This window comes from Chryseobacterium sp. Tr-659, from assembly GCF_011752975.1.
GTDB lineage: Bacteria > Bacteroidota > Bacteroidia > Flavobacteriales > Weeksellaceae > Chryseobacterium.
Window position 1 is genome coordinate 57672 of sequence record NZ_VWWP01000004.1, and the last position, 230686, is coordinate 288357.

The window sequence follows — 230686 nt, forward strand, 5'->3', positions numbered from 1 at the left end:
TCAAGAAAGTTATTTGCAGAGACAGAACTTAAATTCATAAATGAGGCCCGCAAGCGAAAAATGTCTTCCTGGCACCTGCCTTCCATGATAGGCAATTTTTGTGGTGCAGATATGGATCTTGCCTATATGATAGGACCTTCCGGTGAACTGTATCAATGCTGGGCAGAATTCGGAGATCCATCAAAAGTTGTTGGATACTTAAACAGCCCTTTATCAATCAATGAAGAACATCAATTACATTATACAGAATTTGATGTTACAGAACATGAGAAATGTTCAGACTGCAAAGTAATGCCTTTATGCACCGGCGGCTGCTCCCGGGAGAGACTTTTCCACAAGGAACCACAATGTGGTGTTTATAAATTCAATCTTGCTGACCGAATTTCGGAATTTATACATCAAAGCAAACAAATAAAGGTTCCCGGTGTATGGAGTTTTTCAGATACTTGAAAAAACGGATCTTTGGTATAAAAGAAAAATCCTGCAATTTTTAGAAATCGCAGGATTAATAAGCTTTTAGCGCAATATAAAGGCTTCTTTAATTGCACTCAGTGGAGAATACGGGATTCGAACCCGTGACCTTTTGACTGCCAGTCAAACGCGCTAGCCAACTGCGCCAATCCCCCTTTTTTGAAGCGGTACAAAAGTAAGTATTTAAATGATATTTGCAAATTTTTATTGACTTTTTATTTTCTTTTTTAGATTGTCTTTAAGTGTATAATCAATTATCTCATGATAAATACTATCGCAATGCTGTATCATATTATGAAAAAAATTGTTTCAGCTCCATTAATTTATCAAAAATAAGCGGTGGATAATTTCCATGGTGTTCTCCGCATTCCTTGCAAACTGGTAGTCTAAGATTTGCAGATTCGTCAAGATCTGTATAAGGAAATATACTAAATACAAGCTCATGTCTCATAATACCCAGATAAAAGATCCTATCGTCCTGCTCAATTCCAGAATGATTAATTTTCTTAAAAATAAGTTCTGCTATTTTCAAAATACTCATTATTTCTCTTACTCCATCTTCTTGCAATAATTGTTCTGTATTATGTAAATCAATATTATTATTTTCGATATCATCAATAAAGCAACGGATAGCTCTTCGGCCATGCAATAGTTCAGTACTTCCATTGTCTTTAAATCTGTTTTCATAATTAAAACTTTTAATATCATTCTCCATAAAGCTATAAAGCTGATGCAGATGAGTGAGTTCTCTTTGGAGCATCTCTTTTCTACTTTCAGCTTCTATTTGGTCTTGTATAAGTTTATTGCTATCAATTTGTGCTTTAAGAGCGAGAAACAGCAAAACAAACCCCACTAATTGGGTAATCGGGTTGGCAATACCTCCTACAGCATCACCAATTGTTCCATAATCTTTTAAGTAATTCAAAGATAGAAAAGGCAGCAGTAATGGAGCCACAATAGAAAATACGGCACCGATAATGACAATCCAAATCACTTTGCGATTCTGTTTGTATGATTTCATTTTTTTTCTATTTTATTCTATTAACAAAGATTTCGATAATCTCAATTATTTGAGAATCCCAAGGCAAAGAGCTAGTATTGAATAGCCAAAAATTACAACATCAAATACAAACGCATTTACAGAAGACTAAAAACGAAATAAAAGTCTTTGGCTATTCAGTTTAACTAATCAAATTTTTTTCCAAGACACCTCCTAAATTATCTTCTCTACCAAGTCCCATTTTTATTTTGATTTTTGTTTTATAAACTCTTATACTACCTACTGAAAGTTTTTCAAGTAAAGAAATCTCCTTTGCACTAAGGTTTAATTTGAAATAAACACATAGTTTTAATTCCTGCTCACTAAGGGAAGGATAGGTTTTAGAAAGCTTTTCAATGAAGTTCTTATTTTCCCGAGAACTTTCATTGATGATATCATTATTCTTTTTATCTATTAATATAAGGTTACTGATTTTAAGTTGTAAATTCTTTAAAACCTCTTCAATATTTATATTTTTTGTTTTCTTTATTTTTTTTATATTTTCTAAAAATTCTCTCTCTGTTTCAGTTTTTAAATTAAGATTGAGATGCAGATTATTAATTTTTTCTTTCTGCAGCAAGATGTTTTGTTCCAGTATCTTTTTTTCATTTTCGTAAATCACCTTTCCTTTAGTCAAAATTTCCTTCTCTTTGGTCAGAATTTCTTTCTCTTTAGCATACACCTCCTCTTTCTTTTTCTTCATTTTAGTTAAAAGCGATAGAATAAGTGAGAAAACTGCTATTAAAAAAAGCATACCCAACAGTAAAAAAATATTTTTCCTTTTTTCATAATCAGATTCTTGGTTGGCAGACTTGAGAATATATTTATCTGTAAAATTGAGATTTGCTTCAATTTCATTTTTATAGTTTTCATTACCTTCTCTGTTAAGCTTTGCAAGCCGCTGGGAAACAATTTTTAAATTTTGGATGTTATTTGTTTTTAGATAATAATTTTGCAGAGCTGTATTCAGAATTATTTTGTTTTCATTAAGGCGTAACTCTGGTTCAATGGCTTCCAGAGATTTAATGATATGTTCTGTAGCGGAAGGATTAGCATCAATACTATCATAAATATTGATCAAAGCTGTTGCACTACGAACAACCATTCCAAAATTTTTAATACGTAAGGAAAATTCTAATTCAGAGCTAAACAATATTTCGGCTTGTTTAAAATTCTCAACTTTTTTATAATAGTTAGCAAGTCCTTCTTTGATATAATTTAAGAAAACCTTTTCTTCATTGTATAAATTGGGCTTCGCACTAAGAATTTTAAATGCTTTTTCAGTTGCAGTTATTGCCTCTTTTAATCTATTCATTTTTTCATAGCACAATCCGAAATTATTATACATAGATGCTATATACATAGTTTCGTCCTGCTTTTCAAATATCATAAGTGCTTTCTTAAATAATGAAATAGCATCATTATATCTGCCTTCATTATATAATATTCTTCCTTTGAAATGATATAAATGTCCCAGATTATACTGTTTGGTCGTGCCTTTACTAGTATCAATAGCAATGTTAATATATTTTAAAGCCCACTCAGGAGAACTTTTTTCAAAATAAGCTGATAGACACGCATTGCAGTTTATGGTAATATAGGTGTATCTGTTATTATTAAGTCTCAATAAATCATAGCATAAAAGAATCTGTTTCTGTTTATCATTAGAATTAATAGCCATTTCCACTTGTTTGCTACTAATCAGATATTTTATATTTCCGGTTTTATGATATTTATTCAGCTCTCTGTAAAATATCTTCTTCATCTTCCCCGGGTCTTCCCTCACATACATATTCATTTCTTTACCGAGCTCGAAGAAGTAATCGCTCTCCTTATTATTATGATTGCAGGAAATTATAAGAAAAAGTGGAATAAATAAGATCCAAAATACACTTTCTTTCATTCATTTAATGTTTTACACAATTTTACAAATAATTTATTAAAACCCAGGTATTTTCATTAATTAAACTTGTGATTTTAAGTAACTTACATTAAAAAAAGCAACAACTCAGCAATCACATATTCACATTAATTCGAATTTATATTTTAAAGTATTTTGTATATAATTATTAAAAACATTAACATTATTAAAAATAATAGAAAAATTAAATAGTCTTAATAATTTTCTAAAATTCTCTAAACAGATCATTAATCATCTCAATAATTTAAGTTTCGATATCACTAAAAGCAATCAAAAAACCTTTGAGAATGCATGATTCACATAGCACATGAAATCACTTAATGAAGATTTAATACATTTTTCGAAAATAAATATTCATCTTTGCAGCCTAAACTTAAACACGCTAGTTTATTTCATGAGCATTATTTTTAAAAAGCGACTTATTATAGCGCTTGTATTACCTACGGCAGCCTTATATTACGGGCAGAGTACGAAGGATTCTTTAGAAAAATCTAAATCTATTGATGAGGTGATGTTGGTAGGTAGAAACCTTTCCCAAACAGCCAAAGAAAGAAAAACCCCTGTTGCAGTTTCCACCATTAAAGCAGCGGAAATTCAGGAAAAATTAGGAAACAGAGAATTTCCTGAAATTATGAAGTCTACCCCTTCCGTATACGTTACCAAAGTGGGTGGAGGATTCGGAGACAGCAGAATCAACATGAGGGGTTTTGATGCGGCCAATATTGCAGTTATTATTAACGGACAGCCGGTTAATGACATGCAGGGAGGAACCGTATATTGGTCTAACTGGACAGGATTGGCAGATATTGCAAGCTCTATTCAGATTCAAAGAGGTTTGGGAGCGTCTAAATTTGTTGTTCCGTCTGTAGGAGGAACTATCAATATTGTTACCAAAGCAACTGATTCTGAGCAAAAGGCAATGATTAAAGGAGAAGTGGGTAATGATAATTATTCCAGATTATCAGCAATGTATTCTTCCGGATTAAAAAACAAATGGGGAACCACGGTTTTACTTTCCCGCTGGCAGGGTGATGGTTATATCAACGGAACAAAGGGAGAAGGATATTCATGGTTTTTCTCCACAGGATTTAAACCTAATGAGAAGCACGCCTTCAATTTAATTGCAACAGGAGCTCCACAGGTACATGACACGAGAAGATCTTCTGCAACCGGAGCTAATGTAGCAACCCTTCAGCAATTTGAAACTTATGGAAGAAGATACAATCCGCAAACCGGAATGCTGAATGGTTCACAATTCAACCTAGCTCCTAACTTCTATCACAAGCCTATTGCCTCATTGAACTGGGACTGGACAATGAATGACAACCTGAAACTATCCACTGTTCTTTATGGTTCATGGGGACGCGGCGGCGGCGGTACCGGACTTAATGGTTCTATCAAAAATGGGAACGGACAAACCATGAACTTCATGAATTATGGCCCAGGCGGAGACGGAACCATCAACTGGGATATGATTTACCGCTATAACAGAGGAGGTATGGTAACAGATTATAATGGAAATACATTCCAGAAATCAACCTTTACAGCACCTGCGGGCTCCCCTACCGATTATAACGGACAATATGTAGCTACGCTGAACGGAAGCAGTGGAATTGTAAGAAAGCAAAGTATCAATGCTCATGACTGGTATGGAGTTATTGCAGACCTTAATTACAAAAAAAACAACTGGACTTTTAACGGAGGTATCGATCTTAAAACTTACAAAGGAGCACTTTATGATATTGTTACTGATATGTTAGGATCTGATGCATTATTTGTTCCTAATACAGCCAATGCTCCTAAAGGATATTATATTGACCAAACTGTAAAGCCGGAACCGCTTACAAAACTTAAAGATGCTCAGAAAGTATCTATACACAACGAAGGTTTGGTAAAATGGGCTGGAGTATACGGAATGATTGAATATAGCTCTGAAAAGCTAAGCGCTTCTGTTCAGGGATCAGTTTCTGAGCAATACTACAAAAGAATAGATTATATGCTGTATACGCCAGGAAACCAGGAAACGAAATGGTATCATAAAACAGGTTATATTGTAAAAGGAGGCGCTAATTATAATATCGATGAACATCATAATGTATTTTTCAATACAGGAGTGATCTCCAGACAGCCTTTATTTAATGCTTTATTCCCATCCAACCAAAATATATACAATGATGCGAAGAACGAAAGAATCTTCTCTGTAGAATTAGGATATGGATTCAAATCGCGTTATGTAGATGTGAATATCAATGCTTACAGAACGCAGTGGGACGATAGATTTATTTCAAGAACATTCAATGCAACGGCTGCAGATATTGCAAAGTTCCCTCAGCTCAACCTTGGAAATGCCTACTTCTATAATGCACTGAATGTTGGACAGGTGCACCAGGGAGTTGAATTGGAAGCTAAAGCAAGACCTTTTGCCAATCTTAGACTTAGAGGGATGTTATCTTTGGGTAACTGGAAATACAAAGGAAATGCAAACTTTAATATCCTTGATGTTCAAAGCAACCAGGAAGTTTCGGGAGCTACGGGAATGATCAATATCAAAGACCTGAAGGTTGGAGATGCAGCACAGACTACAGCCAGCATCGGAGCAGATTATAATATCACCAAAGCTTTCAGTATTGATGCTAACTGGGAATATTATGATAAACTATATGCTCAGTTTAACCCAATCAACTTCCTTACTCCTGAAGCAAGAGATAAAGGCATCGTAAAGTTACCAAGCTATAATTTATTTGATGTAGGTGCTTCTTATAAGTTTACATTGGATGCTAAAAAATCTTTAACATTGAGAGCTAACGTATACAACTTATTCAACAAATATTATATTTCTGAATTAAGCTCCAATATTTTCGCAGGAGATAAAATTACAAGTGGTCCCGATGCCGGAAAAACATATCAGGAAGCTGGTAGAGTGTATCAGGGTATTGCGGATGGTAATACAGGATTCCTTGGTTTTGGAAGAACCTGGTCTGTTGCAGCTACTTTAAGGTTTTAAATAAAATCATTTCAATAAACAATCAATTGAACCCATCACTTTTGATGGGTTCTTTTCTTTTGAAAAATGTTGTTGTACTCTCTCCTATTCTATAAAGAAATAAGTGGTAGATTAGACAGGACAGAAACTAAAAATCTTTTCTACTATAATGGACAAAGAGACAATACATTATATCATTACTTATTTTGGTAATCTGATGACCCATGATGAAAAATTAGCATTAAGGTATCAAATATTTACCTATAAAACATCCAATAATTCTCAACTGAAAAAAGGATTGACTGATAAAGGGTTGTTCAATACTAGTCCTAAAACTGCGAGCTTACTTCAAAATGGGTTTGATGAATTTGCGCTCAATGTAGCTCAGCGAATATTGGCTGAGGTTCCGGAAAAAATATTTTTTAATGATTGCCCGCAATGCAACAGGCTGGCTCGTACTCCTTTTGCGAAACAATGCAGATATTGTGGATATAGCTGGCGCAATCGGGTCACTATATTTAGAATTGATAGCGTTTTTAAACTTACTAATAGAAGTTTTTATTTCCTTGGTGAGATTGCAGATGGTGAAATAAATCCGGGGCAACTCATGGATTTAGCAATATTGGGGCTTGATAAAAAGGTTAGAATTGAATCCATAGAATTTGCAGACCGATTAACCAACGGAAAACCATGGAACGGTGTTGACTTGGGAACAAATGAATTGACTGAAGGAGAACAAGAATTTTTAAAACAGAAAAATCCTATTCATTGTATCATTCCTATTATTTTATTACCTCATTATAAATAATGCTTAGTTCACTGATAATACTGAACTATTCTTTGCTAACAATTTTACCATTTCAAAATAAAGGAGCTGTTTCAAAATTGAAACAGCCTTTCTAATTATTTATATTTTATAATTATATCTATTTTCTTTGAAATTTCGTGATCTAAAGATTTGTTACTTCATCAATTTGAAAATCAAGACTTGTCAAAATATCCATAAACATTTTTCTCTCCTCTTTTATAAAATCTTTACTAAAATTTATATCTAAAAAAAACTTTCATCTTCAGAATAAATGTAATCTTTAAGTTTATCTCTGAGCAAATCTCTATTACCTACAAACTTTGCTGCTATATCAATACTCATCTTTTATTTTTTGCATGATATTTAAAATTTATTCCCAGTCAAAATCCTCTGCATTAGTCCAAAATACAACACTTGGCTTTTGTTTAGGATTTTCAAAAAACTCACTGATAATATTTACAGTCTTTTCCATATTTAAAAAAGAATTTTTAGGAACATAATTTTCATCTCCTGCATCCACTATTTCTGAATAATCACTACCATTTGAGGAATACCATGACTGACCATTCCTTACATTTGGAATATTTTCATCATATCTGAATGAAATGTTTTCTTTATCTACAGCTGAAAACTGCAAGATAATATTACTTTCGTCAGAAATTTCAAATTGAAGATATCCTGTATTGGAATACTCCAGATCTGTATCATTTAGATTTTTAAACAAGTTCACAACATCACTTTTACTAAGGTTTTCGTTGTTTACCTTATCTAAAAAAGTTGTTTTAATTTCACTCATAGTTTATTATTTTGGTAATATTACTGTTTTTCCGTTTTTACTAAAAATAGTCAATTTTTCTATACCCATTTCTTTCATCATTTCTGGTAGATATGTTTGACAATTTCCACAAGAGTATCTGTCTACGTACATGGTCATTTCTTTTGGCATACTTCCACCTAATCTTTCATAAGTTCTCATCAATGCATGCCCTTCAGCATGGAATAAAACTTGATCTTTCCCTCTACCCAATCCCAAGATTTCTTTCCATTTTCTACCTAAATTTTTCGATGAATCGCTTAGCAATGAAGAATTGATGCCAAAAATTTTCTTCCCATCCAGATCAACAAAAGCAACGGTTCCATTTCCGTCACCTATTTTAGGTACTGTTTCTCCTAGTCTTGGCATACCAGCATGTCCCCTGAAGTCATCAATTGACTCCCAAGCATCATTGTTACTATACCCATTATGCACAAGAATCCCATCTTCAGTTACATAATAGTTTTCATTATCTTCAATATCAAAATTATAAACTTTTTCGTAATGAGGCAAGACTTCCACGCTGATAACTGTTGTATAATCCCCACCTTTTAAATGTAATAAATCTCCTGCTTTCAGGCTTCCGGCTTCTATCCATTCATCATTACAGAAAAACCTGTGCTCAGGTGTCACACGTACGAATTCTCCAGTGGGTAATTCCAAAGAAAGCATTTGCTGGGTAAACCTTTCATGCTTTGTAAGGATAGGTTTATATTCCTGCTGTTTGGTAGTTTCGTTATATGTTAAGACGAGATCACCTTCATAAAGGTCTTCAATGTTCTTCATTCCATTCGGTGTATGAACTTTTGTTCCTGCAGGAAAACAAACCAGTGTTGCTCCTTTTGCTGCAAAAATTCCCAATACAAGACTTACTCCACTGTCTTTCAGTTTTTCAAGAACATCTTTATCACTGCTCCAGATACTGTACTGTTCATAATAAGCTCCACCAATTCCCAGTCCACGCATGGTCTTACAAAATAGTGAAGCATTTTTAAATCCTTTAAAAGTAAACTGTTCTATTAATTCTTTTCGTGCCGTATTGGCAAACTGGCGGCCAAATTCACGACCAAAAGTAGTCACTGTTTGTCGTAATCCTGTTGCTCCTGCGGCCGAAGTCGCTCCGGCAGCACCACCTACCATCCCAACTGCTCCTCGCCCGGCAAGAAATCCAAAAGCAAAGTTGGCAACATGTCCCAGGTTGGTAAGGGCGGCACTTCCCCACGCTTCCCAAACGGTTTCTTTGGCTGTTATGGTTCCACCTTCTGCCGGACAAACCATAATGGATGAAAGGGTAAGTGTTTTATGGCCCTGTATAGCAAATTTTTGAGAGGTGTTGGTCCAGACTCTTTGGGAAGCTGCAGCTTTACATTTTATGAGTCCGATAGCAACTGCGGCCAAAATAGCAGCGGCAATAATGGCGGCAACCAGCCAGCCGGGTCCGGGAATCATGGCACAAATCCCCACAGCAATCCCAGCTACGGCTCCTGCCATAAAAGCAACATTTCCAAGACAGACAAAGTTATTGCCCTTCAGGGTATCCAGTTCTGTAGCGGCTTTGTCTCCACTGAAGGTTACAAAATCCTGACTGGTTACCTTCATTTGTTTCGGAGCTACTCCTTTATTGCAAACCAGATAATGTTTTTCGGTAAGATACTGTTCATCTTCCATAATGTTACAATTCTAAATGAGTATCCATATAACAGTGATAATAAAAAAATTCACCCAACTTTTCGGTAATGGTAAAATCAGATTTTAACAATATCCGGTTATCATACAGGTATTTTCCTTTTACTTGATATTCGGGATGCATAAAATTGTCTTTTGCAAATTCCCGTAACCTTCGGATCATTTTTTCGTCACGGATCATCTTTCCTTCTGCATTCCATTCATCGAAACCTTGCTCCGTCTGTCTTTCCGATACGGAAAGATTAATAGGGATTACAATGCCAGCGCCAAACCGGTCCATATCTTCTCTTTTAAGATAGCTTTTAGATCCTTCCTGCATTGGCTCTTTTCCAAAAATATAGAAGAACTGGTAGATAAAATGGATGTAACGAATGCTTTTTATTTCCATTTCTTCATCCGTCAGTTCATATTCTTTAGCCCGTATAATTTCATAAGCTTCAATAGGATGAGCATTTGTGAGCCATTCTTTTACCCCTTTCCATTTTTCACGGATCATATCCCCGTTATAGATTTTGGCAATTTCTCCTTTTTTATTAATCCCGACTTCCAGAGTACTGTAGATACTGCATACTTTATTGGTCATTTCTGTGATCTGAACAATTAAGGGATCTTCATACATTTCTAAGACATAATCAGTCTCTGTGATTTCAAAAATGTGATAATCTTCATCCGGATCTTTTCCTTTATAAATTACTGATGTTTTGATATTGATTTTATAATTGCTGTCCAGACTGTGTACTTTGGTTTTTCCGGTAATAGCAGTATTATAGAGGTATTCTTTTCCAATCTCCATTCTTCTACTTATTAATATTTACTTTTTTACTGTTAACTTGTACTTCATCCCCTCCTGTCATCACTACATTTTTACCACCTATTTTAGTGCTGTCTTTTCCTGAAAGATCCAGACTTTCTTTGGCATCTACCTTTATTTCTTTTCCATTGATGGTAATTTTTCCTTCTTTATCAATAATCACAGTACTGGCTCCCACCACAATTTTAAATTCTGTATTGGCCGTAAGGGATACTTTCCCGGTTTTATCCATCTGAAGAACCGAAGCATCAGCTACGTTAATCATATTGGTGTTTCCTGCTCTTACGGTGTTATCATTCCCTACGTTGACTTCTTTGTTCTTATTGGCATTGGTTGTAGCATTTCCGGCTCCATCAAAGAACATATTGGCACCACCCTGATCTTTAAGATTCATAGATCCGGCACCATTGTCATATTTCAGTTCGGCACCACTTCGGCCACTGAAACTCATCACATTGTTACCAGCACCACCACCCGCTCCAATTCCGCCATGGTACATTCCGCCCATTACAAAAGGACGGTCCGGATGAAGATGTACAAAGTTGATAATCACCTGATCTCCTACTTCAGGAATAGACATGAAGCCACGATTCTTACCTACTTTATCACTACTTCCCGCATCAGGTGACATCACACGGATAAACTCTGTAGTATCCTGCCCGCCTTGCCAGTCAAGCTGAACTTGTACGCGTCCTTGATTTTCAGGATCGGTGTTGGAAATTACCTTTCCGAACTGAGGTTCTGCCACAGGAACAATAAATTCCGGTCTTGGAATATATCCGGTATCAGAAGCTATTCCCTGGAAAGATCCATCATAATACCCGCGGGCGTCCACTTCATGGGTTACCTCTATGAGCATTAATTTTGTAAAATAGGAAGTATCGTTAGTATCTGTTTTACGCATTTGAATGTCCGCAATACATCCCGGATATAGAAACGGGACTGTGGTATTTCCGGAAGTAATAAAAACCTGTGAAGCATTGCTTCCTGCTGTTCCTTTTTGAGAAGCATCAATATCCATAAAGGATGAAGCTTTAATAGGAGCAACTCTTAAAGACGGTGTCTGAAAAGTTTTTTCAGAGATTTCATAAGCTCTTTTAGCAATATCTGAAGTATGGGTTATTTTTGAACTGCCGCCTTTAAACTTTTCGTTTTTACTGCTGTTATAACCATAAAATGAAGGATTCACATGCTGAGCTTTCATTTTAATTTTAATATCAGTCAGGTTACTGCCATAGGTCAACAATACGGGTTTTTCTTGTGGTGGAAGCTGTCCGAAATGTAAAACTTCTCCATCGTAGAAAAATTGTTCTCCATAAGCTTCCGCCATTCTTGCCAAATAATTATAATGTGTTTCTCCATATTGAGAACTGTAAGATACATTGCCATGGCGGGCATCTACCCTGAAATCAAATTTTCCCTGCCCTAATCCTTCTTTAATGACATCATTGGCAATATTGTTTAAACTGATAGGTTTTGCCCCTCCAAAACTTTGAATGTGAGGTGCTGCATCTAACAAGATCGTTGGACTAAAACCTGACAAAACAAGATTGCCAAGACTGCCTTTTTCCTGGCTGAATCCGACTTCTGTGATGACCCCTACAAAGTTTCGTTCGGGTCCGCCTTCTACATCTTTATACTTGAAAACAATAGTAATCCTTTTTCCTAGAAAATTCTGAACTTCTTCAAGGTTATGATTTTCTGCACTTCCTAAGGTATCATGGGCAAGAATAAGCTCAAACTCATGATGCTTAGTAGCACTTTGCGTAAGTTTAAAATGTTTGAAATATTTTATAGGCTTACCTTCTACATGAATATCAAGCTTTACGACACGGTTGATTCCTGCTATAGCACTCTCCGGAATACTGTCTGCATTGAATATTTTGGAAGTAGGTTGTTTTACCCAAAGCTTTTCTTTAATAATAGATGGCTCATTGGGTAATAGCGGCTGATTCAGGAATTGTTTTCCTGTATTTACCACATTGACTTTGTTATTCACTTTTGAAGCAGCTTTCTTTACTTCTTTGATCTTTTTATTGTCCTGGATTTTGTTTACAAGCCCTGTCTTGTCTGAATCTATTTCCGGCTTGGGAAGATTATTTTGTTCCTGAAACATAACATCTTTTTTTTGGTGTATGACTTAATTGGATATTCAACCTTTACAGGTGAGACTCTTCAATTCAAAGAAACAATCTATAGTTTGCAATGGCCTCTTGAACAAGCTTTTCTATGATTGATCTGAAATGGTTGCAATTGGAATTGTCAGAAAATAATTCCACTATAAGTTAGCAATACTTAAAAAAGAGGGGGGTGATTTTGGTATTTTTTCATAAGCTTTTTCAATGATTTTGGTAATGCAATATATCACCTTAAATATTCACACCAAAATGAATTATACTTTATTTAAAAATTTGTAGTAGAATTACGACTTTTTGATAATGAACAAGATAACACTAATAACCAGATGTATTTATTAGAGGGAGTTACCTTTTCCTTGTGCTATGGGCTTCACATATAAGCGATGAATAACAATAAAAGGTATTTGTGTTTTCCAGATCAGATCATTGTATTCTTCATCACATAATTCATTAAGTGCAACATAAGCCAATATTTTGCCTTCTTCCTCATAAACAAAACCTTATCCTTTTTCAATATCTTGTATAAGTACTTTTACATTAGGATACTCCTGATCCCATTGATCAATTCCTTCACTCAGCATATATTTTTTTACCACCTCCAAAGCTTGAACTGCCTGAAGAAAATCATCATGAATTGCTTTTCTAATCATGATCAGTATTCTTTAATATTTTCGATGGATAATAAATGATCATTTTATTTTGAATTTTTAATTTCTAAAGCCCTCTGATAAAAAAACTGACTGGCAATTTTCTTTTCTGCTTCATCAACAAGTTCCATCCAATAAACAAAAGGCAAATTAGATTTTTTGATATTACATACCAGCCATATAGGTTGCAATTTTTAGAATTAACATAATAAAACTTTTCTCTTTGGTTTGATTTATATCTATATATTTGAAACTTAACTTTATAATTTAACACAATGAAAAATTTAAAAAAATTATCTCGTAATGATCTTCAATCTGTAAAAGGAGGTCAAGTTTGGTATGCCGAAACTTCTTGTGGTGTACAAGCTACAACAACTTAAAATTGGACTGCTGAACAAGCAAATGCTTGGGTTGCAGCTCTAGAAGCAAATTACTGTAAGCCTGGTACACATAGTGGTCCTAGTAATAATTTGGCATAATATGTCAATTAATGCACTTATGGTGGAAATTACTACGCTATAAGTGCAGTTTTATAATGAAAATACAACTTATGCATTACCAAAAAAAGCTACTTCAATTATCAATTTTATTTTATAGCCTTTTATTTTATACTCAATCATACAAACAAGATACTTTGCGTGGTGAGTTTACTTATCAGTTAAAAGCCAAATTTGATATACGAACAGATAATAGATACGAAGAACTATTTTCATTACAAATAGGAGATAATCGTTCATTTTTTGCTAGTACTATATCGTTAAAAGGTGATTCGGTAATGGTTAATTCAGGAACAACGACAAGTAATCCCGATGGAAGTATAACTCTTGGTTGGAAAAAAGGAGTAGTGATTCCTAAAACAGGATTTTCTTTTACTATAATACAATCAAACGAAAATATACAGTATTTTAAATTAGTTGGAATGTCATTGCTTACCTATAAAGAACCAGTAATAAAGAATTGGAGACTTGTGGATGAAACAAAAATAATCAATACAATTAATTGTAAAAAAGCAGAAGTTACCTTTAAAGGAAGAAATTGGATTGCATGGTATTCCCCTGAAATCCCTTTACCTTATGGTCCTTATAAATTTGGTGGATTGCCTGGGTTAATAATTAAAATAACAGATGACAAAGGAGATTGGGATTTTGAACTCGTGAAATCGGTATCTGATTCTAAGTTGAGAGGAAAACTAATTAACATTAACAAAACGAGGTTTACTGATGCAATAGAAACTACACAACCTAAACTTAAACAAGCATTAAGAAATGCAGATGCTAATGCTGCTGCTGTACTTGCAAGCTATGGAACCACAATCATAAAAGGACAGGAGATGGTAAGGCAAAGAGAAAAAGAAAGAGAAGAAAACAAAAAATTTGAAAACCCTATAGAATTAGAATAAAAACAACAGATTAGATTACCAGTCTGTTGTTTTAATTGGTATATAACTACTTAATGATGAAATTTACTTATTTCGTATTCTTCACCTGCAGTGCCCTCTGATAAAAAGACTGGCTGGCAATTTTCTCTTCTGCTTCATCAATAGCCGTAAGCAAGTTGTTTGTATTATCGGCAATATCTCCCAAAATCTGTGACATCAATTCCCAAACCGGTTTCATCTTATCGATGAGTTCCTGGCCTTTCGAAGTCAGCTTAAACAGTCTTTTACGCTCATCCTGCCTATCTTTTTCCCATTGTATCAATTCCAGCTTTTCCAGCTCTTTGAGCAGCGTTATGGTGGATGGATGGGTATATCCTATTTCATTCGCTATTTCAACAACGCTGGCTATTTCCTTCTTATAAATCGTAAAGATGACCGGAAACCACTTTAGTTCGAAATCGATTCCGAAGGCCTTATAAATCAAGGCTCCGTCTTTCCTTAATTGTTCGCTAAGGCGGTGTAATCTTGTGGATATGGCAAGAATTCCTGCCTCGTTGATAACATTCATGATCTGTCCATATTTAAATGATAAAAGACATCATCAGCACTCATCAATGGAAATTTAGCCGGAAGGTTTCTTTTTTCTATCTTCACAAAGTGATTTCTTTCATAGAATCGCTGTGCCGCTTTTAATACCGTTATGGTTCCCAAATACAGATCATCAATTCCATTTTCCCGGCAGAAAGAAATTAACACTTCCAATAACTCCTGAGCAATATTCAATTCCTTTCCTCTGAATTCTTTCTTGACAAACATTTTCCTGATCGCTCCTGCTCTTTCGTCAAATTTAACCAAAGCAATAGAACCTACCAGTTCATCATTCACAAAAGCACCCCAGAAATTACCTCCGGCAGCGGTGTAAAAACTTTCAATCTGTAAAAGATCCGGCTGATCCTGTATTGTAATTGGAATATTGAATTCCTTCTGCTGAATATTTAAAATCAAATCAACAGCCTGTTCCGAATATGAGTTTCCTATGGGTTGTATCTGTATTTTCATGCCCGTAATATTTTAAAGTATAAAACTACGTAGTTAAATACATATATACAACAGGAATTTGGATTTTAACATACATTAAAAGGAGGGAAATTGGAAGTTTGAAGATGGAAGTTCCTATTTGACGGGAAACTTCTGATTGTTTTTTAAAATAGATGAAATATATTCTGCAATTAAATTCTTGATATATTAATCTCAATAACTCTCTCTTCCCTCTTCCAGCCTCCAACAAAAAACGCGTGCCATTTCTGGCACACGTTGTATTATTTACTGCAAAAAATTTCTATTTCCAGCCTCCGCCTAAAGCCTGATAAAGCTCAACAGCTGCCTTCATTTTACTATATCTTGCATTGGAAATATTAAGTTCTGCGTTTAATGAATTAACACTCGCATTCAATACTTCAAGATAGTTGGCCATACCATAGTTTACCAATTCCTGAGAGTAGTCAACAGACTTTTTGTAAGCATCCAGTTCTTTTTGTTTTAACTCAATAAATGAATCCTGTACAGAAAATACTCTGATTGCATCAGAAACCTCTTTTCCGGCAGTAAGAACTGTCTTTCTAAAGTTTAAATAAGCCGTTTCCTTATTGGCAAGACTTACGTCATAGTTAGTCTGGATCTGCCTTTTATTTAAAATCGGCTGTGCTAATCCTGCCACTACATTCGCGAATAGTGAATTTACGCTGAACAGGTGGTCAATATCCACAGACTGTACCCCACCACTACCTGTTAGCTTTAAAGTAGGATAAAACTGAGCTTTTGCAGCATTCGTCAATTCGAAAGCATTCATTAGATTATATTCTGCTCTCATTACATCCGGACGATTCGCCAGAAGCTGCGCAGGATAACCTAATTTCAAATCAATCGGAAGTTTTTGCCCTTCCAATGTAGATCTTTCGATGCTGTGTGAAGGTTCCCCCATTAAAAGACTCATCGTATTTTCAAGAAGCTGGATCTGGGTATCAATATCAATCAATAATGATTTTGCATTGAAAACAAGGGCTTCACTCTGCTGTACAGCAACTTCTGTTACAGTACCGGAAATTTTTAAAGCTTTCGTTGTTTCTAGATTCTTCTCGCGTACGGCAATCGTTTCTGAGATAATTTTTTTCTGCGCATCAAAAGTCAATAATTGATAATAGGCAGAAGCGATGGAAGAAACAAGGCTGCTTTTTACTGCTTTATGAGCTGCAACCGTCCCTAAATAAGTAGCTAATTGTGCTTTTTCCTGAGCTTTCAGTTTTCCCCAAATGTCTGCCTCCCAACCAATACTGGCGGTAATATCAAACTGATTCACATAACGTCTTGAACCGATGATCTGCCCAAACTGAGTATTGATAGACTGTGTCTGGAACGTATAGTTAGGTCCAATGGAAAGTGTGGGCTGATAAGCTGCTTTACTTTGCTTCAAATAAGCTTCCGCAGAATTGATACTTTCTAAAGCAATTCTGATATCTAAGTTGTTTTCCAGTGCTTTGGAAATATGCCCCTGAAGGATCGGATCTGTGAATATTTCTTTCCATGAAATATCCGCAATATTCGTACTGTCTGAAGGAAGCATATCTGTACGGAAAAGCTTTTCGTCTACAACGTTCTTCGGTCTTTCATATTCTTTTCTTGCCATACAGGATGAAATGGCTCCGAGTATGAAAACTGAAAAAGTAATTCCTTTTATGATGTTTAATAAACTCTTCATTATTTTTAATTAGAAGTTAGAGTTTAGAAGTTAGAAGTTAGTTTTTAGACTCGTCTCTAATTTCTAACTTCTAATTTCTTAAATCTTAATTTTATTCTGCTAAGCTAATTTCTTCTTTTTTGATAGGCTTGATCTTTTCCTGTAGGGTTTCAAAAATCACATACAGTACCGGGATTACAAATAATCCTAAAATAGTTCCTATCAATAGTCCGATTGCTGCACCCGTTGCAATAGATCTGTTACCAACAGCACCAATTCCACTTGCCAGAACCAACGGTAATAAACCGAAGATAAAGGCGAACGATGTCATTAGAATAGGTCTCACTCTGGCTTTGGCAGCATTGATCGCTGACATTACAATCGTCTCGCCGTGATGCCTTCTCTGAACAGCAAACTCAACGATAAGAATCGCATTTTTCGCCAGTAACCCCACGAGCATGATAAGTGCAATCTGGAAATAAATATTATTTTCCAAGCCCATAATCTTCTGTCCGAAATAAGCTCCCATTACTCCTAAAGGAAGGGATATAACAACGATCAGCGGAAGAATGTAGCTTTCATACTGCGCAGAAAGAATAAAGTAAACGAAGATCAAACTTAATCCGAAAATCAGAAGCGTCTGAGATCCTGAGTTCAATTCTTCCCTGGTTAATCCGGTAAATTCCACAGCATAGTTTTGGTTCAGGGTTTCTTCAGCAACTTGTTGTACGGCAGCAATAGCATCTCCGGAACTATACCCGTCGGAATTTGCTCCAGTCACCTTCACTGAGGTAAACAGGTTATAACGGCTTACGGATTGCGGACCATAGGCTTTTTTCAAGGTTACAAACTGTGAAATCGGAGACATAATACCCGAACCTGTTCTTATATAAAGTTCATTTAGATTTTCAATATTCTTTCTGTTTTCAGGGAGCGCCTGAACCATTACTCTGAACTGTTTTCCATACTTGGTAAAGTCAGCGGTATAAATACCACCAATATATCCCTGCATGGTAGCCAGAATATCATTTACAGAAACACCAAGCTGCTTGCTCAGAGGAACATTAATTTCCATCTGATACTGCGGATATTTTGTATTGAATGAAGTCTGCGCAAATTGGATTTCGGGTCTTTGCATCAGCTTACCGATGAATTCATTGGTTTTATTATCCAGATCAGCATATTCTCCACCAGATTTATCCAGCAGCACCATTTCAAAACCTGCACTGTTACCAAACCCTGGTACACTTGGCGGCTGAAAGAATACTACTTTTGCATCAGGAACAGCTCCTGAAATTCCAAATAATTTTTTCGTAATATCTTCAGAAGTCTGGCCGTCTTTTTTTCTTTCTTCAAAAGGCTTCAGTTTAATGAAGGCAAGACCGTTATTACTTCCGTTTCCTGATAAGAATCCTCTACCTGTGGAAATTGTTACGTTCTGTACTCCCGGAACCTTCAATGCTTTGGCCTGAAGTGTTTTCAAGGCGTTATACGTTCTTTCCATAGAAGCCCCCGGAGGAAGCTGAACATCGGTAAAGATAATCCCCCTGTCTTCTGTAGGTACAAACCCTTTCTTCATACTACTGCTTGCCCAGAATAAAATCCCTCCGGTAACAGCGAAAATAATAAGGGTTACCCATTTATGTCTTAACAGGAATACAAATCCTCTTCCGTAACGCTCAGTTGTTGTTTTAAAAGCAATATTAAACTTATAGAAAAACTTCTGCATAAGGTTTAAATCCTTATACTCTGCGTGATGTTCTGCATGAGGTTTTAAGAATAATGAACACAATACCGGACTTAATGTTAATGCATTAATAGCGGAAATGATGATCGCTATTATCAGTGTAATACCAAACTGCTGGTAGAATACCCCTGTAGGACCTGTAATAAAGGTTACCGGGATAAATACTGCTGCCATTACCAAAGTAATAGAAATAATAGCTCCCGTAATCTCATCCATCGCTTCTACAGTTGCTTTTTTAGCATCGGAAATACCATGTTCCATCTTCGCATGAACGGCCTCGACGACCACAATGGCATCATCCACCACAATACCGATGGCAAGTACCAATGCAAAAAGGGTTAACAGGTTTAATGAATATCCGAAAAGATTCAGGAAAAAGAACGCTCCTACAATAGATACCGGAACTGCAATGGCCGGAATAAGAGTAGATCTGAAATCCTGAAGGAAAATATATACTACAATAAATACCAGAATAAATGCTTCAATCAGGGTATGAACTACCTTTTCAATGGAAGCATCAAGGAATTCGTTGGTATCAAAGTTAAAAGTATATTTAATACCTTTAGGGAAAGTACTCTCCGCTGATTTCAGATAAGTTTTGATATTCTTAATAATCTCCTGTGCGTTGGAACCCGGTGTCTGGAAGATCCCCATACTGATGGAAGGATTGTTTCCGTTCTCCCCGATTCCTGTATAGGATTGACCTGCCAATTCTACTTTGGCAACATCTTTTAACATCAGGTTTTGTCCGTTTGGAAGGGATTTAATGATAATATTATCATACTGCTCTTTATCGTTGAACTTTCCTACATATTTGATGATATATTCAAAAGAACTTCCACTGTTCTGGCCAATAGAACCTGCGGCAGCCTCTCTACTCTGCTCGTTAATTGCATTGGTAACATCTGTAGGAGTTACACTATAGGCAGCCATTTTTGCCGGATCCAACCAGATTCTCATGGAATAATTTTTACCTCCGAAAACGTTGGCATCCCCTACACCATTTACCCTTTTCAGGTTTGGAATAATATTGATATTCAAAAAGTTTTGAAGATACACATCATCCAGATCCTTATTTTCAGAATAGAAAGACATATACATCAGGGCACTTGTCTGCTGTTTCTGGGTAACAACTCCCGATCTCGTTACTTCGGACGGCAAGAGCGGTGTTGCTCTGGCCACACGATTCTGCACGTTTACCGCTGCAATATCCGGATCTATTCCTTGTTTAAAGAAAACCTGAATTTGAGCAGAACCGTCATTTCCAGCAGAAGAAGTGATATAGTCCATTCCTTCCACCCCATTAATCTGTTCTTCCAAAGGAACAACCACACTTTTCATTACAGTTTCCGCATTGGCACCTGTATAGTTAGCAGTAACGCTTACAGTAGGCGGTGCAATGTCCGGATACTGTGTAACCGGTAACGAGATCAGTCCTAAAATACCGAGAATCACAATTAAAATTGAGATTACGGTAGATAAAACCGGTCTGTTAATAAAGTTTTTTATCATTAGAATTTCGGTTTTATTGATTGAACAAGACTATCCATTTTAATTGGCTTTGGCTTTACTACTGTTCCCGGTTTTAAACCGCCGATTCCAGCCGCAACAACTGTTTCGCCTTTGTTAACTCCTGATTTTATAAGAGCCATATTGTCAATTCTGTCAATAACATTAATGACAACATTTTTAGCAGTATCTCCTTTTTCTATTTTGTACACGTAGACAATACCTTGTTGTTCGTAAGTAGCACTTTCAGGAACGACAAGCACATTATCATAACGCTGAGGGAATCTGATGGTTCCACTGTTACCGTTACTCAATAATTTTTGAGCATTCGAGAACGCAACTCTAAACTGAATAGTTCCTGTTGTAGGATCAATCTGGCCTGTAATAGCTTCAATTTTCCCTTTTTCAGGATAAAGACTTCCATTCGCTAATTGCAGTTCTACCAATGGTAAATTTTTGATTTTCTCAGGCATGGAAGCTCCCGGAGCTTTTTCCAGGAAATTGAAATATTCCTTTTCATTCATGGCAAAGTAAGCAAAGATCTGAGAAGTATCAGAAATTGTAGTTAAAGGTGTCTGATCAGACGGCCCAACCAAACTTCCGACTTTTAATGGAAGTCTTCCAACCACCCCTGAAATAGGTGCGCGAATGATGGAGTATTCGATATTGGCTTCTACTCCTTTATAGTTAGCAACAGCCTGTTTTTTGGCAGCAGTTGCCTGTTGCAGCTGGGCCTGAGCCTGAGCAAGATTAGCCTGGGCAGTCTGCAGCTGGACGTTGCTGATAATGTTCTTCTGAACCAAAGGCTTGAGTTTATTCACTTCAACCTGAGCTGCATTTACAGAAGCCTGAGCTGCTGCAATACTGGATTCTGAGGCTGCAATCCCAGCTTTGGAAGCGGCTGCATTTTCGTTCAAAATATTGGTTTCTAAACGGAACAAAGGCTGTCCTTTTGTTACATATTGTCCTTCATCTACCAATACCTGAGTAATATATCCTTGTATTTTTGCACGTACATCATTGTTTACTCTACCTTGGATGGTAGCCGGAAACGTCTGATAACCCACTATATTTTTTGACTCCACGGAAACCACAGGATATGGTTTGGCGCCATCCTGTTTCGGAGCTTCTTTTTTGCAGGCTGTCAGTGAAAACGCTGCAATTGAAAGTATAACTAGCTTATTATTCATTTTATAGTTTATTAAGAGATTCCTGAATATTTTCTATGTTTTTGTTTAAGAGTGCTTTGTAAACTTCTATTCTTTCGTTGTATCCATCGTCTTTACTTTTTTTAAAGTTGTTTAAATCATCTAATAGTTTTAATTCGTCCTGCATTTTTTGGACAATTTTTTCGAATCGTATCTTTTTGTATTCATCATTGATGAAAAAATACCGTTTCCGTTCATCCATTTTGTTATGGTCTACGATGAGCTGGGCATTTAACAGCAGCGAAATACTGGTGGAAACGGAGCTTTTACTCGCAGAGAGCACTTCAACAAACTCGTCAAAAGTAATTCCTACTTTCTCATAGTCAAAAAGAAGGTAGGAATAAATTTTTGAAGCTAAAGGAGGTAAGCTGAACACGGTGCCATAAAACTTTACGGCATCTTGAAAAATTTTTTCATCAATTTCTATACTTTGATGCATAATATAAAAATTTGGACAAAAGTAAAAATTAGTTCAGAACCAAACGAACAAACCTGATAGAGTTTATAAATACAGCCCGTTTTAAAAATTCAATGAAAGTTGATTTAACTTTTGGCCTAAATTATAATCTTCTCAAAGGCTTTCCTCAATCCGTCTGCCAAAACCACCTCTCCACAATACGAATAACCTTTGCCTTCGAGGATCTTCAGCATCGGGATATTATCATAGTTTGTATCTACTTTAACACTCTGAATGTCATGAGATCTTGCAAAATCTTCAATATGATCAAACAGTTTTTTTGTCATTCCCTGTCCTGCAAATTTTTCATCAATAGCTACTCTGTGAACCACCACGAATTCGCCATTGCTCAGCCACGCTCCTTCTATTTTACTGTAAGCTGGCTCATCGTTTAGAATCAAAGCTCCATAAACTGCTATTTCTCCTTCTACTGTAAGCACATATCCAAATCCTTTTGCAATATCACTTTCCACTGTTCCAAGATTGGGATACCCGTTCTGCCACTGGGTACTTCCGTCCTGCTTTCTTCTTTCAATGGATTGCTGGATAATTCCCCAGATAATGTCCCTGTCTTCAATTTCCGCTTTTCTTAGTTTGATTTCTGAATTCATGTTGTAAAGTTTGATTAAAAAATATAAAAATTAAAGGATGAAGAATCTGAACTATTTACTTTTTACTCCTTGAATCAAAGCCTGATTTTTATTTAGCACAAAGAAAATTAATCTAAGCTCTATATATTTCGATAAGCAAAGAATATTGTATCAAATTTAAATTATAACCATACAAACTTCTGTTTATTTAACTGTTACGTCTGAAAATAATAGTTCTTCAAGCCATCTTTTAAAAATTTATTTTTTTAATAATTTAATGATTGATTTAATTAAAAAACCGAAAATTAATAAAAATTAATTTTCGGTTCGAAGTAGTAAAATTTAAAATTATGAAATTGTTTATTGATTTTCACTTTGTTGAAGATAAGCATCAATAACATCAAATGCTTTCTTTTCATCTTCCAGATCCACCATTACTTTCAGCGAAGTTGCTGTAGGAGTTGTGGTAAATGTAAGATAGTTATTTTCAACAGTATTTGTAATTTGTGCGTCATCCAATTTAGACTTAACCAACTGAATTTCTGAAGGGTTATCACTTTCATAAACTGATACTCTCGTACTTCTTTCCATATTCTAATTGTTTGAGTATCTAAATATACAATGTTTTTTTGAAAATTACAAATCCCGGGTTTTAAATTTTATTAATGTTGTTTTCAATTTTATCCAAAGCCAGCTGGATTTCTTCTTTCGTAACATTCAGATGAGGTCTGAAACGTAAAGACTGATCTCCACATGGAAGAATGATTAATCCATCATTGAATAATTCATTCATCAGGTGGTTTCTTTGTGCTGCAGAAGGTAAATCAATTGCACACATCAGCCCTCTTCCTCTGGCGTTTGAAATCTTTTCAGGATATTTTTCAGCCAGTGCTTTAAGACTTTCCAGAAGGAAATCTCCAACTACTCTTGCATTCTCAACAAGATTTTCTTTTTCGATCACTTCCATTACCAACTGGAAACGAAGCATATCGATAAAGTTTCCTCCGAATGTAGAGTTGATTCTTGAACTTTCTCTGAAAACGTTGTTCGGAACTTCGTCAAATTTTTCTTTATTCGCTAACACACCGCATACCTGTGCTTTTTTTCCGAAAGAAATGATATCCGGTTTTGCTGTAAAGTGCTGAAATGCCCACATTTTACCTGTAATCGCAATACCTGTCTGAACTTCGTCAAAAATAAGTAAGATTTCGTTGTCATCACAGATTCTTCTCAATCCTAATAAAAATTCGTCTCTGAAATGGTTGTCACCACCTTCAGCCTGAATAGGTTCAATAATGATACAAGCCACTTTATCAGGATGCATTAAGATAGCTTCTTCAATCTGTACTAATGCAAGGTTTTCATTTTTGATGGTTTCTTCCAGGTTTTGTTCTGTGATCGGGAATGTTAATTTCGGATTTAAAATTCTCGGCCATTTGAACATTGGAAAATACTGATATTTTCTTGGGTCGGATGTATTTGTTAAGCTTAAAGTATAACCGCTTCTTCCGTGGAAAGCCTGTTTGAAGTGAATACAGATTCCTGCTTCCGTTTCAAGGCCTTTTTCAAAATTTTTGCGGGTTTTCCAGTCGAAACAAGCTTTCATAGCATTCTCAACGCCTAAAGTTCCGCCTTCGATAAAGAAAGCATATTGTAACTCTTCCGGAATCACTACTCTTTCGAATACTTCAAGGAAATGAGCATATTCTTCTGAATAGACATCTGCCAGTGTTGGCTTGTTCACCGCCATTTTGCCCAGCCATTCTGATCTTTCCATAAGGTAAGGGTGATTGTATCCGATGGAAGCGGATGCAAACATGGAGAACATATCCAGATATTCCCTGTCTGTAAGTTTATCATAAAGCCACGAACCATGTGATTTTTCGATATCCATTACGAAATCGAAACCGTCTGCCAGCACATGTTTTCCTACTGTTTCTTTTACTTTATTTGCTTTTATATCTAATGTTTGTTCCATAATAAATTGTTGTGTGATTTAATAAGTGAATGATCAAATGATCCTGAGTAGAAACATTTGATCATTCAGGTTATTAAGTTTTATGTTTTTTTGAGTGCTTTAAGTAAAGCTTTTATAAATCGAATTTAATACCTTGTGCTAAAGGAAGTTGAGCAGTATAATTTATAGTATTAGTTTGTCTTCTCATATAGTATTTCCAGGCATCAGATCCGGATTCTCTTCCACCTCCGGTTTCTTTTTCACCTCCGAAAGCACCTCCAATTTCAGCTCCTGAAGTACCGATATTTACGTTAGCAATACCACAGTCTGAACCTGCATGAGAAAGGAACAATTCTGCTTCTCTTAAATTCTGGGTCATAATCGCAGAAGATAATCCTTGCGGAACATCATTCTGAATAGCAATAGCATCTTCTAATGTTTTGTACTTGATCAGATATAAGATAGGTGCAAAAGTTTCATGTTGAACAATCTCGTAAGAATTTTTCACTTCGGCAACACATGGCTTCACATAACAGCCGGATTCATATTCTTTACCTGATAAAACACCTCCTTCAACAACGAATTTACCTCCTTCTTTTTTGCATTTTTTAATTGCTTCTTCGTATTGGTTTACAGCATCTGTATCAATTAACGGCCCTACATGGTTTTTCTCATCCAATGGATTTCCGATTTTCAATTGACCGTAAGCTTTTGCCAGTCTTGTTTTTACTTCATCATAAACGCTTTCATGAATGATCAGTCTTCTTGTAGAGGTACATCTTTGACCTGCAGTTCCTACCGCTCCGAATACCGCTCCGATAATAGACATATCAATGTCAGCTTCTTTTGTGATGATGATTGCATTATTTCCTCCCAGCTCAAGAATAGATTTTCCGAATCTTTCTGCCACTTTTGAAGAAACCATTCTTCCTACTCTTGTAGATCCGGTGAAAGATACTAATGCAACTCTTTTATCATCCACCAGTTTCTGTCCGATTTCATGGTCTGATACCAGTACACTTGAAACTCCCTCAGGAAGGTTGTTCTCCTTTAAGACTTCAGTCATGATATTCTGACATGCGATGGCACAAAGTGGTGTTTTTTCAGATGGCTTCCAGATGGTAACGTTACCACAGATCCAGGCCAATGCTGTATTCCATGACCATACGGCTACCGGGAAGTTGAATGCTGTAATGATTCCTACTACGCCAAGCGGATGATATTGTTCGTACATTCTGTGGCCAGGCCTTTCTGAATGCATTGTATATCCCTGAAGCTGTCTGGAAAGTCCTACAGCGAAATCACAGATATCGATCATTTCCTGAACTTCTCCTAATCCTTCCTGCAAAGATTTACCCATTTCATAAGAAACAAGTTTTCCAAGATCTTCTTTATATTCTCTCAATTTTAATCCAAGCTGTCTTACGATCTCTCCTCTTTTGGGAGCCGGGATCAGCCTGAATTCCTGAAATGCCTTTTGAGCAGTTTCAATTACTTTGTCATAATCACTTTCTCCGGAAGTCTTTACTTTAGCAATAAGCTTACCGTCCACAGGAGAGATGCTTTCAATCGTCTTTCCTGAAGCGAAAAACTTTCCGCCCACTGAAGTCCCTTTGTTCTCTTCTTTAATACCAAGGTTTTTGAGTGTTTTTTCGATTCCGAAATCCTTTACTTTTTTTGACATAAAATCTTACTTTTCGTTCTCTCTAAAGATAAAAATATTATGTGAACCTCAAAACTTTAATTTTTAATACGCTTTTTATTTGGACTAATTATAAACATGCTTATCTTTGTAACGTAATCTTTTTGATAATCACCAATGGAAAATTCACAAGAAAACAACTCAAAGTTTAAGAAGTGGTTCAAGCGTGTAGGATGGGCAGGGCTTGCGTTCTTTACCATTAAAGGCTTGGTTTGGCTCGTTATATTCTACTTTGGAGCAGATACCCTTCAGAGTTGTATTAAATAAAAAAGCAGAGAAGTTTTTCTCTGCTTTCTTTTTGTAGTAAGGTTAATTGAATTGTTATTCTTTTAATGAAAAGTTCAAAAACCGGATCTTTTTTGCGTTTTCTGTAATTCAAATCGGAGATAAAATTGAGAATTTCAAATTATAATCTCCCTGAAAATATCTTTTATCTCTCAGGAATTACCTTTTACATCAGTCTTTTTTCTTTCTCCCTGAATTCACCAGGCTTTGATGCAGCAGATATTCGATCTGGCCATTCACACTTCTGAACTCATCACCTGCCCACTTCTCTATTAATTTATAAGTAGACTCGTCTATTCTTATGACAAAAGATTTTTTGCCTTTATTTTCTGAGGAGTTCTGAGTTTTTTCTGATTTCATTTCTAAATTTCTCTTACATGATTGTCTGAATATTTTATGGCTCAACCACCATATAAATTCATGATTAATTCTTCACTATTAATTGTAAAGTGTTCCGGCATTTAATATAGGGGTTGCTGCTTTTTCACCGCAAAGAACCACCATTAAATTACTCACCATTGCTGCTTTTCTTTCATCATCAAGCTCAACGATATTCTCTGCAGAAAGCTTCTTCAAGGCAAGATCTACCATTCCCACTGCTCCTTCCACAATTTTAGTTCTTGCCGCAACAATAGCCGTAGCCTGCTGTCTCTGAAGCATGGCTCCTGCAATTTCTGAAGCATAAGCCAGGTGCGTAATTCTTGCTTCCTGAATGGTGATTCCTGCGGGTGCCAGTCTTTCCAGTAACTCCTGCTCCAGGATTTTGTTCACCTGATCACCACCGTCTCTCAGCGTAATGTCTGCATGCTCATCTTCAAGGTTATCATAAGGAAAACTTACAGCAAGGTGTCTTACAGCTGCTTCACTCTGCATTCTTACATAATCCGTGTACCTTTCTACTTCATAAGCAGCTTTGTAGGTGTCTCCTACTTTCCATACAATTACGGCTGCAATTTCAATAGGATTCCCCATTTTATCATTTACTTTCAAAGTCTGCCCCTGAAGGTTTTCGGAACGAAGACTGATTCTCTGTGATGAATACAAAGGATTGATAAAAAATAATCCGTTTTCCTTTACTGTTCCTACATACTTTCCAAAGAAGTTCAATACTCTTGAATGGTTCGGCTGGATGATCATGAGACCTTTCAAGAAAAAGCATGAAATCAGAAAGCAAAGCATAGCGATCACAACAAATGTAATACTCTGATCAACTCCACTGATGAAAAAGTATACGGCAGCAACAAACAAAGCCAGACAAATGACTAATGTAAGATAACCTGACATAGGTTTTAATGTTTTTTCCATGATTGAATTTTTAATTTGATATTATTTTGATATCATAAAGTTAGCAGTAAATTTTGGATTTTGAATGAAAAATTTTATTTTTTTAATGAGAACGGGATTCGGAATACATGGTATCAGGTCTCTGATTACATTTAGAGATCAAAAAAATATAAACGCAATGTCCGTTAAGACTTTTGTACATTATAAATAATAAGTCTGTTTAAACTTTTTTACTAAACCAGAAAAGGCACAAAAGCATTTTAAAAACTTAAGCTATTTAAGCTATATGCTTTGTGTATAAGAAGTACACTAAAGTCTTGTTGAAAATCAAAGATTTTCATCTTATGTGAACTTAAGTGTGTGTTAAAAATTATTAACGCAAAGTTTATGGATAATTACCCTTTATTGTAAGGGAGCAAAATGATGTGACTTTGTCGCTGATGAAGCGGTATGCTTATACCCAAGCTTCGACTAATCAACGAAGTTGATTCTATTCGTTGCTCACTTACAATCAACCGTTTTAAAATTGAAAACGTTGCGTTAGGAAAACAGTTTGTTTGTACAATCTTAGAGATCGTTTAAATTGTATTTCAATTTTTTTATACACTTGGAACCTGTTTAAACTTATTTAGAAAATAAAAGTTTAAACAGGTTTAATAAAAAAGAAACTCCCAAAGCATTTCATTATATTGTATAAAATGATCGTTTTTAAAATAAAAAAATCCCAGAGTTTACTTCTGGGATTTTGAGTCATATATGTTGTAAAGGATTATTTCTTTGTCAAAGCTTTAAACTTGAAATAAGAAACAGCTGATAAAGTAGCCATCGTGGCAAGGCCAATATAAACCCAAGCCGGTACTGGTACAGGGTCTCCTGCAGCATATGAGTGAAGCCCGCTCAGATAATAGTTCACCCCGAAATAGGTCATTACCATTGAACAGAATGCAAACATTGTTGCCACGTGGAATGCCCATCTGCTTCTCAATCCAGGTACTAATCTCATGTGCAGCACAAATGCATACACCATAATAGAAATGAAAGCCCATGTTTCTTTCGGGTCCCAGCTCCAATATCTACCCCAGGATTCATTAGCCCAGATCCCGCCTAAGAAGTTACCAACAGTTAGTGCAAACAATCCTATCGTTAAAGACATTTCTGAAACGATTACCAATTCCTTCAATGTAGTATCATGATGAATTTTATACGTTTCTTTATTTGAAATAATATAGAATACTAATGAAATAACCGCAATAATCATCGACAATGCGAAGAATCCATAACTCGATGTAATGATTGCTACGTGTACAATCAGCCAGTAAGATTTCAATACAGGAACAAGCGGTGTAATCTGCGGATCAAGTGCAGAACCTCCGTGTGCAAATCCCATCATGATAACCGCTACCATAAATCCTGCAGCAGGAATCAATGCGTTTGCGTTTCTGTAAAGGATTAAACCTGCCGTAATACCTACCCATGAGATAAAGATAATGGCTTCATATCCGTTACTCCAAGGAGCGTGGCCTGAAATATACCATCTTGCCACAAGTCCTAAGAAATGACAAAGATATCCTATTAAACCAATGGCAATAATGATCTTAATAATTTTCTTTAATGTTTGATTTGATTTGAATAGTTCAACAAAACCTAAAATCAAAAGTAGCCCCCCAATAAGTGTGTAGAAGATTAACAATTTGAAGTTAATATCTACTTTATTCATAAATACTTCAAGATCGACTTTGGATTTAGCAGGAACAACGGCTTTACCCCATTTCTGCTGATACTCTGAAAGCTTCGCCAATTCTGTATCTGCTTTGCTCCAGTTGCCAGTCTTCTGTGCAGTAAGTGCTTCAGCAAAATAAGGTCCCATTACCTCCTGAGACTCCATATCCGGTTCGAATTTCTGATCCAGCCATGAATGCCATGTGTGATTAGCATCATTTTTTACAGGAACTATTCTCATAAACTGACCGCTGAAGAATCCATTGAAGATCTGTACTCTTTCATTTACAGCAATTACTTCTTTATCATAGTTTGTTTGTTCAGACGGTTTTTTACGGAATGCCGTATTATAATCACGCTCTAAGATATAGGTAAGATTACCGTTAGCATCCGCAGGGAAAAGGTTCATCAATGAAGTGTATCCATCTTCATCGGCCTTCGTTTTATTTTTCAGTTCATCACCGCCCTTAGTTCCTACTTTAATCATCGGAACCATTGTCCAGCTTGGTGTATCCGTATTGATAGAAAGGAACCATTGGTTGGCAGTAAGAGACTTTCCGTCTGTTCCTTTAAATTCGTCTTTCTTGTATAGTTTTCTTAAAACGTCTAATGCTTCTGTATTGATAGGAACAATTCTTCCTTCAAAATTCTGAACCAAAAGGTATCCGAATTTATCTGCATGTTCTTTGCTGATTCTATTTCTTGCAATGATTTCATCCGGAGAGATAGATCTCATTTTCCCCATTGGAGTTGCTAATGAGTTCTGTTTTGGAGCCGCACCATCAAGCGGTTGAGCTGAAGGAGCCGGAGCATGAGAATGATTGTCACCTTCTACATGAATGTGTTCTCTGCTTCCATCTGTAGTTCCGTGAGTTTCTATTTTCTGTGCATTTAATCCTAAGCTTAAGAAAATTAAAAGTACAGCTGCGGCTTTCTTTTTATTAACATCAGTCAGCATTTTATTTAATTTCCAGAAGTGAGTTCCTTTCCAGAAGAAAATTACAAACATTCCCAGGAATAAAAGTCCGTATCCAATATAAGAAATTAAAGTTCCCCAGTAATCGTGGTTTACAGAAAGAACGGTTCCCATTCTGTCCGGGTCAAAGCTCGATTGGAAGAAACGGTATCCTTTATGGTTAAGAACATGATTCATATAGATTTTATAAGGAGTTTCTTTACCTTCATCGATAATTTTCACATGACTTTCGTAAGCACTCGGAGATGAACTTCCCGGGTACGTTTCCATTACAAAGTCATCCAGCTTCAGTGCAAAAGGAGTATTGTATACTTTAGGGCCAAATCCTACCATGATATTTAATCCATCCATAGTAACCTGCTTATAAGCATTAGGATTTCCTTTTTCAACAGAAAGATCTACAATCTGCTTTGTTTTTGGACCCTGCAGTTCAATCTGAAGCATATCAGGAACATTTGCATCTTTCTTTCTGTCTCCTTCAATTGCCATCAGTCTTCCTTTTTTAAGACCTTCAGGAACTACCAATTTCAACTCGTTGATGGTATATAAACTTCTTAATGCCAACGGCTGGAATTCATTCTTCACCGTATTCCCGGTTGCCTGAGTAGCCATGGTCATATAGCTGGCATCTACAGGAGTTTTAATAAATAGTTTTCCTCCTTCATTTTTGAACTCAACCGCTCCTTCAATAGCTCTGTTGAATGTAACTAAAGTTCCGTTGATGGATTTTGTTTCACCCGGTTTAATGTAAATATTTTGTCTTCCGGTAGTTCCCGTAGAAACCAAATGAAGATATTCTGTACCGTTTGGTTCTGCAACAAGACTGTCTTTTTTTCTCTGAATGTATTCCTTGGCAAAAACTTTCACTTCTTTTCCGCGGAAGTCATACGTTGCTTTGAAGTCTTTATGCAGCGGAGACATGAGGTAAGGGACATCCTGATAATTAAGAACATCACCCTTTTCCTCGATCTGAATTTTGAAGAAGTTTTTATCCGTTACGATTTCGTTGGAGGTTTCTCCTTCTCTGATGTGCATCTGCCCTTCAAAACTGATGTATCTGGTAATAGCACCCCCGATAAAAATAAAAACGAAGGCAAGGTGAAAAACAAGAACCGGCCATTTATCTTTTTTCCAGAGTCTGTATCTGCCGATATTTCCTATGAAATTAAGAATGAGCAGGATCATAATGAGTTCAAACCACTTGGCCTCATAAATTAATGCTTTTGCTGTAGGAGTTCCGTAGTCGTTTTCTAAGAACGTTGCATAAGCCATTGCAAATGCGTACACCAGCAACAATACAGCCATTGTTCTGGTTGAGATAAGAATATCTTGGAGCTTCTTCATGATTTATTGTACTTGACATGCAAAAATAAGGATGATAAACCACAAAGAACTTAAAAAAAGCTGTTTTTTGTCACTTTGGCCCCTATTTTGCTTATTTTGAAACATTCTTAATAAGTTGAAAAATATTAAGAAAAATTCAATTTATAAATCCGAAAAAATACAGATTCATTATACCTATCCTAATGATTGAAGCATTCTATGTAAATTATCTGTTTTTGTTCCACAAGTTCTGAGAAAAAGAAGTTATTATTTTCCTGTTGGTTTCGGCAAAACAGGAATATTATATATTATTTCCAGTAACTCCATTTCAAGCCGTCAAATACCGCCATACTTTTACTTACCGTATCATAACAAATCATTCCAGGATATGGATTCTTTACATTGAGATGAGGAGCTGCCACTTTTGGAAGAATCAAGGCTTTATCTGAAGACTCCAGAACCAGAACTCCCGGAACCGCAGTTGTAGCGGCACCTATAATAATCCTGTTCTGTCCGGGAATTTCTCCATTTGTATTAAATACAGCATTCGTTATATCCCCGGCATCACTTAACGGAACCCATGCAGATTCCACATTCATTTTCAATACTTTATCATTTTTATCCATAAGAAGCGTTCCTGCTGAAGCATTAATGGGAAGCGTCTCAACAATGGGCAGTAGAATACCTTTTGTGGTATTAGCCGGAAAATCTAAAACCCCATCCCCGTCAACCTGTACTTTTTCAATCGCAATTTGAGCTTGCATTACAACCACTGAAAATAGGGTTATTATTGTAATTATCTTTTTCATATTTTGTTTTTTTAATCATTACAAGATCTGGTAATACATTTCCATGTTGCGCCATTGTACAGCTTAAAACATTTATCTGCGGTATCATAAATCAACATCCCTTCTACAGGCAGCGCAATGCTTCCTGAAGTTGTTCTCGTTATAACCAATCCTTTATCTTTTGATTCAAGCGCTAAAAATCCGTTCGGAATATTTCCCGGCCAGCCGTTTTGAACATTGGTATATCCTGAGATCCCCATTTTTGTAAAAGCATCCGGAACTCCCGTTGCAGGATCTTTAGTGCAGTAAGCTTCAAGATTGATTCCGAATGTAAAATATTGATTACCTGTGAAAGTGTAATTAAAAACAGCTTTACCGCCTGCAAAACTTGCTGCAGAAATCATTTGCACATTTTGGGTGAAACCTGCATCATCTGCTACCATCATAAACAACTTATCCGTGGCTACTATTTCGGTGTATTTTGAAAGATCAGCCTGCAGCCATAAAGAACCTGTATTATTTGTTTTCTGCACCAGCCAGGCTCTCTGAATGATTTTCCCGGAAGTTGTGCCATAACTAACCAAAGGAAGAGACTGAATGTTATTATCTCCTGTCAGTAAAAAAGTTTTATCCTGAGGAAAAATGATTCTTCCCACATCACTATTAGCAGAAATAAAATCGTTAGTTGTGGCAAGTACGAGCATACTATTATTTTCGTCGTTAATGCTGTTACTCACCATTTGACTTAAAGCTGACTGGTCATCTTTTGCTAAACCGAAAATATTATTGTTGAAATCTGCATTAGAACCGGAGTTCCAGATTACAGACTGATCAGAGCCCAGGTAATTCTGAGGCTGCTTCAAAGTAATTCCATATTTTACAGCAAGATAAGAATTCACTCTTTGTCTCTCTTCCGCAGTTTGAGTTTCTGAATATAAAATAAACTCACCTATCCTGTCTCCGGCTAAAGAGCTGGAACCGGACCCTCCGTCATTATCCATCAAAAGAACCATTCCCGGATAATTATTTGTAGAAGAAACTCCATTTGAAGGACCTCCGTAAGTAAAACCATTATTATCAAAAACATATTTTACATTTCCGGCTTCCACACTGTTATAATAAGACTGTATGCTTGGAGTGTTGCTTCCAACTGTTGAAATAATGTCTGTTCCGAAAAACACATCCCCGAACTCTTTTTCATTATAAAACTCCGGCCGGTTTGTCCTTGTTCCAAAGAAAGGAGATTGCCAAATACCGGCGATAGCAGTAGTATTGGAGCTCTGAGCTGTTCCGTTCATTACAAAAACAGTTCTGTAAGTAGCAGACGCCGTTCTGGAAAGATGCGTGTATGAAGTCAGAGATTTTGTGGAGTTATCAGGAAATCCTGAAGGAAATTTGTATCCGGACCTATAGCCATTGGTGCTTACAATTTCTATCGCAGGATTAAAATTAAAAGCCGGAATAGATGCAGCTGTACGGTAAACGGGCCTTGCCCCTATCCCCGGATCAGCATAGTAACCCGGCATTCCCTGGTTGGCAATTCCATTTACCCCGCCAGTCTTTTGATTCTCCCATATGGAGACCTGTGTATTATCTGTTGTTGTGCCTGTACCTGCATCTGCTTTCACCCATATCTGCAAATTACCGGAAACACCACCCGGAGATTGTGCCCATAACGTACCATTACACAACAAGAATACAAAGAATAATTGCTTTCTCATTAATGTATTTTTTAATATTGTTGTCTATTTTTTCAGATTGGCAGATCTAACAAGGATACGCCAATGCATCGGGAAAGTGGAATATGGAAATGATTAAAAATAAACTTTAAATTGTTTTACTTCTTAACCCAACGGTTATGACCAATCATGATATCAGTATTAAAATACTGTGATAAGCATTTCATGAACACACATGTTTTTTAATATATATCGCAAAGGTATGATATATTTTTTTAACAAAACAGCATATAATCATGTAAACATGTTTACATTTTTCATTTTAAAATTAAAATATCAGTCGCACTCAATATCAATCAGGAGATTTGTTTTATAATATTAACCACATCATAATATATTGTTGTTTTTTTTCATTTCTACGTAAAAAATTAAAAACTTTATCATATTTTTTCAGTAGAAACAAAATAAACTACCATTTAATAGACTTTAACAGGATCAGATTTGGATAAACAAAAAAAATAACCTTATTTTTATTTTATTAACGAAAAATATTTTTTAAAACAGATTTTAAATAACCCTTATAAAAGCGGGATTACCAAAATGTTTTTTGGTTAAAAAAGATTCTTTTAGTGTTGAAAAAACATTAAATTTGCGACATTGATATTATGGACAAAAAGACACAAAAAAAACCGACTGAATCGCCTGATAAAGGCAGAATTTTATCTAAACCCCGTATTTTTTTCGGGCTTACTTTTATATTGTTCTCCGGCGTTCTTGCTCTCTCTTTCATTTCCTACTTAATGAACTGGAAAGCGGATCAAAGCCAAGCCGGGACTATGCTTGACAAGAGTATAAAATCTTCCAATATTTTCGGCAAAGTGGGTGACTGGCTGGGAAATATTTTCATCTTTGAAAGTATCGGTATTGCCTCATTCATTATTGCATTTTTATTTCTTGTGGTGGGTACCCTTATCCTTAAAAAGAAAATTTTCAAACCATGGATGACAATTGGCCATTCTTTGTTTTTTATTTGCTGGCTGCCTATCTTTATGGGAGCACTTACAAAAGGGCAAGGAGTTTTAGGCGGTGTATATGGTTATCAGATTATGGATTATCTTAATTCTATTATCGGAAGTGTAGGTTTATGGACCGTGCTGGCTGCAAGTATCCTTCTGTATTTTATACTTGAATTCAATCTTCGTCCAAGTTCTATCAAAGCAAAACTCAATAAGATCAATGAAAATACGATTGGAAAAGTAAAATCCATGATGCCGGATTCTGATGAAGATTTTGAAGCGGATGAAGAACTGAAAGAAGAACCGGAGGAAACAGAAGAAGAAGTTGCTCCGAATGTTACCGTAAGCGATAGCAGCAGCCCTGCATCTAACAGTCCGTTTAACAGCAAAGCTAAAGAACAGGAACCGGTAAATGTTCCGAAAGGATTTCCGGAAGTACCTGTTTCTACCGATATAGAAACTATTACAACACCTAATCATACTTCTTTTGAAGCTGAACCAAAGGAAGTTTCCCAACCGGTTAGTTTAAACCTTTCTACCAAACCTATTGTTCCGGTTTCAAGTCCGGAAGAGGCATTTGATATCAGACCTTCTACTCCATCTCCGGCAGTTACATCAACAGCGGCTCAAGAAAATATCAAGTTCAATGTAGAAGTAGCGCCTGTTATTGATGTGCTTGATGATTCTGACAGAAAATCTCAGGAGCTGATAGAAAAACACGGACTTTATGATCATAAATTGGATCTGGCGAATTTCCAGATGCCTCCTGTAGATCTTCTGAAAGACTATGGAAGCGAAGAAATTTCGATCAACAAAGAAGAGTTAGAGGAAAACAAAAATAAGATCGTTGGACTTTTAAAGAATTTCAACGTAGGAATTGCAGAGATCAAAGCAACCATAGGGCCTACCGTTACATTATACGAAATTGTTCCTGAAGCCGGAATCCGGGTTGCTGCCATTAAAAAACTACAGGATGATATTGCTCTGAATCTTTCTGCCTTAGGAATCCGAATTATTGCTCCGATGCCTGGAAAAGGAACCATCGGAATTGAAGTTCCAAGAAAAAACCCTACAATGGTTTCTATGCGTTCCGTGATCGGTTCTCAGAAATTCCAGAATACAGATATGGATCTTCCGGTAGTTTTCGGAAAAACGATTTCTAATGAAATTTTCATGGCCGACCTTTCAAAAATGCCTCACTTATTGATGGCAGGAGCAACAGGCCAGGGTAAATCTGTAGGAATTAACGCAATTCTTACTTCTTTACTTTACAAAAAACACCCTAGTGAGCTGAAGTTTGTAATGGTAGACCCTAAAAAGGTGGAACTTTCATTATATTCAAAAATTGAAAGACATTACCTGGCGAAGCTTCCTGATGCTGAAGAAGCTATTATCACAGATACCAACAAAGTAATCAATACCCTGAACTCTCTGTGTATTGAAATGGATACCCGATATGACCTTCTTAAAAACGCATTCTGTAAGAACTTAAAAGAATACAACAAGAAGTTTGCAGAAAGAAAACTGAATCCTGAAAACGGACACCGCTTCTTACCTTATATTGTATTGGTGGTGGATGAGTTTGCAGATTTGATTATGACCGCAGGAAAAGAGGTTGAATTGCCTATTGCCAGACTGGCACAGCTTGCAAGAGCCGTTGGTATCCACCTTATCGTAGCAACACAGAGACCTTCTGTAAATGTAATTACGGGTATGATCAAAGCGAACTTCCCTGCAAGAGCGGCATTCAGAGTAATTTCAAGTGTAGATTCAAGAACGATACTTGATTCTCCGGGGGCAGATCAGCTGATTGGTAAAGGAGATATGCTTTATTTCAACGGAAATGAGATCTTAAGACTTCAATGTGCTTTCGTAGATACTCCTGAAGTAGAAAGACTGGCTGAATTTATTGGAGAACAGAAAGGATATGCTTCGGCATTTTTACTTCCGGAATATGTTTCTGAAGATTCTACAAGTTCAGTAGGTTCATTTGATCCGAATGAAAAGGATGCTTTATTCGAAGAAGCGGCAAGAATTATTGTTTCTACGCAGCAGGGTTCTACTTCAATGCTTCAGAGACAATTGAAATTGGGATACAATAGAGCCGGAAGAATTATGGACCAGCTTGAAGCCAGCGGAATTGTTGGAGGATTCAATGGAGCTAAAGCAAGAGAAGTCCTGATCAGCGATCTTCATTCTTTGGAACAGTTTTTGGAAGATCTGCGTAGTTAAAGGGAAAATCAGAAGGTTTAACCTTTCAAAATTAAAAATGTCTAAAGATTATTAAATAAAAAAATGAAAAATATTATTTCAAAAGTTATATTAGGAAGTTTTGTTGTAGGTGCAGTAGGAATGGCCAATGCTCAGAAGATTGATGCGAAAGCAAAAAAGATATTGGATGATATTACAGCCAACTACAATTCTAAAAAGAATTCTTACTTCAAATTTTCTTTTGGAAGCGGTCTTAACGGACAGGTTACGAAAACTGAACCTGGTATTTATTATGCTGCCGGAGAAAAATATAAACTGAAGATCATGGATACCGAACAGATCTTCGACGGAAACAAAATTTACAACATCAACGCGGATGATATGGAGGTAACCATTGCAAAGCCCAACGGAAGCAGCACCATGTTCTCTCCTATCAACTACCTGACGACCTACAGAAATGATTATAACGTAACTTATAACGGTAAAAAAATGATCAATGGAGTTAATGCAGATTTCATTAAGCTTACTCCTGTAAAATCAAACGGAATCCAGTTTGTTTACCTTTTTGTAGATTCTGCAAAGAAACAAATGGTAAAACTGGAACAGCACGGAAACAATAAAGATGTTGCGGTAATTGCAATTAAAGAATACAAAGAAAATCAGGAACTGGATCCTAATATGTTCGTTTTTGATAAGAATAAGTTTAAAAACTACGTAATTACAGAATTGTAAGCGAAAAGGTAAAAGGACAAAAACGTAAAGTGTGGATAGTAAATTTACAGTTTGGTGATTTAGCCTTTTTACTTAATTATAAAAATTTCATAAAATATCAGAGCTGCAAAGAAAACTTTGTGGCTTTTTGATTAATTTTGGCGCATGTTAAAAATACTAGACCGATATATCATAAAAACCTTCTTTGGACCGTTTTTCTTTATATTCAGCGTATTGTTTTTCATTTTTATTGTAAACATTATCTGGGTTCAATTAGGGCAGTTTATGGGTAAAGGGTTAAGCTACTGGCAAATCCTTAAACTTCTTTTTTACCTTGGGGTAAACGTTATCAGCATGGTTCTTCCGCTTACCATTCTTCTGGCAAGTATTATGTCATTCGGAGAATTTGGAGAACGCTATGAGCTTGCTGCAATGAAGGCGGCAGGAATTCCTTTAACCAGGGTAATGACTCCCCTGCTGGGAATTTCAACAGCACTTGCTATTATGCTGTTTTTCTTTTCCAATAATATTATTCCGGATTTTCAGAAAAAAGCAAAAAATATGCTTTTCAATATTGCCCAGACCAAACCTGCGATCAACTTTACTCCTGGACAGTTTATTGATCAGATTCCGGGTTATATGGTGAAATTTGACAAAATATACGGAGAAAACGGAGAAAATATTGAAGGGGTTTTTGTTCATAAAAAAGCCAATGCTTACGAAAACCAGCAATCTGTAGTGGCCGAAAAAGGAAAATTTGTTCCGGCGGCTAATAAAAACTTCCTGAAACTGGTTCTTTACAATGGGTATGTATTTGAAGATGCATTTGCCGGAAAAGGCGACAATGTGAGACAGAAACAGCCGGATCAGGCTATTAAATTTGATACGCTGACTTCTCACTTTGACATCAGTGAGATCATTAATAAGGCTATCGAAAAAGAACAGATTACAGATGATTATCGTTTCCAGACTTATAATCAGCTTAACGGAACGATCGATAAAAGCAAAAAGGATAACAAACAATTCTTTAATAATGTAGGCTCTGAAGTTCTGGGGCAAACCAATTCCGTGGTTACTTATATGGATCAGGGTAACAAGCCTAAAGCCGCCGCAAAATCACAAATAAAGCTGGACACGGTGAAAGGTGATAAAAAGCTTGAAATCATCTATAACGCTTACAACAGGCTGGATAATCTTAAATCTACGCTGGAATCAAAAAAGAATGAATACAGTTCCAATATAAAATACTTCAGTAAAGTTGTTATTTACCAACAGAGAATTGTAGCCTATTCTGTTACCTGTATTATTTTTTTCCTGATTGGTGCCAGTTTAGGATCAATCATCAGAAAAGGAGGAATGGGACTTCCTGTGATCATTGCTATTGTTATTTTCATTGTATTTTACGTGATGAATGTTGGGGTAGAAAATCTTTCATGGAGTGGTAAAATGAATCCATACCTCGCAGCATGGCTGCCTAACCTGATTCTTCTGCCTTTCGGAGTTTGGATGACCTATAAGGCCCTTACGGATTCTCAGTTATTTGATGCAGAAAAATACAAAGCTTTATTCAAGCCGATTACGAAAAGGTTCTCAAAAAGCAAAGAACACCAGAGGTATCAATAATGTTTAAAAATCAAATTAATATAAAAGATTCAGAATTTTCTGGATCTTTTTTTATGGGCTTCCATGAAATACTATCTTCGGCATTAATTTGAATAAAAAAATTATCTTTGCGGAAATTATAAAAACAAAACCATGAAGAAATTACTACTTATGGGCTTTTTCAGCCTTATCTCTTTCAGCGTGCAGGCTCAGGAACAGGAAGAAGACGGCACTTATAATGGAGAAAAATACGGATATATTATTGATAAAACCGGGAAAAAGACTGAAGGTGTGATCCATTTGCACGGAGGTTATTCCAGCCCATGGCTGAATCAGTTAAAAGTAAGATTTGCCGCTATCTCTGATATTGATAAAACAAAAAACAAAATTAAGTTTAAAACATATGATGCTGGCGATATCAAAGAATATATGCTATATGAAGGAGATACACCCAGGGTTTTCAAATCTGTAAAATACTCCAATATGAGGGAAGCTTTAAACAGCTCTGAAAGTACAACAGGACTGGCCGCAGGGTTTAAAGCGATTAATAACCTTTCAAGAACAGAGCAATTTGCTGAGGTAGTAGCAGAAGGTAAAGTTACCGTTTATAAGCTTTATGGCTACCCTACGGCTCTTTCCGCAAACACGACAAGAGCGATCACTCAGACTGAAACAGACAGATTAAGAGAAAATCCTGATTATATCTTTTCTAAAAAAGGAGGAAAAGTTGAAGAACTGACTCCTGCAAAAGCAAAAATCATTCTTGCCGACTGCCCTTATGTAAAAACAAAAATGACAAAAGGAGAATATGGTTCCCTGAAAAACGAGGAGAAGAAAAGGAGCGGCCTTGGAAAATTCATCAGAGATGAAATCAGCAATTCCACAACGGATAAACTTTCAATGATTAATGAAGTGATTTATGATTATAATGAGAATTGTAAATAATAACACAAAAGGCTTTCGATTGAAAGCTTTTTTTATGACATTAGAATTTTTGTATTTTTATCAGCCACCCAAAAATTTATGATATGAAAATCCTATTTCTCACCATGAGTTTGCTTCTTATTTTTTCATGTAAAAATGACAAAGCTGCAATAGAACATAAAGGATCTGTTTCTAAAGAAAATATTGTTGTAAAAAAGGATTCACTGGACACCGGAACAGTTGAAAATCCTTTAGATCAGATCAAAAAGGAATACGCCGTTATTCAGACCCAAATGGAATCTGGAAAACTGAGTTCTTCAAGGTTTACTTATGATTGTAATGATGAACCTTCGGGAGAAGTTGTTTTTTATTCGGATAAGGATGGAATTAAGGTTATTGAGCATTTTTATTCAGAGCACAGTCATTTCTCTGCCTCTGAAAAATACTTTATCAAAGAGGGGAAACCTTTCTTTATTTTTAGACAGGAAACGGAATGGAATTTTGATGGCGGAACTCCGGAAAAGCCCATCACAAAAGATGATATTACAGAAACCCGTATTTATCTTCAGAATGATAAACCATTGAAATGTCTTGAAAAGAAATACAGTATAAAATCAGACCAGAAACAAAAATCAGCTGATACGATCCTCAACAAAGAAAATCAGTGTAATGCCGATGATCAGCTTAAAATGTATCAAACTTTATTAAAACACAAAGACCAGAAAGGACCCATACAATGTCTATAACAACAAAAGAGGCTTCCGCTTGGAAACCTCTTTCTTATTTTTCAAAAGCTGAAAATTATACTTTGATAATTTCAGATACTTTTCATTGTATATTTAGAACTTGTAAACAAAAGCATTGATGTTCATTCCTGCGCCAACGGAAGCAAATAAAACCACGTCATTTTTCCTGATTTTATGATGCTCCAATTCATCTTTTAAAATCATTGTTAATAAAGAAGGAATAGTGGCTACACTGCTGTTTCCTAATTTGTGAATAACCATAGGCATTATATTCTTAGGAACCGGCTTTTCATACAGCTGATAAAATCTGTTGACAATGGCTTCATCCATTTTTTCATTAGCCTGATGAATGATAATTTTATTTAATTGACTGATTGAATATCCACTGCTATCCAGGCATTTCTTCATGGCATCAGGAACATTCAACAAGGCGAACTCATATATTTTCCTGCCGTCCATTTTGATATATCGTGTATCCGGGCATCTTTCATTGTTGTATGATTTTCCAAAATACAGATAATCTTTCTCATTAAGTGTATAAGAAGCAGACAGATGAGATTTTATACCGGAATCATCATGATTCACCTCTAGAACAGCCGCCCCTGCTCCATCCGCGTAGATCATACTGTCTCTGTCATGAATATCCACTACACGGGAAAGAGTTTCTGCTCCAATCACCAGACATCGCTTTGCAATCCCTGACTGAATAAACGCGTGTGCCTGTATCACCCCTTCAATCCATCCGGGACATCCAAACAGAACATCATAGGCCACACAAAAATTATTTCTTATCCCTAGTAAATGTTTTACCCTTGCTGCAAGACTGGGTACCATGTCAGACTGAACCGTTCCAAAACGGACATCTCCAAAGTTATGGGCAAATATTATATAGTCTAATGTTTCAGGATCTATTCCTGCATTTTCTATTGCTGACCGGGCTGCAATAACTCCCAAATCCGAAGTCACCTGTGTACTATGGGCATATCTTCTTTCTTCAATACCTGTAATTTTTTTCAATTTATCTGTAATGGAGGCATTATTTTCTTTTAATAGTACCCCTTCTTCATTAAGAAAAATATGTTTATCAAAAAATAAATTGGTTATTGTTTCTGATGGGATGTAGTTTCCTACACCAATAATTTTAGTCATCGCTTTAGCATTTTGATTTCCAGATCATCTATAAACAAATAACACTGGCTTTGTAAATATACTGATTATATGCCAATCATTGCTATTTGTTTTTATGCAAAGAATACAGTATTTCACTACTGAAAACACAACATTCTATCATTCAATTCATTTAATTTTCAACAAAAAAGATAAAAAGCATGAAAATCATTTCCACGTTTTGATAGGCTTCCGTATATTATGATGTAACCTACAAAAAAAAGAGGCCTCCGGGGAAACCTCTTCTATATTTTTCAAAACTGAAAAATTATACTTTCATAATTTCAGCTTCTTTTGTCTTAAGATGCTCATCGCAAAGCTTTACATATTTATCAGTGTAAGTCTGGATTTCTTCTTCTACTCCTTTAACAACGTCTTCAGAAACTCCATCAAGCTTTTTAAGTTCTTTCAAACCGTCCTGTCTTGCATTTCTTACCGTTACTTTAGTCTGTTCAGCTTCACCTTTAGCCTGCTTTGCAAGCTCTTTTCTTCTTTCCTCTGTTAAAGGCGGAACATTAAGGATAATATTTTCTCCATTATTAGAAGGTGCAAAACCTAAGTTTGAGTTGATGATTGCTTTTTCAATCGCATTGATTGCAGTTCTGTCCCAAGGTTGAATAGAGATTGTCATTGCATCCGGAACAGAAACATTGGCAACCTGGTTGATGGGAGTCATTGCTCCATAATATTCCACCATTACATCCTGAACCATTGCCGTAGAAGCACGTCCTGCTCTGATTCTTTGAAATGCGTGATCCAAGTGCTTTACAGCTGCATCCATGTCTTGCTTTACAGATTCTAATATAAGATCTAATTCTTCCATTATTATAGTATAGTTTGATAAATTACACATTGTTTAAGCCTGAATACATAACAAATTACTACCGTTTCCTGAGTACTTTTTATACTGTTTTTATTATTCAGTGGTGCAAAAATAATGATTGTTTTTGATATAAAGAGGCATAGCATATCGATTTTTATTGAACATTGCATTGGATACCATAAATAATGCAGATTTAGAGAATAGGATCTATTAAATTCTATTTCAAAACTTGGACTAAAAGAGAAAAAATTGCACCGTAGAATTACTTAGAATAATTTTTAGTCATTTCCACTTAATGAAATCCTGTTTTTTATAACTTATTTTACTATATCCTTATTGGGTGAAGTTTACTTAAAACTTTGTGAACGAATGTAATTATAAAAATGGATTTTCTACAAAATAATCCATGGAAATAAATCAACAACTTTTAATCATCAACTAACTTTAAATTATTCACATTATGACAAATCCATCTTTAGATGCCTATCAACAGGTTTTTGGTATGGCAAGTCTTGCCAATCGTGCCGGAGGTTACAAAGGTAAAGGTACTAAATTGCAGGAACAGCTCCAATATGACTTATCTTATTACTTCAACAATGTTCCGCCTGTTGAAATCATGAAACAAAAATCTCCGTCAATTGCTAACCCTTCAGTTACACCGTTGCTAGGAAACTGGAACCTTGTCTGGGGCCCGGCCTTGATTGAAGAAACCGATGAAAAAGGCAACCCTACCAATGTTGCCGACAATGCATTATATGTAGCTCAATGTGATGCAGTTGCATTTCCGGGAGGGCCAACAATTCCAGCTTATGTGGTTGCTATAGCGGCAACTAACCCGTCCTCTTTGTATGATTGGGAAACAGAAGACTTTTCAGTTTCAGAGGTAGTAAACTGGACAACTTATGATCCGTCCAATTTCTCCCCATCTCCTTATAATGGTAATGATCCTTATATTTCAAAAGGAACGGCTACCGGTATAAGCATACTTCTCGGACTTACAAGTCCTAATAATGCAGCAGCGCCCAATACCACATTGCAGCAGTTTCTTGCCGGTTTACGGCCAGATCCTGGTACAGCAATTATATTTTGTGGGCACAGCCTTGCAGGAGCTCTATCTCCTACACTGGCTCTCTACCTGAAAGAAAATAAAGATCTTAATGCTTTTGGGGTAACACTCGTATACCCTACTGCCGGACCAACTCCGGGCGAGGCCGCATTTGCCAAACTCTTCAATACTACTTTTCCACCATTACCTCCAGGATGGCAGGCTCAATCAGGCACTTATCAAAGTTGGAATACCATGCACTGGAATGATCTGGATGTAGTTCCTCATGCCTGGCAGAAGGCAGATCTGAAGGAAATTGTTGATATATACGGCCAGCCAACTACAAATACAGTTATCTATATATTGGAAGCTTTACGAAAAATTGCCATTGATGATGCTTCCAAATCAGGTGCAACCTATACAAGGGTACAGAATCAATCTCTTCCCGGTAAACTTCAAAACTCAGACGGATCGGTTACTATCAAAACACCTCCTGAAACAATACATGACTATATGTTTCAGTTGGCCTTACAACATGTAGATATGTATTCCGGCATTCCGGCCAGCGATGGTCATCCTCAGGTAAACGGTCTTATTTTACCGCAGCCGCTGCCCAAACCATCTCCAACAAAGCTGGTACCGGGAGTAACTATCGTCACAAGACTTGATATGATCCTGAAAATAATAAGTCAGATCATCGGCTGGATTTCCGCCCGTTATATTCAGGTAGAGCAGGAAAGCGCCCGGCAAAATGTTGAAGTAAATGAATAATTATTAATAGTAAAACAAAAACACCTGTCACGATTATCGCGACAGGTGCTTTTTATATCTTTTTATAAAACTGATTATAAATCAACCAAAGTACCTACATTATCTCCATCTACAATTCTTTCTAAATTTCCTTCTTTATTCATATCAAATACAATGATAGGCAATTTATTTTCATGGCTTAAGGTAAATGCAGTCATATCCATTACTTTAAGATTCTTTTCAAATACTTCGTCGAAAGACAATGAATTGTATTTCACGGCATCAGCATTCTTTTCAGGATCACTGTCATAAATTCCGTCTACTCTTGTTCCTTTTAAGATTACATCAGCACCGATTTCGATTGCTCTCAATGTAGCAGCAGTATCTGTTGTAAAATAAGGATTTCCTGTTCCTGCACCGAAGATCACTACTCTTCCTTTCTCAAGGTGTCTTACAGCTCTTCTTTTGATGAATGGCTCTGCTACTTTGTCCATTTCAATTGCAGATTGAAGTCTTGTCTTGATACCTGCATCTTCAAGAGCTCCTTGTAATGCCATACCGTTGATTACCGTTGCAAGCATTCCCATATAATCTCCTTGCACCCTGTCCATTCCTTTTGCAGCTCCTGCTACACCACGGAAAATATTTCCTCCTCCAATGACGATCGCTACTTCACAGCCTTTTTCTACTACTTTCTTGATCTCAGCTGCATATTCCTGCAGTCTTTCATTGTCAATACCATATTGTCTGTTCCCCATTAAGGCCTCTCCACTTAGTTTCAGAAGGATTCTTTTATATTTCATCTTTTATTTTTAGTAACTTTTTATTAGTGTGGGTTTCCCCGGAATTTGATTTTGCAAATATAATCATTAAAAATATTGGTAAAAGAAAAATATTTAATCAGAAATAATGTCAGAAATATTTTGAAAAGTACGAAAAAGGATTATTTTTGCATTAATTATAAATTGAATTGAAGAAAATTATCATTTTTTCATTATTTCTATCAGGAATTGTTTCTTATGCGCAAACAGGAACAAATGTTTATCCGTTCTTAAACGTACCTGTATCTGCAAGACAAGCTGCCTTGGGCGGCGATGCGATTTCGGTAAGAGATTATGATGTTTCCTTTGCTATTGCAAACCCGGCCCTGTTAAATAAAGATTCAGACAAGCAACTTTCTGTAAACGCTACAGCTTATCTTGCCGATTCTAAATACGGAACCATAGCCTATGCCAAAGACTTTGAAAACGGCCACATGGCTACCATCAATGCGAGGTATATGAGCTACGGAAGTATTCCGAGAACGGATGAGAACGGTTTCGAAAACGGAGAGTTCAAAGCTTCAGATGTAGCAATCGGTGCTGGTTATGCTTACCAGTTTGAAGAAGACTGGACGATTGGTGGAGGATTGAATTTCATTACCTCAAAAATTGATAATTATACTTCTTCCGCTATTTCAGGAACTGCGGGAATTACCTATCACAATAAAAAAAACAAAGAAGTTCTTTCTCTTGTATTGAGAAATTTTGGTTTTCAGCTGAAATCATTCAATGGAACCAGAGAAAATCTTCCGTTCAGAGTGGATCTTGGATATACCAAAATAATCAAAAACTTCCCTCTTGCTATTACGATTACGGCACATGACCTTCAAAAATTCGACATTTCTTCGGAATACAATTTAGACGGACAAAAAATAAATGTAGGCAGAAAAATTGCTGATCATTTCTCTTTGGGAGCAGAATTATTTCCGGAAAAGAACTTCAATATCAGATTGGGTTATAATGTAAAAAGAGGAAATGAGCTTGCGGTGGCAGACCAGAGAAATTTTTCAGGACTTTCAGCAGGGTTTGGAGTTAAAGTTTCAAGATTCCGTATTGATTACGCCCACGTAAGATACCACAACTCTTCGAATGTCAATCAGATAGGAATTTCTATGGACCTTTCCAGCCACAGAGGAGAATAAATTCTGATTCTGAAATTTTATTATTTATTTTGATTTTTTTTTACTTAGTCTTGATTTTTAAGAAAAAATCTTGAAATTTGCAGTATGAAAAAACCTGTAATAGCTATTGATGGGTACTCGTCTACCGGAAAAAGTTCTATCTCTAAAATCATTGCTGATCAATTAGGACTTATTCATATGGATACAGGAGCACTTTACAGAGGAGTTACCTGGTATGCATTGCAGCATTGTCTGAACGAGAACAATGAAATTGATCTGAACAGCCTGTTCTCTTCTTTCGGTCATATCAAGCTTGAATTTAAAAACAATGAAGGAACGCTGATTCTTTTCCTTAATGATACGGATATTTCTAAAGAAATCCGTACTAATATTGTATCTGAAAACGTCAGTCTCGTTGCCAAACAGAAAGAAGTAAGAGACTTTTTACTGCAGTCACAACGCTCATTGGCAGAAAAAGGCGGGGTTATTATGGACGGACGTGACATTGGGACAGTAGTTCTGCCAAATGCGGACTATAAATTCTTCCTGACTGCCAGTATTGATGAAAGAACCAACAGACGATTTCTGGAGTTAAAAGGCCTGGGCATTGAAGCAGATAAAGAGCAGGTAAAGCACAATCTTATTGAAAGAGACAAGATTGATAGTGAGCGTGAAATAGCCCCATTGAAGCAGGCTGACGACGCTATCGTTATAGACAACTCCGATCTTACCAAAGAAGAAACCATAGCACTTATTTTATCTCACATCGAAAAGATTTAACAATTTTTAATAGGCTAAAAGCCTCCTTTGGTACACAAATTGTAAGTTTTATTACTGTAAAAACTAATCTATTATTAATTATTAAAAAACTTAAAATGTCTAGAAAAGGAAATAACACAGCAGGTATATTAGCGGGACTTCTTGCAGGTGCTGCAGCGGGTGTAATCTTAGGAATGCTATACGCTCCGGAAGAAGGGAAAGAAACCAGAAAAAAAATCAAAACTAAAGCAAATGATCTAAAAGATCAGGCTAAAAATAAATACGGAGAAGTTTCTGAAAAAGTAAAAGACCAATACAGCAATATTTCTTCTACTTTCAAAGAAACGGCAAATAGCGTAGCACATACTGTGAAAGACGGATATGACAAATACAAAGATCAGATTGTTTCTAAAACCGCAGATGTAGTAAAAGATGTGGAAGCAGAACTGAATGATCTTAAAAAATAATACGTAATTTATCTTTTTTAAGTAAATTACAGAAAGGAACTTTTGTGCGAAAGTTCCTTTTTTTGTAACTTTAAAAAAAAACAATGATAGAAACTATTAAAGAATACGCCTCCAAGAGAATCGATCTTCTGAAAATAGAAGCTACAGAAAAGTCTTCTCTTTCTGCCGGGCTCATTACCTACTTTGTAGTACTGCTTGTTGCTTTTGCTTTTTTTATTATCCTTTTCAATTTCGGAATTGCCTTCCTCATCGGGAAAGCGTTGGATAATTATTCTTACGGATTCTTAATTGTTGCTGCATTTTATGCGTTGGTAATGGCTTTTGTGATTGCCTTCAAAAATAAGATTGTTAATACTGTTGCAGATCAGGTTATTAAATTTTTAAATCATTAAACTATGGGCAGAAAATATGAAAGCATAGAAGAATTAAGAAGAAAGAAAAAGCTGCTTCAGGGTGAAATACATGATCTTGAAAATCTTCTTACCTTCAAAAACACAAAAGAAAGCTTGAGTGCATTTACCAATGGATTAAGCGATCAGTATCTGCAGGAAAAGATTGATGAAGATGGTGATGAAAAAGTAGTTCTTAGAAAAGATGTCATTGCCAAACAGCTTACCTCAGAAGTAAAAGATCTGCTGATCAGTAAAAATACTGCGGTTGGTATCGCAAGTTCTGCATTCAAAGGGGGAAATATTACAGACGGGCTTGTGAAGCTGGGAGTAACCGCCATTGTAGGAAACTACGCCAAAAAGAATATGAAGAGCTCTAATTGGAAAAAAAAGCTAATTGGTGCTGCTTTAATCTATCTTGCTCCTATTGCCTTGAAATATGTGAGAAAAAAGATGGAAGTCTATCAAAAGAATAAAAGTGTTTCCAGTATGGAACAGTTGATATGACAATTTTTGTAGAGGTCAAACATCAGATTTCAGACTTTTAATATGTTTGAGAAAATTAATCACTCAATCCATACATCTGAAATCTGATGTCTGAAATCTAAAAGTCTATTTCGAAAACAACTGTCCTAAAATAATCCCGGCAGCCATTGATACATTAAGGCTTTCTGTAGACTGGGATTTTCCAAATCTTGGGATACTAATGCATTTCTGCAGAAGCTTTTCTGTTTCTGGTCTCATTCCGTTTCCTTCATTCCCTAAAATAAGATTGACTTTTTCCGGTTTCTCAAACGTATAGAGATTCTCTCCTTCCATATCTGTCCCGATATTTACATTTTGTGTCCCGGAAAGATATTCCACAAGATCAGTATAAACCATATTTACCCTGGTAAAAGATCCCATACTTGCCTGAATTACTTTTGGATTGTAGAAGTCCACAGTATCTTCACTGCAAATGATCTGTTCAATTCCAAACCAATCTGCCAGGCGAATAATTGTTCCTAAATTTCCGGGGTCCTGTATTCCATCCAAAACCAATTGAGTATTCTTGTCTTCCCATTTTTCTTCCTGCGCCAGATAACATACCGCCACGGAATCTTTCGGAGTTTTAAGAAAACTTATTTTTTTTAATTCATTTTCAGAGATATGGGTAACAGGGATATCAGTACGGTCCAATTTTTGCGGATCGGTTGACAATATTTCTTTAACTTTAAAGTTAGAATTAGAAAGTTCACAAATGATTTTATTACCTTCAACCAAAAACAAATTGTATTTTTGTCTGAACTTCTTTTTATCTAAAGATTGTAAAACTTTTATTGTATGAGCTGTAAGCATTATAAGAATTCTCCTCAAAAATATTATAAAATTATCTCATTTGCAACATTTGTTGGTCTCCTTTATGCTTGTAGTACGACAAAAAAAGTTCCGGAAGGCGAATACCTGCTTACTAAGAACAGTTTAGAATTCGAGGATAAGAAAGAATTTTTTGATGAGGAACTGAAAGATTACCTCCAACAGAAGCCCAACAAAAAACAATTTCTGTTCATGCCGCTGAGTCTTGCTCTATACAATATGGCAAATCCTAAATACGATACCATCCTTAATGAATACATGACCTATCCTCGTGAAATGAGAAATCAGAAACTGAGAGATTCTTTATTCATTAAATATAATATGCAAAGCAGCATCGGTAAAGGATTATTCTTTGACCGTCTGTTACACAGTTGGGGATCTCCTCCTGTAATTCTGGACCAGACCAAAAGTGAGAAAAGTGCCGAATCCATCAAGAAAAGACTTACTTACAGGGGATTTTGGGATGCTGATGTAAAATTTAAGCACAGCCTGGACTCTGCATCAAAAAAAGCGGCAGTCAATTATTTCATTAAGCATAATGACCCCACCATTATTAAAGATTATTACTTTAATATTCCCGATCCTAAGATCAAAATGTACTATAATTACGATTTGAGCAAAAGTCTTATCCGTTCCGGAAAAATTCTTGACCAGACGGTTCTGGAAAAGGAGGTTACAAGAATTACAGATCTTATGAGAGGCTTCGGATTCTACAAATTCAACAGTTCTAATGATGAGGTTTATTTTGTTGCAGATTCATTGAAAAGCAGAAAAAAGGTTCCTCTAACGCTGGAGATTCATAAAGATTCACTTGATAGTCCATATAAAATTGCGACTTTCGGCAATATAGATGTTGCCATTGTTGATGAGCCCGGCGATTACCCGAAAAACACTAAAAAAGACAGTTTAAGAAGGATAAGGTTCCATACGATGAATGATAAGTATAAAATTTCATCCATCTGGAGGGCTATTATTCCGGACAGCAAAAAAGTATATGATCAAAATACGCTGGATGTGACCAAGAGAAACCTCTTATCCATGAATAATTTCAGTATTGTAAAAGCCAGAGACTCTTTGAGACAAGGAGGCATAACGGCACCCAATGACAGTATTGTTGATGTTTTATATGTCCTAAAACCGCTTCCGAAATATGAACTTAAAGTAGGAACCGATGTTAATTATTCTCAGCTCTTAAATCTGGGAATCTCTCCTTCCGTGGATCTTACTACCCGAAACCTTTTTAAAGGGGCAGAAAACCTTTCTACCAGTCTTTCCGGAACATTCGGATCCATTAGAAGTACAAAGGATATTGATAAAAGAATGGCCGCTTTTGAGATATCGGCTCAGGCATCCCTGAACTTCCCGAAATTGCTGTTACCTTTTAATTATTACAAATTTATCCCTAAGCGGTACACCCCTACTTCCTCTATTTTGCTGGGAGCCTCTATACAGAATAATATTGGTCTGGGAAGAGTTATTTTTAATACCGGACTGAACTATCAGGCAAACGTCAATGATCAGGTATATCATAAATTAACATTATTCAATACCCAGGTCAGTCTTACTAAAAACAAAGATGCCTATTATGATTATTTTGCCAATGATGACATTGTAAGAAGAGAAGTATTCGGAAGTTATTTTGCCTATAACCCCACAGCAGGAACTGAATTCGCTGCCGGGCAGAAGACAATTGATCAGATTTCCGAACAGATCATTAAGGATACAGGATATATTTCCAGCCTTGATCAGGCCGGCGGCAACCAATTAATTGCATTTTTAGGAACGCTGGTCAATAAAGACAGGCAGACTCAGGATGTTCTGATTTCTTCAATGATCTATAACTTTGTTTATAGTGAGATCGGAAAAAAAGATTACCCCAATGCTTTCTATTTTAACGGAAAAGTAGAACTGGCTGGTAACATCTTAAGTCTGTTCAATAAAAAAGATAACAGCGGAGGGCTTGTTACCTCTCCACAAAGAACTATTTTCGGCTTACCTTATGCACAGTTTGTAAAATTCGATATTGATACCCGAAAATATTTTAAATTTAATGGTAATCAGACCTTAGTTTTGCGCCAGTTCATTGGTATAGGGATTCCGTATGGGAATTCCGAAGATATGCCGATCATTAAGTCTTATTTTAATGGAGGTTCTAATGATATCAGAGCCTGGGTTGCTTTTGGAGGGTTGGGTCCGGCAGACTCTCAGGTAGACGAAAGAGTTCGTACTTACATGACCAGTAATTTAAAACTTACCACCAATATTGAATACAGAATACCTTTCAATAATACTTATGAAGGCGCTTTATTTACAGATATTGGTAATACCTGGAGTCTTCGTAATCAGCATGACGGATATGGAGATGAATTTAAGTTCAACAAGTTTCTGAAACAGGTCGGTGTAGGAAGTGGATTCGGATTAAGAGTAAATATTGCATATATTACAGCCAGAGTTGACCTTGCCTATAAGATCTATGATCCCAACAAGCCTGATGGAGACAGATGGAGATTCAAGTATATTCAGCCTTTTAAGCCTACAGTTAATATCGCTTTCGGATATCCTTTCTAATCCGGAGAGATCCCTAAAATAAAATACACTACGGCAATTACACGGGCGAGGATTTCCCTCGCCTGATTTCTGTAAAAGCTTTCGGGTTTGGTTACATCCTGTGCATCGAAACCTAAAGCATTCATATCATTATTTCTTGCAAAAAACAGGGCGCGCAGGTTGTGATATCCTTGTGATACGATAATCACATTCTTCTTTTTATAAACGTCTTTACAACGCAGTATGCTTTTATAGGTATTGAATCCTTTCGGATCTTCTACAATAATATCTTCAGGAACCCCTTCCTGATAAATCAGATAATTCTTCATAGCGGCAGGTTCATTATAACCTTTACTTTTTTCCCCGCTTACAATAATTTTTTTGATCTTTCCATGATGATAAAGAAGAGCTGCGGCATCCATTCTTTTGGTAAAGTAGGGATTAGACTGTCCGGATCTCATTTTCGGAGAAGTTCCTAATACCAATGCAACTTCCCTCGGAGGAATTTTGGATATTTTGGTATACGTACGGCCATTGGTAAGCCCGAAAACCCAGACATTACAGAAACATATCATCAGAATTCCCAATTCTAATGATATAAAGCCTAAGTTAAATATGTTCCTAATAATTCTCAACTAAGATCAAAGTTAAGCTTTATTTTTTGACTTTTCACAATCGACATGCATGCTAAAATATGACCTTGCGCTTCCTCTTTTTCAGTAAGATATTCATTTTCAAGCAATTCTACCTCACCTTTTTCTAAAGAGCATTCACAACTGCCACAAATTCCGGATTTACAGGAATATGGCACCGGAAATTTCTGAATCAAAAGCTGTTGCAGAATTTTATCTCTGTTATCAGGAAGTATAGTGGTATAATTTTTTCCCAGCATAGTAAATTCAACTTCTATATTTTCAATCAAAGGGAATTCTTTTTCTACCGGATAAATATCATCGTTAAATTCTTCAAAAAGCTCAAAGTGAATATTCTTTTTGGGAATTCCGTGATGATAGCAGGCATTCGCTAATGTCTTGATCATCTCTCCTTTTCCACAGATCAGCACTTCATCTACAGCATCCCAAATCGTAGATTCCTCGTCCGTATCATCCAAATGAAGAATCTGATTGATGATTAAATTCAATTTCTTTTCATCCAGTCTGCCATAGAAAAACTGATCTCCTGTTTTTTCCTGAGAAAAAAAGTAAAATATCTGAAGCCTGTCACCACACGTTCTTGCAAGATTATCTAACTGATCACGATAAACCAGGTCTTCAGAGCTTTTATTTCCGAAAAACAAAAATAGCCTGGTTCTGGGCTCTGTATGAAGAATATTTTTAAAATGACTCAGAATAGGAGTAATTCCAATCCCTGCGGCAAAAGCAACAATCGTTCTGAATTCACTTGGCTTGGAAACTAATGTAAATCTCCCACCTGGTTCACTTACCAGCAGTTCATCGCCTGTATTATAATTCTGAAATAGTTGGGAAGTAGCTCCATCAGGAGAATTCACCTTAATACCAAGGCTTATTTTCCCTTCATACGGAGCCGAAGTCATTGAATAATCATTAATAACTTCTTTACCTTGTGACTGGAATTTTACACTGACATACTGCCCGGCCTCAAACTTAAAATTATCTTTTAAATTCCCGGGAATTTCAAACTCCAGGGAGAAAGTATTTTTGGTCAGCTCTTCCTTTTTCGCTATTTTTAACGGATGAAACTGTATCAGTTTCCCTTTATAGATTTGTTGTTCCATAACTTCAATTCAAAAATAGATAAAAAATAATTTATGAAAAAGATAATTTTATCCACCTTGCTTCTTACTGCACTTTACAGCTGCAAAAAAGAAAGTCAGAAAACAGAAACCGCATCTGCTTCAGATTCACTTTCTGTAACCAAAGCCACAGGTAATGAAGCAAATACATCTGCTCCCAAAGAACTTTCTCCTGAAGGTGTAGGCCAGCATTTAGCCAAAAATAATGATACCCTTTATGTAACAAATTTTTTTGCAACGTGGTGCGGGCCTTGTATGAGAGAAATTCCAAGTTTTAAAAATAAGATGGAAGAATTGAAGGGGAAACCTGTAAAATTCACTTTTATCAATCTTGATGATAAGGCAGAATGGAACACTGCTGTTAAAGACTTTGCTACGGAAAACAATCTGGGTAAGAATATTATTTTACTGGACGGTCAGAAATTAGATCCTAATTTCTTTCATAATAATTTTAAGCAATGGGACGGCGGCTCCATTCCTTTCACTTTTATGAGAAAGGGAGATAAAACTGACGAGTATCTGGGAATGATGACGGAAGAAGTATTGAATTCAAAAATTGATTCTTTCTTAAAATAAAATAGACTGGCCTCTTTCTGAATCATGTCAAAAAGATTTAAAATCCTGTGTTTATTATTGGTGATTGCAATTATTATAAGTGCAGTTATTAATCTGAACACAGGATTTCTGAGTTTAAACTTTCAGGATTTTTTCCAAAATACGACACATAGCCAGATTGCTGAAATTCGTATCAATCGTATTCTCGTGATGATGCTTGCCGGAATTTCAATTCCCACATCCGGTTTTCTGATGCAGGAATACTTTCAGAATCCTCTTGCAGGACCTGATATATTAGGAATAACTTCGGTAGCCAGTTTATCCGTAGCATTTTATATTTTCTTTTCACATAATATTATGCTTCCTGAATTTCTGCAGAATAGTTTCCTGAGTTTGGCTGCAATTGGGGGAAGTTTGGTACTGATGTTAGTATTACTATCAATGTCCAACAAATTCCAGGATAAATCTTACCTTATCATTTTTGGTTTTCTTGTCTCTGCATTTGCCGGTGCTATTGTATCCCTGCTTCAGTTTTATGCTGAAAATCAAAGCCTGAAAAATTATATTTTATGGTCTTTTGGAGCTAATAATATGGTAACCCGAAATCAAATTTATGTGTTATCAATTATGGTATTTATTGGTTTATTTTTCTGTTTCAGAGCTATAAAACCACTTATCGGAAATTCTTTGGGAAGTTCTTATGCACAGAGTTTGGGAGTTAATTTGAAAATGCTGAAAATATTGATAATAGCGGCATCTTCTCTCCTATCTGCTTCTATCACCGCGTTTCTAGGCCCTATCTTATTTATCGGAATCATTGTACCTCACTTCTGCAGACTGGTCTATAATCCGTCCAAACTCTGGCAGCAATGGATTCTTAATATGTTTCTGGGAATGCTGATTATGTTGTTTTTCTCAGTAATTGCAGAAAAAACACAAATCCCGTTGAATGTGATAAGCTCGGTATTTGGAATTCCAGTGATTCTGATGATGCTTTTGAAACAGAATAAAGTTTAGATTTTTTTGTTGGAAACGCAAAGGCACAAGAAACTTTTAAAATCTACATATTTTTAAGACGCAAAGATTTTATCTCCGATAAAATTGGATAACGCATATTTTAAATATTCCAAACAAAAATTACCATAATCCCTCGTCGAAAATTTTCGATTTTCTCGCGCCTTAAAATATATCTAATGTATTAAAAATACCTTTGCGGCCTTTGCATATTATTTCAATAAATTCAAAACTTAAATTATTGAAATACTAAATGTTACAAATACCATAGACATGTGCTTATTCTAATATTTCATATATTTAAGCCTAACAAAACATCACAAATGACAGAAAATGAATTATCAAAAATAATTTTTGAAACAGGCTTAAAAATTCATAGAAAACTTGGAGCAGGCTTATTTGAACATGTATATGAAGAATGTCTGTTCTATGAATTAACAAAATCAGGGTTTTTAGTAGAAAAACAAAAGCTTATTCCCATCGTTTATGAAGATTTGAAAATAGATAATGCTTTCAGACTTGATATGATAGTTGAAAACAAAGTAATTCTGGAAATAAAAACAGTTGAATATCTATCACCTAATCATAAAGCACAGCTATTAACTTATTTAAAAATGACAAATTGTAAATTGGGACTATTGCTTAATTTTCAATCTAATGTTTTCAAAAACGGCGTAACAAGAATTGTAAATAATTTATAAATAAAAATTTTGACAAAGCCAGATCCCTTGTCCCTTAAAACCTTATTTTTGTAAAAAGGTTCTACACTTCGCGTAATCAATTCAAATATGCACCTACAGATCAACCAAGCTAATATCGGATACAACAAAACTTTAATTACCAATGCCAATGCGGATCTAAAGCTTGGTGATGTGTGTTTACTGATTGGTAATAACGGTGTAGGAAAAACAACTCTGATTAAATCTATTCTGCATCAGCTTCCTTTACTTGACGGTGAAATTTTAATTAACGGTAAAAATATCAAGGATCTTTCCGTAAGAGAAATTGCTGAAAATATTGCCATTGTCTTTTCAAAATCTGTTATTCCACAGCATTATACGGTTGAAGATCTTATTTCTCTGGGAAAGTATATTTATTATCCGTTTTATTTTGAATTAAAAAAAGAGGACCGTGAAGAAATTGCTGATATTATTGAAGAACTCGATCTTAGTCAGTACAGATATACCCTTCTGAAAAATCTTTCGGATGGAAATCTTCAAAAAGCATTTATCGGGCGGGCTATTACTCAAAACTCTCCTATCATCATCCTTGATGAACCCACCACTCATCTTGATGAGAAAAACAAAATCATTATCCTTAAAACATTAAGAAAATTAGCCAAGGAACAAAATAAACTTATCTTATTTTCGTCTCATGACTGGAGACTCGCCAAAGAATTTGCAGATAAAATATGGTATGTAAAAAATTCACAATTGCATTATGGAATTGTAGAGGACATTTTACTTCAGCATGATGAGCTTACCAATGCATCATTATTTCAAATGAGTGAAAGTTTCATTCCGCCTCAGATCTCTGCACCCCAGTTTCACAAGGAAATGCTGTACTCTTTGCTTCAAAAAAACTTCTCAAAAGACCTTTCTTTCCTTAATTTTGAGTTTAAGGACAGCTTTTGGGTAATTACTAAAGATTCCGAACAAGAACAATGTGAATCTTTTGAAGAAATCATTAATTACCTGAAAAACATTCATTAATACAGCTTTTTCTTTATTTATTTCACATACTATGCATGCATAGTATTATGCTAATCATACAATTTAATCAATTTATTATCAGGTTATTAACAAAATTTAACGTTAATAAATACTATGCATGCATAATATTTACTAAATTTGGGTAAAACCATTAGCGCAAAAATGATGGATAATAATAAGGAAAAAATAGAAAACGTAGATTTAATTTTAAAACAGACCTGGCTGGCTGTTTCTAAAATGTACACAGAATTAGCCCAGGAACATGATTCCACTGCAGTGCAGGCCCTTACTCTTCTTAAAATTGATCCCAAAGAAGGGACCCGAAGCACAAATCTTGGTCCGAAGATGGCTATTGAACCTACTTCATTAACACGAATCATCAAACTTCTTGAAGATAACGGATATATCTATAAGGAAAAGACGACCACTGATAAAAGAGAGGTCATTATTAAACTTACAGATAAAGGATTAAACTCCAGAAACATGTCAAAAGAAGTGGTTGTCAACTTCAATAAAAAAGTGATGGAAAAAATTGCTCCGGAAAAGATGGAAAACTTTAAGGAAGTAATGGGTGAAATCATGAAAATCGCCAACGAATTATTAAATAACAGGAAATAAATTATCATGAAGCCGGAAGGTTCATATAATCTTATAAATAATAAATATTTACATATGAAAAGAAGAATCAAACATGTAACGGTTCTTGGTTCAGGAATTATGGGAAGCGGTATTGCAGCTCATTTCGCCAATATAGGCGTTGAAGTGTCACTTTTAGACATTGTTCCTTTTGAACTGACAGAAGCTGAACAGAAAAAAGGTTTGACCAAAGATGATAAGGGAGTAAGAAACAGAATTGCTTCCGAAAACTTTGAAAAACTAAAAAAAGCAAGTCCTGCACTTCTTTATTCACCAAAGTTTGCAGATAGAATCAAAATCGGAAACTTCGATGATGATTTACCGAAAATAAAAAATACAGACTGGATTATTGAAGTAGTTGTAGAAAGGCTTGATATTAAAAAGTCTGTATACGAAAAGATTGAACAGTTCAGAAAGCCCGGAACATTGATTTCTTCTAATACATCTGGTATCCCTATTCATTTCCTAACGGAAGGAAGAAGCGAAGATTTCAAAAAGTACTTTGCAGGAACCCACTTCTTCAACCCGGTAAGATACCTTCCTCTTTTAGAGATTATCCCAACCAATGATACAGATCCTGAGATCATAGATTTTTATATGAATTATGGTGCTAAATTCTTAGGTAAGACAACCGTTTTAGCTAAAGATACTCCAGCATTCATTGCCAACAGAATCGGTGTATTCTCTATGATGGATCTTCTTCACAATGTACAGAAACTAGGATTAACGGTTTCTGACGTTGATAAATTAACAGGCCCTGTCATCGGCCGTCCAAAATCTGCCACATTCAGAACTGCTGATGTAGTGGGTCTTGATACTTTAGTGATGGTAGCTAACGGAGTTCGCCAAAGCGGTGCTGAAGCGAATGACTTTAATGATGTATTTGCCCTTCCAGATTATATCCAGAAAATGATGGATAATAAGTGGTTAGGTTCAAAAACTGAACAAGGTTTCTATAAAAAAGTGAAAAATGCAGATGGAAAATCTGAAATTCATGGATTAAACCTTGATACGTTAGAATATGAACTTCAAGGAAAATCATCCTTCCCTACATTAGAATTAACAAAATCTATCGACAAACCAATTGATAGATTCAAAGTTCTCATCGGGGGCAAAGATAAAGCCGGTGAACTGTATAGAAAATCTTTAGGAGCATTATTCGCTTATGTTTCGCATAAAGTTCCTGAAATCTCAGATGAAGTTTATAAAATTGATGATGCTATGAGAGCTGGTTTCGGATGGGAAAACGGACCATTCGAAATCTGGGATGCCGTAGGCGTTGCAAAAGGAATCGAGCTTGCTAAAGATGCAGGTTACGAAGTTTCTGACTGGGTAAAATCCTTAGCTGAAAAAGGAGAATCTTTCTATAAAGTAAATGATGAAGGACAGAGCATCTATTATGATAAGAATTCAGGAAACTACAATAATATTCCGGGACAGGATGCTTTCATCATCTTAGACAATATCAGAAAAAACAAAACACTTTGGAGCAATTCCGGAGCTGCCATTGAAGATTTAGGAGACGGAATCATCAACTTCGAGATCCGCTCAAAAATGAACTCTCTCGGAGGCGAAGTTCTGGACGGACTAAACAGAGCTATTGATTTAGCAGAAAAAGAATACGACGGATTAGTGGTAGGAAACCAGGGAGCAAACTTCTCTGTAGGAGCCAACCTTGCTATGATTCTCATGATGGCTATTGAGCAGGATTGGGATGATTTAAATATGGCAATTGCTTACTTCCAGAAATCAATGATGAGAGTACGCTACTCCTCTATTCCTGTAGTTGTTGCTCCTCACGGAATGACTTTAGGCGGCGGATGTGAAATGACAATGCATGCAGACCGCGTAGTTGCAGCAGCCGAAACGTATATCGGACTTGTTGAAACCGGAGTTGGTGTAATTCCTGGTGGAGGTGGTACTAAGGAGCTAACTTTAAGAACCTCACGAGAATTCCATAATGATGATGTTAAAAATAACAGACTTCGTGATGCTTTCATGAATATCGCTATGGGTAAAGTAGCCACTTCAGCATATGAAGCATACGATATGGGAATTCTTGAGAAAGGAAAAGACATTGTTTCTGTAAGCAAAAACAGACAAATTGCCGAAGCTAAAAAAGTAGCAAAATTATTAGCAGAACAAGGATATACTCAGCCTATTGAACAGAAAGTAAAAGTTCTTGGTAAGGATGCATTAGGTATGTTCTACGTGGGAACAGACCAGATGTTAACCGGAAACTATATCTCCGAACATGACAAGAAAATTGCAGATAAGCTAGCCAACGTAATGGTAGGTGGAAATCTATCTGAACCAACAGTTGTTACTGAACAATATTTATTGAATCTTGAAAGAGAAACATTCCTTCAGCTTTGTGGTGAAAGAAAAACTTTAGAGAGAATCCAGTACATGTTACAGAATGGAAAACCGCTAAGAAACTAATGGAAAGCTCCGTAGGAGCGAACTGTTAATGGTATGGAATAATTTTAAAAACTGGAGAGCCTCGTAGAGGCGACCTGTTAATCTTATGGCAAATACATACACTCAGATTTATATTCAAATTGTTTTCGCTGTAAAAGGAAGACAAAATCTGATTTCAAAAGAAAACAGAGAAGAATTACATCAGTTTATTACAGGTATTATTTCCAATAGAAAACAAAAATTATTCGCAGTTTTTGCAATGTCAGACCATGTCCATATTCTTGTAAGTATGAATCCGGCACTTTCGGTTTCCGATTTAGTAAGAGATATTAAAGCATGTTCCTCAAAATTCATCAACGAAAAAGGATGGATGAATGAAAAATTCAATTGGCAGGAAGGTTATGGAGCTTTTTCTTATTCTAAAAGCAGTGTTGATTCTGTTATAAAATATATTTTAAATCAGGAAGAACATCATAAAAAGAAAACTTTTAGAGAAGAATATCTGGATTTCATGTCAAAATTTGAAATAGAATATGATCCAAAATATTTATTTGAATGGATTAGTGATTAACAGGTCGCTCCTACGGAGCTCCACAAAGAAAGCATAAACAATACTCTGAACAGTTTACCTCTACGAGGCAAAAAAACTTTTCAAAAACAATTTAATTAAAAAAAATGAAAACAGCATACATCGTAAAAGGATTCAGAACGGCAGTAGGAAAAGCACCTAAAGGTTCCCTGCGTTTTACCAGACCAGACGTTATGGCAGCAACCGTTATTGAAAAATTAATGGCTGAACTTCCACAGTTAGATAAAAACAGAATTGATGACCTTATCGTAGGAAATGCTATGCCTGAAGCCGAGCAAGGGCTGAATGTAGCACGTCTGATCTCTTTGATGGGGTTGAACACAGATAAAGTTCCGGGAGTTACTGTAAACAGATACTGTGCTTCAGGAAGTGAGGCGATTGCTATTGCTTCTGCAAAAATTCAGGCCGGTATGGCAGACTGTATCATCGCAGGAGGTACTGAATCTATGTCATACATTCCGATGGGAGGTTACAAGCCGGTTCCGGAAACGGATATTGCAAAAACAAACCCTGATTACTATTGGGGAATGGGTTACACTGCTGAAGAAGTAGCAAAACAATATAATATTACGAGAGAAGAACAGGATCAGTTTGCTTTTGAATCTCATATGAAGGCGTTAAAAGCCAATCAGGAAGGAAAATTTGCCAATCAGATCGTTCCCATTCCTGTAGAATATAACTTCCTGGATGAAAATCAGAAATTGCAGACTAAAAAATTTGACTTTTCCGTAGATGAAGGACCAAGAGCAGATACTTCTTTAGCCGGATTAGCCAAATTAAGACCTGTATTTGCGAACGGAGGTAGTGTAACTGCCGGAAACTCCTCTCAGATGAGTGACGGGGCCGCTTTCGTAATGGTAATGAGCGAGGAAATGGTAAAAGAATTAGGGTTACAGCCGGAAGCAAGATTAGTAGCTTACGCAGCAGCCGGATTGGAACCAAGAATTATGGGAATGGGACCTATCTATGCTATTCCAAAAGCATTAAAACAAGCTGGTCTAGAATTAAAAGATATCGACTTGATCGAGCTTAATGAAGCTTTTGCTTCCCAATCTGTTGCTATTAAAAAAGAATTAGGACTGAATCCAGACATTCTAAACGTAAACGGAGGAGCTATTGCCCTTGGACACCCGCTTGGATGTACAGGAACTAAACTAACAGTTCAACTTCTTGACGAAATGAGAAAGCGAGGCAACAAATACGGAATGGTTTCTATGTGTGTGGGAACAGGACAAGGAGCAGCTTCTATTTTTGAACTTTTATAGATACCAAGAAAATAGACAAAGAGATAATAGACAAGATTCAACATTTATAATCTATCTGTCTATTATCTGAAAGTCTCAAAAATCATAATCTAAAATTTAAAATAATAACAAATGGGCAACATAGTAAAGGGCGGGGAATTCCTAATCAAACAAATTCCTGCAAGCGAAATTTTCAGTATTGAAGAACTGAACGAAGAACAAAAAATGCTTCGTGACTCTGCAAAAGAATTTATAGACAGAGAAGTAGTTCCACAAAGAGAGCGTTTTGAGAAGAAAGATTATGCATTTACTGAAGAAACAATGCGTAAGCTAGGTGATATGGGCATGCTGGGAATTGCTGTTCCTGAAGAATACGGAGGTCTTGGAATGGGCTTTGTAACCACAATGCTTGCCTGCGATTATATTTCCGGAACTACAGGTTCATTGGCTACGGCGTATGGGGCACACACCGGAATTGGTACCTTACCAATTGTTCTTTACGGAACAGAAGAGCAGAAGAAAAAATACCTTCCGGATCTGGCTACAGGAACGAAATTCGGAGCATATTGCCTTACTGAGCCGGATGCAGGTTCTGATGCTAATTCAGGAAAAACAAAAGCAAAGCTTTCCGAAGACGGAAAACATTATATCATTAACGGGCAGAAAATGTGGATCTCTAATGCAGGATTTGCAGATACATTTACACTATTCGCTAAAATTGATGATGATAAAAATATCACAGGATTTGTAATCAACAGATCTGAACTTGAAAACCCTGAAAGCTTAACTTTCGGTGAGGAAGAACATAAATTAGGTATCCGTGCCTCTTCTACCCGTCAGGTTTTCTTCAATGATATGAAGATCCCCGTAGAAAATCTTTTAGGAGAAAGAAATAATGGCTTTAAGATCGCTTTAAATGCATTGAATGTGGGTCGTATCAAATTAGCAGCAGCTTGTTTGGACGCTCAGAGACGAATTTTAAACCATTCCATTCAGTATTCTAACGAAAGAAAACAATTTGGAGTTTCTATTTCTACTTTCGGAGCAATCAGAAAGAAAATTGCTGAAATGGCAACCGGAGTTTTCGTAAGTGAGGCAGGTTCCTACAGAGCCGCTAAAAATATTCAGGATAAAATTGATGAATTAGTTGCAGGAGGTATGGATCATCAGGCGGCTGAACTTAAAGGTGTTGAAGAATTTGCTGTGGAATGTTCAATCCTTAAAGTATTCGTTTCCGACCTTGCTCAAAATACGGCTGATGAAGGAATCCAGGTATACGGAGGTATGGGATTCTCTGAAGATACGCCTATGGAAGCAGCATGGAGAGATTCAAGAATTTCAAGAATTTATGAAGGAACCAATGAGATCAACAGATTATTAGCCGTAGGAATGCTTATTAAGAGAGCAATGAAAGGTGAATTGGATCTTTTATCTCCTGCAATGGCAATCAGCAAAGAATTGATGGGTATTCCTTCATTTGAAGTTCCTGATTATTCTGAATTTATGAGTGAAGAAAAAGCAATTATCGCTAACCTTAAGAAAGTGTTCTTAATGGTTTCCGGAGCTGCACTTCAGAAATTCATGATGGATATTGAAAAACAGCAGCATTTATTATTGAATGCTTCCGAAATCCTTAACCAGATCTATATGGCAGAATCTGCGATATTAAGAGCTGAAAAACACTTCTCTCCTGATTCTGTGGAAGCTGCAATGGCTCAGCTGAACCTTTACAAAGCTGTTGAAAAGATCATCACTTCAGCTAAAGAAGGAATTGTTTCTTTCGCTGAAGGAGATGAGCAGAGAATGATGCTTTCCGGATTAAGAAGATTTACGAAGTATACCAACCATCCAAACGTAGTGGCATTAACTGAAAAAGTAGCAGCTCACTATATTGAGAAAGGAGCTTATTAGTCTTTAACAACATCAATTTGATTTTAAAACGCCTCATTTTTTGAGGCGTTTTTATTTTTTGCATAATCACGATTTAATTTAAAAAGTAAACTCTTAAAAGTTCCGGTCACAACAATAATATGAATTTATGTGTGCAATCTGGCAGACTTGCATATGAACCCTCCCTGTTAATATTATCAATCTATAAATAGAGAAATTTGCCCTTTTGGCAGAAGGTCAGAAATTCAAAAAATTACACATCATTCGTAAAAAAATAATTGCGCCATCAGGATAAATATGCATTTTATTTTAACAAATAATACTTTAAAATAATAAATAAATAATGCAAAAACATTAAAAATAACAATATTTTAAACAATAAATATTCAAAATAAAACTACTTTAAACACAAAATTTATTAAAAAAAGCGATTATTATTATCAATATTAATTAAATTTACCCCATAAATTGCATTTTTAAACAATTCAAAAAACTAATAATTTTCGTAAAAAAAGACATTTATAAAAAATTAAAAATTAAAATAAAATATTCAATTATTAAAATCAACAACAACCATTGCCGTTATGAAAAAAATTATTTTAACTCTTGCAATTGCCTTATCGGCCTTTTCAATGACAATCAGCGCGCAAGTGGGTATCAACACCACCTCCCCTTCGGCTACTCTAGATGTAAAAGGGAAAAGCACTGTAACAGATACGGACGGATTGATTGCTCCCCGACTTACAAGAGCACAGCTCACAGCAAAAGGCAATACGTTATATGGACCCAATCAGGATGGGGCAATAATATATATAACTGATATAAGCGCTGGAGACACAGCTTCTCAAAGGATAAATATCACCACTAAAGGATACTATTATTTTGATAATGGAACTAATCAATGGAAGATTTTAAGCTACACCGCTCCCCCCGCTGTAAAAACAATACTTATTGCTGATGGTACACCAATGCCTAATGTAAATACTATTGGAGCGCCGGGCGGACAGAGGAGTGTTGCAGGTGGCAATTTTACCAGCCAGAGGGGAGGAAATTTATTTTTCACAGGCTACGCCGGAATGTCTTGTACTGTGGGAGGGGTCACAATAGGTTTTATTCTCTATATGGATGGAGTCGAGAAAGACAGAATTTCTCAATACTATGAAAATCCTCAAAAAATAGCCTCCACCTTAAATTTTATTATTTCAGGCATTCCCACCGGTAACCATACATGGGATCTGCGAATTACCGGCAACACGAGTGCGATTAACTACTCATTTACAGATGCAAACCATAGAATGGCAATTAAACTAATAGAACTATAGCTAAGTGTTAAGCCCGGAGCCAACAATTACTTTTACGTTCGGATTTTCAGTACCATTCTGAAGGCTGACATCAATTGCATTATTGATTGCTGCTTCATGAGCATAATCCAGCCATGCATTATCAGCATACACTTTCATTTTCTTGGAGATTATATTAAAATAGTTGTTCCGTTGACAGGATGTGAAGCATATCTGTGAATATACGGTGATATTTACCCCTGTCAATAATAGATAAATAAGTGTTTTTTTCATTGTATGATTTTTTTTAATTAAACCTGACATAAAAAAATATAACTTCCTATAAAACAAAATCTATTAACAACAGTAAAAATTCTTTTGTGGTTCTTGCTATCAATGAGATTTTTGAGTGTTAATCAATATTGAGAGTTAAATATATTATACCATAACAAAATTCTGTTTTATACTGCATAGCTTATAAATATTTTCAATTCATATTTTTAATATTTTTTACTAGCCTTATTAAAATTTATTCAAACTTTTATAAAGCCATAAAAGAAGGGGTATTCACATTGCTTTATAACTAATAGATCTCATTCTCTCAAATACCCAAAAATCATAATACTTTTTAATTCCAATACTTTTCGTTAATTTTAGTTAGTATAACTAAAAACCATTAACTCAAAATAACTATTATGGGAAAATTTATTATTTTTGAAAAAACAAACGGCAGTTTTCATTTTAACCTTAAAGCCGGAAACGGGCAGGTCATTTTAACCAGCCAGGGATACAGTTCAAAACCTTCCTGCGAAAACGGAATCGGATCTGTAAAGGTTAATTCCCAAGAAGATTCAAAATTTGAAAGAAATATCGCTGGTGACGGCAGGTGCTATTTCAACCTTAAAGCCGGAAACGGGCAGATTATAGGCATCAGTCAGATGTATGAATCCGATAACGGAATGGAAAACGGTATAGAATCTGTAAAAAACAATGCCCCCAATGCTTCTGTAGAAGACGAAACAAAAATATAAAGCAAACAGGCAATATTTTATCAAAAAAATCTTAAAAACAAAATATTTATTTTTTTATTCTTATTTTTTTTCATAGTTTTATGGAAAATTCAAATTAATAATATTATTAATATTTATCTCATATTATAATTTGGATGAAAAAGGCAAAATGCCTTATTTCAAAAAAGAGATTTAATCGATATAATTTTAAAATCATTTTGATTTCAACATAACTAATCTTGATTTTTAGGTGACATTAAAATAGATTTATCATTGTATATAATTTAAAAACACAGTATTGAAAAAATTATTTGAAATATGAAACAAATCTTGAAAAAAATCTTAAAAGGTTCCCAAAAGCCTAATATTGATCCTATTGAACATGACAGGCAATACCTTTCTAAGGATGTTCCTCTATCTACTATTGCCAGTCATCAAAATTGGTATAACCATTTGATTGAAATTGGTAACAAACCAGGAATGAGAATATTAGAAGTAGGAAGCCGTGAGGTAACGGGAAGCTACAATTCCAAAAAAAATTTCCAGAATGCCGAATATGTGGGCTTTGATTATTATCCCGGAGATAATGTAGATGTAGTTGGGGATGCCCATAAACTTTCCACTTATTTTAAAGAAGATGAAAAATTTGATATCATCTATTCTGCATCCTGTTTTGAACACTTTGCCATGCCTTGGCTTGTAGCAGAAGAAATTGCGAAATTATTAAAAGTAGGCGGAATCATTTTTGTAGAAACTCATTTTTCATATTCGGCCCATGAAAGACCATGGAATTTTTTCCAATATAGCGATATGGGATTAAAAGCATTATTTTCTAAAGCATTAGGATTTGAATGTATAGAAGCCGGTATGTCAAATCCATTAATAGGAAGATTTTCATTATTAGCAGACGAATATCTACAAAACAAACCTGTAAGAGGACTTTACTGCCATAGTGAATATCTGGGAAAAAAGATAAAAGATGTTGAAAACTTTTCCTGGAGCCAGGTAGATTTGATGGATGTGGTCGGAGAAACAAAATATCCCGAACCAAAATCATCAAAATAAAATTCTTACCCCACTTTGAATTAAAATATTTTTACCATAATTGTTTAACACAAATGCCTTGAAATTTTAAGGCATTTGTTATTTTTGTATTCTATTTTCATTTAGAAATGACAAAAGAAGAACTACTAAATAAAGCTATAAAAATTGCCGATAAGGCTCACAAAGGACAGACTGACAAATACCATGCACCCTATATAGGACATGTTATGCGTGTAATGGAGTACGGGAAAACACTGGATGAAAAAATTGTTGGTGTACTTCACGATGTTGTAGAAGACCACCCAATGGAATTCAGCCTGGAATATTTGAGAACGGAAGGCTTTCCGGAATACATTATTTTTGCGGTGAGCTGCCTTACTAAATTCGATCCGGAAGAGGATTACGATGAATTTATCAGGAGAACGGAAAGATCTCCCCTTGCAGTAGCCGTAAAACTCAATGATCTGCGTGATAATATGGATCTCAGAAGAGTAAACCGTGAGCTTACTCCCAAAGACATTAAAAGATTTAATAAGTACCTGAAAGCTTATCGTTATCTGATAGAAAAATATTAATCTGCACCAGGGAAATCATAGGTCTTCACCTTATGATCTGTGCCATCAATATTGATGTTCAAAGCCAGGTAAATAAAGTGTAGATTCTTATTCCCTTTTGCTTCAAATTCACGTTGCCACAAATATCCTGTAAGAATACCAAAGTAATCATCAATCTGATACCCGAAACCGCCATACACCCTGTTTCTGGCAAAAGTAGGTTTCATAGGGCTTACAAAGAAAATTTCATCATAAGCATTGGCAAAAACAGTTCCCTTCTGAATCGTTTTAGAGTTCAGAGGAACACTTATGTTCAGACGGTAACGGTAACGCATTCTTTGGGATGTTTTATCAGTCTGTGGTTCATAAAACCAGCTCTTTTCGGCACGAAAACGATTTTCAAACTTTACAATTCCTTTTTTGAAATCAATAACATCCTGAAGCCACACCCTGAACTCTTCTCTGCTTAAACTATGATCTTTATAGTTAACATATCTTCCAAGACCGATGAAAGGTTTGTGGTTTTTAGTAAGATTATACCCCAATCCTCCTTTTATCTCATAATAATCCGGGTAAGTATAATCTTCGTTACCACGCAGCTGTCCTTCTGCATATAAGAAAAACTTGGGATGAAACTTGTAGGTCAGAGTTACTGCATTGAAGCTGGAAAGATGTTCCTGTGCTTTGAATAATGAAATACCAAGAAGTAAACTCAGACCTAAAAAACGTTTCATAAAAAATTTTTGCAAATGTATACCTTTTAACAATTTGTTAATATTAATTTTAATTAACAAAGAATTAATATCTATTTAATATTTATAGTATACGAAAACCCAATGTGGAACCACCTTTGCGGCATTTCCACTCCAAAAGCTTCTGTATATTTTGTGTTTGTTAAATTATTAATCAGAACATACACGGAATAGTCTTTTTTCGCAAAACTAAGTTTCTCATCCAGAAGCTGATAACTCCCCAAATTTACTCTCTCATTATACCTGTAAACAACTTCATTAGTAAAGTTTTTAAGGAATTTCACCTCCAGCTTGGAAATCAACTGATGTTTCAGATTATCCAGAATATATCTTGATACTAAACCATTAGTTTCCTGATACTTGCTATCAATATATGTATATCCTAAAGTGTATTTTAACCAGTCTATTGGTCTGTGGCTCCATTCCGCTTCAATACCTTTGGTTTTGATTTCTCCTACATTCTGCGCATACCATATTTTATCGCTTGGATCTTTTTTAACCCAATCAATAGAGTTGCTGGAGTTCCTTAAAAACCCACTGATTTTAGCTAAAATCCTACTATTCTGATATTGATATCCGATCTCTGATGAAACTGCATTTTCGGGGCGCAGATCTGGATTTCCCTGCTCCGTTTTGCTTACATAATAAAGATCTGTAAAAGTGGGTACTCTATGTACTTTTGCGATATTCCCATAAACCTTACTGTTGGGGTTGAAATTATAGCCTACGTCAAGACCAGGATAGAAAAAATTTCCTTCTTTAGAGTAATTAGCCCAAGAAATTCCCGGACTGATGTTCAATTTTTTATCCAGTAATGAAAAATGATGTTCAAAGAAAACCTGGGAAACAAAACGATTTCTATTCCCTAAATTACTGCTCGCCAGAAATTCTTTCCTAAGTTCAACACCTACTCCCGTTGTTCCTAAACTTGATTGATAACTGGAATTCACTTCTCCACCTACATTATTTCCTATGTGCATATTTCTGTAAAAATCAGGATTCCATCTGTCATATAGGTACATATCCTGACCTCTTCTCCAATATACATTAGAATTAAGTTTCAGTTTTCCAAAAGTCTGCTGATGCGCTACACTTACAATAGAAGCCTGCGTTTCTTCGTACTGTTTTGTAGCATCTTTGGATGCATAAAATCCATTCGCTCCGAATTTCTTTTCAGAAAAACCGGCCTGCACTCTCAGATCACCATTTTTAATATTCAGCTTTCCCTGATAAAATACATTTCTGATCTCATAATCAGTATTGAACATATATCCCTCTGAAGATGCGGAATTTGCCTGAAGTGTATTGGAGAATTTTTCATCTCCCATCTGAGCATTGAATCCTAACCCGTATGTTTTATAGTCTCCCCCGTCAGCACTTATTTTTACACGTTTTCCCGGTACAGTTTTGGTGATGATATTGATTACTCCTGCATAAGCATTTTGCCCAAAACGTCTGGCAGCCGGACCTTTTATAATTTCTATTTTTTCTACGTCATCAAGATCAACCGGAATATTCATATTATTATGCCCCGTCTGGGAATCATTCATTCGGATCCCGTTCAAAAGCAAAAGGACTTGTTCAAAAGAACTTCCGCGGAAGCTGATATCACTCTGCACCCCATTGGCTCCCCTCCTTCTGATATCCATTCCCGGAACCTGTTGAAGAATCTCATCAATACTTTTAGCAGGAGAATTGGCAATTTCTTCTTTTGTAATGACTGAAATATTCTGGTTGGCACTTTTATAAGGTGTAGAGATGAATTTCCCCTGAAACTCAATATTTTCTATATCTGTCGTCTTTTCCTGTGCATTCACCCAAAGCAGGGATCCCAGAAAAAAAACACTTCCTATCTTTTTGATCATAATCTTTTCGTAGTTTTTTTAATAATAGCCTCCAAAAGTAAGGGAGTTCACCAAGACAGACAAATGATACTTGTCATAAAAAAAGAGACTGTCTTTTGAGACAGCCTCTTGTGAGGGAGAAATTTTTTATCTTTTTCTCATTAAATGTGTAACTAGATCTCTGAATAATTTTCTCATTTCTCTATTACATATTTATGACTACAATTTTAAATAATTTTAAAACATAAAACAATACCTTAATAAAAAAATATAATAGATTTCCTAAAATCATTCTGAATACAATAAAAATAAACTAAAAACAAAGGCAATTATAAAAAAAAACATATCTATTTTACATTTTAATAGTCAATTTTTTAGCAACCATTTATCGATTTTGCATTCAAAATATAAATTTCAACCATAGAATATGCATAAAATTTTCACCAAAAATTTCGTAATTTTGTGAGTCTTAATTTTACGATAAAAACATTCTTTTTTCAACTGTATTTTTGGAAGGTCATCTGTAAAAAATACATCCAATCAATCAAATGATTTTAGAAAGATGTTTAAACGTTCAATTGATGACCGTTATAGAATATTCTATGGCAAAAACACCATTAAACCGGCATATCATAATATTTCCCGGTTACTTTTATGAATAAACAAAATATGGCTAACACAACAGAAATAGACATAAAAAAACAGATTTTCGTTAAGAATGCACATCTTAATAATCTGAAACATATCGACGTCCTGATCCCCAAAAACAAACTGATTGTTATTACCGGAGTTTCAGGAAGCGGTAAATCATCTCTGGCTTTTGATACTATTTATGCCGAAGGACAGAGGAGATATGTGGAAAGTTTAAGTTCTTACGCCCGTCAGTTTTTGGGGAAACTGGAAAAACCTAAAGTTGATGATATTAAAGGACTGGCACCTTCCATTGCAATCCAGCAGAAAGTAATCTCTTCCAATCCTCGTTCTACAGTAGGAACTTCTACGGAAATCTATGACTATATGAAGCTTTTATTTGCAAGAATCGGGAAAACTTTTTCTCCGGTTTCAGGCGAAGAAGTGAAGAAAGATTCAGTTTCTGATGTTGTAGATTTTATTAAGGCTTCCAAAAAAGATACTTCTTTTTTGCTTACTGCTCCTTTGGAATATGATGCCGATAATTTTAAGGAAACACTGAATGTTTTAAAATTAGCAGGTTTCACCAGACTTGAAATCAATGGAAATGTAGCAGGGATTGAGGATCTGGAAAGCTTTGGATTTGCTCCTGAAAAAGGTATGAAGATCAATCTTGTTATCGACCGCTTTTCTTATGAAGAGGATGAAAGCTTTTTGCAGCGTCTGGCAGACTCTATTCAGATGGCATTTTATGAAGGACGCGGTTATTGTTCTTTAAAGAATACAGACACTGAAAAAATAAAAGAATTCTCGAATAAATTTGAACTGGACGGAATAGAGTTCCTTGAACCCAATGTTCATTTTTTCAGTTTTAATAATCCATATGGAGCATGTCCGGCCTGTGAAGGATATGGAAAAGTAATCGGGATTGATGAAGACCTTGTTGTTCCGAATAAAACGTTATCCGTTTATGAAGATGCTGTGGTCTGCTGGAGAGGCGAAACCATGAGCGAATGGAAAAAAGACTTTATTAAAAAAGCCGGGGATTTCCCTATCCACAAACCTTATCACCAATTAACAAAGGAACAGAAAAATTTTCTTTGGAAAGGTGACGGAAAAAGCAATTTTCCTTGCATTAATAATTTCTTCAAGATGCTTGAGGAAAATCTGTATAAAATCCAGTACAGGGTAATGCTTTCCCGCTACAGAGGCAAGACACTTTGCCCTACCTGTGAAGGATTGAGGCTTCGTGAAGAAACCAGCTGGGTAAAAGTAGACGGACACAATATTCAATCCATGATCGAGCTTCCTTTGGATGAACTGGAACCATTAATCAACGGATTAAAGCTTTCTGAACATGATAAAGAAGTTGCCAAAAGACTATTATACGAAATTACAACCCGTCTGGAATTCTTATTAAAAGTAGGATTAGGATATTTAACATTAAACAGAACATCCAATACACTTTCCGGAGGCGAGAGCCAGAGAATCAACCTGGCTACCAGCTTGGGAAGTTCACTGGTAGGTTCCATTTATATTCTGGATGAACCTTCTATCGGTCTTCATTCTAAAGATACAGAAAATCTGATTGATGTACTGAAAAATCTTCGTGATCTGGGCAATACTGTAATTGTAGTTGAGCATGACGAAGATGTAATGAGAGCTGCAGATTACATTATTGATATCGGTCCCGAAGCGGGTTACCTTGGTGGTGAGCTGGTATTTGCAGGAGATTATAAAGATTTGAAAAAAGCCAGCACGCTTACTTCGGAATATTTAACAGGAAGACTGGAAATTGAAGTTCCTAAGAAGCGAAGAAAAGCAAAAGAATGGATTCACATCAAAGGAGCACGTCAGAATAACCTTAAAAATATAGATGTAGATGTTCCTCTTGAAAGCCTTGTGGTTATTTCGGGAGTTTCTGGAAGTGGAAAATCTACGTTAATGAAAGAAATTCTTACCAATGACATTCAAATCCAATTGGGAATGGGCGGCAAAAAAGGAGACTATGATTCTGTAGAATTCCCGAAAAAACTCATCAAAAATATTGAGCTGATCGATCAGAACCCAATCGGAAAGTCATCCCGTTCAAATCCTGTAACTTATCTTAAGGCATATGATGACATCCGTGATCTTTTTGCCAAACAGAAAGTAGCAAAGATGATGGGGTATAAACCGAAACATTTCTCTTTCAACGTAGATGGCGGAAGGTGTGATGAATGCAAAGGAGAAGGAGTTATCAATGTTTCCATGCAGTTTATGGCGGATATTGAGCTGGAATGTGAAGTTTGTAAAGGAACACGCTTTAAGAATGAGATCCTTGAAGTAAAATTTGATGAGAAAAATATCTCTGATATCCTTCATATGACAGTAGATGAAGCTTTGGAATTCTTTAAAGATAATAATGAAGAAAAAATTGTGACCAAACTAAGACCTTTACAGGAAGTAGGATTGGGTTATTTACAGCTGGGGCAAAGCTCTTCTACCCTTTCCGGGGGTGAAGCGCAGCGTGTAAAGCTTGCCTCATTCTTAGTAAAAGGTGTAACAACGGATAAAACTTTATTTATTTTTGACGAACCTTCCACCGGACTTCATTTCCATGATATTCAAAAGCTATTAAAATCTTTACAGGCATTGATTGATCTTGGACATTCCGTAATCGTTATTGAACACCAGCCAGATATTATCAAATGCGCAGATTACATTATTGATATTGGCCCGGAAGCAGGAAAACATGGCGGTGAAGTAGTTTTTGCAGGAACACCTGAAGACCTTACCCACAATAAGAAGTCTTACACTGCAAAATATATCAAAGAAAAACTTGAACAATAAATTAAAAACGACTGTTAATGAACAGTCGTTTTTTTATGATAGATTCTCTTATCTTTATATCATCATTTCAAAATTATTTTTATGCCTTGGAATCCCGAATTATACGACCAGTACAAAGATGTACGTTATAAACCTTTTTATGATCTCGCAGCATTAATCAAGCCTGAAAACAATATAAAAGCAATTGATTTAGGCTGTGGTACAGGAGAACAAACTTCCATTTTAGCAGGGAAACTGGCAGGTTCTGCATTTCTGGGAATCGACTCTTCTGCAGAAATGCTTGAGAAATCAAAAAAATACGAAAATGAAAATCTTCACTTTCAGCTTCAGACTATTGAAGAAGCTGTGGCTTCAGAACAAAAATGGGATCTTGTTTTCAGTAATGCTGCTTTACAATGGGTAGATGACCACGAAGTTTTATTTCCTAAAATCATCGGATTACTCTCCACCAAAGGACAGCTCGCCATTCAAATGCCTGTTCAGAATGAAAATATACTGAATCAGATTCTTTCGGAAATGGTAGATGAGGAACCTTATACCTCTTATTTGAAGCATTTTAAACGTAATTCGCCTGTGCTTTCAATGGACGAGTATGCACAAATCTTATTTGACAATGGCATTGAGAATATAGAAATATTTCAGAAAGTATATCCTATTATTGCAGATGACCATGAGGCTTTATACACATTTATATCAGGAACTACATTACTTCCTTACCTGGAACGTTTGGACCATGAAGAAAAAGAGCTATTCATTACAGAATTTAAGGCCCGTATTGCCAGAAGGTTCAAAAAATATCCGGCAATCTACGCTTTCAAACGTATATTAATGTACGGCTGCAAAAAATAAAATTGATGAAATAAGCTATCACAATATTGCGATAGCTTATTACCCTTACAATCAGCCAGATTTGCTTCCTTTTGAAAGTGCTCATCCGTTTGTTCTATCTACTAACGGAAGTCTTACTAAGGTCCAATCCAGATTGCTCTCCGAAAGAGGATTATATTCTGTTTGTTTATCTTTTGTTGTTTCCGGATAATTCTGATACATCCAGTCGGTTGCCATTTTCACTTTCCCATTCTTTTATCCAAGCCCGCTAATTTTTGTTTTTTATATACTGATTGTTAAATCACCTAAAAGAGTATTATTTTTTTTTATACTTTAGTAAATAACAAATCAAAAAATCAATTGCTATGAAAAATTTAAAGAAATTAAAAAGAAGTTATCTTGTATTGATTACCGGAGGAGATTATGCCTATGCAGATTGTGATATAAACGGAAACTGCCCCGCAGTACCAGGCTCATATTATTGCAGTGGCGGTGTCTGCTATAGATCTACAGGTGGTGGTAACCCTGATAATGGCTGCCATGAACCTCAACGGGATTGTATGCCATGGGAAACCGGATGTGGATGTGTGTATTCATAAGTATGGATATCTCAAACAGCCTGAAAAGCCTGTTATAAAGGACAGAACAAGTTATCCACAAAAAAATGTGGATAACTTGTTAATTTTAACATTAAATTTATATTGCATATTAAAATAATTAGTACATTTACTATGTAATAAAAATCGAAGTGGAAACTTTATTTGCTTTTCTTACTACTATTGAAATTGCAATTAAATTTGAAATAAAAATTTAAGCACAGCATTGTCGGCTGTGCTTTTTATTGTTGTCTAATTAAAAAAATGAGATGTTTTATCTACTGAATCTGCTCCTAAAGAGCAGATTCTTTTATATTTACAGCAATGAAAATGTCATTTCTTATACTTAATTCTCACGAATAATTACGCTCTATACTATAATAAGACTATGAATAATTCGTAATTTTATAAGTCAAAATGGCTTCATAGTTCAATGGATAGAACAAAAGTTTCCTAAACTTTAGATCCAGGTTCGATCCCTGGTGGAGCTACTTACTAACTTCTAACGCACAACACTTATCTTTGAAAATTTAAGCAAAAAGTACAGTTTAATATGACGGAGTTTATTCCGAGATTTCCGACATTTGCCTGAATTTTAATAAACATCAATTAAACCCATGGAAGAATTTGAAGTTCCGGTAAATTATAAAGGTAAAGACCTTCTTTTCAATGGTCGTCTTGCCACATTCAGTTACGGATATAAATTGTATGTAGAAGTAGAAGGAAGTGAAGTAGTTATTGAGCGTGACGACGAAGGTAATCTAAGAGCTATTGTATCGGAAACATCTACAAATCCTGCTATAGAAAAAGGACTTATCGAAGCCATAATTAAAGTATTTAGTGATCTTCAGGTGTTGTAAAACTTTTCCTAATCCGGTCTTATTAAAATAAATCTCATTGCAGAACAGGAAAATCTGATCAGTTTTATTTTCGAAATCATTCATTGGGATTCATTTCCGCCAGAACATTTTTTCTGGGAAATAGCCTTGTTTGAAAGCTCCAAATAAGAGTCTGGATTATTCAAAGACCACATAATTTACTTTATCTACGCCTGTATTACCGGTCTTCTCATGGTAGGCATACAATACCAATTCATAATTACCCGGTGAACTGATCAAATGGCTTCCTTCGAAAAGATTGGTTGAAACCAGTGACATATCAATATTTTTAATCCATTTTCCATCTTTCTTTAAAATACCTTTCACTTCAATTTCATCGGAGTTCCAGACACCGCCCTTTTCAATGACACATCCGCACATCATTACGATATTGGCCTGAAACTGAAAAGGCTTATCTTTAATCGTATTCAGAGCAATGTACTGATGGGTTCTGGGCTTCAGGATATCAATGATGTATCCGGGAATCTCAAGAATAATCCCCTCACCTAAAATATTTTTCCCGGGAATAAGCCATAATTCTGTGCTTACCACCGCCTGAGCCTGTTTGCTGTTCAAAGGAGAAACTACTTCTATATTTACAAATGTGGGTTCATCAATGTCTATGGAAGCTATAAAACCTCCGGTCTGCGCATCCGCAATTGCATTTCCTCTTACTTTAGGTGTTTTCATGATCAGATCGGTATTTCCGGTACTGCCCGTTGTATTGCCTTCTGCAAGAATTCTTTGATTCAGCTTGTTTCTGACGATAATATGGGCTCCTCCTAACGATGTCCCGATAAATTTGGCATCTCTTGCTTTCGCTCTTATCATCACCTTTGTTTCGGTTGCTGAGATCATGATATTGGAGAAAAGAAATGCAGCGATGAGAATAAGTGTTTTCATGATTGAATTGATTTTAAATATTCTTGTTTAAATCTATGATGGAAAGTTTCAGTTTTAAGCTCGAGATCAATATGATCCAGATAAGTAAAAATGGTAAGATCTTCTGACAGCATTTTCAGGATTGCCTTTTCACAGCTGTCCCAGATCTTTTCCAGCTGCGGAAGCATTTCTATCGCCTTAGGAGACAAAGAAATGATTTGTTTCCTTTTATCTGCGCTATCTTTTTTAATGACGAGGTATCCTTTTTCTTCCATTTTCTTGACAATTACCACTACTGAAGGATGTGAATACCCCAAAGGTTCCGCAATATCTGTAATAGAGATCTCCCCTTTCTTCTGCAACAGCATGAAGACGAGATACCAGTTCGGCTCTACATCAATTCCGAATTCTTTATAAAATTTTCTGACATCATGAGACATGCGGTCACTGATTCTTTTTAATCTGCTATCCAAAGCTTTGTAGCCTAATTCTTTAATAAAGTCAAAATCCATTGATAAAATATTTGCTGTAAATATATAAAAATAAAGTCAACTATATAGTTAGCTTTATTTTTTATTGGAAATTTTTATCTCTTTTCAAAATGAGGTCTAGAACTTAAGTCGCATGGCTAATTAGGATAGGACAAGAAAATACTTTACTTTTAAGCCTATGAATAATAATGAAAAAATCATCAGAGAAATCAAAGATTTTCATGAAAATATCGAGAAGTGGTTTCAGGGAAAGACTGAAAATCAGGAAGAACTTTACCAGATACTTTTATCTGGCTTTGTTCCGGAATTTAGAATGACCAATGGAAATGGTGATACAGTTACTCTATCTATGCTTTCTGATTGGCTTCCAACAGTCTTCGGTAAATTTCCGGAGCGTAATATTCGGCTTGAAAATATAGAAGTGAACCATTCCGGACATCATGGACTGGCTACTTATATTGAAATTCAGGAAACTGGAAATATATTGAACCAACGCGGATCTTCTGCTGTTTTTATCCTGAATGAAGAAAGAGCATTGTGGCTTCATCTCATAGAGAACTGGATATAGTTTTCCGAAAACCAGATAAAAAAATAGAAAAGCTGTCTCAGAATCCACAATATTTGATTCTAGAGGCAGCTTTTGCTTTTTATGACGACTGATTTATTCAGACCATGGAGAATGAGGAATACAATCACAGAAATTAATATTTTCTGAACACTTTCATTTGCCCTGCCATCAAAGTCAGTAAAATTCCAAAACAAGCAAAAAGACCATAGGAATATCTGAGATCAAAGCTGTCTGCGATATATCCAATAAGCGGCGGCCCCATCAGGAACCCTAAAAACGAAATACTCGATACAAATGACAACGCAATGCTTGGAGCTATGGTACTCACTTTTCCTACGGTACTATAAACTGACGGTACACTAAGTGAGCTTCCAAGACCGACAATCATAAAAGCAAGGATACAGATCCACAATTCAGGGAAGAAAACACTCAGGAAAAGCCCGCCGCTCATCAGCATACCACAACATTGCAGAACTATTTTTTTTCCATACTTCTCAATGACACGATTGCCGATAAATCTACCTAAAGTCATCATTAAAATAAAGCTTGTATATCCCAATATGACAAGATTTTCCGGTGCTTTTACAATTGTTTGAAAATACACTCCGCTCCAGTCGAACATTGCGCCTTCAATAGCCATACTCAAAAATCCTATGATTCCGAGACCTACAAGGGTTGGATTAACCGATTTAAAAATTGAACGGGTTTGAGGCTCTGCTTTATGGATGATATTGGTCAAATTCTGCTTGCTGTACAACCAAATCCCTGTTACAACGGCAAAAATAATGGCAAAATGAGTAAAGGTTCCTACATGTAAATTAATCATCAACAAACCGATGACAGCTCCTGTTAATCCTGCAAAACACCAGGCTCCGTGATAAGATGACAAAAGGGTTCTCTTCGTCATAGATTCAATTTCAATCGCCTGGGTATTGATTGCTATATTGCATAAATTTCCTGAGACTCCAAAAAAGAATAATACAACCGCCAGTGTCCAGTAAGATGGAGAAAGTCCGATTAACAAAAGAAAAACAGAATAGAATAAAAAACATCTTTTAATGATCCAGCTGCTTCCATACATACTGATTAGTTTTCCTGCCGGAACCATAGTTGAAAGCTGCCCGATCGGCATCAGAAGTAAAAGAGTTCCCAATTCTGCTTCATTGATTGAAAGTGCATTTTTAATGATAGGTATCCGGCTGGCCCAGGAAGAAAAAACAAGCCCATGGGCAAAGAAAAGTAAAAAACAGGCTGTAGGCATTTTTGCATTAAAAGAATCTCTCGCATTCATTGAATAGTGTTTGACCAAATTTCCGTTAGCAAAGTTACTCACACTTGTTCAATAAAATATAGTCCATTTTTGGCATTTTCTATTCCATTTTAGACAATAGACTTAATTTCCTGTCTTTTTTAGTTCTATTTGAAAACCAATCGTGTACAGTTAAAAACAAAAGACAATAATTTCAGATCGAGAAAAGCCATAGAAAAGATTGGCGGTGTATTTGAAGGAATTTTCCGTAAAGATAAAGTTCTAAGTGACGGAACAACCAGAAATGCAGCTTACTACAGCATTTTAGATGATGAATGGAATGAGGCAAGAATCAAAATTCAGAACCTGATTAAAGAAAAACAAAATTCTTCTGAAAAATAAATAAAAAAAGAGACAGTATACAATCACCTCTACATGAATTCGTCTGATCATACTGTCTCTCACTTGAAAAGATTCTTATAAAAATAGAGCGTAGGTTTTTACTTTTTAATAATTTTCTTCGAAACGGAACCTCCTTTTCTCAATTCTCCTTGAAGAATGTATACACCTTTCGGAAGCTTTGAAATATCAATACCTTTAGCATTGCCAGTTACCAAAACAACCTTACCATCCATAGAGGTCACTGTTATTTTCTTAATATCTTCTTTAGAATTTAGCATAACAAGATCAGAAGCTGGATTCGGATAAACTGAAATATCTTTATTTTTAATATCAATATCATTTGTTGACAATGGTGATGATTCAGGATAAGAAACACTTCTGTTTACACTTGTGTTTCCGTTGATTGTAAATGTATTGATTGCAAAATTGAATACGATTCCTGCACTTTGGCTAATCCACATATAAGATTCGTTCGTATAAGTAAATGGTCCCGGTGTCTGTGTTCCGGTTCTCATTCTTTTAATTCTTAAAACATTCGGATAAGTTCCTGTAGGGGTTGTAATAGTTCCATAAGCATCTACCGTGTATTCTACCTGCCCTGTCTCGGTATTACCCGCTCCTCCGGAAGCTGTAGTGAACTGATAAGGATCAGTAAACTGCTGCAGATAAGTAATCGGGAATTTGAAGTTAATTAATGGATCCGTATAAGTTATTGTCATATCCCCCGGATTGGCATATGTCCCGAGCATGATATCTTCCGTATCAGATATGGAAGTAAAATCATAGACATCTGAAAGAGTGGGTACAGTAATTCTGTTGGCATTAGGAAATCTAAAACAGTTTGCCTCTCCCGGACATGCTTTTGTAGTATTGGTATTGACATTTGGAACTGTATAGGCAGAAAAATTCCATGTAGCATTTGCTCCGGATGGACCGGCTGTTACAGTAGATGCAACATCTCCAGCTCTATACGTCATAGGTATATTAACTCTATCAACAGCACTTCTCGTTACCGAAGGCTGCGCATATGCCGTGATCCCTGCCACAAGAAGTAAAAAAGAATTTAGCTTTTTCATATTGTTTATTTTTAAATTTGATATGGTTGACTTTCACCTACAAATTTATTTTTAGTTTCAAAAGCTATCAATCCTCAAAAGAAAGTATTTTTATCTACCAGAAATCAGGTATTTTTTATTATCCTGAAAATGATTATTTTCCTGATACTTTTTCCAAAATAATACCCGGCATTGAAACCGGGCAAAATATGAATATCTAATTGAATGATTGTCTGTAACTCAGAGGTGTTTTGTCTGTTTTCTTTTTAAATAGCTTATTAAATGATTGTGGATGCTCAAATCCTAAGGCATAAGCAACTTCCGATACTGAAAAACGAGTTGTAGTAAGATACTCTTTCGCCTTCTCTATTAGTTTTTCATGGATATGCTGCTGCCCGTTCAAACCGGTAAGGTTTCGGAGCATATCACTCAGGTAATGAGGAGATAGATTGAGCGATGAAGCCAGAAATTCTACAGTAGGAAGGCCTTTATTCAGTGTTTCCTGCCGATTGAAATAATCTTCCAATACCGTATCCATTTTCGCAAGAAGATCATTATTTACTGCTTTTCTCGTGATAAACTGTCTTTTATAAAAGCGGTTGCTGTAATTGAGAAGGACATCAATATAAGAGACAATTACGTCCTGGCTAACTTCATCAATGGCTGTATTCAGCTCGTTGGTGATGCTGTCCAGCAACCCGGTAATGATCATTTTTTCCTGATCGGATAAATGCAGAGCTTCATTCGTGTCATATGAAAAGAAACCGAAGTTTTTAATATTCTTTCCCAAAGGATAGCTTCTGATAAAATCCGGATGTACCAGTAAAGTGTATCCGCTGTATTCTGCATTTTCATCCGTTGAAAGAATCTGCCCCGGAGCGGTAAACATCATTCCGCCTTCATTGAAGTCATAATACCCCTGCCCATATCCCATTTTCCCGTTCACCGAATACTTATACGAGATTTTATAAAAATTCAATACAAAACTTCTGTTCAGCATTTCTTTATTAATTGTCATTTTTGTATTATCCACGAGACTTACCAATGGGTGAAGCGGTTTGGGGAGCTGCAGAATTTCATGCAGTTCCGAAATGGATGAGATTTTCAGAGGAGTATAGTCTTTCTTTTCCATGATATAAAATTAATAAAATATCCAGTGAAAAAGACAGCATAAAAACATGTGTTTCATGCTGCCTTTCAACATAGCAATTAGATGAATTGTTTTCCAAATTGTTCCCTGAAAGCTTCGTCTCCCAGCTCCACACGCTGTGCATATAAAGCTCTGGCATCTTCTCCGGCTACATATCTCAGCTGTTTTTTACCATCGGTTGCAGCCTCATAAACCACTTCTGCAATCTGTTCTGGTGTAGAAGCAGCATCCATCATTCCATCCATCTTAGAAAATAAAGCATTAGTCATTTCTTCATAAGCCGGACTAGATGCGGAATCCAGTGAACGGCTTACAAAATCTGTCTTGATTCCACCCGGAGAAACTGTTTTAATGTCTATCCCAAATTTGTTAAGCTCAAAAGCAAGGCTCTCACTCCATCCTTCCAGTGCCCATTTTGTAGCATGATAGGTAGATCCTAATGGAAAAGCAATCAGACCTCCGATAGAGGTTGTAGAAATGAACAGTCCATTTTGTTTTTCTCTGAAATAAGGAATAAACGCCTGAGTAACGCGGATAACACCCAATAAATTCGTATTAAGCTGTTTTACGATCTGATCATCTGTTAATGCTTCCAAAGGCCCGATAAGACCATATCCTGCATTATTATATACCACATCGATATTACCCAGGTCAAGAGCTCTATGAACGGTTGATTTGATCTGTTCCGGATTGGTAACATCCAAAGGAAGTACAGTTACATTTTCTAAAGAAGAAAGATCCGCAGCTGCTTCAGGATTTCTCATCGTAGCAATTACTCTCCATCCGTTCTTTTGAAATAATTGAGCAGCCGCTTTTCCTAATCCTGTAGAAGCACCTGTTATAAAAATTGTTTTCATTTTTCTTTGTTTAAAATTACAGGACAAAGTTCAGCATCCGGGAAAAGATAAGAGTTGCCAAAATGGGGTAAGGTGTATCCAAAACGGATTGATATAAAATAAATCACATTCAATCAAAAAAAATCCTTTAGTTGATTATTTCGACTAAAGGATTCACTCCGGGAATACATATGGCGACTTCCCAAAGCTAAAAATCAATATATAATATAATAAACGTTTCTTTAAATAGTATCTGCGGTAACCTTTTTCATTTCATATCCCTCATAATCAAATACTTCAGAAATAGACAATCCAAGTGCTCTGCTTACTCCCTCCCCATATGCAGGATCTGCCCGATAACAATTCCTGATATGACGAATTTGTATAAACTTTTGGGCATCTCCCACTGCTTCTGCCGTGTTTTTAAATAAAATTTCTTTTTGTTGGTCAGACATCAGCCTGAAAAGATTTCCGGGTTGAGAATAATAATCATTATCTTCACGATGATCCCAATGCCCCGCATCGCCATGGATCGTTAAAGGAGGCTCACTAAAGTCATGCTGCTCCTTCCACTGATCAAAACTATTAGGCTCATATCCTATTGTACTTCCAAAATTACCATCTGTTCTCATTGCCCCATCTCTATGATAAGACTGATAAGGACATTTAGGAGCATTTACAGGAATCTGATGGTGATTAACACCTAATCGGTAACGTTGGGTATCTCCATAAGAGAATAAACGTCCCTGAAGCATTTTATCCGGTGAAAAACTGATTCCCGGAACCACAGAAGCAGGATTAAAAGCAGCTTGTTCAACCTCCGCAAAATAGTTGGATGGATTTCTGTTGAGTACAAGCTCTCCTACCGGAATAAGAGGATAATCTCCATGAGGCCAGACTTTTGTTAAATCGAATGGATTGATGTGATAGTTTGCTGCATCTTTTTCTTCCATAATCTGGACATACATTGTCCACTTAGGAAAATGGCCTTCCTCAATATTTTCATAAAGATCCTTCTGATGACTTTCCCGATCTGTACCAATGATTGCTTTCGCTTCTTCGTTGCTCATATTTTGGACACCCTGCTGTGTCTTAAAATGAAACTTCACCCAAAACCGGGTATTTTCATCATTAATAAAACTGAAAGTATGGCTTCCAAAACCGTCCATATGCCTGTATGATCTGGGGATACCACGATCACTCATAGTAATAGTAACCTGGTGGAGAGATTCCGGTAATAAAGTCCAGAAATCCCAATTGTTATCTGCACTTCTAAGATTGGTTCGGGGATCTCTTTTCACCGCATGATTTAAATCCGGAAACTTTAGCGGATCACGAAGAAAGAAAACAGGTGTATTATTTCCTACAAGATCCCAGTTTCCTTCTTCTGTATAGAATTTTATGGCAAAACCTCTGATATCTCTTTCCGCATCTGCCGCTCCTCTTTCACCTGCCACCGTAGAAAAACGGACAAATAAAGGAGTTTCCTTTCCAATAGCTTCAAAGACTTTTGCTTTTGTATATTGGGTAATATCATGAGTGACCCTGAAAACACCGTAAGCTCCTGATCCTTTAGCATGCATTCTACGCTCAGGAATTACCTCACGGTCAAAATGTGCCATTTTTTCTAAAAACCAGATGTCTTGTAATAAAGCCGGACCACGCCTTCCTGCGGTCATGATATTCTGATTGTCTGACACAGGAGCTCCGGTTCGATTGGTTAATTTATTTTCGTTCATATTGTATAATTTATAATCCAAAATTATCAGATTAATACACTATCAGAATCATCCAGTTTAGATAAAAAAAAGCAGTCCAAAAAAGTAGTGATTCCATGTACTTTCTAAAATAGTCTTAGGTCTCTTCATTCATTTGTTTTTTGTAAGTTTGCCGGTATCAATTGTTATGGCAGAATATATTCTTGAAGACATCAATATCAGCACACTTTCCGTATATGACCTGTTGAAGCATACTGCAGAGAGTTCATTTGTTGGAATCAGGGATTTCAGTGATATCTATCCCGTTGCCATTGAAAATAATACCGGTATTTTTACCAAACAATCTTTACAGGAATTTCCAGTTGTCAGCATCAGTAAGATTAACAGCTCATTGCTCTGCTCCTGCACGTGTGACCATTCTAAAAACCAGCTTTGTTCCCATCAGGCAGAGATCATTCATTGCATTATAGAAGAGAAGAATTTCCGCATCTTTTTTGATGATATGCTGCGCAGAAAAACATTACTTTCCAAAGCAAAAGGATATGGATTGGAGAATGAACCCGATCTTGACACTTATTTTCAGCTGGAATACATTGACGGGAAAATTGAGATACAACCCAAGATTAAAGAAATGCTTCCTGTAGATGATGTGATCTTTCAAAAGGATCTTCTTCCGCAAATTCCGTCTAAACTGGAAGAACTAGCCCTACTGGAAACAAGCAGAAAGCAGATTCTGGTTATTGGAAAACATCGTTATTACAACCATCTGATGTTCTCACTTATGGAAGCTGAAACAACCCAGACAGCAAAACTCAAAAATCCGATAACCCCGGTTGATGCCATGCAGCTGATCTGGAAAGCAGAAAAACCTTCCGATATTAAATTTTATACGGCCATTAACTCTTTTCAGACAAACTACAATGAAGAGTATAATACTGCAGAACTTGAAGCTCTAAAAATTATTGTACAGAATCCTCTGGAGCTGGATGTCTATTATCATGATCGAAATATTGGAGAAACAATTTCTTCAAAGTCTCTTTCACGTGTTGAATTAAACACTTTAGATGCCGAAGTACAACTATCTGTATTTAAGAAAGATCCTTTTTATGAAATAACGGGAGAACTGCAGTTTAACGACATATCCGTTCCTTTTAAAAATGTAATTCTTCGAAATGAATATTTTGTTTATAACCGCAACATTTTCAGCTTTGTAGAACATCCTGATATGCTCAGAATCATCAGGTTTTTTAAATCTAATAATGAAATTTTACTGATACATTCTTCAAAATACGAGGAATTCATGAAGAACATCCTCTTTAATCTTGAGGAGCGTATTCATATTAATTACAGCTACATACAGCCTGCAACAAAAGTACAGCTTGAATATAAAAATTATAACACGGAAAAGGTTGTCTATCTTCGTCAGCAGGAAAATTATATAGGAATTACTCCTGTAATGAAATACGGAGATGTGGAAGTTCCGGTCTATTCCCGCAAACAGATTTTTGATACGGATCAAAATGGAAATCTGTTCAAAATAGAAAGGGATGATTCAGCAGAAGCTCGTTTGACTTCTCTGATTATGCATCAACATCCTGATTTTGAAGATCAGATGGATGGATATCAGTATTTCTATCTTCACAGAGATAAGTTCATGGATAACAACTGGTTTCTCGAAGCATTTGAGGTCTGGAGAAATGAAGGTGTAACAATCCTGGGTTTTAGTGAATTAAAAAACAATAAATTAAACCCTCATCGCGCTAAAATCAACATTCAGATTACCAGTGGACTGGATTGGTTCAATGCCAAATTAAAGGTAGGATTCGGACAGAAAGAAGCTGCTTTAAAACAGCTTCACAGAGCGATCCGCAATAAGAGTAAATTTGTACAGCTGGACGACGGAACCCTGGGAATCCTCCCTGATGAATGGATAGAAAAGATCTCAGCTTATTTTAAGGCAGGAGAAATTGATGAAGAACTGCTGAAAATTCCGAAAATCAATTTTACGGAAATTTCTTCACTTTTTGAAAAAGACATTCTCAGCAAGGAAGTTCAGGATGAAATTTCATCTTATTCTTCTCAGTTTTCAACTAGTAAAAACATTCCTGAAATCAAAATTCCTGCAGAGCTCAATGCTGAATTAAGAGATTACCAGCACGAAGGCCTAAACTGGCTTAATTTTCTGGATGGGTTCAATTTCGGAGGATGTCTTGCGGATGATATGGGCTTGGGAAAAACAATTCAAATTATTGCTTTTATTCTTTCACAGAGAGAAAAACTGGGACATACCACCAATCTCGTTGTAGTTCCTACTTCCCTGCTTTTCAACTGGCAGGAAGAAATTAAAAAGTTTGCGCCTTCTCTAAAAGTACGTCTCCATTATGGGGCAGACAGGCCTAAAACCACAGCTCATATGCCCGATTATGAGATTGTTCTTACCACGTATGGAATGCTGCTTTCCGACATCAGATTCCTGAAAACATTTAAATTCAATTACATTTTTCTGGATGAATCCCAGACCATTAAGAATCCGAATTCAGAAAGGTATAAAGCTGCACGTCTGCTCCAATCGAGAAACAGAATTGTATTAACCGGAACACCGGTTGAAAACAGCACTTTTGATCTTTATAGCCAGCTTTCTTTTGCCTGCCCGGGACTATTGGGAAGCAAACAATATTTTAAAGATATTTATGCGATTCCGATTGATAAATTTGAATACAGTAAACGTGCTTTGGAACTTCAGCAAAAGATAAAACCTTTTATTCTAAGAAGAACCAAGAAACAGGTCGCGAAAGAGCTTCCTGAAAAAACAGAGACGGTGATCTATTGTGAAATGAATGCCGAACAGCGCCGTATTTATGATGCTTATGAAAAGGAACTCCGGGAGTTTATTGCTTCTAATAATGACGATGAGCTTAATGACAACAGTATGCATGTCCTTACCGGCCTTACGCGGCTCAGACAGATCTGTAACTCACCGATACTTCTGAAAGAGGGATATTCCGGCGAAAATGCCGTAAAAATTGAAATTCTGACCGAACAGATCCTTGGGAAATCAAAAGACCATAAAATCCTTGTTTTTTCACAGTTTGTGGGTATGCTGGACCTTGTAAAAGCCGAATTGCAACGCCATGATATTCAGTTTGAATATCTTACCGGACAGACTAAAGACAGAGGTGAAAAGGTAGCTAATTTCCAGAAAAATGATGGCATCCGGGTATTCCTGATCAGCTTAAAAGCCGGCGGTGTAGGGCTTAATCTTACCCAGGCAGATTATATTTATCTTGTAGACCCGTGGTGGAATCCCGCTACTGAAAACCAAGCTATTGACCGCAGTTACCGTATCGGGCAAACCAAAAATGTTATCGCCGTACGTATGATCTGCTCCAATACAGTGGAAGAAAAAATTATGACACTTCAGAAAAAGAAAAAACAACTGGCCCAAAACCTCCTTAAAACAGATGGAACCAGGTTTCAGGGATTCTCAAAGCAAGATCTTATGGATTTACTGGAGCCCGGATCTGAATCTTAAAAAAAATGTCTTAAAATCCTGCTATTTGGTATTGCTATTCTCATCATTTAAAAAATCTCACGAAGCATTTTTTTTCATTTCATCCCGTTAAGATAATAACTTTTTAAAATGATCTCCTGAATGGTTAAAAAATAAAAAACCGACAGAGATATAGACCTGCCGGTTAAAAAAACAAAAATTGATATGGATATGATTAGATATGTGTTTATTTTTTGATAATCTTTTCAGTGATTATTTTTTGATCTTTTGTCTGGATCTGAATCAGATAAGTTCCCGGAATCAGATTTTCCATATTAACTGTCATTGAGCTGCCTTCAAGTATTTTCTGGCCAGCCATATTGTAAAGCTCATATTTGCTAAATCCTTCTTTTATTATCACTGTTATTAAGCTTGTTGCAGGATTTGGATACAGTTTTACTTTAACTGATGAATCTTTGGATATCTCTTTTGTTGAAAGATTCTCCGGCTGTACATTGATCGTATAGTCTTCAGCCTGCCCCGCTCTTAAACCTGTATCACAAGCCGTCTGAATTGAACTCGGAGCATTAGGATTTGAATATGCCGCCACATTACTGTTTTTAAGAACCCTCATTCTTGTTGTACCTGCAGAAGCATTTGCAGGAACTGTAATGTTTCCGTTTATAGTAAATGCGTTGGCAGGTGTTGCAGCTTCCAGCCTTCCGATATAAAAACTTTCTCCTGCATCATTAAAGCTCCCGTTTCCATTGAAGTCTATAAAAACCATAACATCACTTGGAAATGTTCCGGATGGTCCTTTTACAGAGATAGGATATGAATTTCCTGACTGCAGAGATGTAGACAGAGATGTAAAATCCTCATAGGTCTGAGTTGTTCCGGATTGAAACGGAGATGTATTATTAATGTTACCAAAAGTGACATTGGTAATCATATTGCTATCTGCTCCGTACTGGAAAGTGGGCTGACAGTATTGTGCATCCATCAGTGAACAAAGAGCAACAGCAGAAAGAGTAGTTATTTTTTTCATTGGGTTCTTAATTTCATTGGGACAAATTTATATTTATTTAGAATCAATAAAAATAAGAATGTAATGATTTTTATCAGTTTATTAAGATTTTAAATGATTTACCAGTTATAAAATTATCATTAATTGTTTTTAAAAGAGATATAATCAATAACTTATATATACCAGCAACCGCTACCCCGAATGTACAATTTGGAATAGCGGTTGTTGATACAATTTAAATCTTCTAAAAAATCATATCCTATAAATCTCTTATTTCAGATTTTCAATCAGAATAGCTGAAGCTCCTCCACCGCCATTACAAATCGCGGCAATACCGTATTTCCCTTTTTCCTGATGAAGAACATTAACCAGCGTCGAGATTATCCTTGCTCCTGAAGCTCCGATCGGATGTCCTAATGCAACAGCACCACCATAAACATTCACTTTATTGATATCATATCCCAGTATCTGCTGATTAGACAGAATCACTGAGGAATATGCCTCATTGATTTCAAAAAAATCAATGTCAGACAAACTCAGCCCTGTCTGTTTCAATAATTTATTAACTGCAATGGAAGGAGAAGTGGTAAACCATTCCGGGGATTGGGCAGCATCAGCGTACGCAATAATTCTGGCCAGTGGCAGAAGATGATACTGCTTCAAGGCTTCTGAAGATGCCAATAATATTGCAGCCGCACCATCATTCAGATTGCTTGAATTGGCAGCTGTCAGTGAGCCATCTGCTTCAAAAGCAGGTTTTAATAACGAAATCTTTTCTGGAATCAGCTTATCAATGTCTTCATCTTTATCTACGATTGCTATTCCTTTCTTTTCTTGAACAGATATGCTTATTAATTCATTTTTCATCTTACCTTTCAAAGCAGCATCCTGAGCTCTTTGATAAGACAGCAGAGCATATTCATCCAGTTGTTGTCTTGTAAGTCCGTATTTCTTTACACCCAGTTCAGCCGCGCTTCCCATATGGAAATCATTATATACGTCCCATAAACCATCTTTAATCAATCCATCCGTAAGACTTGTGTCACCAAGCTTTTTACCCTGGCGGAGGTAGGCATAATGAGGTACATTACTCATACTTTCCATACCACCGGTCATGACAATATGCTCCAATCCAAGCTGAATCTGCTGCGCACCGATCATTGTGGCTTTCATCCCTGATGCACAAACCTTATTGACCGTTGTTGCATCTTTATCAACAGGGATTTTGGAAAAAATAGCAGCTTGGCGTGCCGGTGACTGCCCTATTCCGGCACTTAAAACATTCCCCATATACACACTGTCTATATTTTCCGGGGCCAAATGTACACTTTCGTATACATCTTGTATTGTAATTGCTCCTAATTGTGGAGCTGAAAATCCTGATAGACTGCCCATAAACCCTCCGATAGGTGTTCGTTTAGCAGCAACAATAAATACTTCTTTCATAGGTCATTAAATTAAATATACCAATCGGTATAATACTGTTTAGAAATAATTACACTTTAAAATTATAAAGTACTGAAAAACAAAGATAATCAAAATATACCAATCGGTATATTTTTTACAATAAAAAATATCTTACTTTTTACTGTAAGATATTTTTGTTTTTATTCTCTGCTTAACTGATCAAGTTTCTTCAGTAAAGCAGGCATCCTGAAAGCGCCATTCATCTGCTCTACATGTGTTTTAACATCATCCACTTCTATTCCCACTGCTGTTACAAAAAGCGGAGTTTTACTTTCTCCACGTAATACATTCCTTCTTCTGGAATCTGGAGTTGTAAATTCATTTTTAGCAATTCCTACAACAGGGTATTTTTTATCCAGAGCATTATATAAATAACCTCCCAAGCCGATCTTTCCATCATTATCAAGGGTAACATATCCGTCAACAATGATAATATCTCCTTCTTGTAATACTATTTTCTTTAGTAGGCTCAAAATACAGGGTAATTCTCTTTTGTAGAATGCGCCACTTTCATACTCTGAGGTAACAGGGATTTGTTCTACAAAAATTTCCACTTCTTTTTCAGAGGTCCAGTTTTCAAATGCTATACACACGGTATTGGCATACTCCTCATAATAGTAAGTATCAAATGCGTAAATCATATTTTCTTTTTCATTAAAAAAACTCTCCGAAATGCCACAAAATCCCGGAAGGATCATGCACAAAGCATTCTTTTCCCCATTCCATTGTTCTTACGGGTGTGAGTCTTACGTTTTCATAAGTATCAGTAAGCTGTAAAGATACCAGTTCCTGCCAGAAATCATCTGTATTTTTTACTTCTATGAAAATCATGGTATTATCTACCCAATCTTTGGCATAATAATCCTGAAGATAGAATCCTATTTCCTCACGCTTAAACAGGGATAATTTAGGTTCCAAAACAACTTCTTCAAATCCGAGATCTCTGTAGAAGTTTCTGCTGATCTCAAAATTCTGTGCACCGATAAAAGGTCTGATTGATTTTAATGCGGGTTTCATCATATGCTATTTTTCCATTCTGAAATTTTCTTAAACCTTATCAGTTCTTCATCCTTGTCAAGGTTTAAAACCTTGACAAGGATTATTTTTCCTATTATTTTTTGTCAACAACAATTCTTTCTGCTCTGTTCGCAATATCCCATGCTGTTGTAAAAACAAGCTGAGTTCTTTTTTCTAGCAAAGGATAATCAATTTTATCGGGATCATCCGTAGGCTTATGATAATCTTCGTGAATTCCGTCAAAGAAAAAGGCTACCGGAATATTATGTTTTGCAAAATTATAATGGTCTGAACGATAATACAATTGTTCAGGATCATTTAAATCATCATATTTGTAATTCAATTCCAGATTATTGGTTCTTTTATTCGCTGCTTCGTTGATTACTTTAAGCTCTGAACTTAACATTTCGGAACCTATCACATACACATATTGCTTTCCTCTGTTGGCAGGATCATCACGCCCAATCATATCGATATTAAGGTCTACAACTGTATTTGCTAAAGGAAAAACAGGATTTTCCGAATAATATTCGGAACCAAACAATCCGTGTTCTTCACCGGTAACATGCAGAAAGAGGATTGATCTTTTAGGTCCTTTTCCTGCTTTTTTTGCTTCCTGAAAAGCTTTTGCCATTTCCATCACAGCAACCGTTCCACTTCCGTCATCGTCTGCTCCATTATAAACAACTCCGTTTTTGATTCCTACATGATCATAATGTGCTGAAACAACAACAATTTCGTCAGGTTTTTCACTTCCTTCAATAAAAGCCATAATATTTTCAGAATCCGGAAGATTTCCTCCTCCTCTTTTCTTCATAAATTCAGATGGAACCTTCTGATAATATGATCCCAGGGGTTTAGGAAAAGAAATCCCTAAGCTTTTATAATAATTCACGATATACTCTCCCGCTTTTTTCTGTCCTTTGCTTCCTGTATCTCTTCCTTCCATTTCATCAGAAGCGATAACATATAAGTTTTTCTTTAAATGTTCAGCGCTAATTACCTTATAAGCATTAGAAAATGCTTTGTTCTGTTTTGTGGAAACAGAATTTGAAGTTCCATCAGACATTTTTGCCGTACCACAGCTCACCAGTACAGCCATGGAAAATAACGGTATAAGTAGTTTTTTCATGTAGAATAAATTTCTTAAAAATAACAATTTTTATTGAATCCGAATGGAAAGAATCTTAATTACAAAAGAAATAAAACTTTAAGCTATAAACAGGACATTCTTAAAATTCAAATCGATATCGCGTATTTTTTTTGTTATATTTGAGGAAAATACAAAATAGATGGATAAAATTTACGGATTTACTCATTATTCCTTTTTTACGGAAATGTCTGAGCTTGCCGCCCAACACGGAAGTTTTGACCTTTCTCTCGGCCTGCCTGATTTTGATATTGATGAACGGCTGAAAACTTTTTTAAAAGAAGCCGCAGACCTTGATACTTATCATTATGAACCTCTTGCCGGCAGCCCTTTATTGATCGAAAGCATTATCCGCTTTAATGCAAAAAGGAAAAACATGATTTCTCTTACAAGCAATGAAATCACTATTGTTCCTTGTGCAACTTTTGCTTTATATACAGCGCTAAAATCTATTTTAAACCAGAATGATGAAGTTATTATTATTCAACCATCTTACTATACGTATGGACCTTCCGTAGTGATGAACGGCGGAATTCCTGTTTATTATGATCTTGAAAATAATTTTACTATTAACTGGGATCATTTCAACAATTGTATTTCAGAAAAAACGAAAGCTATCATTATCAATTCTCCGCAAAATCCGACGGGAAAAATATGGAAACAGAAAGATTGGAATCAATTGTATGATCTTATCAAAAACCGTGAAATATATGTTATTTCAGAAGAAATTTATGATACTTACTGTTATGATGAAGCGGAACACTACAGTGCATTGCTTCATCCGGAACTTAAAAACAGAACATTCAGCATTTTTTCTTTCGGTAAAATGTTTCATACTTCGGGATGGAAAGTCAGCTATATGCTTACATCCAAAGATTTAACAACAAAATTCCAGTTCCATCAGCAATATATTTCTTACAGTGCGAATGCTCCTGCGCAATATGCTATAGCAAAGTATCTGGAAGTTTTCGATCCTGTTATTAACAAAAACATAATGCAGAGAAAAAGGGATATTTTTAATGAACTGATCAAAGAAACTCCCTTACAGGTTGAGCAAAAGGCAGAAGGAAGTGTATTTCAGGTAGTTAATTTCAGGAATATTTCCAAAACGATGACGGATGTAGAGTTTTCAAAATGGCTTACTATTGATAAAAAGGTGGCTTGTCTTCCTCTGTCTGCATTTTATAATTCAAGATATGATTCGGATTATATCAGATTTAGTTTTGCCAAGAAAGATGAATTGATTGTTCAGGCTTTAGAACATTTGAAAAAATCTCTTTAATCATTGTTTAAAATGATAAAGTATTATAAAAAATAATGGCATAAATCTGCGGCATTTTCCGGGCATTTAAATTTATTATTTCCATGAATTTGTAAGTGATACAACAAAAAAGCACCGCTATTGCGATGCTTTTGATTTATAATTGTATTGATTTTAAAGAGCAAGAACTCTCACATCAATTCTTCTGTTTTGGGCTTTACATTCATCTGTATCGTTCGCTTCACAAACCGGATGCTGAGATCCGTATCCTTCTGCTTCTACCCTGTCTGCAGAAATTCCTAATTCAAGCAGCTTCAGTTTTGCAGTCTGAGCTCTTAAATTGGATAATTTCTGATTGCTGTCTTCATTACCACTGTTATCGGTATATCCGCCTAATTTTATTTTCAGATTCGGATATGCATTTAAGATCTCTGCAAGATTATTGAGCTGAAGTTCATATCCTGCTTTCAGATCACTTGATCCTGTTTCAAAATAAAGATTTTCAATGGTATACCATTTATTCGGATCTAATACAGACTGGTCTTTTTGTTTTACACCATTATAAAGCTGATAAAGCTGGCTCCCATCTCCTAAAGCAATTGTTTTTCCTCCGTCCAGTTTTATTTTCTGAATGTTTCCTGTCTCATACACAAAGTCTCCGCTTTCATTCAAATGTCCTTTGATTTCGTCTGAAGAAGGTGAAACTGTTTTAAGATCCGCATGTACTGTCTGGGTTCCGGCATTGGTTATACCGGTAAGACTTTCAATTTTTGCTTTCCTATTAGCCTCAATCTTATCTTTATGTAGAACTGCCAATGTAGGTGCAATAACCAGAGACACAATTGACATCAATTTGATCAGAATGTTCATTGAAGGCCCTGAAGTATCTTTAAACGGATCTCCCACCGTATCTCCGGTTACGGATGCTTTATGCGGTTCTGAACCTTTATAATAAGTTTGTCCGTTGATATCTACTCCTTTTTCAAATGATTTTTTAGCATTATCCCATGCTCCTCCGGCATTATTCTGGAACATTCCCATCAAAACACCGCATACGGTAGCTCCGGCAAGGAATCCTCCCAATACTTCGGGTCCGAAAATAAATCCAATCAGTAATGGAGAAATAATAGCAATAGCTCCCGGCAACATCATTTTTCTGATGGAAGCATCTGTAGAAATGGCAACGCATTTTTCATATTCCGGTTGTGCTTTTCCTTCCAGGATTCCCGGGATTTCCCGGAACTGTCTTCTTACTTCCTCCACCATAGCCATTGCAGCCTGTCCAACCGCTGTAATTGCTAGGGATGAGAAAATAAACGGAATCATTCCTCCGACAAATAATCCAGCTAATACATCCGCCCTGTAAATATCAATACCATCAATCCCTGCAATTCCCACGAAAGCAGCAAACAAAGCCAATGCTGTTAAAGCTGCTGAAGCAATTGCAAATCCTTTTCCTGTAGCAGCGGTTGTATTTCCAACGGCATCCAGGATATCCGTTTTTTCACGTACTTCTTTGGGAAGTTCACTCATTTCAGCAATACCGCCGGCATTATCAGCAATTGGCCCGAAGGCATCAATCGCCAGCTGCATAGCAGTAGTTGCCATCATTCCCGCTGCTGCAATAGCCACCCCGTAAAGCCCGGCACATAAATAGGAACCATAGATTCCTCCGGCCAGTACGATAATCGGAAGTAAAGTAGATTCCATACCAACGGAAAGACCGCCAATAATATTTGTTGCATGGCCTGTAGACGACTGTCTCACAATGCTGGAAACAGGTCTTTTACCCATTGCTGTATAATATTCTGTAATAATACTCATTAAAGTTCCTACTACCAATCCCACCATAATGGCTCCAAAAACTCCCATTTTCGTAAATTCATGTCCTCTCAGTACCATTTTTTCAGGAAGAAGATAAGTAACCAGGAAATATGATGCAATTGCCGTAATCACAATACTGCCCCAGTTTCCTAAATTTAATGCATTCTGCACACTGGAAGTAGATGAGCCTTCATTGTCATTGATCTTTACAAATAAAGTTCCGATCATTGAGAAGATGATTCCTGTTCCTGCAATCAGCATAGGCAGAAGAATCGGGGCAAATCCACCGAAAGAATCATCAGAAAAGGTCTCTCTTCCCAGTACCATTGTTGCTAAAACCGTTGCTACATAGGATCCGAAAAGATCGGCCCCCATTCCTGCTACATCACCTACGTTATCACCTACGTTATCTGCAATGGTTGCAGGGTTTCGGGGATCATCTTCAGGAATTCCTGCTTCTACTTTTCCTACGAGGTCAGCACCTACGTCTGCAGCTTTGGTATAAATACCGCCGCCTACTCTGGCAAAAAGGGCAATAGATTCTGCTCCTAAAGAGAACCCGGTAAGAATTTCAATGGTTCTTTCCATTTCATGGGAATCCACAGTGGCATCCGGTGCAAAGATCTGTTTAATAATCAGAAATAAGGCTCCCAATCCTAAAACAGCCAGCCCTGCTACCCCCATTCCCATAACGGAACCCCCTGTAAAAGAGACTTTAAGAGCTTTTGAAAGTGATGTTCTTGCAGCTTCTGCGGTTCTTACATTCGCTTTTGTAGCGATTTTCATACCGATAAAACCTGCAGATGCGGAGAAGATGGCTCCTACAGCGAAGGCTACTCCGATACTCCAATGGGAATTGGCATTGCTTGATCCCATCACAGCCAGTAGAATAGCTACCACCACCACGAAATAAGTTAAAATTTTGTACTCAGCTTTTAAGAAAGCCATTGCTCCGTCAGCAATATGGCCGCTGATTGTTTTCATTTTTTCATTTCCGGCATTCTGCTTACTTACCCAGTTACTCTGAAGAAATGTGTAAAGCAAAGCTACGACACCAAAAATTGGCACTAACACAAATAGATCCATAGTTTAATATTTTTTTGGTAATAGAAAATTAAATATAATAAATAATTCCTACTAAAGCATTAAAAAATTTGATAGTCTTATGCTTACTATGGAAGAAATACCAGATATAATCAGGGATTTCAATGTGATTTGGAGTGGTTGAAAAGTTGAAAAAATAAGCAAGTATGTATTTTCGTCAACAAAAAAGGATAAACAGTTTCCCGTTTATCCTTTCTATTTTATATCATCAGAAGAGTCTTATCCCCCGAATTTTTCTGAGTAATCCACCTGAGATGCTTTGATTACTTTTCTTGCATGCTCAGCTCCGTATACCTCATGAATTCTGCATTTTGCAGGCTCATCCGGTAGGTTTTTATACGTTAAGAAGTAGTGCATTAATCTTTTTACTTCTGCTTCAGGTAATTCAGAAATATCTCTGAAATGTCCGAAAGCATGGTCATTGATCATTACAGCAACAATTTTATCATCTGCTTCTCCTCCATCGATCATTTTAAAACCTCCGATTGGAATAGCTTCCATTAATAATCCTCCTGCGTGAATGTTGTGAGAACTTAAAACACAGATATCAAGCGGATCATGATCTCCCATAGTTACATCATCAGCACCTGCTTCTATTGCAAGTCTCATCACTTCATTATGACAATATGTTCTTGGAACAAAACCATATAATGCAGGAATAATGTTAGAGAACTTCTGCGGTCTGTCTACCTTTAAATATCCTGTTTCTTTATCTACTTCATATTTAATAGTATCTGAAGGAACAATTTCCACAAATACGTTTACAACATTTGGCGCATCTTCTCCCGCAGAAATTCCGTGCCATGGATGTGCTTTAAAATTTGGAATCATTATTTATCTGTTATTTTTTAAGTTATTATTAAAATTTCTTTTCTTAAATCTTCTATTGTTTCAGCGATATAATCGTTGCTTTCCATATAGTTCATGATGAAAATCGTTTTGAATTCATCCAGCTCAACATCTCCTTTTAATCCGTCATAGGTCTTGTGAAGCAGCTCTATGATCGCATTTTTAGAATCTACGATATTCTTCCAAGAATTTTTTGTGATATACAGCTGTTGTGAAGAGTTGTATTCAAATTCTTCGTTGATCGCCTTTTCTGTAAGGAAAATAAACTCATGAACGGCTAATCCTCTATCAAACCTTTGGATAAGATTTGAAGGTTTCATCCTATCAAGAAACAACGTCATTCTTTCATAGGAATGAGCTTTGTTCTCTGAATTTGATTTCATGGTAAGCAGTTTGATCTCCTGGTTCTTAAGGGTAATGTACGAGTGTACAAATTGTCTAAGCAAAACCAGAAATGGGATTGCAATAATTGCTGCAAATGCATAGGGTAAATATCCTGAAAGACTCGTCATAATTTTAGACTGCAAAATTACTAATTATTTTCCGGCTTCTAAAGTGTTTTTAAAGATATCCGCTTTAGAATTCTGAATGTAAACCATTGCCAGTATAATGAGCAAATAAAAGCCCAGCATCATCCTGTTCACCAAAGACGGAAAAACCAGAAATCTTAAGAAAACCGTACCATAAATAATTGCAAAAAATAAAACCTGAGCCTGATTTTTTTTGCTTCTGATGGAAAAGTTATTGGCCAGAAGAATGACCAGAAAAAGCAATAGGATTGGGAAATAGGAAGAGTTAAACTCCAGCATTATATTACTTTTAACAAACTGCAAATAGTCTGAAAAATGAAACGGATCAGGATTGGAGACGGGATAGATCTGAACTTTAGTAAACTGGTTCATAAACAATGTAGACCATGCCACCTGATTAAAAGCCTGAATTAAAAAGAATGAAAGAAACAGATATCCGTATGATAAAAATAATGGAGTTGTTTTAACATGAAGCTTATTTCTATACAGATAAATGTAAGCAAACAGGAACGAATATAGAATAAAATACTCCGGCCTTGTGAGTATACACAACATGCCCAATATTCCTGAGATAAAGAGGTTCCTTCTGATAATAAAGGTATAAAAGCTTAAAAGCAGCAATAAACAAGACAAGGAGTCCGCAGAAGCATGTCTGCTAGATTCTAAAAGAGGCTTGAACAGCGAAATTAAAACTGTTATAATGAATGCAAGACTATATTTTTTTAAGATTCTGATCAGAAAACTGAAAATCAGAATAATAATCAGTGCATAAGAAATGATAGAAATTAAAAAGGTGGATGCGGAAGCACTAAAGCCAAGTTTGAAAAAAGACCAGTTGATAAAGTTATAAAATGGCTTTACTACAAAAAGCTGCAGTTCTTCTTCATAAGCTTTTGGATTTTCTGACAAGATTTTATAGTAGGTACTTTCCCCCTCCGCAACCTCTTCCACCATAGGATCTATGGGTCCTAATCCCGCGAAATCCGGATTTTTCTGCTTCAATTCATCATATACTTTCTGATGAATTTCTTCAATTTTCATCTCGGGATATTCTGTTTTATAGATCAATCCCATATAAGCTTCCATATCAGTGTTGTAATACTGGTGGGTATACAGGTAGTATGACATCAAGCATACATAGATTGAAAATATAAAAACAAGAATATTTTCCCTTTTTTTCATATATTGAGATTATAAGAATACAAATGTAGAAAAACTATCTTTTTAAAAATATATTCTTATAAAAGCTTTTATTGTATAGGATAAATTTACATTAAAGTTCAAACAGAGCCGGCCTTTGGGTCACTTCATGATAACATACGCTGTTTTCGTCAAAGAAATGATAGACAAGACTTTTTCTGGTTTTGTTTTTATCGGTATGAGGTTCACCACCATGAAGAATATTGGCATGCCAGATCAACAAATCTCCTTTTTTTGCTTTAAAGACCTCTTTTTTCAGCCCCAGCTCTTTTACTTTATCTTCAAGGAAAGCTTCATAAGCTCTGTAACTTTTCTTCCCTATTTTCAAAGCTGTTCCTTCGTTATCATAATCAGAATTCAGGAAATAAGGCAGTTTATGGCTTTTAGGAATGTAATGAAGGGCACCATTTGTTTCATCCACATCTTCCAAAGCAATCCAGACCCCTAATAATCCGCCTAAAGGATAAGTTGTCATATGAATACTGTCTGAATGGGTTTTCTGCTGGCTTCCGTTAATGAAGTTGATACTTTGGAAAAGTTTGGATTTTCCGTCTAATAAAACAGATAAAAAGTCCAAAAGCTCTTTATCACTCCCTATATTTCTGATAACTTCCGAATGATGGATGGCAAACATCAATTTTCCTCCATAAATAAACTTTAACGTACCGTCTTTCATCAGTTTATCAATTTCTGTATTGATTTGATCCGCCGTTTCGGGAGTGAGATAATTTCTCAGAATCATATACCCGTTATCATCATACTGAAGCGCACTTTCTTTATTTTCTTCAGATAGCTTTTTGAAAAAAGGAGTTTCCGTAAGTTTGTTATGATCTAACGTTCTTAGGCTCGCAGGAAGATGAGCAAAGTCTTTGCTTGAAATACTGGAGAAATAGCTCTTTTTCAGTCCGTATTTTTTATACAATGGAATATTATGCTTCAGCTTACTCTTTTTAAAGAAATTATAGAGCATGTAAGATAATTTATAACTACGAATCTGTTGTAACATAACTGTTTTAATAAGTATTGTATAAAGTTACGGAATATTCATTAATTAGAACCGATCTAAACAATGCTTTTCATCATAAAAAAGATTTTCCTCTCAGAATGAGATAACCAAGCTTTTTAAAAAGATTCTTTTTTGAATTCTCAATAATTCCGTATGGTCTCAGTTCCGGGCGGAATCCTCTGAAAAATTCTTCAATATTTGGAAGTTCACCACCTTCAAAATCAAAAATATGGGTTTGAATGGTTTCTTTGATCTCATGATCAATCAATACTGAAGCCCCGGATAACTTCACATACTCTTTATGATTAAAATTACCTAAAAGTGCTACCATATTGCCATCGGAATATGTCGCAATAACGTTAACGATTGTCTGCTGATAATAAAATGCCGTAAACTTCAGATACTTCATCTGATAAAATTTTTCAAAGATTCTCATAAAATCAGGAAGATCACTGTCTTTGCTCAATCCTATGGTATTGTCTTCTATAAAGGTCTTCGCTTTATCATAGGAAATTGTCCTGATCTCTGATTCTTTTAGAATGTCTTCATTCAATCTGAGTTTTCTTTTCCTTTTCGGGGAATATTTGGCATACACATTATCATAAGAATCGGGATATAATAAAAAATTCTTTTTGATTCTTATTTTTGTACGAAGCTGATTGACATCATTGAACGGATAGGCCCTGATCATATAATTGTTTTCCAGATAATCTAAAAATGCCTCGTTAAGATCAATCTCATCTTTTGCAGAAAAAACCCCCAGTTGCTGACAAAGCTTTGGGTTGTGTACAATTTTCATCCCATATTTTCTCACAAAAGGTACGGGCATTACAGCTTCATAATCTTTATATACCAAAACTTCCCAAGGCATTGTAGAAGTGGTGTCTAAAAAATCTTTTGTAGCAGAATATTTTCTCTGTTCAGAATTTTCCAAACACTGAGCATATTTCACAAAGTCAATTTCATGGTATTTCAATCTTCTAATCATAACAATCCTTCATCAGAAAAACTAAAATAAGAATTCTGTGTAATAATAATATGGTCTAAAAGCTGGATGCTTAGTGTTTGTCCCGCTTCTTTTATTTTTTGTGTGATATTGATGTCTTCCCTACTTGGTTTCAAACTTCCGGAAGGGTGATTATGGGCAATGATAATACCTGTTGAAAAATGATCCAGAGCCGTTTTGAAAAGAATTCTCACATCCACAATGGACTGACTTATGCCTCCCTGAGTGAGTTGTGAAACATGGATTACTTTGTTGCTGTTATTCATAAAAATAGCCCAGAACTCCTCAGTTCTCAAATCTGACAATTGGTTTTTAAGGATCTGATAGGCATCATTACTATTCCCGATCACAGATTTCTCAGGAATTTCCTGCACTGCTCTTCTCCTTCCTATTTCTAAAGCAGAAGTAATAGAAATAGCTTTTACTTCACCAATTCCTTTAAATTTCATTAGATCCTTCACGGAAAGAAGGCTCAGCTGATGCCAACTGTTGTTGACAGAGTTTAAAATTTTTCTTGCTAATTCAACGGCACTTTCTTCCTTATTTCCGCTTCCCATAATAATTGCCAGCAGTTCCGAATCGGAAAGTGAGCCTTTGCCTTTCTGCAAAAACTTTTCTCTCGGTCTGTCATCCTCGGCAAGATATTTTATGGACATTGAAATAGATTATGATAGTAAAATTAATAAAATGCATATAAAATCATCGGCTTCTTCGACTCATCTATATATTTCGCTGTCTGATTAAAAGCATTTACAGAAAGCATCGGGCAGCCTAAGCTTAGACATGCCGGAGACTGAGATTCTCTATCCGGAATACATCCGTAAGAATGAAGAACAATAGCCCTCTCCATAGCATTACTGTTAGTAGCATCCAAACCTTTTAAACGATATGCTTTCCCAAATTTTCCTATATAGCTTTCTCTTATTTCATATTTCCCTAAAGAAGACTGATAAGATCCTTCAATATTACTGAACTGTAAAGCATCAGACCGGGGTATAACAGAACCGGAACCATGAGAAACAACGGCATGTTGTAGTACTTTATCATTTTTCAAGTCATATACGAAGTAACGAAACTTCCCGGAAGGTATTTTAAAATTAATAAAAACAGCCCTATCCTGATTATAGTTTTTCCCTTTAATATAATTTTTGATTTCTGAAATCTTCGCTTTAGGCACATTTTGGATACTCAACTGCTGAGATTCAGCTTTTGAACAGGAAGTTAATATAAAAACAAAGAGAATAAGGTATTTCATTATTATTTGTGGGCAGCTATTCTATGATCATTCCATCTTTCATAACGAGCTTACGGTCTGTAATTTCAGCAAGATTCGGGTTGTGGGTTACAATTACAAAGGTTTGGTTGTATTTATCTCTCAGATCGAAAAATAATCTGTGAAGATCGTCCGCATTTTTAGAATCCAGGTTTCCCGTTGGCTCATCAGCAAAAATAATTTTTGGTGAATTGATTAAAGCTCTTGCTACTGCAACCCTTTGAGCCTCTCCACCTGAAAGCTGATTGGGCTTATGATTCAGCCTTTGCTCTATTTTTAAATCTTCGAATAAGGCGTAAGCTTTTTCCATAGCTTCTCTTTCATTAGCTCCGGCAATTCTCGTAGGAAGCAATACATTTTCCAATGCTGTAAACTCAGGAAGAAGCTGGTGAAACTGAAATACAAAACCGATATTCTGGTTTCTGAATTTAGATAACTGTTTATCATTCATATTAATAAATGATTCTCCCGCTATTTCAATTTCCGTATCATATTTACCGGATTGGGTAGGATGATCTAAAGTTCCCAGAATCTGAAGCAATGTAGATTTACCAGCTCCCGATTCTCCAACAATAGAAACCACTTCCCCCATTTTGATGTGAATATCAACTCCTTTCAGTACTTCTAAATTCCCATAAGATTTATGGATATTTCTTGCTCTAATCATGATTCAAAAATAGTAAATTGATTTGAAATATGAGACAAATTTAAGGTGAATTGTAAACGGTCAATTTGTTTTGTCTACCAATTCTCAGACTTTTATTTTAGCTGCAAAAACTGAAGTTTACTTTGCTGTTGCTGCATTTAAAAACCAGAAATAAAAAACGCTCCTCAAAAAAGAGAAGCGTTTCTAGTATTTTAAAACTTTCGAAATTACACTAACAATGTTAATGGGCTTTCTAAGTAAGTTCTTAATGTTTGTAAGAATTGAGCACCTGTAGCACCATCTACTACTCTGTGGTCACATGCCAATGAAAGCTTCATTGTGTTTCCTACTACGATCTGACCATCCTTAACGATTGGTTTCTCGATAATCGCTCCTACTGAAAGGATCGCAGAGTTCGGCTGGTTAATGATACTTGTAAATGTTTCGATTCCGAACATTCCTAAGTTAGAAATAGAGAATGTAGATCCTTCCATTTCATTTGCTTTAAGGCCTTTATTTTTCGCTCTTGAAGCCATATCTTTTACGGATGCAGAAATCTGAGTGTAGGTCATCTGATCAGTATTTTTCAATACAGGAACTACCAATCCGTCAGGAATAGCTACTGCTACACCAATATTGATATTTCCTCTGTGAATGATCTTATCTCCTGCCCAGCTTGAATTTACCTGAGGGTGTTTTCTTAAAGCAATTGCAGTAGCCTTGATGATCATATCATTGAAAGAGATCTTGGTATCAGGTAAGGAATTGATTTCCTTTCTTGCCTCGATCGCTTTATCCATATTGATTTCCACCATCAGATAATAGTGAGGTGCGGAGAATTTACTTTCAGAAAGACGTTTTGCGATAATATTTCTTACCTGAGAGTTTGGAGTCTCTGTATCTTCACCCTGTACGAAGCTTACTGCAACCGGTGCAGCACTTGCTGCAGGAGCTGAAGCAGCTGATTTCGCAGCCGGCTGATAATTTTCAATATCTTTTTTAACGATTCTTCCGTTTTCACCTGAACCCTGAACACTGTTGATATCAACTCCTTTATCCTGTGCCATTTTCTTAGCCAGTGGAGAGATTGCTACTCTGTCAGAAGATGAAGAACTGGCAGCCGGAGCAGCTTTTTCTTCTGTTTTAGCTTCTGCCTTCTGTTCAGCAGGTTTTTCTGTTGACTGAGCCGCAGCTTTCGGAGTACCTACTGCTGATACATCTGTTCCTGCAGGGCCAATGATTGCCAATACGGAATCAACCGGAGCAGCACCACCTTCTTCTACACCCTGCTTCAATAATACTCCATTGAATTCAGATTCAAAATCCTGTACCGCTTTATCTGTTTCAATCTCAGCAAGAAGATCTCCTTCTTTTACTGTATCTCCTACATTTTTATGCCATTTAGCTACTTTACCTTCTGTCATTGTATCAGAAAGTCTTGGCATTGTAATAACTTCTACTCCTGCCGGAACTTCAGCAGTAGTTTCAGCAGCTGCCGGAGCTTCTGCTTTAGGCTGTTCTTCTGATTTCTTTTCTTCAGAACCTGCACTAGGAGCAGCTGCACCACCTGTCAGGCCTGAAATATCTTCTCCTTCATTACCGATAATTGCTAAAACAGAATCTACAACAGCAGCCGCACCTTCTTCTACACCTACGTATAAAAGAGTACCTTCTACTTCAGATTCGAAATCCTGAACTGCTTTGTCAGTTTCAATTTCAGCTAAAATATCTCCTTCTTTTACTTTATCTCCTACTTTTTTATGCCATTTTGCCACTTTACCTTCCGTCATAGTGTCGGATAGGCGGGGCATCGTAATTACTTCTGCCATAATTTATTTTAATTTGAAAATTTAGCAATTTGAAAATCTGAAAATTAAAAAAGGATGGAATATCACCTCATTCTCAAATTTTCAAATTGTCAAATTAACTCATTATCTTTTAGTTTTCTAATTTATCAAGGAATGGATAATCTTCCTGAGCATACACATATTCATAGATCTTCTCTGCATCCGGATATGGAGAATTTTCCATAAATTCGATACATTCTTCAACGAAGTCTCTTGATTTGTTATCCATAGCTTCCAATTCCGCTTCTGTAGCCCATCCGTTCTCTAAAATTCTGTGTTTTACCAATTCGATTGGATCATCATTTTTGTGAATGGCTACTTCTTCTTTAGATCTGTATGGCTCAGCATCAGACATAGAGTGTCCTCTGTAACGGTAAGTTCTTGCTTCAATGAATGTAGGCCCGTCTCCTCTTCTTGCTCTTTCAATTGCTTCATAAGCAGCTTCAGCTACTTTCACAGGGTCCATTGCATCTACGGCAAGGCAAGGCATTTCATATCCTAATCCTAGTTTATAGATATCTTCGTGGTTGGCAGTTCTTTTTACAGAAGTTCCCATTGCATATTGATTGTTTTCTACAACAAATACTACAGGAAGTTTCCAGTTCATCGCCATGTTGAATGTTTCATGTAAAGACCCTTGTCTTGCAGCACCATCTCCGAAGAAGCAGATGTTTACAGCCTTTCTGTCGAAATATTTATCCGCAAAAGCAATACCTGCTCCCAAAGGAATCTGTCCTCCAACGATACCGTGTCCTCCGTAAAAACGGTGTTCTTTACTGAAAATGTGCATAGATCCACCCATACCTCCGGATGTTCCGGTAGCTTTACCACAAAGTTCAGCCATGATTCTTTTAGGATCCACTCCCATCGCCATTGGATGGATGTGACATCTGTAAGCAGTAATCATACTGTCTTTTGAAAGATCCATTGCATGTGTGAAACCAGCAGGGATTGCTTCCTGACCGTTATACAAATGTAAAAATCCTCTGATCTTTTGTTTTAGGTAAAGAGAACGGCATTTGTCTTCAAACCTTCTCCACATTGTCATATCTTCATACCACTTCAGGTATACCTCTTTAGAAAATTCTTTCATGTGTTAGCTCTTGCTTTTTTATGATGAAATAGTTGAGCAAAATTATGAAAAAAACTTTGTTTTTATTCTATACATAGATAACTTTTCGTTTTTTCTGCAAAATCTATTTGCGTGTGGAATGTATTATTCTTAATTTTCGATCCCTTAAAATCCTCAGAAAGTAACATTCTATCTATTATTTTCTCACCGTGACCTATAAGGAATCGGTCTGTTTATCTGGCTTATCTGATTAATATATGAGAAAGAAATTTTCTTAATTGATTCCAGTTTTATCATCTTGTTTTTTCTACTTTTAATTATTGTTAACATACAATTTGGTTATTTCAACAGTTTATTTTTCACAAAAAAATAGACACGGTTCAAAATGTTATTCTTATATCAAGAAAGAATTTAAATATTAAACTCTTCCATAAAAATATATTAAAATCAATCATTTACACCATTTCTGTCAGTTGTAAGAAAGTCTGCATTCATTTGTTTTTTGAGGTTATAATGGTATATTTGATTTTTAAACCTGAATATGGAAGAACAACAATCTTCGCTTCTGCACAAAATATCGAAAGTCATTTCTGATTTTTTTAATCCTTTGGTCTCTCTGGTCATTTTCTTTGTATTTATGAGCATCAGGACATACTCGCTTCAGGATTCTCTTCTGTATTTTCTTCCCATATTATTGATGATCATTATTCCGGTAATTATCTGGCTGGTATGGAATGTAAAAACAGGAAGATATACCAATATGGATGTATCCAACCGGGTTCAGAGGAAAACACTCTATATATTTATAGCGGTGTGTGTCATTGTTTACCTTGCCTTCAATTATATACGAAACGGATATATTGATCTGGTAATGTTGTTTATTCTGATTCTTCTTTTCGCCTTACAAGTCAGTAATCTTTTTATTAAAAGTTCGATGCACACGGCCTTCAATATATTTGTAGCGGCATTATTTTTTACACTCGACTGGAAAATGGGGCTGGCATGGCTGGGGATTGCTATTTTGGTGGGAGTTACTCGTATTATTTTAAAAAGACATACCGTAAAAGAAGTATTTATGGGCGCCGGAATAGCTTTTATGGTATCTTTTATCTATCTTTATTGCAATATTCAATTTCAACATTAGAATACTCTATGAAAATAAATCATCTTACTTCCGCAGAGGAAAACTTTATGAAGCTGTTTTGGAAAATGGAATCTTTCTATCTGAAGGACGTCATGGAGCAGCATCCGGAACCGAAACCACACCAGAACACGGTCTCCACTTATCTGAAAATATTGGTTGAAAAAGGTTATCTGTCAACAGTAAAAGAAGGACGAATCTTTAAATATACTGTACTTGTTCCTTTAGAAGAATACAAAAAGTTTTTATTAAAAGAGCTTTCCCATCACTTTTTCAATGATTCCGGCAAAGAGATTCTGGAACTTTTACTGAACGAAAAATTAATATCCCAAGAGGATATGAAAGGATATTTTGACCTCAAAATTGAAATAAAGCCAGCAAAAATTGAAGAACCTAAGTTTGAGTTCGCCGATGAAATTTTAAACCCTAAAAAAGAGAAAAAAGCAAAAGGAAAAGACAAGGAAAAAGACAAAAAGAAAAAGAAGAAAAAAGAGTAATTTCACCACAAACACCAAATCATGAAAACAAAATTCCTGGAAACCTTAAGCCGGGCAAATGAAATCATTTTGCGTTACCCGATGGTTTTGCTAATGGCCTTATTAGCTTCAATCGGAATTATCCGCATTATTGAAAATGAATATGATCAGATTTTCACCTATACCAACTTTACAATTTGTGCATGCTTGGGAATTTCTCTGATGTTTGCTCTGAAAATGCTGTCACAAAGAATTGGAAAAGAACTATTGTTACAGCTGTCCGGAATTGTTTTCCTCGTAGGATTCTATCTTATTCTGCCTTCAAATAAAAAGTTTTTTACAGAAGTCTATTTTTATATCATTTGGATAACGGTTATTCTTACTCATTTAATGGTTTCCTTTATTCCGTTCCTTGAAAAAAACAGAGAACTTAACTTCTGGCAGTACAATAAGAATCTCTTTGTTAATTTCTTTCTCACAATAGTATTCACAGGAGTACTGACGGGTGGTGTGGAACTGGCAATTCTCGCTGTTGACAAACTTTTTGATTTTAATTTCAACTCCAAACTTTATACGGATACATTTTTTGTTCTTGCTATTTTTGGAAGTTGTTTCATCTTCCTTTTATTTAATGATAAAGGTTTAATTACGCTGGAAAAAGACGGAAATTATCCTGTGGTGCTCAAGTTTTTCACCCAGTTTATATTAATTCCGCTGCTGCTTATTTATGTTGTTATTCTTTACTTTTATTCATTTAAAATTATAATCAGCTGGCAGCTTCCAAGAGGCTGGGTTTCCTACCTCGTTTTAGCTTACAGCATCCTTGGTATTTTAGCACTATTACTGGTTCACCCATTGAAAGAAGAAAATGCAAAATCATGGGTGAAAATATTTTCAAAGGCCTTTTACTTTACTATTATTCCTTTGATCATTTTGCTTTTCACTGCTATTTTCACAAGGATTTTACAATACGGATATACTGAGCCTAGGTATTTTGTTCTATTGATTGCATTATGGCTGCTGAGCATTGTCGCCTATTTTATTTTCAGAAAAAAAACAACGATTAAGTTTATTCCCGTAAGCTTATTTTTATTTGGAACTTTTGCTCTAATCTTTCCTTATTTTAATGCTTTTAGTGTTGCAAAAAGAAGTCAGAAAAGTGAGCTTTTAGCTATTCTGAACAATCAACAGTTAATTAATAATGGTAAAATAGATTTTCAAAAGAAGGTTACCGATACAATTGCTCGTGAAATTGCTGATAAATTTGAATTCCTGGCTAAAAGAAAGCAACAAGAAGTTTTATTTGAATTTTTAAATAATAACGACCAGGCTCAATTAAAAAGCACTATTGAAAGTGGAGACTTTTATAATATAACCTATGACATAGAGAAAAAATTCACCCATGTAAGTGAAACCTTAAAGGACAAGAATTACTCGGAACGATCAACCATCATTATTCCGGAAAAGCAGGCAATAGAAATCGATGGCTATCAGTACATGCTGTTTTTCCTTCCTGTCAAAAATGAGCCACAGCTGCTTAACGGAGACCAGTTTGAAATAGTAAATCAACTGAGCAATAAATCTTCTTTAAAAGTAAAATTAAACTCTAAAGAAGAAACAGATTTTGGTCCACAAATTATTAAGCTGGTAAAAAAATATAAAGACAAGAGAGAAACGGTAAAAGCGGATATGAATATGGAATCTGATTTAGGGAAATACCACATTAAGATTATTTTTAATGAAATCATCCTGAATAAGTATTATGATGAAGGCCTGCCCGATATCTACTATGAAAATGTCATTTTGCTGGTGAGACCAAAGTAAATCTATTGAAACCAATAAAAAAGAGACTGCTTTTATAGCAGTCTCTTATATTTTATATGTGATTTTTTTATTATCTCTGGGTTTCGGAACTCCAGATAGGAGAATAATCTCCATAAATCACTAAGTTTCCATCGTTTTGTACGGTAAGCTTATCACCTCCTCTTCTGGCTGTATTTGTACTCCATAAAGCTCTATTATATGAATCATATATAACAAGATTGCCATCATTCTGGAATTCTGCTCTGCTTCCTCTGTTGCTTGTTCCGGCTTCCCAGATTGCCGTACCATTGTTGTTTGACAACACCAGGTTTCCATCATTCTGGAACATTAAATAATAGTTACGGTCGGAAGAATATAATTTATCACCTCTGCGGAATCTGTGTCCTCTGTTTACAGAATCATTACCTCCACGTCCTGTTTGTGCATTTTCATCTCTCGAAGCCCATACAGGAGTAGACCGGCTGTAAATAACAAGATTACCGTCATCCTGAATCGTTAGTTTATCTGCTCTTCTTGTACTGGTATTAGTGCTAAAAACCACTCTGTTTCCTGATGAATACACCACCAGGTTACCATCATCCTGAAAAACAGCTCTTTCTCCCCTGTTGGATGTTCTGGAATTCCAGATGGAAGCTCCTGCTCTGCTGTACAAAACCAGGTTACCATCATTTTGGAAAATCAGATAATATTTGCTGTTACCTGCCCAATATTTTCTATTCTGATCCAGTGTCTGTCCTGTATAGATGTTTTGTGCATTGATTAATAATCCACCAAACACCATCATAAATGCTAATAAAAGTTTTTTCATTATAATTACTTTTTTGATTGATTGTTAATTTTCTAAAACTATGCCAAAAAACCGTCATTATCCAACAAAAACAATTAATGATATGATTTACTGAAAATTATATTCATAAAAAAAGCGGCTTAAAAGCCGCTTCATATTTTTTACCAACGATTTCCGCCTCCGCCACGGTTGTTGTTACCATAGCCTCCGCCTCTATTGTTGTTACCATAACCTCCACCTCTGTTGTTATCGAAGCTTCTTCTTGGTTTTTCCTCTCTTGGCTTAGCTTCAGATACGTTTAGTGTTTTTCCGTTGAATTCTTTTTGGTTAAGAGCTTCAATAGCCTGCTTTCCTTCTTCATCACCCATTTCTACAAAACCGAAACCTCTGGAACGACCAGTTTCTCTGTCTGTAACAATTTTAGCTGATGATACATCTCCAAATTCTGCGAATAGATCGTGCAACTCATACTCTTTAGTTGCGTAATTGATGTTTGAAACAAAAATGTTCATTTTAAATAAATTAAAAAATTAATAATAATTTGGTATATAAAAGAAAAACAACATAAATTAATGAACAAATATTGATTCCAAATATAAACGTATGCAAGATACAATTAAAAATTTCAAATCAAAGCTTTTTTTAAATATTTCTCACATTATGTTGAATCCAAAACATCAAATACTTACATTTAAAAACACAACAATTTGATTATCAATTATTTAATTAAAAACAAACCATTTAGTTAAATTATTCAAATTAATATAAAAAAAATATAAAATAATATACACTACACCTCCATTAAAGAAGATAATATTATATTTATAAAGCTTTATTGTTTAGATTTCATCAATTATTAAAACAAAAACAGTTATGAAACAACATAGCACCAATTACATCAACACTCTTATAGAAGTAGCAGAAGATTGTCCGGTTTCCCACGCACAGATTCCTCCGGAAAAGAAAGAGAAATCACTCGCCACTCTTCAGTATGAGAGACTTATAAAAAATCCTTACCAATATTCTTCTGATGATATCATTTTTGAATGTTATGCCATAAAAAATGACATTTCAGAAAATGAAAGACAAGAAGAAAGAGATCAATTTTTCTCCAAAGGCCAGGCTTGCCTGCGTGCTTCTCCTTTAGCTAAAAGATATGGATTCGGAATTCATCATAATTCAAAAGGAAAAGTAGCTTTATACCCGATGGAAAGTGAAGAATACCAAAAGTTATTACATGATAATACTATAGCAAAAACCAAAGCAATGCGCTCCAAAAGAAAATGATTGAGAAAATGAATGATTCTTTTCAGATCAATAAATACGATTCTTTTGAGAACATCAGCTTTTAACACTAAATTTGTACTGCAAATTATTAAAGATATGAACTACCATACCAGAAAATGGGTAAAACCAGAGGATTTAAATCCAAACCATTCACTTTTCGGAGGAAGACTGCTTCAATGGATTGATGAAGAAGCGGCATTATATGCTATTATTCAATTAGAAAACACCAAAGTGGTGACCAAATTTATCTCTGAAATCAATTTCGTAAGCTCTGCCAAACAGGGAGACATTATAGAAATAGGAATTGAAGCTAGTCATTTCGGCTCCACTTCTGTTACTTTAAGATGTGATGTACGAAATAAAATGACCCATCAGACTATTATCACTGTAGACAAAATCGTAATGGTAAACCTGGATGCAGATGGAAATCCTTCACCACATGGGAAAACACAGATTGAATTCGTAAAAGACAGGTTAAACAGCAGCCTATGAAGATTTTCATAAAGAATATGGTCTGCAACAGATGCATTGCAGCAGTAGAAAGTATTTTCGAAAATGCTGGTGTAAAAACAGATTCTGTTATATTAGGAGAAGTGGAAACTGAAACGGAAGTCTCTGCCGAACAAATGCAATGCATTGAAAAAAAACTGCTTGACACAGGCTTTGAGAGAATTATGGATTCTGCTCATCAGCTTGTTGAAAAAATTAAAAACCTGATTATTGTAAAAATCAGTGATCTTGATATTGCTGAAGACTTCCTTCTTTCGGAATTTTTAAGTTCCAACATTCATAAGGATTACAGTTCACTTTCCAAAACCTTCTCGCAGAATGAGAATATCACACTGGAACAGTTTTTCATCCTTCAAAAAATTGAAAAGGTAAAAGAACTCCTTCTTTATAATGAATTCAACCTTACAGAAATTGCAGGAAAGCTTGGCTATAAAAGTGTCCAACATTTATCATCACAATTCCGTAATGTAACCGGATTCACCCCTACTGAATTCAAAAAACTCAAGGAACATAATAGAAAATCATTGGATAACCTATAAGTTAAAGGGTTGGAAAGCCTGTGAACTGATTTATTTTATAGTACCTCTCACACCTTCCAACCTATCCTAATCTAACATTATCAAACCCTTAGACTCTCCTACTTATCTCCCATTCTTAATTTTATAACTATTATCCTTAAATTTATAACAGACTTGATTTCCCTTTTTGGAAATTTGTACTATAAATTTAGAATCATGGAACAACAGTATAAAATACTCGGAATGACCTGTTCCGGCTGCCAGAAAAAGATATCCAACCAACTGAACAGTGTACATGGAGTAAAAGCCGATGTAAACCTTGAAAACAACACGGCCACCATCACCTCGGATCATGGCATTGAACTTTCGGTTTTAAATGGCGCTTTGGCAGAAATAGGAAAATACAGACTTGAAGATCCGAATAATCCCGAAAAAGCTTTTGTAAAACCTCAGGATCGCGTCTCTCCATCCTCGGTATACTATTGTCCTATGGAATGTGAAGGAGACAAGGTATATTTTACGCAGGGAGAAAGATGTCCTGTATGTAAAATGTATCTGGTTCCTATTGAAGAAAAACTAGCCAAGGATCCTAATCATAAACCAACTTATTCAGCAACCAACCTTCCTGGAAACTTTAAAGATAACGTTGGAAAGTATTACTGCCCGATGTTTTGTGAAGGGGACAAGGTATATAATGAAAAAGGAGAATGCCCTGTATGCCATATGGATTTAGAGGAAATCACAGAGGATCTCGCTCAAAATGCAGCTCATCATCAACATTCTCATAGCCATAATCATTCACATTCACACAGCCATGACCACCATCACGGACATCATCACGAAGCCCCGGCTGTTACTGATGAAATGGCAGGAAAGTATTATTGCCCCATGTATTGTGAAGGTGACAAAACTTACGACTCTAATGTAGGATGTCCTGTCTGCGGAATGGACCTCGTTAAATATCCTGAAAAGAAAACAGCAAAATACACCTGCCCTATGCACCCGGAAATCATCCGTGATGAACCCGGAAGCTGCCCGATCTGTGGAATGGACCTTGTAAGAATGCCCGACAGCGGAGATGATGAAGAGGATGAAACTTATACTATATTAAAAAGGAAGTTCATTATATCTTTAGCTTTTACGATTCCTGTTTTCATTCTTTCAATGGGGGGAATGTTTATTAATTTTCCTTTCTCTCATCAAATACAAGGATTTATTGAGCTTGCTTTAACCCTTCCTGTCATGTTCTATTCCGGATGGTTCTTATTGAAAAGAGGCTGGGTTTCTTTTAAAACCTGGAATCTGAACATGTTCAGCCTTATTGCTCTGGGGGTAGCAGCTGCATTTATTTTCAGTATTACAGCCCTTGTCTTTCCTGATATTATTCCGCATGAAATCCGTGGACATAATCATGAAATCCCGTTGTATTTTGAGGCAGTCTGTGTAATTCTTACTCTTGTTATCTTAGGACAGCTGATGGAAGCTGCTGCCCACAAAAAGACAGGAAATGCCATCAAAGAATTAATGAACCTTTCTCCGGATGAAGCCAATCTTATCGTAAATGGTGAAGAAAAAAGAGTACTGCTTTCGCAGGTAAAAATCGGAGACTTATTAAAAGTAAAACCCGGAGAAAAAATCCCTGTAGATGGTAAAATTACCGAAGGAAATTCAATAGTAGATGAAAGCATGATTACCGGAGAACCTGTTCCGGTTGAAAAAAATGTAGATGATAAAGTATCTTCAGGAACTATAAACGGCAATCAGGTATTCATTATGAAAGCTGAGAAAGTAGGCGATGAAACTCTTCTTTCACAAATCATTAAAATGGTGAATGAGGCCAGCCGAAGCAAAGCCCCCATCCAGAAACTTACCGATAAAGTTTCCAAAGTATTTGTTCCCGTGGTAATCCTTATTGCCGCACTTACATTTATTCTTTGGCAGTTTTTCGGGCCTGAAGGAAAAAGAAGTTTATTTGCCTTCGTGAATGCTGTTGCGGTTTTAATTGTAGCCTGCCCATGTGCACTTGGACTGGCGACACCAATGTCTTTAATGGTAGGAATCGGGAAAGGAGCTAAAAACGGTATCCTGATCAAAAACGCGGAAGCCCTTGAGCAAATGAATAAAATCAATGTTCTGATTACTGATAAAACAGGAACCTTAACTGAAGGAAAGCCTTCAGTAGAATATATTGAAACGGCAAATAACGAAGATAAAAATCAGATATTAAAACTGGCTTATTCACTGAATCAGAATTCTGAGCACCCGCTTTCCAATGCCGTTATTAAACGGGCAAAAGAAGGAAATATAAGCGCTGAAAAAGTAGATCAGTTTGAAAATATTTCCGGAAAAGGAGTAAAAGGAAACATCAACGGCAAAACGGTCTATCTCGGAAATGAAAATCTGCTGACCTCACACCAAATCATGATCCCTGACAACCTTAAACAGAAAGCGATTGAAGTGCAATCTAAAGCACATACAATCTCTTATATTGCACAAGACCATCAGGTATTAGGTTTTGTAAGCTTTACAGATAAAATTAAAGAGAGCTCCAAAAAAGCAGTTAAACAACTAATAAGTGAAGGCATTGATGTGATTATGATGACCGGTGATAACGAACATACAGCCAAAGCGGTTGCTGATGAACTCGGAATCAAGCATTTTAAGGCAAACTGTCTTCCGGAAGATAAGCTTAATGAAGTAAAAAAACTCCAGAAGCAGGGCAAAATTGTAGCTATGACCGGAGACGGAATCAACGATTCTCCTGCCCTTGCCCAATCCGATGTAGGAATTGCCATGGGAACCGGAACCGATGTAGCCATTGAAAGTGCTGAAATTACTTTATTAAAAGGAGATATTCTGGGAGTTGCCAAAGCAAAGTTATTAAGTGAAAAGTTGCTTAAAAACATTAAAGAAAACTTATTCTTTGCATTCATATATAATGTATTGGGAGTCCCGGTTGCGGCGGGACTATTATATCCTTTCTTCGGAATCTTACTATCACCAATGATTGCCGCTGCTGCTATGAGCTTCAGTTCATTATCTGTGATTTTGAATTCATTGAGATTAAACTCGGTAGATCTGGATATTAAATAATATCATAAAAAGAAAATCTTTATCCTTTAGGATGTTCACGGTTTTACAATAACGACTGAAAGCGGTCTTTATATCCCAAGAACAACCAAAGTAAAGGTTTTCTTTTTGTATAACATAAAGGTCATCAATTTTGTTTTTTACAGAAAATATTTTTAAATATGGTACAAGCTTCTTACGCTATATCTTTTTTTTAAAAAAAACTCCAAAATAAATTAACCTTTCACATTTTATAAAAAACACTAATCTATTCAAGCAAAATAATTCCCCACAATAGGAAATTAAGATTATCTCAACAAATATAGACAATAACTATTGTTTTGATATTTATAAATGTTAAGAAATAAAGAAAAGCAAATTATAATTTCACAATCAAAGTATTAATGGAAATATCCTTTAAAATAAAGTTCTTAAAATAAACTTAAAAAGAAAAATTACTGCAAAATATGGCATATAATTTGTTAACTTTCAAGTGTTATTTTTAACGATTTTTAACAATTTAAAACTCCATTATCTTTATGAGAAAAATTTTTGCGGGAAAGTCAAAAAATAAGACTTTTCTCGGGATGTTTGCATTGGTGAGTGCAACTTCGGTTTTATTGAACAGCTGTAATTTCAAGAATGAGGTGAATGAACCTATCCATTCACAGGAACATCCTGCCGCAGAAACGGTCCCCAAGATGGACGATGAAAGCGTAGACCCGGATAAAAGAGTGATCTACCTTACCTTTGATGACGGTCCCAACCAGGGAACTGAAAATCTTTTAAAAATACTGGACAAAAGAAATGTCTGTGCAACAGCCTTTTTAGTTGGGAAACATGCATACGGAAGCAAAAAGCAGAAAGATGATCTGGAACTTCTGAAGCAAAACCCTTTACTGGAACTGGCTAATCACAGCTTTACCCATGCCCATAACAAATACACAGACTTTTATAAAAATGCTGATGCTGTAGTTCATGATTTTGATGTTGCCAAAGACAGCCTTAAGCTTTATGATAAAATAGCGAGAACTCCGGGCAGAAATATCTGGAGGCTAAACAATATTAATGTAACGGATATTAAAAGTTCTACCGCTGCTGCTGATGGTCTTAAAAAGGCAGGCTATAAGGTAGTTGGCTGGGATCTGGAATGGAGACCTACCCATAAAATGACTTTAAAAGGAAGCCACGAAGCCATGTTGAAAAAAGTAGACAGTATCTTCTTCAATGACCTTGAAAAAACCTCAAGACATCTTGTTTTCCTGACTCATGATCAATATCTGAGAGACACGGATTCTATCAACGAACTGGATTTGTTTATTGAAAAACTGCAGAAAAGCAACAGATTCGTTTTCAGAAAAATTTCTCAATATCCTAAGATGAATGAAGTATTGAATTAATCTTTCGGTAAAAGTTCAATGTAAAATGTATTCACGACTGGCAACTGTCAGGGAATTTTCGGAAATTTGCATATATGAGTATTAAAGACAATTATAAAGCGATACAAGATCAGCTTCCAGCAGGAGTTCAACTGGTTGCTGTTTCAAAAACACATCCGGTCTCTGCCATACAGGAGGTTTATGATCTGGGACAAAGAGTTTTCGGAGAAAATAAGGTACAGGAGCTGATGGAAAAGTCTCCTCTTCTTCCCGATGATATTCAATGGCATTTAATCGGCCACCTGCAGACGAATAAAGTCAAATATATTGCTTCTTTTATAGATACCATACAAAGTGTGGATTCTGAAAAGCTGCTAACTGAAATCAATAAAGAATCAGGTAAGAACAACAGGATTATTAAGGTTTTGCTTCAGGTGAAGATTGCAGCTGAAGAGAGCAAATTCGGGCTCGAAATTCCGGAAGCTAAAGAACTGTTTCAACACTATACTGATGGCAAATTTCCCAATATTGAGATTACCGGCTTAATGGGAATGGCTACTTTCACGGATGATGAACAACAAGTCAAACAAGAATTTTTAACATTAAAAGCTCTTTTTGATGAATTAAATCAACTAAAAACATTAAATACCTTATCTATGGGAATGAGTGATGATTTCCCCGTAGCTATTGAATGTGGAGCTAACTCTGTGAGGGTTGGATCTGCAATTTTCGGGAGAAGAGACTATTCAAAATAGAATATTTAGGTACGGTTTTTGCTAATAATTGAAACAAAAAATTTAAATTTGCAACTATGCAAAAAATCCTTATAGTAGAAGACGAAAAAGCAATCTCGGGAGTACTTCACAGTATTCTTTCGGATGAACTAACCGATTATGAATTTGTTATCGCCGAAGACGGCCTTGAAGGTTACAAACAGGTAGAAAAAGAAGATTTCGCATTAGTGATTTCTGATATCAAAATGCCTAAACTTTCAGGAACTGAACTGCTGAAGCAAAGTCTCGCATTAAAACCAGAAACTACTTTTATCATGATCTCAGGCCACGCAGACATTGATTCTGCCGTTTCCTGTTTGAAAGAGGGTGCATATGATTTTATCTCCAAGCCAATTGACATCAACAGACTGATCACCAGTGTGAAAAATGCTTTGGTAAAGGAAACCCTGAAGAAAGAAAATAAAAATCTTCAGACAGAAAACAAGACCTTAAAGAAAAAAGTAAGCAAAAAATATCAGATGATTGGCGATTCTCCTGCTTTGCAGAAGATCCAGGATATGATTGAAAAAGTAGCTGCTTCAGATGCCAGAGTTCTTATCACAGGTCCTAACGGTGCCGGAAAAGAACTTGTAGCTCATGCTATTCACAATCAAAGCGACCGTTCAAGAGGTCCAATGGTAGAGGTAAACTGTGCTGCTATTCCATCTGAACTTATTGAATCTGAACTTTTCGGACACGTAAAAGGATCTTTTACAGGTGCCATCAAGGATAAGCAAGGGAAATTTGAACAAGCTAACGGAGGAACAATCTTCCTTGATGAGATTGGTGATATGAGCCTTATTGCTCAGGCAAAGGTATTGAGAGCGCTTCAGGAAAGCAAAGTTTCTCCTGTAGGAAGTGATAAAGAAATTAAAGTTGACGTAAGAGTAATTGCGGCAACTAATAAGAATATGCAGAAAGAAATTGAGGAAGGGAAATTCAGAGAAGACCTTTACCACAGACTTTCTGTAATTGAAATCTACGTTCCCCCATTGGATGAAAGAAAAGAGGACATCAAATTGCTGGTTGAGCATTTTTCAGGAATGATTGCTGATGAACATGGTACTGCTGTGAAAAAGTTTGACGATAAAGCTATTGATGCTTTAAAAGTGCTTTCATGGACTGGAAATATCAGGGAATTAAGAAACGTGGTTGAGAGATTGATCATTCTAGGTGGAAATACTGTTTCTGAAAGTGACGTTGCAAGTTTTGTAAGGAAATAATAAGTTATTATTTACACTATATAAAAATTTGCAGTAACACTACTGCAAATTTTTTTTTTGCCCTGATTAAAATATAAACTATATGAATCTTAAAATATTATGAACTTTTTAAACAAAAACTACACAAAAGAATGCCTGACTTTGGCTCTGCCTGTGATGCTTACTCAGGTAGGGCAAGTTTCGGTAAACTTATTCGATAATATTATTGTCGGAAAACTTTTGGGTGCCGATGCGCTGGCATCCGTTTCATTGGGAAATGCAGTATTTTTCTCCATATTTGTATTGGCACTCGGTTTTTCCTTTGCAATACCGCCACTGGTTTCGGAAGCACATTCCAGAGAAGACCATGCAACAATCAATTCCGTGTTCAGCCATGGATTTATCATCAATATGTCTGTAGGGATTATTTTAATGGTCATTCTCCTTTTGGGAATGCCGCTACTCTATCATTCCGGACAGCCTGCTAAGATCATTCCGGACACCGTAAGCTTCCTGAGCATCATGGTAGTCAGTATGATCCCGTTCATGGCTTTCCAGACACTTCGTGAGGTTTCTGAAGGTCTGTCATATACGATTGGGGTAACTAAAGCAACCATCATTGCCAATATCATCAATATTGTCCTGAACTATGTCTTCATTAAAGGACTTTGGGGAATCCCGCCAATGGGGGTAAAAGGGTCTGCACTGGCTACACTGATCTCCAGAATTTTCATGGTCGTTTTCCTTTATTTTGTATTGCTTAAAGAAAAAAGAACCAGACGTTACATTAAAGATTTTTCATTGAAAGTTCAGAATTTTTCAAAGAAAATGTTTGATAAAATGGTAAAACTGGGCCTGCCTACAGCACTGCAAATGTTCTTTGAGGTAACGGCTTTCGCAGGGGCTGCATTCATTTGCGGACTGATCTCTGCCCATGATATTGCCTCTCACCAGATCGCATTGAGCATGGCTTCTTTCACCTTCAACTTATGTGTTGGGTTCAGTGTTGCTTCTACGGTAATGATTGGAAGAAAATTGGGAGAACAAAACTTTGTTGAACTGAGAAAAGTAGGGATCAATAACCTTAAGATCGCTTTTATTTTTATGTGTATCTGTGGGTTGATTTTCATTCTGGGCAGAAATATATTGCCTACTTTCTTTACGAAAAAAGAAGAAGTGGAAGTTATCACTCTGGCATCAAAGCTAATGATTATTGCTGCTTTATTCCAGCTTTCAGACGGAATCCAGGTAACTGCTTTAGGGATGCTAAGAGGGTTACAGGATGTTAAAATACCGTCTATTTATACCTTTATCGCCTATTGGGTCATTACGATTCCATTGGGATATTTCTTCTGTGTTACATTGGAAATGGGAGCTTTAGGAATGTGGATTGCCTTAGGATTAGGACTGACTGTATCAGCTGTTTTCCTGGTGAAACGATTTTTAAATATGTCTGCGAAGAGAATTAAGCAGAATACATCAATAAAAGTATAAGTAAAAATTGACGCAGAGTTTTAGCTCTGCGTTTTTTATTGAATGATAAAAAATAAATGCAAATTTTAAAATAAATACTCTTCCACAGATTTCAGAGACTACACCGTAGACATATTATTATATTATAATACCTCCAGATTGAATATACGTTAGTTTTGCTCCATCAATAAATTCTTCAAAGCTTGTCATTTCATCTGCATTTTCATTATAGAGTTCAAAATAATACTCGGTCGGATTTACCCTATTTTCTAACAAACCTAGTAAGACACTTTTTCCCAAAAATTCATCTTGACCAAACATCCAGAAGGAAAATCTTTTAGTCTGAGGATTTATATTTAATAGAGGTAATTCATTTATAGCCGCAATCTTCACATGCGGAGTGCCATTAATAGCCATTGGATACAACAAACCACTTCCAAAAATCAATTTAAATTTTTCTCCTACATTTTCGGGAAATTCAAGAATGTTAACTACGTTAATAATTGCTTTTGCTTTTTCAAGTTTAACCTGAGATCTTAAATATTTTGAATGTTCCTGTTGTTTATATATCGTTTCAAAATGTTCTTTTGCAGGATGATATTTCCCGCTATTTATATTTTCTGTTTGTGCTATTCCTTTAATTGCAAAAAAAGCAACAAACATTACTATAAAAATATTTTTCATACGATGAAATTAGAAATTATTCTCTTATCCTCTTTCCTAAAATCTTCAAACTTCTTTCAACACCATCCAGAATAGCCACATTCGGCAGACTTCCCCAATCTTCAAACCCAAAATGCCTGAATAATTTAAGACTCGGTTCATTGTGAAGAAAAATAAGAGCAACGAGATTGTTTACTCCGAATTTACCGGCATTATCAATACAATATTGAAGAATAGCTTTACCATACCCTTTTCCTCTGCAAGTTTCGTCCAGATAAATACTTACTTCTACAGTGCCGTTATATGCCGCTCTTTCGTGAAACGAGCTGAAGCTTACCCATCCGATTATTTGGTTCTGATCATCTTCAACCACCCAAAGCGGTCTTGTCTGAGGATTGTGTTCTTCAAACCACTTTATTTTGCTTTCCACAGAGACTTCTTCCATATCTGCAGTCACCATTCTTGAAGCAATTGTTGAGTTGTAGATGGCTACAATCTTATTTAAATCTGCCAATTCAGCATTCCTGAAATTTAATTTTTCCATTGATATAAACATTCAACTTAATCTATTGCAAAAATAGCAAATTTTAAAATCACCCCTATAAAATTATGATTAAATTATTCTATTTTACTATTTACAATATCAACACCCCATAAAAATTGAAGTAAAAAAAACAAAAAATCAATTTTTAAACAAAATCATTTCAAATCTTTCAAAATCCTATTCAGGCTTCTCATTGTAATTCCCAGATAGGCAGCCATGTCTTCTTTAGATATCCGGATATTTTGTTTCTCCTGCATTTTGAGTAATTGCGCCAGGGTATGTTCGGTTGTATAAAGTTGTTGGTAAGATGCCCTGCTTGAAGTATTTATAATCCTTTCTGCAAATGACTCTAAAAGAAGATTGTTCAGGATAAGATCATTCTTCATCAAAGATTTAAAATAAGGAATTTCAACAGCAAAGGCAGTTATTTCTGTTACGGCTTCAATACTACACAAACAATTGATATCTTTAATGAGTTCCACCTCTCCAATCACTTCTCCACTTCCCAGAAATTCTACAATGTATTCTTTTCCGTTTTCTTCTGCGAAATAGCATTTAGCAATTCCTTCTTTGATAAGCATTACCCTGAAAGATTTTTCATCCTGAATCAATATCTTTTCTCCTTTATGAAAAGACTGCAGCACAATATTTCCATTATGCTTTTGATGGCTGTAAAGTTCTTCGAGATAGTTTAAAAATGTATGATTCGTCCGTAACATATTCAACCGGGACAAATGTCCTTTCCTGATTTATTTTTTATTCTGATTTTTGTGAGCAGAAAATTACAAAACAAAAATGAATAATCATATTACAACTATCGCTTTTGATGCTGATGATACGCTTTGGATTAATGAGCCTTATTTTCAGGAAGCAGAGAAGGAATTCTGCGTACTTCTTGAAGATTATCTCCCACAGCATTCTGTATCACAGGAATTGTTTAAAACAGAAATGCAAAACCTTCATTTGTACGGATACGGTGTAAAAGGTTTTATGCTTTGCATGATTGAAACTATCGGCAGAGTTTCCAATAATACAGCACCATTAGAACTTGTGAACAAAGCCATTCAGCTTGGCCAGGAGCTTCTTCAGAAACCTATTGAATTGTTGAATGGAGTTACTGAAACTCTTGAAAACTTAAAGGGAAAATACAGATTGGTAGTTGCTACCAAAGGTGATCTGCTGGATCAGGAACGCAAACTGAAAAATTCCGGGCTGCAGGATTATTTTCATCATATTGAAATCATGAGTGATAAAAAAGAACATGATTATAAAAAACTTCTGAAACACCTTGACTGTAAGCCGGAAAACTTTCTGATGCTCGGAAATTCAATCAAATCGGATGTATTACCGGTATTGGAAATCGGAGGTTCAGCCGCTCATATTCCTTATCACATTACCTGGACACATGAACAGCATGATATCAATCTGGATCATGAACATTTTATAGAGCTGAAAAGTATTGACGAGATCCTGAAATATCTTTAATCAGACTATTTTGAATCATTGAGGAAAATTAATCTTCAAGCCATATACTCTTAAGAGTTTTTAATTTTTGGAAAGTCTAACTTTCTTATTATATTTTTCAACTAAAAAAAGCGACTGCTTATGATAAACAGTCGCTTTTGTCTTTTATTTCTTTAAACACTTCTCAAGGAACTGATCTTGTTCCCATAGAAGATGTAAGATATTTTCTTTAGCCTGGTATCCGTGGGCTTCTTTTGGAAGAAGAACCATTTTTACCGGAGCTCCAAGATTTTTCAATGCCTGGAAGTATCTTTCTGTTTGTAATGTGAAAGTTCCCGGATTGTTATCTGCATCACCATGGATAAGAAGAAGAGGCGTCTTCATTTTATCTGCATGCATAAATGGAGACATTGTGTTGTAGATCTCCGGAACATCCCAATAGTTTCTCTGTTCACTCTGGAATCCGAAAGGTGTCAAAGTTCTGTTGTAGGCACCACTTCTTGCAATTCCACATGCAAAAAGATTAGAATGTGTCAGAAGGTTAGCTGTCATAAAAGCACCATAAGAGTGCCCTCCTACCGCTACTTTCTTTTTATCGATATACCCCAACTGGTCTACGGCATCAATTGCTGCTGCGGCATTCGCAACCAATTGAGTAATGAAAGTATCGTTCGGTTCTGTTTTCCCTTCTCCAATAATTGGGAAAGCAGCATCATCAAGAACCGCGTATCCTTTCGTAGTCCAGTATACAAAAGATCCGTAGTACGGGAATGTAAAATCGTTCGGGTTTTGAGTGCTCTGGCCTGCTGTATTTTTATCTTTATATTCTGTAGGATAAGCCCAAATTAGTAAAGGCAGCTTCTCTTTTTTTGCTTTTCTGTCATAATTAGCAGGAAGGTAAAGGGTTCCGGTTAAAGTAACTCCATCATTTCTTTTGTAAGTAATTACTTCTTTGTAAACATCTTTAATACTTTCAAAAGGATTTGCAAAGTTAGTTACAGCTTCTTCTTTATTAGATTTGATATTCTTTTTGAAATAATTAGGATAAAGGCTCGGTGACTGTTGAGTCGTAAGAATTTCACCTTTTGAAGCATTGAGGATATCAATAATTTCTTCTTTACCGTTCTTTATATTCGAAGTGTAAAGTCTTTTCTTTTTCAATGATTTCACATCCATCTCATCAATAAAAGGATGCTGCCCGTCTTTAGTAAATCCGTCTCCAATCAGGTAAGCTTTTCCGCCTTTCATATCTATTACATATCTCCCATACTGATTTTTTGTAGTATTAAAATTTCCCGGATCACTGTAAACATCCTGATAATTTCTATCATCAAAAACTTTAGATTCTCCGTTATTGGTATCTATCAGATAAGATTTTGTATTTCTTGTGTCATACCAGCCTTCAGAAACAATGGCATAATGATCATTAGTCCAAGTTACATCACTATATCTTTGTTTTGTTTTGAAGAAAGATTTAGGAGCTGCTGTAAATGGAGCTTCCCAGGTAAATATCTCGTCTCTGTAATCCGCTGTTTTAGACTGATCTCCTCCATCCAAAGCCTCGGCAAAAGTAAGAGTAGCAGGAGCGTCACTTCTCCAGCCCATATCTCTTTTCCCTGTTCTCACAGATGAGAATCCTTTTGGCATGATTTCATTCAAAGGAACTTCATTGACTGTTTTCACAATATTTCCTTTGATATCATACACTATTGTTGTTGAAGGAAATCGGTTGAGTGGAACAATATAGGAAAATGGTTTTTTAATCAAAGTAGCCATTAGATAATTGCCGTCCGGAGAAAAACTTAACCCGGCATACATATCCTGGTCTTTTAATTTCTTAAGATTTCCTGTAAGATCTACATTATAAATTTCAGAAGCAGTAAGGGTCTCGAAGTTTTTCTCATCCTGAGGGTTTTTCAAAAGATCCTGGTAAGTTCTGTTCTGAGAAACTTTACCATCTGCTGTTGAAACAATTGGGCCTGTCGGAAGGTCTTTACTTGCATCTATAAGAGAAGGTCTGTTTTGCGGAATTACTCTGATCAGTAAGCTCTGAGAGTCATTATACCATACGTATGGCATTCCTAAATTAGCATTCAGATTATCCGCAGTTATTTTTTTGGCAGAAGCGGTTTCCATATCTACAATCCAAAGTTCTACCCCTTTAGCTGTTGTATTGGTAAATGCCAGTTTTTTTTCATCCGGTGAAAATGAAACATATGCAATTTTTGCATTGGAAGGCAGATTTTTCACCTGTACCTCATTTTTATCATTGATCTTTCTGATCTTCAGATTATTTGAGTAGGTCATACTGCTTGAGATATTGGTAACCGGATTGATTCTTAGCCCACCCAGCTTCATTTCCTGCTGGCTGAGATCTTCCAGTGTCTTATAAGTAGGACGATATGTAAAAACTACCCAATCTTTCTTGCTGTTCATCATCACACTTGGCGGTCTCTGGTAATCTGCAAGCTTCAGAATCTCAGCAGACGGCTTTTGGTAAGTTATATTCTCCTGAGCATCATAAAAATTCAGAAATGCCAAAAGGCAAATAGTCAGTTTTATCTTCATATAAATTCATTTTATACGAATGTAGTAAATTTTGAAAGATCTATGAAATTAAAAAAATAAGACACCATTTGGTGTTATGTATTTTTTTTGTTATTTTTAGAATACAAATTAAAATAATAATTATAATATGAAAAATCTAAGAAAATTATCAAAGAAAAATCTAAAAACAATTATTGGAGGAAGTGCACCATTATGTGATGCAGGCTATATGGCTTGCAGAGTAAGAGATGAAAACGGAAAGCTGATCTGGGAGTGCTTACCTCATTGTAATTATTAAGAACAGAAAAGGCACTTCATTTCCTGAAGTGCCTTTCTTTATTGTGTATCGTTTTTATTGTAAGATTACCAGTCTGAAGCTCTTTTTCTTCTTTCTATCATATGATCAACAGAAACCTTACCCGCTCCTATTACCATCAGGAGAAGGTAAACAGATAAATAGACAAGGCTCATTTCTCTTTTTTCAAAAGGATCTGCTCCATGAACCACAAAAGCGGCAATAACCATTGTAAAGATCAAAAATCCTAAAGAAATTCTTGTAAAAAGCCCTAGTATAAGTAAGATTGAACAAACAAATTCAGCAAAAACCGTCAAAATCAGGGATATCTGAGGACCAAGCCCCATAAAATCGAAAAATTCAATTTTCCCACCTGCCAGCAGCATCTGAAGTTTCGGAAAGCCGTGAGACAGCATTGCAAAACCTACAAACACTCTCACTGCTAACAAAATAATATCTTTAGGTATTGAGCTCCAATTTGAATTATTATAGTTCATTTACTAAAAAATTTATACTAAGGTAATAAAAATCTTTTAATACAACGGGATTACAGCGTTTTTAGTTTATCTATACCCGAAATTTTTCAGATCCCTGTCATTCTTTCTCCAATCTTTTTTCACTTTTACAAAAAGATTTAAATGAATTTTTTTGCTGAAGAATTTTTCAAGGTCTAATCTTGCATCGGTTCCTACTTTTTTGATCGCTTCTCCCTTATGCCCGATAATGATCCCTTTTTGGGTATCTCTTTCTACATAAATGATAGAGTCTATAAAAATAATTCCTTCTTTTTCTTTGAACTGTTCTGTAACCACTTCCACAGAATATGGAATTTCCTTTTCATAATTCAAAAGAATTTTTTCACGAATTGCTTCATTTACGAAAAATCTCTCAGGCTTATCTGTAAACTGATCTTTATCGTAGTAAGGAGGGTTTTCAGGAAGTAAAGATTTTATTTTAGGTAAAATGATTTCTGTATTAAAGGCATTCAATGCGGAAATAGGAAGAATTTCAGCTTTTGGAATTTTATTATGCCAATCTTCTACTAACTTTTCAAGGCCTGCCTGATCTGTCTGATCTACTTTGTTAAGCAGCAACAATACAGGAACAGGGATTTTGTTTAACTTATCAATTAAAAATTCTGATGGTTCTGCTTTATCAGTAACATCTACAATAAACAGGAAAACGTCTGCATCCTGTAGTGAGTCTTTTACAAAATCCATCATTTTTTCCTGCAGTCCATATTTTGGATCCAATACTCCCGGAGTATCAGAAAATACGATCTGAAGATCATCTTCATTATAAATACCAAAAATTCTGTGACGGGTTGTCTGAGCTTTCTGCGTTACAATCGCCAGCTTCTCTCCCATTAATTGGTTTAGAAGTGTTGATTTCCCGGCATTGGGCTTTCCAACTATATTTACAAATCCAGCTTTGTGCATAAAAATAATATTACGAACTGCAAAGTTACTAAAACAAAATCGTCTTTACGGTTAATCTCAATATTTAAAAGAAAAAAGAGAGTTATTCAGCTTTATATGGCTTAACAAAAGGAGGTTAAAAGAGGCTATATTGCTATTCTTTTTAAGCATAGTCGGTTTTAACCACAAAGTCACAAAAGTTTTTAATCACTTCAGTTCACTTTAGAAAGTTTAGAATTATGCTATAAAAAGCATACATAAGTGTTGAAAATCTTAGAATTTCATCAATGTCAAACATCTGATGTTCAGATCCTTGTTCAATAAAGATTTAATTATACGGCAATCTTATCCTATTATTTTCCTGAAAAACCATCAAATAATTTTGTATTGAATTATCCAAAACTAATATTTTTGAATATTAGAATTCATCTTTATGAATATAGACCAGATTCTTGACCAAATCTACCTTCTGCCTGAAGCATCGAAAGCCAGCTTAAAAAAGTATATCACAGAAGTCTCTCACCCAAAAGGTTTCTGCCTGATGGAAGCTGATAAAGTGATTCCTTACGTTTATTTCATTCGTAAAGGGATTGCCCGCGCCTACTCTTCTACTTCTGATAATGATATTACTTTCTGGTTCGGCAGTGAAGGGCAGTGTATTCTGTCTATGAAAAGCTATGTGGAGGATAAGCCTGGCTATGAAAGTATTGAATTACTGGAAGACTGTGATCTCTACAGAATGGAAACAGGAAATCTCAAAAAGCTTTATAACGAAGATATTCATATTGCTAACTGGGGTAGAAAACTAGCGGAAGCAGAAATGATAAAATCTGAGGAACTGATTATTTCAAGACAATTCAAAACATCTTTGGAACGATATAAAGATATCATTACTTATCAACCGGATTTGCTTAAAAGGGTTCAGCTTGGCTATATTGCATCTTATCTTGGAATTACACAGGTAAGTTTAAGCAGAATTCGGGCGGAGATTAAGTAAATTGGAGATTCTTGAGGCAGAAAGATAGAAGATGGAGGACAGAAGCTCTTGCAGCTTATGAAAATGCTGTAATTTTATGAACTAACTTAAGAAGATATTTAAGGGCTAAACCCTGGTGAATCATTATTTATATTGAAAGCGGACTAAACCACACCTATTGACAGGATATTGTTTTTTCTTCTTTCTTCCCTATTCCAACTTCCTGCATCCTTTCTTAAAACTGTCATCATTTTTTAACAATTGTAAAATTATTTTCCCTTTCAAATTCTGAAATTTGCAGTAGAAAAATTTAAAAAATGAATTGGATTATCTTAATTATTGCCGGATTATTTGAAGTTGCATTTGCATCATGTTTAGGAAAGGCAAAAGAAACTTCCGGAACAGAATCTTATTATTGGTTTGCAGGCTTTCTGGTGACCATGACCATCAGTATGGTTTTGCTTATCAAAGCTACCCAGACTTTACCCATTGGTACGGCCTATGCGGTATGGACGGGGATTGGAGCGGTAGGAACTGCTTTAATGGGAATTATTTTCTTTAAGGATCCTGTAAGTTTCTGGAGAGTATTCTTTATTGTAACTCTTATTGCTTCGGTGGTAGGTTTAAAAGCTGTCTCTTCATCACACTAAAAAGTGCATAAACTCTATCTATATTTAAAAATGGAGCCGTCTTCAATATGAAGGCGGTTTTTGTTTTCCTTATAATATAATTCGACAAACCCTCTTAGCTTTTTTCATCAGAGAATAAAATCCTTTTTAATATCTTTACCGGCAAACTTATAACTCATGAGAAAAGCATTATTTCTTTTACTGGCTGGTGGTTTATTAGCAGCACAGCAGATATCCGAATTACTTGGCAATAACTGGTATATTTCCAAAATGGTAACAAGCAGCGGACAAACAACCAATACCCCTTTGATTGATAATGGAGTTCCTGCTACCACATTTAACTCTGCGGGAGGCACAAGTTATGTTATCAATTCCAAATACTACAATACATCCATGATGAGCTTTGGAGTTATGCCGGGCAGTAACAATCTTATTAAAACAGCCAGTTCATGTACCTTGTTATTTTATAATGGCGGAAATGCTGCACCTGTTCGAAGTTATGATCAGAAAAATTGTGATATTTATGGTCTTGGAGCTTATGCTTCAGTCTACAGCTATCAGATAACCACCAGTGGCAATCTGAAAACATTAATAATGACTGATCCATCCGGAAATAAAATATATTATAATAATACGGCACAATTAAGCACTAAAGAAACTGAAACAGCAAAGAAAACGTTTACGGCTTATCCAAACCCTGTAAAGGAAGCTTTGCATATAGAAAATGTAGAGAAAAATCTTCCGCTGAAAATCTATGATCTCTCCGGAAAACTTATGTCTGAGACCAAAACTAATGATCTCAAAATGTCTATTAATACAGCCAGCTTTCAAAAAGGATCCTATATTTTAGTTGTGGAAAATTATAAATCTTTCACCTTTACAAAAGAATAAAAGTATATTTACTGTATAAAAAAACCGGCCTTCAGATTCTGAAGGCCGGTTTACTTTATTTCTTAAAAACTACGGGTAAGATTTCATTATGTCTTAATCCGTATTTTTTTATTTCCTCTTCCGAAAACTTCTGTGAATAGAAGTTGACCTCTGCTTCAAAACCGGCTTTTTTCAGACGGTCGAAATAATCCATTCCGTACCAGCGAACATGATCGTATTGTCCGAAATGCTTTTGGCGTTCTTTCGGATCTTTGATGGTGAAGTCTTCATAGGTTTTTTCCAATGCATTCTTCATCGGAACCTGAATAATTCCCCATCCTCCGCGCTTCATTACTCTGTACAGTTCGCTCATTGCCTTTGCATCATCTTCAATATGTTCCAGAACATGGTTACAGAAAACAATATCAAAGCTCTCATCTTCAAACGGCAAATTAAGAATATCAGCTTTTACATCTACAATTGGAGAATATAAATCTGCCGAAATATAATTCAGATTGCTCATCCTTTTGAATTTTCTTAAAAATTCCTGTTCCGGAGCAATATGGAGTACTTTATAATTTTTAATAAAAAAATCTGTTTCATTTTGGAGATACAGCCACATCTGACGGTGTCTTTCCAAACTTAAAGTACCTGGAGAAAGTGCATTCTCCCTTTGTTTTCCATATCCGTAGGGAAGGAATTTCCGGTATGATTTTCCATCAATAGGATCGTAAAACTGATCTCCTTTGAAGAGCTGATAAATAAGCGGTCTAGCCCAGATACTCATTTTAATAAGCATCGGACGTGGAATTTTATTCAGTAAAAGCTTAGTTACCTTTTTCATTAAAAATCCAGTTGGAACTGCTTTTCTTCATCACTTACAATTCCTAACGCTTCATATACGTAATCGAATGTTGAAAGCAATACAGGTTTACCGTTGATTACTGCTACATCATGTTCAAAGTGTGCAGATGGAAGGTTGTCTAAAGTGGTTACCGTCCATCCGTCGTTATGGAATTTTACTTTTTCAGTTCCAAGATTGATCATTGGCTCGATAGCAATTGCCAGACCGTCTTTGATTACTTTTCCGCTTCCCTGTTTTCCATAGTTAGGAACCTGAGGATCTTCGTGCATCTTTCTTCCCAAACCATGTCCCACAAGCTCTCTTACTACTCCATATCCTTCTTTTTCACAGTGTGCCTGGATTGCATGAGAAATATCTCCGATTCTTTTTCCTCTGATACATTGCTCAATTCCTTTATATAGGGATTCTTTTGCTACTTTCAATAGTTTTTTCACTTCCGGCTTTACTTCACCGATTTCAAAAGTATACGCATGATCTCCTACAAATCCGTTAAGGATAACCCCGCAATCTACAGAAAGAACATCTCCTTCTTTCACTATTTCATTGTTCGGGAAACCGTGAACTACCTGCTCATTTGGAGAAATACACAGAGAGTTCGGAAAGCCTCCGTATCCTAAAAATGCAGGTTCTGCACCATGATCTTTAATAAAATCGTGAGCCAGTTTATCTAAATATAAAGTAGTTATCCCTGGTTTAATTTCTTTTGCCAACATTCCCAATGTTTTAGAAACCAGTCGGGCACTCTCCTTCATCAGACGTAATTCGTCTATCGTTTTTAGTTGAATCATTGTTTTAATTTACCAATGTATTTATGTACCAGTGTAACAATTTTAAGACCTTTGAATTGATCAATTGATACTCTGTTAAATTGTTATTTTATACTACCAGAAAAGGCCTTTTTTCTTTTCTTTTTTTAATTTTGAATAGGCAAGAACTTCTTTTCCTTCTACTCGGAATTCTATTCTTTCCTGGATAATATTGTAGATTTCACCCCAACCTGGGAACCCACCTAAATTTCTGTCGTCTATGAACCAGTCTGCATCTAATTTTCTGGACTGATTTTCGGAATCAAAAACTTCTCCTTCAAAACTTGAGTTTACAGCATAAAATTCTAAGCCGTTTTTTTTGCAGAATTCTACTGCTTCATCTAACGTTTTTCCATGTCTGTAAGTCCAAAGTATAAGTCGAAAACCTTCTGCCTGAAGTCTTTTCAGAGTCTCAAAAGCGAAAGTTTTAGGTTTTCCAATTGCCGGGTAAGCATCATCTACAATAGTTCCGTCAAAGTCAACAGCAATTTTTTTATTATTTAACATTTTGTTCTTTTTTTAGCTTTGCAAAGATAAGAAATAAAAAGAGTGCCAAAAAGAAAGGCACTCAATACTTTTATAATTTAATAATAATACAGAACTACTAGCTCTTAACCCAGCTGAACTGGAACTGAAGATCAGGAGTAGAAACCCTGTCTGTGATCTTCTGTAATCTTGCCGGAAGCTTCATCAGGTATTCCTGAGCTTTTTCTGCTTTTTCTGTAAGTCCTTTTACGTGTTCAATTTTCCATTCATCTAAAAGATCTTTCATGATATTGATATAATCCTGGCCTGTGTATACCATACATCTCTGTGCAGCATCTGAGAAATGTCCCCAAAGCTCTCCTGCCTTCTGCCCTGACTGTCTCATCAGGTGAGCCGGCATTACAATCTTTTTACGCATCATATCTTCAAATGCAAGGATCATTTCCGAAGGATCTATTTCAAGAATTTTCGCAACGAAGTGTTTGTAAGCTTTTGCGTGTCTTGCTTCATCTGCAGCAATCACTCCACACATTTTTGCCAGTTTTCCGTTTCCGGATTGTTTAGCCAGTGTACCTACTCTTCTGTGAGAAATATTAGTTGCTGTTTCCTGGAAACTTGTATAGATAAAGTTTCTGTACGGATCCATGCTGGTACCAAGATCAAAACCGTCATTAATCAGATACTGAGTGGTAATTTCAACTTCTCTCATGTTTACTCTTCCGCACAGATAAAGGTATTTATTTAAAAGGTCACCGTGTCTGTTTTCTTCTGCAGTCCAGGCTCTCACCCAGTTTGCCCAGCCTACTTTTTCTTCCTGATTGATTCCGTCCACTCCCATCAGCCAAGACTCATATGAAGGAAGGGCTTCTTCCGTGATACAGTCTCCAATCAGTGTTACAAAAAGGTCATAAGGCATCTCACGTGCAAAAGTCTGAATTTCTTCTAAATCATGCTTAAACTCATCGCTTGAAGGATCTGGCAAGTAATCAGAGGGCTGCCAGATTTTTTCAATTGGCGTTAAAAATTTATCAAGAAAAGAACCTACTTCCTTTTCCAATATTCCCATTACTTCTTTCCTAACAAGCTTTTGATACATTTTACTATTCAGTTTTAATTAGCAAAGATATGATTTATTTATTATTTAACGCATAATAAAGTATGCATCTCATACCTTATCTGACATAAATCATAAAAAAATGCCGATACATCATTATAACGGCATTTTTTTAACATTATTATTGAATTTTAGTTAACTAAAACATCTCCGGTCATAGCATCCGGTATTTTTACCCCCATTACTTTAAGGATTGTAGGCGCTACATCACCCAGTTTTCCTGGTTTTAAATTCCAGGTCTGTTCTTTATCCATTACAATGAAAGGAACCAGGTTGGTAGAGTGCTGGGTGTTTGGAGTTCCATCCGGATTAACCATTACGTCAGAGTTTCCGTGATCTGCAAGAATGAAAACGGCATAACCGTTTTCGTAAGCGGCAGTTGCTACTTTTTCAATACACTGATCTACGGTTTCCGCAGCTTTTACAGCGGCTTCAAAAACACCGGTATGCCCTACCATATCTGTATTGGCAAAATTTAAGCAAACAAAATCAGCCGTTCCCTGCTCTAATTCCGGCACGATCGCGTTGGTAATATCATATGCTGACATTTCCGGTTTCAGATCATAAGTAGGTACATCTTTCGGACTTGGGCACAATAATCTTCTTTCTCCGCTGAATTCCTGCTCTCTTCCTCCTGAGAAGAAAAAAGTAACGTGGGGATATTTTTCTGTTTCTGCGATTCGGATCTGCGTTTTTCCATTTTTTTCAAGAACTTCCCCCATTGTTTCCGTCAGCACATTTTCATCAAAAACAACCTGAACATTCTGGAATGTTTTGTCGTAATTGGTTAATGTGATATAATAAAGGTTGAGTTTCTTCATAGTATACTCTGGAAAATCCTTTTGGGAAAGAACTTCTGTAATTTCTCGTCCTCTGTCTGTACGGAAATTGAAACAGATTACTACATCATTATCAATAATTTTGGCTACCGGTACAATATTTCCTGTTTCAGTAGTCTGCATTAAAATGATCGGCTTCAGGAATTCATCGGTTACATTGTTATCATATGAAGCTTTAATGGCTGCCAAAGCATCCGTTGTCTGTTCTCCAACACCTTCTACCAAAGCATCATATGCCAGTTTTACACGTTCCCATCTTTTGTCTCTGTCCATTGCATAGTATCTTCCTACTACTGTTGCCAGTTTTCCTGTAGTTAGTTCCATATGCTTCTGAAGTTCATCGATAAATCCTAATCCTGAGTGCGGATCACAATCTCTACCATCTGTAAAAGCATGAACAAAAACGTTCTCATTCAAACCGAAATCTTTTGCTGCTGTTAGTAATCCTTTTAAATGATTGATATGTGAATGTACTCCTCCATTGGAAACCAACCCGATAAAGTGTATTTTTTTGTTTTCTTTTTTAGCATATTCAAAGGCATCCTGAATTACTTTTTCCTGTCCTAATGTTCCGGTCTCAACGGCCATATTCAGTTTCACCAGATTCTGGTAAACCACTCTTCCGGCACCAAGATTCATGTGACCTACTTCGGAATTCCCCATCTGTCCTTCCGGAAGACCAACTGCCAGCCCACTTGCTTCAAGTGTAGTGTGTGGAAATTTTTTATAACAGCTGTCTATGAATGGTGTATTTGCTTTATCTATTGCAGAAACGTCCGGGTTTGTTCCCAATCCCCATCCGTCAAGAATTGCCAGTATTGCTTTTTTCGACATTTTGTAAAACTTTTGTTATACAAATTTACCTAATTTCCGATGAATAGAAGAATTTGAAACGTTGAATTTTATTTACATGGGACACTCGCTGATTTTCATATCATTTGGTATAAAAATAAGTTTGATCTCTGAAGTCTTTATTCTCTCGCTGATCAAGCAGATTTTACAGATTAAAATCAGTCTTTAAAAAAGTTTCTGAATTTTATCTTTTTCTCTTTCATCTCTTAGTAAATTACTCTGAAATTTAAATTTCAACAATATTTCCATGTATTAATCCGTAATTCTTTTTAATTTTGCTCTATGGATTTACGAGATCAATTAAAAAACCTTTTTCCTGATCATGATGAGCAGGATTTTGAGATGCCTGAAGAAGAATTCAAGCAGAAAGAGCCTTTGGTATGCAAGTTTGAGAAAAAAGGGAGAAATGGTAAGCCCGTAACGATTGTTGAAGGCTGGGAAGGCAGTGAGGAAGAACTGAAAAAAATTTCAAAAAAAATAAAAACCACCTTAGGTATAGGCGGTTCTGAGAAGGATGGAACGATTATCATTCAAGGGGATAATCGTGACAAAATAATGAATATCCTTAAAGAAATGGGCTATAAAACCAAACGTGTCGGCGGATAGCTCTAGAAATAGATCTGGGTTTCCGGTAATAAGGTTTTTAAGTGTTCAATTTTAGATTTTTCTATAGGGTTTCCTGTAAGAATCAGCGTTTTGAGGTTTTTAAGCTGGCTGATTTCTAAAGGAATATCTTTTAAGTTATTATTGGCCAGATTCATGCTGACCATGTTTTTCAATCCTTTTATTTTTGGTGAGATCTCGATGATATTGTTTCCGCTTACGTTCAAGAATTCAAGATTCTGAGCTTTAAAAAGGTTTTCAGGGAGCTTTATAATGGCATTCTGCTGCAGTTCAAGATATTTTAAGTTTTTCGGAAATGATAAGTTCCCTAAGTCATTGATCTGGTTATCTGAAAGGTTTAAGAATTTAAGATTTTTGATCTGATCAAGCTTATCTGCAATAAAACTGATCTGGTTTCCCTGAAGGTTAATTTCTTCCAGCGTTGGGATTTCCATAAGAGCTTCGGGAAAAACATTCAGATTATTGGCATCAAAATGTACTACTTTTAATTTCTGAAGTTTGGCGATATTGGGATTAATGCTTGTGAGACTGTTCAGATTCATGGAGAAAGTCGTCAGTTTCTTAAGCCTGCTTATTTCATCAGGAATATATTTAATGCTGTTTTCATTCACATTTAATATTTCCAGTTCTTTTAATGTAAAAAGTTCCTGATCCATTTTTTCCAGTTTATTGGCCATCATATTCAGAAAGAATAATGAGTCCAGCTTTACAATCTGAGGAGGAAGGTTGAACAATCCTTTTTGCCTGAAGCTCATGCTATAAACGGTACTTTTACTGTTCAAGGCATCTTCAATATTGGTAAATGTTGGATATTTCACAGGATCAATCTGAGCCTTAGCTTGTGAAAGTACCGAAATGGAAATCAATAGGAAAAGTTTTTTCATAATATAAAAGGTCTGCCGGCAACTTTGTTGCCGGCAGACAGGAATTATTAATATCTTACTTTTTTAAAAGTTTAACTGTTTTCTGGAAACCTCCTTCTGCTTCAATATTCAATACCAAAACACGAGATCCCTCCAGCTGTTGTGTAAAGTCTAGTTCCAAAGCTTTGTTTGTTCCGCTAAACTTTTTAGTATAGACAATTTTACCATCTAAACTGTAAGCCGTCACAGAAATATCTTTTAACCCTTTTCCTGAATTGATCTTTACAATTCCTGAAGTTGGGTTAGGTGCTACTGTTACAGTATTCTCATCAACTTTATTTTCGATGGTTCCTAACGCTCCTTCTATTCCCAGGTTATTTTTAAGTGCAATTACAATGGTTGCAGATTTCCCTTTATAATCAATAGTGTTTCCTGTTGCATCCACATCTGTAGAGATGGTAGCATCCGGGTGTTGAATGGAGAAGAAACCAAATTTATGATCCGGAGTAAATGTAAGTCCTGTAGGCTCTGCCCCAGACGGCATAGAAGCAAAAAGTCTTACTTTAGGATTAGCCTGTGTATGATCAGGAGCTATTACCCAGATATAATTCTTACCTCCATCCTGAAGTACCCAAAGGTTTCCAAGTTCATCGAAAGTAAGGTTGTCATTTCCGTCTGCCCATACTTCAGATTTCATTCCCTGAGCGGTGTTGAATGAATATACTGTAGAACCTCCTCCAACGAAAGTTTCTACCTGTGAAGCGGTTGCTCCGTTATCCTGTAAACGATATACTCTGTCTAATCCTTTTGCAGTAAAATAGATTCTTCCATCCAGCGGGCTGATATCAACATCTTCTACACCATTAAATTTAGTTCCTCCTAATGACTGGGCAAGAGAAGCAGTATTATTCTGATCTGCTTTAGTTTTATTTGGAATCTGGATCCATGTTGCTGTAGTTCCTGCCGGATCTCCTGCAGCGGTTAACCCCTGATCTAGTTTCAATACGTAAAGATTTCCGGAAGAAAGATCATTCGGGGTATCCATTACATATTTATATACCATGTGAGTTCCGCCGTCTTCTCCGTAATAAGCAATAGTTCCCGCATTATTAATCACTACATTCTCATGATTCATAATTCCCATCTGCCAAAGTTTTCCTTTAGAACCATCTGGATTTTTAGAAATAACCTGTGCAGTTGCAGGATCAATCTCTACCAGCCAACCGTAATCTTTGTATCCATCAGCATTTACATCATTTGAAGTAACTGATTCTTCTGCTGTAACCACTGTTCCCCAAGGTGTAATTCCTCCTGAGCAGTTTCTGATCGTTTGTACAAGACTAGGATCTGAAAAGCTTACAGCTCTTGATTTTGACAACTGCCAAAGTTTGGTAGAAGCATTATAGTTGATCTCTGCCATGGTAACTCCACCAGGGTTTGTTTCATGGTTTACAGAAAGGTATCCATTTGTACTGCTTCCTGTTTTCGGAACATATCCGGTAAAGTCATTCTGACCTCCTACTAATCCCCCGCCTTCAGTATAGCTGTCGCCTTCTTTTAAAATAAGCTGATATTTGTGCTCTGCAGGAATGATCAGTTTATTGGTTTGTGCAGTAGGAACAATAGAAGTAAAGCAGCTGATATGGGTTCCGTTACAAACCACCGGTGTGGTTGTGTTTGGAGTTGTTTTCAAATAAGCATCAATTCTAAGATCCGAACTGGTTGCACTTCTGTTATGCAATTCAACAGAAATTCTATTCACTCCGTTTACAAATTTTGATTTCGGGATCGTGAAAAGATTGTATATATTTTCGGCAGCGCCATCAATGGTTGTGCTTGAGAAAGTATTGAATGTTACTGTACCTGCAGGCATATTGTCCCTTACTACTTCTTCTCCATTCAGATACACAATAATACCATCATCTCTCATCACCCCAAGTTCCATATTATCGGAAAGTGTAGAAAGATCTACTGTGAAATCTTTAGCAAAATATGCTGTGATAAGTCCTGAATTGATTGTAGTTGTTACGGGATCTCCATATCCTAATGGTCCGTTTCCTGTTGCCCATGATGAAATATCATATGTTTTAGAGTTCCACCCACTTGGCTGGGCTGCGTTATTGTCTTTGTAACTCCAGGATGCCCCTTTATCAAAGATCAAAGTTTGTGCCTGAATACCGGAACAGGCAAGCAGAGCCAAAGCTCCAATTGTTAGTAATTTTTTCTTCATTTTTACTTGATTTATTAAATTTTGTTGATGTCATTAACCTTTTGCAAAACTATTTTTTTACAACCCTCCTTCCGTTAATAGGATTTTAAATATGGCTGGGGAAATATTAACTAATTAAAAACCTAATGTTAAGGGGATTAATTTTTCGTTAAATTTGGAAAACACAGTATAAAAAATCTTCTCTTTACAATTGTGAAGGTATATTTAACAAACAATGCGAGGTGTTGAAAAATTATTCAAACCTCGCATTTAATAAATGAAGTGATATCAGTAGACCTGACTATTTTGCTTTACTCACATCTGTAAGAGCTTTTAGAAAAGCAATAATTTGTTTGATCTCTGTTTCCGTAAGATTTAATTTATCAGGTGCCAGTGTCTGGTTTTTCATTTTTAATCCTAATCCTTCCCCGCCTCCTTCATTATAAAAGTCAAGAACTTCTTCTAATGTATTGAAAGCTCCATTATGGAAATACGGTTTGGTAATAGCTATATTCCGAACTGTTACGGTTTTAAATGAATAATCATAAATCCATGACTTTTCCTTTTTTACAGGGCTGTTTCCTCTTCCCAAATCCTGATCGAGTTCAACCGGAAGCTGTTTAATCGGCCTTGTGGTAATTCCCAGCACTTCAGATTCATTTTCATTGAAAAACGGCGGCACCAGTCCTGAAAAATGAGGGGCAAAATGACAGGTTGCACAGTTAGCCTTCCCCATAAAAAGGTTAAACCCTTTTTTAACATCATCGGAAATATTCTTTTCATTTCTCATAAAACGGTCAAAATCACTATCAAAAGAATACAAAGAGCCAACATAAGAACTTAATGCTTTTGAAAAATTTTCTTTGCTGATCTTCCCGTCTTTGAAAGCTGTACGGAATGCTCTTTTATATTCAGGTTTTGTTTTTAATTTCTGAATGATATGCTCATAACTTGTATTGAATTCCTGTTCATTATAAATAACATGTTCCGCCTGCTGTTCAAGATAAAAAGCACGGAGATCATAAAAGAATCTTTTGGCAAAAACGGCATTATATAATGATGGAGAATTTCTCAGTACTGTTTTTCCTTCTATATTGCTTTCGGATTTGGTTTTAAGATCTGTAAAAGCATTTTCCTGCAGATGGCATGTCGCACAGCTCATTTTTTCGTTCCCGCTTAAATTCTGATCGTAGAAGATGGATTTACCAAGACTACGCAAATCAGGACTGTCTTCTGATGATTTCAATAAAGTATAAAAATATGGATCTAAAAAGTCGCTGCTGAAAAAGTTTTTATTTCCTACATTCCAACCGGAAAATTCCTTCAGATCATCCGGTCTTCCGTCCCATTTTCCTAATTCTTCGTACAACGGCTGTATGTATCTTTTATAGAATTCAATTCTGTCGAAAGTTTCAAAATCTGTATTTTTTGAGAGATAGTTTATAGCTTCTGTTAAAGTCTGATCAGCTTTCCGTATGTCGTAATTTTTAAAATAAGGATCATCATGGATGTACTTCTGCATCCCTGAAAATGTGTGGCTTGTTTCTTCAGAAATATTCAGCGATCCCGGAGTATCAAACCCCGTCACACCTAATGAATATATTCTAATGAGTTCTATACGGAGCGGCAGTGTTTTGTTATTTCCTTTACTTAGGCCATTTTTTAAAGCGCTTAAATAGAATCCGGAGTAACTGTTATATAAAAAGTCGGTGATTGTCTTTATTTTTTCCTTCTCATCTTCAGCTTCGTCTGAGAATATGAGCTCATCTAAAACTTGTAATCCTTCAGGAGGAAGCGTATACGCTGACGTTCCTGCGGCTTCAATATGAAATAAAGGAGCTGCGTTCAGGTGTGTCTTTGTAAATTCAGGATAGTGATAAGCGATATAAAATTCAATTTCCTTAAATGAGTTTCTTGTCCTGTTGAGTGATTGTTGTAAATCCTGAAGAGAAATACGGTCTTCTGAGAATTGATAAACGTCCGATTTTAGCTGTTCAAGCTTGGCTTTAAAATCAGTTAGCCCCTTATTGATAAATGTATTCTCACTTTCTTTTCCTTTATACACCGGATTAAAGGACATTACTGCAAATCCTATTAAAAGGACCACAACGAGCAGTGGATAAGATCTCATGAATTTTTAGCGGCAAAACTATTAATCTGATATTATCTCAGTTTTAATAGCAGATTAAATAATGTTTATATTTCCGATACAATATTTTTCACTAATTTTAAACCCCGAAATCAAATTCATTATTCTAAAGAAACGGTTTTTCGAAATACCATTAAAAAAATAGTGCAGAAGATTATTGGGAGAGGATTTTTTAATTAGATTCAACACATCAAAAAAACTAAAATAATATCATAGATACCCTGCTGATAGGGTTCTCCTTATAGAAGCGATTTCATTAATTAAAAACAAAAAAATATACATATTATGCTAAATAAACTTGCTGCCTCAGAACTTGTTTTGAATGAAGACGGAAGTGTATACCACCTGAATCTTTTACCTGAAGATATTGCCGACAAAATTATCCTTGTAGGTGACCCGGACAGAGTGGCAAAGGTTTCAAAATACTTTGATACAGTAGAGATCAAAAAAAATAAAAGAGAATTCTACACGCACACGGGAACGCTTCGTGGCGAAAGAATTACAGTAATGTCAACGGGTATCGGAACAGAAAATATCGATATCGTAATGAACGAATTGGATGCTCTGGTAAATATTGATCTTAAAAACAAAGAGTTCAAAGCAGAACATAAAGCTCTTGAACTATTCCGTATGGGAACATGTGGAAGTGTGAATCCGGATGTACAGGTTGACAATATGCTGGTTACTCAAAATGTAGTAGGGCTAGACGGGCTGATGCATTTCTATCAGGACTATAATTTTGAAAATGAGTTTTCTAAAAACTTCCTTGAAAAATTCCCTTACGAAAGAATCAAGCCTATGTTATATTTTTCAGACTGGGCAGAAGAAATGGGTGAATATTACAAAGATGCCAAATACCACGGAAATACGGCAACATTCCCTGGGTTCTACGCTCCACAGGGAAGACAGCTTCGTTTAAAAGCAGTAGATGATCAATTCCTTGAAACATTGAATGATCTTGGAATCACGAATTTTGAAATGGAAACTTCCGCAATCTATGCTCTTTCAAAATTATTAGGTCATAAAGCTATTACCGTAAATAACGTTATTGCCAATAGAAGACGCGGTGAATTCTCTGCGGACCACCATGCTTCTGAAAAGAACCTTATTACCTGGGTACTCGACAGAATTATTAAGTAATTAATTCTGTTTATGATAAAATAAAAACTCCGGAAAATATTTTCCGGAGTTTTTTATGTTTGGGTTAAAGCCGGTAGAATTTTTATGTATTTGAAAATGGGATAAATCTCACTCCTATTGACTTTGATTTTGCTGAATTTTGATTCTTTCAGAATGAATAAAACTCACCATTCTCCTTGTATTACAAATGAAAAGCTCTTGGGTCCGGATATTGAAATGTATAATCCAGCTCTGAAATCAGTTTTGAAGATATAACCCTCTTCCCTTTCACCTCAAATTCTTCATTATCGGACACATTTTTCTGTGCATTAATCACCTGACTTTTTACTGGATGGATCGGAGCCGTCACATTATATAATTTTGATTTAGTTTCCTTTTCAATCATCTTTGTAATAACTGCGCTGATATCCGAATAATGAATATGATTAACTGCATGATCAAGGTTAGAAACATTATAATTCTTAAGAAGCCTGTTGTCTCCCATCAAACCTCCTAATCTCAGGATATTGATGTGCGGGTATTTATTTCTAAGCATTCTTTCTCCTGATACTTGTTCTAGTGGAACATCTTCTTCCGTAAAATCTTTTGAAATATCCGGATATACTCCTGTAGAGCTCATCAGAAACATTTGCCCTTTAAAATCGCCGATGAATGATGATAGATTCTGTATCCTGTTATACAATGAGCTTATACAGCAACCTTTCTCTGAAACAGGAATGGTGATAATAAGAATATCTAAAGTATTGATTTCAGCCCATTGCAGATATGGATCTGTCAGCTGATAATCCGGGAAAGCAGCAACAACTGTATTCAGGCCCTGAGCACTCAGTTCATCTGCTTTATTCTGAGACGTTGTAGTTGTGTGCAGTATATATTTACCACGCATTGAGGCTGCAATTCTCTCTCCCAGCCAGCCATACCCTATAATTCCTATTTTCTTCATGCTTTTGATAAGGTTTGAATTGATAATATTGAATCCAAAGAATTCATTAACTGCATTTTCGCATCATCATTCATACGAATACAGTTTTGAACAGCTTCCGGAATATGTTTCGCTTTATCTTTCATATTTTTTCCAGCTGTTGTAAGATCAATCAGCACTACTCTTTCATCTTCGGAACTGCGGGTTCGGATTATCATGCCGTTTTTTTCCATTCGCTTAAGTAAAGGAGTAAGTGTTCCGTTATCTAAATGAAGATGTTCACCAATCTTTCCGATATTCATTCCTCCATTTTCCCACAAAACAACCATAACAAGGTATTGAGGATATGTGAGGGAAATTTCATCCAGAAAAGGTTTATATAAACCTGTAATATACCTGGAAACGGCATAGGTTTTAAAACAAAGATGTTCAGATAGAGTCATAACTTTCATTATAAAGAAACAAAAATACTCAATTTATTTTGTACACAATATTTTTGTTTAAAACATTTTATATTGATCTTCCCCTTATGAGGTTTACAGATTTAATCATTAGGAAATCTGCTCAATCGGAAAGATCTGCGAGAGTTTAAACTTATTTTAAATGGTTAAGAAAGATCATCTTATTTAAAGCGAATTATTTCCGGGTAAAGCAGTCTTCTATATGGTCATTGATCATTCCTGTGGCCTGCATATGCGCATATACTACCGTTGATCCCATGAATTTAAATCCTCTTTTTTTCAGATCCCGGGAAATAAGATCCGATATCTCAGTAGTGGCAGGAACATCTGATAAAGCTTTAGGTGTGTTATCAATTGGCTTGCCCTCTGTAAAGCCCCAGATATAGCTGGAAAAACTTCCGAATTCTTTCTGTACATCCATAAATTTCTGTGCATTGGTTATTGTAGCCAATATCTTAAGCCTGTTTCTGATAATTCCTGAATCATTCATCAGTTCTTCTACCTTTTTGTCAGAATAAACTGCAATCTTTTTATAATTAAATTGATCAAAAGCTTTTCTGAAGTTTTCTCTTTTACTCAAAATGGTATACCAGCTCAATCCGGCCTGAAAGCTCTCCAAAATAAGAAATTCAAATATTGTTTTATCATCATGAACAGGTCTTCCCCATTCTTCATCGTGATATTTTCTGTAGAGATCATCTTTCTCACACCAGCCGCAGCGAATTTTTTCCATAATCATCATAATTTTATAAGCTAAAGGTAATACGGATTTAGGAAAACATAACAAAAGATTATGAAAAGTTTAACAGAGATACATCTATTTTAGGAATGGTTATTGTTTAATCAATACTATCAAACCAAATTTATAGTATTATGAACAATTCAGAGTATAACAAAGCGGAAAATGCAGTAAATAATGTAGAAAATTCTTTACAGAATGCAGCAGATAAAGCCAAATGGAAGATCAATGAATTGGCAGATAAGGCCAAAGATTATATCAATGAAAAGAGGAACAGTGATGAAGAGGCCCAACAAGAAGACTGGTTCGAGAGGGTAAAAGCTAATATGTCCGATGCATGGGAAGATATTAAGGATAAAGCAGATGAAGCATGGGAAAAAACCAAAGATGCAGCAGAGGATGTAAAAGCAGAATGGAACAAGAAAACCAATTAGTATTTCAGTCATATAAATATTTTCAAGAAAATGGAGTCTTAAATTAATAAGGCTCCATTTTTTATTATGCCATAACCACAATTATTGCTACATTTGTATTATAATAAACATTAAAAAATTATGTCATACGGTTTACTTAAAGGCAAAAAGGGAATTATTTTTGGAGCCCTTAATGAACAATCTATCGCATGGAAAGTTGCTGAAAGATGCCATGAAGAAGGTGCTGAATTTATCTTATCTAATGCTCCAATTGCATTAAGAATGGGAGAACTTAATGGTTTAGCCGAAAAAACAGGTTCTGAAGTAATAGGTGCTGACGCTACTTCTATAGAAGATCTTGAAAAACTTTTTGATGCCGCTGTTGCAAAATTTGGTAAAATAGATTTCATCCTTCACTCTATCGGGATGTCTATCAATGTAAGAAAAGGAAAACATTATACAGAAATGAACTACGATTGGTTGGAAAAAGGCTGGGATATTTCAGCGGTTTCTTTCCATAAAGTAATGCGTGTAGCTTGGGAAAAAGACTGTATGAATGAATGGGGAAGTATTTTGGCGCTTACTTATATTGCTGCTCAAAGAACATTCCCTGATTATAATGATATGTCTGATAATAAAGCATATCTGGAAAGTATTGCAAGAACTTTCGGAAACTATTGGGGGGAAAGAAAAGTACGTGTAAATACAGTTTCTCAGTCTCCTACAATGACAACAGCCGGAAGCGGTGTAAAAGGTTTCGGAGGATTCCTTGGATATGCAGAAGATATGTCTCCTCTTGGAAATGCTACAGCCCTTGAATGTGCTGATTACTGTGTTACTCTTTTCTCTGATCTTACTAAGAAGGTAACAATGCAGAACCTTTTCCATGACGGAGGTTTCAGCAGCTCAGGAGTTACTCAAAAAGTAATCAGTAAATATGATGCTGAATAATATTTAAATTATATAATAAATATAGAATCGGCGGCCTCTTCGAGGCCGCCGATTTAAAACCCAAACACATCCAGGATGTGTTTGGGTTTTATTTTATGAAATCTTCAATAAGTTTCTAAATTTATGTATTAACTCCCTTATACTCGCAAAGAAACTGTGTCATTTTTCTTCTGGACTCATATTATTAATCATCTACTTTTTACCAATACCCTTCTTTACAATATACCTTATCATGCACTCTACTCTATTTTAACAAAAAATAGCATAAAAGATTATCATTATAAACATTATCTGATAAAAAATGGAAAAGTCTCAACGAAACATAATGATTTGATTATCAGCTAGTCGTAGTTCTACTACAATTTTTAAAATTTATCAAAAATCATATATCTTCTATTGTATTTTTATCTAATTTTAATAGGACCAACATCAAAAAACACACAAAGAATATGAAAAAACAAACTTCTAATTCTGAGAGGATTTCGGAGAATCATATTGCAGGCATCAATCGGATGGTGAAGCTTGATATTGTAGTGGATGGAAAAACAATTAGCAGCTTCAAACACTTTCGATTACAACAAAGTGCCAGAAGGCATCACGATTTTGAGCTGATACTGGCACATGATTCTTTAAGCGAAATACAGAACCATAATCTTGAACAGGCAAAACAGTTTTTAGGCAAACGTTTAACCGTTATTTTCAAATACAGAGACCCGGAGCATGAAACTCCTGAGAGAACATTTGTTGGTCTTATTACAAAAATAGCATTCAGCCAGGAAAAAATGAGTCTGGGCAACCTTGTTCTCAAAGGTTCCAGCCCTACCATACTGATGGATTCCGCACCCCATACTCAAAGTTTTGGAGGAAGTCAGCCAGTCAATACATCGATTATTGCAGCCAGAATCATCAAAGAAACACTGGGAACAAATACATTTGATGTCAGAATCGAAACTCAAAATAATAGCTACATCAATTACAGCTCACAATATTGCGAAACCCATTATAATTATCTCGCAAGAATTGCTGAAGCCTATGGAGAACAGTTTTATTATGATGGTGAAGTCCTTCATTTTGGTAAAATTCCTGCTCACGAAAAGCCTGTTCAACTTATTGATGCCAGTAATGTAAGCAATATACAGGTAGAGCTAAAGGCTATACACACCAAGCCTGAGTATTTTGGTTATAACAGCAGCAGTCACACCAAAATGCTTGGCACCAATACTAATATCAGACACTTGGGTAATTTGTCTGCAGAATCCTATGAACTGAATGATACTATTTTCAAAACCCGATCATTAACTCCAACGCCTGTAAATGCCAATATGTTTCTTGACGTTGACGATTCTCAGAAGAGTGCAAGAGGAAGTAAAGCTGTTGAGGTTTTTACCGTTTCCGGAAAAACAACAGTTCCATTCTTATATACAGGATGTGTTGCTGATTTAGCGATGAGAAAGCCTGACAGTAATGAAACCTCACATTTTACCACATTAATGATAACCGAAGTAAACCATGAAGTTAATGCAAGAGGGTATTATACGGGAAGTTTTGAAGCAATAGCTGAAGGGACAGGCTTTATGCCTAAACCTGATTTTGTGATGCCTAAAGCAGAGCCACAGGTAGCAACTGTAATATCGAATGTAGATCCACTGAATCAGGGAAGAATACAGGTACAATTTGATTGGCAGCTCAATGATACCACTCATTTTATCCGGATGATGAGTCCTGATGCGGGAGGTACGGATGCCGTCAATCAAAACAGAGGTTTTGTAGCTATTCCTGAAATTGGTGATCAGGTAATGGTAGGTTTTGAATATCATAATCCGGACTTTCCTTTTGCTATGGGCGGTATGTTTCATGGTAATGTTGCTTTAGGTGGTGGTACAAATAATCATTTGAAATCTATACAAACCCGAAGCGGGATCAAAGTTTTAATGAACGATGCCAATGGCAGTGTGACCATTCAGGACCCCAGTGGAAATATATATTTTATGGACGGCGGAGGAAACATCAACGTCACAGCTCCGAATAAGATTACTATGAATGCCACTGATATTGAAATTAATGCTCATCATAATTTTGATATTAACGTCACCAATAACATGACCTCAACAGTAGGAAATACTGCATTAATGAACTATCTTCAGAAAACGTTGATGAATACTCCTGTTATGTTGCAGACTGTATCTGAATTATTTCACGCTCAGGCAACAAAAACGATTATCAATACGGAAAATGAATTATTCATTCAGGCAAAAGAAGCGAATGTTGCAGGCACTCAGAAACTATTCATGCATTCTGATCAAAATGCTATTGTAAATAGTAAAGGTGTTGTAGATATGCATGGTAAAAAAGGAAACAATCAAACTAATAAAGCGCAGCCATATAAAAAGATTCCTATATATATGGATGGCAGATGTTATGTGAAATTCAGACCCCAATCTAGTTGGAGCGGAGAATATGGTTTTGATTGGATGAGAATGGGAGACACGTCTTTACCTGGTGATACTAAACCTAATGCATATAAATTTATTTCAAAAAATTATAATAACTTAAAAACAGCCTATCAACAAAGAACTTTTACAAGAAAAGATAGTAGAGGAAGAAGGACAACATTTACATACTTTGTACCTTGGCTTACGTTATATCCTAAAAATGAAGTACCAAAAGGATTTACTCATACTTCTGCAAAATTAGATGTTACTATTGATATAGAAGTAGAACCGATAAGACTAGAAATAGAATGTGATGATTCATCATTATTTAGTTTTGATAAACAAAGTTTTTCTCAAACATCAAAAGGGATTCATAAAACTACAATTACTATAACATGTTTAAAATCTTTCGATCAATATCAAAGTATTAAAGTTGTATCTGTCTTTAAAAATGCAAAAGGTGAAGAAGAAAAAGCATTGGCAGGGAAATTATTGGTTACCCCTAATAAACAACGATATAAAGTAGATTGTGTAATTGTTAAAGTACATACGAATATCAATGGAACTTCGGTAAGGAGTGATCCGAGAGGAAGAAAAACTGTTTTGGATAAATACTTAAGACAAGCATTAGTTAATCCTAATTTTTCAAATGAAATTGTTTTAGACTGCAGTAGTAATATTGATCCTATTACCAACAAAACAACAAATCTGATGTCCCTATTTAACAAGGAAGCAAATGTGACTGGCGGTATGATTCCCAACGGGTCAACTGATGCAATCCAAGATTTTTTAAATGGACAGGTCAGAACGAAGTATGGCAGTAAATATGATGATGTCTATAAATTCTATTTTATCAATCAGCATGCAGGAACTAAAGATCAGCCCAATAGCGGGTTATTTGGAAGAGCATACGGAATTCCCTCTACTGTCAGATCAGTAGTCATATATAAAGGTGATACAAATAATTTAGCTTTTACTGATAGTACTATTTGTCATGAGGGACTTCATGCAATGGGATTAGCGCATCCATTTCATGGAGGAGAACATATGTTCAAACGTTCAACTACTGATAATATTATGGATTATTCCGATCTGGAAGCTTATCCCAAAATACCGGTTATTCAATTATGGCACTGGCAGTATCCATTTATTTATAAAAATGTCAAGAAAATATAGAAATGGAACAATAGTTTCAGTTAATGTTTTTTTAGTTATTTTACAAAAGATTCATTCTTTTACATACAGAATTAAAGTACTGATATTTCAAATTTTATTAAAAATGAAAAAAATAATCTTAATACAGTTATTATTAATAGTGACTTCTTGCCATTCTCAGGATAAAGAAAAAGAGAATAACAAAACTACGATCAAACCGCAACCTACTAAAATAGAAACCCCAATAAATCCTAAAACGATGCAAACCTACACAGAAGAAGAATTTACAAATCAGGATATTCTAAGATATAAAAAAAATAAAACTGAAGAGGGATATGAGTATATACGGGAAGATGGCTCATCAGTGTATGAAACTGTCGATGAAAATATTATGTATCGCCGATATATAACCCCTAAAGGTTCTTTATTTGTGATTCATAAAGAATATCACCCTAATAAGAAGTTATGGTTGAAATTTGAAACATTTGGTGAAAATGGTTTTATTAAAGGGTTGCGATATGAATATGATTCAAAAGGGAAGCTGATAAAAGTAGAGGATTGGGATAAACCTTATAAATTTACCTGGGAACAAGTAAAAAAATATATTGAACAAGATTTAAAGTTAGATTTATTAAAAGATAAAGTAGGAGTAGGGAATAATTTAGAATATCCTGGCTATAGTTTTCCAACTTGGAGTATAAATTATATAGGTAAGTACAAGGAGGATCCTAAACGAGGCTTAATAAGAATCATGCTAAATGGTATTACAGGCGAATTATTACTTGTAGAACGCCAACTTGGAAAGGGTGGCGAGGGAACAAATGTAGACATTCTTTATAAAAAGAAAAACTAATCTGAAAATGCCACAAAAAATCACAGATACCGCCCAATTATCCTGCAACCAAGGAACAGTACTCAGTAACCTGAGTGTTACCAGCCAGAATTTTTCTACAGCGGAAGGGAAATATATTGCCACAGAGCAGGATAAACAAAGCAATGTGAATATAAAACCTTTCGGGCAGTGTAAATTAAAGCCTACTCCAGGGGGATATTTACCTTGTAATCCCGTGCCAACAGCTTGGCAAAAGACCACAGAAAAAGATACCATCAACAGTTACAAAATTCTTACGGAAGATTCATTTTGTATGTGTGGAACAGGTGGAAAAATTGAAGTTGAGGAGAAAGGACATGGAGAAAAACATGAGATTAAATAATCGTTATATATAATTCCGAATAAATAAAGATCGGCGGCCTCAAAGAGGCCGCCGAATCCGACAAAAATAATATTAATATGAAGTTATAAAATTACAGTCTGTATAGAGTGTGCAGGGGCTGTTAGTTTGGCAGCCATTCCTTCAATCCATAGATTGGTATCAATATCATTATCTGAATCGTTCATAATTACTGTTACCAGCTGTCCGTTTTCATTCATAAAAGCAGAAGACGTTAATGCAGCTCTGTTAGATGAGCTTCCGATTCTCCGGGCATTGGGTTTAATGTATTTTGAAACATGCCCTATATAATAGTATTCATAGGTATAGAAAACCTCCCCCGTCTTGGTGTCTGCAATAATCGGGGCAAAACAGAAATTTCCTTTATGATTCGGGCCTCCGGTTTCATCCAGAAGAATATTCCAGTCTGTCCATAGGGCATTCCCTTTGTTAAAATCGTTCAGCATATTCTTACTATATAGTTCACCAAGGCTTACATCATAGATTCTATCCATACTGAACTGCTCTTTACAACCTTCTGTAAAGGCCAGGAATTTATCCGGAAAAGCTCTGTGGGTTTCTGCAAGATTATCAAAAAGCTGGGTTTTGTTGTTCCATGTTTCATACCAGTGATAACCGATTCCATGGGCATATTTTGAAGTCTCAGGATCACTTAAGGTAGTGGTTGCTCTTTGGTAGATCAAATCTCTGTTGTGATCCCAGATCATTACCTTTTTATCTTTATATCCGTTTTTCCAAAGCGTTGGCCCCAGATTATTCTTTAAGAAATCGCCCTCTTCTTCTGCAGTGTAGATACATGACTCCCAGGATTGGGTAGCCATCGGCTCATTCTGAACAGTCAGTCCCCAGATATTGATTCCTCTTTTTTCGTATTCTTTAATGAATTTGATATAATAGTCTGCCCAGGTCTGGTAATACTGATTTTCCAGCCTTCCTCCTTTGTATAAGCTTTTATTTGATTTCATCCATGCTGGCGGGCTCCAGGGAGAGAAATAGAATGTAAAATTATTTCCTATCGCTTTCTGTGCTTCTTTGATCATCGGAATTTTATACTTTTCATCGTGAGCGATATTAAAGGTTTTCAAAGAAGTGTCATTATCTTCTACATAAGTATAGGAATCACTGGAGAAATCACAAGAATTCATATTGGTACGTACAACGGTGTATCCCAATCCGTTTTTACCGAAGTAAGCCTCCAGAATTTCTTTCTGCTTGTTTTTCGGCATCTTATAAAAAGTTTCTGCTGATGCATCTGTAATAGCCCCCCCGATTCCTATCAGTTTTTGATATTTAAAGTTCGGTGCTACAAAAATGCAGGCGTCCGTTTCTTTAGGCTGTCCAAATTGTTCAAATTTGACGGAGCCCTTATCTGCCATCCTTTCATTCACTTTGGAATTGGTAAGGACTACTTTAGCTGTTTTCCCTGCATTCTTTTTCCAGTAATTCTGGGCACTGACATTTACGACAACGCCTACTATAAAACAACTTACAATTAGTTTTCTCATGATTTTTTCTGTTTTTGGACAACTATGTCCTCTTTTTCATTATTTATTCTGATAGACTCTTACGTAATCTATATAATACTTCTGTGGAAAGATGCTGTCATCAATCCCTTCTTTACCACCCCAAAAACCACCTATAGCCAGATTTAAAATGATAAAATACGGCTGGTCAAAAGGCCATGCATCATAGGTTTTTTCTTTATTTTCATAGGTAAAGAATTTATGATCATCAATATAAACATCAATTTTCTCCGGTGTCCAGTCAGCTTTATAGATATGAAACTTTTCACTCACATCTTTTACCCGTAACGTATCTGTTTTCTGTGTTCCCTGAATATGATTGTATTTTTTGGTATGAACCGAAGCGTGAATATATCCCTGATGATATCCAACATGTTCCATAATGTCCAGTTCCCCATCATCCGGCCATTTTTTCATCCCCTCACTCATCATCCAGATAGCGGGCCAGGTTCCGCGGCCTTTTGGAAGTTTTGCTCTTACCTCAACGGTACCGTATTGGAATGAGAACTTTCCTTTGGTTAGAAGTCTTGCGGAAGTATATTTATTCTTTTCCCAACTTTCTTTTTTAGCTTCAATCACAAGATTTCCGTTTTCCATTCGGGCATTTTCAATCCTGTTTTTTGTGTAAAACTGAGCTTCATTATTTCCATAGCCATCTCCACCTGCATCATAATTCCATTTCAATGAGTCCGGCAGGCCTTTTCCGTTAAATTCATCACTCCATATCAGCGTTCTTTGAGAATTCGGCTGCGAAGCACAACTTAAAATAAAGAACAATGTACCTGCAGCACATATTGGGGCTATATTTTTAGTTTTGAATTTCATATGTATTAGATTTTGACTGAAATCAACATTATTGAATCTATTTTGCCCAGTTAATTCTTTTCATCTGTACATTCTGAGAATTCGTTCCTATCATAATATCGAATTCTCCTCCTTCCCAGTCAAAATTCAGTTCGTCATCAAAAAATTTCAGGTCTTCCGGTGTCAGCTTAAAATCAACCTTCTTACTTTCTCCTTTTTTAATGAATATTTTCTGAAACCCTTTCAGCTCTTTCACCGGCCTTACCACTTTCCCGAAAAGATCTCTGATATAAAGCTGTACCACTTCTTCTCCATCATATTTTCCTGTATTGGAAACAGTAACATTGATGTTCAATGTTTGATTTCCGGTAAGGTTTACTGAACTTAAAACCATATCTGAATATTTAAAATCAGTATAGCTCAAGCCATATCCAAACGGAAATTTAGGATCGTTATCAAGATCAATATATGCGGAGACATAATTTCTGTCTGTATTATTTTTGGCCGGTCTTCCCGTATTATAGTGATTGTAATAAATAGGGATCTGTCCTTCTGTTCTTGGGAAACTCATAGGCAGTTTTCCCCCGGGGTTTACTGTTCCGAAGAGAACATCCGCAATAGAATTTCCAGCTTCCGTTCCCAGCCACCATGTGTACATAATTGCCGGAATATTATCTGCCGCCCAGTTAAAGATCAAAGGTCTTCCTGCATTAATCATTAAGACAACAGGCTTTCCTGTTTTGACAATTTCTTTCAGCAGATCTTCCTGAACTCCGGAAAAACCGATATTACTTCTACTTTTTGCTTCTCCGCTCATGGCATGACCTTCGCCAAGTGTCATAATGACAACATCCGCTTTTTTTGCTGTTTCTACTGCTTCAGCAAATAAGGTCTTATCCTGATCATCTACATTGCAGCCTTTGGCATATAATAGTGTTGAATTTTTATCGAGTTGATTTTTAATTCCGTCAAATTGTGAAATGATTCTTTGATTGTCATCTTTAAATGCAACAGACCAGAATCCGTGGTTGGCAGTGGTTTCTTTTCCAAAAGGTCCAATAAGAGCAACGGTCTTTACATTCTTTGAAAGAGGAAGAATATTTCCTTTATTTTTAAGCAGAACAATACTTTTTGATCCGAATTCTCTTCCGAATTTTCTATTTTCCAGATTATCGGTTTGTTCTTTCTGTCTTTTTTCATTGCTGAAACGATAAGGATCATCAAAAAGTCCCATTTCGAATTTTTTGGTTAAGATTCTTCCTGCAGCATCATCTACCCACTTAATGTCTACTTTTCCTTCTTTAACCAGTTTCGGAAGTTCGGCCATATATACACGACTTTCCATATCCATATCACTTCCTCCGTGAATAGCTCTGTCAGCAGCTTCACCTGCATCTTTAGCATACCCGTGAGGAATCATTTCTCCGATACTTCCCCAATCTGAAACTACAAAACCTTTATAGTTCCACTTTCCTTTCAACAAATTTCTTTGTATATACTGATTGGCTGTTGCCGGAATTCCGTTGATATCGTTGAAAGAATTCATAAATGTGGCTACTCCTGCTTCTGCGGCAGCTTTAAAGGGGGGAAGATAGGTTTCGTTCAGCTGTCTCAGACTCATATCTACCGAGTTGTAATCTCTTCCTCCCACCGCAGCTCCATATGCTGCAAAATGTTTCGCGCAGGCCATTACCGCATCAAGACTTCCCAAACCTTTACCTTGAAATCCTTTGATTCTGGCTAGGCCTATCTGAGTTCCCAGATAGGTATCTTCACCGGAACCTTCCATTACTCTGCCCCATCTCGGATCTCTGGCAATATCTACCATTGGGGCAAATGTCCAGTGAATGCCATATGCCGAAGCTTCTGTGGCGGCAATTCTCTCTGATCTTTCTATCATGCCAAGATCCCAGCTTGCTGCCTGTCCCAGATTTACGGGAAAAGTAGTACGATATCCATGGATAACATCCTGCCCGAAAAGCAAAGGAATTTTCAATCTCGACTGCATTGCCAGCTTCTGGAAGGATTTTGTTTCCTGAGAACCGGCTACATTCAGCATAGAACCTACATTTCCTTTTTTAATTTCTTCCAAAACCGTGGCTGAATTAGAATTCTGAGGTCCTGTAGCATATTCAAATCCACTGTACTGCACCATTTGCCCTACTTTTTCTTCAAGCGTCATTTTAGAAAGCAGTTCTGCCACTTTCTGATCTACGTTTTTTTGTCCGTAAACACCTATTCCTAGGGTGGAACATGCCAGTAAAAAATATACTCTTTTCATGATATTAAATTAAAAAATGTAAGTTGCTGCCGATTGTCCGGAAATTGTTACTGCAATGGTTTTGCCAGCAAATTTAATATTAAAATTCTCATCTGCTTTATTGTCATTCTGAACAATTAAAACTATTTTCCCAAATTGAGTCATAAAAGCGACAGTTGAGAGATGTTCTGTTTGTGTTGAAGCAATTCGCTGAGACCCTGCCGGAACAAACTTTGAAGCATGAGCAATAATATAGTAAGACACGTTTCTCGTGAAATTCTCACTATCAGAAACCGTTATTGCACCTTTACATTCTGTACATCCGCCGTCTGTGTGAGGGCCGTACTTAGAATCATTAGCAAGGTTCCATTCCAAAGCATTTTTACTCCAGTTTCTCATAGAACCGATGATTACATTTTTTGTATGCCAGTTGAGGTCTTCATTAAAAGTTCCTTTTGAACCTGTCCATTGCTCGGTAAAGTAGAGATTCTTCTCCGGGAATGCATTGTGAACTGTACTTAATGCAGAAATATCACCTTCATACAAATGAAAAGCCGATCCGTCTATATATTGGCGGGCCTCAGGATCTTTAAGAATATTTATAGCATATTCGGGTTTATTGCAGTTGTGATCATATACAACAATCTTAGTCTTGATATTATTTGCTTTAAAAGCCGGTCCTAAATGGTTTTTAATAAAATCACCCTGTTTTTCGGAAGGCATATACAAGCTGGGATTATTTCCGGGATGTAAAGGTTCATTCTGAGGAGTCACTGCATCAATAACAATACCTTCTTTTTTCATTCCCTGGATATATTTCACAAAATAGTCGGCATATGTTTCATAAAATTCGGGTTTTAAACTTCCTCCTTTTGATTTTCCGTTGTCTTTCATCCAAACCGGAGCGGACCACGGTGCTGCAATGATTCTGATATTGGGATTAATAGCCAAAATCTCTTTCAACATGCCAATTAGGGCTTTATCTTTTTCAAGACTGAATTTTGAAAGTGAAGCATCAGTCTGTCCTTCCGGGAGATCATCATATGAGAATACTTCCCCGTCAAGATCGGAAGCACCGATACTCAATCTTAAATAGCTGATTGAGATTGAATTCTTCCCGCTTCCGAAAAGTTCATTGAGTAAAGCTTTTCTTTTGGGAGCTGATAAGCGGTTAATCACCTCAACACTTCCTCCTGTCAGTGTATATCCGAAACCATCAACATATTGAAACTTTTGAGAATCATCAATTTCAATATTCTGAAAGTTGTTGGATGTGTTTACAAATCTGATGGGATGCTGAAGCTGTAGTTTTATGCTTTCATCTCCTTTAGTAAGCCAATATTGAACATCCTTTCCCCTATTCTCAGTAACAGATGTACAAGATAAAGGAAAAAGTACCACACCGCTAAGCAGTGCGATACCTTTAAAGAAACTATATAAGTTGTGAAACTTCATATGTTAATAGCCTGGGTTTTGATGCAGGGCTGTATTAGGCAATTCATTAAACGGAATCGGTAAAATTTCATTTTTACCTGCCATAAATCCTTTGAAAGCCAGTTTTGAAGGAGCGTCTCCCCATCTTACAAGGTCAAACCATCTGTGTCCTTCTCCTGCAAGCTCTCGCCTTCTCTCATCTTTAATCGCCTGTATGGAAACAGGGACAGATGCTAAACCTACTCTTGCTCTTACAGCATCCAACAACGCCTGAGCTCTTCCTCCTGCTCCTCCTAATGCTTCTGCTTCCATCAGATAGGTATCTGCCAGTCTTATTGCAATGTAATTCTGTCTGAAATTCAGTTCCGGCGGACCAGGGAGTGAGCTTTTTAAGCTATTTGTTGGTAAGTATTTGTTAAGAAAATATCCTGTATCAGCAAACGCAGGACTATAAGAAACTTTACCTTCTGCCACCCATTTCTTTGCATTAAAAACAGTTGCATCTAATCTCGGATCTCCCTGCATAAAATTAACCAGATCTTCCGTTACCGTATTGAACGCCCATCCTGAATAGATATCCGGAGCGTTATTATTAGGAACATCTTTTAAGGAATAAGAACGCGGACAAATCATTACATTGATAGAGTTTCCCTCGTCTTTTCCCTGCCCCCAGAAACCCCAATCGGAGTTTCCTTTGTTGGTATGCATAACTTCCAGAATTGATTCTGTTGAAAATTTATATGGATCTGCTGTTTCTGGGCCTACTTTAAATAGGTCTGCGTAATTGGCCACCAGTTTATATCCATACTGACTGGTTCCTCCGGGAGCTCCGTTTACTTCTGCAAACTGGGCGGCCGCTTCAGTCATTTTTTTATCATAGAGATAAATTTTCCCCAATATGGCTCTTGCTGTTCCTTGTGTAACACGGCCTTTGTCATTACCACTTGCTGTCATCATTAAATCCGGTAATGCAGCCTTAATGTCATTTTCTATCTGAGTATAAACTTCGGTTGATTTTGCCTGCGGTATATTCCAGTAGTTATCATCAAATTTTATTGTTTTGAGAATCAAAGGAATGTTTCCGAACATTCTTAAAAGTTCAAAATAATATAAAGACCTAAGTACCTTGGCTTCTGCGATATACCTTTTTTTAACATCTTCGCTCATGGTAGCTCCGGGAACTCTTTCTATTACAAGATTGGCACGTGCAATTCCCTGATAATAATCTCTCCAATAGCTTGCAGGCATGGTATTGGGATTAATCATATAATTATTGATTCCCTGGATTCCGGCACCATCGCTAGAGTTTCCTCCACCGGAATAGAAATCGTCAGATCCTGCATTAAAAAAGGTAACCATATTTTCGAAACCTCCGGAATATTTTCTTAAAACATCATATACGGAAACCAGTGCACTGAAAGACTGCTGTTCATTCTGAAAATATAGATCGGTATTAAAAGAACCTGAATTCTGTACTTCATCCAGATATGAACCGCTGCAAGCTACATTGCTAAAGCTTAAACCTGCTAATAATGTAATGGCCAGTCCTTTATATAAAAAACTTCTGTTATTTTTCATTTTGGTAATTTTTAAAATTGGATATTAGCACCTATCAGGAAAGTTCTGGCTTGCGGATAGTATGCTCTGTCTACACCTATGATGTCTTGCTCTGAATTATTTCTTCCGGCGATTTCCGGATCGTAGCCTGTATATTTTGTGATGGTAAAGATATTTTCTCCTGTTATATATAATCTTACTTTACTCATTCCGAAACGTTTTGTAACATCCTGAGGAATGGTGTATCCTAACTGAACAATTTTCAGACGGATATAATCACCATTCTGAAGATAATAGTTTGACATCCATGAATAGTTATGATTAGGATCATTACGTGTAATTCTCGGATTATCATTAGTAGAGCCTTCGCCAGTCCAACGATCTAAAATTCTTGTCTGATAATTGGCATCAAGAAGGTCCAATCTTCTCAATCCCTGGAAGATCTTATTACCACCCTGCCCTTGGGCAAACAACATCATATCGAAATTTTTATAATTCAGGTTAACTGTAAGCCCGAAAGTATATTTAGGTACAGAGCTTCCTAAATTCACTTTATCATTGTCATCAATTTTTCCATCCCCATTATTATCCTGCCAGATAAAATCTCCAGGCTTTGCGTTCGGTAATAATTTAACACCATTGGCATTTACGTAATTATCAATTTGTGCCTGATTCTGAAAAACACCGCTGTATGTCTGCCCGTAGAATGATCCGTAAGGCTGTCCCACGGCTACTCTGGAGACCGCACCCATAGTCTGGAAAGAAGCAAGATTAAAGTATTCAATATCATCTTCCAGTCGTAAAACCTTGTTTCTAATCGTCGCAAAATTTCCGTTAACCGATATACTGAAGTCTTCCCAATTCTTTTTATAGCCTAGCTCAAGCTCCAATCCGGTGTTTTCCATATCACCTACATTCGCCCAAGGTAAGTTAGGAACTCCTACATAACCGGGAATATTAATTTGTCTAAGAATGTCGGATGTTTTCTTTTTGTACCAATCCGCCGTTAAAGTGAAATTATTAAATAATTTTAGATCTGCGGCAATATTCAGCTGGCTGGTTTCTTCCCATTTCAGATTAGGGTTTTCCAGGGTACTTGGAGCATATCCGATAATAATATTATTTCCGGAATTGGTATAGTTGCTTCCTGAAACCATAAAACTGGCAAATCTGAAATTATCCATCTCATCATTTCCTAAAACACCATATCCTCCTCTCAATTTTAAGTTATTGACCACTTTATTTTCCGGCCAGAAGTTTTCTTTATGAACGTTCCATCCTAAAGACATGGAAGGGAAAGTTCCCCAGTGCTGATTGGTTGCAAATTTCGAAGAGCCGTCTCTACGAATAGTTCCTGTAAATAAATATTTATCTGCATAGTCATAGATTATTCTACCAAAATAAGATGCTTTACGGGTTTGAATACCATCCCATCCTGTTGCAGTAATATCATCCTGAGGAATATTAAAATTGAAAGAAGCATCCTGCCAGTTCACAATAGGAAGATTACTATAGGTAAGGCTGGTACCTCCGGCAATATTATACCGGTAAACACCCTGTCCTACCAATACACTTAAATTGTGGTCTCCAAATTTATTCTGATAGGTCAGCGTATTTTCCATACTCCATTCGAATTTATTTTCGTCTACTTTATTCAGGCTGTTGAAGCTGGTATTATTGAAATTAGGACTTAAATAGTATTTCGGAGTGAAGGCACGGCTTCCCCAATATGATTTTTTCCCGTTTAAGCTTGTTTTGAAAGTAAAATTTTTAAGAAACTTCAGCTCAGCAAAAACGTTTCCTACAAAATCATCAGACCAGTTGTAATTTCCCTGCTGAATGTGGCGGAAAGCTTGCGGATTGGTCATTTCATTGTTTACATAACGCGAAATCCCATACGGATTACCATAAGAATCACGAATAATATACGGATTGGTGTAACCACTCGGATCTACCATAGACCAGTCTGTTACTACTACCGGAGTGGTAGGATCCAAATTCACTGCAGAAGCCAGAGGGCCTCCGAACTCTTCATTGGCACTTACTCCCTGAGACTTGGTATGAGTATAAGCAAAAGTCTGTCCTAAGGTTAAATAATCTGTTACTTTATGGGTAGAGTTAAACCTGGCATTAATTCTTTTGTAATAGGAAATATCAGTCATTACGATACCAGTCTGGTCAAAATAGCCAAAAGATGTGTAATAGGTAGATTTATCATTACCTCCTGTGATGCTTACTTCATGAGATGATTTTTCGCCTGTCCCGAAAATAGCATCCTGCCAATCTGTTCCTTTTCCGAGTGCTTCCGGATTTGAAAACCTCGGTGTACCGCCATCATTTACAAATCCTTCATTAATAATTTTGGCATATTGTGTAGCATCTAAAAGATCTAATTTTTTAGAGGCATTGGAAAATCCATAAAACCCATTATAAGAAAGGGTAAGCTTTCCTTTTTTTCCTTTTTTGGTTGTAACCAGGATTACTCCTTTTGCAGCGGAAACCCCATAGATCGCAGATGATGCTCCATCTTTCAGTACTTCTATGCTTTCTATATCAGACTGGTTAAGCCATCCGATATTATCTACCACGATACCATCCACCACCCATAGAGGGCTGTTACTTCCTGCCCCGAAACTGGTGATCCCTCTTACACGTACCGTTGCAGCCGCTCCGGGCTGTCCGGAATTGGTAACCACAGAAACCCCTGCAGCCCTTCCCTGTAATACCTGCTCCGGTTTACCAGACGGAATGTTTTCTATATCGCTGGCTTTAATACTGGCGATAGCTCCCGTCACATTACTCTTTTTCTGAGTTCCATAACCGATGACTATAACTTCGTCTATTTTGTTTTCTTTAGAAAGCGTGTCCTTCTTTGTCTGGGCACTGAAATTTGCCGTAAAATAGAGAACGGCAACCATTCCTAAGCTTCTTGATATTCTTACATTCATATACAGTTATTGTTTAATTCTCAAATTGAGACAATAAAAATATATTTTTTTTCAATTAATTAACATTATATTCATAAGTATTTTAATTTTTCTTTTATTTTTGAGGGTTAGAAGCCTTATCTTCGCGTTAATATTTCATAAAAATTTAAAAAAAATCAATAAAATCATTCCCCAAAATGACGCTTCAACTTTCCAGAATTTCACTTCCATTAAAACTTACTTTTCTTATTTTCTCAATGGTATTGAACTGCATGGGACTTATTATTCTTCAGCTTGCCGATGAAAAAATCACCTATGGAGAACTTGGATTTCTTGAGTCTTTTAAAGATTTGCCCATAGCTTTTATTTCTTTATTTGCTGTAGGCTTCATTAATAAAACAGGCACAAAAAAAGCATTGATTGCTGCATTGACAATTGTGGGGTTCTGTTCCTGTCTTCTTCCCTTTATAGAGGTTTTCTGGTTTTATAAATTATGGTTTGCCATTATCGGAGCCTGTTTTGCTTTAGGTAAAATCTGTGTTTTCGGGATCATAAGGAATAATATTTCAGATGAAAAATCGCTGGCTAAAACAATGAATAATGTGGAAGCTTCTTTTATGATCGGGATCTTTGTTGTCAATACCGGATTTGGATGGCTGATCTCAAGCCGGTTTTCTGAGTTCTGGAAATTCGGTTTCTTGCTGATTGCCGTTTTATCTGCTGTTACCATCTTTCTTCTTTCAAAAATAAATATTTCCGAAGCCAAGCCGCTGGAAAACAAAAGTGTGTTCTCGGAACTGTCAGTCTTCACAACACCTTCTGTAGCTTTATTTCTGGGGGTTGTATTTTTTATCGTTTTTGTAGAGCAGGGATTCAATTCCTGGCTTCCTTCTTTTTACAAAAACCATCTGAAAGTCAATTCATTCTTTGCTCTTCAGGCTACCTCATTTCTTTCTCTGTTTTCGTATGCTGGAAGAACCGTTACCGCTAATATTATCAGAAGATTTTCGCTGCCGGGATATTATATTTCATGTATGACACTCATTATTGCTGTACTGGTGATGATTGTAGGGATACAGTATTTTGATTCCGAAGATTCAAAATTGCTGCTTTTTTTGTTTCCGGTGATAGGATTATTTCTATCACCACTCTATCCTGTAATCAATTCAAGGATGATTGCTCAGGTTGATAAAGAAAAAGTGAATTTATTTACTTCACTGATCGTTATTTTCTCTTCCTTAGGCAGTTCCGTCAGCTCCATTATCATGGCAATACTGTTTGGAAAGCAATTATTAAGTTTCTACCCGTTATATATTTTATCTTGTGTAATTCTTCTTTTTGGGATTAGTTTGGTGTATTTTAGCATAACAAAAAGGAAAATCTAGAAAATAGTTTTATTTTTACTGCCATGAAAATCAAAGACACAAAAAGCAAAGAAACACTTCGGGAACTCATCGATACTAAAGATTTTGTTGCCCATATCTCTGTTGACTGCACCATATTCGGCTTTCACAATAATATTCTGAAAGTACTGCTTTTAAAGTATCATGATCTGGACCTGTGGTCCCTTCCGGGTGGTTTTGTTTTTAATGATGAAGATTTAAGGGAAGCCGCGGAAAGGGTTTTGTTTGAAAGGACTCACCTTAAAGGATTATTTCTGAAACAGTTTCATACGTTTGGAAGAATAGACCGTACGGAAAACAATGTTCATCAGATTCTTCTTAAAAATAAAGGAATTGAGGTACCCGGAGATCACTGGATATTTCAGAGATTTGTTACGGTAGGTTACTGCAGTCTTATTGATTTTTCAATGGCTAATACTTTCCCGGATGCTTTCAATGAGAGCTGTGAATGGTTTGAAGTCAGTAAATTACCTAAGATGGCCTTTGATCATGACAGAATCATAGAAACCGGCCTTGAATATTTGCGAATGAATATCAATACGGAGGTGGCTGCCAGCAATTTACTTCCTGAAAAATTCACTATGAAAGATCTTCAGGCTCTTTATGAAACTATTTTGGGACAAAAGTTCAGGAGAAATAATTTTCAGCGTAAAATCTTAAGTCTGAATATTCTTGACAGACTGGAAAAACTGTACGATGGCTCAGCTAATAAAGCACCTTACCTTTATAAATTTAAAACGGAGGTTCATAATTCTACCAATCAGTATCCTATATCTAATGATGAGGAGTCTTAAAAATACATTTTCAACACTAAATATAAATAAAATAGCGTTATACTTCTGAAAACCAACACGAATATAAGTTTTCAAAAAAATTTTTCAGACATCACGAAAAATGCTATTTTTAACAAAATCAAAAAATCATGTCATATTATCCTCTTACAAGCATCCCTGATTATTATGGAATTGATGCTTTACTTACTGAAGAACACAAACTGATCCGCCAATCTATCAGAGATTGGGTAGAAAGTTTTGTAATGCCGCAGATTGACCAGGCAGCTCAAAATCATACAGATCTTCCTGGCCTTATGAGAGAACTGGGGAAAATCGGGGCATTAGGCCCGTATATCCCGGTTGAGTATGGCGGTTCCGGATTAGACCAGATTTCTTATGGTCTTATCATGCAGGAATTGGAAAGAGGAGATTCTGCAGTACGTTCTGCTGCTTCGGTACAGAGCTCTTTGGTGATGTTCCCGATTAATGAATTCGGTTCTGAGGAACAGAAAAAGAAATACCTTCCTAAGCTGGCTTCAGGAGAAATGATAGGATCTTTTGGATTAACTGAACCTAACCATGGTTCTGATCCCGGTTCTATGGAAACCTATTTTAAAGACATGGGAGATCATTATCTTTTAAACGGTGCCAAAATGTGGATCACCAACTCTCCTCTTTGCGATATCGCTGTGGTATGGGCAAAAAATGAGGAAGGAAAGGTACAGGGACTTATTGTTGAAAGAGGAATGGAAGGCTTCACTACTCCGGAAACTCATAATAAATGGAGCTTAAGAGCTTCAAAAACCGGAGAACTGGTATTCAATGATGTAAAAGTTCCGAAAGAAAATCTTCTTCCGGGAGTAACAGGGCTGAAAGGACCTTTATCTTGTCTGAATTCTGCAAGATATGGAATTTCATGGGGAGTAATTGGTGCGGCCATTGACTGCTACTGCACTGCTGTTCAGTATTCTAAAGAAAGAAAACAGTTTGGTAAACCGATTGGTTCTTATCAGCTTCAACAGAAAAAATTAGCTGAATTCGTAACAGAGATCACTAAAGCTCAGTTATTATGCCTTCAGTTAGGGAATCTTAAAAACGAGCATAAAGCAACTCCTGCCCAGATCTCCATGGCTAAGCGTAACAACGTGAAAATGGCTATTGATATTGCAAGAGAATCCAGACAGATCCTAGGAGGTATGGGAATTATGGGAGAGTTTCCGATGATGAGACATGCTGCTAATTTAGAATCTGTAATTACTTATGAGGGAACTCATGATGTTCATTTGTTAATTACAGGTTTAGATATTACAGGAATCAACGCTTTCTAAGAAAAGACAAAAACCATATAGAAAAAGAGTCTGGCCGAATGGCCAGACTCTTTTATTTTACTCACTTTACAGAGAATTGATATTCAGTGAATAATTATTGATGTCTCAATATTTTAATTAATTTATTAAAACTATTACCTTAATAGCACAAAAAATACATCAATATGAGAAAAATTACAACTTTTTTATTAAGCCTTACAGCTCCTTTCTATTTTGCCCAACAGGCAGGTGACGTTGTAAGTGCCGAACAGAAACTGGATTTAACACCACAAGGAGTTGTTAATTTTATTGCCAGCAGCCTTGGTGATCAGAACGCTCCGGACTTTGCGAGCTATCTTAACAGCTTTAATGTCGGTTTAAAAGGTTATAAGATCACTTATTACACCAAAAATGAAAATAATGTTCTGGTAAAAGCTACAGGCCTTCTCATGTATCCTAATGTAGGATTCAGGCTCTCCACAGTGGTATCAGATCATGGAACTACGGATAGCAGAAATAATGTTCCTTCCAATCTTAAAGGGGCTTTAACTGCAGGATTTGTAGTGGAATTATCTTATGTTCTTAACGGCTATATTTTAATGGCCCCTGATTATGTTGGGATGGGAACAGGAGATGGTGTTCATCCTTATGTAGACTATGCCACCGAAGCAGGTGCTACTATAGATTTTATTACAGCAGCCAACAAAGTATTAGCACAGCTAGGAATACAACGCTATGATGAATATTTTCTGGCAGGTTATTCACAAGGAGCACATGCAGCTATGTCAACCTTAAAAAGACTGAGCATTTCCAATCCCGGTAATATTAAATTCAAATATGCCTATATGGGTGACGGCCCTTATGATTTCTCGGGAGTTACATTAAATAAGGGCGTTCTGGAAAAGGACATCTACCCTTTTACTTCTTTCCTGGCCAATGTTCTTCATACCTGCAACAATACGGGATATAAAACATACAATAATGATATTTCAGAGGTTATTTCCACGGAATATCTGGATAAGTATAACTATCATGTTGTTCAGGATAACGGAGGACTTTTATGGGGACCCGTGATCTGGAGAAAACTTTTTACCACGAGCTTTGTTAATGACGTCACCAATAATCCCAATAATAAGCTGAGACAGTGCATGAAACCTAAGGATGTGTATGACTGGTACAACAAAACTCCTATGACATTGGGCCATTCTACTGTAGATCTTGCCATACCACCGGAAAACACTTCAAAAACCATCGATGTTCAGCGTGGATATTATGCATGGTGGGATTTAAACAAATATAAGCTGGATTCTTTCTACTGGGGCCCAATTGGCCACGTAGGCGGAATTTTACCATTCACTCTGGCATCCAATGCAAAGTTCAACACCTTAAGAAGCGGTGGATTTCTTAACGAATGGGCCATTGCAGGATCAATCTTTGGTAAACAGTCCAAAGAAAGATCACAGGAAGAGCCATCTTTGCTTTCTTCTCAGATAAAACCGGATCTTGGAAATATGCAGCTTGTTGAAATTACCGATTTCAATAAAGAGAAAGCTCAAAGTAAAATAGCTAATGACAGAAGCCTATTCAATTTAAAAGATGGAGTTTATCTGCTGAAAGTAACGGAAAACAATGAAAGCAAGATCATTCCATATATTAAAAATACTCCTAAGGAAGTTGCTCAAAACGAAATTATACAGTCCGAAAATAATTCCATTTTACAGCTAAAGGTTAATCAGGAAGAACTTTCTGTTATCTATATTTTTGATGAAGATAAAACACTTATCAAAAGTATTTCCCAGAAACAATACCGGGAAGCCGGCGGTATCAGTTTACAGGATATGGAGAATAAAAACTATATTTTTGAAGTGGTGACCCCTTATTATAATCTTCAATTCAATAAAGCTATCGGAAATATCTCATCTTCAGAAAACAGCATTGATATATTTGCTCAAAAATACCAGATCGTTGCAAAATCTGGTCAAGGTATTAAAAGCATTAGTATTTATAACATTTCCGGCTCTTTGATTGTCCAGCAGGAAGTTAATAATTCTCAGTTTGAATCCAGAACTCTGGAACCAGGAATGTATGTTGTACAAGCTGCACTTTCCAATGGAAAAATCATTAATAAAAAAGTAAAACTTTAGAATCAATCACTCTTCTATATCTCATTTCAAGTTAATTTTAGCACTTCAGCAATGAAGTGCTTTTTTACAACAGCAAAAGGCAAATGCTGATAAATAAACACTTGACAGAATAATCATTATGCCAAATTATTTAAATTTCGCTTTAAATAAAGAAATCATAACAGGGCTTAGAATTTAAAGCCGATACTCAGATAGATTCTGGAAAAATCAAGCTGGCTGTTTCTTGAAACATTAAGACTGATAGGACCTATCAGAGATTCATATCCCAGATTCACTCCATAACCGAACATATCAAAGCTATCATTGAAAGGAGAGAATTCCTCACTTACTTTACCATAGCTGAATGAAGGTGTAAGGTAAAGCCTTTTCATAATTCTGTATTGAAGAGAAACTGACGTTTTCGCAACAGAAGTCATTGGAAGTTCTTTTTGTCGAAGACCATTGAATTCAGGGCTTAACAGATCGTAATTATATTCGCTGCCTCCTAAATTATACTTCTGATTCAGGAAAAGATAAGGAACCCTCCCTTCTTTCTTTGAGCCAAAGCTTGTCCCAAGAAAAAGATTCACCTTGGCTGTAAGCCTTCTGGTAATAGGATGGGCAAAATTTTCATTCAATGTAAAAGAAACCAGATTCTTAGGCTCATAATAATAAGAATCCTTAGGGTTTAATATAGGATATAAAAGAGGTTGTACGGTTTCAAGATCATATAATTGATAACGATCTCCATAATAGAATCTTGTGCTCACCTGAAGATGGTTCCCTTTGGTAAAAAAATATCTTTTATTGAGATTGTTCTGCTCGAACTTCAGAAACGTATTGAAATTACTGTGGTTATAAAGCTTTTTGCTATAATTATCAATTTTTGCCTGATCCACTTTATCCAGCAAACTGTACATTCTCTCCGTACTGAACTCTGTTCCAAGCGACAGATAAGCATTCGGACTTACATTATAGTTCAAAGCAAGCTTTCCGGTAATATTTCTGTACATATGGTTAGGAAAACTGTCACTGCCATCACCAGTTACATCATACAATCTGAAATTCAAGTCATTACTTTTAAGATGAATCATTTTGGCTTCAAGATCCAGCCAAAAACGTTCTCCGCTGTCTAAAAATTGCTGATAGGCCAATTTCGCTTTAAAACGTTCCGAGATATCCACCGTTGCCAGAAATCTGGATCTGTTTATAAGAATATTTCTGTAAGTATAGTTAACAATAATCCCTACTGATTGCTCTGTATCATAATGTAAAGCAAGCTTAAAGGCTCCTTTTTTCGCTCTTTTTACAAAGATATTCATCACAAGCCCGTCTCCGGCATTAGTGTACGTATAATACACCTTTACATACTGTCTCATACCGAAAACCCTGTCAATAGATTCATTTACGGTTTTTACATCATAATATTTTCCTTCCACCAGCCCCATCTGCCTTTTAATAACTTCGATCTCTGCGGAATCTTTAAGTGGTGTGCCGTCTTCTTCATTGTAAGTAAACCGCGTAGTAGGCAGCTTTACTTCTTCAATCATCTCATGTTCATATTTGATTCCCAGTTTACGCTGGGTTTCTGCCAGGGCAATAAATTCGGGAAGATGTTTTCTTGCTTCCATTTCTCCAATTTTAATGATCCTTCTGAATTTGGCAAAATCTTTTGTAGTGATTTCTCCCAGGGGATCTACAAAGTCGACAAGGATATTGGAAAGTTCTTTCTGGTGCTTAAAATCTTCTACAGAGCGAATTGCGTGAGTCTGATAGATCATCTTCATCGGGTTTTCAATTTCTTTTTTTGTAAAAAGTCTGAAACCGGTATAGCCTCCAATTACAAAATCTGCACCCATTTCACGAACTTCGTTGGCAGGATAATTGCGGTCTAAACCACCATCAACGAGAAGCTTTCCATCAATATAAACAGGGGCAAAAGCTGCAGGAATCGCCAGTGTAGCCCGTATTGCCAATGGTAAAGAACCTTCCTTCTGCATTACTAACCCTCCGTTCTCAATGTCGGAAGAGGTCAACTCAACAGGAATTCTTAGCTTACTGAAGTCATTAATATGTTTTGCATTGAATGTAAGTGTATTAAGAACCTCTCCCATGTATTGTCCTTCGATATATGAGCTTGGAAGTGTAGGTACTCCTTTAACTACCGGAAACTCCAGAATATATTTGTCGTACTCATCTTTTTCACTGATATTGACTTTATTGTATGGAATTTTGTTGCTAAGAATTCTGTTCCAGTCTACTTTATAAATCGTACGTTTCAGCTGATCCGCATTGTATCCCATCGCATATAAACCACCTAAAATTCCTCCCATGCTGGTTCCTGTGATATAATCTACTTTGATTCCCAATGAATCGATCATTTTCAAAATACCAATGTGGGCAAATCCCTTAGCACCGCCGCCACTGAGTGCAAGACCGAACTTGGTATCTCTGCTGACATTTTGAAGTGCCAAATTCAGGGAATCATTCTTCTGCTGAGATTTGATAATAAGAGAGAAAGCTATTGTGAAAAATATCAGGATCTTTTTCATGAGTAATTCTTAGTGTATCCGATTTAAACTTTAAAAGTTTTTATAAGGAGTAAAGATACACAAAAAAGTAACCTGCTTTTTGAGAGCCTTTTGAGAAGTAAATAAATGAAATCGGGAATGCAAATTAAAATAATTAAATCACTGATTTACAAACAACAAGATAATCATTTAATTAATATTAATTTTTTAATAAGCTTTTATAGTTTCTACAAAGTTAACATCCGGATTCAGAATTTCCTGGATCAGACTTTTAACAGACCGCATGGCATCATCAATATTTCCTTTGTCAAACTGCAAAGAAACCATTCCTTTCTTAGCATCTGCAAAGCTCCAGATTCCGGTTTCTATGGGGAACCCCCAGAATTCCGGAAGATGCTGTACCACATAATGGTAAATACAAAGCTGAAGAGCTTGTTTTCTATCGCTGTTGTGGAAATATTCAGCAACATTATCTTCATCGATTTTTACACTAAGATTTTTGATCTTTGCTGTTTTATAATCGATGATTCTTAAAGTTCCGTTCAGCTTATCAATTCTGTCAATAAATCCGAAAAACGAAATTTTATCATTACCGTCAAGGTAAAAATCAATATTTTCAAACTTTCTTTCTATATCTACAATTTCCAGTTTATTGCCTTGTTTGATTAATTCAAGATCATGATTGAGAATGTTTTCAATCACCTTTTTTGCAATGGCTTTGTGAATGTAATTCATTCCCTTTTCATAAAACTCAGGCTGATGTTTCAGCTTTTCAATAGCAATATTTATATAGTAATCTATTGCTTTAACTGAATCTTTCAAATCACTTTCCTTTAAAACCTTACCTTTAATTACCTCATATACTTCTTGAAGGGTATAATGTACAAGATTTCCATAATTTTTTACTGAAAGTTCTTCTTCAATTTCATCCGTTTCAGAAGTATTCAGAATCTTGGATAAGTAAAAGTCTATCGGGTTATACAGGTAGCTGGTAAGGTGCGAAGCAGATACTTTTTCTTTCCATTTCTGTAGTCTTTCCTGAACGATCTGGGTCTTGGAAATTTCTATGGGCTGGGTAGTAATAGGCTCGGAAGAATTTTCAATAATCAAGTGTTCGATCTGATGTGAGCTCTCCATTTCTATCTGGGTGATAAAGCGGCTTTTTTCACCTGTATTTACTCCGGAGCTCAATGCATTGTACAATAAATGCACATGTTGGGCATCCTGAATAAGTCTGTAGAAGTGATAGGCATAAATGCTGTCGTTTTCAAGAAAAGTATGGAGATCAAAAAACCTTCGGATATCAAAAGGAATATAAGTGTTCTGGGAGTTTCCCAGCGGAAGCTTCCCTTCATTTACAGAAAGCATGATAATATTCTCAAAATTAAGAAGACGGGTTTCCAGCAGCCCCATGATCTGTAATCCTCTTAAAGGCTCTCCCTGAAAGTCGATACTTTCAGAGTTGATATGCTGATTGATCAGAATCTCCAGTGTTTCCATGCTGATCTCAATATTATATGGAGTCAGCTGGTTTTTAATGATCCTGAATGCGTTTTCAAAATGGGAAACATTTTCGTATTGAATATCATCTATTTCCAGCCATTTTACCTGCTGACAGAAAGCGATGAGCATATCCAGATACATATGGGTATCCGGAGCCTTCTGAAGAAGGTTAAAATATGACAGTCCGCCTAACAGTTCATGCAGCAGCTTCCGGGAGATGTAAACAATATTCCTCTCTTCTACTTTCGCTTTAAAATCATTGATAATCTGTTCATCCTCCGCAGACTTGGGAAGTTCTTCAAGAATCGGGAAAATATCTCTGTAATAGTAAGACGATTTATTTTTTTCCAGCTGCTTCTGGAGATAGAAAAGACGTTTAACGGCATTGGAGAAAGACAGGTTCTTCAATGGAAAACCCATTGTAATATTCAAATTATCAACGCCATGCATTACATCCAGACTGGCAGGAAGAAGATTCTCATCCAGCAGTACTACTGCAGTATTGGAGTAGGTTTTATTATTGATTTCTTTAAAGATCTCCGGCAGCACTTTGGTCTGGGTTACATTTCCCGAAACTTCGTATACCTTGATCTTTTTAGGTTGGTTAAAATCATCCTCAATCCATTGAAAGGCTCTGTTATCATCAAATTCTTTCCATGTTTTATGATTTCTGAGAAACTTTCCTGCTTCCTGTCTTTCATCATCGAAGTAATAACGGTCTCCCTGAAAGAAACATTGCGCCTTATTCCATTGTAAGAGGCTTCTTACAAGCTTTTCTTCTACAGGGGTAAAGGCATTAAAACCACAGAATACAAACTGTTCCCGGGTATTTTTAGCAAAATCAGCAATTTCAGCTTTGGCCGTCTCGTGGATCATCCCTGAGGTAGCCCAGTTCTTTTCCTGTAATCTTTTTTTTAATTCCGGAAGAAATACATTCATATTCTGCCAGAAATTAAGGAATTTCTTTCTAGGAACATCATCATCCTCGCCAAGGTTCTGAGCCCATTCCTTGATCCTCTCCTCGTCAAACATATACTGTAATACAGCCTGGTCACTGTCTGAAAATTTAAGAATATCATCCCAGTCTTTTTGCAGTGTAGGAAACCACTTCAGAAAATCTGAAAAATTATCTCTGGGAATAAGATTCAGGCTTCTGTACACTTCAAATGAAAAAAGCCACAGCGGAATTCCCTGAATAGGCTGCTTATCGGCAATTTCATTAATAAGCTCTTCTATGGTGAAGAAGTTGGGAAGAAACCCTGAATAATGATTCTCCTCCAGAATCTGTCTTATGAATACAATGGGACGCTTTCCGGGCAGGATGATATTAAACGCAGAAAGGTCCTGGTTTTGCGCCAACAGTTCGTGGATGATCTTATTAAGGAATTTCAAGAGTCTTGATAGCTTTTTAAGTTGTCTAATTCTTGAGCAATAGCAGTATTATATTCTGCCTGCTTTTCTTTATTCATTCCATGGCGGGTATCCCTGTCATAGGCCGTCTGGAAGTTTTTATAATCGCTGGATATTCCGTTATAAATGGTTGTAAAATATTGATTATAATCCCCGGAATTTTTGATTTTTTCCGACACTGCTTTTCTGAGCTTTCTTACAAACAGTTCAGCAATATCAAAATGTTTCTGCTCGTGAAGCAGGATGTAATCATCAATTCTTTTTACATCCTTCCAGGATTTATCTTCGTTAAACAGAGCTTGTATTCTGATAGTAACCGGCGACTTCGGATTGGTAGATTTTATCACAGAATATTCCCAGCCACAGTGCGTATAAGCTGCTATATCAGGATTATTTTTATTGTTAACCGGACTTTTAAAGTTATCCCATACCAGTTTTTGCCCTTCCTTCCAGAAAATCTTCTGTCCGGACACTAAATGAGCTGCTAGAAAACATAATACAAAAACAATCCTCATTATTCCACCACAATTGTTTTGGTGATCCAGTTATTTCCTCCGTTCCAGAATTTGAATGTATAGGTTCCTTTTCTTTGCGGACTGAAATTGATCTGGTTAACTCCTACAAAATTTCCCTGAGTACAAGGTCCGTTTGTAATATATTTATAAGCTGTAACAGTTCTTTCCAGGTTATTGCTGTACACATAATCATAACCGTAAAAACCTTGACATTGGGAAGAATATGTGGAATAGGTTTTAATACGCTGGATTCCGAAAACATCCATTGTATCATTTACAATTTTTACGCTGTCTATTTTGATCTTACCTATGGATTCGATGGTCTCATAATCATTATCGTCATTACAGGAGACTGCAATTCCGCCCAATAGGAATACTGAAAATCCAATATTTAAAAGTTTTTTCATAACCTTTAATTTATGATTATTAATAAATAATTAGCAAAAATTATTCCCTAATCATACAAAATCAGGAATTAAAATTACCTTTTGATACATAAACCACTTTTTTAGTATCAAAGAATTCTTCATCAAAATAGTTTTTAAGGTTGTAAATTTCACATTTAATTCCAGCAAGTTCTTCGGCAAGATCTCCTCCTTTTAAATATAAAATTCCATTATGTTTAGGATTAAACTGTTCTTTTTCAAACTTTCCTTTCAGCCATCTTAAAAATTCCGGCATCTGGGTAACCGCTCTGCTGACTACAAAGTGGAATTTTTCTTTCAGCTTTTCTGCTCTCCCATGAATGGCGGTTACATTTTTTAATCCGACTCCCTCGGATACAGCTTGTACTACACTGATTTTCTTTCCGATAGAATCAATTAAAGTAAATTGTGTTTCAGGAAACAAAATCGCCAGTGGAATCCCTGGAAAACCTCCTCCGGTCCCGATATCCAATACTTTTGTTCCCGGTGCAAATTCCATTACTTTTGCAATTCCCAACGAATGCAGGATGTGCTTTTCATACAGCGACTCCATATCTTTTCTGGAAATTACATTGATCTTTTCATTCCATTCATTGTATAGTTTTTCCAGTTGTGTAAACTGTTCCAACTGTGTTTCAGTAAGATCCGGGAAATATTTTAATAGTAACGATGCAGACATGTGAATTATTATAATCCGCAAAAATAAGTTTTATTTCTCTTGTATTCAAATCTACTTTTCATGATAAGGCCTGAAACCTGCTTTTTCCACCGTTTTTTATTTTGCAATTCCCGGAATTACAGGCACACTAAGATTTCCGGATTGACTGACTGTCTGAACGGCAAAAATATAGTTATCCTTTGACAACGGAATTTTGATCGAAAGCCCCGTTGTAAATATTTTTTTCTGCCACATCGGGCTATCTGTTTCCCGCACCAACACATAATATCCGGCTGGCACTCCTGATTTCGGTTTTTGCCAATGAAGCGTTGTAGAGTTCGTCAATTCTTTCACATCCATTTCCACCTGCTCCGGTTTCGAAGTGGACCTGGCGAGGTTTGCCAGAACAGCTATATTGGCCGCTACATTCTTTTTCAGGTACTTAAAATCTATAAATTCAGGCAAATCACCATACTGTTTATTGTTCTCAACTCTTATATCCTGATGCTGATGGTCATAGTTTTCGTAATATTCGGTAAGTCTTACAGATGGAAATCCATTGGTAACAAAACTCGTGTGATCTCCTCCACGCAAAAATCGGTCATTTCTGTAAATCAGTTTCACTTCAAGCCCTTTCACGTATTGTTCTGCAACTTCTTTGATGTATCTTGCCAATTGCCTTGACTCGCTGTCGTTTTCATATCCGAGATTCCTGATCATCATTGCTTTTTTGTCCAGCCCTGTATAAGGCAATCCTTCACTAAAAACCCGAAGCGTACGGGTGTTGACCTCTCCTGTTTCTCCAGCTTTGGGATTACCGATCATATCATTATTCAGAACAGCTTCCAATTGCCCGTTTTCTTTTTTTATTTTATCTGAAAGAAGTTTAGATCCTAACAGCGACTGTTCTTCTCCGGAAAATGCTACAAATATGACTGAAGCTGGGAATGAAGAGCTGCTTAATATCCTTGCCGCTTCTATTACTGCACTTACTCCACTCCCATCATCATTAGCACCGGGAGCTGCTGAAGTTCTGTTCATTACATCCGTTACTCTTGAATCGAGGTGTCCTCCAATCAGAAAGATCCTTTTATCATTAGGATCTGTACCTTTCAGAAAAGCAATGGCATTACCCAGATTTACGGCTTTATCAATACGCTTTCCGTCCGGCTGCAGATCTTCCTGCTGCAGATAGACTTCCATTCTTCCCCCTGAATTTTTCGCATAGTTTTTAAACTTTCCCAACACCCAGTTCCTCGCTGCACCAATTCCTTGCTTCGGATCATCAGTTGCACTTAAAGTATGCCGGGTCTGAAAACTCACCAATTTGCCAATGTATGATTTTAAAGAATCTTCATTTACCTGTTCAACATATCTTCTCACTTCATTATCCTTTGAATGTCTCTGAGAAAAGACAGTACAGGAAATCAGTAATAGTAAAACGGAATATTTCATAGCATGGATATTAAAGGGTTAAATATACGAAACACATGGTATCAAAAACATCCTTTTAGCCATATTGAAAGTATTTATTATCACCTGTCAAATTGTAAAAGTATTTTTCTAAAAAAGTACATTCACAATTAAGATTGACTAAAATTCTTATGGGAAAACAATATTTTTTCATACGCAATGATCTGGTAAAAACCTGACAAAAATCTTTAAAGCCAACCTACTTTTATTACTTCTGCAAGATGTTTTTATTATATATTTGTTAAAATTCAAAAAATACATGGATAAACTTTCAGATAGAGTAAAAAGACTAGGATACTCACAGACTTTTGTAATGTCTAACAAAGCCAGAGAAATGAAAGCCAGCGGAATAGATGTCATCAGTTTAACTCTTGGTGAACCGGATTTTGATGTTCCGGACAATATCAAACAAGCCGCATTCGATGCTATCAATCAAAACTACAGCCACTACTCTCCTGTTCCCGGTTTTCTGGAACTGCGCGAGGCTATTGCCTATAAATTAAAAAGAGACAACCACCTGGAATACAAACCTACACAGATTTGTGTCTCCAATGGTGCTAAACAGGCTATCTTAAATGTTCTGGCTGCAATCCTGAATGATGGTGATGAAGTTCTTCTTCCTGCTCCGTACTGGGTAAGCTATGATGAAATGGTTAAAATGATGGGCGGTACTTCGGTGATGCTTCCAACCTCTTATGTTACAGATTTCAAAGTTACCGCAGAACAGCTTGAAGAAGCGATTACGGATAAAACAAAAGCTGTACTTTTCAGTTCTCCATGTAATCCATCCGGAGGTTATTATACCTACGATGAATTAAAATCTATCGCAAAAGTAATCGCAAAATATCCACAGGTAACGATTATTTCTGATGAGATCTATGAATTCATCAATTATGAAACGAAAACAACCTCTATTGCTCAATTTCCTGAAGTTTATGAGCAGACCGCTGTCATTAACGGAATGTCAAAAGCCTTTGCAATGACGGGATGGAGAATCGGATATTCCGCATGTCCTGAATGGCTGGCAAAAGCCTGTGAAAAAGTACAGGGGCAAATGACAAGCGGAGCCAATACTATGGCACAGAGAGCATCTATTACTGCATTAAAAACAGATCCTTCCGAATACAGATATATGATTGATGCTTTCAAAAAGAGAAGAGATCTGGTTTACGAACTGATTCAGGAAATTCCTGGGTTTAAAGTATTACTGCCTAAAGCAGCATTCTACTTTTTCCCGGATATTTCTCATTATATCGGAAAAACATTAAATGGAACTGAAATCAAAAATTCGGATGATTTTGCCATGTTTCTTCTTGAAAATGCACATGTAGGCTGTGTAGGAGGCTATTCTTTCGGAAGCCCTGAATGTATCAGATTCTCGTATGCTGCCTCTGAAGAAGAACTGAGAGAAGCAATGAGAAGAATTAAGGAAGTATTGGAAAAATTCAATTAATAACCAATAAAAATAAAACACAACGGTAATGAATCTGTTAAAAAAACTAACTATCGCAACCAGTATTGCAGCGGCAAGTTTCGCAGGCTACGCTTACGGTCAGGATTTCCAATGGAAAGAAGCCACCTCCAACGGCTATAAGTACAAGTATGTAACCAATGATCCTACTTCGGCAAGATACTATACTTTAAAAAATGGATTAACTGTAATCCTGAGTCCTACGAATAAAGATCCAAGAATTCAGGCCTATATTGCTACAAAAGCAGGAAGTAAAACCGATCCCGCAGATCACACTGGTCTTGCCCATTATCTGGAGCATATGCTTTTTAAAGGAACAGATAAGTTCGGTTCTAAAGACTGGGCAAAAGAAAAACCTCTTTTAGACCAGATTGATGCACTTTATGAAAAGTATAACCAGACAAAGGACGAAACTAAAAGAAAGGAGATTTACAAAGAAATAGACAGAGTATCCGGAGAAGCTGCCAAATATGCGATCGCCAACGAGTATGATAAAATGATGGCCGGCATGGGTGCAGACGGAACCAATGCCTTTACTTCTTTTGAACAAACTGTATACACGGAAGATGTTCCTGCCAATGTGATTGATAAATTTCTTGCAGTACAGGCTGAAAGATTCAGAGAACCCGTTTTGAGACTTTTCCATACAGAGCTTGAAGCGGTATATGAAGAAAAAAACAGATCTCTTGATGATGACAGTGATAAAGTTTTCGATACCATGTTTGCCAGCCTTTTCCCTAATAACAATTACGGAAAACAAACTACCATTGGTACGATTGAGCATTTGAAAAATCCATCTCTTCACGCTATCAGAGATTATTATAACAGTTATTATGTTCCCAATAACATGGGGATCATCATGTCCGGAGATTTCAATCCTGATGAAGTGATTGCAAAGATTGACAAATCTTTCTCTTACATGAAATCTAAGGCAGTCCCTGAATACAAAGTAGGTCAGGAGAAGCCAATCACTGCTCCTGTTGTAAAAGAAGTGGTAGGACCCAACCCTGAAAGCGTTATGCTTGGTTTCAGATTCCCGGGGGCTTCTACTAAAGACGCCAGATTATTGAACCTTGTAGGAAATATGCTTACCAACGGACAGGCAGGACTCATCGATCTTGATCTTGTAAAGAAACAAAAGTTATTAGGTGCTTATGCTTTCCCTTATGCTTTAAAAGATTATTCTGTTTTACTATTACAGGGAAAACCAACTGAAGGACAGTCTTTGGATGAAGTAAAAAACCTTCTTCTTCAGGAAATTGACAAACTGAGAAAGGGAGAATTTTCTGATGACCTGATTCAATCTATCGTTAACAATGAAAAGAAGAATATCATTCAGAAAGATGAAAAATATTCATCAAGAGCAAGCAATCTGATGGATGAGTTCACCTCTGACGTTGACCATAGAGTAACTTTGGAATATGTTGAAGAAATCTCCAAGCTTACTAAAAAAGATATTATGGATTTCGCTTCCAAATATCTTCAAAACAATAATTATGTAGCGGTTTACAAAAAGAAGGGAGAAGACAAAAGCATTGTAAAAGTTGACAAACCTACTATTACACCTGTGTCCGTAAACAGAGAAGACCAGTCTCCTTTCCTTAAGAAGATCGACGAAATGCCGGAAAATCCAATTTCTCCGGTATGGCTGAATTATGATAAAGACATCGCTAAAAATAAATTAGGTGATGTAGATGTACTTTCCGTAAAGAATACAGATAATGCCCTCTTCAGAATGTATTATCATTTTGATTCAGGAAAATGGAATAACAAAATTCTTCCCTTAGCTGCAGAATATCTTCAGTATTTAGGAACTAAAGATAAATCTTCGGAAATCATCAGTAAAGAATTTTATAAACTTGCTTCAAGCTTTAACGTAAGCGCTGGAAATGAAGAAACTTATGTATCGCTGGAAGGTTTAAATGAAAACTTTGATAAAACCGCAGCTTTGTTTGAAGATCTGATCAAAAACTGCCAGGCAGATCAGGGAGCTCTTGATGCATATAAAGTAAGACTGAAGAAAGCAAGAGCCAATGCCAAGCAGAACAAGGCAACCATCATGTCCGGGCTCAGAAGCTACGCGCAATATGGAGCACAAAATCCTTTCAATAATGTTTTAAGTGATGCTGAACTTGATGCTTTAAAAGCTGAAGACCTGATCAATGTTCTTCATGACCTGTTTAACTTTAAGCATAAGGTATTATATTACGGACCGAAATCAGGAAACGAAATAGTTGCCTCTTTAAAGCCTGTACACAAGCTTCCCGCAACGCTGAAAGACCTTCCGAAGACAAAAACCTTTACTCAGATTCCGACAGATAAAAACAAGGTATTATTTGCCCATTATGATATGGTACAGGCTGAAGTTTTCTGGGTAAGAAATTCAGATCAATACAATCCTTCCACGACACCTACTGTAAGTTTATTCAACAGCTATTTCGGAGGTGGAATGGGGTCTATCGTATTCCAGACGATCAGAGAATCTAAAGCACTAGCCTACTCTACATATTCTTATTTTGCACTTCCAAGCAAAAAAACAGATAAGGATATGATCATGGCTTATGTAGGAACTCAGGCTGATAAATTCAACGAGTCCACAACAGCAATGAATGAGCTTTTGACTACTCTTCCAAAATCTGAGCAGTTATTTGAAACAGCAAAAAGCGGATTGAAAAAATCGATAGCTTCAGAAAGAATCACTCAGGATGGTATTATCTTCTCTTATTTAAAATCCCAAAGACTTGGAAACAATTTTGATATGAGAAAGAGTGTTTATGAACAGGCACCCAAACTGTCTTTTTCAGACATCAATACATTCCATGACAAGGAAATGAGAAATAAAAACTACACGTACTGCCTTGTTGCCTCTCAAGATAAAGTAAATGAGGCCGATATGCAGAAATTAGGTGAAGTAAAAAAACTTAATTTAACTGAAATTTTCGGTTACTAAAATGAACAAAAAGCCCTGGTATCAGGGCTTTTTATTTTATAAATAGCTAAAAACAATTATAGATTTTATTTATCAATATTAATTTGATTGATAGATGAATCTTTTATATCTTTGCACAAGAAATTTAAATATAAAAACAGAAAAATTATGTCTTTAGTAGGAAAAAAATTCCCAAATTTAACAATTGACGCAATGTCTGAAATGGGTGACGATCTTAAAATCAACATCCTTGATGAAGCAGTAAACAACCAGCAAAAAGTTCTTTTATTCTGGTACCCTAAAGATTTCACTTTCGTTTGTCCTACTGAGCTTCACGCTTTTCAGGAGGCTTTAGGTGAATTCGAAAAAAGAAACACTAAAGTAATCGGTGCATCTTGCGATACTAACGAAGTACACTTCGCTTGGTTGAACACACCAAAAGATAATGGAGGTATTGAAGGAGTAACTTACCCGCTTTTAGCTGATACACACAGACAATTGGCAAACACTTTAGGAATTGTAGATCAGGATTTCGAATATGACGAAGACGGAAACGAAATTTTCACAGGTTCTAACGTAACTTACAGAGCAACTTACCTTGTTGACGAAACTGGAAAAATTTTCCACGAAGCAGTAAACGATATGCCATTAGGAAGAAACGTAAAAGAATTCTTAAGACTGATCGACGCTTACACTCACGTTCAGAAACACGGTGAAGTATGTCCTGCAAACTGGGAAGAAGGAAAAGATGCTATGAAAGCTGACAGAACTTCTACTGCAGAATACTTAGCTAAAAATTAATATCTTAATTTTAATACAACAATGTAACAATCTAACGGTATAACAATTTTAAAAGTTAATTTTTTTGAATTGTTAGATTGGTCAATTTTCCAGATTGTTACATTGTTAAATTTCAACCCTTAAAATTTAACCACTTATGTACACAGAACTAACTGAAGATACATTACAGAATATAGTTAACGACAACGAAAAAGTAGTTGTTCAATATGGCGCAACATGGTGCGGAAACTGCAGAATTATGAAACCAAAATTCAAAAAGCTGGCATCAGAAAACGAAGCTATTCCATTTTTATATGTAGATGCTGAAAAGCTTCCTGAAAGCAGAAAATTAGCTAAAGTTGACAACCTGCCTACTTTCGCCATCTTTAAGAACGGAGAATTGGTAAACCAGGTTCAGTCTAATCAGGCAGAAAGTTTAATTAACCTTTTTAACGAACTAGCATAATGAAATTACCCGTAATCAGACAATTCTATCAGAATCAGACTCCTGAAAATCTTGAGAAGACATTAGAAGTTCTGGAAAGTTTCTGCGAATTCAGAGGAACAAGTGAAGAGGATTTAAACGTAGCAGGAGAACTTATTACCAACATATGCGGGGCCTTGGAGGTTCACGCCAATGTACAGAACGGAATGAGCGAAAAAGATGCTTTAAATTCTTTTGCACAAAAGGTTTTAGGTTCTATTGACAAATAACTTTTTAAAGGTTATAAAAACACAAAACAAAATACCTGAGGTTCTCCTCATTACTATACTTTTTCCTTATTCTTTAAGAATCTTTTTATTTTTCAACTGTAAAATGACTTCAAAAGACTTTAATCGGTCCCATGAAGCTTAGAGTTGCGTGGTAAATTTTTAAAGAATATCCAATAAAATCCCGGTGAAATCTCATCAGGATTTTTTGGGTTTACTTCTGAAAACACAAATTCTACCAACATCTTTGTATGAATTCCACGAATAAACAGATACGAAACCATTCCCTCTATACAACGCAATCATCTGTAATCATCAATGAAGCCTTCAGTTGTAAATCCAATATAAAACTCGTAATAAGTTTTGGCTAAAGCCATTACAAATCTGTCATAAAACAAACGAGCTAAGGCCCCGCTCCTATTGAATTTCTGCCACTTGTGAGATCATTTGAGCCATTTGTTTAAAAATCATTTGTATAAAAAAAAATCCCGATGAAAGTGTTCACCGGGACTGTTATTTTAAAGATAAGATCAACTCATCAGTTAGTTTCTTCTGCTCATCAGAATACTCAGAATATACCAAAATAGAAGCATGATAGAAGCAAAAAGCTGTAACGCCGCTCCTACGTACTGATTCGTACCAAATGAATCTTTCAGTTTACTTGTCTGATATAAGATTGTTGCCGAAGCCAGGATTACCATTCCAACAGAAAACCATAACCCAAGATTAAAACCGAATAACATACCTCCAACAATTAATCCGATTGAGATAAATCCTCCGATTACGATGATATTTCTTAAGAATGAAAAATCTCTTTTAGAAGTAAATGCAACCGCAGAAATTCCCGCAAACATAGCGACAGTTAAAGTAGCAGCCTGGAAAATTACATTCCCGCCACCGGTAATATTTGTAGCGATAAAAAGCAAAGGCATAAAGATAATTGCTTCTAAAAGGATATAAAATCCTAATCCCAAATACTGGGTAGATTTACTTTGTGAAAGAGACCATTTGGAAGCTAAAACGGACGCCAGCCAGAAAACTCCGATGATCAGCAGCCAGACATATCTCTGCCCGAACATCATGGCAATAATTTCCACAGGAACAGTTTTCAATAAAATCGTTTCAACACCAATAAAAGCAAGAATCGATAGAGCAACATGCAAATATGTCTTCTTGTAAAAATTCGCTTTCTCCACTTCGGAGGAATGAGCGACTAAAACATCTGTCATCATAGTTAATATTTTTAGTTAATCGAGAATAATTATTTATCTTTTTTAGCCGGCAATACTCCCAGAATCTTACCGTCATCTTCAAACACAGCGGAAATGACCTCTTTAGATTCTCCTGAATATCTGTATTTGATACTTGGATGATTAATTCCATCCATTGTTTTATAATATCCGGCTTTTAAAATCTCTAGTTTTTTATTCGGATCAATACCTTCTTTTACTTTTTTAAGAACATCATCCGTAACAATTTCCTTTACTTTTTCAGAAAGCAGACCATCAATTGCCTTACGGTCAGAAGCCTCTAAAGCACTTACAAACTTAAGGAAGTTCTCATTATACAAACTTACCTTATCTTTACTTATAGCAGCCGGCTGTTCTTTTTTCTGGTTAGGATCAGCCTTTGCCCCGGCAACTTTCTGAGCAAACATCAACTGTCCGGCTAAAATAGCAAGTCCAAGAAATATTTTTTTCATATTGGTTATTGTTATTTGGTGAAATAAGTGATGGAAGATACGAAAATCAGACCAGTTCCAAAAATTTCATAGTATCTACATTATCCGCATAAGTATCAAGTCCCGGATTTTGCGCTTCTCCAAACGAAATTGTATTCAATTCTAATTCTTCTTTAGCTACAACACACTGAATATTTGCTTCATTTTCCGCAATAAAGTTTTTAACATCCTCCAAAGATTCATATCTGCTGAAATTGATCACAGAAAGCGGACTAAAAAGTTTATCATCTTCCTTTAGCATAACAAAATTATTATCCCAGAATTTTTCCTGATTTAAAAGATAAACCGCTCTGTTATAATCATAATTATTTGCATATTTATTGTGATTGATGATATCCTGATAGCCTAAGAAATTTTCAAACAGCCTGTCGATAACAAAGTCTTCAGGTATAAAAATTCTCGTTACATTTCGGCATCCCAGCCCAAAATACTGGAAGATATCTTTTGCCAAAAGCTGTAGCTCTTCATCCGATTCGTCTCCTTTCAAAACCGCAACTGAGGTTCTGTTTTTACGAATAATACTCAAATGATTTTTAAAATAATATTCCAGGTATCTTGCCGTATTGTTACTTCCCGTAGCGATAACTGCATCGAAATTCTCTAATTTTTCTACAAATTCAAATGGTACATGATCTTCAGAAAATTCCTTCCATTTCTTTAGCAAGAACGGGATCAAATACTTATCCTTTGAAGACAGCTTAACCAGGGGAATATGATTGCTCAAAACCACAGAAACCACATCGTGAAACCCGACCAGCGGAATGTTGCCTGCAAGAATTAACCCTACTCTTTTTGAAACTTTAGAAATTGAATAATTTTTCAGCCATTTTTTGATATTATCTTCAGTCAAAAGATCAGCCCATTGCTGTAGAGCAAATTTCTGATTATCAATTGTAAACCACGGATTCTCTATTTCAGACCTTTTTAACAATAATTCAATATCAGCATCATCTTCATTGTGATATTCCGGTTTCTTCGCTAAAAACGCTTTTATATAATCACTTAATTTAATAAGTCCTAAAACTTGATTTTCGGTATTCATAATTACTTTAAAATTGGGGAATATTTTGTAATTTTGTGCAAATTTAAAAAAAATTAGCGATGGCTATTAAAATAACTGATGAATGCATTAACTGTGGGGCTTGTGAACCTGAATGTCCAAATAATGCAATATATGAAGGAGCTGTAGATTGGAAAGCTTCTGAAGGTACTACTCTTCAAGGTACGATCACAATGCCGTCGGGACTTACTGTAGATGCTGACGCACCACAAGAACCTGTAAGTGATGATGTATATTTCATTGTAACAGATAAATGTACCGAATGTAAAGGCTTCCATGAAGAACCACAGTGTGCGGCTGTATGTCCGGTAGACTGTTGTGTTCCTGACGAGGACCACGTAGAGTCTGAAGAAGCTCTGCTTAATAAAAAAGCGTTTTTACACGGCGAATAAAAAAAATTCCGTCTCATGATCTGTGAGGCGGCTTTTTTTAACCAAAATCCAATTAAACCAAAAATAAAGCAGAAAGGTTCACCCCCGGAAGCACTCAAAAAAATAACAATATGAACAAAAAGCACAACTTCAGCGCAGGACCATGTATTTTACCTCAGGAGGTATTTGAAAAATCAGCACAAGCCATTTTAGATTTTAACGGTATTGGGTTGTCACTTCTTGAAATTTCTCACAGAAGTAAAGATTTCGTAGCCGTAATGGATGAAGCCCGCGCCATTGTAAAAAGACTGATGAATCTGGGTGATGATTACGAAGTACTTTATCTTGGAGGGGGTGCCAGCATGCAGTTTGCAATGGTTCCTTATAACCTGCTGAAAGTAGGTGGAAAAGCCGCTTACCTGGATACAGGAACATGGGCAGCCGGAGCAATTAAAGAAGCTAAAAAACTGGGAACAGTAGATGTAGTAGGATCTTCAAAAGAAGAAAACTATTCTTTCATTCCTAAAGATTATACCATAGGTGCAGAATATGATTATTTCCACTGCACTTCCAACAATACGATTTACGGAACTCAGATGAAATCTTTCCCTGAAGTGGACACACTAATGGTTTGCGATATGAGTTCTGATATTTTCTCCAGACAACTGGATTTTTCTAAATTTGACCTGATCTATGCAGGCGCTCAGAAAAATATGGGACCTGCAGGTGTTACTTTAGTGGTAATAAAAAAAGAAATTCTTGGAAAAACAGGAAGAGAAAACATGCTTTCTATGCTGGATTATTCACAGCACATTTCTAAAGAATCCATGTACAATACGCCGCCGGTATTCCCTGTATATGCATCATTGCTTACCCTTCAGTATCTTGAAAGAAACGGAGGAATTGCAGCCGCAGAACAGAGAAACGAAGCCAAAGCTAAGCTTTTATATGATGAAATCGACAGCAACCCGTTATTCGAAACATTCTGTGTGAAAGAAGACCGTTCACTGATGAATGTTTCTTTCAAACTTACAGACGAAAGCAAGAAAGAACAGTTTGACAATGCATGGAAAGCAGCGGGTATCAGCGGATTAAACGGACACAGAAGTTTAGGCGGATACAGAGCTAGCTTATACAACGCACTGCCAATAGAAAGTGTTCAGGTTTTGGTGGATGTAATGAAATCTGTCAAATAATTTAAGCAATAAAAAATTCAAAGATTGAAAGATTGAGAAGCAGTTAATTTAATTTTATTAATTTGCGCCTCAGTTTTAAAATTTTGAAAAATTTAAATCTTTCAATCTTTAAATCAAATAACACATGAAAGTTTTAGCAAACGATGGAATTTCGAAAGCGGGAGAACAAGCTTTAAAAGAAGCCGGAATTGAAATTCTGGACAATAGAGTGGCCCAGGATCACGTTATTAATTTTATCAACGATAATAATGTGGATGTTCTTCTTGTAAGAAGTGCAACGAAAGTGAGACAGGATCTGATTGATGCATGCCCTCGTCTTAAGATCATAGGAAGAGGCGGAATCGGGATGGATAATATTGATGTAGACTATGCAAAAAGCAAAGGGATCAAAGTGATCAACACTCCTACTGCATCTTCAAAATCAGTAGCAGAGCTTGTTTTCGGACATTTCTTTTCGCTGGCAAGATTCCTTCATGAATCGAACAGACTAATGCCTTTGGAAGGAGAAACTCATTTCAATGCCATGAAAAAGTCATTCAGCAATGCGTATGAGCTTTCAGGAAAAACATTAGGAGTGATCGGCTTTGGAAGTATTGGCCAGGAAGTCGTAAAAATAGGAATTGCTTTAGGAATGAAAGTAAAAGTTCTGACAAGAAGCCCTAAAACAGAAGTTCTTACTCTGAATTTCTTTGACGGGCAGTCTGTGGACTTTGAAATCACGTCCACCAATGATACGGATGCATTCCTTAAAGATGCCGATTTTATCAGTATCAATACACCTAAGACGAATGAATATATTATAGATACCCCTCAGTTTGAAAAAATGAAAGATGGTGTCTATATTGTAAATACTGCAAGAGGCGGTGTCATCAATGAGGTGACATTAATTGATTTTATTGAATCAGGAAAGGTAGCCGGTGCGGCATTGGATGTTTTTGAAAATGAACCGAACCCTGAATTACCTTTACTGATGAATCCTGCATTATCCCTTTCTCCTCATGTTGGAGGAAATACAGTGGATGCGCAAGAGAAAATCGGTGTTGAACTTGCAGAACAAATTATTAAGCTACAAAAAGAAACTATAAGATAAATATGCCTGTTTTTAAACCTTTCCGTGGAATAAGACCTCATAGAGACTTCGAGAGTACTTTCCCTACCCATCCTCTGGATAATTTCACCCAGGAAGAGATTGCAGAGAAGGCTCAAGTTGAAAATACTTACATCAATATGATCAAACCATATGTTGTAAGTAAATCAAAAGATATTGACCGGAACCTGCGAAAGATCCGTTCTACATTTGAAGAACTTCTGGATGAAAAGAAATTAGTCCAGGACAATTCAGCCTACTATCTTTATGAGCAGATCTATCCCAATAAACAGGTGTTCCGAGGGCTTCTCGGCCTTGCCAGCATTGAAGATTTCTGGAATGGAAAAATCAAAAGACATGAAAGTACCATTCCGCAGAAAAAAGAGAAACTGGCGCATTACCTTGAAAAAGTAAGTCTGCAGGCAGAACCTGTACTTCTTACCTATCCTGCCAACTCAAAAATAGAGTTGCTGATGAATCATGAAGAAAAGAATGTTCCGATCTTCAATCATACAGATTCTATCGGTATCAGACATAAGATCTGGAGAATAGACAACCGTCTGAAGCTGCAGCAGTTTAAAGAAGTGATTGATCAGATTGATTCATTCTACATTGCTGACGGACACCACAGAATCGGCTCTACAGCTTTGAATGCTAAACGCCATAAGGAAAAAAACAAAAGACACAATGGTACAGAGCTTTATAACTTTGTATACAGTTTCATTGTTTCCAACCAATCTATTAAAATTCATGACTATAACAGGATTTTACACGATCTTAACGGGATTTCCAAGGAAGACTTCCTGAAACAGCTTGATCGGTATTTTCTTATCCATGAAAAAGGGGAAACACCATACTACCCTTCCCAGAAATTCCACATATCCATGTATCTGGATGGAAAGTTCTATTCACTTCACGTAAAACATGATCTTCGTTCCAAAGAAATGTCTCTGGATAATCTGGATCACCACCTTTTAGACAAATATATTTTTAAAGATATTTTAAAAATTGAAGATCCGGACAGCTCGGAATTAATTTCCTATGTAAAAGGAACTTCAAACATCAACGGAATCAATATTTTAAAAGAAAAGGTTGACAACGGTGAAGGCAAAGTCGGTTTTGGAATTTATCCCGTAAGTTTTAATGACATGATTAAAATTTCAGATCTAAAATTAAGCATGCCTCCGAAATGTACATTTATTGAGCCTAAATTGATTACAGCTCTGTTAATGTACGATATGAAACCTTAATAAATTCCCAATTTTTCCCTACTTTTATCATTGGAAAAAGAAAGGTAAATAAAAAATGAAAAAAATATTCATTATACTTCCACTCTTTTTGAGTGGATTTTTATTTTCTCAAAAAAAGCCCCAGAAAAAACCTGCTGGCAAAACGGCAATTCCAGTAAAATTAAATTATCACGAAGAATTCAGAAAGATCTCGGATGAGATCATGACCAATGGTAAGGCTTATGATAACCTGGGAGAACTCACGAAAGGCATCGGTCCACGTTTTAGTGCAACTCCAGGCTATACAAAAGCCGTAGAATGGGCTGAAAAAAAGCTCAAAGAAATTGGTATTGAAATGATATGGAGACAAGAAGCAAAAGCTCCGGTCTGGATCAGAGGAAAAGAATCTCTAGAGATAAAAGCCGGCAATGGAGACTGGAAAAATATCAGAATGCTTTCTTTCGGAAACTCTGAAGGAACCGGTGGAAAAGACCTTGTAGGGGAAATTGTTTTAATTAATTCCACTTCAGAGCTTAATGCAATGTCAATAGGCCAGTTAAAAGACAAAATAGTTTTCGTAAATGTTCCTATGGATCCGAAAATTATCAATACCAGTGATTCATATTTACAGACGGCAAAATCAAAATTAATCTCTGCTTCTGTGATTGCAAAAACAGGAGCAAAAGCATTAATTATAAGATCATTAACAACTGCTAATGATGATACTCCACATGCTAAAATGATATACTACGAACCAGAAGATAAAGTTAAGATACCTGCTTTATCAATAGGGGTAAGATCAGCAGATGAATTGGAAAAGGTATTAAAAAAGCAAAAAGTTACTGCCAAAATCAACATGACCGCCGAATCAAAGGGAGACACTACAAATCCCAACATTATTGCTGAAATTCAGGGTAAAAAAGATGCTAAAGTCATTGTTTTAGGTGCTCAGCTTGATTCATGGGATATTGGTGAAGGTGCAATTGATGATGGAACAGGTGTTGCTCAATGCATCGAGGTTTTAAGAGCATTTAAAGCTCTCGGATATCAAAATAATCATACCATACGGGTGGTCTTATACGCAAACAGTGAAAACGGAGGGCAAGGCCGTGAGATGTATGCTGCGTATGTGAAAAAGAAAGAAGAAAAACACATTTTTGCCTTAGGAACAGATGCAGGAGGTTATTCCCCACGAGGATTTTCTTTAGATATGTCACCTCAAAGAAGAAGACTGATTTATCCCTGGAAAGAATATTTTCTTCCTTATGGTGTTTATGATTTCGACCAGACAGAAGCAATACAGGATATTTCTCCTTTAAAGAAACTTGACATTCCTCTGGCAGAGCTTGTAGTAGACACACAGCGCTATTTTGACTACCATCATTCCGTAGAAGATACCTTTGATAAAGTAAATAAAAGAGAACTTCTTCTGGGTGCTGTTGCAATGACTCAATTAATTTTTATGATTGATAAGAATTGGTAATATGAAAAAGATCGCCAACCTTTCGTTAATAACTCTAGGAATCACTTTTCTATCCGGGCAAACCAAAGAAGATTCCATACAATTCAACAAAATTTCCACCGAAATTCTGAACCATGGAAAAGGATACAACGAATTGAGAGAGCTTACTAAAAACATCGGCCACCGTTTGAGCGGTTCGGAAGCTTATGAAAAATCCGTACAGTGGGCTGCTCAAAAACTTCGTGATGCCGGTGCAGATAAAGTATGGCTTCAGGAGGTAATGATTCCGGTCTGGGTAAGAGGAAAAGAATCATTATATATCAAAACAGACAACGGAAAATGGAAAAGCATCAGGATGCTTTCTTTAGGAAATTCCGAAGGAACAGGAGGAAAAGATGTTTCCGGTGAAATTATCATGGTAAAATCATTGGAAGAGTATGATCAACTTCCTGCTGAAAAAATAAAGAACAAGATCGTTTTTTTCAATTATCCTTTTAATCAGGGAAATGTACAGACTTTTATTTCTTATCGTGACGCAGGTGCTTACCGACGAACCGCAGCTTCATTAACCGCTAAAAAGGGAGGGAAGTTTGCCATCATCCGGTCACTATCTTCAGCGTTTGATGATGTTCCTCATACAGGGAATATGCGATATGATGAAAACATTCCAAAAGTCCCTGCAGTTACTATCGGAAATACTTCTGCAGATGAGCTGGAAGCCCTGCTGAAAAGCCAGAGAATAATGGCTAAGCTTAATTCCAACTGCGGTATGAAAGGGGAGAAACTCTCCCACTCTGTTATGGGTGAAATTACCGGAAAAAAAGACAACAGTGTAATTGTTGTGGGCGGCCATCTCGATTCGTGGGATGTGGGTGAAGGCGCACATGATGATGGTTCAGGAATTGTTCAGAGCATTGAAGTTTTAAGAACTTTTAAAAAATTAGGAATACAAAATAACCATACCATCCGCGCTGTTTGTTTTGCCAACGAAGAAAACGGTACAAAAGGCGGGAAACAATATGGTAAAATAGCTAAAGACAACAACGAAAAACACCTTTTTGCCATAGAATCCGATGCCGGAGGCTTTTCTCCGAGAGGAATTTCCCTGGAAATGGATAATGTAAAAAGAAAACAGATTCAAAGCTGGATTACTCTCTTTTTACCTTATGGTGTTTATAATTTTGAAGGAAAATATTCAGGTTCAGACATTGCCCCACTGCATGAGATGGGTGTTCCAACCGCTGAACTGGTTCCAGATCCTCAACGTTATTTTGATATTCACCATACAGAAGAAGATACTTTTGAAAAAGTCAACCGAAGAGAACTATTACTTGGCTCTGCGGTGATGACACAACTTATTTATATGATTGATAAAAATTGGTAAACCATGAAAAAGATATTAGGTACTTCATTATTACTTTTCGGAATGGCTGCTTTTGGACAGTCTAAAGAAGATTCTATCCAATTCAGAAAAATCTCCACAGAGATTTTAAATAATGGGAAAGGATATACTGAACTGAGAGAACTGACAAAAAACATCGGCCACCGTCTGAGCGGTTCCGAAGCCTATGAAAAAGCCGTAAAATGGGCAGAACAGAAACTTCGCGATGCCGGCGCAGACAAAGTATGGCTTCAGGAAGTGATGATTCCGGTTTGGGTAAGAGGAAAAGAATCATTACACATAAAAACAGGCAATGGAAATTGGAAAAGCCTCAAAATGCTTTCCCTTGGAAACTCTGAAGGAACAGGTGGAAAAGATATTTCAGGAGAAATCATTATGGTAAAATCTATGGAAGAATATGATAAACTTCCTGCAGAAAAGGTGAAAGATAAAATCTTATTTTTCAACTACCCTTTCAGCCAGTCTTTCATAGAAACATTCAAAGGATACAGTGATGCTTCCAAATACAGAACTACAGCCGCTTCTTTAACAGCCAAGAAAGGAGGAAAATTTGCGATCATCCGATCCCTTTCTTCAGCCTTTGACGATGTTCCGCATACCGGAGCAATGCGCTACGAAGACAAGGTTTCCAAAATACCTGCAGTAGCCATTGGAAGCACAACAGCAGATGAACTGGAAGCTTTATTGAAAAATGGGAAAATAGCTGCTAAGCTTAATTCCAACTGCGGTATGAAAGGGGAGAAACTCTCCCACTCTGTCATCGGTGAAATTACCGGTAAAAAAGACCAAAGTGTAATTGTTGTAGGCGGACACCTGGATTCATGGGACGTAGGAGAAGGTGCACACGATGATGGTTCCGGAATTGTTCAGAGTATTGAAGTTTTAAGAACATTCAAGAAATTAGGAATTCAAAACAATCACACCGTCAGAGTAGTTTGCTTTGCTAATGAAGAAAATGGAGTAAAAGGTGGAATCCAATATGGTAAAACAGTTAAAGAGAAAAATGAAAAGCATCTTTTTGCTATAGAAACCGATGCAGGGGGTTTTGCACCAAGAGGTATCGCCCTGGATATGGATGATACGAAAAGAAAACAGATCCAAAGCTGGTCTGCTCTTTTCCTGCCTTATGGGGTTTATAATTTTGAAGAAAGATTTTCCGGAACAGATCTTTATCCGCTTCATGACATGGGAATTCCTGCTGCAGAACTGATGCCGGATTCTCAGCGTTATTTTGATATTCATCATACAGAAGAAGATACCTTTGAAAAAGTGAACCGTAGAGAACTTTTATTGGGTGCAGCTACTCTGACACAGATTATTTATATGATTGATAAGAATTGGTAAAATATGAAACCGCCTTATTGGCGGTTTTTCTGCTTTCTTAGCTTTTGCATTTCTTTTTTAGTTTTTATTTTACGTTTATGCAAAAAATTCCTCCATACATGACCAATTCCTCCTCCGGACTCCCAGTTAATATCAAACTTCCCTCCTTCCCATACGTAGACTGGTATTGTAATTTTGGAATGAAACATAGGTGGATTATCTTTTATCTTAGCAAAATAATCAGGCTCCAAATGTGATTTTCTAAAGTATTGAATTTCTATAATCGTCTTACGTTTATCAGCTCGAAAAACGTAGAGAGTTACATCGTAAAGATCATACAGCTCTTTATGTAAAAGTTTCAGTGCCGAATCTAAAGACAGCAATGTTTTTAAATTATTTAATCTTTTCCGGGACTTCAACCGTTCAAATGAGTTTGCACCTTCAAACTCATTAAAATCAGACAAAATGAAGAATAAATTGGGCGAAATTTGATTCCAACAATATATACTGGACAACTTTAAAAGATTATCAATAGTATGTTGAATATTTTCCTTTAAATTTTTCGGTATTATCATAAATTTGAAAAATTATTTAAATATAAAAATAATCTTTTTTCTTCGTTTAAGGAAATAACCCTTAAAAACAACTGATACACAACATCATACAATCATTTCACCCAAATCGTTAATTGTGAAATAATCATTTTGGCATGATATTCGCATGTACTGTTATGAGAAAAAATTAAAAAAGCACTAAGGATGAGAAAAGAGGTTTTCTGTGGATTTTCAGTTTTCCACTGATTCAAGTTCATATTGATGTATATGAATCCTTTTTTTTCTACGATGCCGTAAAAGATACGGGTCCGTGATTAACTAACCCCCGTTGGTTTTTCGCAGCAATTTTGCACCCCGTATCTAACTGGTATCATCAATAACCAGGAATCTTTATTGATTCAAAAAAAACAAAAATATCCCGGACTTTTAGCCCGGTATCATAATATAAATAAATGGCAAAGTCATCGTGAACCTTAGCCCTGTAAAGGAATTTATTCTTTTTACCGTGATGAACGCGCCTTTATCTTTAATTAATTGTATAACCCTTAAAATGTTAGTAATGATGAGAGCCTTTTTTGAAATGATTTTTAAGAGAAATGAAGATGCTGCAAAATTGCATGTATGGAGCCTATTGTTGGTGTTGAGTTTTGCTGCTTTTTCGGTATTAGTATACATCTCGAAACCAAGCTTAAACAGCTTAATAATATATCTGACCGCCTTTGCCGCTTATATCGGCTTTGGTCTTGTATTCATCAGTTCCCTAGCCGGAACAAGGATGAAGAAAGGTTTCGGCAGAGACATATAACTTTCAATTTATTTTTACTAGAAAAACCGCCCTGTTTATTGAGGGCGGTTTTTTATTTTGATATTAAAGGTTACATTTTTATAGTTAAGCCCGAATTTATAAATACCTACTTCTACAACCTTATGGGAAACCGTATTTTCATAGCATTTCCAACAAAAAAGCCACTCCCTCCGGAGCAGCTCTGTGATAACAACAAAGTTATCGTAACATCGTAAAAACTTATTCTTTAAACAGATCCTTCATCATTTCATCAAGGATCTTTTTTGTTTCTTCTTCAATCATTTTTCCGGATTTCTCAACCATTTTCTCCCGGAAAGGATCACAACAGGCTTTTATTCCGAAACCTTCATCTGTTTTTACAAATTCCGGATGCAGACCGTGTTCTTCACACACCTCAGATTCAATTTCCTGTTTAATTAAATTATAATTCAGATCAAGCATATTTTTATTTATAAGTGACGGATAAAGATAGAAGTAATATAATGTTACCGAAATCCGTATTTCTACGGTATTTTTTATCAACAAAAAACCGTCTTCTTCAGACGGCATTATTTTTATACAAGAATCGATATTTACGGCTTTACCTTCTAAAATTTATCCAGAATTTTCTTCGGTAAGATTTTCACCAGTTCTTTTTTATATTCCTTTTCAAGAATAACAAATTTCCATCCCTTTTTATCTTTTGAAACAGCACAGGCTTTCATATTCGCATTGATGAGATATGAACCTTCGGCGGCTAAATATTTTACATTATTCGCCCCATATTTGGTTGTTAAAGCGCTGTTCATTTTCTTTTTCATGTCATCATTTAACGAACTGACATTGCATTTCAGTTTCAAAAAATAATTGGCTATGGAAAAATACTCACCCGTAATAAGCTCAGGCTTTTCAATATTTCCAAATTTCAAATCCTGTACTTCAATTTTCATGAATGGATTATTGTAAGTCATATTCAAAATCTGAGTCATCTGCTCTTTTGAAACGATAGTGAAGAATTTTGGATATATACCGTCTACTGCTTGATCTATCTGTTTAGATTTAATACTGTTTACAAAATAAGTAAGTGATTTTTGTATCGCTGTCTCGTCAAGATTGGCTTTGGTCTGTGAAAAAGCCATAAATGACAATAGAACAAAGAGAAACAGAAGTGATTTAGTTTTCATTATTTAATAGTTGTACAAATTTTAAAATTACTTTTTACTGGAAAAACTATTATTCTTTCCAGATATTAAAATGTGTCGCAATACGTATGCAAATCGTTACAGTATGTATTTGAGGCGAATAAAAAAAGCCATCCTTTAGGACGGCTTTTGATAATATTTTGAAGATTCAATTATTTTACTTTTACAAGCTCAACATCGAAAACTAACCAAGAGTTTGGCGGGATTACCCCTCCTGCTCCTCTTTCTCCGTAAGCCATTGCCGGCGGGATCAATAATGTAGCAGTTTCACCTTCTTTCAACAACAGGATTCCTTCATCCCATCCTTTGATTACTCTTCCCATTCCGATTGGAATTTCGATAGGCTCATTTCTTTTGAATGAAGAATCAAATTCAGTTCCGTCTACTAATTTACCTGCATAGTGCACAGATACGTTATCACCTGCTTTTGGAGCTTTACCATCAGCCGTTTTTGTGATTTTGTAATAAAGACCTGATTCTGTTTTTTGCATACCAGCTTTTAAGTTCTCTACTAATTTCTCCTGGTTTGCTTTAAACTCTTCTTCTTTTTTCTTTCTTTCCGCTTCTTCTTTAGCGATGAAAGCTTTATTATTTTCTGCGATTTTAGCTTTTCCTTCGTTGAAAGTTTTAGCTGCATCGTAGTTTTTATACTCATCTCCTTTACCGAAAACAGAAACCTTTTCAAGAACGATATCAGTTTTAGGCTTATCCTGAGCTCCTTTTTCAACATTAGCAATCGCATCGATTACTTCGGTACCTTTCACTACTTTACCGAAGATCGTATGTCTTCCGTCTAACCAAGGTGTAGCTACTTCACAGATGAAGAACTGAGAACCGTTCGTGTTAGGACCTGAGTTCGCCATAGAAAGAATACCTTTTCCTGTATGCTTAAGATCATTTTTCTCATCTTCGAATTTATATCCAGGATCTCCCATTCCAGTTCCTTTAGGATCACCTCCCTGGATCATGAAATCTTTGATCACTCTGTGGAAAATAGTTCCATCATAGTAAGGAACTCCTTTAGCCTTAGCTTTGTTGTCGATTTTCCCTTCTGCAAGACCGATAAAGTTGGCCACAGTTACTGGTGCTTTCTTATCCTCAAACTTTACAATCATGTTACCTTTTGTAGTTTGAAGGTTGGCATAAAGTCCGTCATTAAGACCTTCGTAAGTTTCTTTGTCTACGTTCATTTTTTTATAAATTGGGGTACAACTCATCAGCGAAACACTTGCCGCTGCCAGAATTATATTCTTGTTAAACAATTTCATGTATTAAAGTGCTTTTAATTTTATGATTAATGGAATATCGTTATCTATTTTCTTTTCATCTCCAAAGGTTCCGTAAGCCAAAGAAGACGGCACTAAAAGCGTTACTTCCTCTCCATCCTGTATAAAACGCAAAGCATTTTCCACCGCTTTCAGTTCATCAAAGTGCCCGAATCTGGCATCTCTTCTTTCAAAAGGCTGATCATAGATTTTGGTTTGGTCAAAATCATACAGATCATAAGAATAGGAAATCAAAGTTTCATCTTTTCTTCTTTCCCTCTGATCATAACCTTCTACCGTTACCCAGTAATTAAGCTGTGTAGGATAATATTTCACTGGCTGGCCATTGATCCAATCCTGAATCTGTCCTCGTTCTATAAGGTTCAGATTTTTCATCCTGTTTTTAGAAACATCCAGATCTTTCTGGCTTAAAACCCCGCCAACCGGTGGGTGGGCAGTCTGTGTATTTCTATTACAGCTCAACAGGCTTATGGCTGATATGAAGAGTAATTTTTTCATAAACTTTTGCGAAAATACACATTTCAAGAATCAATTACAAAACTTATCTAGGATTTGCAAAAACAATTTCATAAGAATAAAAATCTATGCTCAACTTCTGCTAAAACAATTTAAACTTTTAAGCTGAATTTAAACTTTTAAGAAAATTAAGAATAGTAAGGCTTTCAATATTCCACTTACAGTAAATAAAAAGCCGGGAAAAATCCCGGCTTCCATATCATTTTTAATATATTATTAAACAGTTTCCAGAGCATGGTCTACAATAACTCTCCATCCGAAAGGATCTTCAGAAAGGTTATTTTGCAGGTCTACAAGATCTTTCTTAAGGATTGCAGCATAGCTTTCCTCATCAGATAATCTTGGAAGCTCCAGTTTTTCTCCCTGGTATCCTAAAGCCTGGAATTGAGTGGTAACAACCGCAGTTCCTACTCCCCATACTTCTTTAAGAGAACCGCTTTTTAAAGCTTCAATTACTGTTTTTACAGGAATTGGCTCTATTTTCACTTCGATTCCTCTTTTCTTAGCAAGCTGAATGAAACTGTCTCTTGTAACCCCATCAAGGATTTTCTCAGAAGTTGGCGGTGTATAAATAGTATCGTTGATTCTTACAAATACATTCATTGTACCACTTTCCTCGAAATATTCATGCGTCGCATCATCAGTCCAGATAATTTGCTCATAACCTTCTTCAATTGCTAATTGTGTAGGATAGAAAGAAGCTGCATAGTTTCCTGCTGCTTTAGCAGAACCTACACCACCGTTTGCTGCTCTTGAGTAGTGATCAGAAATTTTTACAGAAACAGGCTCCGAGTAATAGCTTTTTGCTGGAGTTGCAACAATTGCAAACATATATTTATTAGAAACTCTTGCTTTTAAAGCTTCTTCCGTAGCAAATATCAATGGTCTGATATACAAAGACATTCCTTCCCCCTGTGGAATCCAATCTCTGTCGATATCTACCAATGCTTTTAATCCGTCTAAAAACATTTCCTCAGTCACTTCAGGCATTGCAAGACGTTTTGCTGACTTATTGATACGTTCAAAATTCTTTTCAGGCCTGAAAAGGAAAACCTGCCCGTCTTTGTCTTTATAGGCTTTCATACCTTCAAAACAAGCTTGTCCATAGTTTACTCCCATCATGGCAGGTGTAAATGGTATTGGACCGTAAGGAACTAATTTTACATCACCCCATTTTCCGTTTTCGTACTCACATATAATCATATGATCAATGAAAGTACCACCAAATGAAAAATTGTTAGGGTCAAATGTAGAAATTCTGGAGTTTTCAGTTTTTTGAATTATCATTTTTTAAAATTTTTACGATGTTCTACAAATTTAACATAATTTTCTAAATATAAAAATTTTAGAGTAAATTTGACAAAAAAATAGCTTGAAAAGAGAAATTAAGACCACCAACGACGGAAGCAAAACACTGTTTATCAATGATTTAAATGAAAATTATCATTCTCATCACGGCGCACTTCAGGAAGCCGAACATGTGTTTATCAAAAACGGATTAAATCTAATAAATGATTGCGAAATTAATATTTTAGAACTCGGTTTTGGAACAGGTTTGAATGTTTTGGTAACAATTAATGAATATTTAAAAACTGACAAAAATCATGTCATTAATTATTTTTCGCTCGAAAAATACCCCATAAATGAATCCGAAGTGAACGATTTGGCCTATTTTGAACTCTTTGATAACCCTGAGTTTAAAAATATTTATCAGAAAATTCATCTGGCAGACTGGGAAAAATCAGTAGAAATCATTAGTGGTTTCAATTTAAAAAAGATAGAATGTGACTTTTTCGACCTGAAAGACATCGATCTGCCCAAAATCAACCTGGTTTATTTCGATTGTTTCGGGGCGAGAGTACAGCCGGATCTTTGGGAAAAGCCACTATTCGAACTGGTTTCTGACAAAATGGCCATTAACGGTTTATTAACCACCTACTCTTCAAAAGGAAGTGTAAGAAGAATCCTTCAGGAGCTTAATTTTCAGGTTGAAAAAAAACAAGGTCCCCCAGGAAAAAGAGAGATGATTAATGCAATTAAGATGTAAAAAGACAAAAAGATAAAAGGGCAAAGAGTAAGAAAGACAAATTGCAGATTAATCTCTGAATAATTCTTTTTAGCAATTTTACCTTTTTGTGATTTTGCCCCCATTCGCTTCATAAAAATTCCTTACCTTAGATACAAATATTATACATTATATATATGATAGATAAGATCAACATTAGAGTGTATGCATGTGCAGTAAAAGATAAACAGGTACTAACCTTATTTGAAGAATATGCCGGCGAACCTTTAATGAAATTTCCGGGTGGCGGATTGGAATATGGAGAAGGAGTTTTGGAATGTCTGCATCGAGAATTCGACGAGGAACTGAATGTGAAAATAGATGTCATAGAACATTTTTATACCCAAGAAAGTTTTCTGGTTTCCCGCTTCAGAGAGAACGAACAGCTTCTTACCATATATTATATAGTAGATATTGTGAATGAAGAAGACTTCCTAATTCTGGATCCATGCATCGAAAAAACTGAGTGGATCGATATTGACAGACCAGATAATCCCTTCCCTCTTCCTGTGGACAAGATTGTATTCGATAAGTTAAAACAAAAATTCCTGTAATATACTTACAGGAATTTTTCTTTATTTCTTTACTTTAAAATCATTCGCTCCCGGGTAAGGCTGAAGATACCCAGAGTTCCAGTTAGACTGCAGTAATGATTCTACAAATTCATCAGTTCTGTTTTCGTGAGGGTTATACTGGTCTTTCAGATCAATATCGGCCATTTTCCCTTTTACATTCCACCAGAAAGCACTCCATCCTCCTCTCAGTTCTTTAATAATCTCATATACATTCTTTCCGGTAGCCCTGTTCATAAGCTTTGCAAAAACCTGTCCTTCAGTAGTAGTAAGATCTCTTAACTGTTTTTCATATTGGTCGGCCAGCATATTCTGTCTTTCTCTTACGAATTTCCTTTTGGCTTTGCTGTCCATATCTGTCATATCTTTCTGAATATCCCTGTATTGCTGTAATGCCGTTACAAACAACGGATATACTCTGTACAGTTTTTTATTCAGGAAATAGTAGTAATTTTTATCCAATTGGTTATTGAATCTGGGTTTATTAACCAAAACCAACTCATCCAGTACAACTACCGGCTCCCCGTTGATTTCATAGATTTTAACCTTCTGTTGCTCGTCGTAATAATATTTATTGCCAAATTCATCCACTTTCAGAGAATCCGGCGGATATTGATTAAGTGGTTTTGCCACTATAGCATCTTTCTGACCAAAAACACTGACTCCAAAAAAGAAAACAAAAAGGCAGACAATCTTACTAAAATTCATTATTTTTACACTTATAAGAACAAAAATTAAACGCAAAAATCATTCCTTTTTATGAAATTTGAAAAGAAATCTTTGAAATTTTTAGAGAAATATTTAAATACATCATCTCCAACAGGTTACGAACACAAAGGACAGGAAGTCTGGATGGATTACATCAGACCGTATGTAGACAAAATAGAAGTGGACCATTATGGAACCTGTTACGGAATAATTAATCCGGAAGCAGAATTTAAAGTAGTGATTGAAGCCCATGCTGATGAAATTTCCTGGTATGTCAATTATATTACAGATGACGGATTGATCTATGTCATCAGAAACGGAGGTTCAGATCAGACTATCGCTCCATCTAAAGTTGTCCACATTCATGGAGAAAACGGAATCGTAAAAGGGGTTTTCGGATGGCCGGCCATTCACACCAGAACCAATCAGAATGAACCTACTCCAAAAATCGAAAATATTTTTATTGACTGTGGCGCCACTTCCAAAAAAGAGGTGGAAGAAATGGGAATCTTCGTAGGATGTATGATTACTTATCCTGATGAGTTCTTCGAAATGAATGACCGATATTTTGTCTGCAGAGCATTGGATAACAGAATTGGCGGATTTATGATTGCTGAAGTAGCCAGACTTTTAAAGGAGAATAAAAAATCAATCCCTTTTGGTCTTTATATCACCAATTCTGTACAGGAAGAGGTAGGTTTATATGGAGCAGATATGATTGCAGATACTATTAAACCTAATATTGCCATTGTTACAGATGTAACCCATGATACCACTACACCAATGATCGAAAAGAAAAAAGAAGGAGATCAGAAGTGTGGTGCAGGGCCTGTTGTATTCTTCGCACCAAGTGTTCATCATACAATCAGAGAGTTAATCATTGATACGGCAAAAACTAAAAAGATTCCTTTCCAGAGAGCTGCAGCAAGCAGAGCTACCGGAACTGATACAGATGCTTTTGCTCACTCTAACGGCGGTGTACCAAGTGCTTTAATTTCCTTACCTTTGCGCTATATGCATACAACAGTGGAAATGGTATCTAAGGAAGACGTAGGTAATGTAATCAAACTTATCTATGAAACTGTTCTTAAAATTAAGCCGGAAATGAAACTGAAGTATCATTAATTGAGATCTCAGATATAAGACAACAGACAGCAGACTCAAAAATTACGTCTTTAAAGATCTGACATCTAGCATCTTGTATCTAAATAAAAAGTATAAAAAGTAAAAATGAAAACGAAGCTTATTGCTCCATCCCTTTTATCTGCAGACTTTGGGAACCTGCAAAGAGACATTGAAATGCTGAATAGATCTCAGGCGGACTGGTTCCATATTGATGTAATGGACGGCAGATTTGTCCCTAACATTTCATTTGGTTTTCCTGTTATGAAAACTATTCAGCAGCATGCTAAAAAATTTGTAGATGTTCACCTGATGATCGTAGAGCCAGAGAAATATGTTGATGAATTCATCGATCACGGTGCTGATCTTGTTTCTGTACATTATGAAGCATGTACACACCTTCACAGAACCATCCATCATATTCAGAGCAAAGGAGCGAAAGCCGGAGTTGTATTAAATCCGTCCACTCCTGTTTTAATGCTTGAAGATATCATTGCTGATGTTGATCTGGTGCTGCTAATGAGTGTAAATCCGGGATTTGGAGGTCAGAAGTTTATTGAAAATACTTATAAAAAGATCGCCGAAACCAAAGATCTTATCTTAAGCAATAATTCTACAGCGCTGATTGAAATTGACGGTGGTGTAAACCTTGATAATGCTTCCAAACTTTTCGAGGCCGGGGCTGATGTTCTTGTTGCCGGAAATGCAGTTTTCTCAACTGAAGATCCGGAAAGAACCATCGAACTCCTAAAGATCTAAGAAAATATATCTTTATAACAAATAAGAGGCAGCCAATGGCTACCTCTTATTTCATTGAAATATGATTATTAGTTTACCTGCTGAAAATTAAAACTCAGATCACCGGCGTTATAATCCGAAGAAATATTAGTAGGAAATGTTTGCGCTGTACCGCTTAGCCATCGGTATTCCCAGAACTGAATATTCCCCGCCGCAACAGGATATGTTGCATTACTGTTATTGGATTTACTTTTCTTATACCAGTCATTGGAGTTCATCGTAATCATATATTTTTTATCTTTCTCCAAAGATAATTCTGAAATATTTTTTGTTATTAAAGTATTTGAAGCCGATACGTTCACGATTTCTGATCTCAATACTGTTTTCGTAGTATAATCCCAGATGGTAATTCTCAAATTAGGATTAGAATCCGGAATTTTAACAGTGATCGAATTGATTTTCCCTTTTACACTGGGAGAGAATACAAGACCAAATTCATAATCTCCAGAATTAACAAAATTGGTAACCGTAGTAAATCCTGTATTTTCATAATATTTAGCCAGCGGGTTTTCTTCCATATAGGTTACAGGAGGAGATACCTGCTCATCATCATCTTTACTACAGCTTGTTATGGAAAACATGCTAGTTAACAATAGTACTGGCACTAAGCTTTTAAGAGATAAAAATCTCAAATCTAAAAAATCTTCTAAATGTTTCATTGGTTTTAATTTTGATAGGACAAAGATTGAAATAAACCAGCAGAAAGATCACAGGAAAAACACTGTATTCAAAAGGTTATTATCCTTTTTTAGCATAAAAAAAAGACAGCACTTGGGGAGCTGTCTTTTCTCATCGGAAACTGAGTTGTCTTGGTTATTAATTCTTTTTCAACATTGGGAAAATGTTAAATTCTGTCTTGCTAACCACACAAATGTCTGAATAAAACCATATTCTATGCATCAGTAGAAATACTGAATTTGCTATTAAGTATTTACACCTACTCTACGCTTCTTTATTCCAGACACAGGCACAGACAACAGAGATGATCGAAATCACCGAGAAAATAGTTCTTATATTATTGAGAAAATTCCATCTGTTCTCAAAATTATCACGCATCTGCCTGGCAGTTTCCATAGTAGATTTTGAGATATCAAACTTATCAAGAGCATCATTCATGGGCACATTTCCTACTATCGTAACCCCGAAAACGCCAATCAGATAAGCAAGAGAAGCAAGCAGGAGAAAGAGAAAAACAGGTTGATGACCGCGGAAAAGAAAAGTTGACAAAGGAAGAAGAGCAGCCGTTCCCATAAAACTTATGAAAAATACAGGATTAAGGATTTCCCGGTTAATATTTTGCATTGCTTTCAGATATTCCATATCAGAGAGCTTTCCGAGTCCAAGAACTACAGAACAGGAATATGCATAAAAGAGCCCTCCTATTAATGCTGTGAGGACAGCGGCAATAATCAATACTAAAGTTGTCATTTTCATATAATTTGGTTGGTGGTTATGAGTATAAAATTAATAAGGATTCCATTTTTTAATGATATTCTGAGCCGTCAGTATCATTTCCGGTTCCCAGTTTTCTGTTTTAAAATAATGAAATTGCTGACCTTTTAGAATCGCTGGTCCTACACTGTCAAAAAGCAGCTTTGTAAGTCTGGATTGCTCTTCAAACAGCTCCATATTTTCAAGAGGTTCATCTGGCAGCTTAATCTCCTTTTTCGTCCAGTTTCCCATCTTTCCCACTTGAAGATCCGAAGCATCTATAATTGCTCTAACTTTATTAAAGTCAGTAAAAAAGCCTTCTTTTTCTGCTTCTGTTTTAATAGTGTTTCCAAGCCTTTCAATAATGACATATTCCAGATTTTTACATTGAGCCAAAACAGAAGGCAATATGGATAAAATCTCTTCAGGAATAAGATCATCATGAGTATCTCTTCTTACCATTCTTTTCCCATAAACACTCTTCTGCCAACTTCCTCCGGAAAGATGAATTTCTCTGACTTTATCCAAAGGGTAAGAGTTAATAAGCTCTTGCATCTCTACTTCAAAATTACAAGCCTGACAATAGAGATTATGAAGATCAAGAATCAGAAATCCGTCCGTATCCTCTATAAGCTGATCAAGAAATTCTCCCTGCTCTTTAACATCATCCGATGAAAATGAAAATGCAAGATTCTCAATTCCAACCGGAACATTAACAGCTTCCTGCAGCCTGTACAAACGATCTTTTCCTATCTGTAAAGTTTTAGGATGCAAAGACACCGGCAAAGGCACTCCCTGGTGAAAGTTTTCAGTATTCATGAAACCAAAATGCTCCGTGATATGATTATAGTTCCTTCTGAGAAACTCTTCTTTTAGTTTCTTCAACCAGACATTCTGCCTTTCCGTCCATCGGGCATCGAAAAGAGAATAATAAACACCATGCCCAATCAAACGGTTATTTTCAGCATAAAAATTCAGGAGATCATTAAGCCAATCAGGTTCTTTTACATTGTACAATGTATCGAAAGACCATTCCAGCACATCAACAGCATTATTCTGCATCAATGGAAGAATTGCAGAAACAAAATCTGCTTCTGCCATCATTGATAATCCTAACAGTGGCTTTCCCATTCTTTATCCCATTCCACAGGCCGGGCAGCCATAACCGCGAAGTACAAGAGTATCTTTCTTTACAATAGTTTTAGTTTTCCCCGGTTTCGGCTTTTCTGGTTCAGGATCTGCCGCTTTCTTAACTTTTTTTTCAGGCTTTTTATTTTTGGGCAGAGGTTTTGTGCTTTGTGCAGAAACTCCCGCCGTCAATAAACTGGCCATTAATAACGCTGGAATTTTCATAATCCTTTTTTTAAAGAATAAAATTTACAATAAACGTTCCAATATATATCATTCATTTTGAGAACCCTGACAAAAGATCAAAATCTATATTACTGAGCTTGAATAATTTATTACACCTATCATCAAAGTAAAAGTTTGTTTTATATTTCTCTAATCGTATCTTTTTAGATTCAAACTTAGATTCAATAATCTCAAATTCAAAATTCAGTTTTTTAAGATGATTCGCCAATTCTACAATAGACGTATTTTCATCAAGTATCATTTTAATATCATTAACTTCAAAAGTGTTTGGTGCAGCTATTTCATAACTAAAATCAAATTGAATTCCTCTTATAATATTGTCAATAACTATAATCTCAAAAAATAGGTCATCAATATACAACCCATATAAAGCCGGAATATCTCCATCCTGATGTGTAGTAATTTCTAAATTTGAAATATCTTTTAAATTATCTCCAATTGATATATTTGCTATTTTTCGTTCTAAAATTAATTCTGACAGGTTCATAATACAGTTTTTATGGTGAGAACAATATTTTCTTTTTTAAAACTCTTAAGCTTTTATTATAATAATACACTTATTTTATTTAACCCTTTAAAACTGTTTAAACAGACTTTTTATAAAAATACAATAATAATAGAGCTTTTAAGAATTTATTATCTGCAAATACTGTAAAACTTTTCTATACTCTGATATTCTTTATTTATATTTAGTTTTTAAATAAATATAAATATGAAATGCAGTCTGATTAAAGCCGTTTTCCTTGGATGGATATTATCTTCTCACAACATCAATGCTCAAAATCAACCTGTCGACAACAGCAAAAAAATGGAATGGTTTAAAAATGCCAAACTGGGTATTTTTATTCACTGGGGAATTTACTCGGTGGATGGTATTTCCGAGTCATGGTCATTTTTCAACAACTATATCAATTATGAAAATTATATGAAGCAGCTGAATGGTTTTTCAGCTTCAAAATATCAGCCGCAACAATGGGTTGAACTTATTAAAGAATCCGGTGCTAAATACGCTGTGATTACCACCAAACATCATGACGGTGTGGCACTATGGAATTCAATGGCAGAAAATGCGACAACAGTTCCTAAAAATTCTTTGGCAAGGAAAGATGTTTTAAGTCCTTTTATTGCCGGGCTTAAAAATTCAGGGTTAAAAACCGGGCTTTATTTTTCACTTCCGGACTGGAGTCATCCTTACTATGACATCAATACCCGCACAAAAAAGCGCTACGAAATAAAAGATGATCCGAAACGCTGGCAGAATTTCATCAATTATTATCAGACTCAGCTTAGTGAGCTTTCATCACAATATCATCCTGACCTTTTATGGTTTGATGGAAATTGGGAACATACTCCCGAAGAATGGAAAACTGTGCAAACTATGGATATTCTAAGGAAATATAATTCTGATATTATTATTAATTCCAGACTTAACGATCATGGCGATTATGATACTCCTGAACAGGGCATTCCTGTGATAGCCCCACAAAATCCTTACTGGGAACTCTGTTATACCATGAATGACTCCTGGGGATATCAGCCTTATGATAACAATTATAAGACACCCAATATGATGGTGAGAACTCTTGCAGACGTAATCAGTATGGGAGGAAATTTATTGCTTGATATAGGGCCAAGATCAGACGGAACCCTTCCTGAAAAACAGGTTGAAATCCTTAAAAACCTTGGGCGCTGGACTTCGAAAAATAAAAATGCAGTCTATGAAACAACCCGCGGAATTCCTTTCGAAAACTATAAAGGAAAATCTTCACTGTCAGAATCTAAAAAATCTGTATTTCTTTACCTTGAAGAAGCAAAGAATTTCACAAAAATCTATGGATTAGCAACAAAACCGACTTCAGTAAAAATTGTAGGAGACGGACAATCTGTCATCAATCTGGACTATAGTCTGGACAAAACTCTGACACTTAACTTTTCAAAGGTAAAATTTGACCAAGATGTCACTGTTGTAGAACTTGATTTTGAAACTCCACCAGTATTTCTCAAAAATTTTCAGAAAGAGAAGCACGTTCTTTCCGAAATATTGGAAAACAAAAACACTCCACTGGCAGTTTATGACCTCTCTAACACGCTACATAATGGCAATAACATGCTAACCAATGCAGGTTTAACTGGTGACGGACTTGACATGAAATTCAAAAAGACTCCTAAAACCAATCCAGCGACTCTGCAGTGGATCAGCAAACATGCTGAAGCATTTTTTGAAACACAAAAAGGATTACCAGATGGACATTATTCGGGAATAAGCGCTTTATCAAAGGACAAACAAACACTTTACCTCTTTGTAGAAGGAATTCCTACAGGTCCTGTTGCTTTAAAAGGGATCAAAAATGAAATTGCAAGAATAAGAATAGCAGGCGAAGGTACTTTACTTGATCATAAAATTTATAATAAACTTTATTGGAGTGATTGCCCCGGAATCATTTATATTGATATTCCTAAGGAGAAACTTGATCCGCAAATGACAGTCATTGCCATATTACTTAATAAGCCTGTTGAGCTTTACAAAGAAGAAATAGGAGCTATTGAGAATAATCTTTGATAGAAATTTAGACATACCCACTATAAAAAGCAAGATCCGGAGAAATTTCTCCGGATCTTTTATTTTGTAAGAAAATTTTCTTAGAAAATCTCTCTTCCTGAAAAATGGAATTGAGCTTCGATTAATGCGTTTTCGTCAGAATCTGAACCGTGAACTGCATTTTCACCGATGCTTCTTGCAAACATTTTTCTGATTGTACCTTCTGCTGCTTCTGCAGGATTAGTAGAACCGATTAATGTTCTGAAATCCTCAACTGCATTGTCTTTTTCTAAAACTGCAGCAACGATAGGACCAGAGCTCATGAATTCTACCAATTCACCATAAAATGGTCTTTCAGCGTGTACTTCATAGAATTTTTTTGCATCAGCAACTGTAAGCTGAGTTAATTTTAAAGCTTTGATTTTAAAACCTCCTTCAGCAATCTTACCCAATATAGCACCGATATGTCCGTCAGCAACTGCATCAGGCTTAATCATAGTGAATGTAATGTTAGACATAAATGTATATTTTTTTAATGGCGCAAAATTACAAAAAATATCTTTGATTTTTATTTTAATTTTTTTTTAACATAAAAATAACTTTTATTAAGAAATCGTGAACCAAACTTTGGCACAGTAATTGTTTATTCTATTGCGATTCTCATGTTTAATTTGAGTTTTCATGGTTATTAGTTTTTACCCAGCTTCGGCTGGGTTTTTTATTTATTAAAAATAAACACGTTTATTTAATAATTTCATAATTTTAAAAACCCCATAAAATCATATTAACAGAGGATTACGCTTATGATAATCAATAAGATAATTCTTATTCTCGTTTCCTGAATTTAAAATGTGACAAAGTGGAGTTATCAGACATAATTCACCTGTCATAAAGTAGAGTTATTTCAGATTATTTTTGTGCCAAAATGTAAAATTATATTTCAGGGTAATTTTTTTTGGAAAAAAATTATCATTAATTTTAATATTTACCACAAAAAAACTGCAGACTATTTAAGCTGCAGTTCTTATTTATATGATAATATCTGATTATTTTTGAGATGCTTCTTCTGCCTCTTCCATCAGTTTGATATAAGTAGCATAGCGGGAATGCTGGATTTCACCGGTTTCAAGGGCATTAATAACAGCGCATTTTGGTTCATTTACATGGAGACAGTTGTGAAACTTACATTCTTCTCTTTTTTTGAAAATCTCAGGAAAATAGTGCTGTACTTCTTCTTTTTCAATATCGATCATGGCAAATTCACGAACACCGGGAGTATCAATCACATTTCCGCCAAAATCCCAGAAGTGCATCTGAGCAAAAGTAGTTGTATGTTTTCCTTTTAAATGAGTATCTGAAATCTCAGAAGTCTTCAGATTTAATCCTGGCTGCAGGGCATTTACCAGTGTAGACTTTCCACAACCGGAATGACCGAAGAACACTGAAGTTTTATCTTTAAGAATTTCCTGAAGCTGATCCAGATTAAGCCTGGAGTAAGAGGAAATTTCCAATGTACCATAACCAATTTCCTGATAAAGAAACTCTATGTCTTTTACAATTTCAATTTCTTCTTCGTGTAATACATCAATTTTATTAAACAAAATCAATGGCGTAATATTATAAGCTTCACAACATGCCAGGAATCTGTCGAGGAATCCTAAAGATGTTTCAGGATGTTTTAGTGTAAAAATAAAACATGCCAGATCTATATTGGAAGCAATGATATGAGCTTCTTTTGAAAGATTTACAGATTTTCGGATCAGGTAATTGAAGCGCGGCTCTATTTTTGTGATCCAGGCAATATCATCCTGTTCCAGCTGAAACTCAACAAAATCTCCTACAGCAAGCGGATTGGTAAGTCTTGTTTTTATTAATTTGAATTTCCCCCTGATTCTGGCTTCGAAAATTTTATTTGTTTCCAACTCCAAAACCTGGTACCAGCTGCCTGTAGATTTAATGATTTTTCCTTTCATAGATAATACTGATGCAAATATAAGCAATTAGGGCTTAGGATTCAGGAATCAGGGCCAAAAACAATATTTCAGTTTTCCCGAATCCCGACACCTAAGCCCAGATTATTTTTTCAGACTTTAGCTGATAGGGTTAAAATTATTTCTCACCTCTCTAAATTCTGATTCATGTCAGCTCTTATAAGCTGCTTAATTTCTTATCGATCATAATATTATTCTGAACTTCAATAGACTCTTCGTGAATTGCCTTGAACACCTTTTCAATAAACTCTTGAGACATTCCGGTTTCTTTAGCTTTCTGAGTTGCGTATTCAGTAATCACTTTCCAACGTTCAGGCTGGAAGATCGCGATATCGTTTTCCTTTTTAAGTTTACCGATCTTTTCAGAAATTTTCATCCTTTGAGACAGAAGTTCAATCAACTGGAAGTCAAGATCTGAAATTAAAGTTCTGTGCCTTCCCATTTCTCCTTCAAAACCTGCAAGATTAGAATTTCTCACTTTCAAATTACCAATAAGTTCAGCAAGAACTTCTGGTGTAATTTGCTGAGAAGCATCACTCCACGCTTCATCAGGATTACAGTGTGACTCGATAATAGCTCCCTGGTATCCTACATTAAGAGCTTCTTGTGTAATATCTGCAAGACCAGTTCTGTTTCCGCAGATGTGAGAAGGGTCAATCAGCATTGGAATATTCGGGAACTGGCTTTTGAAATCAAGGGCGATCTGCCAGTTCGGGTTATTTCTGTATTTTGTTTTCTGGTAGGTAGAAAATCCTCTGTGGATTACTCCCAGGTTTTTAATATCCTGTCCTAGAAGTCTTTCCAGCGCTCCAATCCATAGTGCAAGATCCGGATTAACAGGGTTTTTAACGAATACAGGCTTATCTGTTCCTCTTAAAGCCATTGCAATTTCCTGTACCGTGAAAGGATTTACTGTAGAACGTGCACCAATCCAAAGAACGTCAACATCAGCTTCTAAAGCGGCAAATACGTGATGTGCGTTTGCAACTTCGGTAGCCGTTTTAAAACCATATTCTTCCTTTACTTTTTTTAGCCAGTTCAAACCGATCACTCCTACTCCCTCGAAACCATTTGGTTTGGTTCTGGGTTTCCAGATTCCTGCACGAAAAACCGATACATTAGCATTGGATTCTTTAATTCTTTTAGCTGTTTCAAGCATCTGAGCTTCACTTTCCGCACTGCATGGTCCTGCGATCATTAAGGGTTGTGTAAGCTCATTGATCCACTCATTTTTTAAATCATTTAAATTCATATTCTAAATTTTATTGTTTTTTTATTTTTTTAAAAGTTCACAGCAATAGCCCTTTGATTATAAAATTTACTTTATAATTCTTTTCAAAAAATGCCGTTCAAAATTGTTTAAAGGAATCAGGAAAATAAAAGGGCTCTACTTTTCCTGTATTTTTTGGAAAGAAATTCAGTTAGCAATACCAATAAAATCGGTAATACGTTCTAAAATTTCTATAATAAGAAACAGAAAAACTAAAATAACCGCTAAAAAAGTAATTAGCGGGTGCAAAAAAAGACAGATATGTATTTGATAATTTTTCCATTTTTCTTCTGGAAATGTCTTTGTTTTAGCGTTTCTGGTTGCAATTTGTTTTTGTCAAAAACTTATTTTTCACAAAAAACTTTGACAAATATATAAAAATTATGTCAAATCAAACTTCATTAAATCATCAAGATCTTTTAAAAGTGGATTTTTTTCGATGAATTTTTCGAATATCTTTCTTTTGGTAACGACCTCAATCTTCAGATTATCAACGTCTCTCACGTATTCTATCTCAATAATATGGTTCTGAACTTTTCTTTTAAAATGATTAAAAAATTCTCCACTTATTTTATCAAATTCTACTTTAGCAGAATCTGAAGGGAATAAAACTTTGATTTTACTCTCATCTGTTTTTTCCAGCTTAAAGGTTTTCACGGCGTTAAAAACAAAGTTGTTTTTGATCTGTAACTGCTTAAGCATAATTTTCCATTCCACCTGCAGATCTGTATCTGTAAAATGGTTTTGCGGAAGATTTTCGGTTTTAACAACTGTATTTTCTGCTGTTTCTACTTTATCTTCTTTATTCAAAAAGGAATTGATGCTAAAGCCGGATGATATTCCCGGTCTGGATAATGGCTTTGTAGTCTTCGTTACTACGGCCACAGCTTCCTGTACTTTTTCTGTTAGCGCAGGCTGTTCTGTTTTAACTTCTTTTTTCTCCTGAGCTTTTTCAGGAATTTTCACTTCCTGTTTCTCACTGAGAAAAGGAGCCAGTATTAGGAACTTTTTTTTTTAGTATCACCTGAATTAGCTGTCAGAGAAGCCAGCTGCATCAGTGCAATTTCAACCGTAAGTCTGGGGTTTTTGGAATTTTTATAATTAATATCCGCATGGTTGCAGATCTCAATGCCGTCAATCAGCTGCTGGGCTGCCCATTTTTGTCCTTGTTCTACGAACTTAACCTTGGTCTTCTCACCCACTTCAATCAGATCAATGGTGGAAGTGTTTTGTGCCATCATCAGATCTCTGAAATGATTTCCTAATCCGGCAATGAAGATATGGGGATCGAATCCTTTTTTAACAATATCATTGAAAGCAGAAAGCACTTCCGGAATTTTATTCTCTTTGGCAAGATCTACTATATTCAGATATTGATCATAATCCAGGATATTTAAAACTTCGGCGGCTTTGGCCAGCGTAATATTCTTTTGAGAAAAGGTGGATAGTCTGTCGAAGATGGAAAGTGCATCTCTTAACGCACCGTCTGCTTTTTGAGCGATCAGGTATAATGCATCATCTTCATACTGGATATTTTCCTTCTGAGCAATATTTTGCAAATGCCCCTGAATGTCTTCAATAGTAATTCTTTTGAAGTCATAAATCTGACAGCGGGATAAAATTGTTGGAATAATTTTATGCTTTTCCGTGGTTGCCAAAATAAAAATAGCGTGAGCCGGCGGCTCTTCGAGAGTTTTAAGGAAAGCATTGAAAGCGGCAGAAGACAGCATATGAACCTCGTCGATAATATACACTTTGTATTTACCAACCTGAGGTGCAAAGCGAACCTGATCTATCAGTTCCCTGATATCATCTACGGAGTTATTGGATGCTGCATCCAGCTCATAGATATTGTAAGCAAAGCCATCTTCTGAAACCGAGCCATCTTTCTCATTGATCTTTCTTGCCAGAATTCTGGCACAAGTAGTTTTACCCACACCACGAGGACCGCAAAAAAGCAATGCCTGAGCTAATTGGCTTTCTTCAATTGCATGTTCTAAAGTATCCGTAATATGGGATTGCCCTACAACTGTATCAAACTCCTGAGGACGATATTTTCTTGCAGATACTATAAAATTTTCCATTGGTCAAAAGTAAGAAATATACTTTTAATTTGAAAATTAAAAGTTTTCAAATATCAACAAAAAAACGCATTTCTGTTCAAATCGGAAAACTTTTAATCTTTATTTCTTACTGTATGCAAATCCAATCAATTCAACAATAGCTTCTTCTATCTCTTTTCTTCCTTCCTCTGTTTTCAGATCAATACCGCAGAATTTACTTGCATTGTATCCTGTATAAAGGTTAAGATAGTAAGCTCCTGAAACAATCAGTGCCATAATTGCTCTGTGTCTTGTTGCTCCTTCTCCGAAGTAAGGATCTGAAATATTACCAAACAGCACTTCTCCTACCTCTTCACGCTGGTCTACCAGTTTCCTAAGGATAGGTTTGCTTTCTGAAAGTTCCCAAAGAATGATCTTCTGAAGCTCTTTATTTTTTTTCAGATTTTCAAACTGGTTAAGGACAACCATTTTGGTAAGTTCATGTCCTCCGTCAGAAAAATCGATATTTACATCCTGATTTACCTGACTCCAGTAATCCTGGGATTTGATATATTCATCGATCAGCTTATCAGTACTTCCAAAGTACTCATAGATCAGTTTTTTATCAAAACCGGCAACTGCAGCTATTTTACTTACTTTTAAACCTGAGTATCCTTTTACTCTTAAAATTTTACCAACTGCAGCAAGCAGTTTTTGCTTTGTTTTTTCTTTGTCCCTAATGGGGCCCTGCACTACTTTTCTAGGCATAATTTATTATTTTTTTGCAATATGCAATTTTTTATTTATATCTTCAAACGCATTGAGTGTTTTGTCCAGGTGTTCCTTTTCGTGTCTGGCGGTTACACTCATCCTGATACGTGCATCTTTTCTGGGTACAGCCGGATATAAAATCGGGTTTGTATAGATGCCTTTCTCTATGAGTAGTTTTCCAGCCTCTCCTGTTACATATGGATCTCCGATTTTCACGGGAATGATTGCGGAACAGGTGACACCAGTATCTAAGCCCAGATCATCAAGTCCTTGTTTGAAGTAGTTGATATTGTTCCAGAGTCTTTCTCTCCAGATGGGTTCTTCGTCTATTAAATCAATGGCTTTAACAATCCCCGCAGATGATGGTGGGGCTGTTGCAGAGAAGATCTGTTGGCGGGATTGGAATTTGATAAACGCGGCAAGCTTTTTATCAGCGATGACATATCCTCCCAGATTTCCAAACGTTTTACTGAATGTTCCTGTGATGATATCTACTTTATCCAATAACCCGGCCTGTTCCAAAGTACCTCTTCCTGTTTCTCCAAGGATGCCAACGCCATGTACGTCGTCCACCATAAGAAAGGCATTGTACTTTTTCACCAGATTATAGATCTCATTAATACGCGAGGTATCACCATCCTGGGAATACACTCCGTCCACAATAACGAGTTTCGTACGGTACAGATTTTCAGATACCTTCAAAATGTGTTCCAAAGATTCCAAATTATTGTGCGGAAATGTTTTTTTATTGGTAAATGCACATCCTTCATGCACACTTGCATGTACAGCCATGTCTAAAATGGCAAGGTCTTCTTTCAGCATTAAACATTGTAAAGTAGCACTATTGGCTGTATATCCAGTGGTAAATACTACGGCTTCATCTTCATTTCTTTTGAAAAACCCTGAAATCTTTTTTTCTAGAGCATTGTGATAATCAAAATACCCTCCGATAAGCGGAGTTGCTCCTGTACCTGTGCCATATTTCTCTATTCCTTCAATAGCAGCCTGTTTTACTTTTGGGTGTTGGGTAAATCCTAAATAATCACTTGATACAAAACTAACAAATTCTCTGTTTTGGTTTGCAATATTTACATTCAGTATCGCATTGGTTCCTGAAGTATTTTTCAACCTGTAATTCATATGTCCGTTAGACTTTACATAGTCTAGGTATTCATAAAAAATTTCAGCTCTTTGGGCCATATCATTATCTGGTATATTCTCAAAGTCTTTAATAGTTGCTGTTGTGAAATTGATGCTCATCCTTAATCTTGTTTATTGTGTGGTTCGAAGAAACAAATATATGATTATTTAAAGGGCTTAAGCTTCCCCATTAAGATTAAATATTATTAAAGACACAATAAATTACCCTTATTATCTGGAAACCAAAGTATTTAATATATCTGTCTCTTTTAACATTTCTTTTGTATTGAATTAATTAGTTTTTTCTTACCTAAATTTAATAAAAAAAGTAAACAATAAAGAAATATTAATAAATAAATGATAAAAAAAATACGTTTTTTTTCACAACCATCTCATTTATAAAAGATTATTTTTTTTCTATTTTCTCATTATAATTCATTAAACTCTGTCCTGAAGCAGAAAGCCGGAATCATTTAATTCCCGAAAGAGAGATAAACACTTACGGATAAGTTTATAAAATGTATTTTGGAAAGATAGAAAAGTAGATTTATTTAACATTTATGAGCATTTCTGAATGCTCCCGGAGTATAACCTGTTATTTTTTTGAAGAATTTTGAAAAATTGGATGGATCATAGGTTAACATACGGGCAATTTCCGCAATTGATTTATCTGAAGTAGCAAGCATATTTTTTGCTACCTGTATAATTTTTTCATCATAAAAATAGCAAGGATGTCTGCCTGTTTCTTTTTTCACTGTATCGGTAAGATGTTTATGGGAGATAGCGAGTTCTCCGGCAATTTCATTTACCTCCATAAATTCCGGAATATTTCCAGAAACAACATCTTTAATATGTTTTTCCAGAAACATAAAATATTGGCTGGTAATCTCTTCACTTCTTTTCATCATTTTGTTCTTAATAGTCTATTCAAAATATAAATTTAGCAATAAGAAACAAAACAACATGGTGAACTTTTCGGAAATTCACCAAGAAATATAAAATAAAAAACTTGTTTTAGATATTTGTTTAGATTTTTTTCAACCCTAAGGATAAGCTTAACTCCGATTAAAAGTTTTATAAATCTCAATCTGGGAAACTCTATCATCTTTAAAAAAAAGCGCCAGAATAATCTTTCTCCCAAGCCAGGTTCTGTCTAATTCATAGGTCCAGGTATTATCCAAAAAAAGATTAAAACCATCCCCTAATTCTGTTTTGACTTCATGACGGGTTTTCCCAATCAAATGATTAAAGTTCTCCTTTTTCATGTTTTTGTGTTTGCACTTAAAAATGCAAAATCAAGGCCAGAAAAAACAGTACGTATCATTAATTATTTTCAGCCTTATTAACGATAGCTTTCCCTATTTTCACAAACAAAGCAAATGCAATACAAAATAAAATTCGTTTTTTTTACAAAATTATAGAAATAGCAAAAGATCTCTTAATGAGATCCTTTGTATAGGTGGCAAAATCTTTTGTGTTCTTAGAATCATTATTTCTTCAGATCAATAAAGCTTCTTTCATCGTTATGGGAACCTTTTGCAAAATTAAGAATCCTATTTTTCCGCATCAAAGTCCGGTTGTAGAATTAACATCAAATTTTTGTCAAATTTTTACTACAAAAAACTGTTAAAAAATAGCAAAGTCAAAGATTTATTAAATTCTCTAAATGACAAGAGTACGCTCATATCCAAGATTTATAAATTTTACAATAAATTATGAATTCACTAAACAATAGAGATTATAAGAAATATTATGAAAATAAATCCAATGTTAAAATTTCACTAAATAATGAAATATTTTAATATTATGAAAATTCTTATGTACTTCAAACTCAGCAAATGTGGATAAAACTTATATGAAACAAATCAAAATATACTGATTTATCTCCATAATTTCATTATTTTTACACAATCAAAAAAAACTAAAACACAAAGGCTAAGAAAACTTAATGATAAAAATTTATTCTCAATCGTTCCTGCCTCTTAAAAAAACTTGGACTTGTACAAATACTATTATTAACCGTTTTTTGCAATAAAGCAGGAGACACAGATCAGTTTTGCACATCTATGAGAATTTGGGCATTATTTTTTGCTTGCTTATATTTAAACGTTAACGGACAGCGCCACACGTCTATGTGGTATAATATAGATAACGGGCTTCCGCAAAGCAGTGCAAAGGCTATTGTGAAAGATAAATACGGTTTTATCTGGATCTCTACAGAAAATGGAATTGTGCGCTATGACGGAAGTTCTTTTATTACTTTTAATAATTTCAGAGTAAATAATCTGTATTTTGGTGAGTTTATTGGAAATCCGTTTCTTGACAGCATTACGGTTCTTAATAACTTTCAGGAAAATAAAATTATCATTAAAAACAGATTTCCTAAGCTTGCTCCGCTTCAGAGCAATGATAAATTGGCATTTTCCCAAGGCTCAGATTTTATGCATCGAATTGCCAATAATATCATATCGGCTAATTTTTATAATGACCTTCATTATTTTATCCAGCTTAAAAACTCGGTTTATAACTTTACTGAAAAGAATACCATTGTTTATAAAGACCAACAGGGAAAGGAAACAAAGATAGCAATTCCTTTTTCCAATAAGGATCTGACCAATATTTTCGTGGTAGACAATATTCTTTTTATTAATGACCTGAAAGCAAGAAAAACCTATTCGATAGATCAGGGAAAATTATCTGTTTCGGAGAAGCCGAGCCTTTTTAATCATCCCGACACCAAAATATACTGGCAACAAATTACCAATCAGACCTTCATTATCAATCATAATAATATTTATATTGTGGAGGGAGGCGGAAAGAGTCTTTCTCTGAAATTTCTGATAAAATTTGATGAAATCGGAAGACACTCTTACTGTTCCATGTTCTACGATAAAGATTTCAATAAGCTTTACCTGGGAACTCTTAACAATGGACTTAATGTTCTTACGCTTTCTAATTTTTATGTTGCCAGAAAAGAGACTGATTTTTCCAATAATGTTTATTATGCTTCTCTGCCATTCAGTTCCGGGACGATTATGGCAGAAGATGGGACTGTATTCAACAGAGAAGGTATCGTTAGTAAGTATCATTTCGGAAACAATGATAATTACCTTATGATGTACGATAGTTCCGGCAATATTCTGATTAAGAAAAGAAACAGTATTATCAGATTTTATAAGAATTCGGGATATAAAAAGAAGGATTCCGTTTACATTCAAAAAGGGTTTGAAGCTTTTATGAAAAGTGGAAATATTTATGGCTCTACTTTCACTGATTTTTCAGATAATCAGCTCAATATCTTTAAAAAGGACTTGTTTACCCAACCCGATTTTGTTTATCATTTTAAAAGCTTCATCAATACTTTTTTCCAATACAATAACGATGAAATTCTTATAGGAAGCAGTGACGGGCTGTACTCTGCCAAGTTAGGGACCGGAACCGTGACTCCTTTAATGAAAAATATTTATGTAAAAAGCATTTTCAAAACAAAAGATAACCTCATTTGGGTGATGACCAATAAAAGTGGATTTTTTCTTTTCAAAAACAGAAAGCTAATTAAGATGCCTACCGACAGAAATAATTATCTTCAGGCGGCCCATTATATCCTTGAGGACAAAAAAGGCTCTTATTGGATATCTTCCAATAACGGATTGTTTAAGGTTCCCAAAAAGCAATTGCTGCAATATGCGGAAGACGGAAAAAAACCTGTCTACTATTATCGTTTTACCAAAAAGGACGGGTTTCTTACGAATGAGTTCAACGGCAGCTCGGAACCGAATGCTTATGCACTGGAAAACGGAGATTTTGTATTTCCCTCTATGGATGGTTTTGTATTCTTTAACCCGCAGAGTATTGAAACATATTATCCTGAAAGAAATCAAATTTATATGGAGAGGGTAAAGATCGGTAACTCTGAAACTCATTATTTCCATGATACACTTGATTTAAAAAAAGATTACAAAACAGCAGATATATTTATCGATATTCCTTATTTCTCTAACCTGGAAAATCTTTATATAGAGGCTAAAATATCAGGTAAAGAAAACACTGATTGGGAACAAATCGCCACAGGAAAGGAGTTAAAGTACACCATCAGCAATCTTAGCCCGGGAGACTATACTTTGAACGTAAGGATATTGGTTTCTCCGGATGGAAAATTTGAAGAAAAGACGATTCATTTCAAAATCCAGCCTTTTTTTTATCAGACATTACTTTTCAGGGTGGCTGCTTCAATCATTATATTGATTATCATCACTATCATAGTTCAGCTGATGACTAATTTTTTAAGAATAAAAAACAAAGCATTAAAACAGATTGTCCACAATAAAAATTCTGAGCTTAAAGAAACTTCATTTAACCTTGAAGTGGTAAAAAGTAATTTGCAGAAAGAAACAGAATATCAAAAGAAGCTGGTGGAAACCATCAGCCACGACATTACTACTCCTATAAGATTTATTGCCATGCTTTCTCAGAAACTCCATGAATCGGACGATGTAGAACTTCAAAAGAAGTATTTTGACAGTATTTATAAATCTTCAGAACAACTTTATCAGTTCACTCTTAATTTGAAAGAGTATACAGAGCTTTATAAGGCTGAAAACATCTTTGAAAAGCTGGAATACCCTATCAATAGAATTTTGGAGATCAAAAACAGACTGTTTTGTGAAATTGCAAAAGAAAAAGAGACTACTATTATCAATACTACTCAGGAAAAAATATACTCCAGAGTGAATGAGAGTATCTTAACAGCCATTATTCACAATATTCTTGATAATGCAGTGAAGAATACTTTAGGAGGAGAAATCACTCTGGCTATTAATGAAAACCAAGAAAAAACCACCATAATAATAGCTGATACGGGAACGGGAATGTCTGCAGACCAAATCGCAACCTATATGAATCTGTTCAGAAATCCTAAACTGGAAACCCCCAGTTTTAAAGGCAAAGGACTTGGGTTGCATATGGTAATTCATCTGGTCAAAAAGATCAATGCGGAAATCGGCTTTAGACAAAACCAGCCCCAAGGAACTATTGTGGAAATAACCCTCAGGAAAAACTAATCTTTATGAATGAAAAAATATTAATCGCTGATGATCATTATGTAGTAAGAGCAGGAACTGCTCTCGTTCTGGAAACGGCTTACCCTAATCTAAGAATAAATTTTGCAGAAAACTATGAGCAGGTAAAAACATTATTGGAAAGCAAATATTATGACCTTCTTATTTTGGATATTGATATGCCTGGAACTCAATATAAAAAAATGATATCCGAACTTAAAAACATCCAAAACGATCTTAAAATCCTTGTGTTTTCAGGATACGACAAAGATGTAGCTATCCAATATATCAGAGAAGGCGCCGAAGGATATCTGAACAAGCAAAGCAGTGAGGAAGAAATAAAAAATGCTGTAAAAGCAGTGATTGAAAAAGGATATTTTTATCCCGCGGAACTTATCGGGCTTATTATTCAAAATAAGAGAGACAATCCTGTAGAAAAACTTTCTTCCCGGGAATATGAAATTTTTAAACTTCTGGCTGACGGAAATGGTAATCTGGAAATTGCCAATAAACTTAATATTCAGATGTCCACTGTAAGTACCTACAAAAAAAGAATCTTTCAGAAGCTTGACGTAGGCAATATTGCAGAGCTGATTAAAGTTTATGATATGATGCACTGATCTCCAGACTGGAAGCAGGAAGAGAAAGATAATAGATTTTTGCTCCTTCTGCTTTCAGATGAATTAAATTATCACCACCTATAATCACGATTGAGATAATGATTTTTAAATTCGGAAAATAATCTGGAAATTTGCAGGATTAAATTTTCTGTTAAATTACTGCATCTTAACAATGCAAAAAAACATAGATCCATCCGAAAAAGCAAGTCAGGGAAGCCAACGTTTACGATATATAAAACTTTGTATCTTCTTTTCAGGGCTATCTGTATTTGCACAGCTCTATCTTTTTCAGCCGATGCTGCCCATGGCTGCGGAACAGTTCAAAGTATCCGTAGGTGATACTTCCCTGCTCGTATCGTCATCCACAATAGGCATGGCATTGGGATTATTACTTTTCGCCTTTAAAGCAGACAGTTATTCAAGAAAGGGACTGATGGTTTTTTCTTTGATCTCATCGGCTTTGCTGACTATTATTTCCACATGGATTCCCAGCCTTAGTCTTCTGATCACCATTGGTGTTCTGAAAGGGTTTGTAGTTTCCGGAGTTTCTGCCGTTGCTTTGGCTTATCTCACAGAAGAAGTAAGCGCCTTAGTTATTCCAGCAGCAATCAGCATGTATCTTAGCGGAAATACCATTGGTGGAATGAGCGGAAGAATACTGGCCACACTTCTGGCCGGAGAATTCGGATGGCGAAATGCAGTTCTGATGATCGGAATAGAAAGTTTCATTCTTGGAATTATATTCTGGAAACTTTTCCCGGAATCGAAATTTTTCAACCCTCAGAAAACGGATTATCATCTCAAGGTAAAGCAGATGAAGTTTTTCCTTACCAATCCTTATATGCTCCGTTTATACGTTACTGCAGCATTACTGATGGGCGTATTTGTAAGTGTTTACAATTATCTTACTTTCAGACTGGAAGCTTACCCATTTTCTTTAAGTCATTTTATTATTGCATTTATCTTTCTGATGTATATTTTCGGGGTATTTGGAACCATGATTACCGGCCGGCTTTCCAAAAGGTTTCAAATGAATGATATTCTAAAGGGTTCCATCCTGTTTATGCTTACCGGAACTGTATTGCTTTTATCTGAAAATATTTACATCGTTATTTTCGGTCTGGCACTTTTTACACTTTCCTTTTTTGCCGCCCATACAATGGCCAGCCAGATGACGGCTCTTTACGCTAAGCGCGGAAAATCTTCTGCCACTTCTATTTACTGGCTATTTTATTACTTTGGATCAAGTATTTTAGGAAGTGGAACCGGGTATCTGCTGCATGCTTATTCATGGAATGTCTTCATAGCCATTCTCATCATATCTATAATAACAGCACTTCTATTGGTTACAGCTAATGTCCTTCCAAGAGAAAGAAAAAAAGCTTAATACCACATAGATACCACACTTTTTTCAGTCCAAAAATCTGCCATCCTGCTTGAATTCATAATTTTAACAGATTATTAATTTTTTATAGTAAAAATTTAACCTAACATTCACTAAAACACGACTTAACACTACAATGTAAGGCATAATATTTGTATTTTATTACGGACCTATATCATCCATTAAAAATTCAAAATATTATGAACGTAGCAGATCTAAAAATCAAAAACTTAGTCGAGTACAAAAACCAGATTTATACGATCACTGAGATTTTCCAGAGTATAGAGCAGGCATATTTTGTTAAAATTGAAAATGATATTCAAAGTATTTCAGTCCCGGCGGCTTCCATCAGGCCCATTAAAATAACCGAAGAATGGCTTGAAAAACTGGGATTTTCGAGAACATACAGTTCAGATCAGCGGATACGGTATGAAAGACCGGAAGCATTCATAAAATATGATATAGACCTCAGTTCTAAAAAAATACTGGAAGGTCTGAAGATATATGGCAATGCCATAAAATGTAAATATATCCATGAGTTTCAGAATATTTTTTCGTGCTTATTCGGAAAAGAACCTGCATTACATTATGGTTATATGAAAACAGAATCGTAGTTAAATAGTTCTTAGTTGTAGAAAACCACAATTTAGCCCGTAAATTGTGGTTTTTTATGGGTAGTTGCTGCTCATTTTCTACAAGAAACAATCCAATTAAAATTCCGAAAAATTCACCATTGATAAGTCATTCATTTCGTGCATATTTGTATTGAAAATAAAAAAACACGCCAATGATTGTAAAAATTATTAACTCTGCACTCATTTTATTTGCTGTCTTTATGGGGCTTAAACAGGGAATTGCCATGATATCCGGTAAACCGGAAATGACAGAAATGTTTGGAAAATGGGGTTTCGACAAGACCGGACTCATGATTAACGGCGCTGTTACCCTACTTGCAGCAATACTGATTCTTTTTCCGAAAACATTTGTCTGGGGAAATTTTCTGATGGCAGCAGGCATATTACTGATTATCTGTTTTCAGCTTTTGAACAAAGATCTGAAAGGTGCTATGATAGAACTCCCCTTCCTTTGTCTGAATCTTCTGATTATTTATCTCCAGCATCCGCTTAAAAGCTGAAACCTATGAAAAAATACAAACTGATAACCGCATTGGCAATAAGCTTTTGGTGTGCTGCCTGTGGTCAAAATACAACTAAAGAAACACAAAAACCTCAAAAACAACCTTTAAAAATACAACCCACAATGGATTTATCAAAAATAACAGATTCAACGGTGAAACAGGCTATTGAATCATTGCAAAACGGTGATAAAAACTGGTACAGCTTCTTTACAGAAAATCCTGTAATGACTGACGACGGTCATACTGTTGATTTCAAGACTTTTTTCTCCAATGCACTGGGCAATGAAAAGTTTCTCAGTATAGATCGTGTAGAAAATGAAGGAAAAAATATTTACGGCAACTTCAAAGCCGGGAAATGGGGAACATTTCCGGTGTTTTTCAAGTTCCACAAAAATGCTGAAGGTAAGTTTGAAAGACTTGATATAGGACAGAACAAATAAGGGCTATTGCACTCCTATTCTGCACCAGGCCAAGCTTCAAAGTTCTTACAGCATATTTTCCGGCTGCATATAAATGGATAAGCCTAGGCCCAAAAGGTAATTTCAAACCCATGAAATAATTTTAATCTTACAGCATTGAATACTGCTTAGGCTTTACTCCGATGTGATCCTGAAATACTTTTGAAAAATGACTCAAATTCGTAAACCCTAGCCTGTACCCTACTTCTGAAACAGAATATTTTCCCTCTTTTAGTAGAAAAGCGGCTTCTTTTATCCGAAATTCCTGATAATAGCTGAAAATACTGTCCCCAAAAATCTGCTTAAACAAACGTTTCAGCTTAGTAGGGCTCATACCAGCTTTTATCGCTAATTCTTTGATAGAAGGCGGTGTATCCAGGTGTTCAAGAATTTGTTCTTTTATGATGTAAATGATTTTTACATCCTGAATATTTAATGCATACAGTTGCTTTTCATCGCGTTTTTCCAATTCCATCAAAAGTCTGCAAATCAATTCCTCTGCTTTTATCTTTAGGAAAAACAATATAAAAATTTCTTCAACAGGTTCTGACAGAATTTCATTCACAATATCCTGTAAAGAAGGATAAAGGATCTGCTCAAAAAGAAAAGGTCTATTATTCTGTAAAAGATTTTGCAGCACTGGTGATTTTTCAGATGAATAAAATAATCCATTCAGATAATCTGCATCCACTTCAATATTGATAGTGGCTGTATTTGAATGAATTGAAATCATCTCGTCTGTATTAATCCGGCTGGTTCCAATCAAAACAGAAGGTGCTTTTCCAACCGATGGCATTTTTGGAAAGATATTCTGAAACTTGAAAAATATCATCCTTTTAGCTTCATCAAGATCCGGGTTCTCAATAATCAGTTCATCATTTAGTTCATAATTACTGATAAGCATCCGAATGTTTTTGTTAAAAATATATCCCATACAGTATCCGTTCCCGAATTGAGCCGGAATTTCCAGTTTTCTGTTTTTTATCTGGGTTCCCATTATATCTGCAAACTTTTTCAGAATTCCGGGAATTGTAGTCTCATTTTCTTCCATAAAGTCTTTTAGAGCTATTTTATAGTCTAATATAGTTATTTTAAGCTTAAAAAGACCAATACATTTGTATCATAATTAAACATCATACAATTATGTTATTACAAAATAAAAAGATCGCAATTATCGGAGCCGGCCCGGTTGGGCTTACAATGGCAAAATTGCTTCAGCAGCAGGATATAGACGTAACCGTTTATGAAAGAGATACAGATCCGCAAGCCAGAATCCGGGGAGGAACTCTTGACCTGCACAAAAATTCAGGGCAGGAAGCGATGAAAAAAGCCGGGCTGCTGGAGAATTATTATAAGATGGCGATACCTATGGGAGTTACTTTTGCTGATGAAAAAGGAAAAGTTCTCTCTATCAAGCCTATTACTTCGGAAAATCAGTATGACAATCCTGAAATCAACAGAAATAATCTGAGAAAAGTATTATTGGAAAATTTACCGGCTAATACTGTTATTTGGGATAGAAAGTGCATTGATCTTGCAGTTTCTGACGGAAAATGGAAGCTTATTTTTGAAAATGGTACACACGCGACAGCTGATCTTATCATTGGAGCCAATGGCGGAATGTCTAAAATAAGAAAATTCGTGACTGACACAGAGGTTGAAGACACCGGTACAATAATTATTCAGGGGGATATTCCTCAACCTGAGATCAATTGTCCGGAATTCTACCAATTATGTCGCGGCAACAGGCTTATGGCTGCTTATCTAGGTAATCTGATTGTTGTAAATCCTGATAATAACGGGTCGCTGACTTATGGCGTGATTTTCAAAAAACCGGATAACTGGCAGAATGATACTCTTCAGAATCCTGATCATATCCGTGATATTCTTCTGAACAGATTCAAACTGTGGGATTCACTTTATAAACAGCTGTTTCAGTCAACCCATTCATTCTGGAGTTTACCCACAAGAATATTTCCTTTAGGTAAGCCATGGAAAACAGACCGGCCTTTACCCATTACACTTATCGGAGATTCAGCACACATGATGCCTCCGTTTGCCGGCCAGGGTGTCAATACAGGATTAATGGATGCTTTAATTTTATCCGAATGTCTCACTAACCGTGTTCATCAATCTTTACACGCTGCCATTAGCGATTATGAAAAACGAATGTTTAAATATGCATCTGAAGCACAACAGGAATCCTCTGTCAATGAAAAAGAAATGCGTCATCCAGATTTTTCTTTTCAACAGCTGATTCTGTAAAATACATGAAAACTGAGCGGAAATTCATTCCTTAAATAATGCACTCCATCCTCTGCGCAATACACTCCATCAATTATCTTACTGATTATTAAAAACTTACCTTTTTATTGAAGTTTCTTTGTGCTTTCAAATGAAAGAATAATGAAAAAGAAATGGATTATTATCGCTGCATTATTATCGGCAGCTCATACGTTTGCACAGATAGAAATAAGATCTGAATATCTGCCGCAGCAAAGGTATATTGATGACAACGGAGACAAAACGGAAGGGAAAAGCTCTGCCATTACCACTACCTTTACAGCAACCGTCCCTGTAAATGTTAAACCTACGGCGTACAGGCAACCCAAAATATGGGCAGCAACCCTGAATGCTTCCTATACCTCTTTCAGCAATACCGGAATTGCGGCGGAAGTCCTGCCTAAAGAAATGGGATCAGCAGATCTGGGAATAATGTACATGGCTCCTGTTCATGAAAAGCTTATGTTTATCGCAGGTGTTTCTGCGGGTGTATATTCTACTCATACAGATCTTAAAAACCTGGAAATAGATAATATTATTGTCAATATGTATTCCTCGTTCATATGGCAGGTCCGCCCGAAAATAAAAGTAGGTGTTGCCCTCATCGGAAATAACGCTTTTGATAAGCCCATGCTAATTCCTATGCCCTATTTTCAATATCACAGTGAAAAGCCACGCGGAATGGAATATCATGCGGAGCTCAGCTATAACCCCAGGTTTTCAGTTGGCTACAGATTTAGTGAAGCTTTTGCCTTGCGTATTGTAAACCGGCCTAAATTTTTCTTTTCAACGGCTACAATTGATGGTCAGAAAAAATATTTTGATCATCATTATGTAAGCCTTGGTATGGAACCTGAGTACAGATTCAGCAACTGGGCATTCAGTGGCTCATTTGGTGCAAATTTCGGACGTACTGACCGATATAGAGACCGGGAACCTTCTCAGTTTTTAAAATGGGGAAATGCTACTTTTGATCCTTCGTTCTATATTTCTGCGGGGATTAAGTATAACTTTGCAGGAAAGTCAAGATAATGTCTTTAACTCTTACCGAAATGATCTGTCAGTTTAGTATAACATTTTATCATCAAATATGAATTTTTCTGAGATTTTCAGAGATCGGGAAATAAAGTCAAACAGGTATGTAATTATCCTGTATTATTTCATCGTCACTACTATTTACACCGTTTATCAGATTTTTTTCTTCAACACGATTATGAAGAGCAGTATTCTGTCAAAAATTAGTCTCTGGGATAATTTCCTGCTGCAGTTCGTCCTTATCTATCCCATTGTACTGGTCATGACATTTCTGGATTATCTGCTCATTAAACTCATCAATGAGATCACTCCTATGCACAGCAGTCTGTACAGGCATGCCTCATCATTATTTGTGAGCAATATACTGTTATGTATCCTTTTGTATTTTGCCTTTAATTTTATGGTTACGGAAGTATTTGATGTTGGAATCAAGCAGTCTCTTTCCTATAAAACCGGCCTGATTCTCAATATCACCGCCAATTTACCTATCCTTTTGATCCTTGATCTGTTATTTTATTTCCAGGCAGAACGTAAAGCTATTAAAGCTTCAGAAAAGGCTAAACGGGACATGCTGATGTATCAGTACAACGCTTTAAGAGCACAGGTAAATCCACATTTTCTGTTCAATTCCCTGAATGTATTATCATCTCTGATCTATGAAAACCAGGAACAGGCTAATAAATATACCAAAGCACTATCACAGGTATACAGACAGGTTCTTTCCGTAAGTAAAAAACCGTTGAACACTTTACAGGAAGAAATGCATTTTTTCCGGCAATACCTGTTTTTAATGGAAATCCGTTTTGAAAAAGGTTTTATCATCGATATTGAGCCTATGGAAGAACGGGAACATCGTAAACTGGTTGCATTCAGCTTTCAGCTTCTTCTTGAGAATGCCTTTAAACACAATATAAGTTCAGCTGCTGATCCTCTGCTCATTCATATATCTGCGGATGAAAACGGGATTATTTTCCGAAACAGAATATCTTTACGGAATGATGTCACCCGGGGAGAAGGAATAGGCCTCTCTTTTCTGAATACACAATATGACCGCTATCATAAAAAGTTGTCAATAATGGAAGAACAGAATCAATTTATTGTCAAAATACCTTTCGTAGAATGAAAAAATATCTGATTATTGAAGATGAACGGCTTGCTTTCTCTGAGCTGAAACGAATGATGGATCATCTGCGTCCGGATTATATCCTGCTGGAAAGAACCCAAAGTGTGCTGGAATCCGTAGAATTTCTCCAGAAGAGTCAACCTGATTTTATCCTGATGGACATCAGCCTTTCGGATGGAAGCTGTTTTGAAATCTTCAATCATATCAAAGTGGAAGTTCCCATTATTTTTACTACGGCTTATGATGAATATGCCATTCAGGCCTTTAAAGTAAACAGTATCGATTATCTGCTGAAACCAATCTCTGAAGAAGATCTCGAACTGGCGGTCATCAAACTGGAAAACCTGCATTTTGAGAAAGAGCAGAAAGAAATAGGAATCCGTATGGTAGAATCTTCCCTGATGAAGAGGGTGAAAAACAGATTTCTTGTCAATTCACGGGAGGGATATCTTTATGTGGAATCTAAAAATATTGCTTATTTCTACAGCGAAGAAAAAGTCGTGATGCTGCATACCTCTGATGATAAAAGATATATTATCAACTACACGCTGGATCAGCTGGAAGGACAGCTTACAACAGATCTATTTTTCAGGGTTTCCCGGAATTGCATCACCAATATCAAAGCTATAAAAGGGATTAAAAAAGTGATTAACAGCAGACTTGCCATTGAATTTGAACCAGCCTGCCCCCACGAGATCATTGTAAGCCGTGTACGGGTTCAGAATTTCCTTGAATGGCTCAATGATGATTAAAAATTTGGATAATTTTTATAAATGTCTGTCCCTGTTGCAGAAATTCAGTCGTCATAAAGATGAATTAAAAAATCAATACAATGAAAGAATTCTTATTAGTCTTCAGAGCAGATTATCAATCTATGCCTAAGACATCACCGGAACAGATGCAGGCCAACACTCAAAAATGGATGAACTGGATCGCAGGAATTGCGGCTCAAAATAAATTGAGTGACAGAGGAAACCGTTTGGAAAGCTCAGGACAGGTTTTAAAATCCGGAGGTTTAATTTCTGACGGACCTTATGCAGAGATCAAAGAATCGATTTTGGGCTATACACTGATCCAGGCAGAATCCATTGAAGAAGCCACGGTTTTGTGTAAAGAATGTCCCGTTTTGCTGTTTGGCGGGAGTGTGGAAATCAGGGAGATCAGTAAGTTATAAAACTGTAATAGAACATTTCAAAAGAATATTATTTTAACTCACACAGATTGCATGGATTTAGCAGATCGAAATGAAAAAATCTACATAATCCCGTTGATCTGCGTGAGTATTTTATCTCTTGTGTATGTTACCAGATCCTAGTTTATACCTGTGGACAATATTTCCAGACAACAGCCTGAAAGAAATATAATTACCTTTGATATAGTCTTTTCAAAAATCATGAATCATCCGGATGAAATAACCCCGCATTTATTCAGAACAGAGTACAGCAAAATTGTTGCGGTGCTTTGCAGAAGTTTTGATATCAGGCATATCGAAATTGCTGAAGACATTGCGAGCGAAACATTTCTGAAAGCCTCAGAATATTGGGCTGTGCAGGGCTTACCAGAAAATCCTGCTGCGTGGCTTTATACAGTAGCAAAAAATAAAGCAAAGGATTATTTTAAACATCTTGCTGTTGTTGAAAAAAACGTAAAGGAAGAATTAAAAACCTTAGAAACTGAAATTCAGCAGACCATAGATTTTGATACTCAAAACATTTCAGACAGCCAGCTGGAAATGATTTTTGTAACCTGCAACCCTGCCAATTCAAAGGAAACACAGATCTGCCTGGCTCTTCAGATTCTCTGTGGTTTCAGTATTGAAGAAATCGCTGATGCTTTTCTTGCTAAAACGGAAACTATCAAAAAACGTCTCCAACGAGGAAGAGAAGCACTCCGAACCCATCATTTTAAAATTGAAGCATTAAACGAACAGGATATTCTTCTCCGGCTGGAAACGGTATTATCCACATTATATCTGCTTTTCAACGAAGGTTATTTTTCGAGAAGTCATAATCTTCTAGTCCGTAAAGATCTTTGTCTCGAAGCAATACGACTTACTTTAGTGCTTACCGATCATCGGTTTACAAATACTCCTAAAACCAATGCCTTATTAGCGCTGATGTGTTTTCAAAGCTCAAGACTTGATGCCAGAACCAATGATAACGGAGAAACTATTCTTTTCGATGAACAGGATGAAAAACTATGGGATCAGGCATTGATCGAAAAGGGAAACTATTATCTGGTAGAAGCCTGTGAAACAGACAGCTCATCTATTACAAAATATCATCTGGAGGCCGCTATAGCCTACTGGCATACTTCCACCGGGCATACTGATAAATGGCAGCAAATATTAAATCTGTATAATCAGCTTATTATTATTGAATATTCTCCTGTTACTGCTTTAAACAGAGCTTTCGCTTTTTCAAAAGTATATGGAAAGGAAAAAGCAATCACGGAAGCAGAAAGTCTTCAAATTCCGGATAGTGAGTATTATCATGGTCTTCTGGGATATTTATATTCTGAAACAGATTCAGACAAAGCTATACACCATTATGAAGAAGCCATCCGGATTACCCGATCAAAAGCAGAAAAACAAACGCTACAAAGGCAAATCAATCTTTTAAAACAG

207 protein-coding genes and 2 tRNA genes (2 of these 209 only partly in view) are annotated in these 230686 nt (G+C 36.0%); 97 read left to right on the plus strand and 112 right to left on the minus strand.

Annotation, left to right across the window (positions count from 1 at the left end; all coding sequences use genetic code 11):
• Positions 1-450, plus strand: the 3' end of a protein-coding gene (locus F3J23_RS10855) for a radical SAM/SPASM domain-containing protein (RefSeq protein WP_167028319.1). The gene continues 1026 nt to the left of window position 1, outside the view; the window shows 450 of its 1476 coding nt (coding positions 1027-1476); its start codon lies beyond the left edge, outside the window; the stop codon is at positions 448-450.
• A gap of 102 nt (positions 451-552) precedes the next feature.
• Here F3J23_RS10855 and F3J23_RS10860 read toward each other — a convergent pair.
• From F3J23_RS10860 to F3J23_RS10870, 3 genes are all read right to left on the minus strand, one after another.
• Positions 553-626 (minus strand) — tRNA-Ala (locus F3J23_RS10860).
• A 137-nt stretch (positions 627-763) separates the two neighbouring features.
• On the minus strand, positions 764-1492 hold the full coding sequence (locus F3J23_RS10865) for a hypothetical protein (RefSeq protein ID WP_167028322.1): 729 nt from the start codon (positions 1490-1492) through the stop codon (positions 764-766).
• Positions 1493-1652: 160 nt separating this feature from the next.
• A complete protein-coding gene (locus F3J23_RS10870; RefSeq protein WP_167028325.1) occupies positions 1653-3413 on the minus strand; it encodes a tetratricopeptide repeat protein in 1761 nt (586 codons plus the stop codon).
• A gap of 412 nt (positions 3414-3825) precedes the next feature.
• On the opposite strand from F3J23_RS10870, the gene F3J23_RS10875 reads away from it, so the two are divergent.
• Together F3J23_RS10875 and F3J23_RS10880 are read left to right on the plus strand one after the other, a co-directional pair.
• Positions 3826-6435 carry a TonB-dependent receptor gene (locus F3J23_RS10875; RefSeq protein ID WP_167028328.1) on the plus strand — a complete coding sequence of 870 codons (2610 nt, stop codon included), beginning with the start codon at positions 3826-3828 and terminating at the stop codon, positions 6433-6435.
• A 148-nt stretch (positions 6436-6583) separates the two neighbouring features.
• On the plus strand, positions 6584-7222 hold the full coding sequence (locus F3J23_RS10880; protein ID WP_167028331.1) for a hypothetical protein: 639 nt from the start codon (positions 6584-6586) through the stop codon (positions 7220-7222).
• 370 nt (positions 7223-7592) lie between these two features.
• Here the strand turns inward: F3J23_RS10880 and F3J23_RS10885 are convergent, their stop codons facing one another.
• The 5 genes from F3J23_RS10885 to F3J23_RS10910 form a co-directional block, all read right to left on the minus strand.
• Positions 7593-8018 carry a hypothetical protein gene (locus tag F3J23_RS10885; protein ID WP_167028334.1) on the minus strand — a complete coding sequence of 142 codons (426 nt, stop codon included), beginning with the start codon at positions 8016-8018 and terminating at the stop codon, positions 7593-7595.
• A gap of 6 nt (positions 8019-8024) precedes the next feature.
• Entirely contained in the window at positions 8025-9704 is a 1680-nt protein-coding gene (locus F3J23_RS10895) for a polymorphic toxin-type HINT domain-containing protein (protein ID WP_228455321.1), read from the minus strand.
• A gap of 4 nt (positions 9705-9708) precedes the next feature.
• Positions 9709-10515 carry a hypothetical protein gene (locus F3J23_RS10900; protein WP_167028337.1) on the minus strand — a complete coding sequence of 269 codons (807 nt, stop codon included), beginning with the start codon at positions 10513-10515 and terminating at the stop codon, positions 9709-9711.
• Between the two features lie 4 nt (positions 10516-10519).
• The gene (locus F3J23_RS10905) at positions 10520-12649 is read right to left on the minus strand and encodes a type VI secretion system Vgr family protein (protein ID WP_167028340.1); all 2130 of its coding nucleotides are present in this window, start codon (positions 12647-12649) and stop codon (positions 10520-10522) included.
• Positions 12650-13171: 522 nt separating this feature from the next.
• Complete coding sequence (locus F3J23_RS10910) at positions 13172-13321, minus strand: hypothetical protein (RefSeq protein ID WP_167028343.1); 150 nt, start codon at positions 13319-13321, stop codon at positions 13172-13174.
• Positions 13322-13593: 272 nt separating this feature from the next.
• On the opposite strand from F3J23_RS10910, the gene F3J23_RS21825 reads away from it, so the two are divergent.
• Entirely contained in the window at positions 13594-13698 is a 105-nt protein-coding gene (locus tag F3J23_RS21825; RefSeq protein WP_410497736.1) for a bacteriocin-like protein, read from the plus strand.
• Between the two features lie 170 nt (positions 13699-13868).
• Complete coding sequence (locus F3J23_RS10915; protein WP_167028346.1) at positions 13869-14717, plus strand: GLPGLI family protein; 849 nt, start codon at positions 13869-13871, stop codon at positions 14715-14717.
• 67 nt (positions 14718-14784) lie between these two features.
• Here F3J23_RS10915 and F3J23_RS10920 read toward each other — a convergent pair whose 3' ends face one another.
• The 10 genes from F3J23_RS10920 to F3J23_RS10965 all read right to left on the minus strand — a co-directional run bounded on the left by F3J23_RS10920 (position 14785) and on the right by F3J23_RS10965 (position 26582).
• Positions 14785-15264 carry a MarR family winged helix-turn-helix transcriptional regulator gene (locus F3J23_RS10920; RefSeq protein ID WP_167028349.1) on the minus strand — a complete coding sequence of 160 codons (480 nt, stop codon included), beginning with the start codon at positions 15262-15264 and terminating at the stop codon, positions 14785-14787.
• Complete coding sequence (locus F3J23_RS10925) at positions 15261-15755, minus strand: GNAT family N-acetyltransferase (RefSeq protein ID WP_167028352.1); 495 nt, start codon at positions 15753-15755, stop codon at positions 15261-15263. Before F3J23_RS10925 ends, F3J23_RS10920 begins: the two co-directional genes overlap by 4 nt.
• 280 nt (positions 15756-16035) lie before the next feature.
• A complete protein-coding gene (locus tag F3J23_RS10930; protein ID WP_167028355.1) occupies positions 16036-17451 on the minus strand; it encodes an efflux transporter outer membrane subunit in 1416 nt (471 codons plus the stop codon).
• A gap of 91 nt (positions 17452-17542) precedes the next feature.
• The gene (locus F3J23_RS10935; RefSeq protein WP_167028360.1) at positions 17543-20689 is read right to left on the minus strand and encodes an efflux RND transporter permease subunit; all 3147 of its coding nucleotides are present in this window, start codon (positions 20687-20689) and stop codon (positions 17543-17545) included.
• The gene (locus tag F3J23_RS10940; protein ID WP_167028363.1) at positions 20689-21876 is read right to left on the minus strand and encodes an efflux RND transporter periplasmic adaptor subunit; all 1188 of its coding nucleotides are present in this window, start codon (positions 21874-21876) and stop codon (positions 20689-20691) included. The genes F3J23_RS10935 and F3J23_RS10940 overlap by 1 nt, the downstream gene beginning before the upstream one ends.
• Position 21877: 1 nt before the next feature.
• Complete coding sequence (locus F3J23_RS10945) at positions 21878-22333, minus strand: transcriptional regulator (RefSeq protein ID WP_065394571.1); 456 nt, start codon at positions 22331-22333, stop codon at positions 21878-21880.
• 116 nt (positions 22334-22449) lie between these two features.
• Entirely contained in the window at positions 22450-22962 is a 513-nt protein-coding gene (locus F3J23_RS10950; RefSeq protein ID WP_167028366.1) for a GNAT family N-acetyltransferase, read from the minus strand.
• A 339-nt stretch (positions 22963-23301) separates the two neighbouring features.
• The gene (locus F3J23_RS10955; protein ID WP_167028369.1) at positions 23302-23532 is read right to left on the minus strand and encodes a DUF2007 domain-containing protein; all 231 of its coding nucleotides are present in this window, start codon (positions 23530-23532) and stop codon (positions 23302-23304) included.
• 61 nt (positions 23533-23593) lie between these two features.
• Entirely contained in the window at positions 23594-24919 is a 1326-nt protein-coding gene (gene lat, locus F3J23_RS10960) for an L-lysine 6-transaminase (RefSeq protein ID WP_167028372.1), read from the minus strand.
• A gap of 112 nt (positions 24920-25031) precedes the next feature.
• Positions 25032-26582, minus strand: coding sequence for an aldehyde dehydrogenase family protein (locus tag F3J23_RS10965; RefSeq protein ID WP_167028375.1), 1551 nt, complete (start codon positions 26580-26582; stop codon positions 25032-25034).
• A 135-nt stretch (positions 26583-26717) separates the two neighbouring features.
• Between F3J23_RS10965 and F3J23_RS10970 the strand changes: the two genes are divergently transcribed.
• Positions 26718-26867, plus strand: a complete 150-nt coding sequence (locus F3J23_RS10970; RefSeq protein ID WP_065397693.1) for a histidine kinase — start codon at positions 26718-26720, stop codon at positions 26865-26867.
• A gap of 189 nt (positions 26868-27056) precedes the next feature.
• Here the strand turns inward: F3J23_RS10970 and F3J23_RS10975 are convergent, their stop codons facing one another.
• The 5 genes from F3J23_RS10975 to F3J23_RS10995 all read right to left on the minus strand — a co-directional run bounded on the left by F3J23_RS10975 (position 27057) and on the right by F3J23_RS10995 (position 34696).
• Complete coding sequence (locus tag F3J23_RS10975) at positions 27057-27245, minus strand: Arc family DNA binding domain-containing protein (protein ID WP_167028378.1); 189 nt, start codon at positions 27243-27245, stop codon at positions 27057-27059.
• A gap of 78 nt (positions 27246-27323) precedes the next feature.
• Positions 27324-28190, minus strand: coding sequence for an SPFH domain-containing protein (locus F3J23_RS10980; RefSeq protein ID WP_167028381.1), 867 nt, complete (start codon positions 28188-28190; stop codon positions 27324-27326).
• Positions 28191-28938: 748 nt separating this feature from the next.
• Positions 28939-32208, minus strand: coding sequence for a cytochrome c biogenesis protein CcsA (gene ccsA, locus F3J23_RS10985; RefSeq protein WP_167028384.1), 3270 nt, complete (start codon positions 32206-32208; stop codon positions 28939-28941).
• A 287-nt stretch (positions 32209-32495) separates the two neighbouring features.
• Positions 32496-32996 (minus strand): hypothetical protein, encoded by a 501-nt coding sequence (locus F3J23_RS10990; protein WP_167028387.1) that lies wholly within the window; start codon positions 32994-32996, stop codon positions 32496-32498.
• Between the two features lie 11 nt (positions 32997-33007).
• Positions 33008-34696 carry a hypothetical protein gene (locus F3J23_RS10995; protein ID WP_167028390.1) on the minus strand — a complete coding sequence of 563 codons (1689 nt, stop codon included), beginning with the start codon at positions 34694-34696 and terminating at the stop codon, positions 33008-33010.
• Between the two features lie 623 nt (positions 34697-35319).
• Between F3J23_RS10995 and F3J23_RS11000 the strand changes: the two genes are divergently transcribed.
• The 5 genes from F3J23_RS11000 (at position 35320) to F3J23_RS11020 (ending at position 41864) form a co-directional block, all read left to right on the plus strand.
• The gene (locus tag F3J23_RS11000; protein WP_167028393.1) at positions 35320-37902 is read left to right on the plus strand and encodes an FtsK/SpoIIIE family DNA translocase; all 2583 of its coding nucleotides are present in this window, start codon (positions 35320-35322) and stop codon (positions 37900-37902) included.
• Between the two features lie 63 nt (positions 37903-37965).
• The gene (locus tag F3J23_RS11005) at positions 37966-38613 is read left to right on the plus strand and encodes a LolA family protein (protein ID WP_167028396.1); all 648 of its coding nucleotides are present in this window, start codon (positions 37966-37968) and stop codon (positions 38611-38613) included.
• Positions 38614-38757: 144 nt separating this feature from the next.
• Positions 38758-40215 carry an LptF/LptG family permease gene (locus F3J23_RS11010; RefSeq protein ID WP_167028399.1) on the plus strand — a complete coding sequence of 486 codons (1458 nt, stop codon included), beginning with the start codon at positions 38758-38760 and terminating at the stop codon, positions 40213-40215.
• 132 nt (positions 40216-40347) lie between these two features.
• Positions 40348-41139 (plus strand): hypothetical protein, encoded by a 792-nt coding sequence (locus F3J23_RS11015; RefSeq protein WP_167028402.1) that lies wholly within the window; start codon positions 40348-40350, stop codon positions 41137-41139.
• Positions 41140-41222: 83 nt separating this feature from the next.
• Positions 41223-41864, plus strand: a complete 642-nt coding sequence (locus tag F3J23_RS11020) for a hypothetical protein (protein WP_167028405.1) — start codon at positions 41223-41225, stop codon at positions 41862-41864.
• A gap of 93 nt (positions 41865-41957) precedes the next feature.
• On the opposite strand, the gene F3J23_RS11025 is transcribed toward F3J23_RS11020, so the two are convergent.
• Positions 41958-43013, minus strand: coding sequence for a 3-oxoacyl-ACP synthase III family protein (locus tag F3J23_RS11025; RefSeq protein ID WP_167028408.1), 1056 nt, complete (start codon positions 43011-43013; stop codon positions 41958-41960).
• Between the two features lie 286 nt (positions 43014-43299).
• Positions 43300-43854 (minus strand): ribosome recycling factor, encoded by a 555-nt coding sequence (frr, locus tag F3J23_RS11030; protein ID WP_167028411.1) that lies wholly within the window; start codon positions 43852-43854, stop codon positions 43300-43302.
• A 460-nt stretch (positions 43855-44314) separates the two neighbouring features.
• Here frr and F3J23_RS11035 point away from each other — a divergent pair, with 460 nt between their 5' ends.
• Entirely contained in the window at positions 44315-45670 is a 1356-nt protein-coding gene (locus F3J23_RS11035) for a lipase family protein (protein ID WP_167028414.1), read from the plus strand.
• A 74-nt stretch (positions 45671-45744) separates the two neighbouring features.
• On the opposite strand, the gene pyrH is transcribed toward F3J23_RS11035, so the two are convergent.
• Positions 45745-46452 carry a UMP kinase gene (gene pyrH, locus F3J23_RS11040; RefSeq protein ID WP_167028417.1) on the minus strand — a complete coding sequence of 236 codons (708 nt, stop codon included), beginning with the start codon at positions 46450-46452 and terminating at the stop codon, positions 45745-45747.
• Between the two features lie 167 nt (positions 46453-46619).
• Between pyrH and porQ the strand changes: the two genes are divergently transcribed.
• From porQ to F3J23_RS11065, 5 genes are all read left to right on the plus strand, one after another.
• Positions 46620-47612 (plus strand): type IX secretion system protein PorQ, encoded by a 993-nt coding sequence (gene porQ, locus F3J23_RS11045; protein WP_167028420.1) that lies wholly within the window; start codon positions 46620-46622, stop codon positions 47610-47612.
• A gap of 84 nt (positions 47613-47696) precedes the next feature.
• Positions 47697-48371, plus strand: a complete 675-nt coding sequence (gene cmk, locus F3J23_RS11050; protein ID WP_167028423.1) for a (d)CMP kinase — start codon at positions 47697-47699, stop codon at positions 48369-48371.
• Between the two features lie 95 nt (positions 48372-48466).
• On the plus strand, positions 48467-48817 hold the full coding sequence (locus F3J23_RS11055; protein WP_065397677.1) for a YtxH domain-containing protein: 351 nt from the start codon (positions 48467-48469) through the stop codon (positions 48815-48817).
• An 83-nt stretch (positions 48818-48900) separates the two neighbouring features.
• Positions 48901-49209 (plus strand): phage holin family protein, encoded by a 309-nt coding sequence (locus tag F3J23_RS11060; RefSeq protein ID WP_047496002.1) that lies wholly within the window; start codon positions 48901-48903, stop codon positions 49207-49209.
• Positions 49210-49212: 3 nt separating this feature from the next.
• Positions 49213-49713: a phosphoribosyl-ATP pyrophosphatase gene (locus F3J23_RS11065; protein WP_167028426.1), complete on the plus strand. Its 501-nt coding sequence runs from the start codon at positions 49213-49215 to the stop codon at positions 49711-49713.
• Between the two features lie 105 nt (positions 49714-49818).
• On the opposite strand, the gene F3J23_RS11070 is transcribed toward F3J23_RS11065, so the two are convergent.
• On the minus strand, positions 49819-50544 hold the full coding sequence (locus tag F3J23_RS11070) for a TrmH family RNA methyltransferase (protein ID WP_167028429.1): 726 nt from the start codon (positions 50542-50544) through the stop codon (positions 49819-49821).
• Here F3J23_RS11070 and F3J23_RS11075 point away from each other — a divergent pair.
• A complete protein-coding gene (locus F3J23_RS11075) occupies positions 50530-53130 on the plus strand; it encodes a BamA/TamA family outer membrane protein (protein ID WP_167028432.1) in 2601 nt (866 codons plus the stop codon). The genes F3J23_RS11070 and F3J23_RS11075 overlap by 15 nt on opposite strands.
• Here F3J23_RS11075 and F3J23_RS11080 read toward each other — a convergent pair.
• Both F3J23_RS11080 and F3J23_RS11085 read right to left on the minus strand, forming a co-directional pair.
• Complete coding sequence (locus F3J23_RS11080; RefSeq protein WP_410497746.1) at positions 53127-53684, minus strand: vancomycin high temperature exclusion protein; 558 nt, start codon at positions 53682-53684, stop codon at positions 53127-53129. The genes F3J23_RS11075 and F3J23_RS11080 overlap by 4 nt on opposite strands.
• A 56-nt stretch (positions 53685-53740) precedes the next feature.
• The gene (locus F3J23_RS11085) at positions 53741-54865 is read right to left on the minus strand and encodes a ferredoxin--NADP reductase (RefSeq protein ID WP_167028438.1); all 1125 of its coding nucleotides are present in this window, start codon (positions 54863-54865) and stop codon (positions 53741-53743) included.
• A gap of 33 nt (positions 54866-54898) precedes the next feature.
• Between F3J23_RS11085 and F3J23_RS11090 the strand changes: the two genes are divergently transcribed.
• From F3J23_RS11090 to F3J23_RS11135, 10 genes are all read left to right on the plus strand, one after another.
• On the plus strand, positions 54899-55459 hold the full coding sequence (locus F3J23_RS11090) for a TlpA family protein disulfide reductase (protein WP_167028441.1): 561 nt from the start codon (positions 54899-54901) through the stop codon (positions 55457-55459).
• Positions 55460-55483: 24 nt separating this feature from the next.
• Positions 55484-56455, plus strand: coding sequence for a FecCD family ABC transporter permease (locus tag F3J23_RS11095; protein WP_185156451.1), 972 nt, complete (start codon positions 55484-55486; stop codon positions 56453-56455).
• 320 nt (positions 56456-56775) lie between these two features.
• The gene (locus F3J23_RS11100) at positions 56776-57153 is read left to right on the plus strand and encodes a GxxExxY protein (protein ID WP_167028444.1); all 378 of its coding nucleotides are present in this window, start codon (positions 56776-56778) and stop codon (positions 57151-57153) included.
• A gap of 87 nt (positions 57154-57240) precedes the next feature.
• Positions 57241-58164, plus strand: coding sequence for an ABC transporter ATP-binding protein (locus tag F3J23_RS11105; RefSeq protein WP_167028447.1), 924 nt, complete (start codon positions 57241-57243; stop codon positions 58162-58164).
• Positions 58165-58329: 165 nt separating this feature from the next.
• Positions 58330-58782, plus strand: a complete 453-nt coding sequence (locus F3J23_RS11110) for a MarR family winged helix-turn-helix transcriptional regulator (protein ID WP_167029014.1) — start codon at positions 58330-58332, stop codon at positions 58780-58782.
• Between the two features lie 54 nt (positions 58783-58836).
• Positions 58837-61242, plus strand: a complete 2406-nt coding sequence (locus F3J23_RS11115; RefSeq protein ID WP_167028450.1) for a 3-hydroxyacyl-CoA dehydrogenase/enoyl-CoA hydratase family protein — start codon at positions 58837-58839, stop codon at positions 61240-61242.
• Between the two features lie 85 nt (positions 61243-61327).
• On the plus strand, positions 61328-61792 hold the full coding sequence (gene tnpA / locus F3J23_RS11120) for an IS200/IS605 family transposase (RefSeq protein ID WP_167028453.1): 465 nt from the start codon (positions 61328-61330) through the stop codon (positions 61790-61792).
• 104 nt (positions 61793-61896) lie between these two features.
• A complete protein-coding gene (locus tag F3J23_RS11125) occupies positions 61897-63075 on the plus strand; it encodes an acetyl-CoA C-acyltransferase (protein ID WP_167028456.1) in 1179 nt (392 codons plus the stop codon).
• Positions 63076-63186: 111 nt separating this feature from the next.
• On the plus strand, positions 63187-64965 hold the full coding sequence (locus tag F3J23_RS11130) for an acyl-CoA dehydrogenase family protein (RefSeq protein WP_167028459.1): 1779 nt from the start codon (positions 63187-63189) through the stop codon (positions 64963-64965).
• Positions 64966-65576: 611 nt separating this feature from the next.
• Entirely contained in the window at positions 65577-66266 is a 690-nt protein-coding gene (locus F3J23_RS11135) for a hypothetical protein (protein WP_167028462.1), read from the plus strand.
• Here the strand turns inward: F3J23_RS11135 and F3J23_RS11140 are convergent, their stop codons facing one another.
• The gene (locus F3J23_RS11140; RefSeq protein ID WP_167028464.1) at positions 66267-66518 is read right to left on the minus strand and encodes a hypothetical protein; all 252 of its coding nucleotides are present in this window, start codon (positions 66516-66518) and stop codon (positions 66267-66269) included.
• Between the two features lie 401 nt (positions 66519-66919).
• Between F3J23_RS11140 and F3J23_RS11145 the strand changes: the two genes are divergently transcribed.
• The 3 genes from F3J23_RS11145 (at position 66920) to F3J23_RS11155 (ending at position 68853) form a co-directional block, all read left to right on the plus strand.
• Entirely contained in the window at positions 66920-67255 is a 336-nt protein-coding gene (locus F3J23_RS11145; RefSeq protein WP_167028466.1) for a YegP family protein, read from the plus strand.
• Positions 67256-67552: 297 nt separating this feature from the next.
• Positions 67553-68299 (plus strand): class I SAM-dependent methyltransferase, encoded by a 747-nt coding sequence (locus tag F3J23_RS11150; RefSeq protein WP_167028469.1) that lies wholly within the window; start codon positions 67553-67555, stop codon positions 68297-68299.
• A 107-nt stretch (positions 68300-68406) separates the two neighbouring features.
• Positions 68407-68853 carry a phosphohydrolase gene (locus F3J23_RS11155; RefSeq protein ID WP_167028474.1) on the plus strand — a complete coding sequence of 149 codons (447 nt, stop codon included), beginning with the start codon at positions 68407-68409 and terminating at the stop codon, positions 68851-68853.
• Here F3J23_RS11155 and F3J23_RS11160 read toward each other — a convergent pair.
• Together F3J23_RS11160 and F3J23_RS11165 are read right to left on the minus strand one after the other, a co-directional pair.
• Positions 68850-69566, minus strand: a complete 717-nt coding sequence (locus tag F3J23_RS11160) for a DUF2490 domain-containing protein (RefSeq protein ID WP_167028476.1) — start codon at positions 69564-69566, stop codon at positions 68850-68852. The genes F3J23_RS11155 and F3J23_RS11160 overlap by 4 nt on opposite strands.
• Before the next feature lie 71 nt (positions 69567-69637).
• The gene (locus tag F3J23_RS11165) at positions 69638-71449 is read right to left on the minus strand and encodes a TonB-dependent receptor plug domain-containing protein (protein ID WP_167028479.1); all 1812 of its coding nucleotides are present in this window, start codon (positions 71447-71449) and stop codon (positions 69638-69640) included.
• 648 nt (positions 71450-72097) lie between these two features.
• Here F3J23_RS11165 and uvrA point away from each other — a divergent pair.
• Positions 72098-74890: an excinuclease ABC subunit UvrA gene (uvrA, locus tag F3J23_RS11170; protein WP_167028482.1), complete on the plus strand. Its 2793-nt coding sequence runs from the start codon at positions 72098-72100 to the stop codon at positions 74888-74890.
• Between the two features lie 81 nt (positions 74891-74971).
• Positions 74972-75739: a methyltransferase domain-containing protein gene (locus F3J23_RS11175; protein WP_167028485.1), complete on the plus strand. Its 768-nt coding sequence runs from the start codon at positions 74972-74974 to the stop codon at positions 75737-75739.
• Between the two features lie 81 nt (positions 75740-75820).
• On the opposite strand, the gene F3J23_RS11180 is transcribed toward F3J23_RS11175, so the two are convergent.
• Positions 75821-75961 (minus strand): hypothetical protein, encoded by a 141-nt coding sequence (locus tag F3J23_RS11180; RefSeq protein ID WP_185156452.1) that lies wholly within the window; start codon positions 75959-75961, stop codon positions 75821-75823.
• 122 nt (positions 75962-76083) lie between these two features.
• Here F3J23_RS11180 and F3J23_RS11185 point away from each other — a divergent pair, with 122 nt between their 5' ends.
• The 3 genes from F3J23_RS11185 (at position 76084) to F3J23_RS11195 (ending at position 77174) form a co-directional block, all read left to right on the plus strand.
• Positions 76084-76317: a hypothetical protein gene (locus F3J23_RS11185; protein WP_167028488.1), complete on the plus strand. Its 234-nt coding sequence runs from the start codon at positions 76084-76086 to the stop codon at positions 76315-76317.
• A gap of 416 nt (positions 76318-76733) precedes the next feature.
• Positions 76734-76805, plus strand: a tRNA-Arg gene (locus tag F3J23_RS11190).
• A 126-nt stretch (positions 76806-76931) separates the two neighbouring features.
• Positions 76932-77174 carry a hypothetical protein gene (locus F3J23_RS11195; RefSeq protein WP_167028491.1) on the plus strand — a complete coding sequence of 81 codons (243 nt, stop codon included), beginning with the start codon at positions 76932-76934 and terminating at the stop codon, positions 77172-77174.
• A 156-nt stretch (positions 77175-77330) separates the two neighbouring features.
• Here F3J23_RS11195 and F3J23_RS11200 read toward each other — a convergent pair whose 3' ends face one another.
• Together F3J23_RS11200 and F3J23_RS11205 are read right to left on the minus strand one after the other, a co-directional pair.
• Positions 77331-78095: a hypothetical protein gene (locus F3J23_RS11200; RefSeq protein ID WP_167028494.1), complete on the minus strand. Its 765-nt coding sequence runs from the start codon at positions 78093-78095 to the stop codon at positions 77331-77333.
• Positions 78092-78586 carry a MarR family winged helix-turn-helix transcriptional regulator gene (locus tag F3J23_RS11205; RefSeq protein WP_167028496.1) on the minus strand — a complete coding sequence of 165 codons (495 nt, stop codon included), beginning with the start codon at positions 78584-78586 and terminating at the stop codon, positions 78092-78094. Before F3J23_RS11205 ends, F3J23_RS11200 begins: the two co-directional genes overlap by 4 nt.
• Positions 78587-78743: 157 nt before the next feature.
• On the opposite strand from F3J23_RS11205, the gene F3J23_RS11210 reads away from it, so the two are divergent.
• Positions 78744-79133: a hypothetical protein gene (locus F3J23_RS11210; RefSeq protein WP_167028500.1), complete on the plus strand. Its 390-nt coding sequence runs from the start codon at positions 78744-78746 to the stop codon at positions 79131-79133.
• 133 nt (positions 79134-79266) lie between these two features.
• On the opposite strand, the gene F3J23_RS11215 is transcribed toward F3J23_RS11210, so the two are convergent.
• A complete protein-coding gene (locus tag F3J23_RS11215) occupies positions 79267-80424 on the minus strand; it encodes an MFS transporter (protein ID WP_167028503.1) in 1158 nt (385 codons plus the stop codon).
• Positions 80425-80553: 129 nt separating this feature from the next.
• Here F3J23_RS11215 and F3J23_RS11220 point away from each other — a divergent pair, with 129 nt between their 5' ends.
• Positions 80554-80784, plus strand: a complete 231-nt coding sequence (locus tag F3J23_RS11220) for a GNAT family N-acetyltransferase (protein WP_228455322.1) — start codon at positions 80554-80556, stop codon at positions 80782-80784.
• A 98-nt stretch (positions 80785-80882) separates the two neighbouring features.
• Here the strand turns inward: F3J23_RS11220 and F3J23_RS11225 are convergent, their stop codons facing one another.
• The 4 genes from F3J23_RS11225 to F3J23_RS11240 all read right to left on the minus strand — a co-directional run bounded on the left by F3J23_RS11225 (position 80883) and on the right by F3J23_RS11240 (position 85564).
• Positions 80883-81860 carry a T9SS type A sorting domain-containing protein gene (locus tag F3J23_RS11225; RefSeq protein WP_167028506.1) on the minus strand — a complete coding sequence of 326 codons (978 nt, stop codon included), beginning with the start codon at positions 81858-81860 and terminating at the stop codon, positions 80883-80885.
• Between the two features lie 196 nt (positions 81861-82056).
• A complete protein-coding gene (locus tag F3J23_RS11230) occupies positions 82057-82971 on the minus strand; it encodes a helix-turn-helix domain-containing protein (protein ID WP_167028509.1) in 915 nt (304 codons plus the stop codon).
• Between the two features lie 77 nt (positions 82972-83048).
• Entirely contained in the window at positions 83049-83846 is a 798-nt protein-coding gene (locus F3J23_RS11235; protein WP_167028512.1) for an SDR family oxidoreductase, read from the minus strand.
• A gap of 221 nt (positions 83847-84067) precedes the next feature.
• On the minus strand, positions 84068-85564 hold the full coding sequence (locus F3J23_RS11240) for a catalase (RefSeq protein WP_167028515.1): 1497 nt from the start codon (positions 85562-85564) through the stop codon (positions 84068-84070).
• A gap of 166 nt (positions 85565-85730) precedes the next feature.
• On the opposite strand from F3J23_RS11240, the gene F3J23_RS11245 reads away from it, so the two are divergent.
• The gene (locus F3J23_RS11245) at positions 85731-89075 is read left to right on the plus strand and encodes a DEAD/DEAH box helicase (RefSeq protein ID WP_167028518.1); all 3345 of its coding nucleotides are present in this window, start codon (positions 85731-85733) and stop codon (positions 89073-89075) included.
• A 205-nt stretch (positions 89076-89280) separates the two neighbouring features.
• Here the strand turns inward: F3J23_RS11245 and F3J23_RS11250 are convergent, their stop codons facing one another.
• The 5 genes from F3J23_RS11250 to F3J23_RS11270 all read right to left on the minus strand — a co-directional run bounded on the left by F3J23_RS11250 (position 89281) and on the right by F3J23_RS11270 (position 93676).
• Entirely contained in the window at positions 89281-90081 is an 801-nt protein-coding gene (locus F3J23_RS11250; RefSeq protein ID WP_167028521.1) for a T9SS type A sorting domain-containing protein, read from the minus strand.
• A 249-nt stretch (positions 90082-90330) separates the two neighbouring features.
• On the minus strand, positions 90331-91506 hold the full coding sequence (locus F3J23_RS11255) for an acetyl-CoA C-acyltransferase (RefSeq protein WP_167028524.1): 1176 nt from the start codon (positions 91504-91506) through the stop codon (positions 90331-90333).
• A gap of 161 nt (positions 91507-91667) precedes the next feature.
• Complete coding sequence (locus F3J23_RS11260) at positions 91668-92168, minus strand: endonuclease V (RefSeq protein ID WP_262888154.1); 501 nt, start codon at positions 92166-92168, stop codon at positions 91668-91670.
• 13 nt (positions 92169-92181) lie between these two features.
• Complete coding sequence (locus F3J23_RS11265; protein WP_167029017.1) at positions 92182-92544, minus strand: glyoxalase; 363 nt, start codon at positions 92542-92544, stop codon at positions 92182-92184.
• 94 nt (positions 92545-92638) lie between these two features.
• Entirely contained in the window at positions 92639-93676 is a 1038-nt protein-coding gene (locus F3J23_RS11270; RefSeq protein WP_167028530.1) for a M28 family metallopeptidase, read from the minus strand.
• Between the two features lie 160 nt (positions 93677-93836).
• On the opposite strand from F3J23_RS11270, the gene F3J23_RS11275 reads away from it, so the two are divergent.
• The gene (locus F3J23_RS11275; protein ID WP_167028533.1) at positions 93837-94976 is read left to right on the plus strand and encodes an aminotransferase class I/II-fold pyridoxal phosphate-dependent enzyme; all 1140 of its coding nucleotides are present in this window, start codon (positions 93837-93839) and stop codon (positions 94974-94976) included.
• 153 nt (positions 94977-95129) lie between these two features.
• Here the strand turns inward: F3J23_RS11275 and F3J23_RS11280 are convergent, their stop codons facing one another.
• The 11 genes from F3J23_RS11280 to pdhA all read right to left on the minus strand — a co-directional run bounded on the left by F3J23_RS11280 (position 95130) and on the right by pdhA (position 107333).
• Positions 95130-97865, minus strand: coding sequence for a sodium-translocating pyrophosphatase (locus tag F3J23_RS11280; RefSeq protein ID WP_167028536.1), 2736 nt, complete (start codon positions 97863-97865; stop codon positions 95130-95132).
• 237 nt (positions 97866-98102) lie between these two features.
• Positions 98103-98714 carry an inorganic pyrophosphatase gene (locus F3J23_RS11285; RefSeq protein WP_167028539.1) on the minus strand — a complete coding sequence of 204 codons (612 nt, stop codon included), beginning with the start codon at positions 98712-98714 and terminating at the stop codon, positions 98103-98105.
• Between the two features lie 17 nt (positions 98715-98731).
• Entirely contained in the window at positions 98732-99244 is a 513-nt protein-coding gene (locus tag F3J23_RS11290; RefSeq protein ID WP_167028542.1) for a hypothetical protein, read from the minus strand.
• Positions 99245-99268: 24 nt separating this feature from the next.
• Positions 99269-100444, minus strand: coding sequence for a hypothetical protein (locus F3J23_RS11295; protein ID WP_167028545.1), 1176 nt, complete (start codon positions 100442-100444; stop codon positions 99269-99271).
• A 91-nt stretch (positions 100445-100535) separates the two neighbouring features.
• A complete protein-coding gene (locus tag F3J23_RS11300; protein ID WP_167028548.1) occupies positions 100536-101468 on the minus strand; it encodes a phytanoyl-CoA dioxygenase family protein in 933 nt (310 codons plus the stop codon).
• Positions 101469-101541: 73 nt separating this feature from the next.
• Positions 101542-102456, minus strand: coding sequence for a hypothetical protein (locus F3J23_RS11305; protein WP_167028551.1), 915 nt, complete (start codon positions 102454-102456; stop codon positions 101542-101544).
• Positions 102453-103130, minus strand: a complete 678-nt coding sequence (gene radC / locus F3J23_RS11310) for a RadC family protein (protein WP_167028554.1) — start codon at positions 103128-103130, stop codon at positions 102453-102455. Before radC ends, F3J23_RS11305 begins: the two co-directional genes overlap by 4 nt.
• A 23-nt stretch (positions 103131-103153) precedes the next feature.
• The gene (locus tag F3J23_RS11315) at positions 103154-103729 is read right to left on the minus strand and encodes a murein L,D-transpeptidase catalytic domain-containing protein (protein WP_167028557.1); all 576 of its coding nucleotides are present in this window, start codon (positions 103727-103729) and stop codon (positions 103154-103156) included.
• A 16-nt stretch (positions 103730-103745) separates the two neighbouring features.
• Positions 103746-104414: an ABC transporter ATP-binding protein gene (locus F3J23_RS11320; protein WP_167028560.1), complete on the minus strand. Its 669-nt coding sequence runs from the start codon at positions 104412-104414 to the stop codon at positions 103746-103748.
• A gap of 206 nt (positions 104415-104620) precedes the next feature.
• Positions 104621-106222 carry a pyruvate dehydrogenase complex dihydrolipoamide acetyltransferase gene (locus tag F3J23_RS11325; protein WP_167028562.1) on the minus strand — a complete coding sequence of 534 codons (1602 nt, stop codon included), beginning with the start codon at positions 106220-106222 and terminating at the stop codon, positions 104621-104623.
• Between the two features lie 109 nt (positions 106223-106331).
• Positions 106332-107333, minus strand: coding sequence for a pyruvate dehydrogenase (acetyl-transferring) E1 component subunit alpha (gene pdhA / locus F3J23_RS11330; protein WP_167028565.1), 1002 nt, complete (start codon positions 107331-107333; stop codon positions 106332-106334).
• Positions 107334-107853: 520 nt separating this feature from the next.
• Here pdhA and F3J23_RS11335 point away from each other — a divergent pair.
• Genes F3J23_RS11335 through F3J23_RS11345 form a run of 3 tightly spaced genes read left to right on the plus strand, consistent with a single transcriptional unit; the run spans position 107854 to position 110753 of the window.
• Positions 107854-108456 (plus strand): phosphatase PAP2 family protein, encoded by a 603-nt coding sequence (locus F3J23_RS11335; protein ID WP_167028568.1) that lies wholly within the window; start codon positions 107854-107856, stop codon positions 108454-108456.
• Positions 108457-108464: 8 nt separating this feature from the next.
• Positions 108465-108950, plus strand: a complete 486-nt coding sequence (locus F3J23_RS11340) for a BlaI/MecI/CopY family transcriptional regulator (protein ID WP_167028571.1) — start codon at positions 108465-108467, stop codon at positions 108948-108950.
• Positions 108951-108971: 21 nt separating this feature from the next.
• A complete protein-coding gene (locus F3J23_RS11345; protein WP_167028574.1) occupies positions 108972-110753 on the plus strand; it encodes a DUF4153 domain-containing protein in 1782 nt (593 codons plus the stop codon).
• A gap of 70 nt (positions 110754-110823) precedes the next feature.
• On the opposite strand, the gene F3J23_RS11350 is transcribed toward F3J23_RS11345, so the two are convergent.
• Positions 110824-111561, minus strand: coding sequence for a hypothetical protein (locus tag F3J23_RS11350; RefSeq protein WP_167028577.1), 738 nt, complete (start codon positions 111559-111561; stop codon positions 110824-110826).
• Between the two features lie 140 nt (positions 111562-111701).
• Positions 111702-112052, minus strand: coding sequence for an RNA recognition motif domain-containing protein (locus F3J23_RS11355; RefSeq protein WP_167028580.1), 351 nt, complete (start codon positions 112050-112052; stop codon positions 111702-111704).
• A 361-nt stretch (positions 112053-112413) separates the two neighbouring features.
• Here F3J23_RS11355 and F3J23_RS11360 point away from each other — a divergent pair, with 361 nt between their 5' ends.
• From F3J23_RS11360 to F3J23_RS11395, 8 genes are all read left to right on the plus strand, one after another.
• Positions 112414-112827 carry a DUF6157 family protein gene (locus F3J23_RS11360; protein WP_167028583.1) on the plus strand — a complete coding sequence of 138 codons (414 nt, stop codon included), beginning with the start codon at positions 112414-112416 and terminating at the stop codon, positions 112825-112827.
• A gap of 96 nt (positions 112828-112923) precedes the next feature.
• Positions 112924-113319, plus strand: a complete 396-nt coding sequence (locus tag F3J23_RS11365; protein WP_167028586.1) for an acyl-CoA thioesterase — start codon at positions 112924-112926, stop codon at positions 113317-113319.
• Positions 113316-113876 (plus strand): helix-turn-helix domain-containing protein, encoded by a 561-nt coding sequence (locus tag F3J23_RS11370; RefSeq protein WP_167028589.1) that lies wholly within the window; start codon positions 113316-113318, stop codon positions 113874-113876. The genes F3J23_RS11365 and F3J23_RS11370 overlap by 4 nt, the downstream gene beginning before the upstream one ends.
• A gap of 195 nt (positions 113877-114071) precedes the next feature.
• Entirely contained in the window at positions 114072-116948 is a 2877-nt protein-coding gene (locus tag F3J23_RS11375) for a heavy metal translocating P-type ATPase (RefSeq protein WP_167028592.1), read from the plus strand.
• A 515-nt stretch (positions 116949-117463) separates the two neighbouring features.
• Complete coding sequence (locus F3J23_RS11380; protein ID WP_167028595.1) at positions 117464-118324, plus strand: polysaccharide deacetylase family protein; 861 nt, start codon at positions 117464-117466, stop codon at positions 118322-118324.
• Positions 118325-118398: 74 nt separating this feature from the next.
• Positions 118399-119058, plus strand: coding sequence for a YggS family pyridoxal phosphate-dependent enzyme (locus tag F3J23_RS11385; protein WP_167028598.1), 660 nt, complete (start codon positions 118399-118401; stop codon positions 119056-119058).
• A gap of 56 nt (positions 119059-119114) precedes the next feature.
• Positions 119115-120299 (plus strand): sigma-54-dependent transcriptional regulator, encoded by a 1185-nt coding sequence (locus tag F3J23_RS11390; RefSeq protein ID WP_167028601.1) that lies wholly within the window; start codon positions 119115-119117, stop codon positions 120297-120299.
• Positions 120300-120398: 99 nt separating this feature from the next.
• Entirely contained in the window at positions 120399-121772 is a 1374-nt protein-coding gene (locus F3J23_RS11395; protein ID WP_167028604.1) for an MATE family efflux transporter, read from the plus strand.
• Between the two features lie 117 nt (positions 121773-121889).
• Here the strand turns inward: F3J23_RS11395 and F3J23_RS11400 are convergent, their stop codons facing one another.
• The 3 genes from F3J23_RS11400 to F3J23_RS11410 all read right to left on the minus strand — a co-directional run bounded on the left by F3J23_RS11400 (position 121890) and on the right by F3J23_RS11410 (position 123677).
• The gene (locus F3J23_RS11400) at positions 121890-122435 is read right to left on the minus strand and encodes a hypothetical protein (RefSeq protein WP_167028607.1); all 546 of its coding nucleotides are present in this window, start codon (positions 122433-122435) and stop codon (positions 121890-121892) included.
• A gap of 16 nt (positions 122436-122451) precedes the next feature.
• A complete protein-coding gene (locus F3J23_RS11405) occupies positions 122452-122958 on the minus strand; it encodes a GNAT family N-acetyltransferase (RefSeq protein ID WP_167028610.1) in 507 nt (168 codons plus the stop codon).
• Between the two features lie 155 nt (positions 122959-123113).
• Complete coding sequence (locus F3J23_RS11410; protein ID WP_167028613.1) at positions 123114-123677, minus strand: Crp/Fnr family transcriptional regulator; 564 nt, start codon at positions 123675-123677, stop codon at positions 123114-123116.
• 76 nt (positions 123678-123753) lie between these two features.
• On the opposite strand from F3J23_RS11410, the gene F3J23_RS11415 reads away from it, so the two are divergent.
• Positions 123754-124443: an HAD family hydrolase gene (locus F3J23_RS11415; RefSeq protein ID WP_167028616.1), complete on the plus strand. Its 690-nt coding sequence runs from the start codon at positions 123754-123756 to the stop codon at positions 124441-124443.
• 144 nt (positions 124444-124587) lie between these two features.
• Here F3J23_RS11415 and F3J23_RS11420 read toward each other — a convergent pair whose 3' ends face one another.
• On the minus strand, positions 124588-126990 hold the full coding sequence (locus F3J23_RS11420) for a prolyl oligopeptidase family serine peptidase (RefSeq protein ID WP_185156453.1): 2403 nt from the start codon (positions 126988-126990) through the stop codon (positions 124588-124590).
• Between the two features lie 127 nt (positions 126991-127117).
• Here F3J23_RS11420 and F3J23_RS11425 point away from each other — a divergent pair, with 127 nt between their 5' ends.
• A complete protein-coding gene (locus F3J23_RS11425; protein WP_167028619.1) occupies positions 127118-127267 on the plus strand; it encodes a bacteriocin-like protein in 150 nt (49 codons plus the stop codon).
• A gap of 65 nt (positions 127268-127332) precedes the next feature.
• Here F3J23_RS11425 and F3J23_RS11430 read toward each other — a convergent pair whose 3' ends face one another.
• Positions 127333-127761 (minus strand): DoxX family protein, encoded by a 429-nt coding sequence (locus tag F3J23_RS11430; protein ID WP_167028621.1) that lies wholly within the window; start codon positions 127759-127761, stop codon positions 127333-127335.
• Between the two features lie 66 nt (positions 127762-127827).
• Positions 127828-128703: a GTPase Era gene (gene era, locus F3J23_RS11435; RefSeq protein ID WP_167028624.1), complete on the minus strand. Its 876-nt coding sequence runs from the start codon at positions 128701-128703 to the stop codon at positions 127828-127830.
• A 412-nt stretch (positions 128704-129115) separates the two neighbouring features.
• Between era and F3J23_RS11440 the strand changes: the two genes are divergently transcribed.
• From F3J23_RS11440 to F3J23_RS11450, 3 genes are all read left to right on the plus strand, one after another.
• Complete coding sequence (locus F3J23_RS11440) at positions 129116-129679, plus strand: Crp/Fnr family transcriptional regulator (RefSeq protein WP_167028627.1); 564 nt, start codon at positions 129116-129118, stop codon at positions 129677-129679.
• A 296-nt stretch (positions 129680-129975) separates the two neighbouring features.
• Positions 129976-130308 carry a DMT family transporter gene (locus tag F3J23_RS11445; RefSeq protein ID WP_167028630.1) on the plus strand — a complete coding sequence of 111 codons (333 nt, stop codon included), beginning with the start codon at positions 129976-129978 and terminating at the stop codon, positions 130306-130308.
• A gap of 156 nt (positions 130309-130464) precedes the next feature.
• Positions 130465-131178 (plus strand): T9SS type A sorting domain-containing protein, encoded by a 714-nt coding sequence (locus F3J23_RS11450; RefSeq protein ID WP_167028633.1) that lies wholly within the window; start codon positions 130465-130467, stop codon positions 131176-131178.
• 55 nt (positions 131179-131233) lie between these two features.
• Here F3J23_RS11450 and F3J23_RS11455 read toward each other — a convergent pair whose 3' ends face one another.
• From F3J23_RS11455 to gpmI, 5 genes are all read right to left on the minus strand, one after another.
• Positions 131234-132001 carry a class I SAM-dependent methyltransferase gene (locus F3J23_RS11455; RefSeq protein WP_167028635.1) on the minus strand — a complete coding sequence of 256 codons (768 nt, stop codon included), beginning with the start codon at positions 131999-132001 and terminating at the stop codon, positions 131234-131236.
• Positions 132001-132810 carry a type I methionyl aminopeptidase gene (gene map, locus F3J23_RS11460; RefSeq protein ID WP_167028638.1) on the minus strand — a complete coding sequence of 270 codons (810 nt, stop codon included), beginning with the start codon at positions 132808-132810 and terminating at the stop codon, positions 132001-132003. Before map ends, F3J23_RS11455 begins: the two co-directional genes overlap by 1 nt.
• A 93-nt stretch (positions 132811-132903) precedes the next feature.
• Positions 132904-133335: a BT0820 family HAD-type phosphatase gene (locus F3J23_RS11465; RefSeq protein WP_167028641.1), complete on the minus strand. Its 432-nt coding sequence runs from the start codon at positions 133333-133335 to the stop codon at positions 132904-132906.
• Positions 133336-133432: 97 nt separating this feature from the next.
• The gene (locus tag F3J23_RS11470) at positions 133433-134410 is read right to left on the minus strand and encodes an acyl-ACP desaturase (protein ID WP_167028644.1); all 978 of its coding nucleotides are present in this window, start codon (positions 134408-134410) and stop codon (positions 133433-133435) included.
• Between the two features lie 149 nt (positions 134411-134559).
• Positions 134560-136101: a 2,3-bisphosphoglycerate-independent phosphoglycerate mutase gene (gene gpmI, locus F3J23_RS11475; protein WP_167028646.1), complete on the minus strand. Its 1542-nt coding sequence runs from the start codon at positions 136099-136101 to the stop codon at positions 134560-134562.
• A 300-nt stretch (positions 136102-136401) separates the two neighbouring features.
• On the opposite strand from gpmI, the gene F3J23_RS11480 reads away from it, so the two are divergent.
• Positions 136402-136725, plus strand: a complete 324-nt coding sequence (locus F3J23_RS11480; protein WP_167028649.1) for a translation initiation factor — start codon at positions 136402-136404, stop codon at positions 136723-136725.
• 2 nt (positions 136726-136727) lie between these two features.
• Here F3J23_RS11480 and F3J23_RS11485 read toward each other — a convergent pair whose 3' ends face one another.
• From F3J23_RS11485 to F3J23_RS11495, 3 genes are all read right to left on the minus strand, one after another.
• Entirely contained in the window at positions 136728-137627 is a 900-nt protein-coding gene (locus F3J23_RS11485) for a leucine-rich repeat domain-containing protein (RefSeq protein ID WP_167028652.1), read from the minus strand.
• A 55-nt stretch (positions 137628-137682) separates the two neighbouring features.
• Complete coding sequence (locus F3J23_RS11490; RefSeq protein WP_167028655.1) at positions 137683-139836, minus strand: alkaline phosphatase PhoX; 2154 nt, start codon at positions 139834-139836, stop codon at positions 137683-137685.
• A gap of 280 nt (positions 139837-140116) precedes the next feature.
• Positions 140117-141946 (minus strand): cytochrome-c peroxidase, encoded by a 1830-nt coding sequence (locus F3J23_RS11495; protein ID WP_167028658.1) that lies wholly within the window; start codon positions 141944-141946, stop codon positions 140117-140119.
• A 303-nt stretch (positions 141947-142249) separates the two neighbouring features.
• Here F3J23_RS11495 and F3J23_RS11500 point away from each other — a divergent pair, with 303 nt between their 5' ends.
• Positions 142250-143104 carry a nucleoside phosphorylase gene (locus F3J23_RS11500; protein WP_167028661.1) on the plus strand — a complete coding sequence of 285 codons (855 nt, stop codon included), beginning with the start codon at positions 142250-142252 and terminating at the stop codon, positions 143102-143104.
• A 181-nt stretch (positions 143105-143285) separates the two neighbouring features.
• Here F3J23_RS11500 and F3J23_RS11505 read toward each other — a convergent pair whose 3' ends face one another.
• From F3J23_RS11505 to F3J23_RS11515, 3 genes are all read right to left on the minus strand, one after another.
• Positions 143286-144047, minus strand: a complete 762-nt coding sequence (locus F3J23_RS11505; protein WP_167028664.1) for a hypothetical protein — start codon at positions 144045-144047, stop codon at positions 143286-143288.
• On the minus strand, positions 144044-144469 hold the full coding sequence (locus tag F3J23_RS11510) for a MarR family winged helix-turn-helix transcriptional regulator (RefSeq protein ID WP_228455323.1): 426 nt from the start codon (positions 144467-144469) through the stop codon (positions 144044-144046). Before F3J23_RS11510 ends, F3J23_RS11505 begins: the two co-directional genes overlap by 4 nt.
• 193 nt (positions 144470-144662) lie before the next feature.
• On the minus strand, positions 144663-145220 hold the full coding sequence (locus F3J23_RS11515; protein ID WP_167028670.1) for a DNA-3-methyladenine glycosylase I: 558 nt from the start codon (positions 145218-145220) through the stop codon (positions 144663-144665).
• 140 nt (positions 145221-145360) lie between these two features.
• Between F3J23_RS11515 and F3J23_RS11520 the strand changes: the two genes are divergently transcribed.
• The 5 genes from F3J23_RS11520 (at position 145361) to F3J23_RS11540 (ending at position 151391) form a co-directional block, all read left to right on the plus strand.
• The gene (locus F3J23_RS11520; RefSeq protein ID WP_167028673.1) at positions 145361-145660 is read left to right on the plus strand and encodes a hypothetical protein; all 300 of its coding nucleotides are present in this window, start codon (positions 145361-145363) and stop codon (positions 145658-145660) included.
• 120 nt (positions 145661-145780) lie between these two features.
• Positions 145781-146590 (plus strand): enoyl-ACP reductase, encoded by an 810-nt coding sequence (locus tag F3J23_RS11525; RefSeq protein ID WP_034697597.1) that lies wholly within the window; start codon positions 145781-145783, stop codon positions 146588-146590.
• 449 nt (positions 146591-147039) lie between these two features.
• Positions 147040-150198, plus strand: a complete 3159-nt coding sequence (locus F3J23_RS21570; protein WP_185156454.1) for a type VI secretion system Vgr family protein — start codon at positions 147040-147042, stop codon at positions 150196-150198.
• A gap of 103 nt (positions 150199-150301) precedes the next feature.
• Positions 150302-151030, plus strand: a complete 729-nt coding sequence (locus tag F3J23_RS11535) for a hypothetical protein (protein ID WP_167028676.1) — start codon at positions 150302-150304, stop codon at positions 151028-151030.
• Positions 151031-151037: 7 nt separating this feature from the next.
• Positions 151038-151391 (plus strand): DUF4280 domain-containing protein, encoded by a 354-nt coding sequence (locus F3J23_RS11540; RefSeq protein WP_167028679.1) that lies wholly within the window; start codon positions 151038-151040, stop codon positions 151389-151391.
• Between the two features lie 83 nt (positions 151392-151474).
• On the opposite strand, the gene F3J23_RS11545 is transcribed toward F3J23_RS11540, so the two are convergent.
• From F3J23_RS11545 to F3J23_RS11570, 6 genes are read right to left on the minus strand one after another with little or no spacing between them, the layout of a single operon-like run.
• The gene (locus tag F3J23_RS11545) at positions 151475-152914 is read right to left on the minus strand and encodes a glycoside hydrolase family 30 protein (protein ID WP_167028682.1); all 1440 of its coding nucleotides are present in this window, start codon (positions 152912-152914) and stop codon (positions 151475-151477) included.
• A gap of 39 nt (positions 152915-152953) precedes the next feature.
• Positions 152954-153757: a family 16 glycosylhydrolase gene (locus tag F3J23_RS11550; protein ID WP_167028685.1), complete on the minus strand. Its 804-nt coding sequence runs from the start codon at positions 153755-153757 to the stop codon at positions 152954-152956.
• Positions 153758-153794: 37 nt separating this feature from the next.
• Positions 153795-156017: a glycoside hydrolase family 3 N-terminal domain-containing protein gene (locus F3J23_RS11555; RefSeq protein WP_167028688.1), complete on the minus strand. Its 2223-nt coding sequence runs from the start codon at positions 156015-156017 to the stop codon at positions 153795-153797.
• Positions 156018-156026: 9 nt separating this feature from the next.
• Positions 156027-157451 carry a glycoside hydrolase family 30 protein gene (locus F3J23_RS11560; protein WP_167028692.1) on the minus strand — a complete coding sequence of 475 codons (1425 nt, stop codon included), beginning with the start codon at positions 157449-157451 and terminating at the stop codon, positions 156027-156029.
• A 3-nt stretch (positions 157452-157454) separates the two neighbouring features.
• Complete coding sequence (locus F3J23_RS11565) at positions 157455-159008, minus strand: RagB/SusD family nutrient uptake outer membrane protein (RefSeq protein ID WP_167028695.1); 1554 nt, start codon at positions 159006-159008, stop codon at positions 157455-157457.
• 11 nt (positions 159009-159019) lie between these two features.
• Positions 159020-161935 carry a SusC/RagA family TonB-linked outer membrane protein gene (locus tag F3J23_RS11570; RefSeq protein WP_167028697.1) on the minus strand — a complete coding sequence of 972 codons (2916 nt, stop codon included), beginning with the start codon at positions 161933-161935 and terminating at the stop codon, positions 159020-159022.
• A gap of 176 nt (positions 161936-162111) precedes the next feature.
• Here F3J23_RS11570 and F3J23_RS11575 point away from each other — a divergent pair, with 176 nt between their 5' ends.
• From F3J23_RS11575 to F3J23_RS11590, 4 genes are all read left to right on the plus strand, one after another.
• Positions 162112-163299 (plus strand): MFS transporter, encoded by a 1188-nt coding sequence (locus F3J23_RS11575; protein WP_167028700.1) that lies wholly within the window; start codon positions 162112-162114, stop codon positions 163297-163299.
• A gap of 23 nt (positions 163300-163322) precedes the next feature.
• Positions 163323-164111 carry an NUDIX hydrolase gene (locus F3J23_RS11580; RefSeq protein ID WP_167028702.1) on the plus strand — a complete coding sequence of 263 codons (789 nt, stop codon included), beginning with the start codon at positions 163323-163325 and terminating at the stop codon, positions 164109-164111.
• Between the two features lie 128 nt (positions 164112-164239).
• On the plus strand, positions 164240-165418 hold the full coding sequence (locus F3J23_RS11585; RefSeq protein ID WP_167028705.1) for an acyl-CoA dehydrogenase family protein: 1179 nt from the start codon (positions 164240-164242) through the stop codon (positions 165416-165418).
• A gap of 164 nt (positions 165419-165582) precedes the next feature.
• On the plus strand, positions 165583-167541 hold the full coding sequence (locus tag F3J23_RS11590) for a T9SS type A sorting domain-containing protein (RefSeq protein WP_167028708.1): 1959 nt from the start codon (positions 165583-165585) through the stop codon (positions 167539-167541).
• Positions 167542-167708: 167 nt separating this feature from the next.
• Here F3J23_RS11590 and F3J23_RS11595 read toward each other — a convergent pair whose 3' ends face one another.
• From F3J23_RS11595 to F3J23_RS11620, 6 genes are all read right to left on the minus strand, one after another.
• Positions 167709-170072, minus strand: a complete 2364-nt coding sequence (locus F3J23_RS11595; RefSeq protein WP_167028711.1) for a patatin-like phospholipase family protein — start codon at positions 170070-170072, stop codon at positions 167709-167711.
• Between the two features lie 186 nt (positions 170073-170258).
• Entirely contained in the window at positions 170259-172946 is a 2688-nt protein-coding gene (locus F3J23_RS11600; protein WP_167028714.1) for a PD-(D/E)XK nuclease family protein, read from the minus strand.
• Complete coding sequence (locus tag F3J23_RS11605) at positions 172943-173479, minus strand: DUF922 domain-containing protein (RefSeq protein WP_167028717.1); 537 nt, start codon at positions 173477-173479, stop codon at positions 172943-172945. Before F3J23_RS11605 ends, F3J23_RS11600 begins: the two co-directional genes overlap by 4 nt.
• On the minus strand, positions 173479-173886 hold the full coding sequence (locus F3J23_RS11610) for a hypothetical protein (RefSeq protein WP_167028719.1): 408 nt from the start codon (positions 173884-173886) through the stop codon (positions 173479-173481). Before F3J23_RS11610 ends, F3J23_RS11605 begins: the two co-directional genes overlap by 1 nt.
• A gap of 61 nt (positions 173887-173947) precedes the next feature.
• On the minus strand, positions 173948-174583 hold the full coding sequence (gene rsmG / locus F3J23_RS11615) for a 16S rRNA (guanine(527)-N(7))-methyltransferase RsmG (RefSeq protein WP_167028722.1): 636 nt from the start codon (positions 174581-174583) through the stop codon (positions 173948-173950).
• A 96-nt stretch (positions 174584-174679) separates the two neighbouring features.
• A complete protein-coding gene (locus tag F3J23_RS11620; RefSeq protein WP_167028725.1) occupies positions 174680-176017 on the minus strand; it encodes a M20/M25/M40 family metallo-hydrolase in 1338 nt (445 codons plus the stop codon).
• Between the two features lie 277 nt (positions 176018-176294).
• Here F3J23_RS11620 and F3J23_RS11625 point away from each other — a divergent pair, with 277 nt between their 5' ends.
• The 5 genes from F3J23_RS11625 to F3J23_RS11645 all read left to right on the plus strand — a co-directional run bounded on the left by F3J23_RS11625 (position 176295) and on the right by F3J23_RS11645 (position 181929).
• Positions 176295-177488 (plus strand): pyridoxal phosphate-dependent aminotransferase, encoded by a 1194-nt coding sequence (locus F3J23_RS11625; protein WP_167028728.1) that lies wholly within the window; start codon positions 176295-176297, stop codon positions 177486-177488.
• A gap of 28 nt (positions 177489-177516) precedes the next feature.
• Entirely contained in the window at positions 177517-180456 is a 2940-nt protein-coding gene (locus F3J23_RS11630; protein WP_167028731.1) for a M16 family metallopeptidase, read from the plus strand.
• 147 nt (positions 180457-180603) lie between these two features.
• Positions 180604-181236: a peroxiredoxin gene (locus tag F3J23_RS11635; RefSeq protein WP_167028734.1), complete on the plus strand. Its 633-nt coding sequence runs from the start codon at positions 180604-180606 to the stop codon at positions 181234-181236.
• 136 nt (positions 181237-181372) lie between these two features.
• Complete coding sequence (locus F3J23_RS11640) at positions 181373-181681, plus strand: thioredoxin family protein (protein ID WP_027375262.1); 309 nt, start codon at positions 181373-181375, stop codon at positions 181679-181681.
• Positions 181681-181929 carry a DUF6952 family protein gene (locus tag F3J23_RS11645; RefSeq protein ID WP_002980002.1) on the plus strand — a complete coding sequence of 83 codons (249 nt, stop codon included), beginning with the start codon at positions 181681-181683 and terminating at the stop codon, positions 181927-181929. Before F3J23_RS11640 ends, F3J23_RS11645 begins: the two co-directional genes overlap by 1 nt.
• A gap of 539 nt (positions 181930-182468) precedes the next feature.
• Here the strand turns inward: F3J23_RS11645 and F3J23_RS11650 are convergent.
• From F3J23_RS11650 to F3J23_RS11660, 3 genes are read right to left on the minus strand one after another with little or no spacing between them, the layout of a single operon-like run.
• The gene (locus F3J23_RS11650) at positions 182469-183158 is read right to left on the minus strand and encodes a Bax inhibitor-1 family protein (protein WP_167028737.1); all 690 of its coding nucleotides are present in this window, start codon (positions 183156-183158) and stop codon (positions 182469-182471) included.
• A gap of 29 nt (positions 183159-183187) precedes the next feature.
• Positions 183188-183628 carry a peptidylprolyl isomerase gene (locus F3J23_RS11655; protein ID WP_194303849.1) on the minus strand — a complete coding sequence of 147 codons (441 nt, stop codon included), beginning with the start codon at positions 183626-183628 and terminating at the stop codon, positions 183188-183190.
• A gap of 46 nt (positions 183629-183674) precedes the next feature.
• Entirely contained in the window at positions 183675-184709 is a 1035-nt protein-coding gene (locus F3J23_RS11660) for an acyl-CoA reductase (protein WP_167028740.1), read from the minus strand.
• Between the two features lie 59 nt (positions 184710-184768).
• On the opposite strand from F3J23_RS11660, the gene F3J23_RS11665 reads away from it, so the two are divergent.
• The 7 genes from F3J23_RS11665 (at position 184769) to F3J23_RS11695 (ending at position 192818) form a co-directional block, all read left to right on the plus strand.
• On the plus strand, positions 184769-185119 hold the full coding sequence (locus F3J23_RS11665) for a 4Fe-4S binding protein (protein WP_167028743.1): 351 nt from the start codon (positions 184769-184771) through the stop codon (positions 185117-185119).
• Between the two features lie 110 nt (positions 185120-185229).
• Positions 185230-186294, plus strand: a complete 1065-nt coding sequence (gene serC / locus F3J23_RS11670) for a 3-phosphoserine/phosphohydroxythreonine transaminase (protein WP_167028747.1) — start codon at positions 185230-185232, stop codon at positions 186292-186294.
• A gap of 124 nt (positions 186295-186418) precedes the next feature.
• Positions 186419-187384, plus strand: a complete 966-nt coding sequence (locus F3J23_RS11675) for a D-2-hydroxyacid dehydrogenase (protein ID WP_167028750.1) — start codon at positions 186419-186421, stop codon at positions 187382-187384.
• A gap of 2 nt (positions 187385-187386) precedes the next feature.
• On the plus strand, positions 187387-188631 hold the full coding sequence (locus F3J23_RS11680) for a DUF1015 domain-containing protein (RefSeq protein WP_167028753.1): 1245 nt from the start codon (positions 187387-187389) through the stop codon (positions 188629-188631).
• A gap of 55 nt (positions 188632-188686) precedes the next feature.
• The gene (locus F3J23_RS11685; protein WP_167028756.1) at positions 188687-190093 is read left to right on the plus strand and encodes a M28 family peptidase; all 1407 of its coding nucleotides are present in this window, start codon (positions 188687-188689) and stop codon (positions 190091-190093) included.
• 1 nt (position 190094) lies between these two features.
• Positions 190095-191456: a M28 family peptidase gene (locus F3J23_RS11690; RefSeq protein ID WP_167028759.1), complete on the plus strand. Its 1362-nt coding sequence runs from the start codon at positions 190095-190097 to the stop codon at positions 191454-191456.
• Positions 191457-191459: 3 nt separating this feature from the next.
• The gene (locus tag F3J23_RS11695) at positions 191460-192818 is read left to right on the plus strand and encodes a M28 family peptidase (RefSeq protein ID WP_167028762.1); all 1359 of its coding nucleotides are present in this window, start codon (positions 191460-191462) and stop codon (positions 192816-192818) included.
• A 14-nt stretch (positions 192819-192832) separates the two neighbouring features.
• On the opposite strand, the gene F3J23_RS11700 is transcribed toward F3J23_RS11695, so the two are convergent.
• A complete protein-coding gene (locus F3J23_RS11700) occupies positions 192833-193372 on the minus strand; it encodes a hypothetical protein (RefSeq protein ID WP_167028765.1) in 540 nt (179 codons plus the stop codon).
• Positions 193373-193910: 538 nt separating this feature from the next.
• Between F3J23_RS11700 and F3J23_RS11705 the strand changes: the two genes are divergently transcribed.
• The gene (locus F3J23_RS11705; RefSeq protein WP_167028768.1) at positions 193911-194156 is read left to right on the plus strand and encodes a hypothetical protein; all 246 of its coding nucleotides are present in this window, start codon (positions 193911-193913) and stop codon (positions 194154-194156) included.
• Positions 194157-194375: 219 nt separating this feature from the next.
• Here F3J23_RS11705 and F3J23_RS11710 read toward each other — a convergent pair whose 3' ends face one another.
• The 5 genes from F3J23_RS11710 to F3J23_RS11730 form a co-directional block, all read right to left on the minus strand.
• Positions 194376-194705, minus strand: coding sequence for a hypothetical protein (locus tag F3J23_RS11710; RefSeq protein WP_167028771.1), 330 nt, complete (start codon positions 194703-194705; stop codon positions 194376-194378).
• A 38-nt stretch (positions 194706-194743) separates the two neighbouring features.
• Entirely contained in the window at positions 194744-195319 is a 576-nt protein-coding gene (locus F3J23_RS11715) for a hypothetical protein (RefSeq protein WP_167028773.1), read from the minus strand.
• 170 nt (positions 195320-195489) lie between these two features.
• Entirely contained in the window at positions 195490-196527 is a 1038-nt protein-coding gene (locus F3J23_RS11720; RefSeq protein WP_228455328.1) for a peptidylprolyl isomerase, read from the minus strand.
• Positions 196528-196608: 81 nt separating this feature from the next.
• A complete protein-coding gene (locus F3J23_RS11725) occupies positions 196609-197121 on the minus strand; it encodes an FKBP-type peptidyl-prolyl cis-trans isomerase (RefSeq protein ID WP_167028776.1) in 513 nt (170 codons plus the stop codon).
• A 234-nt stretch (positions 197122-197355) separates the two neighbouring features.
• Positions 197356-198426, minus strand: coding sequence for a branched-chain amino acid aminotransferase (locus F3J23_RS11730; RefSeq protein ID WP_167028779.1), 1071 nt, complete (start codon positions 198424-198426; stop codon positions 197356-197358).
• 85 nt (positions 198427-198511) lie between these two features.
• On the opposite strand from F3J23_RS11730, the gene mnmD reads away from it, so the two are divergent.
• Together mnmD and F3J23_RS11740 are read left to right on the plus strand one after the other, a co-directional pair.
• Positions 198512-199186 (plus strand): tRNA (5-methylaminomethyl-2-thiouridine)(34)-methyltransferase MnmD, encoded by a 675-nt coding sequence (gene mnmD, locus F3J23_RS11735; protein WP_167028782.1) that lies wholly within the window; start codon positions 198512-198514, stop codon positions 199184-199186.
• 155 nt (positions 199187-199341) lie between these two features.
• On the plus strand, positions 199342-199758 hold the full coding sequence (locus F3J23_RS11740; RefSeq protein WP_167028785.1) for an NUDIX hydrolase: 417 nt from the start codon (positions 199342-199344) through the stop codon (positions 199756-199758).
• Between the two features lie 21 nt (positions 199759-199779).
• Here F3J23_RS11740 and F3J23_RS11745 read toward each other — a convergent pair whose 3' ends face one another.
• On the minus strand, positions 199780-200484 hold the full coding sequence (locus F3J23_RS11745) for a DUF4294 domain-containing protein (protein ID WP_167028788.1): 705 nt from the start codon (positions 200482-200484) through the stop codon (positions 199780-199782).
• 51 nt (positions 200485-200535) lie between these two features.
• Here F3J23_RS11745 and F3J23_RS11750 point away from each other — a divergent pair, with 51 nt between their 5' ends.
• The gene (locus tag F3J23_RS11750; protein ID WP_062670358.1) at positions 200536-201609 is read left to right on the plus strand and encodes a M42 family peptidase; all 1074 of its coding nucleotides are present in this window, start codon (positions 200536-200538) and stop codon (positions 201607-201609) included.
• Between the two features lie 105 nt (positions 201610-201714).
• Complete coding sequence (gene rpe, locus F3J23_RS11755; protein ID WP_167028791.1) at positions 201715-202365, plus strand: ribulose-phosphate 3-epimerase; 651 nt, start codon at positions 201715-201717, stop codon at positions 202363-202365.
• 68 nt (positions 202366-202433) lie between these two features.
• On the opposite strand, the gene F3J23_RS11760 is transcribed toward rpe, so the two are convergent.
• The 5 genes from F3J23_RS11760 to F3J23_RS11780 all read right to left on the minus strand — a co-directional run bounded on the left by F3J23_RS11760 (position 202434) and on the right by F3J23_RS11780 (position 205696).
• Positions 202434-202985 carry a DUF4082 domain-containing protein gene (locus F3J23_RS11760; protein ID WP_167028794.1) on the minus strand — a complete coding sequence of 184 codons (552 nt, stop codon included), beginning with the start codon at positions 202983-202985 and terminating at the stop codon, positions 202434-202436.
• Between the two features lie 361 nt (positions 202986-203346).
• Positions 203347-203832, minus strand: coding sequence for a DUF1772 domain-containing protein (locus F3J23_RS11765; protein ID WP_228455324.1), 486 nt, complete (start codon positions 203830-203832; stop codon positions 203347-203349).
• Positions 203833-203868: 36 nt separating this feature from the next.
• Complete coding sequence (locus tag F3J23_RS11770) at positions 203869-204966, minus strand: DUF692 family multinuclear iron-containing protein (protein WP_167028800.1); 1098 nt, start codon at positions 204964-204966, stop codon at positions 203869-203871.
• Positions 204967-204969: 3 nt separating this feature from the next.
• Entirely contained in the window at positions 204970-205188 is a 219-nt protein-coding gene (locus F3J23_RS11775; RefSeq protein WP_167028803.1) for a hypothetical protein, read from the minus strand.
• Between the two features lie 52 nt (positions 205189-205240).
• Complete coding sequence (locus F3J23_RS11780) at positions 205241-205696, minus strand: hypothetical protein (RefSeq protein ID WP_167028806.1); 456 nt, start codon at positions 205694-205696, stop codon at positions 205241-205243.
• Between the two features lie 225 nt (positions 205697-205921).
• Here F3J23_RS11780 and F3J23_RS11785 point away from each other — a divergent pair, with 225 nt between their 5' ends.
• The gene (locus tag F3J23_RS11785; protein WP_167028809.1) at positions 205922-207769 is read left to right on the plus strand and encodes an alpha-L-fucosidase; all 1848 of its coding nucleotides are present in this window, start codon (positions 205922-205924) and stop codon (positions 207767-207769) included.
• An 80-nt stretch (positions 207770-207849) separates the two neighbouring features.
• Here F3J23_RS11785 and F3J23_RS11790 read toward each other — a convergent pair whose 3' ends face one another.
• The 9 genes from F3J23_RS11790 to F3J23_RS11830 all read right to left on the minus strand — a co-directional run bounded on the left by F3J23_RS11790 (position 207850) and on the right by F3J23_RS11830 (position 216227).
• Positions 207850-208266, minus strand: coding sequence for a nucleoside-diphosphate kinase (locus tag F3J23_RS11790; RefSeq protein WP_034722935.1), 417 nt, complete (start codon positions 208264-208266; stop codon positions 207850-207852).
• 528 nt (positions 208267-208794) lie between these two features.
• Entirely contained in the window at positions 208795-209721 is a 927-nt protein-coding gene (gene rsgA, locus F3J23_RS11795) for a ribosome small subunit-dependent GTPase A (RefSeq protein WP_167028812.1), read from the minus strand.
• A 175-nt stretch (positions 209722-209896) separates the two neighbouring features.
• Complete coding sequence (locus tag F3J23_RS11800) at positions 209897-210991, minus strand: chorismate mutase (protein ID WP_167028815.1); 1095 nt, start codon at positions 210989-210991, stop codon at positions 209897-209899.
• A gap of 399 nt (positions 210992-211390) precedes the next feature.
• Positions 211391-211975 carry a hypothetical protein gene (locus tag F3J23_RS21635; protein WP_228455325.1) on the minus strand — a complete coding sequence of 195 codons (585 nt, stop codon included), beginning with the start codon at positions 211973-211975 and terminating at the stop codon, positions 211391-211393.
• 32 nt (positions 211976-212007) lie between these two features.
• A complete protein-coding gene (dnaX, locus tag F3J23_RS11810) occupies positions 212008-213093 on the minus strand; it encodes a DNA polymerase III subunit gamma/tau (protein WP_167028818.1) in 1086 nt (361 codons plus the stop codon).
• Between the two features lie 99 nt (positions 213094-213192).
• On the minus strand, positions 213193-213819 hold the full coding sequence (locus F3J23_RS11815) for a TetR/AcrR family transcriptional regulator (protein WP_167028821.1): 627 nt from the start codon (positions 213817-213819) through the stop codon (positions 213193-213195).
• A gap of 6 nt (positions 213820-213825) precedes the next feature.
• Positions 213826-215082 (minus strand): aminotransferase class I/II-fold pyridoxal phosphate-dependent enzyme, encoded by a 1257-nt coding sequence (locus F3J23_RS11820; RefSeq protein WP_167028824.1) that lies wholly within the window; start codon positions 215080-215082, stop codon positions 213826-213828.
• 431 nt (positions 215083-215513) lie between these two features.
• Entirely contained in the window at positions 215514-215870 is a 357-nt protein-coding gene (locus tag F3J23_RS11825) for a helix-turn-helix domain-containing protein (protein WP_167028827.1), read from the minus strand.
• A 147-nt stretch (positions 215871-216017) separates the two neighbouring features.
• A complete protein-coding gene (locus tag F3J23_RS11830) occupies positions 216018-216227 on the minus strand; it encodes a hypothetical protein (protein ID WP_167028830.1) in 210 nt (69 codons plus the stop codon).
• An 801-nt stretch (positions 216228-217028) separates the two neighbouring features.
• Here F3J23_RS11830 and F3J23_RS11835 point away from each other — a divergent pair.
• From F3J23_RS11835 to F3J23_RS11860, 6 genes are all read left to right on the plus strand, one after another.
• Positions 217029-220022: a sensor histidine kinase gene (locus F3J23_RS11835; protein WP_167028832.1), complete on the plus strand. Its 2994-nt coding sequence runs from the start codon at positions 217029-217031 to the stop codon at positions 220020-220022.
• A gap of 5 nt (positions 220023-220027) precedes the next feature.
• A complete protein-coding gene (locus tag F3J23_RS11840) occupies positions 220028-220639 on the plus strand; it encodes a response regulator (protein WP_167028834.1) in 612 nt (203 codons plus the stop codon).
• A 172-nt stretch (positions 220640-220811) separates the two neighbouring features.
• Positions 220812-222026 carry an MFS transporter gene (locus tag F3J23_RS11845; RefSeq protein WP_194303850.1) on the plus strand — a complete coding sequence of 405 codons (1215 nt, stop codon included), beginning with the start codon at positions 220812-220814 and terminating at the stop codon, positions 222024-222026.
• A 197-nt stretch (positions 222027-222223) separates the two neighbouring features.
• Positions 222224-222637 carry a hypothetical protein gene (locus tag F3J23_RS11850; protein WP_167028837.1) on the plus strand — a complete coding sequence of 138 codons (414 nt, stop codon included), beginning with the start codon at positions 222224-222226 and terminating at the stop codon, positions 222635-222637.
• Between the two features lie 173 nt (positions 222638-222810).
• Positions 222811-223158: a DoxX family protein gene (locus tag F3J23_RS11855; RefSeq protein ID WP_167028839.1), complete on the plus strand. Its 348-nt coding sequence runs from the start codon at positions 222811-222813 to the stop codon at positions 223156-223158.
• Positions 223159-223163: 5 nt separating this feature from the next.
• On the plus strand, positions 223164-223601 hold the full coding sequence (locus tag F3J23_RS11860; protein ID WP_228455326.1) for a hypothetical protein: 438 nt from the start codon (positions 223164-223166) through the stop codon (positions 223599-223601).
• Positions 223602-223728: 127 nt separating this feature from the next.
• Here the strand turns inward: F3J23_RS11860 and F3J23_RS11865 are convergent, their stop codons facing one another.
• Positions 223729-224670 carry a helix-turn-helix domain-containing protein gene (locus tag F3J23_RS11865; RefSeq protein WP_167028842.1) on the minus strand — a complete coding sequence of 314 codons (942 nt, stop codon included), beginning with the start codon at positions 224668-224670 and terminating at the stop codon, positions 223729-223731.
• A 92-nt stretch (positions 224671-224762) separates the two neighbouring features.
• Here F3J23_RS11865 and F3J23_RS11870 point away from each other — a divergent pair, with 92 nt between their 5' ends.
• The 6 genes from F3J23_RS11870 to F3J23_RS11895 all read left to right on the plus strand — a co-directional run.
• The gene (locus tag F3J23_RS11870; RefSeq protein WP_194303851.1) at positions 224763-225884 is read left to right on the plus strand and encodes an FAD-dependent oxidoreductase; all 1122 of its coding nucleotides are present in this window, start codon (positions 224763-224765) and stop codon (positions 225882-225884) included.
• Positions 225885-226025: 141 nt separating this feature from the next.
• A complete protein-coding gene (locus tag F3J23_RS11875) occupies positions 226026-226934 on the plus strand; it encodes a DUF6268 family outer membrane beta-barrel protein (RefSeq protein WP_167028844.1) in 909 nt (302 codons plus the stop codon).
• Positions 226935-226992: 58 nt separating this feature from the next.
• Positions 226993-228060 (plus strand): sensor histidine kinase, encoded by a 1068-nt coding sequence (locus tag F3J23_RS11880; RefSeq protein ID WP_167028847.1) that lies wholly within the window; start codon positions 226993-226995, stop codon positions 228058-228060.
• Positions 228057-228812, plus strand: coding sequence for a LytR/AlgR family response regulator transcription factor (locus F3J23_RS11885; RefSeq protein ID WP_167028849.1), 756 nt, complete (start codon positions 228057-228059; stop codon positions 228810-228812). Before F3J23_RS11880 ends, F3J23_RS11885 begins: the two co-directional genes overlap by 4 nt.
• An 80-nt stretch (positions 228813-228892) precedes the next feature.
• Complete coding sequence (locus F3J23_RS11890; RefSeq protein ID WP_167028852.1) at positions 228893-229234, plus strand: YciI family protein; 342 nt, start codon at positions 228893-228895, stop codon at positions 229232-229234.
• A 219-nt stretch (positions 229235-229453) separates the two neighbouring features.
• Positions 229454-230686, plus strand: the 5' portion of a protein-coding gene (locus F3J23_RS11895) for an RNA polymerase sigma factor (RefSeq protein WP_167028854.1). The gene runs 9 nt beyond the window's last position; the window shows 1233 of its 1242 coding nt (coding positions 1-1233); the start codon lies at positions 229454-229456; its stop codon lies off the right edge, out of view.

Bases quoted from the DNA above. Each gene is read 5' to 3' on its own strand.
- F3J23_RS11575 (WP_167028700.1), top strand. From the start codon at position 162,112: ATGACGCTTCAACTTTCCAGAATTTCACTTCCATTAAAACTTACTTTT.
- F3J23_RS11375 (WP_167028592.1), top strand. From the start codon at position 114,072: ATGGAACAACAGTATAAAATACTCGGAATGACCTGTTCCGGCTGCCAG.
- F3J23_RS11430 (WP_167028621.1), bottom strand. From the start codon at position 127,761: ATGAACTATAATAATTCAAATTGGAGCTCAATACCTAAAGATATTATT.
- F3J23_RS11455 (WP_167028635.1), bottom strand. From the start codon at position 132,001: ATGAAAAAGGTAACTAAGCTTTTACTGAATAAAATTCCACGTCCGATG.
- F3J23_RS11590 (WP_167028708.1), top strand. From the start codon at position 165,583: ATGAGAAAAATTACAACTTTTTTATTAAGCCTTACAGCTCCTTTCTAT.
- F3J23_RS11665 (WP_167028743.1), top strand. From the start codon at position 184,769: ATGGCTATTAAAATAACTGATGAATGCATTAACTGTGGGGCTTGTGAA.
- F3J23_RS10935 (WP_167028360.1), bottom strand. From the start codon at position 20,689: ATGATAAAAAACTTTATTAACAGACCGGTTTTATCTACCGTAATCTCA.
- F3J23_RS11710 (WP_167028771.1), bottom strand. From the start codon at position 194,705: ATGCCGTCTGAAGAAGACGGTTTTTTGTTGATAAAAAATACCGTAGAA.
- F3J23_RS11355 (WP_167028580.1), bottom strand. From the start codon at position 112,052: ATGAACATTTTTGTTTCAAACATCAATTACGCAACTAAAGAGTATGAG.
- F3J23_RS11695 (WP_167028762.1), top strand. From the start codon at position 191,460: ATGAAAAAGATATTAGGTACTTCATTATTACTTTTCGGAATGGCTGCT.
- pyrH (WP_167028417.1), bottom strand. From the start codon at position 46,452: ATGAAATATAAAAGAATCCTTCTGAAACTAAGTGGAGAGGCCTTAATG.
- F3J23_RS11820 (WP_167028824.1), bottom strand. From the start codon at position 215,082: ATGAGCATCAATTTCACAACAGCAACTATTAAAGACTTTGAGAATATA.
- F3J23_RS11770 (WP_167028800.1), bottom strand. From the start codon at position 204,966: ATGGGAAAGCCACTGTTAGGATTATCAATGATGGCAGAAGCAGATTTT.
- F3J23_RS11305 (WP_167028551.1), bottom strand. From the start codon at position 102,456: ATGATTAGAAGATTGAAATACCATGAAATTGACTTTGTGAAATATGCT.
- F3J23_RS11700 (WP_167028765.1), bottom strand. From the start codon at position 193,372: ATGATAATACCGAAAAATTTAAAGGAAAATATTCAACATACTATTGAT.
- era (WP_167028624.1), bottom strand. From the start codon at position 128,703: ATGCACAAAGCTGGATTTGTAAATATAGTTGGAAAGCCCAATGCCGGG.
- F3J23_RS11775 (WP_167028803.1), bottom strand. From the start codon at position 205,188: ATGAAAATTCCAGCGTTATTAATGGCCAGTTTATTGACGGCGGGAGTT.
- F3J23_RS11815 (WP_167028821.1), bottom strand. From the start codon at position 213,819: ATGCCTAGAAAAGTAGTGCAGGGCCCCATTAGGGACAAAGAAAAAACA.
- F3J23_RS11265 (WP_167029017.1), bottom strand. From the start codon at position 92,544: ATGAAACCCGCATTAAAATCAATCAGACCTTTTATCGGTGCACAGAAT.
- F3J23_RS11730 (WP_167028779.1), bottom strand. From the start codon at position 198,426: ATGATAATTCAAAAAACTGAAAACTCCAGAATTTCTACATTTGACCCT.
- serC (WP_167028747.1), top strand. From the start codon at position 185,230: ATGAACAAAAAGCACAACTTCAGCGCAGGACCATGTATTTTACCTCAG.
- F3J23_RS11705 (WP_167028768.1), top strand. From the start codon at position 193,911: ATGATGAGAGCCTTTTTTGAAATGATTTTTAAGAGAAATGAAGATGCT.
- F3J23_RS11380 (WP_167028595.1), top strand. From the start codon at position 117,464: ATGAGAAAAATTTTTGCGGGAAAGTCAAAAAATAAGACTTTTCTCGGG.
- F3J23_RS11115 (WP_167028450.1), top strand. From the start codon at position 58,837: ATGAAAAGAAGAATCAAACATGTAACGGTTCTTGGTTCAGGAATTATG.
- F3J23_RS11255 (WP_167028524.1), bottom strand. From the start codon at position 91,506: ATGAAAGAAGTATTTATTGTTGCTGCTAAACGAACACCTATCGGAGGG.
- F3J23_RS11465 (WP_167028641.1), bottom strand. From the start codon at position 133,335: ATGTTAAATAATAAAAAAATTGCTGTTGACTTTGACGGAACTATTGTA.
- lat (WP_167028372.1), bottom strand. From the start codon at position 24,919: ATGGAACAAACATTAGATATAAAAGCAAATAAAGTAAAAGAAACAGTA.
- F3J23_RS11470 (WP_167028644.1), bottom strand. From the start codon at position 134,410: ATGTATCAAAAGCTTGTTAGGAAAGAAGTAATGGGAATATTGGAAAAG.
- F3J23_RS11195 (WP_167028491.1), top strand. From the start codon at position 76,932: ATGGAAGAATTTGAAGTTCCGGTAAATTATAAAGGTAAAGACCTTCTT.
- F3J23_RS11210 (WP_167028500.1), top strand. From the start codon at position 78,744: ATGAATAATAATGAAAAAATCATCAGAGAAATCAAAGATTTTCATGAA.
- F3J23_RS11010 (WP_167028399.1), top strand. From the start codon at position 38,758: ATGTTAAAAATACTAGACCGATATATCATAAAAACCTTCTTTGGACCG.
- F3J23_RS11360 (WP_167028583.1), top strand. From the start codon at position 112,414: ATGAAACAACATAGCACCAATTACATCAACACTCTTATAGAAGTAGCA.
- F3J23_RS10920 (WP_167028349.1), bottom strand. From the start codon at position 15,264: ATGAATGTTATCAACGAGGCAGGAATTCTTGCCATATCCACAAGATTA.
- F3J23_RS11090 (WP_167028441.1), top strand. From the start codon at position 54,899: ATGAAAAAGATAATTTTATCCACCTTGCTTCTTACTGCACTTTACAGC.
- F3J23_RS10925 (WP_167028352.1), bottom strand. From the start codon at position 15,755: ATGAAAATACAGATACAACCCATAGGAAACTCATATTCGGAACAGGCT.
- frr (WP_167028411.1), bottom strand. From the start codon at position 43,854: ATGGAAGAATTAGATCTTATATTAGAATCTGTAAAGCAAGACATGGAT.
- F3J23_RS11315 (WP_167028557.1), bottom strand. From the start codon at position 103,729: ATGAAATACCTTATTCTCTTTGTTTTTATATTAACTTCCTGTTCAAAA.
- F3J23_RS11450 (WP_167028633.1), top strand. From the start codon at position 130,465: ATGAGAAAAGCATTATTTCTTTTACTGGCTGGTGGTTTATTAGCAGCA.
- F3J23_RS11395 (WP_167028604.1), top strand. From the start codon at position 120,399: ATGAACTTTTTAAACAAAAACTACACAAAAGAATGCCTGACTTTGGCT.
- F3J23_RS11005 (WP_167028396.1), top strand. From the start codon at position 37,966: ATGAAAAATATTATTTCAAAAGTTATATTAGGAAGTTTTGTTGTAGGT.
- F3J23_RS11150 (WP_167028469.1), top strand. From the start codon at position 67,553: ATGAAACAAATCTTGAAAAAAATCTTAAAAGGTTCCCAAAAGCCTAAT.
- F3J23_RS11015 (WP_167028402.1), top strand. From the start codon at position 40,348: ATGAAGAAATTACTACTTATGGGCTTTTTCAGCCTTATCTCTTTCAGC.
- F3J23_RS10930 (WP_167028355.1), bottom strand. From the start codon at position 17,451: ATGAAGAGTTTATTAAACATCATAAAAGGAATTACTTTTTCAGTTTTC.
- F3J23_RS10990 (WP_167028387.1), bottom strand. From the start codon at position 32,996: ATGAAAAAGATAATTACAATAATAACCCTATTTTCAGTGGTTGTAATG.
- F3J23_RS11165 (WP_167028479.1), bottom strand. From the start codon at position 71,449: ATGATCAAAAAGATAGGAAGTGTTTTTTTTCTGGGATCCCTGCTTTGG.
- F3J23_RS11655 (WP_194303849.1), bottom strand. From the start codon at position 183,628: ATGAAAAAAATATTTCTTGGACTTGCTATTTTAGCCGGACAGTTGATG.
- F3J23_RS11720 (WP_228455328.1), bottom strand. From the start codon at position 196,527: ATGAACGTAGACAAAGAAACTTACGAAGGTCTTAATGACGGACTTTAT.
- F3J23_RS11055 (WP_065397677.1), top strand. From the start codon at position 48,467: ATGTCTAGAAAAGGAAATAACACAGCAGGTATATTAGCGGGACTTCTT.
- F3J23_RS11155 (WP_167028474.1), top strand. From the start codon at position 68,407: ATGACAAAAGAAGAACTACTAAATAAAGCTATAAAAATTGCCGATAAG.
- F3J23_RS11075 (WP_167028432.1), top strand. From the start codon at position 50,530: ATGAGCTGTAAGCATTATAAGAATTCTCCTCAAAAATATTATAAAATT.
- F3J23_RS11790 (WP_034722935.1), bottom strand. From the start codon at position 208,266: ATGTCTAACATTACATTCACTATGATTAAGCCTGATGCAGTTGCTGAC.
- F3J23_RS11640 (WP_027375262.1), top strand. From the start codon at position 181,373: ATGTACACAGAACTAACTGAAGATACATTACAGAATATAGTTAACGAC.
- F3J23_RS11780 (WP_167028806.1), bottom strand. From the start codon at position 205,696: ATGAACCTGTCAGAATTAATTTTAGAACGAAAAATAGCAAATATATCA.
- F3J23_RS11570 (WP_167028697.1), bottom strand. From the start codon at position 161,935: ATGAATGTAAGAATATCAAGAAGCTTAGGAATGGTTGCCGTTCTCTAT.
- F3J23_RS11420 (WP_185156453.1), bottom strand. From the start codon at position 126,990: ATGAAGATAAAACTGACTATTTGCCTTTTGGCATTTCTGAATTTTTAT.
- F3J23_RS11890 (WP_167028852.1), top strand. From the start codon at position 228,893: ATGAAAGAATTCTTATTAGTCTTCAGAGCAGATTATCAATCTATGCCT.
- F3J23_RS11000 (WP_167028393.1), top strand. From the start codon at position 35,320: ATGGACAAAAAGACACAAAAAAAACCGACTGAATCGCCTGATAAAGGC.
- F3J23_RS11535 (WP_167028676.1), top strand. From the start codon at position 150,302: ATGAAAAAAATAATCTTAATACAGTTATTATTAATAGTGACTTCTTGC.
- F3J23_RS11740 (WP_167028785.1), top strand. From the start codon at position 199,342: ATGATAGATAAGATCAACATTAGAGTGTATGCATGTGCAGTAAAAGAT.
- F3J23_RS11080 (WP_410497746.1), bottom strand. From the start codon at position 53,684: ATGATATGTTTCTGTAATGTCTGGGTTTTCGGGCTTACCAATGGCCGT.
- radC (WP_167028554.1), bottom strand. From the start codon at position 103,130: ATGTCCATAAAATATCTTGCCGAGGATGACAGACCGAGAGAAAAGTTT.
- F3J23_RS11175 (WP_167028485.1), top strand. From the start codon at position 74,972: ATGCCTTGGAATCCCGAATTATACGACCAGTACAAAGATGTACGTTAT.
- F3J23_RS11835 (WP_167028832.1), top strand. From the start codon at position 217,029: ATGAGAATTTGGGCATTATTTTTTGCTTGCTTATATTTAAACGTTAAC.
- F3J23_RS11885 (WP_167028849.1), top strand. From the start codon at position 228,057: ATGAAAAAATATCTGATTATTGAAGATGAACGGCTTGCTTTCTCTGAG.
- F3J23_RS11865 (WP_167028842.1), bottom strand. From the start codon at position 224,670: ATGGAAGAAAATGAGACTACAATTCCCGGAATTCTGAAAAAGTTTGCA.
- F3J23_RS11335 (WP_167028568.1), top strand. From the start codon at position 107,854: ATGGAAGAACAACAATCTTCGCTTCTGCACAAAATATCGAAAGTCATT.
- F3J23_RS11205 (WP_167028496.1), bottom strand. From the start codon at position 78,586: ATGGATTTTGACTTTATTAAAGAATTAGGCTACAAAGCTTTGGATAGC.
- F3J23_RS10895 (WP_228455321.1), bottom strand. From the start codon at position 9,704: ATGGAAGATGAACAGTATCTTACCGAAAAACATTATCTGGTTTGCAAT.
- F3J23_RS11635 (WP_167028734.1), top strand. From the start codon at position 180,604: ATGTCTTTAGTAGGAAAAAAATTCCCAAATTTAACAATTGACGCAATG.
- F3J23_RS11540 (WP_167028679.1), top strand. From the start codon at position 151,038: ATGCCACAAAAAATCACAGATACCGCCCAATTATCCTGCAACCAAGGA.
- uvrA (WP_167028482.1), top strand. From the start codon at position 72,098: ATGGCTAACACAACAGAAATAGACATAAAAAAACAGATTTTCGTTAAG.
- F3J23_RS10995 (WP_167028390.1), bottom strand. From the start codon at position 34,696: ATGAGAAAGCAATTATTCTTTGTATTCTTGTTGTGTAATGGTACGTTA.
- F3J23_RS10885 (WP_167028334.1), bottom strand. From the start codon at position 8,018: ATGAGTGAAATTAAAACAACTTTTTTAGATAAGGTAAACAACGAAAAC.
- F3J23_RS11390 (WP_167028601.1), top strand. From the start codon at position 119,115: ATGCAAAAAATCCTTATAGTAGAAGACGAAAAAGCAATCTCGGGAGTA.
- F3J23_RS10945 (WP_065394571.1), bottom strand. From the start codon at position 22,333: ATGCATCAAAGTATAGAAATTGATGAAAAAATTTTTCAAGATGCCGTA.
- F3J23_RS11145 (WP_167028466.1), top strand. From the start codon at position 66,920: ATGGGAAAATTTATTATTTTTGAAAAAACAAACGGCAGTTTTCATTTT.
- F3J23_RS11515 (WP_167028670.1), bottom strand. From the start codon at position 145,220: ATGGAAAAAATTCGCTGCGGCTGGTGTGAGAAAGATGATCTCTACAGA.
- F3J23_RS11610 (WP_167028719.1), bottom strand. From the start codon at position 173,886: ATGAAAAAACTTTTAAATATTGGATTTTCAGTATTCCTATTGGGCGGA.
- F3J23_RS21825 (WP_410497736.1), top strand. From the start codon at position 13,594: ATGAAAAATTTAAAAAAATTATCTCGTAATGATCTTCAATCTGTAAAA.
- F3J23_RS11290 (WP_167028542.1), bottom strand. From the start codon at position 99,244: ATGACGAGTCTTTCAGGATATTTACCCTATGCATTTGCAGCAATTATT.
- F3J23_RS11685 (WP_167028756.1), top strand. From the start codon at position 188,687: ATGAAAAAAATATTCATTATACTTCCACTCTTTTTGAGTGGATTTTTA.
- rsgA (WP_167028812.1), bottom strand. From the start codon at position 209,721: ATGAAAGGAAAAATCATTAAATCTACAGGCAGCTGGTACCAGGTTTTG.
- F3J23_RS11580 (WP_167028702.1), top strand. From the start codon at position 163,323: ATGAAAATCAAAGACACAAAAAGCAAAGAAACACTTCGGGAACTCATC.
- F3J23_RS11235 (WP_167028512.1), bottom strand. From the start codon at position 83,846: ATGAAAACAATTTTTATAACAGGTGCTTCTACAGGATTAGGAAAAGCG.
- F3J23_RS10900 (WP_167028337.1), bottom strand. From the start codon at position 10,515: ATGGAGATTGGAAAAGAATACCTCTATAATACTGCTATTACCGGAAAA.
- F3J23_RS10865 (WP_167028322.1), bottom strand. From the start codon at position 1,492: ATGAAATCATACAAACAGAATCGCAAAGTGATTTGGATTGTCATTATC.
- F3J23_RS11855 (WP_167028839.1), top strand. From the start codon at position 222,811: ATGATTGTAAAAATTATTAACTCTGCACTCATTTTATTTGCTGTCTTT.
- F3J23_RS11345 (WP_167028574.1), top strand. From the start codon at position 108,972: ATGAAAACAAAATTCCTGGAAACCTTAAGCCGGGCAAATGAAATCATT.
- F3J23_RS11785 (WP_167028809.1), top strand. From the start codon at position 205,922: ATGAAATGCAGTCTGATTAAAGCCGTTTTCCTTGGATGGATATTATCT.
- F3J23_RS11680 (WP_167028753.1), top strand. From the start codon at position 187,387: ATGCCTGTTTTTAAACCTTTCCGTGGAATAAGACCTCATAGAGACTTC.
- F3J23_RS11830 (WP_167028830.1), bottom strand. From the start codon at position 216,227: ATGAAAAAGGAGAACTTTAATCATTTGATTGGGAAAACCCGTCATGAA.
- F3J23_RS11385 (WP_167028598.1), top strand. From the start codon at position 118,399: ATGAGTATTAAAGACAATTATAAAGCGATACAAGATCAGCTTCCAGCA.
- pdhA (WP_167028565.1), bottom strand. From the start codon at position 107,333: ATGAAAGAATTTTCTAAAGAGGTATACCTGAAGTGGTATGAAGATATG.
- F3J23_RS10950 (WP_167028366.1), bottom strand. From the start codon at position 22,962: ATGAATTCAGAAATCAAACTAAGAAAAGCGGAAATTGAAGACAGGGAC.
- F3J23_RS11565 (WP_167028695.1), bottom strand. From the start codon at position 159,008: ATGAAAAATAACAGAAGTTTTTTATATAAAGGACTGGCCATTACATTA.
- F3J23_RS11260 (WP_262888154.1), bottom strand. From the start codon at position 92,168: ATGATTTACGCATTTGATACTTACTATTATGAGGAGTATGCCAATACC.
- F3J23_RS10875 (WP_167028328.1), top strand. From the start codon at position 3,826: ATGAGCATTATTTTTAAAAAGCGACTTATTATAGCGCTTGTATTACCT.
- F3J23_RS11085 (WP_167028438.1), bottom strand. From the start codon at position 54,865: ATGGAACAACAAATCTATAAAGGGAAACTGATACAGTTTCATCCGTTA.
- F3J23_RS11270 (WP_167028530.1), bottom strand. From the start codon at position 93,676: ATGAAAAAACTACTTATACCGTTATTTTCCATGGCTGTACTGGTGAGC.
- F3J23_RS11525 (WP_034697597.1), top strand. From the start codon at position 145,781: ATGTCATACGGTTTACTTAAAGGCAAAAAGGGAATTATTTTTGGAGCC.
- F3J23_RS11630 (WP_167028731.1), top strand. From the start codon at position 177,517: ATGAATCTGTTAAAAAAACTAACTATCGCAACCAGTATTGCAGCGGCA.
- F3J23_RS11875 (WP_167028844.1), top strand. From the start codon at position 226,026: ATGAAAAAGAAATGGATTATTATCGCTGCATTATTATCGGCAGCTCAT.
- F3J23_RS11025 (WP_167028408.1), bottom strand. From the start codon at position 43,013: ATGACTAAAATTATTGGTGTAGGAAACTACATCCCATCAGAAACAATA.
- rsmG (WP_167028722.1), bottom strand. From the start codon at position 174,583: ATGTCTGCATCGTTACTATTAAAATATTTCCCGGATCTTACTGAAACA.
- map (WP_167028638.1), bottom strand. From the start codon at position 132,810: ATGATTCAACTAAAAACGATAGACGAATTACGTCTGATGAAGGAGAGT.
- F3J23_RS11595 (WP_167028711.1), bottom strand. From the start codon at position 170,072: ATGAAAAAGATCCTGATATTTTTCACAATAGCTTTCTCTCTTATTATC.
- F3J23_RS11320 (WP_167028560.1), bottom strand. From the start codon at position 104,414: ATGATTAGAGCAAGAAATATCCATAAATCTTATGGGAATTTAGAAGTA.
- F3J23_RS11130 (WP_167028459.1), top strand. From the start codon at position 63,187: ATGGGCAACATAGTAAAGGGCGGGGAATTCCTAATCAAACAAATTCCT.
- rpe (WP_167028791.1), top strand. From the start codon at position 201,715: ATGAAAACGAAGCTTATTGCTCCATCCCTTTTATCTGCAGACTTTGGG.
- F3J23_RS11400 (WP_167028607.1), bottom strand. From the start codon at position 122,435: ATGAAAAATATTTTTATAGTAATGTTTGTTGCTTTTTTTGCAATTAAA.
- F3J23_RS11825 (WP_167028827.1), bottom strand. From the start codon at position 215,870: ATGATGAAAAGAAGTGAAGAGATTACCAGCCAATATTTTATGTTTCTG.
- F3J23_RS11365 (WP_167028586.1), top strand. From the start codon at position 112,924: ATGAACTACCATACCAGAAAATGGGTAAAACCAGAGGATTTAAATCCA.
- F3J23_RS11660 (WP_167028740.1), bottom strand. From the start codon at position 184,709: ATGAATACCGAAAATCAAGTTTTAGGACTTATTAAATTAAGTGATTAT.
- F3J23_RS11850 (WP_167028837.1), top strand. From the start codon at position 222,224: ATGAACGTAGCAGATCTAAAAATCAAAAACTTAGTCGAGTACAAAAAC.
- F3J23_RS10940 (WP_167028363.1), bottom strand. From the start codon at position 21,876: ATGAATAATAAGCTAGTTATACTTTCAATTGCAGCGTTTTCACTGACA.
- F3J23_RS10975 (WP_167028378.1), bottom strand. From the start codon at position 27,245: ATGAAATCAGAAAAAACTCAGAACTCCTCAGAAAATAAAGGCAAAAAA.
- F3J23_RS11675 (WP_167028750.1), top strand. From the start codon at position 186,419: ATGAAAGTTTTAGCAAACGATGGAATTTCGAAAGCGGGAGAACAAGCT.
- F3J23_RS11585 (WP_167028705.1), top strand. From the start codon at position 164,240: ATGTCATATTATCCTCTTACAAGCATCCCTGATTATTATGGAATTGAT.
- F3J23_RS10910 (WP_167028343.1), bottom strand. From the start codon at position 13,321: ATGATTAGAAAAGCAATTCATGATGATTTTCTTCAGGCAGTTCAAGCT.
- F3J23_RS11405 (WP_167028610.1), bottom strand. From the start codon at position 122,958: ATGGAAAAATTAAATTTCAGGAATGCTGAATTGGCAGATTTAAATAAG.
- F3J23_RS11200 (WP_167028494.1), bottom strand. From the start codon at position 78,095: ATGAAAACACTTATTCTCATCGCTGCATTTCTTTTCTCCAATATCATG.
- F3J23_RS11160 (WP_167028476.1), bottom strand. From the start codon at position 69,566: ATGAAACGTTTTTTAGGTCTGAGTTTACTTCTTGGTATTTCATTATTC.
- F3J23_RS11215 (WP_167028503.1), bottom strand. From the start codon at position 80,424: ATGAATGCGAGAGATTCTTTTAATGCAAAAATGCCTACAGCCTGTTTT.
- F3J23_RS11295 (WP_167028545.1), bottom strand. From the start codon at position 100,444: ATGAAAAAAAGGGAAAATATTCTTGTTTTTATATTTTCAATCTATGTA.
- F3J23_RS11065 (WP_167028426.1), top strand. From the start codon at position 49,213: ATGGGCAGAAAATATGAAAGCATAGAAGAATTAAGAAGAAAGAAAAAG.
- F3J23_RS11250 (WP_167028521.1), bottom strand. From the start codon at position 90,081: ATGAAAAAAATAACTACTCTTTCTGCTGTTGCTCTTTGTTCACTGATG.
- F3J23_RS11690 (WP_167028759.1), top strand. From the start codon at position 190,095: ATGAAAAAGATCGCCAACCTTTCGTTAATAACTCTAGGAATCACTTTT.
- F3J23_RS11245 (WP_167028518.1), top strand. From the start codon at position 85,731: ATGGCAGAATATATTCTTGAAGACATCAATATCAGCACACTTTCCGTA.
- F3J23_RS11605 (WP_167028717.1), bottom strand. From the start codon at position 173,479: ATGAGGATTGTTTTTGTATTATGTTTTCTAGCAGCTCATTTAGTGTCC.
- F3J23_RS11325 (WP_167028562.1), bottom strand. From the start codon at position 106,222: ATGGCAGAAGTAATTACGATGCCCCGCCTATCCGACACTATGACGGAA.
- F3J23_RS11105 (WP_167028447.1), top strand. From the start codon at position 57,241: ATGCACCTACAGATCAACCAAGCTAATATCGGATACAACAAAACTTTA.
- F3J23_RS10970 (WP_065397693.1), top strand. From the start codon at position 26,718: ATGGAAAATTCACAAGAAAACAACTCAAAGTTTAAGAAGTGGTTCAAG.
- F3J23_RS11095 (WP_185156451.1), top strand. From the start codon at position 55,484: ATGTCAAAAAGATTTAAAATCCTGTGTTTATTATTGGTGATTGCAATT.
- F3J23_RS11505 (WP_167028664.1), bottom strand. From the start codon at position 144,047: ATGAAGAAAATAGGAATTATAGGGTATGGCTGGCTGGGAGAGAGAATT.
- F3J23_RS11800 (WP_167028815.1), bottom strand. From the start codon at position 210,991: ATGAATTTAAATGATTTAAAAAATGAGTGGATCAATGAGCTTACACAA.
- F3J23_RS11035 (WP_167028414.1), top strand. From the start codon at position 44,315: ATGACAAATCCATCTTTAGATGCCTATCAACAGGTTTTTGGTATGGCA.
- F3J23_RS11840 (WP_167028834.1), top strand. From the start codon at position 220,028: ATGAATGAAAAAATATTAATCGCTGATGATCATTATGTAGTAAGAGCA.
- F3J23_RS11745 (WP_167028788.1), bottom strand. From the start codon at position 200,484: ATGAATTTTAGTAAGATTGTCTGCCTTTTTGTTTTCTTTTTTGGAGTC.
- F3J23_RS11880 (WP_167028847.1), top strand. From the start codon at position 226,993: ATGAATTTTTCTGAGATTTTCAGAGATCGGGAAATAAAGTCAAACAGG.
- F3J23_RS11845 (WP_194303850.1), top strand. From the start codon at position 220,812: ATGCAAAAAAACATAGATCCATCCGAAAAAGCAAGTCAGGGAAGCCAA.
- F3J23_RS11495 (WP_167028658.1), bottom strand. From the start codon at position 141,946: ATGAGATCTTATCCACTGCTCGTTGTGGTCCTTTTAATAGGATTTGCA.
- F3J23_RS11620 (WP_167028725.1), bottom strand. From the start codon at position 176,017: ATGAAATATTCCGTTTTACTATTACTGATTTCCTGTACTGTCTTTTCT.
- ccsA (WP_167028384.1), bottom strand. From the start codon at position 32,208: ATGAAGAAGCTCCAAGATATTCTTATCTCAACCAGAACAATGGCTGTA.
- F3J23_RS11555 (WP_167028688.1), bottom strand. From the start codon at position 156,017: ATGAAAAGAGTATATTTTTTACTGGCATGTTCCACCCTAGGAATAGGT.
- F3J23_RS11650 (WP_167028737.1), bottom strand. From the start codon at position 183,158: ATGATGACAGATGTTTTAGTCGCTCATTCCTCCGAAGTGGAGAAAGCG.
- F3J23_RS11070 (WP_167028429.1), bottom strand. From the start codon at position 50,544: ATGCTTACAGCTCATACAATAAAAGTTTTACAATCTTTAGATAAAAAG.
- F3J23_RS11060 (WP_047496002.1), top strand. From the start codon at position 48,901: ATGATAGAAACTATTAAAGAATACGCCTCCAAGAGAATCGATCTTCTG.
- F3J23_RS11560 (WP_167028692.1), bottom strand. From the start codon at position 157,451: ATGAAGTTTCACAACTTATATAGTTTCTTTAAAGGTATCGCACTGCTT.
- F3J23_RS11760 (WP_167028794.1), bottom strand. From the start codon at position 202,985: ATGTTTTCCATAACAAGCTGTAGTAAAGATGATGATGAGCAGGTATCT.
- F3J23_RS11480 (WP_167028649.1), top strand. From the start codon at position 136,402: ATGGATTTACGAGATCAATTAAAAAACCTTTTTCCTGATCATGATGAG.
- F3J23_RS11020 (WP_167028405.1), top strand. From the start codon at position 41,223: ATGAAAATCCTATTTCTCACCATGAGTTTGCTTCTTATTTTTTCATGT.
- F3J23_RS11285 (WP_167028539.1), bottom strand. From the start codon at position 98,714: ATGATTCCAAATTTTAAAGCACATCCATGGCACGGAATTTCTGCGGGA.
- F3J23_RS21570 (WP_185156454.1), top strand. From the start codon at position 147,040: ATGAAAAAACAAACTTCTAATTCTGAGAGGATTTCGGAGAATCATATT.
- F3J23_RS11485 (WP_167028652.1), bottom strand. From the start codon at position 137,627: ATGAAAAAACTTTTCCTATTGATTTCCATTTCGGTACTTTCACAAGCT.
- F3J23_RS11125 (WP_167028456.1), top strand. From the start codon at position 61,897: ATGAAAACAGCATACATCGTAAAAGGATTCAGAACGGCAGTAGGAAAA.
- F3J23_RS11100 (WP_167028444.1), top strand. From the start codon at position 56,776: ATGACAGAAAATGAATTATCAAAAATAATTTTTGAAACAGGCTTAAAA.
- F3J23_RS11340 (WP_167028571.1), top strand. From the start codon at position 108,465: ATGAAAATAAATCATCTTACTTCCGCAGAGGAAAACTTTATGAAGCTG.
- F3J23_RS11645 (WP_002980002.1), top strand. From the start codon at position 181,681: ATGAAATTACCCGTAATCAGACAATTCTATCAGAATCAGACTCCTGAA.
- F3J23_RS11545 (WP_167028682.1), bottom strand. From the start codon at position 152,914: ATGAGAAAACTAATTGTAAGTTGTTTTATAGTAGGCGTTGTCGTAAAT.
- F3J23_RS11440 (WP_167028627.1), top strand. From the start codon at position 129,116: ATGAATATAGACCAGATTCTTGACCAAATCTACCTTCTGCCTGAAGCA.
- F3J23_RS11410 (WP_167028613.1), bottom strand. From the start codon at position 123,677: ATGTTACGGACGAATCATACATTTTTAAACTATCTCGAAGAACTTTAC.
- F3J23_RS11520 (WP_167028673.1), top strand. From the start codon at position 145,361: ATGAACAATTCAGAGTATAACAAAGCGGAAAATGCAGTAAATAATGTA.
- F3J23_RS11500 (WP_167028661.1), top strand. From the start codon at position 142,250: ATGCTAAATAAACTTGCTGCCTCAGAACTTGTTTTGAATGAAGACGGA.
- F3J23_RS11225 (WP_167028506.1), bottom strand. From the start codon at position 81,860: ATGAAAAAGCTAAATTCTTTTTTACTTCTTGTGGCAGGGATCACGGCA.
- F3J23_RS11415 (WP_167028616.1), top strand. From the start codon at position 123,754: ATGAATAATCATATTACAACTATCGCTTTTGATGCTGATGATACGCTT.
- F3J23_RS10870 (WP_167028325.1), bottom strand. From the start codon at position 3,413: ATGAAAGAAAGTGTATTTTGGATCTTATTTATTCCACTTTTTCTTATA.
- dnaX (WP_167028818.1), bottom strand. From the start codon at position 213,093: ATGGAAAATTTTATAGTATCTGCAAGAAAATATCGTCCTCAGGAGTTT.
- F3J23_RS10880 (WP_167028331.1), top strand. From the start codon at position 6,584: ATGGACAAAGAGACAATACATTATATCATTACTTATTTTGGTAATCTG.
- F3J23_RS11765 (WP_228455324.1), bottom strand. From the start codon at position 203,832: ATGACAACTTTAGTATTGATTATTGCCGCTGTCCTCACAGCATTAATA.
- gpmI (WP_167028646.1), bottom strand. From the start codon at position 136,101: ATGTCGAAAAAAGCAATACTGGCAATTCTTGACGGATGGGGATTGGGA.
- F3J23_RS11110 (WP_167029014.1), top strand. From the start codon at position 58,330: ATGGATAATAATAAGGAAAAAATAGAAAACGTAGATTTAATTTTAAAA.
- F3J23_RS10905 (WP_167028340.1), bottom strand. From the start codon at position 12,649: ATGTTTCAGGAACAAAATAATCTTCCCAAGCCGGAAATAGATTCAGAC.
- F3J23_RS11300 (WP_167028548.1), bottom strand. From the start codon at position 101,468: ATGTTACAACAGATTCGTAGTTATAAATTATCTTACATGCTCTATAAT.
- F3J23_RS11275 (WP_167028533.1), top strand. From the start codon at position 93,837: ATGGATAAAATTTACGGATTTACTCATTATTCCTTTTTTACGGAAATG.
- F3J23_RS11140 (WP_167028464.1), bottom strand. From the start codon at position 66,518: ATGAAAAAAACACTTATTTATCTATTATTGACAGGGGTAAATATCACC.
- F3J23_RS11135 (WP_167028462.1), top strand. From the start codon at position 65,577: ATGACAATCAGCGCGCAAGTGGGTATCAACACCACCTCCCCTTCGGCT.
- F3J23_RS10980 (WP_167028381.1), bottom strand. From the start codon at position 28,190: ATGGAAAAAACATTAAAACCTATGTCAGGTTATCTTACATTAGTCATT.
- cmk (WP_167028423.1), top strand. From the start codon at position 47,697: ATGAAAAAACCTGTAATAGCTATTGATGGGTACTCGTCTACCGGAAAA.
- F3J23_RS11425 (WP_167028619.1), top strand. From the start codon at position 127,118: ATGAAAAATCTAAGAAAATTATCAAAGAAAAATCTAAAAACAATTATT.
- F3J23_RS11550 (WP_167028685.1), bottom strand. From the start codon at position 153,757: ATGAAATTCAAAACTAAAAATATAGCCCCAATATGTGCTGCAGGTACA.
- F3J23_RS11230 (WP_167028509.1), bottom strand. From the start codon at position 82,971: ATGGAAAAGAAAGACTATACTCCTCTGAAAATCTCATCCATTTCGGAA.
- F3J23_RS11725 (WP_167028776.1), bottom strand. From the start codon at position 197,121: ATGAAAAAATTACTCTTCATATCAGCCATAAGCCTGTTGAGCTGTAAT.
- F3J23_RS10965 (WP_167028375.1), bottom strand. From the start codon at position 26,582: ATGTCAAAAAAAGTAAAGGATTTCGGAATCGAAAAAACACTCAAAAAC.
- F3J23_RS11625 (WP_167028728.1), top strand. From the start codon at position 176,295: ATGGATAAACTTTCAGATAGAGTAAAAAGACTAGGATACTCACAGACT.
- F3J23_RS11445 (WP_167028630.1), top strand. From the start codon at position 129,976: ATGAATTGGATTATCTTAATTATTGCCGGATTATTTGAAGTTGCATTT.
- F3J23_RS11750 (WP_062670358.1), top strand. From the start codon at position 200,536: ATGAAATTTGAAAAGAAATCTTTGAAATTTTTAGAGAAATATTTAAAT.
- F3J23_RS11860 (WP_228455326.1), top strand. From the start codon at position 223,164: ATGAAAAAATACAAACTGATAACCGCATTGGCAATAAGCTTTTGGTGT.
- F3J23_RS11185 (WP_167028488.1), top strand. From the start codon at position 76,084: ATGAAAAATTTAAAGAAATTAAAAAGAAGTTATCTTGTATTGATTACC.
- F3J23_RS11715 (WP_167028773.1), bottom strand. From the start codon at position 195,319: ATGAAAACTAAATCACTTCTGTTTCTCTTTGTTCTATTGTCATTTATG.
- F3J23_RS11350 (WP_167028577.1), bottom strand. From the start codon at position 111,561: ATGAAAAAACTTTTATTAGCATTTATGATGGTGTTTGGTGGATTATTA.
- F3J23_RS10915 (WP_167028346.1), top strand. From the start codon at position 13,869: ATGCATTACCAAAAAAAGCTACTTCAATTATCAATTTTATTTTATAGC.
- F3J23_RS11510 (WP_228455323.1), bottom strand. From the start codon at position 144,469: ATGACTCTATCTGAACATCTTTGTTTTAAAACCTATGCCGTTTCCAGG.
- F3J23_RS11370 (WP_167028589.1), top strand. From the start codon at position 113,316: ATGAAGATTTTCATAAAGAATATGGTCTGCAACAGATGCATTGCAGCA.
- F3J23_RS11490 (WP_167028655.1), bottom strand. From the start codon at position 139,836: ATGAAGAAAAAATTACTAACAATTGGAGCTTTGGCTCTGCTTGCCTGT.
- F3J23_RS11870 (WP_194303851.1), top strand. From the start codon at position 224,763: ATGTTATTACAAAATAAAAAGATCGCAATTATCGGAGCCGGCCCGGTT.
- F3J23_RS11240 (WP_167028515.1), bottom strand. From the start codon at position 85,564: ATGAACGAAAATAAATTAACCAATCGAACCGGAGCTCCTGTGTCAGAC.
- tnpA (WP_167028453.1), top strand. From the start codon at position 61,328: ATGGCAAATACATACACTCAGATTTATATTCAAATTGTTTTCGCTGTA.
- F3J23_RS10955 (WP_167028369.1), bottom strand. From the start codon at position 23,532: ATGGAAAGAAGTACGAGAGTATCAGTTTATGAAAGTGATAACCCTTCA.
- F3J23_RS11280 (WP_167028536.1), bottom strand. From the start codon at position 97,865: ATGGATCTATTTGTGTTAGTGCCAATTTTTGGTGTCGTAGCTTTGCTT.